This is a genomic window from Bariatricus sp. HCP28S3_A7 (genome assembly GCF_052066375.1).
Lineage (GTDB): Bacteria > Bacillota > Clostridia > Lachnospirales > Lachnospiraceae > Allocoprococcus.
This window is the reverse complement of sequence record NZ_JBQHSG010000004.1, coordinates 57672-229607: the sequence shown is the minus strand read 5'-3', so window position 1 is coordinate 229607 and position 171936 is coordinate 57672. Positions and strand designations below refer to the sequence as shown.

166 protein-coding genes, 5 tRNA genes, 1 other RNA gene, 4 pseudogenes, 1 riboswitch and 1 other annotated feature (1 of these 178 cut by a window edge) are annotated in these 171936 nt (G+C 44.2%); of the genes and pseudogenes, 158 read left to right on the top strand and 18 right to left on the bottom strand.

What is annotated here, in order from left to right; genetic code table 11:
* From ACTNA4_RS04850 to ACTNA4_RS04795, 12 genes and pseudogenes are all read left to right on the top strand, one after another.
* The coding region (locus ACTNA4_RS04850; RefSeq protein ID WP_441028777.1) for a zinc ribbon domain-containing protein at positions 1-222 on the top strand (222 nt) is incomplete at its 5' end.
* Between the two features lie 145 nt (positions 223-367).
* Positions 368-886: pseudogene (locus ACTNA4_RS04845) on the top strand (carbohydrate ABC transporter permease); the annotation flags it as partial.
* Between the two features lie 92 nt (positions 887-978).
* Entirely contained in the window at positions 979-3225 is a 2247-nt protein-coding gene (locus ACTNA4_RS04840) for an alpha-galactosidase (protein ID WP_441028775.1), read from the top strand.
* A gap of 86 nt (positions 3226-3311) precedes the next feature.
* Positions 3312-4514, top strand: a complete 1203-nt coding sequence (locus ACTNA4_RS04835; protein ID WP_441028773.1) for a glycosyl hydrolase 2 galactose-binding domain-containing protein — start codon at positions 3312-3314, stop codon at positions 4512-4514.
* Positions 4515-4582: 68 nt separating this feature from the next.
* Positions 4583-4735, top strand: coding sequence for a hypothetical protein (locus ACTNA4_RS04830; RefSeq protein ID WP_441028771.1), 153 nt, complete (start codon positions 4583-4585; stop codon positions 4733-4735).
* A gap of 125 nt (positions 4736-4860) precedes the next feature.
* Positions 4861-6651, top strand: coding sequence for a flavin reductase (locus ACTNA4_RS04825; RefSeq protein ID WP_441028769.1), 1791 nt, complete (start codon positions 4861-4863; stop codon positions 6649-6651).
* Positions 6652-6898: 247 nt separating this feature from the next.
* The gene (locus ACTNA4_RS04820; protein WP_427807763.1) at positions 6899-7147 is read left to right on the top strand and encodes a hypothetical protein; all 249 of its coding nucleotides are present in this window, start codon (positions 6899-6901) and stop codon (positions 7145-7147) included.
* A 298-nt stretch (positions 7148-7445) separates the two neighbouring features.
* Positions 7446-7865: an Hsp20/alpha crystallin family protein gene (locus ACTNA4_RS04815; RefSeq protein ID WP_427807761.1), complete on the top strand. Its 420-nt coding sequence runs from the start codon at positions 7446-7448 to the stop codon at positions 7863-7865.
* Between the two features lie 57 nt (positions 7866-7922).
* The gene (locus tag ACTNA4_RS04810; RefSeq protein WP_427807759.1) at positions 7923-8384 is read left to right on the top strand and encodes an Hsp20/alpha crystallin family protein; all 462 of its coding nucleotides are present in this window, start codon (positions 7923-7925) and stop codon (positions 8382-8384) included.
* A 294-nt stretch (positions 8385-8678) separates the two neighbouring features.
* Positions 8679-10070, top strand: coding sequence for a sodium:proton antiporter (locus ACTNA4_RS04805; RefSeq protein WP_441028787.1), 1392 nt, complete (start codon positions 8679-8681; stop codon positions 10068-10070).
* A gap of 15 nt (positions 10071-10085) precedes the next feature.
* Positions 10086-11117 carry an AAA family ATPase gene (locus ACTNA4_RS04800; RefSeq protein WP_441024272.1) on the top strand — a complete coding sequence of 344 codons (1032 nt, stop codon included), beginning with the start codon at positions 10086-10088 and terminating at the stop codon, positions 11115-11117.
* A 94-nt stretch (positions 11118-11211) separates the two neighbouring features.
* Positions 11212-13239 (top strand): HelD family protein, encoded by a 2028-nt coding sequence (locus tag ACTNA4_RS04795; protein WP_441028767.1) that lies wholly within the window; start codon positions 11212-11214, stop codon positions 13237-13239.
* Positions 13240-13283: 44 nt separating this feature from the next.
* On the opposite strand, the gene ACTNA4_RS04790 is transcribed toward ACTNA4_RS04795, so the two are convergent.
* Genes ACTNA4_RS04790 through ACTNA4_RS04780 form a run of 3 tightly spaced genes read right to left on the bottom strand, consistent with a single transcriptional unit; the run spans position 13284 to position 15125 of the window.
* Positions 13284-13907 carry an ABC-2 transporter permease gene (locus ACTNA4_RS04790; RefSeq protein ID WP_441028765.1) on the bottom strand — a complete coding sequence of 208 codons (624 nt, stop codon included), beginning with the start codon at positions 13905-13907 and terminating at the stop codon, positions 13284-13286.
* 1 nt (position 13908) lies between these two features.
* A complete protein-coding gene (locus tag ACTNA4_RS04785; protein ID WP_441028763.1) occupies positions 13909-14751 on the bottom strand; it encodes an ABC transporter ATP-binding protein in 843 nt (280 codons plus the stop codon).
* Positions 14748-15125, bottom strand: coding sequence for a GntR family transcriptional regulator (locus ACTNA4_RS04780; protein ID WP_427818828.1), 378 nt, complete (start codon positions 15123-15125; stop codon positions 14748-14750). The genes ACTNA4_RS04785 and ACTNA4_RS04780 overlap by 4 nt, the downstream gene beginning before the upstream one ends.
* A gap of 215 nt (positions 15126-15340) precedes the next feature.
* Between ACTNA4_RS04780 and ACTNA4_RS04775 the strand changes: the two genes are divergently transcribed.
* The 15 genes from ACTNA4_RS04775 (at position 15341) to ACTNA4_RS04705 (ending at position 28164) form a co-directional block, all read left to right on the top strand.
* Positions 15341-15478, top strand: a complete 138-nt coding sequence (locus ACTNA4_RS04775) for a hypothetical protein (protein ID WP_427807747.1) — start codon at positions 15341-15343, stop codon at positions 15476-15478.
* A gap of 77 nt (positions 15479-15555) precedes the next feature.
* A tRNA-Leu gene (locus tag ACTNA4_RS04770) sits at positions 15556-15638 on the top strand.
* A 215-nt stretch (positions 15639-15853) separates the two neighbouring features.
* On the top strand, positions 15854-16816 hold the full coding sequence (locus ACTNA4_RS04765; protein WP_441028761.1) for a beta-ketoacyl-ACP synthase III: 963 nt from the start codon (positions 15854-15856) through the stop codon (positions 16814-16816).
* Positions 16817-16903: 87 nt separating this feature from the next.
* Entirely contained in the window at positions 16904-17128 is a 225-nt protein-coding gene (locus ACTNA4_RS04760; protein ID WP_427807743.1) for an acyl carrier protein, read from the top strand.
* Between the two features lie 58 nt (positions 17129-17186).
* The gene (gene fabK, locus ACTNA4_RS04755; RefSeq protein WP_441028759.1) at positions 17187-18125 is read left to right on the top strand and encodes an enoyl-[acyl-carrier-protein] reductase FabK; all 939 of its coding nucleotides are present in this window, start codon (positions 17187-17189) and stop codon (positions 18123-18125) included.
* Positions 18118-19041, top strand: a complete 924-nt coding sequence (gene fabD / locus ACTNA4_RS04750) for an ACP S-malonyltransferase (RefSeq protein WP_441028757.1) — start codon at positions 18118-18120, stop codon at positions 19039-19041. Before fabK ends, fabD begins: the two co-directional genes overlap by 8 nt.
* Before the next feature lie 15 nt (positions 19042-19056).
* On the top strand, positions 19057-19797 hold the full coding sequence (fabG, locus tag ACTNA4_RS04745; RefSeq protein ID WP_441028755.1) for a 3-oxoacyl-[acyl-carrier-protein] reductase: 741 nt from the start codon (positions 19057-19059) through the stop codon (positions 19795-19797).
* Positions 19798-19809: 12 nt separating this feature from the next.
* A complete protein-coding gene (gene fabF / locus ACTNA4_RS04740) occupies positions 19810-21048 on the top strand; it encodes a beta-ketoacyl-ACP synthase II (protein WP_427807735.1) in 1239 nt (412 codons plus the stop codon).
* Between the two features lie 12 nt (positions 21049-21060).
* Positions 21061-21498 carry an acetyl-CoA carboxylase biotin carboxyl carrier protein gene (gene accB / locus ACTNA4_RS04735; RefSeq protein ID WP_427807839.1) on the top strand — a complete coding sequence of 146 codons (438 nt, stop codon included), beginning with the start codon at positions 21061-21063 and terminating at the stop codon, positions 21496-21498.
* Between the two features lie 10 nt (positions 21499-21508).
* Positions 21509-21937, top strand: a complete 429-nt coding sequence (gene fabZ, locus ACTNA4_RS04730) for a 3-hydroxyacyl-ACP dehydratase FabZ (protein WP_427807733.1) — start codon at positions 21509-21511, stop codon at positions 21935-21937.
* Between the two features lie 9 nt (positions 21938-21946).
* Positions 21947-23311 carry an acetyl-CoA carboxylase biotin carboxylase subunit gene (locus ACTNA4_RS04725; RefSeq protein ID WP_441028753.1) on the top strand — a complete coding sequence of 455 codons (1365 nt, stop codon included), beginning with the start codon at positions 21947-21949 and terminating at the stop codon, positions 23309-23311.
* 37 nt (positions 23312-23348) lie between these two features.
* Entirely contained in the window at positions 23349-25097 is a 1749-nt protein-coding gene (locus tag ACTNA4_RS04720; protein ID WP_441017923.1) for an acetyl-CoA carboxylase carboxyltransferase subunit alpha, read from the top strand.
* 19 nt (positions 25098-25116) lie between these two features.
* Positions 25117-26184, top strand: coding sequence for an NAD(P)H-dependent flavin oxidoreductase (locus tag ACTNA4_RS04715; protein ID WP_441028751.1), 1068 nt, complete (start codon positions 25117-25119; stop codon positions 26182-26184).
* A 33-nt stretch (positions 26185-26217) separates the two neighbouring features.
* Complete coding sequence (locus tag ACTNA4_RS04710) at positions 26218-26652, top strand: MarR family winged helix-turn-helix transcriptional regulator (RefSeq protein WP_427818836.1); 435 nt, start codon at positions 26218-26220, stop codon at positions 26650-26652.
* Between the two features lie 453 nt (positions 26653-27105).
* Positions 27106-28164, top strand: a complete 1059-nt coding sequence (locus ACTNA4_RS04705; RefSeq protein WP_441028749.1) for an Rpn family recombination-promoting nuclease/putative transposase — start codon at positions 27106-27108, stop codon at positions 28162-28164.
* Between the two features lie 252 nt (positions 28165-28416).
* Here the strand turns inward: ACTNA4_RS04705 and ACTNA4_RS04700 are convergent, their stop codons facing one another.
* On the bottom strand, positions 28417-29136 hold the full coding sequence (locus ACTNA4_RS04700) for an NAD-dependent protein deacylase (RefSeq protein WP_427807721.1): 720 nt from the start codon (positions 29134-29136) through the stop codon (positions 28417-28419).
* Between the two features lie 237 nt (positions 29137-29373).
* On the opposite strand from ACTNA4_RS04700, the gene ACTNA4_RS04695 reads away from it, so the two are divergent.
* Both ACTNA4_RS04695 and ACTNA4_RS04690 read left to right on the top strand, forming a co-directional pair.
* A complete protein-coding gene (locus ACTNA4_RS04695; RefSeq protein ID WP_427807837.1) occupies positions 29374-30294 on the top strand; it encodes a YitT family protein in 921 nt (306 codons plus the stop codon).
* Positions 30242-31432, top strand: coding sequence for a YncE family protein (locus ACTNA4_RS04690; protein WP_441024245.1), 1191 nt, complete (start codon positions 30242-30244; stop codon positions 31430-31432). Before ACTNA4_RS04695 ends, ACTNA4_RS04690 begins: the two co-directional genes overlap by 53 nt.
* Before the next feature lie 89 nt (positions 31433-31521).
* On the opposite strand, the gene sdaAA is transcribed toward ACTNA4_RS04690, so the two are convergent.
* The 4 genes from sdaAA to ACTNA4_RS04670 all read right to left on the bottom strand — a co-directional run bounded on the left by sdaAA (position 31522) and on the right by ACTNA4_RS04670 (position 36027).
* On the bottom strand, positions 31522-32400 hold the full coding sequence (sdaAA, locus tag ACTNA4_RS04685) for an L-serine ammonia-lyase, iron-sulfur-dependent, subunit alpha (protein WP_441028747.1): 879 nt from the start codon (positions 32398-32400) through the stop codon (positions 31522-31524).
* A gap of 12 nt (positions 32401-32412) precedes the next feature.
* A complete protein-coding gene (gene sdaAB / locus ACTNA4_RS04680) occupies positions 32413-33081 on the bottom strand; it encodes an L-serine ammonia-lyase, iron-sulfur-dependent subunit beta (RefSeq protein ID WP_427806198.1) in 669 nt (222 codons plus the stop codon).
* A 227-nt stretch (positions 33082-33308) separates the two neighbouring features.
* Complete coding sequence (locus ACTNA4_RS04675; RefSeq protein WP_427818841.1) at positions 33309-34430, bottom strand: glycerate kinase; 1122 nt, start codon at positions 34428-34430, stop codon at positions 33309-33311.
* Between the two features lie 505 nt (positions 34431-34935).
* Positions 34936-36027 (bottom strand): CdaR family transcriptional regulator, encoded by a 1092-nt coding sequence (locus ACTNA4_RS04670; protein WP_441028745.1) that lies wholly within the window; start codon positions 36025-36027, stop codon positions 34936-34938.
* A 379-nt stretch (positions 36028-36406) separates the two neighbouring features.
* Here ACTNA4_RS04670 and secG point away from each other — a divergent pair, with 379 nt between their 5' ends.
* The 7 genes from secG to ACTNA4_RS04635 all read left to right on the top strand — a co-directional run bounded on the left by secG (position 36407) and on the right by ACTNA4_RS04635 (position 41421).
* Positions 36407-36649: a preprotein translocase subunit SecG gene (secG, locus tag ACTNA4_RS04665; RefSeq protein ID WP_427806214.1), complete on the top strand. Its 243-nt coding sequence runs from the start codon at positions 36407-36409 to the stop codon at positions 36647-36649.
* Between the two features lie 97 nt (positions 36650-36746).
* The gene (rnr, locus tag ACTNA4_RS04660) at positions 36747-38867 is read left to right on the top strand and encodes a ribonuclease R (protein ID WP_441028743.1); all 2121 of its coding nucleotides are present in this window, start codon (positions 36747-36749) and stop codon (positions 38865-38867) included.
* A gap of 11 nt (positions 38868-38878) precedes the next feature.
* Positions 38879-39346 (top strand): SsrA-binding protein SmpB, encoded by a 468-nt coding sequence (smpB, locus tag ACTNA4_RS04655; RefSeq protein ID WP_441018631.1) that lies wholly within the window; start codon positions 38879-38881, stop codon positions 39344-39346.
* A gap of 58 nt (positions 39347-39404) precedes the next feature.
* A complete protein-coding gene (locus ACTNA4_RS04650) occupies positions 39405-39638 on the top strand; it encodes a hypothetical protein (protein WP_427806217.1) in 234 nt (77 codons plus the stop codon).
* Between the two features lie 116 nt (positions 39639-39754).
* Positions 39755-40351 carry an ECF transporter S component gene (locus tag ACTNA4_RS04645; protein WP_441028741.1) on the top strand — a complete coding sequence of 199 codons (597 nt, stop codon included), beginning with the start codon at positions 39755-39757 and terminating at the stop codon, positions 40349-40351.
* A 90-nt stretch (positions 40352-40441) separates the two neighbouring features.
* Positions 40442-40927, top strand: a complete 486-nt coding sequence (locus ACTNA4_RS04640) for a YbaK/EbsC family protein (RefSeq protein WP_427806219.1) — start codon at positions 40442-40444, stop codon at positions 40925-40927.
* On the top strand, positions 40924-41421 hold the full coding sequence (locus ACTNA4_RS04635) for an N-acetyltransferase family protein (protein WP_441028739.1): 498 nt from the start codon (positions 40924-40926) through the stop codon (positions 41419-41421). Before ACTNA4_RS04640 ends, ACTNA4_RS04635 begins: the two co-directional genes overlap by 4 nt.
* A 98-nt stretch (positions 41422-41519) precedes the next feature.
* On the opposite strand, the gene ssrA is transcribed toward ACTNA4_RS04635, so the two are convergent.
* From ssrA to ACTNA4_RS04620, 3 genes are all read right to left on the bottom strand, one after another.
* Positions 41520-41866: a transfer-messenger RNA gene (gene ssrA / locus ACTNA4_RS04630) on the bottom strand.
* A 231-nt stretch (positions 41867-42097) separates the two neighbouring features.
* Positions 42098-42170, bottom strand: a tRNA-Ala gene (locus tag ACTNA4_RS04625).
* Positions 42171-42174: 4 nt separating this feature from the next.
* Positions 42175-42248 (bottom strand) — tRNA-Val (locus ACTNA4_RS04620).
* A 103-nt stretch (positions 42249-42351) separates the two neighbouring features.
* Here ACTNA4_RS04620 and ACTNA4_RS04615 point away from each other — a divergent pair.
* From ACTNA4_RS04615 to ACTNA4_RS04525, 19 genes are all read left to right on the top strand, one after another.
* Complete coding sequence (locus tag ACTNA4_RS04615) at positions 42352-43260, top strand: LysR family transcriptional regulator (RefSeq protein WP_427806221.1); 909 nt, start codon at positions 42352-42354, stop codon at positions 43258-43260.
* A gap of 204 nt (positions 43261-43464) precedes the next feature.
* Positions 43465-43989 carry a C-GCAxxG-C-C family protein gene (locus ACTNA4_RS04610; protein ID WP_427806222.1) on the top strand — a complete coding sequence of 175 codons (525 nt, stop codon included), beginning with the start codon at positions 43465-43467 and terminating at the stop codon, positions 43987-43989.
* An 86-nt stretch (positions 43990-44075) separates the two neighbouring features.
* Positions 44076-44999 carry a TDT family transporter gene (locus tag ACTNA4_RS04605; RefSeq protein ID WP_427818847.1) on the top strand — a complete coding sequence of 308 codons (924 nt, stop codon included), beginning with the start codon at positions 44076-44078 and terminating at the stop codon, positions 44997-44999.
* A 147-nt stretch (positions 45000-45146) separates the two neighbouring features.
* On the top strand, positions 45147-45824 hold the full coding sequence (locus ACTNA4_RS04600) for a response regulator transcription factor (protein ID WP_427806224.1): 678 nt from the start codon (positions 45147-45149) through the stop codon (positions 45822-45824).
* On the top strand, positions 45824-47287 hold the full coding sequence (locus ACTNA4_RS04595; RefSeq protein WP_441028737.1) for an ATP-binding protein: 1464 nt from the start codon (positions 45824-45826) through the stop codon (positions 47285-47287). The genes ACTNA4_RS04600 and ACTNA4_RS04595 overlap by 1 nt, the downstream gene beginning before the upstream one ends.
* Before the next feature lie 84 nt (positions 47288-47371).
* The gene (gene hisH / locus ACTNA4_RS04590) at positions 47372-47977 is read left to right on the top strand and encodes an imidazole glycerol phosphate synthase subunit HisH (protein ID WP_427818849.1); all 606 of its coding nucleotides are present in this window, start codon (positions 47372-47374) and stop codon (positions 47975-47977) included.
* A gap of 12 nt (positions 47978-47989) precedes the next feature.
* Positions 47990-48751, top strand: coding sequence for an imidazole glycerol phosphate synthase subunit HisF (gene hisF / locus ACTNA4_RS04585; RefSeq protein WP_427818850.1), 762 nt, complete (start codon positions 47990-47992; stop codon positions 48749-48751).
* Positions 48752-48773: 22 nt separating this feature from the next.
* The gene (locus tag ACTNA4_RS04580; protein ID WP_441018603.1) at positions 48774-49448 is read left to right on the top strand and encodes a uracil-DNA glycosylase; all 675 of its coding nucleotides are present in this window, start codon (positions 48774-48776) and stop codon (positions 49446-49448) included.
* A 53-nt stretch (positions 49449-49501) separates the two neighbouring features.
* Positions 49502-49861: an ArsR/SmtB family transcription factor gene (locus tag ACTNA4_RS04575; RefSeq protein ID WP_427806228.1), complete on the top strand. Its 360-nt coding sequence runs from the start codon at positions 49502-49504 to the stop codon at positions 49859-49861.
* 39 nt (positions 49862-49900) lie between these two features.
* The gene (locus tag ACTNA4_RS04570) at positions 49901-51766 is read left to right on the top strand and encodes a heavy metal translocating P-type ATPase (RefSeq protein WP_441028735.1); all 1866 of its coding nucleotides are present in this window, start codon (positions 49901-49903) and stop codon (positions 51764-51766) included.
* A gap of 37 nt (positions 51767-51803) precedes the next feature.
* Positions 51804-52358 (top strand): tetratricopeptide repeat protein, encoded by a 555-nt coding sequence (locus ACTNA4_RS04565; protein WP_441028733.1) that lies wholly within the window; start codon positions 51804-51806, stop codon positions 52356-52358.
* A 5-nt stretch (positions 52359-52363) separates the two neighbouring features.
* A complete protein-coding gene (gene hflX / locus ACTNA4_RS04560) occupies positions 52364-53608 on the top strand; it encodes a GTPase HflX (RefSeq protein ID WP_441028731.1) in 1245 nt (414 codons plus the stop codon).
* A 2-nt stretch (positions 53609-53610) separates the two neighbouring features.
* On the top strand, positions 53611-56946 hold the full coding sequence (gene addB / locus ACTNA4_RS04555; protein WP_441028729.1) for a helicase-exonuclease AddAB subunit AddB: 3336 nt from the start codon (positions 53611-53613) through the stop codon (positions 56944-56946).
* Positions 56947-60591 (top strand): helicase-exonuclease AddAB subunit AddA, encoded by a 3645-nt coding sequence (gene addA / locus ACTNA4_RS04550; protein ID WP_441028727.1) that lies wholly within the window; start codon positions 56947-56949, stop codon positions 60589-60591.
* Positions 60588-60854, top strand: coding sequence for a DUF1294 domain-containing protein (locus ACTNA4_RS04545; protein ID WP_427806234.1), 267 nt, complete (start codon positions 60588-60590; stop codon positions 60852-60854). The genes addA and ACTNA4_RS04545 overlap by 4 nt, the downstream gene beginning before the upstream one ends.
* A 181-nt stretch (positions 60855-61035) precedes the next feature.
* Positions 61036-61359, top strand: a complete 324-nt coding sequence (locus ACTNA4_RS04540; protein WP_427806235.1) for a PadR family transcriptional regulator — start codon at positions 61036-61038, stop codon at positions 61357-61359.
* Positions 61356-62075: a DUF1700 domain-containing protein gene (locus tag ACTNA4_RS04535; protein ID WP_427818855.1), complete on the top strand. Its 720-nt coding sequence runs from the start codon at positions 61356-61358 to the stop codon at positions 62073-62075. Before ACTNA4_RS04540 ends, ACTNA4_RS04535 begins: the two co-directional genes overlap by 4 nt.
* On the top strand, positions 62075-62941 hold the full coding sequence (locus ACTNA4_RS04530; RefSeq protein ID WP_441028725.1) for a DUF4097 family beta strand repeat-containing protein: 867 nt from the start codon (positions 62075-62077) through the stop codon (positions 62939-62941). Before ACTNA4_RS04535 ends, ACTNA4_RS04530 begins: the two co-directional genes overlap by 1 nt.
* 45 nt (positions 62942-62986) lie before the next feature.
* Complete coding sequence (locus tag ACTNA4_RS04525; RefSeq protein ID WP_427806238.1) at positions 62987-63178, top strand: PspC domain-containing protein; 192 nt, start codon at positions 62987-62989, stop codon at positions 63176-63178.
* Between the two features lie 42 nt (positions 63179-63220).
* On the opposite strand, the gene ACTNA4_RS04520 is transcribed toward ACTNA4_RS04525, so the two are convergent.
* Positions 63221-63496, bottom strand: a complete 276-nt coding sequence (locus ACTNA4_RS04520; protein WP_441028723.1) for a DUF3343 domain-containing protein — start codon at positions 63494-63496, stop codon at positions 63221-63223.
* A 113-nt stretch (positions 63497-63609) separates the two neighbouring features.
* Between ACTNA4_RS04520 and ACTNA4_RS04515 the strand changes: the two genes are divergently transcribed.
* The 46 genes from ACTNA4_RS04515 (at position 63610) to ACTNA4_RS04290 (ending at position 108527) form a co-directional block, all read left to right on the top strand.
* Positions 63610-63807, top strand: a complete 198-nt coding sequence (locus ACTNA4_RS04515; RefSeq protein WP_427806240.1) for a small, acid-soluble spore protein, alpha/beta type — start codon at positions 63610-63612, stop codon at positions 63805-63807.
* Positions 63808-63933: 126 nt separating this feature from the next.
* Positions 63934-64632 carry a WecB/TagA/CpsF family glycosyltransferase gene (locus tag ACTNA4_RS04510; RefSeq protein ID WP_427806241.1) on the top strand — a complete coding sequence of 233 codons (699 nt, stop codon included), beginning with the start codon at positions 63934-63936 and terminating at the stop codon, positions 64630-64632.
* A 159-nt stretch (positions 64633-64791) separates the two neighbouring features.
* Entirely contained in the window at positions 64792-65880 is a 1089-nt protein-coding gene (locus ACTNA4_RS04505) for a PucR family transcriptional regulator (protein WP_427806242.1), read from the top strand.
* A 16-nt stretch (positions 65881-65896) separates the two neighbouring features.
* Positions 65897-66583: a cell division ATP-binding protein FtsE gene (ftsE, locus tag ACTNA4_RS04500; RefSeq protein ID WP_427806243.1), complete on the top strand. Its 687-nt coding sequence runs from the start codon at positions 65897-65899 to the stop codon at positions 66581-66583.
* Positions 66573-67484: a permease-like cell division protein FtsX gene (ftsX, locus tag ACTNA4_RS04495; RefSeq protein ID WP_427806244.1), complete on the top strand. Its 912-nt coding sequence runs from the start codon at positions 66573-66575 to the stop codon at positions 67482-67484. Before ftsE ends, ftsX begins: the two co-directional genes overlap by 11 nt.
* 28 nt (positions 67485-67512) lie before the next feature.
* Positions 67513-68631 carry a murein hydrolase activator EnvC family protein gene (locus ACTNA4_RS04490; protein ID WP_427806245.1) on the top strand — a complete coding sequence of 373 codons (1119 nt, stop codon included), beginning with the start codon at positions 67513-67515 and terminating at the stop codon, positions 68629-68631.
* Between the two features lie 33 nt (positions 68632-68664).
* A complete protein-coding gene (locus ACTNA4_RS04485; RefSeq protein WP_441028721.1) occupies positions 68665-69864 on the top strand; it encodes a S41 family peptidase in 1200 nt (399 codons plus the stop codon).
* Positions 69865-69972: 108 nt separating this feature from the next.
* Positions 69973-71250 carry a dihydroorotase gene (locus tag ACTNA4_RS04480; protein WP_427806247.1) on the top strand — a complete coding sequence of 426 codons (1278 nt, stop codon included), beginning with the start codon at positions 69973-69975 and terminating at the stop codon, positions 71248-71250.
* Positions 71251-71280: 30 nt separating this feature from the next.
* Entirely contained in the window at positions 71281-72207 is a 927-nt protein-coding gene (gene pyrF / locus ACTNA4_RS04475) for an orotidine-5'-phosphate decarboxylase (protein ID WP_427806248.1), read from the top strand.
* 115 nt (positions 72208-72322) lie between these two features.
* Positions 72323-73105, top strand: coding sequence for a dihydroorotate dehydrogenase electron transfer subunit (locus tag ACTNA4_RS04470; RefSeq protein WP_427806249.1), 783 nt, complete (start codon positions 72323-72325; stop codon positions 73103-73105).
* 11 nt (positions 73106-73116) lie between these two features.
* Positions 73117-74019: a dihydroorotate dehydrogenase gene (locus ACTNA4_RS04465; RefSeq protein WP_427806334.1), complete on the top strand. Its 903-nt coding sequence runs from the start codon at positions 73117-73119 to the stop codon at positions 74017-74019.
* A 37-nt stretch (positions 74020-74056) separates the two neighbouring features.
* Positions 74057-74737, top strand: a complete 681-nt coding sequence (pyrE, locus tag ACTNA4_RS04460) for an orotate phosphoribosyltransferase (RefSeq protein WP_427806250.1) — start codon at positions 74057-74059, stop codon at positions 74735-74737.
* Positions 74738-74749: 12 nt separating this feature from the next.
* Entirely contained in the window at positions 74750-74902 is a 153-nt protein-coding gene (locus ACTNA4_RS04455) for a hypothetical protein (protein ID WP_427806251.1), read from the top strand.
* 15 nt (positions 74903-74917) lie between these two features.
* The gene (locus ACTNA4_RS04450; protein ID WP_441028718.1) at positions 74918-75415 is read left to right on the top strand and encodes a VanZ family protein; all 498 of its coding nucleotides are present in this window, start codon (positions 74918-74920) and stop codon (positions 75413-75415) included.
* Complete coding sequence (locus ACTNA4_RS04445; protein ID WP_441028716.1) at positions 75366-75743, top strand: DUF6142 family protein; 378 nt, start codon at positions 75366-75368, stop codon at positions 75741-75743. Before ACTNA4_RS04450 ends, ACTNA4_RS04445 begins: the two co-directional genes overlap by 50 nt.
* Positions 75740-77782 carry an aminopeptidase gene (locus ACTNA4_RS04440; protein ID WP_441028785.1) on the top strand — a complete coding sequence of 681 codons (2043 nt, stop codon included), beginning with the start codon at positions 75740-75742 and terminating at the stop codon, positions 77780-77782. Before ACTNA4_RS04445 ends, ACTNA4_RS04440 begins: the two co-directional genes overlap by 4 nt.
* A 118-nt stretch (positions 77783-77900) precedes the next feature.
* Positions 77901-78413, top strand: coding sequence for a 5-(carboxyamino)imidazole ribonucleotide mutase (gene purE / locus ACTNA4_RS04435; RefSeq protein ID WP_427806254.1), 513 nt, complete (start codon positions 77901-77903; stop codon positions 78411-78413).
* Between the two features lie 25 nt (positions 78414-78438).
* Positions 78439-79464 (top strand): phosphoribosylformylglycinamidine cyclo-ligase, encoded by a 1026-nt coding sequence (gene purM / locus ACTNA4_RS04430; RefSeq protein ID WP_441028714.1) that lies wholly within the window; start codon positions 78439-78441, stop codon positions 79462-79464.
* A complete protein-coding gene (purN, locus tag ACTNA4_RS04425) occupies positions 79458-80084 on the top strand; it encodes a phosphoribosylglycinamide formyltransferase (protein WP_427818862.1) in 627 nt (208 codons plus the stop codon). The genes purM and purN overlap by 7 nt, the downstream gene beginning before the upstream one ends.
* A gap of 10 nt (positions 80085-80094) precedes the next feature.
* Positions 80095-81366, top strand: coding sequence for a phosphoribosylamine--glycine ligase (gene purD, locus ACTNA4_RS04420; RefSeq protein WP_441028712.1), 1272 nt, complete (start codon positions 80095-80097; stop codon positions 81364-81366).
* A gap of 174 nt (positions 81367-81540) precedes the next feature.
* Positions 81541-82077: a DUF6323 family protein gene (locus tag ACTNA4_RS04415; RefSeq protein WP_441028710.1), complete on the top strand. Its 537-nt coding sequence runs from the start codon at positions 81541-81543 to the stop codon at positions 82075-82077.
* Between the two features lie 4 nt (positions 82078-82081).
* Entirely contained in the window at positions 82082-82867 is a 786-nt protein-coding gene (locus ACTNA4_RS04410) for a DUF6179 domain-containing protein (RefSeq protein WP_441028708.1), read from the top strand.
* A gap of 76 nt (positions 82868-82943) precedes the next feature.
* A complete protein-coding gene (locus ACTNA4_RS04405) occupies positions 82944-84182 on the top strand; it encodes a DUF1015 domain-containing protein (RefSeq protein WP_441028706.1) in 1239 nt (412 codons plus the stop codon).
* 110 nt (positions 84183-84292) lie between these two features.
* Positions 84293-84525: a binding site (T-box leader), on the top strand.
* 80 nt (positions 84526-84605) lie between these two features.
* The gene (locus ACTNA4_RS04400) at positions 84606-87254 is read left to right on the top strand and encodes a valine--tRNA ligase (protein ID WP_441028704.1); all 2649 of its coding nucleotides are present in this window, start codon (positions 84606-84608) and stop codon (positions 87252-87254) included.
* An 83-nt stretch (positions 87255-87337) separates the two neighbouring features.
* Positions 87338-89596, top strand: a complete 2259-nt coding sequence (locus ACTNA4_RS04395; RefSeq protein WP_441028702.1) for an LTA synthase family protein — start codon at positions 87338-87340, stop codon at positions 89594-89596.
* 24 nt (positions 89597-89620) lie between these two features.
* Positions 89621-90931: a bifunctional folylpolyglutamate synthase/dihydrofolate synthase gene (locus tag ACTNA4_RS04390; RefSeq protein ID WP_441028700.1), complete on the top strand. Its 1311-nt coding sequence runs from the start codon at positions 89621-89623 to the stop codon at positions 90929-90931.
* A complete protein-coding gene (locus tag ACTNA4_RS04385; protein WP_427806263.1) occupies positions 90924-91058 on the top strand; it encodes a hypothetical protein in 135 nt (44 codons plus the stop codon). The genes ACTNA4_RS04390 and ACTNA4_RS04385 overlap by 8 nt, the downstream gene beginning before the upstream one ends.
* Before the next feature lie 11 nt (positions 91059-91069).
* Positions 91070-92452, top strand: a complete 1383-nt coding sequence (locus tag ACTNA4_RS04380; protein WP_427806264.1) for a tetratricopeptide repeat protein — start codon at positions 91070-91072, stop codon at positions 92450-92452.
* 131 nt (positions 92453-92583) lie between these two features.
* Positions 92584-92898 (top strand): STAS domain-containing protein, encoded by a 315-nt coding sequence (locus ACTNA4_RS04375; RefSeq protein WP_427806265.1) that lies wholly within the window; start codon positions 92584-92586, stop codon positions 92896-92898.
* Positions 92898-93368, top strand: a complete 471-nt coding sequence (gene spoIIAB, locus ACTNA4_RS04370; protein WP_441028698.1) for an anti-sigma F factor — start codon at positions 92898-92900, stop codon at positions 93366-93368. Before ACTNA4_RS04375 ends, spoIIAB begins: the two co-directional genes overlap by 1 nt.
* Positions 93347-94060 carry an RNA polymerase sporulation sigma factor SigF gene (gene sigF, locus ACTNA4_RS04365; RefSeq protein WP_427818869.1) on the top strand — a complete coding sequence of 238 codons (714 nt, stop codon included), beginning with the start codon at positions 93347-93349 and terminating at the stop codon, positions 94058-94060. The genes spoIIAB and sigF overlap by 22 nt, the downstream gene beginning before the upstream one ends.
* A 70-nt stretch (positions 94061-94130) precedes the next feature.
* Positions 94131-94310, top strand: coding sequence for a hypothetical protein (locus ACTNA4_RS04360; protein WP_427818870.1), 180 nt, complete (start codon positions 94131-94133; stop codon positions 94308-94310).
* Complete coding sequence (locus ACTNA4_RS04355; RefSeq protein ID WP_441028696.1) at positions 94294-94959, top strand: stage V sporulation protein AA; 666 nt, start codon at positions 94294-94296, stop codon at positions 94957-94959. Before ACTNA4_RS04360 ends, ACTNA4_RS04355 begins: the two co-directional genes overlap by 17 nt.
* On the top strand, positions 94919-95335 hold the full coding sequence (locus ACTNA4_RS04350; RefSeq protein WP_427806270.1) for a stage V sporulation protein AB: 417 nt from the start codon (positions 94919-94921) through the stop codon (positions 95333-95335). Before ACTNA4_RS04355 ends, ACTNA4_RS04350 begins: the two co-directional genes overlap by 41 nt.
* A 19-nt stretch (positions 95336-95354) precedes the next feature.
* Complete coding sequence (locus ACTNA4_RS04345; protein ID WP_441028694.1) at positions 95355-95807, top strand: SpoVA/SpoVAEb family sporulation membrane protein; 453 nt, start codon at positions 95355-95357, stop codon at positions 95805-95807.
* Positions 95808-95980: 173 nt separating this feature from the next.
* On the top strand, positions 95981-97705 hold the full coding sequence (locus ACTNA4_RS04340; RefSeq protein ID WP_441028692.1) for an EAL domain-containing protein: 1725 nt from the start codon (positions 95981-95983) through the stop codon (positions 97703-97705).
* A gap of 47 nt (positions 97706-97752) precedes the next feature.
* Positions 97753-100011 (top strand): diguanylate cyclase domain-containing protein, encoded by a 2259-nt coding sequence (locus ACTNA4_RS04335; protein WP_441028690.1) that lies wholly within the window; start codon positions 97753-97755, stop codon positions 100009-100011.
* A gap of 214 nt (positions 100012-100225) precedes the next feature.
* Positions 100226-100429, top strand: coding sequence for a hypothetical protein (locus tag ACTNA4_RS04330; RefSeq protein WP_427806276.1), 204 nt, complete (start codon positions 100226-100228; stop codon positions 100427-100429).
* Positions 100426-101436, top strand: a complete 1011-nt coding sequence (locus ACTNA4_RS04325; protein ID WP_427806277.1) for a stage V sporulation protein AD — start codon at positions 100426-100428, stop codon at positions 101434-101436. The genes ACTNA4_RS04330 and ACTNA4_RS04325 overlap by 4 nt, the downstream gene beginning before the upstream one ends.
* Positions 101437-101496: 60 nt before the next feature.
* A complete protein-coding gene (locus ACTNA4_RS04320) occupies positions 101497-101853 on the top strand; it encodes a SpoVA/SpoVAEb family sporulation membrane protein (protein ID WP_427806278.1) in 357 nt (118 codons plus the stop codon).
* 76 nt (positions 101854-101929) lie between these two features.
* Positions 101930-102445, top strand: coding sequence for an NUDIX hydrolase (locus ACTNA4_RS04315; protein ID WP_441028688.1), 516 nt, complete (start codon positions 101930-101932; stop codon positions 102443-102445).
* Between the two features lie 13 nt (positions 102446-102458).
* Positions 102459-104099 (top strand): Na/Pi cotransporter family protein, encoded by a 1641-nt coding sequence (locus ACTNA4_RS04310; RefSeq protein ID WP_427806280.1) that lies wholly within the window; start codon positions 102459-102461, stop codon positions 104097-104099.
* Positions 104100-104233: 134 nt separating this feature from the next.
* A complete protein-coding gene (locus ACTNA4_RS04305; RefSeq protein WP_427806281.1) occupies positions 104234-104767 on the top strand; it encodes an AAA family ATPase in 534 nt (177 codons plus the stop codon).
* A 109-nt stretch (positions 104768-104876) separates the two neighbouring features.
* On the top strand, positions 104877-105641 hold the full coding sequence (locus ACTNA4_RS04300; protein ID WP_427806282.1) for an ABC transporter ATP-binding protein: 765 nt from the start codon (positions 104877-104879) through the stop codon (positions 105639-105641).
* On the top strand, positions 105638-107194 hold the full coding sequence (locus ACTNA4_RS04295; RefSeq protein WP_441028686.1) for a COG1361 S-layer family protein: 1557 nt from the start codon (positions 105638-105640) through the stop codon (positions 107192-107194). Before ACTNA4_RS04300 ends, ACTNA4_RS04295 begins: the two co-directional genes overlap by 4 nt.
* Entirely contained in the window at positions 107151-108527 is a 1377-nt protein-coding gene (locus ACTNA4_RS04290; RefSeq protein ID WP_427806284.1) for an ABC transporter permease, read from the top strand. The genes ACTNA4_RS04295 and ACTNA4_RS04290 overlap by 44 nt, the downstream gene beginning before the upstream one ends.
* Positions 108528-108625: 98 nt before the next feature.
* Here ACTNA4_RS04290 and ACTNA4_RS04285 read toward each other — a convergent pair.
* Together ACTNA4_RS04285 and ACTNA4_RS04280 are read right to left on the bottom strand one after the other, a co-directional pair.
* Positions 108626-108885 (bottom strand): annotated as a pseudogene (locus tag ACTNA4_RS04285) (IS5/IS1182 family transposase); the annotation flags it as partial.
* A gap of 12 nt (positions 108886-108897) precedes the next feature.
* Positions 108898-109161 (bottom strand): hypothetical protein, encoded by a 264-nt coding sequence (locus ACTNA4_RS04280; protein ID WP_427806286.1) that lies wholly within the window; start codon positions 109159-109161, stop codon positions 108898-108900.
* Between the two features lie 133 nt (positions 109162-109294).
* On the opposite strand from ACTNA4_RS04280, the gene ACTNA4_RS04275 reads away from it, so the two are divergent.
* The 29 genes from ACTNA4_RS04275 (at position 109295) to fliB (ending at position 140473) form a co-directional block, all read left to right on the top strand.
* Positions 109295-110113, top strand: a complete 819-nt coding sequence (locus ACTNA4_RS04275; protein WP_427806287.1) for a glucosaminidase domain-containing protein — start codon at positions 109295-109297, stop codon at positions 110111-110113.
* A gap of 136 nt (positions 110114-110249) precedes the next feature.
* A complete protein-coding gene (locus ACTNA4_RS04270; RefSeq protein ID WP_441028684.1) occupies positions 110250-110762 on the top strand; it encodes a cysteine hydrolase family protein in 513 nt (170 codons plus the stop codon).
* Between the two features lie 90 nt (positions 110763-110852).
* Positions 110853-111500, top strand: coding sequence for a GTP pyrophosphokinase (locus ACTNA4_RS04265; protein ID WP_427806289.1), 648 nt, complete (start codon positions 110853-110855; stop codon positions 111498-111500).
* A 245-nt stretch (positions 111501-111745) separates the two neighbouring features.
* Positions 111746-112660: a substrate-binding domain-containing protein gene (locus ACTNA4_RS04260; RefSeq protein ID WP_441024156.1), complete on the top strand. Its 915-nt coding sequence runs from the start codon at positions 111746-111748 to the stop codon at positions 112658-112660.
* Between the two features lie 19 nt (positions 112661-112679).
* Positions 112680-113567: a phosphate ABC transporter permease subunit PstC gene (pstC, locus tag ACTNA4_RS04255; protein ID WP_427818877.1), complete on the top strand. Its 888-nt coding sequence runs from the start codon at positions 112680-112682 to the stop codon at positions 113565-113567.
* A complete protein-coding gene (gene pstA / locus ACTNA4_RS04250) occupies positions 113560-114435 on the top strand; it encodes a phosphate ABC transporter permease PstA (protein ID WP_441028682.1) in 876 nt (291 codons plus the stop codon). The genes pstC and pstA overlap by 8 nt, the downstream gene beginning before the upstream one ends.
* The gene (gene pstB, locus ACTNA4_RS04245; RefSeq protein WP_441028680.1) at positions 114422-115171 is read left to right on the top strand and encodes a phosphate ABC transporter ATP-binding protein PstB; all 750 of its coding nucleotides are present in this window, start codon (positions 114422-114424) and stop codon (positions 115169-115171) included. Before pstA ends, pstB begins: the two co-directional genes overlap by 14 nt.
* A 1-nt stretch (position 115172) precedes the next feature.
* A complete protein-coding gene (gene phoU, locus ACTNA4_RS04240) occupies positions 115173-115829 on the top strand; it encodes a phosphate signaling complex protein PhoU (RefSeq protein ID WP_427806294.1) in 657 nt (218 codons plus the stop codon).
* Between the two features lie 72 nt (positions 115830-115901).
* On the top strand, positions 115902-116588 hold the full coding sequence (locus tag ACTNA4_RS04235) for a response regulator transcription factor (protein ID WP_427806295.1): 687 nt from the start codon (positions 115902-115904) through the stop codon (positions 116586-116588).
* Positions 116578-117918: an ATP-binding protein gene (locus ACTNA4_RS04230; RefSeq protein ID WP_441028678.1), complete on the top strand. Its 1341-nt coding sequence runs from the start codon at positions 116578-116580 to the stop codon at positions 117916-117918. The genes ACTNA4_RS04235 and ACTNA4_RS04230 overlap by 11 nt, the downstream gene beginning before the upstream one ends.
* A gap of 126 nt (positions 117919-118044) precedes the next feature.
* The gene (locus ACTNA4_RS04225) at positions 118045-118227 is read left to right on the top strand and encodes a hypothetical protein (protein ID WP_427806297.1); all 183 of its coding nucleotides are present in this window, start codon (positions 118045-118047) and stop codon (positions 118225-118227) included.
* Positions 118228-118402: 175 nt separating this feature from the next.
* A complete protein-coding gene (yqeB, locus tag ACTNA4_RS04220; protein WP_441024146.1) occupies positions 118403-119230 on the top strand; it encodes a selenium-dependent molybdenum cofactor biosynthesis protein YqeB in 828 nt (275 codons plus the stop codon).
* 207 nt (positions 119231-119437) lie between these two features.
* The gene (locus ACTNA4_RS04215; protein ID WP_441028676.1) at positions 119438-120256 is read left to right on the top strand and encodes a formate/nitrite transporter family protein; all 819 of its coding nucleotides are present in this window, start codon (positions 119438-119440) and stop codon (positions 120254-120256) included.
* Positions 120257-120469: 213 nt separating this feature from the next.
* The gene (locus ACTNA4_RS04210) at positions 120470-122308 is read left to right on the top strand and encodes an NAD(P)-binding protein (protein WP_441028674.1); all 1839 of its coding nucleotides are present in this window, start codon (positions 120470-120472) and stop codon (positions 122306-122308) included.
* Positions 122305-125013 (top strand): formate dehydrogenase subunit alpha, encoded by a 2709-nt coding sequence (fdhF, locus tag ACTNA4_RS04205; protein ID WP_441028672.1) that lies wholly within the window; start codon positions 122305-122307, stop codon positions 125011-125013. The genes ACTNA4_RS04210 and fdhF overlap by 4 nt, the downstream gene beginning before the upstream one ends.
* Before the next feature lie 131 nt (positions 125014-125144).
* Positions 125145-125870: a formate dehydrogenase accessory sulfurtransferase FdhD gene (fdhD, locus tag ACTNA4_RS04200; protein ID WP_441028670.1), complete on the top strand. Its 726-nt coding sequence runs from the start codon at positions 125145-125147 to the stop codon at positions 125868-125870.
* 128 nt (positions 125871-125998) lie between these two features.
* Positions 125999-126598, top strand: a complete 600-nt coding sequence (gene mobA / locus ACTNA4_RS04195; RefSeq protein ID WP_441024139.1) for a molybdenum cofactor guanylyltransferase — start codon at positions 125999-126001, stop codon at positions 126596-126598.
* A 111-nt stretch (positions 126599-126709) separates the two neighbouring features.
* Positions 126710-126846, top strand: a riboswitch (molybdenum cofactor riboswitch).
* 188 nt (positions 126847-127034) lie between these two features.
* The gene (locus ACTNA4_RS04190) at positions 127035-128240 is read left to right on the top strand and encodes a molybdopterin molybdotransferase MoeA (RefSeq protein WP_441028668.1); all 1206 of its coding nucleotides are present in this window, start codon (positions 127035-127037) and stop codon (positions 128238-128240) included.
* The gene (mobB, locus tag ACTNA4_RS04185) at positions 128222-128740 is read left to right on the top strand and encodes a molybdopterin-guanine dinucleotide biosynthesis protein B (protein WP_441024137.1); all 519 of its coding nucleotides are present in this window, start codon (positions 128222-128224) and stop codon (positions 128738-128740) included. The genes ACTNA4_RS04190 and mobB overlap by 19 nt, the downstream gene beginning before the upstream one ends.
* Positions 128741-128833: 93 nt before the next feature.
* A complete protein-coding gene (locus ACTNA4_RS04180) occupies positions 128834-129859 on the top strand; it encodes a molybdopterin-binding protein (protein WP_441028666.1) in 1026 nt (341 codons plus the stop codon).
* 3 nt (positions 129860-129862) lie between these two features.
* Positions 129863-130891, top strand: a complete 1029-nt coding sequence (locus ACTNA4_RS04175; protein WP_441028664.1) for an XdhC family protein — start codon at positions 129863-129865, stop codon at positions 130889-130891.
* Between the two features lie 46 nt (positions 130892-130937).
* On the top strand, positions 130938-131903 hold the full coding sequence (moaA, locus tag ACTNA4_RS04170; protein WP_441016623.1) for a GTP 3',8-cyclase MoaA: 966 nt from the start codon (positions 130938-130940) through the stop codon (positions 131901-131903).
* A gap of 6 nt (positions 131904-131909) precedes the next feature.
* Positions 131910-132845: a molybdopterin-binding protein gene (locus tag ACTNA4_RS04165; protein WP_441028662.1), complete on the top strand. Its 936-nt coding sequence runs from the start codon at positions 131910-131912 to the stop codon at positions 132843-132845.
* A 23-nt stretch (positions 132846-132868) separates the two neighbouring features.
* Entirely contained in the window at positions 132869-133777 is a 909-nt protein-coding gene (gene modA / locus ACTNA4_RS04160; protein ID WP_441016617.1) for a molybdate ABC transporter substrate-binding protein, read from the top strand.
* A 13-nt stretch (positions 133778-133790) separates the two neighbouring features.
* On the top strand, positions 133791-134495 hold the full coding sequence (gene modB, locus ACTNA4_RS04155; protein WP_441016614.1) for a molybdate ABC transporter permease subunit: 705 nt from the start codon (positions 133791-133793) through the stop codon (positions 134493-134495).
* A 45-nt stretch (positions 134496-134540) separates the two neighbouring features.
* Positions 134541-135581, top strand: a complete 1041-nt coding sequence (locus ACTNA4_RS04150) for a sulfate/molybdate ABC transporter ATP-binding protein (RefSeq protein ID WP_441016611.1) — start codon at positions 134541-134543, stop codon at positions 135579-135581.
* Between the two features lie 373 nt (positions 135582-135954).
* Positions 135955-138042 carry a molybdopterin-containing oxidoreductase family protein gene (locus ACTNA4_RS04145; protein WP_441016608.1) on the top strand — a complete coding sequence of 696 codons (2088 nt, stop codon included), beginning with the start codon at positions 135955-135957 and terminating at the stop codon, positions 138040-138042.
* A 639-nt stretch (positions 138043-138681) separates the two neighbouring features.
* The gene (locus ACTNA4_RS04140) at positions 138682-139365 is read left to right on the top strand and encodes a Crp/Fnr family transcriptional regulator (RefSeq protein WP_441016605.1); all 684 of its coding nucleotides are present in this window, start codon (positions 138682-138684) and stop codon (positions 139363-139365) included.
* 1 nt (position 139366) lies between these two features.
* Positions 139367-140473, top strand: a complete 1107-nt coding sequence (gene fliB / locus ACTNA4_RS04135; RefSeq protein WP_441028660.1) for a flagellin lysine-N-methylase — start codon at positions 139367-139369, stop codon at positions 140471-140473.
* 138 nt (positions 140474-140611) lie between these two features.
* Here the strand turns inward: fliB and ACTNA4_RS04130 are convergent, their stop codons facing one another.
* Entirely contained in the window at positions 140612-141313 is a 702-nt protein-coding gene (locus ACTNA4_RS04130) for a helix-turn-helix transcriptional regulator (RefSeq protein ID WP_427818898.1), read from the bottom strand.
* Positions 141314-141503: 190 nt separating this feature from the next.
* On the opposite strand from ACTNA4_RS04130, the gene ACTNA4_RS04125 reads away from it, so the two are divergent.
* The gene (locus ACTNA4_RS04125; protein ID WP_441016599.1) at positions 141504-141890 is read left to right on the top strand and encodes a RidA family protein; all 387 of its coding nucleotides are present in this window, start codon (positions 141504-141506) and stop codon (positions 141888-141890) included.
* Between the two features lie 153 nt (positions 141891-142043).
* On the opposite strand, the gene ACTNA4_RS04120 is transcribed toward ACTNA4_RS04125, so the two are convergent.
* Positions 142044-142919, bottom strand: a complete 876-nt coding sequence (locus tag ACTNA4_RS04120) for an AraC family transcriptional regulator (RefSeq protein ID WP_441028658.1) — start codon at positions 142917-142919, stop codon at positions 142044-142046.
* Between the two features lie 208 nt (positions 142920-143127).
* Here ACTNA4_RS04120 and ACTNA4_RS04115 point away from each other — a divergent pair, with 208 nt between their 5' ends.
* From ACTNA4_RS04115 to bilR, 11 genes are all read left to right on the top strand, one after another.
* Positions 143128-144417 carry an ABC transporter substrate-binding protein gene (locus ACTNA4_RS04115; RefSeq protein ID WP_320813177.1) on the top strand — a complete coding sequence of 430 codons (1290 nt, stop codon included), beginning with the start codon at positions 143128-143130 and terminating at the stop codon, positions 144415-144417.
* Positions 144418-144435: 18 nt separating this feature from the next.
* Entirely contained in the window at positions 144436-145314 is an 879-nt protein-coding gene (locus ACTNA4_RS04110; RefSeq protein ID WP_441016593.1) for a carbohydrate ABC transporter permease, read from the top strand.
* Positions 145314-146156 carry a carbohydrate ABC transporter permease gene (locus ACTNA4_RS04105; RefSeq protein WP_441016590.1) on the top strand — a complete coding sequence of 281 codons (843 nt, stop codon included), beginning with the start codon at positions 145314-145316 and terminating at the stop codon, positions 146154-146156. The genes ACTNA4_RS04110 and ACTNA4_RS04105 overlap by 1 nt, the downstream gene beginning before the upstream one ends.
* 97 nt (positions 146157-146253) lie before the next feature.
* Positions 146254-148434 carry an alpha-galactosidase gene (locus ACTNA4_RS04100; RefSeq protein ID WP_427806309.1) on the top strand — a complete coding sequence of 727 codons (2181 nt, stop codon included), beginning with the start codon at positions 146254-146256 and terminating at the stop codon, positions 148432-148434.
* Between the two features lie 21 nt (positions 148435-148455).
* Positions 148456-150546 (top strand): alpha-amylase family protein, encoded by a 2091-nt coding sequence (locus ACTNA4_RS04095; RefSeq protein ID WP_427806310.1) that lies wholly within the window; start codon positions 148456-148458, stop codon positions 150544-150546.
* Positions 150547-150723: 177 nt separating this feature from the next.
* The gene (locus ACTNA4_RS04090; protein WP_427806311.1) at positions 150724-150981 is read left to right on the top strand and encodes a TfoX/Sxy family protein; all 258 of its coding nucleotides are present in this window, start codon (positions 150724-150726) and stop codon (positions 150979-150981) included.
* A 216-nt stretch (positions 150982-151197) separates the two neighbouring features.
* Positions 151198-151704: a flavodoxin family protein gene (locus ACTNA4_RS04085; RefSeq protein ID WP_441028783.1), complete on the top strand. Its 507-nt coding sequence runs from the start codon at positions 151198-151200 to the stop codon at positions 151702-151704.
* Positions 151705-151910: 206 nt separating this feature from the next.
* The gene (locus tag ACTNA4_RS04080; RefSeq protein ID WP_427806313.1) at positions 151911-152528 is read left to right on the top strand and encodes a chromate transporter; all 618 of its coding nucleotides are present in this window, start codon (positions 151911-151913) and stop codon (positions 152526-152528) included.
* Positions 152525-153091 carry a chromate transporter gene (locus ACTNA4_RS04075; protein ID WP_427818910.1) on the top strand — a complete coding sequence of 189 codons (567 nt, stop codon included), beginning with the start codon at positions 152525-152527 and terminating at the stop codon, positions 153089-153091. The genes ACTNA4_RS04080 and ACTNA4_RS04075 overlap by 4 nt, the downstream gene beginning before the upstream one ends.
* A 280-nt stretch (positions 153092-153371) precedes the next feature.
* Positions 153372-154361 (top strand): phosphate acetyltransferase, encoded by a 990-nt coding sequence (pta, locus tag ACTNA4_RS04070; RefSeq protein ID WP_441016578.1) that lies wholly within the window; start codon positions 153372-153374, stop codon positions 154359-154361.
* Between the two features lie 187 nt (positions 154362-154548).
* A complete protein-coding gene (bilR, locus tag ACTNA4_RS04065) occupies positions 154549-156573 on the top strand; it encodes a bilirubin reductase, long form (RefSeq protein WP_441028655.1) in 2025 nt (674 codons plus the stop codon).
* 69 nt (positions 156574-156642) lie between these two features.
* Here bilR and ACTNA4_RS04060 read toward each other — a convergent pair whose 3' ends face one another.
* Positions 156643-157593: a dipeptidase gene (locus ACTNA4_RS04060; RefSeq protein ID WP_441028653.1), complete on the bottom strand. Its 951-nt coding sequence runs from the start codon at positions 157591-157593 to the stop codon at positions 156643-156645.
* Positions 157594-157947: 354 nt separating this feature from the next.
* On the opposite strand from ACTNA4_RS04060, the gene glnA reads away from it, so the two are divergent.
* Genes glnA through ACTNA4_RS04040 form a run of 4 tightly spaced genes read left to right on the top strand, consistent with a single transcriptional unit; the run spans position 157948 to position 161964 of the window.
* Complete coding sequence (glnA, locus tag ACTNA4_RS04055; RefSeq protein ID WP_427818913.1) at positions 157948-159279, top strand: type I glutamate--ammonia ligase; 1332 nt, start codon at positions 157948-157950, stop codon at positions 159277-159279.
* Positions 159280-159333: 54 nt separating this feature from the next.
* The gene (locus tag ACTNA4_RS04050) at positions 159334-159882 is read left to right on the top strand and encodes an ANTAR domain-containing response regulator (protein ID WP_427806320.1); all 549 of its coding nucleotides are present in this window, start codon (positions 159334-159336) and stop codon (positions 159880-159882) included.
* A 24-nt stretch (positions 159883-159906) separates the two neighbouring features.
* Positions 159907-160734, top strand: coding sequence for a diaminopimelate epimerase (dapF, locus tag ACTNA4_RS04045; RefSeq protein ID WP_427806321.1), 828 nt, complete (start codon positions 159907-159909; stop codon positions 160732-160734).
* Positions 160735-160749: 15 nt separating this feature from the next.
* Positions 160750-161964, top strand: a complete 1215-nt coding sequence (locus ACTNA4_RS04040; RefSeq protein WP_441016566.1) for an LL-diaminopimelate aminotransferase — start codon at positions 160750-160752, stop codon at positions 161962-161964.
* Between the two features lie 577 nt (positions 161965-162541).
* Here the strand turns inward: ACTNA4_RS04040 and ACTNA4_RS04035 are convergent.
* Positions 162542-163369 (bottom strand): MerR family transcriptional regulator, encoded by an 828-nt coding sequence (locus ACTNA4_RS04035; protein WP_427818916.1) that lies wholly within the window; start codon positions 163367-163369, stop codon positions 162542-162544.
* A 122-nt stretch (positions 163370-163491) separates the two neighbouring features.
* On the opposite strand from ACTNA4_RS04035, the gene ACTNA4_RS04030 reads away from it, so the two are divergent.
* The 12 genes and pseudogenes from ACTNA4_RS04030 to ACTNA4_RS03975 form a co-directional block, all read left to right on the top strand.
* Complete coding sequence (locus tag ACTNA4_RS04030; RefSeq protein WP_427818917.1) at positions 163492-164811, top strand: MATE family efflux transporter; 1320 nt, start codon at positions 163492-163494, stop codon at positions 164809-164811.
* 133 nt (positions 164812-164944) lie between these two features.
* Positions 164945-165015, top strand: a tRNA-Gln gene (locus tag ACTNA4_RS04025).
* A gap of 54 nt (positions 165016-165069) precedes the next feature.
* A tRNA-Pro gene (locus ACTNA4_RS04020) sits at positions 165070-165143 on the top strand.
* Between the two features lie 367 nt (positions 165144-165510).
* Positions 165511-166294 (top strand): annotated as a pseudogene (locus ACTNA4_RS04015) (trans-sulfuration enzyme family protein); the annotation flags it as partial.
* Between the two features lie 110 nt (positions 166295-166404).
* Positions 166405-167085 carry an AzlC family ABC transporter permease gene (locus tag ACTNA4_RS04010; RefSeq protein WP_441028651.1) on the top strand — a complete coding sequence of 227 codons (681 nt, stop codon included), beginning with the start codon at positions 166405-166407 and terminating at the stop codon, positions 167083-167085.
* Positions 167082-167402 carry a branched-chain amino acid transporter permease gene (locus ACTNA4_RS04005; protein ID WP_441016561.1) on the top strand — a complete coding sequence of 107 codons (321 nt, stop codon included), beginning with the start codon at positions 167082-167084 and terminating at the stop codon, positions 167400-167402. The genes ACTNA4_RS04010 and ACTNA4_RS04005 overlap by 4 nt, the downstream gene beginning before the upstream one ends.
* A 72-nt stretch (positions 167403-167474) precedes the next feature.
* Positions 167475-167741 (top strand): annotated as a pseudogene (locus tag ACTNA4_RS04000) (tRNA threonylcarbamoyladenosine dehydratase); the annotation flags it as partial.
* Positions 167742-167824: 83 nt separating this feature from the next.
* A complete protein-coding gene (locus ACTNA4_RS03995) occupies positions 167825-168457 on the top strand; it encodes a TetR/AcrR family transcriptional regulator (protein ID WP_427806329.1) in 633 nt (210 codons plus the stop codon).
* A complete protein-coding gene (locus ACTNA4_RS03990) occupies positions 168444-169322 on the top strand; it encodes an ATP-binding cassette domain-containing protein (protein WP_427806330.1) in 879 nt (292 codons plus the stop codon). Before ACTNA4_RS03995 ends, ACTNA4_RS03990 begins: the two co-directional genes overlap by 14 nt.
* A complete protein-coding gene (locus ACTNA4_RS03985) occupies positions 169322-170107 on the top strand; it encodes an ABC transporter permease subunit (RefSeq protein WP_441028649.1) in 786 nt (261 codons plus the stop codon). The genes ACTNA4_RS03990 and ACTNA4_RS03985 overlap by 1 nt, the downstream gene beginning before the upstream one ends.
* A gap of 48 nt (positions 170108-170155) precedes the next feature.
* Positions 170156-171001 carry a YitT family protein gene (locus tag ACTNA4_RS03980; protein WP_427818922.1) on the top strand — a complete coding sequence of 282 codons (846 nt, stop codon included), beginning with the start codon at positions 170156-170158 and terminating at the stop codon, positions 170999-171001.
* 145 nt (positions 171002-171146) lie between these two features.
* Positions 171147-171936, top strand: the 5' portion of a protein-coding gene (locus ACTNA4_RS03975; protein ID WP_441028647.1) for an SPFH domain-containing protein. 218 nt of this gene lie beyond the right edge of the window; the window shows 790 of its 1008 coding nt (coding positions 1-790); it begins with the start codon at positions 171147-171149; its stop codon lies beyond the right edge, outside the window.

Sequence of the window (171936 nt, the reverse complement as noted above, 5' to 3'; positions counted from 1 at the left end):
CGGGATATGCTTGCATATAAGCTGGAAGATAGAGGAAAGAAGCTGATAAAGGTCGATCGGTTTTATCCATCCAGTAAAACCTGCAGCAAATGCGGAAAGATCAAGAAAGAATTGTCACTGTCAGAACGGATCTATGAATGTGGGTGCGGGAATCGGATGGATCGGGATGTGAATGCAGCGATCAATATCCGTGAAGAAGGAAAAAGAATTTTATGCGCATAACTGCGCCTGAAATATGCCCGTAACCGGGCAGAAAAGAACCGCGGGGCACGCGGGGATAGCTTATTGATACTTAGCCCTATCGGGTTATTGAGTAAGAAGCCCCTACTTCAAAGCTTTAGGGCTTAAGTAGTGGGAGCATGTCACAGGTAAAAACATTCTGTTTATGATCCTTTTATCAACGATGATGATTCCGTGGGATGTAACCATGATTCCACAGTACATGGAGTTCAAATGGTTCGGATGGATCAATACGTTGAAACCGCTGATCGTGCCATCATGGTTCGGTTCGGCATACTATATATTCCTGATGCGTCAGTTCCTTGCCGGTATTCCGAGAGATTATGAAGAGGCAGCCAGAATCGACGGGGCCAATGATTTCCAGATTTTTTATAAAATATTCGTGCCAATTATGAAACCATCACTTATACTGGTAGGTGTATTGAATATGATTGCAGCATGGAATGACTATCTGGGACCATTGATTTTCTTACAGGACAGAGATAAATACACTCTGGCTTTGGGACTTGCAGCATTTAAGGGAGTACATTCAGAAAAGATCATTCCTATGTTGTGTATTACGATTATCATGATCATACCGCCAATCATTGTCTTCTTATTTGCGCAAAAATATATTGTTGAGGGAACCAGCGGTTCTATTAAATAAATATTTGGGGGAGATAGTTGAGGGAAGCGGTGAGGGATCATTGCTTCCCTTTGTATCTGATGTGAAGAACGATTTGCTTAAAGGAGTAAAATATGGCAATTAAATTTCATGAATCAACGAAAGAGTTTCATTTATATAATGAACAGATCAGCTATATCATTCGTGTTTTAGAGAATGGACAGCTCGGCCACGTATATTATGGGAAACATATTACCGATAAAGAGGATTTTGGCTATCTGATCGAATATGCGAGAAGGGATATGGCTCCGTATCCGTTCGAAGGAAATAGTACATTTTCTCTGGAACACCTGAAACAAGAATATCCGACTTTTGGTTCGGGGGATACCAGGTATCCGGCATTTGAACTGGAACGGGAAGATGGAAGCCGCACAGTTGACTTCAAATATAAAAAGCATGAGATCTTTAAGGGGAAGAAGGGTATTGAAGGACTTCCGGCTGTCTATGTTGAAAGTGAAGAAGAGGCGGATACGCTGGAAATTGTGCTGGAAGACAAACTGATACACACACAGATTCTGCTGTCATATACCATATTTAAAGACATTCCGGTTATTACAAAGCATGTGCGCTTTTCGTGTGAGCATTCGGAAGGAATCACACTTCTTAATTGTATGAGCGGATGTCTGGATCTCCCGGACAAGGAATATGAAATGGTAGAACTGGCAGGTACATGGTCCAGGGAGCGCCACCCACATACACGGGAACTGAACTATGGAGTACAAAGTGTGTACAGTATGCGTGGGTGCAGCAGCCATCAGTTTAATCCGTTCCTCATGCTGAAGAGAAAGAATGCAGATGAGTTCAGTGGAGAGGTTTTAGGTTTCAGTCTTGTATATAGTGGGGATTTCCTGGCACAGGTAGAGGTCGATAATTTTGATGTGACACGTGTGGTACTCGGAATCCATCCGAATGAATTCCGGTGGGAACTGAAACAGGGGGAAAGCTTTCAGACTCCGGAGATGGTCATGGTTTATTCTGAGAATGGTATGAACGGAATGAGTCAGGTCTATCATGAATTATACCGGACGAGACTTGCGCGCGGCACATGGCGTGATAAGGAAAGACCGATTTTAATTAATAACTGGGAAGCTACGTATTTTGACTTTAACGAAGAGAAAATCCTGGATATTGCAAAAAAAGCAAAAGATATCGGTGTGGAATTATTCGTCCTGGATGACGGATGGTTTGGAAAGAGAAACTGGGATAACTGCTCTCTTGGGGATTGGTATCCGAACCTTGAAAAGCTTCCGAATGGTATAACAGGGCTTGCAAAAAAGATTGAAGAAATGGGCATGAAGTTCGGACTCTGGTTTGAACCGGAGATGACGAACAAGGACAGTGACTTATACCGTGAGCATCCGGACTGGCTGCTTGCAGACACAAGAAGACAATACTGCCACAGCAGAAATCAGTATGTGCTTGACTTCTCAAAAAAAGAAGTGGTGGATCACATTCATGCGCAGATGAGAGCGATTCTGAAAGACGCTCCGGTTTCCTATGTGAAATGGGATATGAACCGAGCATTTTCCGAAGTATTTTCTAATGGAAACGGAAGAAGTTGGCAGGGAAAAGTAAGACATAAATATATACTTGGAGTTTATGACTTGTATGAACGACTGACCGGAGAGTTCCCTGAGATTTTGTTTGAATCCTGTGCAAGCGGCGGAGCCAGATTTGACCCGGGTATGTTGTATTACGCTCCGCAGGCGTGGACATCAGACAACACCGATGCGATAGATCGAATTAAAATACAGTATGGAACTTCCTATGTATACCCAATCAGCAGCATAGGCAGCCATGTGTCTGCGGCTCCGAATCATCAGGTATTCCGCGACACACCGCTTGAGACGAGAGCAAATGTGGCATTCTTTGGAACGTTTGGCTACGAACTGGATATCACAAAGCTTCCGGAAGATGAGATTGAAAAGATGCAAGAACAGATTTCCTTTATGAAAGAGCACAGAAAGCTGATTCAGCAAGGAGTATTTACACGCCTTGAGAGTCCGTTTGAAGGAAATAATTCAGCTTGGCAGGTTGCTTCTGAGAAGAAAGATGAAGTGCTGATGGCTTATTTCAGACTGTTGGAACCGGCACAGGGAAAATTCGAAAGAATCTATCTGAAAGAGCTGGAAGAAACTGCAAAATATTCTGTTCAGGAATGCTTTGGTGCACATATGGATTGCGGAGTGCATTATGGAGATGAATTGATGTACGCGGGCCTTAGTGTATCGGATTGTTCTGCAGGAATTCCAATGCTTGCAAGGGAGCAGCAGGGAGATTATTTTTCACGGCTCTTTTATCTGAAGAAAGTGGAAGAATAAATAAAAAGTATCGAAGATGAAAAGGGGAGCGCTGCGCAGTGGCTTTGGGGAGCCGGTGTACAGCGCTTTCGTAGAATGGGGCTATAATGGAAAAAATTAACTTAAATGAAAATTGGTGTATCTGCTGCACGGATGATGCAAAATGTTTTTATTCCGATGTGCCGGCTACTGTTGCTAACACATTGTATGAAAATGGAGAGATTGAAGATCCGTATTATGGTGAAAATGAGTGGAAAACCTACGATGTATTAAAAAAAGATTATGAGTTTACCAATACATTTTCCGTTTCAAATAAAGTAATATCCAGTGACAAGGTTCTGCTTCGTTTCGAGGGACTTGACACGGCGGCTGACATTTATCTGAATGATCAGCATCTCGCTTTTGTAAATGATATGAATCGTACCTATGAGTTTGATGTGAAAGATATTTTGAAGGAAGGGGAGAATTCCATCCGCATCTTATTTCATTCAAACATTGAATATGCATTGGAACAGCACAGAAAAGAACCATATTATACGACTTCTGATACAGTAGATGGTTTCAGTCTTGTTCGAAAAGCACATTGTACCTATGGCTGGGACTGGGGCCCGAAACTGCCTGATATGGGGATATGGAGACCGGTCAGCATTGTTGCATATAATCTGGCGAAATTTGAGGATGTCTATGTTCGTCAGCACCATCATGAAGGCAATGTGGAAGTTCAGTTTGATGTTGCATTTGAAAGACTTGCAAATGGAAAAGAAACAGAGCTTGAAATCAGTATTGTATCGCCGGAAGGAAACTGCATCGAACAAAAATATTGTGGAATCAAAACAAAAGATTCCTACACGATCCAGAAAACTGATCGAACAGTGCGTGAAAGCGAACTACAACTGTATCCGTGTGTGGAGGCTGATTTCACAGAAGTGCTGAAGAATAAAGCCACATTCCGTTCGCAGTATCTGGAGTATATCTTATATGAAGGAGAAAATGAGACGAGCCGCGGCACCTTATTGTTCTGCAGACCGAAGCACTTTGAATTTGCAGATCCTGGTCTTACCTATACGGTTGAAGAAAACGAAGACAGTTATATTCTCAGATTCCGTACGGAGAACTATGCCAAATATGTTGTACTGGAAGCGGAGAAGTTTGATTTTGTCGCGAGCGATAACTGTTTTGACATTTCAAAAGGCGAAGAAAAAGTAATCGAGATTAAGAAAGTGGATATTACAAAGGATGGGGAGACAATCCAGATTCAGCCTTCTGACTTTGAAACGCTTACAATCTTAAATGCGTTTGACATCAAATAGTGGATGTAACATAGAAACAGGTGCTTGACCGTGCCGAAAGGAGAACAGAATGAAACGATCTAAGATTAATGCAGAAATTTATTTTGTTAGTCGTGACAGGGATAATTCTGCATCCGCTTCAAGGAGCGATGTTCGTAAAAATCGTACATAAACTGGCAGCAGTTCTTTTTCTGATTGGTATGCTGTGGCATATGTGGCAGCACAGAGCAAAAAGGAAATAGAATCCTTAGAAGGAAGCACCGTGTGTATTCAAAAAAATTCAACATAATATGGCATAGGACTAGTCATTACACTTATGATTTGATACAATACCTTATAGCAAATCAGCGAAAAGGAGAGAATGCAAATGGAGATTACAAACGACATTAAATATGTAGGTGTCAATGATCATGAAATTGACCTGTTTGAAGGTCAGTATGATGTTCCGAACGGCATGGCATACAATTCCTATGTTATTGTGGATGAAAAAGTAGCCGTTATGGATACCGTAGATGCAAGATTTCAGCATGAATGGCTGGATCAGATCGGTGCTTTACTGGGAGACCGCCAGCCGGATTATCTGATCATTCAGCATATGGAACCGGATCATTCCGCAAATATTGCGAATTTCATGGATATCTACAAAGATACAAAGATCGTGTCCAGTGTGAAAGCTTTTGCAATGATGAAACAGTTTTTTGGAACTGATTTCACAGACAGACAGATCGTGATCAAAGAAGGGGATACGCTGGAACTCGGAAAGCATACCCTGGCATTTGTCGCTGCACCAATGGTTCACTGGCCGGAAGTTATGGTGACATATGATACCTGTGACAAAGTGCTGTTCTCTGCAGACGGATTCGGTAAATTCGGCGCTCTGGATGTAGAAGAGGACTGGGCATGCGAAGCTCGTCGTTATTATATCGGAATCGTAGGAAAATACGGCGCTCAGGTACAAAATCTGCTGAAGAAAGCAGCAGGACTGGATATTCAGACGATCTGTCCGCTGCACGGACCGATTTTGAAAGAAAATCTGGGATATTACCTTGGACTTTACAACACATGGTCTTCTTACGAAGCAGAATCAGAAGGAATTGTGATCGCTTATACTTCCGTATATGGCAATACAAAGAAAGCCGTCAATGCACTGGCAGATAAACTCCGTGCAAAAGGCTGCCCGAAAGTAGAACTGCATGACCTTGCACGTACGGATATGGCTGAAGCTGTGGAAGATGCATTCCGCTACAACAAGCTGGTACTTGCCACTACGACTTATAACGCAGACATTTTCCCGTTCATGCGCGAATTTATCAATCATCTGACCGAACGCAATTATCAGAAGAGAACGGTGGCATTTATCGAAAACGGCTCCTGGGCTCCGATGGCTACAAAGGTTATGAAAGGCATGCTGGAAAAGAGTAAAAATCTGACCTATACAGAGAATACAGTACGTATCATGTCAGCACTGAATGAAGAGAGCAGTGAGCAACTTGAAAAACTGGCTGATGAGCTTTGTGCAGACTATATTGCACAAAATGCAGATACAGCGAATAAAAATGATCTGTCTGCACTTTTCAACATCGGATACGGGTTGTATGTGATTACATCCAACGATGGAAAGAAGGATAATGGTCTGATCGTAAATACGGTATCTCAGGTTACGAATACTCCGAACCGGGTCGCTGTAACGATCAATAAGGCAAATTATTCTCATCATGTGATCAAACAGACAGGAATCATGAATCTGAACTGCCTGTCTACGGAAGCGCCGTTCCGTGTATTTGAGAGATATGGTTTCCAGAGCGGAAGAACGGTTGATAAATTCGAAGGCGTTGAAACACTTCGCTCTGATAATGGACTGGTATTCCTGCCGAAATACATTAATTCCTTCATGTCGTTAAAGGTAGAACAGTATATAGATCTGGATACACATGGAATGTTCATCTGCAGTATTACAGAATCCCGTGTGATCTCTAATGTGGAAACGATGACCTATACTTACTATCAGAATTATGTAAAACCGAAACCACAGACTGAAGGAAAGAAAGGATTTGTCTGCAAGATCTGCGGTTATATCTATGAAGGCGATGAACTGCCGGAAGACTTTATCTGCCCGCTGTGCAAGCATGGAGTGGCGGATTTTGAGCCGATTGCGTAGAGGAAGATGTGTGGTTGTGCGTAACACGCAATAAGAATATTGAATCAGAAGATGCCCTGAAATGCCGAAACTGAACGGTGTTTTGGGGCATCTTTTATGTTGATTTAGAACAGTAAGGAATTGTATTTCGTATTTCCTTATGTTAGAATACAGACAAAGCATTTAGTTCTATTTGTCTAAGCGAAAAGTGTCTGATTTTATCTCATACATCAGAATTTTTTAGAAATCTCAATGCTTGCAGATATTTATGCGAACATTACGAAAAATGCGAATCTGTACGGGACACAATGAAGAATTGATGAATATGCGCCAGACCCGCGCGGAGGGGTATGAGGATGGCGAAGCCGCTGGAATGATAAAGGGCGAAGCGATTGGAAGGCAGCAGATTAATCAGTTGAATATTCTTCTTGAAGAGCAGAATCGGACGGTAGATATCATAAAAGCAGCAAATGATCCGGAGTATCAGAAGAAATTATTGGAAGAATTTTCACTATAAGGAGTTATAAGCGAGTTCTGAATTTAGAAGAAAAGATAATTAGAAAATAAAGAATAGAAACAGTCATTGCAGAATATTGGACGCTGTATTTCAATTCCTGCAATGGCTGTTTTTGATTCTGAGGAGAGAAAAAAATTTAAAAAAATTAGCACTCACCTATTGACAGTGCTAACAATAAGTGTTATATTACAACTAGAACAAGGGAAGAGGAAAAATAAAAGAACAGAAACTGAATCTCGAAGTTCAAATCTACAAACAATATAACATACATATATATTTTAAGAAGGAGCGATGCTTTATGTTAATGCCTAGTATTTTTAGAAACGATGTATTTGATAACTTTTTTGAGGATCCATTCGGAAGTTACGGGGCAACGGATTTGATGAGTACAGATATCCAGGATAAGGATGGCGCATATGAGATTACGATGAATATCCCGGGTGCGAAGAAAGAAGATGTACAGGCAGAACTGAAAGATGGTTACCTTACCATTCATGCTTCGGTAAATGCGAAGAGAGATGACAAAGATGAGAAAGGACATTACATCCGCAGGGAAAGATATTCAGGAACCGGAAGCAGAAGTTTCTTTGTAGGAGATGATGTGACGGAAGAAGATATCAAAGCAAAATTCGAAGACGGAACACTGAAGATGATAATCCCGAAGAAAGAAGCCAAACCTGCCGTTGAGACAAAAAGGTTTATTTCGATTGAAGGATAATGGATAACAGATAACAATAGTATATTAATTGATTTGAATTGAATGGAGGAATGACTTATGATGACACCGAGTATTTTTGGAAATGACTTTTTTGATGATTTTTGGAGTTTCCCGTTTTATAATGACAAAGATGTAAAGAGAATGGAAAAGAAAGCCTATGGGCGTGGCGCTAAAAATATCATGAAAACGGATATCAGAGAGCATGATACAGGATATACGATTGAAGTGGAGCTTCCGGGCTTTAAGAAAGATGAAGTAAAGGTATCGCTGGAAGATGGATACCTTACGATCAATGCTGCGAAGATGCAGGAGGAGAATGAGAAGGATAAAGCGACCGGAAAATACATCCGTCAGGAACGTTTCTCCGGAGCTTGCCAAAGAAGCTTCTATGTAGGTGAAGATCTGACGGAGGAAGATATTAAAGGAGAATTTAAGCATGGCATTTTGAAACTGGAGATTCCGAAAAAGGAAGCAAAGCCCGTAGTAGAGACGAAAAAGTATATCACGATTGAAGGATAATTTTTTAGGACTCTCTTATATCAGTGAAATAAAGGAGCACGCTGCAGACTTTACCGTCGGCAGCGTGCTTTTTCTGAGCATTTAGCTGTTTATAAAAACCGATAAATGGAAAAAATTAGTGAATCTGACGATGTATTATTTACTCTTCGTGTGCTATATTAGGAGTGCCCCAAAGGGCGGTCATTGTATGAGAATACTTTGAGAAAATGAGTCAGGGAGGGTGTTAGCTTGAAAAAACGATATTATTTTATGACTACTTTGTTTACTCTTATTTTAGTCAACCTAGCAAGTCCAATGGCGGTATTGGCAGCGGATCATGCTGTAAAAAAGGCAGATGCAATCGTTCCGCCGCTTTGGATGTGTGTTCCGTTTGCCGGACTTCTTCTTTGTATTGCAGTTATGCCACTGATCAAACCGGCGTGGTGGGAGAAACATCAGCCGTGGGCCGTGATTTTGTGGTCTGTTCTTTTTGTGATACCTTATGCGGTTGTATATGGGATGGGGACTGCCGCAGAAACAGTTCTGGAATGTATCATCGGGGATTATTTAACATTTATTGTGCTTTTGTTCGGACTTTTCTGTGTGGCTGGTAATATTACGATGGAAGGAGACCTTGCAGGTTCGCCCAGAGTGAATGTGATATTACTTACACTTGGAACCGTTTTGTCAAGTCTGATCGGAACGACGGGAGCAAGTATGCTGATGGTGCGCCCGGTCATAAAGATGAACTCGTGGCGTAAGAAGAGAGCACATATCATGGTGTTTTTCATTTTCCTGGTGTCCAATATCGGAGGGTGTCTGACACCGGTGGGAGATCCGCCGCTTTTGATGGGATTTTCCAGAGGAGTGCCGTTTTTTTGGAGCCTGCATCTGTTCCCGATTTTACTCTTTAATATGGTAGTATTATTAACAGTATTTTATTGGATCGATCGTCGTGCGTATTGCAGGGATATTGCTTCAGGGCGGATGCCGGATATCAGCAGACCGGGCACAAAGATTACGATCAAAGGTCTGCATAATATTATTTTTCTTGTAATGATCGTTGCAGCTGTTATACTGAGTGGCGTGTTGCCAGAGCTCCCGCTTTTCCGGGATGCGTCGGGAAATGTAAAAGGAATTCCTGTGTTTGGAAGTGTCACACTGACCTGGCCTGCGATAATCGAAATGGCGATCATTCTTCTGGCAGCATTTCTGTCATTTAAAACGACGGATCAAGAAGTGCGGAAGAAAAACCATTTCACATGGGGAGCAATTCAGGAAGTTGCGGTGCTTTTTATTGGCATATTTATCACGATGCAGCCGGCGCTTATAATTCTTAAGAGTATGGGGGCGAGTCTGGGGCTTACCAAACCGATGGAAATGTTCTGGGTGACCGGTGCGCTTTCCAGTTTTCTGGATAACACGCCGACTTATCTGGTGTTCCTTACAACGGCAGGCGTTATGGGATTCACAAAAGGAATTGCGACTACACTGGGAACGGTTCCGGTGAAAATGCTGACGGCGATTTCCTGCGGCGCGGTATTTATGGGAGCGAACACATACATTGGAAATGCTCCGAACTTTATGGTGAAATCCATTTCAGAAGAAAATGGTATTCGTATGCCGTCATTTTTCCATTATCTGTTATGGTCTGTTTGTGTATTGGTTCCGGTGTTCCTGCTGGATACACTCGTGTTTTTTAGATAGGGAGGGGAAGAGTATATGCAGAATAGTAATAACAGCCTGTTAAGGCTGGCAGAACGAATTTATGATTTGGATGCAAAAGTATATGAAAGTCTGGGTTCTTCTCTGGGACGAGTGTTTAATGGAGACAGAGAACGGTGCATCAATGATATTGTCGAGAGACTGCGTGAAAGAAATGAAGGGCATACACTGAGAAGTGAACTTGCCCTGATCAGCAACATGGCGCGCACGATTCGGGAAAAACCGGTTCGAAGCGAGATTATGCGGGAATACGATCAAATATTAAAAGCTGTGGAAGAACTGCCTACCAGTTTCGCAGAGGGGGATGTTCTGGATGTCAAACGTGCGAAACTGAATACTTTGACACAGCGGTTCGGGGAGAAGGATCATATGATCATCTGTATCGGACGAACATATGGATGTGGAGGAAGTGAGATCGGATTCCAGCTGGCAGATGCGCTGAAAATCAATTATTATGACGTGGAAATATTCAATGAGGTACTCCGGAGACTGGAGGCGGAGAAGGATACTGTCTATGACAAGGGAGGATATCCGTACATTCATGATGAGGAGAACCGCGCACGATATGTTGGAACCAGCCAGGCATTTACAAAAGCTCAGAAGGTAACGCTGGCACAGAGACTGGAAGAATTCAACCGGTATCACGGACTGCCGAAGAAAGATGCTGTTTTCTTTAATCAGAGTAAACTGCTCTGCGATATGGCAAAAGAAGAGGATTTTATTATCATGGGCCGGTGTGCTGATGTGATTCTGGCAAATAATAACATTCCTCATATCAGTATTTTTATCACGGCGCCATTTGAGCGGCGGGTACAGCGGGTCATGGAGGTCAATAAGAATCTGACAGAAAAACAGGCCCGGAGAATGTTGCATGCATTGGATCGAAAGCATGTGGATTATTATAAATTCTATACCGGACTGGAATGGGGAAAGGCATCGAATTATGATCTGCTGATCAACAGTTCCAGTTATGGAATCAATGGTTCGGTTGATCTGATCCTGCGAATGTTGAAGAAAAAAGAAGAGTAACATTTTGACCTTTCCTATCTTTCGTGGCTGTGTTAAGATAGTACGTACGGGAGAAAGGCCCGGTGAAAACGAGAAGCAGGAAGGGTAGAACTATATGACGAGAGGCACAGAGTTTCTGAATGAGGTGACAGAAAAACTCAGGAAGAAGATTCGGGAAATAGGGGAGACGATCCAGACGGTTCGGAAAGACATCGAAGGTATGAATGAGTATTATTGGGAAAACTATACCGAGATGGATCAGTACGGATATGAGAATTTTGACAATCAGCAGGCGCTTCTTGCGCAGGTCAATGCAAATCAGGAAAATCAGCGAATGAAAAGCCGTCTGCTGAAAATGATGGATTCACCATTTTTTGGAAGTGTGGATTTCATATATGACGGAGAAGAAGAAGCGGAGACATTCTATATTGGAATCGGAAATTTTGCAGAAGAGCGCGGGAGAGTTCCGCTGATCTATGATTGGAGAGCTCCGGTCAGCAGTCTGTTTTATGATTATGATAAAGGTCCGGCATCTTATGAAGCGCCTGCGGGCGTTCTGGAGGGAGAGATCTGCTCGAAGTGGCAGTACAAGATCCGGGGCGGCCGGATGATCTATGAATTTGAGAGTGATATGAAGATCGATGATGATATTCTGAAACAGGAGCTGGGAGAAAGCAGTGATGTCAAGCTGAAGAATATCGTGCGCACGATTCAGAAAGAACAAAATGAGATCATACGGAATACAAAGGATAAGATCATGATCATTCAGGGGGCGGCAGGCAGCGGGAAGACATCTGTCGCGCTTCACAGGATCGCGTATTTACTGTATCATGACAGGAAAAGACTTAAGTCATCTAATATTCTGATTCTGTCTCCGAACAGTGCCTTTGCGGATTATATTTCCCATATTCTTCCGGAACTGGGAGAAGAAAATATTCAGGAGATGAGCTTCGATTTATTTGCCTATCGGGAACTTCAGGATGTGGCTGCGGACTGTGAGGACCGGTATCATCAGATAGAAAGAAGAATGCAGGGAATTACGGAGGAAGAAGAGGCGAGATTCCAGTGGAAGCAGTCAGAGGCATTTGTCGGAGCGGTAGAAGGATTCCTGGTCGGTCTGGAGGATGAACTGGTCGATTTGAAAGACGTTGAATACAAAGGAATGGTCAAAACAGAAGAAGAACTCCTGAAATTGTTTTATTTTAAATTCGGTGAAGTGCCGCTTTTGTCAAGAATGGACGCGGTGATGGAGTATTTCGTGGATGAATATGAGACGCTTTATGGAAAAACGCTCTGTGAAGACGAGCTGGAATTGATTCGGGAAACGTTCCGGAACATGTATGTGACGACCGATGTTTATGAAATCTATAACCGGCTTATGGAGGCGAATGGACTTCCGGCCTTGCCGTCGGTTCCTTTGGAAAAGCGGCTGCTGGAATATGAAGATGTATATCCGATGCTGTATTTGAAATACCGCCTTTGCAAAGGAGAATCCAGACGAACGATTCGTCATCTGGTGATCGATGAGATGCAGGATTATTCTTATTTGCAGTATGTGATACTGGAAAAGCTGTTCGACTGCAGGATGACGATTCTGGGAGATAAAGCACAGACGGTGGATACGCGTCAGCAGGATGTGCTGAAGTTCCTTCCGAAAATCTTTGGAAGAGATGTGCGAAAGATTGAAATGAACAAAAGTTACCGGAATACGATAGAAATTGCAGAGTATGCGCGGAATGTGTCTGATGTGAAAGGAATTGAATATATGCAGCGGCACGGAAAGCCGGTGGAGGAAATGACTTGCAGTACGCCTGCGGCGGCTTTGGATGATATACTGGGGAAGGTTCGGATCGGCGGCGACAGATATGAGACAGCGGCTGTGCTGACTATGACGGAGCGTGAGGCGAAAGAAGCGTTTTCCTATCTGAAAAATCAGAGGGAAGACGTCTGTTATATTGATCGGGACAGTTCGGTATTCCGTAAAGGAATTACGGTTACGACATATTATATGGCAAAAGGGCTGGAATTCGATCAGGTCTTTGTTGCAGGCGCTCAGGAGAAGAATCCGTTTTTTAAGCAGTTCCGCTATATCTGTGCGACAAGGGCGCTGCATGAATTGTATGTGTATGAACTCGCCCAGTAATAAGCATAGAGATGAGAAAGAGGCATCGTGTGATGCCTCTTTGTTTACAGTTCTCTTTTTTCATAAATCCGGATGGAGAGGAGCCATGAAAGGACAAACAGGATAGCTGCGGCAGCAGATATCGTGAATGCTGGGATCCTGTCCGGAAGGGAAATATTCATCTCTTCACTGATGCTGATCATAATGGTGCCAACTACACAGGTTACGATGATAATAATGTAATAGGCCAGACGCCCCTTTTCAGAACCGAATTTGAAAATGACCGGCAGCAGAAGCGAATCGCAAAGCAGCCCGGCAGCATGAAGTGTGAGCCCTGAAAAAAATGTTTCCTGGGTAAATGTGCTGTGGGATACAACACATCTCAGAAGCATTCCTGCAAAGGAAAAAATCCACACACTGCTTATCAGAATCAGTGCCATCAGATATTTAACGGATACCAGCTGTGCCCTGGAATAGGGGAGCGTCTCACTGTAGATCGTCCATTTGCTCCTCTCGTCATAGGCGAGCAGTGTGACCGGAATCATACTGGCAAATACGATCGGATAGAGTGTGAAAAAGAAGTTACCATCAGCAAATACGGATACTGCAATAAATATAAAAATGATAAAGAAGAAGGAGCGGCAGTATTTGCGTGTCATATACATATCTTTCAGAAGTAAACCTTTCATCTTATCTTACCTCCTTAACCATGAAAATGAAGAGTTCTTCGATTGTCACCGGACTTATAGGGGTGCCGGAAGGAACAGCGCTACGGCGAATCAGTACTTCGATTCCGTAAGCAGTCCGCTTCTCACCTTTAATGGCAGCAGGGTCAAGTTCACGGAATTGTTCATAAGAGCAATGGATGATACCATATTCTTCCAGAAGGATATCTTTTTCCTCGCACAGCAGCAGTTTACCTTTATGAAGAAAAGCAATGTAATCGCAGAGCTTTTCCAGATCACTGACGATATGGGATGAAATCAGAATGGAATGACTCTCATCTCTTGTAAATTCACTGAACATGTCTACTACTTCATCACGGACAACCGGATCCAGACCGCTGGTCGCCTCGTCAAGGAGCAGAAGCTTCGGATGGTGTGAGAGCGCAACGGCGATCCCGAGCTTCATCTTCATTCCGCGGGAAAAATCACTGAAAGGTTTATTCTCGGGAATTGATAACTTGACCAGAAGCTGCCTATACATAGCAGAATCCCAGCGCGAAAACGTGTATTTCATAATGTTGTCTGCCTGTTTGGCGGTCAGACATTCCGGAAAACCGACTTCATCCAGGACGACTCCGATATCTTCTTTGGCCTGCAGCGGAATATGTTCGCTGTCATGACCGAGAAGCGTGATCGTACCGGAATCCTTGTGGATAATATCCAGGATCAATTTGATCGTCGTACTCTTGCCGGCCCCATTCTCCCCGATGAGTCCCAGGATACATCCGTTTGGCAGCGTTAGATTCAGATTATCCAGAGTAAAATCCCGGTAGCTTTTGGTAAGATTTTTGATTTCCAGTGCATTCATAATGATTCCTCCCAACTCAAATGAAACATTTCTATAAGGTCTTCCTTACTGAGATTGCAGGAAGCTGCAAGCTGATTGATCTTCTGCATATATTCCTCGATCTTCTTCAGGTTTTCTTCACGCAGAAGTTCCACATTCTTGGGTGCGACGAAGCATCCCTTTGCGGCGATCGTGTATATAAATCCTTCCCGTTCCAGTTCATCATAGGCCCGCTTTGTCGTGACGACGCTGATTCTTAGATCCTTCGCCAGATTGCGGATGGAAGGCAGGGCTTCATCCTCCTTAAGGTCGCCGCTGATGATCTGATTCTTAATCTGGGAATAGATCTGATCATAAATAGGTGCGCCGCTTTTGTTGTCAATAAAGATATTCATGAGACTCTATCACCTCGGTTGATTAATCTGTATATATACAGTATATACAGTTGGTACAGGTATGTCAATATTATATTTGTATTTTGAATAGAAATATGTTCTGAACCAAAAAGGTACTTTGATAGTTTAATAAGGATTTACACTGATAAAAAATATCCCTATAATATAGATAAGAACAGGCTATATGAAAGGGGTGTGAAAGGATGAATGAGCACATGCCAACAGATATGCAATATAAGGACGGATTAAGAAAAGATAAGTTTTTGAATGATTTAGTAATCGAAGCCATTAAAAATGGTGATACGAAAAAAGCTTTGGAATATCTTGATTTATTCTGGGTAATTAAAATATGATGGGAGCGAAAAAAATAATTTTTTTGATTTTCCTCTTGCATTTTTAAAAATGATGTGGTAATATACCTATTGTTGACGCGGAAGTGTCGGAATGGCAGACGAGCTAGATTCAGGTTCTAGTGCTCGCAAGGGCGTGTGGGTTCAAGTCCCATCTTCCGCATAAATAGATGAACGAGAATACATGAGAATGTGTTCTCGTTTTTTCTTTCTTCAAATCTTATTTCTATTCTTGTTAGATTACCAAAATAATTCATGTCGAAAAGAAAATCAAAAAACCTCTTGCCAAACGCTTATATATATGTTATATTGTCAAATAGTTTGAAACTAAAAGTATTTTAAATCAAAAATATCTATATTTAAGACCAAGAGGACAGTATGAGAGGAAAAATATGTGGTATCGGAGCGTACGCCCCGGAAAACTTTTACGACAATCATGACATAGCGAAAATAGTGGAGACCAGTGATGAGTGGATTCGTGAACGAACCGGGATTGTGAGAAGGCATATTGCAGATGAAGACACAACGATGAGTATGGCTGTTAAGGCTGCCAGGGCGGCTCTGGAGAATGGAAAAGTAGAAGCGAAAGAATTGGATCTGATCCTGACAGCAACGATCACACCGAATACAATCATTCCTTGTGTGTCGTGTGAAGTTCAGAAGGCACTGGGGGCAGAGAACGCGACCTGTTTTGATATGAGCGCTGCGTGCGCAGGATTTGTGTTTGCCTATAATGCTGCGCAGGCATATATCGCATCAGGAATGTACAGAACCATTCTGATCATAGGAAGTGAGACGCTTTCTAACATCGTGAACTGGGAAGACAGAGGAAGCTGTATCCTGTTCGGCGACGGTGCGGGAGCCGCAGTGATTCGCGGGGAGGAAGGAGAAGTTTTCCCATGTGTGACACATTCAGATGGTACTATGGGAGAGGTACTGGCCTGTGAAAGCCGACATCAGAAGGGCTGGGAAGAAAAAGAGGCAGCAAAGCAGACTTACTTATCGATGGATGGTAAGGAAGTGTTTAAATTCGCAGTGAAGAAAGTCCCGGAAGTGATAGAAGAACTCCTTGGCAGGACAGATTATGTAAAAGAGGATATCGACTGGTTTGTCCTTCATCAGGCGAATCAGAGAATTATCGAATCGGTGGCAAAGAGAATGAAAATTGATATTTGTAAATTCCCGATGAATATTTCTGAATTTGGAAATACATCTTCTGCCAGCATTCCGATTCTTCTGGATGAAATGAACCGAAGCGGAATGCTGCAAAAAGGGCAGAGGATTGTTATAGCAGGATTTGGAGCAGGGCTTTCCTGGGGAGCATCCCTTATTGAATGGTAACAAGGTAATAGCTGTCGGCGCAGGCGCAGGACGGATTACATATATGATTAAATAGAAAAAATGAAAAGAGAAGAAGGAGACAATCACATGTTAGAGAAAGTAAAAGCAATCGTAGCAGAAGGTTTAGGAGTAGACGCAGCAGACCTTACAGAGGAAACAACGTTTGAATCACTTGGAGCAGATTCTCTGGATCTTATGGACATGGTTATGTCATTTGAAGATGAGTTCGGTGTGGAAATCGATACAGAAGCGATCGGTGATCTTACTACGATCGGCAGCGTTGTAACTTACATCGAAGGATTAGAGAAATAAATCCGAATAAGTGAATCATTAGTCAGAGTAAGTCATTTAAGAAAAAAGAGGTTGTAATATGAAGACAGAAGTAACCGAATTACTTGGAATAGAATATCCGATTATCCAGGGAGGAATGGCCTGGGTTGCTGAGTATCATCTTGCGGCCGGCGTATCAAATGCCGGTGGGCTTGGACTCATTGGAGCTGCGAGTGCCCCGGCAGAATGGGTACGCGAACAGATCAGAGAAGCAAAGAAACTGACTGACAAACCATTTGGTGTCAACATTATGCTCATGAGTCCTTATGCGGATGAAGTGGCAAAAGTGGTAGCGGAAGAAGGCGTGAAGGTGGTTACCACTGGTGCTGGAAATCCAGAGAAATATATGAAAATGTGGAAGGAAGCAGGGGTTAAGGTCATCCCGGTTGTGGCTTCCGTTGCACTTGCAAAAAGAATGGAGCGCTGCGGTGCGGATGCGCTGGTAGCGGAAGGAACAGAAGCGGGAGGACATATCGGCGAGAATACGACGATGGTTTTGGTTCCGCAGATCGTTGATGCGGTGAACATTCCGGTTATTGCTGCAGGCGGGATTGCCGATGGAAGAGGAATTGCGGCTGCATTTATGCTTGGAGCAAGAGCGGTACAGATGGGAACCCATTTTGTGGCAACGAAAGAATCTATGGTTCATGAAAATTATAAAAATGCAATCCTTAAAGCAAAGGATATCGATTCCAGAGTAACCGGCAGAACAACCGGCCATCCGGTGCGTGCTCTGAGAAATCAGATGACGAAACAGTATCTGGATATGGAGAAAGCGGGAGCAGGCTTTGAGGAACTGGAGCAGCTGACTCTGGGTGGACTTCGCAAAGCGGTCGTAGACGGCGATGTTGTAAATGGCAGCGTGATGGCCGGACAGAGTGCGGCAATGGTGAAAGAAATCCTGAGCTGTGAGGAGCTGATCCAGAAGCTGGTGAAGGAGACAGATGCGCTGATCGGAGGACTGAATATCTATGGCTAAGATTGCATTTATTTACCCAGGACAGGGCGCTCAGAAACCCGGCATGGGAAAAGATTTTTATGAAAATAGTGAACTTGCAAAGGCTGTCTATGATAAGGCAAGCGAACTTTTGCAGATAGATATGAAAGCATTATGCTTTGAAGAAAATGAGAAACTGGATCTGACCGAATATACACAGGCAGCGCTTGTGACGACTTGCCTTGCCATGACGAAGGTTGTGGAGGAAAGAGGTCTGAAACCGGATGTGACGGCGGGACTTAGTCTTGGCGAGTATTGCGCGATCAGCGTCGCTGGAGGCATGAAGGAAGAGGATGCAATTTCTCTGGTGAGAAAAAGAGGGATTCTGATGCAGAATACGGTTCCGGCAGGAGAAGGCGCCATGGCGGCAATCCTTGGAATGGATGCATCGGTAATCGAAGAAGGGATTAAGGATTTGGAAGGAGTCACGGTGGCAAATTACAATTGCCCGGGCCAGATCGTTATCACCGGTGAGACGAAAGCGGTGGAGAAAGCGGCAGAAATATTAAAAGAAGCGGGAGCTAAAAGGGCGGTGCTTCTGAATGTCAGCGGTCCGTTCCATTCACCGATGCTGAAACAAGCAGGTGAAGAACTTGCGAAAGAAATGGAAAAAGTAGAAATGGAACCACTTCAGATTCCTTATGTGACAAATGTAACGGCCGAATATGTAACCGACATTCGTGAAACGAAGAAACTTCTGGCTGAACAGGTTGCGGCTTCCGTGCGCTGGCAGGAAAGTGTAGAGCGTATGATCGCGGAAGGCGTGGATGCGTTTGTAGAAATCGGGCCGGGCAAAACGCTGGCAGGGTTTCTGAGGAAAATTGACCGCAGCGTAAAGGTTTACAACATTGGAACCTGGGAAGACGTAGACAAGGTGGTCTTGGAATTGACTGTTTAGTAGAGGAGAAGAAATATGTTAAACGGAAAAATCGCAGTAGTGACCGGTGCATCCCGCGGAATCGGGAAGGCAATAGCAATGAAGTTTGCGCAGCTTGGAGCAACGGTGGTCATCAATTATAACGGTTCTGCACAGAAAGCGGAGGAAGTAAAACAGAGTATTACAGCAGATGGCGGCAGGGCCGTGATCATGCAGTGCAATGTAGCGGACTATGATGCGTGCGAAGCATTTTTTAAGGATGTGATCAATCAGTTCGGCAGAATTGATATTCTTGTAAATAATGCAGGAATCACGAAAGACGGATTGATCATGCGGATGAGTGAGGAAGACTTTACGAGCGTTGTAGACGTGAATCTGAAAGGAACTTTCCATTGTATCCGATTCGCTTCCAGGCAGATGATGAAGCAGAGAAGCGGAAGAATCATTAATATGTCTTCTGTAGTGGGAATTTCCGGAAACGCAGGACAGATCAATTACGCAGCATCAAAAGCAGGTGTGATCGGCATGACAAAATCCGCGGCAAAGGAACTTGCGAGTCGTGGAATTACGGTGAATGCGATTGCTCCGGGATATATTGAGACGGATATGACCAACGTGTTATCCGACAAAGTGAAAGAAGAAACAATGAAACAGATTCCTCTGGGTCGTCTGGGTCAGACCGGAGATATTGCAGCAGCAGCAGCATTTCTTGCATCCGACGAAGCAGGGTATATCACGGGCCAGGTGCTTGCAGTAGACGGTGGCATGGCGATATAGGAGGGTGGAAATATGAAACGCAGAGTAGTGATTACAGGTCTTGGAGCGATTACGCCAATTGGAAATACGGTAGATGAATTTTGGGAAGGGATCAAAGAAGGCAGATGCGGAATCGGTGCGATCACCAAATTTGACACATCAGATTATAAAGTAAAGATCGCGGCAGAAGTAAAAGGATTTTCTGCGAAGGAACGCATGGATTTTAAAGCGGCAAAACGTATGGAAACATTCTCACAGTATGCGGTTGTGGCTGCAAAAGAAGCCTGTGAGGATGCCGGTTTCGAGATTGAAAAGGAAGACCCGTACCGCTGCGGTGTGATCATCGGTTCCGGTATCGGAAGCCTTCAGCAGATTGAAAAACAGTACACCACGATTCTGCAGAAGGGGCCGGGAAGAGTTGCTCCTTTGATGGTTCCCATGATGATCTCCAATATGGCAGCCGGAAATGTTTCGATTCAGCTTGGACTGAAGGGAAAATGCACAAATGTTGTCACAGCCTGTGCGACCGGAACCAACTGTATCGGTGATGCGTTCCGTGCAATCCAGTACGACGATGCGGATGTGATGTTTGCAGGCGGAACCGAAAGCTGTATCTGTCCGACTGGTGTGGCAGGATTTACCGCGCTGACTGCGCTTACGACCAGTGAGGATCCGAAGAGAGCTTCCATTCCGTTTGATAAGGACAGAAGCGGGTTCGTTCTCGGAGAGGGGGCAGGCGTGGTCGTTCTGGAGGAACTGGAACATGCAAAGGCCAGAGGCGCGAAGATTTATGCAGAGCTTGTAGGATACGGTTCCACCGGAGATGCATACCATATTACTTCCCCGGCGGAGGATGGAAGCGGAGCTGCCAAAGCGATGGAACTTGCCATGGAAGAAGCAGGTGTGACTCCGTCGGAGGTTCAGTATATTAATGCACACGGAACCAGCACACACCACAATGATCTGTTCGAGACCTATGCGATCAAGAGAGCATTCGGTGATGCGGCAAAAGATCTTGTAGTCAACTCGACGAAATCCATGATCGGTCATCTGCTCGGTGCGGCAGGCGCGGTAGAGTGTGTGACTTGTGTAAAATCCATCCAGGACGGATTCATTCATCAGACGATCGGAACAAAAGAAACAGATGAGGAATGTGATCTGAACTATGCAGTCGGTGCTCCGGTGGAAAAGGAAATCAAATATGCAATGAGTAATTCTCTGGGATTTGGCGGACACAATGCGGTCCTGCTGATGAAAAAATATGAAGGTTAGAGGTGCAGGATGATGGAATTAGAGAATCTGGTGAAATTAATTCAGGCCGTTTCCGATTCGGCACTGAGTGGCTTTGAATATGAAGAAGGAAATGTAAAACTGAATATCCGAAAAGAAAAAGAACCGGTAAAGGGTACGAATGAAAACGTTCAGGTTGTTACAATAGAACAGAAAACGCAGGCCGCGAAAGCAGAGATCCCGGCGATGGAACCGAACGGAAATCTAGTTAAATCTCCACTTGTCGGAACATTTTACGCTGCACCGGCAGAAGATGCCCAGCCTTTTGTGTCTGTGGGCGACCGTGTGAAGAAGGGGCAGACTGTGGCAATCGTAGAAGCAATGAAACTGATGAATGAAATTGAATCTGAATTTGACGGTACGGTTACAGAAGTGCTGGTAAAGAATGGGGAAGCCGTAGAATACGGACAGCCGTTATTCAGAATTGCGTAAGGAGGCAGCGATGAAACATTTGGGTATTACAGAGATTAAGGAAATCATTCCGCACAGACATCCGTTTCTGCTGGTGGATTACATTGAGGACTATGAACCGGGCGAGTATGCCATCGGGTACAAATGCGTTACATACCGTGAGGATTTCTTTGCGGGACATTTCCCGCAGGAGCCGGTCATGCCGGGCGTTCTGATCGTGGAAGCACTGGCGCAGACCGGAGCAGTAGCGGTTCTGATGCAGGAAGAAAACAAAGGAAAGCTCGGATATTTCGGGGGAATCAAGAACTGCAAGTTCCGCCGCAAGGTCGTTCCGGGAGATAAGCTGAAACTGGAGGCGAGAATCATCCGGCAGAAAGGCCCTCTGGTCATCGGGGAAGGAATTGCCTCTGTTGACGGAGAAGTGGCTGTAAAAGCAGAGTTGTCGCTGATGATCGGATAGGGGATAGATATGATTAGGAAAATACTGATTGCCAATCGTGGCGAGATTGCGGTGCGTATCATTCGTGCGTGCAGAGAAATGGGAATCGAGACGGTTGCGGTGTATTCGGAAGCTGACAAAGAGGCGCTTCACACACAGCTTGCAGACGAAGCAGTCTGTATCGGACCTGCGCCGTCCTCAGACAGTTATCTGAATATGGAACAGATCATCAGTGCGACGATTATTTCGGGAGCCGATGCGATTCATCCCGGATTCGGATTCTTGTCTGAAAACAGCCGTTTTGCAGAACTGTGCGAACAATGCAATATTATTTTCATCGGGCCGGGAGCCGATGTGATCCGCAGCCTTGGAGACAAATCCCAGGCGCGAACCACAATGGTACAGGCAAATGTGCCGGTCATTCCGGGAAGTGACCATGCGATTTATGATGCAGAAGAAGGCGCAAAGATTGCAGAAGAGACCGGGTATCCGGTGATCATCAAAGCAGCACTTGGAGGCGGCGGCAAGGGAATGCGCGTGGCACAGACGCCGGACGAATTTGAAAATGCATTCCACACTGCGCAGTCAGAAGCAAAGGCAGCGTTCGGAGACGGCACCATGTATCTGGAGCATTTTGTACAGCATCCGAAACACATTGAATTTCAGATCCTTGCAGATAAATACGGAAATGTCATCCATCTGGGAGAACGTGACTGTTCGATTCAGAGAAACCATCAGAAACTGGTGGAGGAATCCCCGTGTATGGCCATTTCCGAAGAACTTCGTGCGGAAATGGGAGCCGCAGCAGTTCGCGCAGCCAAAGCGGCCCATTATGAAAATGCCGGTACCATCGAGTTCCTTTTGGAAAAGACCGGAAAATTCTATTTCATGGAAATGAATACCCGGATCCAGGTGGAGCATCCGGTGACAGAGTGGGTGACCGGAATTGACCTTATCAAGGCACAGATCCGCATTGCCGACGGCGAAGAACTTGCGATAAAGCAGGAAGATGTGCATTTGACGGGGCATGCCATCGAGTGCAGAATCAACGCGGAGAATCCGGCAAAGAATTTCCGCCCATGCCCGGGAACCATTCGGGATATGTACCTTCCGGGGGGCAAAGGAGTCCGGATCGATTCCGCTATTTACAGTGGTTACAGCGTACCGCCATATTATGATAATATGCTGGCGAAACTGATCGTTTTCGCAAAGACCCGAAAAGAAGCTGTCCGTAAGATGCAGTGTGCGCTTGGAGAGATCATCATTGAGGGAATCGATACAAATGTTGATTATCAGTATGAGATCATGTGCCACCCGGATTATCAGGATGGAAATTTTGATATAGAGTTTGTAGCAGAAAAAGAACAGGAACTTCTGGGAAATACAGAGGCCTAGCAGTTCGTAATGTAGCAGGAGTCAGGAGAGTAGAAAAATGCAGTTGGCAAATATGTTTAAAAAGGGAATCAACCTTGGGAAAAATGAAGGATCCGGTAAGCGAATGACATCTCCGGAAGTGCCGGAAGGAATTCTGAAAAAATGTAATGCCTGTAAAGCGGCGATTTTCACGGAAGATGTGAAAAAAGGATACTATATTTGTCCGAAATGCGGAAATTATTTCAGAGTACATGCGATGCGACGCATAGAAATGATCGCTGATCCAGATACGTTTGAGGCATGGGACGAGGGCCTTACCTCCGGAAATCCACTGCATTATAAAGGCTATGAAGAAAAGGTAAAAATGCTTCAGGAGAAGACTGGGCTGGATGAGGCGGTTGTGACCGGTAAGGCAAAAATAGAAGGACGTGAAGTGGCGCTGGCTGTATGTGACGGACGATTCATGATGGCAAGTATGGGGAAAGTAGTCGGTGAGAAGATTACACGTGCTGTTGAGCGCGCGACGCAGGCAAAGCTTCCGGTGATTATCTTTGCATGCTCGGGAGGAGCGAGAATGCAGGAGGGAATTCATTCTCTGATGCAGATGGCCAAGACTTCTGCAGCCTTAAAACGGCATCATGACGCCGGACAGCTCTACATCAGTGTTTTGACAGATCCTACGACAGGAGGGGTTACAGCAAGTTTTGCCATGTTAGGAGATATCATTCTGGCTGAACCAAATGCGCTGATCGGTTTTGCGGGACCGCGTGTGATTGAACAGACCATCGGACAAAAACTTCCGAAAGGGTTCCAGAGATCTGAATTTCTTCTGGAACACGGGTTTGTGGATAAGATTGTAGAACGAAAAGAACTGCGTCAGACACTTGCTCAGCTTGTAAGCATGCATGAGGCGGGGAAAATGTCACAATTTACGGAAAGCTCAGAAGGACGTACAAAGCGGAATTTGGAAGAAAATGTAGGAAAGGACAATACCGGACTGGAAGAACACAGAGAAACTCCAAAGGCGAAAAGCGCCTGGGAGCGTGTTCAGATTTCCCGGCTGAAAGACAGACCGGTAGGTTCCGATTATATTGATGCTTTATTTACAGATTTTGCAGAACTTCATGGTGACCGATACTACAAGGACGACAAAGCGATCATCGGAGGAATTGCACGGTTTCATGGCATGCCGGTGACGGTCATTGCGCAGGCTAAGGGAAGAAATACGAAAGAAAATATTGAACGGAATTTCGGTATGCCGTCTCCGGACGGATACAGAAAAGCACTGAGACTGATGAAACAGGCGGAAAAATTTGCACGCCCGATCATCTGCTTTGTAGATACTCCGGGTGCATTTTGCGGACTGGAGGCAGAAGAACGCGGACAGGGAGAAGCGATTGCCAGAAACCTGTTTGAAATGTCCGGTCTGAAAGTTCCGGTGCTTTCGGTTGTGATCGGAGAAGGTGGAAGCGGCGGAGCGCTCGCCATGGCAACCTCGGATGAAGTCTGGATGCTGGAGAACTCCATTTACTCTATCCTGTCACCGGAGGGCTTTGCAAGTATCCTGTGGAAAGACAGCAAACGCGCGGAAGAAGCTGCAAAAGTCATGAAACTTACAGCAGCCCACCTGTATCAGGCGGGAATTGTGGAGAAAGTTTTTGAAGAACCGGAACATCTGACTGTGGAAAATATGGGAGGATTGACAGGAGAGATGGACAGGTCCATACAGGAATTCCTGAAAAAATATGGAGCTTTGTCAACAGAAGAGCTGACGGAAAAACGATATCAGCGCTTCCGGAACATGTAGAAAGGTACGGGGTACAGATATGGAATATCCATCATTGAAAATAGGAAATCTGACGGCGAAAAAACCATTGATCCAGGGCGGAATGGGAATCGGAATCAGTCTCTCAAATCTTGCCGGAAATGTTGCCAAAGAAGGTGGAATCGGGATCATTTCCGCTGCACAGATCGGATTTCGTGATCCTGATTTTGAGAAAGATTCCAAGGCGGCAAATTTAAGAGCCATTCACAGTGAACTCGAAAAAGCCCGCGCAATTGCGCCGGAAGGCGTGATCGGTTTTAATATTATGGTTGCCATGCAGCACTATGGAGAATATGTGCGCGAAGCAGCAAGGGCAGGCGCAGATCTGATCATATCCGGAGCCGGTCTGCCGACAGAACTGCCTGAATTCGTAAAAGGTACGGATGCAAAGATCGCTCCGATCGTATCAACAGAAAAATCCGTGAAAGTGATCCTCAAATACTGGGACAAAAAATACAGCCGCACCGCAGACCTGGTCGTCATAGAAGGGCCAAAAGCCGGAGGACATCTTGGATTTGACGAGGCACAGCTGGAACAGTTCGATCAGAACACATATGATGAAGAAATCAGGAAGATCATCAAAGCCGTAAAATCATACGAAGAGAAATATAACTGCAGAATTCCGGTCGCACTGGCAGGCGGCATCAGCGATGCAAACGCAGCCAGACACGCATTTGAGCTTGGAGCCGATGCAATCCAGGTAGCCAGCCGCTTTGTAACCACATGGGAATGCGACGCAGACATCCGGTATAAAGAAAGCTATCTGAACGCCGCACCGGAAGATATCCTGATCGTAAAAAGCCCGGTAGGAATGCCCGGAAGAGCCATCGCCAATCCCTTCATCCGACACATCATGGAAGGAGAGCGCCGTCCTCCCAAAAAATGTCTTGCATGCATCAAAACATGCAACCCGGCAAAAACACCATACTGCATTACAGAGGCTCTCATCAACGCAGCAAAAGGCAACATTGAAAATGCATTACTTTTCTGCGGCGCTGATGCATGGAAAGCAGAAAAAATAGAAACTGTAAAAGAAGTGATTGATTCTTTGCTCGAAAGCTGTGTATAATAAAAGAAAAACAAGTACCAGAGGAGAAAATTCGTGGACGCATACGAGAGCATTAACAAATTATTTGTACATTTGTTCAACGATATATTAGAATTAGAAGAAAAAGCGGTCATCACCGAAGAATTCAAAGACCTGACGAACAACGATATGCATATCATCGAAGCCGTCGGTCTCGGAGAAGGAGATAAAATGTCCAACATCGCCCGCAAACTCGGAATCACCGTAGGCTCACTCACCACCTCCATGAACGCCCTGGTCAACAAAAAATACGTTCTCCGCGAACGAAGCGAAGAAGACAGACGCGTGGTCAACATCCACCTCACCCCCAAAGGCGAAAAAGCCTACCACCACCACGCCGAATTCCACAAAAAAATGGTAGAAGCCATCCTGGAACACATCACCGAAGACGAGATTCCCGTCCTCACCAAAGCCCTCGAAGGCCTTTACCAATTCTTCAAAACCTGCTAACAACAGGTCCCATAAGGCATAATCCCGTTTAAACTCAGAGGGCTGCGCTTCCCAAAGAAGCCGCAGCCCCCTTCATATGTACCAATATCTCCCGTCTAATACTTATCCCACGTACAACATAAGAATCTCAGCCCCCACACTCCCCGGTTTGATTCCGGACCGTGGGGGCGTCCCTTCTCAGAACAATTCCCCATTGACTATCAACACCCCTCTATGCTATACTAGCGAAAACATCAAATTCAGAGTAGCCATTTTCGATGGTATTCTAAAACTCAATATTTAGATTTTCAAAGCCATTCGGCAGGAAATTCAAGTTTTGATGAATAACAGAATAAAACGGGCAGAATATAGGAATCATTGGGGTTACATTGCCATTTTTGCATATCTCTGTTAAAATACAGATAAGATAAAAGATTTCTGATGGTTATATGTTCTGCAGAAGGAGGAGAACATATGACCCAAAAAGGAGAAAATCTGTCAGAAAGTAGTCAGATAGTAAAAAATCGGGAACTAAAAGACAATGGAGCAAAACTTATTTTTGATGATCCTATTCTTTGCGCGCAGTTTTTAAGAGGATACGTGAATATAGAATTGCTAAAAAATGTAGAACCGGAAGATATTGAAGACATCTCTGAGCGTTTTCTTCCTATGTGGCAGGAAGGGCGGGACTCGGATTCTGTAAAAAAGATTCACTTAAAAGAACAATCACTTTATTTGATTGCAGTGGTGGAACATCAGTCCAAAGTTCATTATGATATGGCATTCAAACTCTTGCGATATATCGTAATGATACTGACTGATTACGAAACGGAGCAGGAAAAGATTCATCCCGGCATTACGAAAACGAAGGCATTTCAATACCCACCTATAATACCAATCGTGTACTATGAAGGAACAGAAACCTGGACAGCAGTGCGAAATTTCAAAGACAGGGTATATCTTAGTGATGCATTGGAAAAGTATATTCCGGATTTTGAGTACTTGGTTGTGCCGTTAACGTCTTACAGTAACCGGGAACTGATAGAAAAGAATGATGAATTGTCGTTAATTTTTCTGATTAACAAACTCCGCAATTCTATGGAATTCAGAAATCTGAGAGAGATACCAAAAGAGTATTTTGATAATCTTTCGGAAAATACACCGGATTATTTATTAACAATAATCGGTAAAATCATTGCCACGCTGCTATATCGGATGAATGTCCCCCGCAGTGAGGTTGAAAAATTTACCGATCAGATTACACGGAGGGAATTCGATATGTTATTTGACAGTTTTGAAGCATATGATGTCCAGGAAACGAGAAGAATCAGCAGAGAACAGGGACGAATAGAAGGAGAAGAACGCAAATTAGTGCAGTTAACCTGTAAAAAACTTCAAAAAAATATATCCATACCAGAAATTGCAGATATGTTAGAAGAAGACGAAGAAACAATTCAAAAAATATGCGATGCGGCGTCAAAACATGCCCCAGAATATGACATTGACAAAATAATCAAAGACCTAATCCAATAGGCTGCCGCTTCCCAAAGAAGCCGCAGCCCCCTTCATATGTACCAATATCTCCCGTCTAATACTTATCCCACGTACAACATAAGAATCTCAGCCCCCACACTCCCCGGTTTGATTCCGGACCGTGGAAAACGCCGGCACTTGATGGCAGGAGTCGCCGGCAGGCGACAACCTGGCATCATAGTACCGCTGCGTTTTCCCCCGAGCGAAAGCGAGTCCGGAATAAAACCGGGGAGCGTGGGGGCGTCCCTCTTCTCAACAACAAATTTTAGAAAGCACTTCCCCAATCGGTTCATGTATCGTAAGCGATGCTCCCACTTCCCGAGCCGTAGTATCCTTATTGATCACAACCAGGTTCTTTCCCCGGAAATAATCAATAAATCCCGCAGCAGGGTAAACGACCAAGGAGGTTCCACCGATAATCAGCATATCAGCATTTGCGATCGCACTGATACTTTTCTGAATAATAACGGAATCTAACCCTTCTTCATAGAGCACGACATCCGGTCGGATGGTCCCTCCACATTCACATTTTGGAATTCCGTCAGAATTTTTAACATAGGCGGCATCGTACTTTTTACCGCAGCGCATACAATAATTGCGATGAATGCTTCCGTGCAGTTCCAGTACGTTTTTACTGCCTGCTGCCTGATGAAGACCGTCGATATTTTGTGTGATCACGGCCGTCAGTTTTCCGGCAGCCTCAAGTTCAGCGAGCTTATAGTGTGCCGGGTTCGGTTTCGCATCAAGAAACATCATTTTCTCTTTGTAAAATTCATAAAAAGCTTCTGTGTTTCTCATGAAAAATGAATGGCTTACAATCTGTTCCGGAGAGTATTTGTATTGCTGCTGATACAGGCCGTCAGCGCTGCGGAAGTCCGGAATATTACTTTCGGTGGAGACCCCCGCACCGCCGAAGAATACAATATTATGACTTTCATCGATCATTTCCTGAAGTTGCTCAATCTGATTCATATGATACCTCTTTTCTTCTGGCAGATTCCGGGCAAAATCGGTGCTGCCCTGCCATAAAACTATATCTTTATTATAGCTCAGAATAAAAGAATGGGACATAGTATTTTCGAATAAAAAATACAGAAAATATTGAAATATCACTTGTTATGCAATAACTCCGCGAGTATACTATTACTGTTGTAAAGATGCACATCGGGGAAGGTGCATAGGAAAGAATCAAAATATCGGGAGAGAATGATGAAAATAAAAGATATGAAGAATTGGGGAATGGTATTACTGGGGAATACGATTTATGCATTGGCAATCGTAGTGTTTATTTTGCCGAGTTCGCTGATTATGGGAGGAACAACCGGAATCGGTCTGACGCTTGGACATTATTTGAATGTTCCGCTGCATACATTTGTAATGATTTTTAATGTGCTGATGTTTTTGGTCGGGGCACTTGCTCTGGGAAAAAAATTTGCATTAACGACACTGATCAGTACATTCTATTACCCGGTGATTCTTGGCGCTTTTCAGAACATCCCGGTATTATCTGATATTACAACAGACCGCATGTTATCTACGATCTGCGGAGGACTGATGATCGGATTTGGAATCGGAATTGTGATTCGAGCGGGAGCATCGACCGGTGGTATGGACATACCGCCACTGGTGCTTAACAAGTATTTTGGAATTCCGGTATCGGTTCTGATGTATGCTTTTGATTTCGCGATCCTGCTCATGCAGATGATGTTTTCCGATAAGGAACAGATCATCTATGGAATTCTGCTGGTATTGGTCTATACCATGGTTTTGGACAAAATCCTTTTGATCGGGACAACGAAGACGCAGGTCAGCATCGTTTCTGAAAAATATAATGAGTTAAATGCACAGATTCAGGAAAAACTGGATAGGGGAACCACTTTATTCCATGTGCAGACGGGGTATCTGAAAAATGAGCAGAAAATGATCATGACGGTGGTTTCAAACCGGGAACTGGTGCGTCTGAACCGACTCGTACAGGAAACGGATCCGGAAGCATTTATGGTGATCGGGCATGTGAATGAGGTAAAGGGAAAAGGTTTCTCCTCTCAGAAAGAATATAAAGACGAAGTGACTGCAAATGAAGGAAAAGAAACACAAGGATACACAGGAAATGGCGGGCAGAACAGATAACCCGTCGGAAAAAGAAAAAAAGAAACGAATCAACTGGAAAAGATTCCGGCGCAGGCTTGCAGCGTTTCTGATTGTTGCCGCTATCGGGACGGGTTACTGGTATTATGCGTGGGAGTACCGTGCCGAGACAGAGCCGGAAACGGAACTGACCGAGACGAATACAGATCCTGTTTATACGATGGAACGATATCTGAGGACCTTGAAGCGGAACAGCACGGTTTATGAATATGCGTGCGATGAAGATGAGGCGGATGAGGAATACGGAACTTACGTTGTGCCGGGACTCAAGGCGACCAGGACGATTCAGTATAAGAAAGAAGGCACGCCGCATGTCTGTACGTCCATGACGCCGCAGGGGCTGGCGATTACGGAGGATTATGTCCTGATCAGTGCGTACTGCAGAACGAAGGAGCATAATTCTGTCATTTATGTGATTGATAAGAAAACGCATGAGTATGTAAAAGAAATCGTGCTGGGGACCCGGGCTCATGTCGGTGGAATGGCATATGACACCATGAATCATAATCTCTGGATCACCGGGCAGGGTTCTACCTGGGCGCAGGCAAATGCAATTACGCTGAAGCACCTGGAAAGTTATGATTTTACGGAGAATTATCAGCCCATTGAATTTGATCTCTCATACAATCTTTACCGGATTCAGAGGGCCTCTTTTATGACCTATCATGACGGAGCGCTCTTCGTAGGATTTTTTACCAAGGATAATGCGAGTATTATTGAGAAATACCTGATCAACGCAGACGGAACCTTGTATGAAAAATCGGATATGAATCTGAAGCGGACGGTAGGAGTGATCGATCCGGTGGCATGTGCTGTGAGTATGCAGGTGATTTCAGGAAAAGTTCAGGGGATGGCATTTTACAATAATAAGATCCTGCTTACGATATCCTGGGGGATCATGCCTTCGGAAGTACAGATATTCAATTATTCAAGATATGGAATTCTGTCATCTTCAGAGGCATATAAGACGATCAAATTTCCGGAACGTCTGGAGCAGATCTATCAGGACGGAAGCAGTATTTATGCCTTGTTTGAGTCGGCGGCGTATTCCTACAGGATGGCATCGTGGAATCAGATTGACAGGGTGATTAAGCTGAACGGAAGCAGGCTGGTGTATTAATTTTGAAAACATAGAGGATAGCAAAAAGAAAAACCCGTGGAATTTCATGTGTAAAAAGAATTCCACGGGATTTTTTTATTTCCGAATCATTAAGCCTTGGAGCAGGCATGACATCCCAAAGTGCATCCGGTCGGTGTTCCCGCACATCCTCCCATTGCTGTTTCCCGAAGCTCAAACGGAATACTCTTTCCTACGCGGTACATTGCTTCTGCCATCTCATCAAACGGAATCGGGTGAGTGACCCCGGCAAGGGCAAGCTCGGCGCAGGTGATTGCGTTTGCAGCACCGATGGTGTTGCGACTCTGGCACGGAGATTCAACCAGTCCGGCAATCGGATCGCAGACCATTCCAAGCAGGTTGGACATGGCAATGGATGCAGCCTCAAGTGACATTTCCGGTGTTCCACCCATGATTTCCACGACCGCACTTGCTGCCATGGCGGAAGCCGCACCAACCTCAGCCTGGCATCCGGCTTCGGCGCCGGATACAGATGCATTTCGCATCAGAATATAACCGATTGCGGATGCATTCAAAATCGCAGAATGAAGGCGTTCGTTTGACAGCTGTTTTTCTTCCTGCAGTGCGAGAAGTACACCCGGGAGTACCCCGGCAGAACCGGCGGTAGGGGCGGCGACGATCAGTCCCATGGAGGCGTTGACCTCCAGAACGGCCATGCTGTAGGAAATTGCCTTACTCATTAGGGAACCGCAGACACTTCGGTCTGTCTTGCCGAAGTCGGATACTTTTTTAGCTTCGCCTCCGATCAGGCCGCCCATGGAACGTTTCGGCTGCATCAGCGGTTCATTGACCGCATCTTTCATGATGGTCAGTACCGTTTTCAGTTTTTTGTCAATTTCCTCGGAAGTGAGTGTGCCGCAAGTGATCTCACGGGTCTTCATGGCCTCGGAAATGCTGATATTTTCTTTTTGACAGAGTTCCAGTAATTCTTGTCCGTTTCTAAAATCCATCGTCCGTACCTCCTACATCTGAACCAGCATCAGTTCGCGGACATTTTCATTTGTCCGGATTTCAGCCAGAATGCTCTCCGGAATAGGTTCGTCGGATTCGACTACTGTATAAGCAGTAGCACCCTTATCTTCCCGGAACAGGCGCATGAAAGCGATATTTACATTCTGGTTGCTGAGACACTGGGTAATATGTGCAACGACACCCGGAGTATCGAGCTGTTTTACGATGAGTGTACTGTATTCTCCGGTAAATTCCACATCGATATTACCAATACGCACGATCTTTATCTTGCCGCCCCCGATGGATTCCCCGCGAACCATCAGTTCGTAGCCGTTAATTCCGGTCATTGCGATATCGGCAGTATTCGGATGATCGGTTACTGTCTCCTCATCGATGATGTACTCATATTCCACACCGAATTCTTTGGCAAGCTCAAAGGCATCACGGATTCTGGCGTCATCTGTGGAAAATCCAAGAATTCCGCCCAGTAGTGCGCGATCGGTACCGTGGCCGTGATAGGTTTTGGCAAAAGAACCGTAGAGGGTAAAGGTTACCTTTTTAATCGGTTCCGGACACATTTTGCGTGCCAGCAATGCCATGGAAACAGCACCCGCGGTGTGGGAGCTGGAAGGCCCGATCATGTTGGGACCAATGACATCAAAAATACTTAGAAAGTTCATATTTTCATCCTCCAATTGTGTTTTCCGGATTGCAGGGAAATAAGTTCCGGAACAATCCGCAGATATGATGAGAGCATCAAAATCCATGTCCAATATAGCACAGAAAACGTCCGAGAAAAAGGGGGAAAAAATATTGGGCGGAAATAAAATGTCAGACAGCCAGAGAGAAGAACTCTCTGGCTGATTTGCTGATATAGCGGATGAGACGAAATGGAGGAATTAGCACACTATAAAAGGCGAAATACCTGTTCTACCGCTGCACGCATATTTGTTTTGGCACATTCGGGATTCATGGCCTCCTCAAGCGTTGTAATTCCGCGGACAATCGGGAAAAATGCATCAATCCCGGCCTGGTTGCATGCGGTGGCTTCCGGAGTGACACTTCCGGCAAAAGCGATAACTTTTGCATTGTATTTTTTCGCCAGTTTTGCAACTCCTATAGGAGCTTTTCCCATTGCGGTCTGGTGATCGAGCCGGCCTTCACCGGTTACTGCGACATCAGCGTCTTTCAGTTCTTTTTCCAATTCAACCGCATTCAGAATCAGATCAATTCCGGGAGTAAGGCTGGCGTTCAGATAACTGAGCAGTGCAAATCCCAGTCCGCCGGCGGCACCGGCCCCTGCGGCATTCGAATAATCACATCCAAGGTATTTGGCAGTAACGTTGGCATACTGAGCCATGGCCTGATCCAGATTTTCCTTGATATCATCAGTCACGCCTTTTTGAGGACCATAGATATAAGTGGCTCCATTTTTGCCGCACAGCGGATTTGTTACATCACAGGCAACCTGGAAATGACACTCATCCAAAAGGGAATTTTTGTTTTGCGTAAGGATGCATTTGACTTTTTTAAGGGCTTGTCCGCCTTCTCCGGCGTCATGACCGTTTTCGTCCAGAAATTCAAAGCCAAGAGCTTTCAGCATTCCGATACCGCCATCATTTGTAGCACTTCCACCGATTCCGATGATGAAGTTTCGGCATCCTTTATTGATGGCGTCATTTATCATTTCCCCCACACCGTAAGTGGTTGCATGAAGGGGATCTTTTTTATTTGTGAGTGTAATTCCGGCTGCTGATGCCATCTCGATGATAGCTGTATTCGTTTCTTTTAAGTATCCGTAATAGCACGACACCGGATCATCGAGAGGTCCGGTTACGGTAACATCGATCCGCTCCCCGTTTAAACCTTCGATTAGTGCGTCTGTGGTGCCTTCACCGCCATCCGCAAGTGGTTTTACGATAACTTCAGCATCCGGTTTCGCGGCAAGAATTCCAGCTTTAATTGCCATTCCGGCTTCCATGGAAGTCAGGCTTCCTTTCAGAGAGTCAATTGCAACTACAACTTTCATTTTCATGTCCTCCGTTTTTATATTCATGGTGTTCTGCTTTGTATATGGTTTTAGTGTATCATGGAATGATAAAGTTGAAAATGTCATTCGGAACAATATATGAATGAAAATAAACACGATATATGTATTACGTAACATACTCAAACTACTACGCTGAGGCGTTTTTTGCCTTGCACACTCGAAGAAGTATTCTGTGTGATTGGTACAGTTATTTATCGGACGCTATACTAAATAACTTGCCTATTTCTCCGATTGCACATGGCAAAAAGTCTCAGCGTAGCTAGCTATATAATAGTTTACGTATTGAAAAGAAGAAAAAAGAGAATAATCCGTAGCATTTTCCTTAAGTTACGTGTCAAAAAGAAATAAATTTATAATAGTCCGTAGCAGTGCGCTGAAACTACGTGTCAAAAAAGATGATTCCCCAAAAAATCCGTAAATCGTTATAAAATGCAAGAAACAAATGATAAGAAATTGAAGTGTTTCCTATGCCTAAGCATAAGACTTACCTTGATATCGTATAGTATAGTTTCACTGCAAGGTAGAGAATGACAGCATCCTGAAATCGGCGTGGATTCAATCCACAAATGCGATAGATGCGGTCAAGCTTATATTGAAGTGTATTTTTATGTAGAAAAAGCTTCTCGCAGGTTCGGTTAAGCGATTGCTCTTCCTCGAAATAGGTGCGCAGCAAAGAAAACTCTTCGGAGGAAAGTCCTGCAGCTGCCTTAGATAAAAAGTCTTTTTTGGTTACCGAATCTATCCTGGCCAGAATGATTTCCAAAGTCAGTTTGTCAAAAAGGGCAAAATGTGTCTCTGAACCGGAGAGACTTTCCAGAGCAATCCGGGCGGTACGAAGAGAATCATCAAGCTGATAGATACTGTCTGTTCGTCCAACTCCAAGAAGCACATCATCTCTGGCAGAAACAAAAGACTCGAGAATTGTCTGATGCGTATCGAATGAAGTACTGTCAATGATCGCTGCAAATTCGTTCGGATACTGAAAACAGAATACAGAATCCGGAATCCGTTCAAAGAGATGATGAATGGCGGATTCGACGGTGGAAATCCCGGAACGTCCTTCGTGAGAGCATACTTGTAGAAGAAGAACACGTTTTGGCTTCTTAGCATTTAGATGAAATTCCTGAAGCATTTTCTGAATGTATTCCGGATTTTCAATATTGCCATTTAACAGTGTCTGAATCAAGTAAGTTTTTTTCTCAGTCTGAGTCCGGGAAGCGGCATTTAGTTCCTGCTCGCGGATCAGAAGACGGGTAATCTTCTCAGCAAGGTAAGCATAACTTCGTACCTCGTCCGGTTCCCCACTGATTCCGATTACGGCAGTCAGAATGCCATTGTGTGTCACCGGAATATTCACACCCTTTTGTGTGCCGGAAAGGCTGTTGTCTTCGTAAACTTCCAGAGGAATTCCGGTCTTGATCACTTGTTTTCCACCCTCATGGAAGGTGCCGATGCGCGTTAAATCTGTACTTGCAATGATCATGCCGTTTTCATTGATGAAATTTATATTGTGCCCACAGACATCCTTGACAGTATCGACGATTTGCTGAGCCGTTTTCTTATTGATGATATTCATGGCAGGAACTCCTTTGTGCTTTGGGTGACTTACATTCTGACGGCTCTGTGAAAGAGCCGGTACAAAATTAAAAGCGTATAACATTATTATATAATTTGGCATTTTCGGATTCAATAGAAAATGAGAAAGAGCTTTTTATATTAATGTAACTGTTCAGAGCCAACCTCGAAAACACTTCGTGTTTTCTCAGTGTGGCGTATCCGCCAAATAGATTTGTCAAAAAAGGCTCTCACGAATGCAAGCATTCATCGGCCTTTTTTATCAAATCTGCTTGGCTCTGAACAGTTACATATTAATTTAAAAAGAGGAAAAATTTTCTTGAATAACACATCATAGTATGGTAGAATAATCATGGTTTATCCATCAGGAGGTGTGAATAATGGAGATTTTGAAAACGGTTCTTTTAATACTTTTTGCAATAGACTGTGTCGCATTGACAACAATCGTATTACTTCAGGAAGGCAAGTCAGCCGGTCTTGGAACGATCGCGGGAGCAGCCGATACGTACTGGGGACAGCATAAGGGACGCTCTATGGAAGGTGCACTTGTGAAGTCTACCAAGTTTCTTGCAGTTCTCTTTATCGTACTTGCGGCAGTGCTGAATCTGAAAGTATTTGGTTAACGAATGAATGGTTGAAAATGAGGAACACTCTATAGTAATTATAGGGTGTTCTTTTTTCGATACAGAGGCCCGAGGGAGTAAAACAGGGAGATAAAAAATGGACGAGATATTTGAAAAGCGGAAGAAAATCATATATGAATTTATCTGTGACGAGTTCTATGTGCCGATGAAGCTGAAAGAACTTGCGATGCTGCTGCAGGTGCCAAAAGATCAGAGAGATGAACTGAAGGCAGTAATGGATTCGCTGGAGGCAGAAGGCAAGGTTCATGTCACTCAGAAAGGGAAATATATCAAAGGGGAAGCGAAGCATCTGCGCGGAATCTTTCAGGCGAACGCAAGAGGATTCGGATTTGTGACGGTGGAAGGAGAGCCGGAGGATATTTTTATCGGTGAAGAGGATATGGGCGGTGCCATGCAGGGGGATGAAGTGGAAGTCGCCATTACGAAGGCACCGGAAGGAAGACGAAGAGAAGGAAAGATCCTGAAGATTGTGAATCGGGGAACGCAAAGACTGGTCGGTTATTATCAGAGCAGAAAGAATTTCGGTTTTGTAGTGCCGGATAATGAACGGATCTTACAGGATATTTTTGTCCCGGCAGAGCAGTCAAAAGGAGCTGTGACCGGACATAAGGTTGTCGTGGAACTGACATCTTATGGAGGAGAGAGAAAGAAACCGGAAGGCAGGATCGTAGAGATTCTTGGTCATGCAAATGATCCGGGGGTGGACATCCTTTCTATCGTGAAGGCATATGATCTTCCGAGCGAATTCCCGGAAAAAGTGCTGAATCAGGCAGAGCGGGTGGCAAAGCCGGTGACCGGAGCAGACATGGCAGGAAGGAAGGATGTCCGGGACTGGCAGACGGTCACGATCGACGGTGAGGATGCCAAGGATCTGGATGACGCGATCACGTTGACAAAGGAAGGGGACAACTATATCCTCGGTGTTCACATTGCGGATGTGACGAATTATGTGCAGGAAAACAGCGCATTGGACAGAGAGGCGTTAAAAAGAGGGACCAGTGTGTATCTGGCAGACCGTGTGATCCCTATGTTGCCGCATGTACTTTCAAACGGCATGTGTTCTTTAAATGCAGGCGAAGACAGGCTGGCACTCAGTTGTATCATGACGGTGGATTCAAAAGGAAACGTAATCGACCATCAGATCGCAGAGACGGTGGTCAATGTGGATGAGCGGATGAGTTATACCAGTGTGAAGAAGATCCTGGAGGAGCATGACGAGGAAGAATGCCGGCGCTATCAGACACTGATTCCGATGTTTGAGCTGATGAAAGAACTTTCTGAGATCCTTAGGAACAGAAGGCACAAACGAGGGGCAATTGATTTCGACTTCCCGGAATCCAAGATGGTGCTGGATGAAGACGGTACACCTCTGGAAATCAAGGCGTATGACAGAAATGTAGCCACAAAGATCATTGAAGATTTCATGCTTCTTGCCAATGAGACGGTGGCAGAAGAATATTTCTGGCAGGAAATCCCGTTTGTATACAGAGTCCATGAAGCGCCGGATGAAGAAAAAATGAAGAAACTGATCACATTTATCCAGAATTTCGGCTATACGATGCACGTTCCGAAAGGACAGGAGATTCGTCCGAAAGAGGTGCAGAAACTGCTGGATAAGATAGAAGGAAGCCAGGAAGAAGCAATGATTTCCCGGCTGACCCTTCGTTCCATGAAACAGGCGAAGTATTCACCGGATAATGACGGCCATTTTGGACTTGCAACAAAGTACTATACACATTTCACATCGCCGATCAGGCGCTATCCCGATCTGCAGATTCATCGGATTATCAAGGATAATCTGCGCGGAAGAATGACAGAAAGCCGAAGAGATCATTACGCGAAGATCCTGACAGAGGTTACGATGCAGGCGAGCAGCCTGGAACGCCGTGCGGATGAAGCAGAACGTGAGACGGTGAAGCTGAAAAAAGTTCAATATATGAAGAAATTCTACGGAGAAGAATTCGAGGGAGTCATTTCCGGCATCACGAAATGGGGTCTTTATGTGGAACTTCCGAATACGGTGGAAGGGCTGGTTCATGTTGCAAATATGATGGATGATCATTATGATTATGATGAGACTCATTTTCAGATGGTCGGTACTCACACAGGTAAGAGATATGAATTGGGTCAGAAAGTGAAAGTCCGTGTGACGGGCTGTGATACGATAGCAAGAACGATTGATTTTGAATTGGTATAAGGAGAGGCAAGATGGCAAAAACGCAGGGAAAACTGATCGCGAATAACAAGAAAGCATATCATGACTATTTTATCCTCGATACCTACGAGGCGGGGATCGCCCTTGCAGGGACGGAGGTCAAATCTCTCCGTATGGGAAAATGCAGTATCAAGGAATCATTTATCCGGATCGAAAACGGAGAAATGTTCATTTACGGAATGCACATCAGTCCATACGAGAAAGGAAATATATTCAATAAAGATCCGCTCAGAGTGAGAAAACTGCTGCTTCATAAAAGTGAGATCAACAAACTGCTCGGCAAGATCAAGGAAAAAGGAATGGCAATCGTGCCGTTAAGAGTGTACTTCAGCGGAAGCCTTGTCAAAGTGGAGATCGGACTGGCAAAAGGTAAAAAACTCTACGATAAGCGGGATGATATCGCGAAAAAAGATCAAAAGAGAGAAGCTGAGCGAGACTTCAAAGTACGAAATTTCGGATAAGCGATTCATATCGGTAAAAGCAAAGATGAGCAGATCTGATGATTAGGAGGAAGAAAAATTGGTACCACGGACAAAAGAAGATTTGAATAAAATGGTAACTCAGCAGACATTGGAAACATATGAAGAACTGGCACCACAGCTTGTACAGCTGATCGACATGACGAAAAACAGAGGTGATTTGACAGACGCCGAGAAATGGGATGAGATTGCGCTGCATATGATGGGGTATGTCAAATCCTGCACCAACGAAATTATGGTGGAAGTGCTGGCGGAAATACTGGGCCTGGATTAAACTGTACATATAAAAATAATGAAAATTGTATATTTCTAAAAAGACAGTCAAGCGGTAATATAGGTCTATCCTTGAGAAATAAAAATAGGGAACAAGAAGAAAGGATGAGACGTAACATGAGACAGAAAAATACAACCGTATTAAAAATCGCACAGACTGCTCTTTTGGCAGCACTTTGCTATGTATCTTTTACATTTTTACAGATTAAGATTCCGATGCCGGGCGGAGATGCAACATCTCTTCATATCGGAAATGCATTCTGTGTTCTTGGCGCGCTACTTGTCGGCGGAATGTACGGAGGACTGGCAGGAGCAATCGGTATGTCAATTGCAGACATCATGGATCCGGTATACATCACTGTAGCACCGAAGACATTTGTCCTCAAATTCTGCATCGGTCTGATCGTAGGACTGGTGGCACACAAAGTGGCAAAGATCAACGAAAGCACAGATAAGAAATACATTTTCAAATGGAGCGTGATCGCATCCGCCTGCGGACTTGGATTTAATGTGATCGCAGATCCTCTGGTAGGATATTTCTATAAACAGTATATTCTCGGACAGCCGCAGGAGATGGCATCTGTACTTGCAAAATGGAGTACCATGACAACATTTGTCAATGCAATTGTCTCTACGATTCTGGTAGCGGTCATCTACAATGCACTTCGTCCTGTACTGCTCAAAAGCGGGCTTCTGATCACAAAAGAAGCATAAGGTTCGATATTGTAATTCGATATGAAAACCGTTATACTAAGGGGAAGACCCGGTATAACGGTTTTTTACATCAACAGGAGGCATAGGAATATGGCAATCGACAAAGTAAAAGAGTATTTCAAAGCATATGGTATGGAGGACAGGATACTGGAATTTCCGGTATCGAGTGCAACGGTGGAGCTTGCGGCAGAAGCGGTGGGGTGCGAGCCGTGCAGAATTGCAAAAACACTGTCTTTTATGGCAAATGATTTTCCGATTCTGATCGTAGCAGCCGGGGATGCGAAGATTGATAATCATAAATACAAAGAAAAGTTTGCGAAGAAAGCAAAAATGCTTACGCCAGAAGAGGCGGAACAACTGGTGGGACATGCTGTCGGCGGCGTCTGCCCATTTGCGGTGAATGAAGGAGTTACCGTTTATCTGGACGAATCTCTGAAACGGTTTGAGACAGTATTTCCGGCATGTGGAAGCAGTAACAGCGCGATTGAACTTACGATTGAAGAACTGGAACGTTATTCTTCTTATACAGAATGGATTGATGTATGCAAAGGATGGGAAAGAGGAACGGACAGATGAACCATGATATTGAAATAAGAGAATATGTACCGGAAGACCTGGATCAGATGGTCGAGATCTGGAATGAAGTTGTAGAAGAAGGAATTGCATTTCCACAGGAGGAATGTCTGAATCAGGCGTCGGGAAAAGTATTTTTTGACAGCCAGAGTTACTGCGGTGTAGCGGTCGATACAGAAACGGAACGAATTATGGGGCTGTATATTCTCCACCCGAATAATGTGGGAAGATGCGGACATATCTGTAATGCGAGTTATGCGGTCCGTTCTGAGAGCAGAGGACTTCACATCGGAGAAAAACTGGTTCTTGATTGTCTGGAACAGGGGAAGAAGCATGGATTCGGTGTCCTGCAGTTTAATGCAGTCGTAGCGACAAATGTGCATGCAAGGCATCTTTACGAACGGCTGGGATTCGTTCAGCTCGGGACGATCCCGAAGGGATTCCGCATGAAAGACGGAAGATATGAAGATATTTGTCCGTATTATCATGAATTATAGGAATGCGTGGAAAGAATGCTTCGCCGCACGGAGATAAAAGAATCGTTTTAGAATATACAAAAAAGCCTTGAAAATTCAGCATTTTCAAGGCTCTTCTCATATGGACCTGAGGGGAATCGAACCCCTGTCCGAAAGCTCATCCATCAGAGCATCTCCCATCACAGTCATTACTTTGACATTCCCTCCTTCGGACGCCTAATGACAGGCTGCCGAATTCAGTAGCTTCATAAAATCTTCCATTCCCTCAAAGCTTTGAGAACGAAGTGCCTCATCTGGTCGAAGCCGGTTACTTAAGCGATGAGCGACCTAAGGCCGACTGCTGCAAACTAGGCAGCTAACGCGTAATTATCGTTTGCGTTTAATTTTAAATACGGTTTACTGCGCGGTCCCGTCCCGCGGATGGCTTCTCCAACTTCCAAACCCCCGTCGAAACCAGTACAAGCCCTGGTTTATCTGTCTGCATGTTCTTACTATAAATGAATATGCAGAGGTCGGAAAGCTCCAACGCATATGTTATTATAAATGGGATGCCGGGGTGATGTCAAGGGGGGATGAAAACTTTACTTGGGATATATTTGCAGATTCTTTACAAGAAAAGAGTATCCCAGTATAATATCTATAGAAACAAAAGGAGTATCGCAAAAAAACAATGACTTTGCGGTACTCCTTTATGAAATGGAGTATACGGGATTCGAACCCGTGGCCTTTACAATGCGAATGTAACGCGCTCCCAACTGCGCTAATACCCCAAAGTGGAAGCAACGGGGCTCGAACCCGTGACCTCTCGCGTGTGAGGCGAACGCTCATCCCGGCTGAGCTATGCTTCCGTGCTGCTTATAAATTTCATTAAATCATATTATAGCACCGGACGAAAATAAATCAATTGTTGGATTATAATAATTTTATAAAATTTTCAGGAGATGATAATCGATGAATGTCAAAGATTTCAATGTGTTTATTACGGTGGCTGAGACGAAACACCTCACGAAGGCGTCCAAATTATTGTATATGACCCCGCAGGGAATAAGCAAAGTCATCAAAAATCTGGAAAATGAATGTGACTGTGAGCTGTTTCTGCGTACGGGAAACGGGATGGAATTGTCGGAAGCAGGCAGACATTTCCTTGAGTATGCAAAAAAGGCAATGAAAGAGTACTTTGATATGAGAAATGAACTCCTTCGGATCAAACAAAAAGAACATGGGGTGGTGGATCTGCTTTCCGCATTTGGTATCGTGCGTCTGGTTACTCCGGAGTGCATTTTGGATTTCAAGAAGAAGTATCCTGAGATTGAGTTCCACAGCAGAGAATGCCCTGATAAGCAGGTGGAACGATGGTTTCTTGCCGGGGAAGGGAATGTTGCCTTTTCGCTGGCACCCTGTGATGAAGAAAAATATGATGTATCAGAGCTTTCCGCTTTTCCGGTAAAACTTTTGGTGAATGAAAACCATCCGCTCAGCAGAAAAGAAACGGTTACGATACAGGATTTAAGAGGAGAGCCTCTTTATATAGAAAGCAGAGAGTTTAAGATTCACGATCTGATCGTGAATAAGTGCCGTGAAGCCGGATTTGAGCCGAACATCATGTTTGAAACAAGCGGATTCAGTTTATGCCACAAAATGGTCAGAGAAAACAAGGGCATTTCTGTTACGGTTGATTTTGTTTCCGATGATATGGGGCACGATAACATGGTACTGATTCCGTTTGCTGACGGAGACTATGAATGGAAGATCTGTATGCTGACGCGGAAGAATGAAACGGTTGGAAACGGTGTTGACATTTTCCAGAAACATGTGAAGGAATGGATGGACAGAATCCGGGAAGGGGATATCAATAGATAGTTGAAAGGGCGGAACGAAACGTTGACTTGAATTAGAAAATCCTACATAATTCACAAAAATTGACAGGATTTCAGATGGTTTTCTCTTGAAAATTTTAACTTATAGAAAACGCAAATATATTTATCAAAATTATAAATTAGTGTATAAAAATGCAATATGATAAAATATCCTTCAGGTAATTGATACACGAAGGAGGAAACAAAAATGAAAATTGGTGTAACAGAAATCAGCCCGAGAGCGGTGCAGCAGGTAGCGGAGAAAAAATTCAAAGGTGGATACTATTGCTGTGAAGCACTGATCAGTGCGATTCGTGACGAATTCAAGCTGGATGTTCCCGAAGAGGTTATCGCAATGGCTTCCGGTATGGCAGTTGGAGCCGGAAAATCAGGATGTGTATGCGGAGCATTTAACGGAGGTATCATGGCACTTGGAATGTTCTTCGGACGTACAGAGCAGGATGGCCCGACAAATCCAAAGAGCGTGAAATGTATGGAGCTGACCAAAGAACTACATGACTGGTTCAAGGTTGCAAACCAGAAAAATGCAATATGCTGCAGAGTCTTGACGAAGGAGTTTGACAAAGGGAAAGGCGAACACAAAGAACAGTGTATTTTCTTCACAGGACTGTGTGCATGGAAAGTTGCTCAGATTGTCTGTCGCGAGCTTGGTATCAAGAATCTGGATGAGATTGATGAACCGGCACCAAGAAGAACACTCGCTGAAATCTAGAAGAATATGTGAACTTCCGGCGGTGTATCTGCCCGGAAGTTCACAAATTGAAAACAGTTTTTTTTGACAGAAAGGATGAGAGTGACATGAAAGATATGATTAAAAAAGTTCCGGTACCTCTTTGTGGGGTTATGCTGGGATTTGCGGCACTGGGAAATTTATTACAAAGCTATGGTGAGGGAATCCGTTCTGTATGCGGTATCGTGGCAGCATTTTTGCTGATTCTGATATTTGCAAAACTGCTTCTGTTTCCTCAGATGATCAAAGAGGATATGAAGAATCCGATTATGGCGAGTGTTGCGGGAACATTTCCGATGGCGCTTATGCTGCTTAGCACTTATGTGAAACCTTATATCGGAGCGGCAGCTATGTATATCTGGTTCTTTGCCATTGCATTACATATTGTGCTGATTGTCTATTTTACAGTGAAGTTTGTTTTAAAACTTCAGCTTCCAAAGGTATTTGCAAGTTATTACATTGTATATGTGGGAATTGCTGTTGCGGCAGTTACGGCACCGGCATATGAACAGCTTGGAATCGGAACGGCAGCGTTCTGGTTCGGATTCGTAACGCTGATTATTCTGCTGGTACTTGTGACGATCCGTTATGTGAAGTGTCCGGAAGTACCGGAACCGGCACAGCCGCTGATCTGTATTTACGCAGCGCCTACAAGCCTCTGCATCGCAGGTTATGTACAGTCTGTGACACCTAAGTCAAGAGGGTTCCTTCTTGCGATGTTAGTTGTAGCGACAGTGATTTATATTTTTGCGCTTGTAAAAGCAATCGGATATCTGAAATTAAAATTCTATCCAAGCTATGCTGCATTTACATTCCCGTTCGTAATCAGTGCGATTGCTACGAAGCAGACGATGGCCTGTCTGGCTAATATGGGACAGCCGATACCGGCACTCAAGTATCTGGTGCTGATTGAAACTATTATCGCCGTTGTCCTGGTAGTATATACATTTATCAGATTTATGGGATTTATCTTTGCCGGAGAAAAGAAATAATATAGAAAACCACCAGTCGTATCAAAAACGACTGGTGGTTTTCTTACTTTTTATGAGAATGATATCGAAAATTAATTCACATATGCAACACATTTTCGTGTTACAATGGGAAAATAAAGAAGATACCAAAGTGAGAGGAGCATTTTTATGGATAAATTAAAAATTCTGGTAGTGGACGACGAGAGCAGGATGCGGAAACTGGTCAAAGATTTCCTGCAAAGAGAAGGATTTGAGGTGATCGAGGCAGGCGATGGTCTGGAAGCAATGGACCGGTTCTATGAGGACAAGAATATTGCGCTTATTATTCTGGATGTTATGATGCCGAAGATGGACGGATGGCAGACATGCAGGGAGATCCGCAAGGAATCGAAGGTGCCGATCATCATGCTGACAGCGCGGGGGGATGAACGGGATGAGCTTCAGGGATTTGAGCTTGGAGTGGATGAATATATATCCAAACCTTTCAGCCCAAAGATCCTGGTTGCCAGAGTGGAAGCGATTCTGCGCAGAACGAATGCGCTTGCGGCGGAAGAGACGATCTCGGCCGGTGGAATTGAGATTGATAAGACCGCGCATATGGTGAAAATCGATGGAAAGCCGGTAGAGTTAAGTTTCAAGGAATTTGAATTACTCACGTATTTTGTGGAGAACCAGGGAATTGCACTTTCAAGGGAAAAAATTTTAAATAATGTGTGGAATTATGATTATTTCGGCGATGCCCGTACAATTGATACCCATGTAAAAAAACTGAGGAGCAAACTTGGGGATAAAGGGGATTACATTAAGACGATCTGGGGTATGGGATACAAGTTTGAGGTGGCATAATGAAACATTCGATTAAGCAGCAGATGATGATGGTATTCGTCGGTATTGTTGTCGTTATGATGCTGGTATTTATGGCGGTGAACGGGGGGTTCCTGGAAAAATACTATATTGCTGAGAAGCAGTCGGAATTTGTCAGAACCTATTCTCTTTTGAAAAATGGTGTTATAAGCGGGACATTGATGGAAGAAACTCCGGGAAGTGAGCTGAGTAAATTGACGGAAAAGAACAATATTGCTGTTGTTGTGATCAATCCGGAAGCTTCTTATATTTATACGAATGCCAGGAATCTGGAAACGGTGATGAAGAACCAGCTTATGGGATATCTGTTTAATAAGAACAATCAGGAGATTCTGAAAAAAACGGATGAGTATGTTATCAGCAGATCAATGGATATGCAGAACAGTACAGAGTACATTGAGATGTGGGGAGAGTTTGAGAACGGCTCCGTATTCTTGCTGAGAAGCCCGCTTGACAGTATTCGGTCGGCGGTGAGAATCTTTAATCAGTTTATCGGAATGGTAGGGGGCATTGTTATCTTACTGAGCCTGTTTGCTGCATGGTATTTTTCGAAAAAACTTTCAGAACCTCTGATGGAGCTGGCTGCTCTTTCTCAGAAAATGGCGGATCTGGATTTTGAGGCCAAGTATACAAGTGGGGGAAGCAATGAAATCGGTATTCTGGGTCAGAGTTTTAATCAGATGTCTGAAAAACTGGAACAGGCGATTTCCGATCTGAAGAAGGCGAATAATGAATTGCAGATGGATATTGAGCAGAAAGAGAAGCTCGAACGTATGAGAACGGAATTCCTTGGGAATGTTTCCCATGAACTGAAGACGCCGATCGCGCTGATTCAAGGATATGCGGAAGGCTTAAAAGAGGGAGTCAGCGATGATCCGGAGAGCAGGGAATTCTACTGTGATGTGATTATGGATGAAGCCGGAAAGATGAATCAGATGGTGAAGAACCTTCTGACACTGAATCAGCTTGAATTTGGAGATAATGATGTGCAGTTTGAACGGTTTAATCTTACGGATCTGATTCGTGGGGTACTGCAGAGCCTGGATATTATGATCACCCAGAAGGAAGTACACGTTATTTTCAGACAGGAAAATCCGGTATATGTATGGGCAGATGAATTCAAGGTGGAGCAGGTGCTGCGAAATTATGTGAATAATGCACTGAATCATGCGGAAGGCGAAAAGGTTATCGAGATTAAAATCGTAGAAATAAATGAAAAGGCACATATCAGTGTGTTTAACACAGGCAATCCGATTCCGGAAGAAGACGTGGAACATATCTGGGAGAAGTTTTACAAAGTGGATAAGGCGCGAACAAGAGAATATGGAGGAAATGGTATCGGGCTTTCTATCGTCAAGGCAATTATGGAATCTCTGCACCAGGCGTATGGTGAGAAAAATTATGATAATGGAGTGGAATTCTGGTTTGAGCTGGATGTAAAGTAATTGAAAACTCTTGCCCCTATAGAGAAAAACGTCTATAATAATCACATGATGCAAGTTACAAATGAAGACAGCGAGGGCAGACAAATGATAGCGATTATTGATTATGATGCAGGAAATATCAAGAGTGTAGAGAAGGCATTGATTTTGTTGGGAGAAGAGCCGGTGATTACCCGTGACAGAGAGACGATTCTGAAGGCGGATAAAGTAATTCTTCCGGGAGTGGGAGCATTTGGTGATGCCATGCACAATCTTAGAAAATATGGGTTGGACAAGGTGATACATGAAGTTGTAAAGAGACAGATACCACTGCTTGGAATCTGCCTGGGACTCCAGCTTTTATTTGAACGCAGCGATGAAACGCCCGGTGTGGAAGGACTTGGCGTGCTGAAGGGAGAGATTCTTCGTATTCCGGAACAGGAAGGACTGAAGATTCCTCATATGGGATGGAATTCTCTGAAACTTCAGAATAATGGACGATTATTTCAAGGTCTGGAAGAAGATCCTTATGTATATTTTGTACACTCTTATTATCTGAAAGCAGAGGATGAAAGCATCGTAAAAGCGACAACGGAATACAGCACGCTGATTCATGCATCTGTAGAGCAGGGGAATGTATTCGCCTGCCAGTTCCACCCGGAAAAAAGCAGTGATACGGGACTTCGGATTCTGGAAAATTTTGTGGCATTATAGGAGGACAGCAGTATGTTTACGAAAAGAATCATTCCATGCCTGGATGTAAATAATGGTCGGGTGGTAAAGGGCGTTAATTTTGTAGATTTAAAAGATGCAGGAGATCCGGTAGAGATTGCAAAAGCTTATGATAAAGCCGGAGCAGACGAACTGGTATTTCTGGATATCACCGCATCTTCGGATGCCAGAAACACCGTGGTTGATATGGTGCGTAAAGTGGCTGAAAATGTGTTTATTCCTTTTACGGTAGGCGGCGGAATCCGTACGGTGGATGATTTCAGAGCGCTTCTCAGGGAAGGAGCGGACAAGATCTCTGTAAATTCCGCAGCGATCATGAGACCGGAACTGATCAGCGAAGCGGCAGAGAAGTTCGGAAGCCAGTGTGTGGTAGTTGCAATTGATGCAAAGCGCCGTGAGGATGGCGGATGGAATATTTACAAAAACGGCGGACGTATCGATATGGGAATCGATGCGGTTGAGTGGGCCATGAAAGCGGAAAAACTGGGAGCAGGAGAGATTCTCCTGACCAGTATGGACTGCGATGGTACCAAGGCGGGATATGATCTGGAGCTTACACGGACAATCGCGGAAAATGTCTCCATACCGGTAATTGCTTCGGGAGGAGCAGGGACACTGGAACATTTCTATGACGCGTTAAGTGAAAAGGGTAAAGCGGATGCAGCTTTGGCAGCATCACTTTTCCATTACAAAGAACTGGAGATCCGTGAGGTGAAGGAATACCTGAGAGAGAGAGGTATTTCGGTACGCTTATAGAGAAAAAGAGGGATAATAGAAAATGGCTGCGTTGAATAATGACTGGCTGGATGCTCTGAAAGGGGAGTTCAGAAAACCATATTATAAGAAATTGTTTGAAACGGTGAATCAGGAATACCGGACTCATCGTATCTATCCTCCGGCAGATGATATTTTCAATGCATTTCATCTGACACCACTTAAGGATGTGAAGGTTGTGATACTGGGACAGGATCCGTATCATGGAGACGGGCAGGCACACGGACTTTGCTTTTCGGTAAAACCGGATGTGGAGATTCCGCCTTCACTGGTGAATATTTATCAGGAACTGCATGATGATCTGGGATGTCGGATCCCCAGCCACGGGAATCTGACCAAATGGGCGAAGCAGGGAGTTTTGCTTCTGAACACAGTTCTGACGGTGCGGGCGCATCAGGCGAACTCTCACCGTGGAATCGGATGGGAAGAATTTACGGATGCGGCGATTCAGGTATTAAACACCCAGGACAGACCGATTGTGTTTATTTTATGGGGAAGACCGGCACAGCTTAAGAAGAGGATGCTGAACAATCCAAAGCATTTGATTCTGGAAGCACCGCATCCAAGTCCATTATCTGCCTACAGGGGATTTTTCGGAAGTAAGCCGTTCAGTCAGACGAATCAGTTTCTGGAAGCAAACGGCCTTATGCCGATTGACTGGCAGATCGATGAACTGTAGTGGATAGAAACAGATAAAGCAATTTTTTGTCTGTACGAAGGGAAGGGGATTGTATGAAAAAAACGGAAGTGGAATGCTGTGACATTTTTCAGATACATGAAGAACTGGTGAAGAAGGCCGAGGAAAATATCCTCGATGAGGATAGGCTGAAGGAGCTTGCGGATTTTTTCAAAGTATTTGCAGACACGACCCGGCTCAGAATTCTGAGCGTTTTGTTTCAATCGGAAATGTGTGTATGCGATCTGGCGGAAGTGCTGGGAATGACGCAGTCGGCTATTTCCCATCAGCTCAGGATCCTGAAGCAGATGAAGCTGGTCAAGAACCGCAGGGAAGGAAAGACAGTGTTCTATTCTTTGGCGGATGGACATATCCAGACGATTATGAATCAGGGGATGGAACATATCATGGAATAGAGAATGCTGTCGATGTATGGATAAAGGGGTTTGAGGGTTATGACCAAAGAGATAAAAAGACAGTGGATCGTATTTGGAGCGGGTCTACTTGCATTTTGGGGAAATATCGTGCTCCGGGAGAAGGAAATGATCGTGGGGAATATGGTATTCCCCTTCTTTCTTATATCCTACATTTTGCTGGGATATACAGTGTTCCGGCACGTTATAAGAAACATAGAAAAAAAGCAGTACTTTAATGAGAATATTCTGATCGTGATGGCATCTGCGGGAGCAGTCGGAATTGGAAGATATACGGAAGGCAATCTGATCATGATGCTGTTTGCATTTGCCGGAATAATGGAAGATATGCTTATGAAGTATTCTAGAAATGTAATCAGTAAGCTGATGGATATGCAGCCTACTGTGGCGGTGAAAAAAGTACGTGGAAAAGAATACAAGGTGGCACCGGAGCTTTTGAAAATTCGAGATACGGTGGTGGTAAAACCCGGAGAACGTATCCCTGTGGACGGGGTCGTGACAACCGGAGAAACGACGGTGGATTCGCGGATGCTGACGGGGGAGATGATTCCGCAGACAGCCCGGGAAGGGGACAGAGTATACGGGGGAAGCATTAATCTTACCGGTGTGATCGAAATCAGAGTGATCCGGACTTATCAGGAGTCGACCTTATCACGGATCCGTCAGATGGTGGATGACGCAGGCGGGGAAGATACAGAAAATACGACAATGACGGGGCGGTTTATGTGGAAATATATTCCGGCTGTTATAATGCTTGCCGTTGCGGTTGCAGTTGTTCCTCCCCTTACGTTTTCATGGGGGCAGTGGCATGAATGGATCTACCGTGCCTTTTTGTTCCTGATTGCCGCATGCCCGTGCGGCCTTCTGATCTCAGAGCCCATTGCTTTTCTGGGAGGAATTTCGGCGGCGGCGAAGCACGGTGTAATCATTAAGGGTGGAAGGTTTTTGGAATATCTCACGGAAGCGGATGTGTTTATTTTTGACAAGACCGGTACGCTTACTGAAGGCGTGTTTGAAGTGACGGAAGTGCATCCAACGGAGATCACAACAGACGAGCTTCTGAAATATGCAGCTTATGCGGAAAGTTATTCCAATCATCCGATTGCCAAATCCCTCCAAAGAGCCTATGGGCATCCGATTGATAAAAAGCAGGTGCAATGGATCAAGGAGACGGCGGGACTCGGGGTCAGTGCAACCGTAGAAGGAAAAAGAGTACATATCGGGAATCGTAGGATGGCGAAAAAGCATGGTGCTGAATATGAGCAGGTAGAAAGTGGAGGAACTGTTTTACATGTAGTTGTGGATGATAGATATGCCGGATATATTGTGGCGGAAGATACAATCAAAGAAGAAGCATATGATCTGATCGAGTGGCTTCAGAAGAAGGTTCATGCATTGACTGTAATGCTGACGGGTGATCGGCGGTCGGCGGCGCTTCATGTCGCTCGGAAATTGAATATTGATTATGCCTATGCGGGACTTCTTCCGAAGGATAAGCTGGAACAGTTGGAGCATTTTCAGGGATTGAAAGAAGAAAATGAGAAAGTGGTTTTTGTTGGAGACGGAATGAACGATGCGATTGTGCTGAAAAAAGCAGATGTCGGTGTGGCAATGGGAGCACTCGGATGTGATGCCGCGATTGAGGCTGCGGATATCGTACTTCTTGAGGATGACCTCTCCAGACTGGCCGGCGTGATCGGCCTTTCAAGAGAAACCTGCCGTGTTGTAAAGGGGAATATCAGACTGGCAATGTTTGTGAAGATTGTGGCGCTGATACTTGCAGGACTTAAGCTTGCTACACTTAGAACAATTTTGATTGTGGATTTGGCAGTTATGTTTGTGGGACTTTTGAATGCACTTTTAATTTCAAAATATCCGATGGAATAATCTTAATATAGAAGGGTAGATTAGAATGAGAAACAGTATGAAGAAATGGAACAAAAGCAAATATAGTTTGGTGATGCTGCTTCTGGCTGTGATGTTGGCAACTTCTGGCTGTACTTCCATTGTAAAAGAAGGGACAGAGCTGCTTGAAGAAGGAAATTATACAGAGGCAGCGGAAAAATTCCAGGAGTCAGTTGATAAAGGAAAAGACCTGGGAGAAGCATGGAGGGGGCTGGGAATCTGCTACTGGAAAGAAGAAGATTACGAAAAGGCAGAAAAGGCGTTTGGAAATGCACTTCAAAACGGTTCGGAGGAAACAGCAACCATTTATAATATGTTGGGAATCTGTGCATTGATGACGGATAAACCGGAAAAGGCAGTCTATTATTTTGAAAATGGGCAGGAGTTTCCGGATGCGGGTCAGGAGCTTTTGAAAGAAATGTCATTTAATCTGATTGCGGCTTATGAGCAGGTGGGGGATTATCAGAAAGCAAAAGAAAAGCTGGAAGTTTATCTCAGTCTGTATCCGGATGATGAACGTGCGCTGAAAGAAAAAGAGTTTTTGAATACGCAGGTCCCAAGTAGAGAGGAATAGAATGTATGGCAATCTATGAGATAAAAGATGAAAAAGAAAAGCTCATTCTGGTGGGAGTCGCAAGCAGTGCGAACGATGATACCGAACAGTCATTGGATGAGCTTTGCGATCTGGTCGATACGGCAGGAGGTGTGGTCGTCGGCAGGGTCATTCAGAGGCGGGAGATGATTCATCCCGCCACTTATGTTGGTAAGGGGAAAATTGAGGAAATCAAAGAACTTTTGTGGGAAACAGATGCGGACGGCATTGTTTGTGATGATGAATTGTCCCCTGCACAGACAGCGAATCTGACAGAACTTTTGGATACAAAGGTAATGGATCGGACACTCATCATCCTGGATATCTTTGCCGGGAGAGCATCGACCAGTGAAGGGAAGATCCAGGTGGAGCTGGCTCAGCTCCGTTACAGGCAGACTCAGCTTACCGGCGCCGGCAAGGCATTGTCCCGTTTGGGAGGAGGAATTGGCACAAGAGGACCGGGAGAAAAGAAATTGGAGATGGATCGAAGGCTGATTAAGAACCGGATTGCCCTTCTCAACAGAGAACTTAAGGATGTCAAAAGACATAGAGATCTTACCAGAGAACAGCGCAGCAGAAATCATATGCAGGTGGCTGCCATCGTAGGATATACGAATGCGGGAAAATCCACATTGCTTAATACGCTGACGGATGCAAAGGTATTGGAAGAGGATCAGCTTTTTGCAACGCTGGATCCTACAACAAGAAATTTGAAGCTGCCGAGCGGCCAGGAGATGTTGGTGACGGATACGGTCGGATTTATCAGGAAGCTTCCGCATCACCTGATTGAAGCGTTCCGGAGTACTCTGGAGGAGGCAAAGTATGCGGACCTGATTCTCCATGTGGTAGATTCCTCCAACCCGCAGATGGACGAGCAGATGTATGTGGTATATGAGACACTGCGTAAGTTGGAAGTCATGAATAAACCTGTCATTGCAGTATTTAATAAGATGGACCGACGTGGGGAGAACGCATTGCTGCGCGATTTTCAGGCAGACAGAACCGTGCAGATTTCGGCAAAGACCGGAGAAGGGATTCCAGAGCTTCTCTGTGCGATTGAACAGCAGCTGCGGGAACAGAAAATTCTAATAGAAAGAATGTATCCTTATCAGGAAAGCTCCCGCGTACAGATGATTAGAAAATATGGAGAGCTTCTGGAAGAACACTATACGGAAGAAGGAATTTATATCCGGGCTTACGTCCCGAAGGAGATCTATGGAAGGAGTTTGTGATCATGTCTCTTCAGTTTATTTTTGGAAATTCCGGATCCGGAAAATCTCATTATTTGTATGAATATATTATCCGGGAATCAATACGGTTCCCGGATAAAAATTATATTGTACTGGTTCCGGAACAGTTTACGATGCAGACACAAAAGGAGCTGGTCATGCGTCATCCAAGACATGGGATTATGAATATTGATGTGCTTAGTTTTGCTCGTCTTGCATTTCGCGTGATGGAAGAAACAGGGGAAAGTGGGCGTAAAGTACTGGATGACGAAGGAAAGAATCTGATTCTGAGAAAGATAGCCGGAAAGCTGGAACCGTCATTAAAAGTTATCAAAGCTAACCTGAAAAAACCGGGTTATACCAGTGAGGTAAAATCGGTTATTTCAGAACTGACACAATATAATATCCAGCCGGAAGGAATGGGGCCTTTATTCGATGCGGCAGGTGACAATATGAGCCTTTTGCTGAAACTAAAGGATATTCAAACGGTTTATTCGGCATTTGAACAGTATCTGGCTGATCAATATATTACGAAGGAAGAAATTCTGGATGTGCTCAGCCGGGTGATGGGAAAATCACGGATATTGAAAGACAGCGTGATCGCCCTGGACGGATTTACCGGATTTACACCGGTACAGAATAAGGTCCTGAGTGAAATGCTGACATATTGCAGCAAAGTCTGCGTGACGGTTACTATGGATGAGCGTGAGAATCCTTATGTGTTAAAGGACAAGTATCAGCTTTTCTCATTAAGTAAGCAGATGGTGAAATCACTCATAGAACTGGCACAGGAAAAAGAGGTTTTGGTGGAAGAGTCGGTCTGTCTTTATAGCAGGCCGGTTTATCGTTTCCGCTGTAATCCTGCGCTTGCACATCTGGAATCAGAAGTGTTTCGGCATGCTCAAGAGAAGTATCAGAAAAAAACGGATCGTGTCCGCTTGTATCTGGCGCATAATCCGGCAGATGAAGTTATGTGTGCGGCTCAGAGGATTCGCTTTCTTGTGCGGAAGAAGGGCTATCGGTATAGAGATATTGCCGTGATTGCCAGTGATATGAATGTTTATGCTGACGAAATCGAAAAGAACTTTGCAAGATATCATATTCCGGTATTCCTGGATTATAAGAGAAATGTACTTCTGAATTCTTTCGTGGAATATGTGCGGAGTCTTCTTGGAATTGCAGAACAGAATTTTTCCTACGAGAGTGTATTTAGGTTTTTGAGAACCGGACTTGCAGGATTTACATCAGGTGAAGTGGATCTGATGGAAAACTATGTCCTTGCACTTGGAATCCGTGGGTATAAGAAATGGCAGGAAAAATGGATCAGACGCAGTGCGCAGACGACAGAAGAAGACCTGGAGACACTGAATCATTTGCGGGTGCGTCTGGTGGAAAAGATGGACGGACTGATGTTTGTGCTGAAGCAGCGTAAAAAAACGGTGAAGGATGTGACGACCGCACTCTATGAATTTCTGGTACAGGAGGAAATGCAGCAGAAGATAAAGGTTCAGGAGAACCAGTTTGCGGAGGCGGGGGAGCTGGCACTGGCAAAGGAATATTCGCAGATTTACCGGGCTGTCATGGAGCTCTTTGATAAGTTTGTTGGACTTCTTGGAGATGAATATATTTCACTCAAGGAATATTCAGAACTTCTGGATGCCGGGCTCGAGGAGGCGAGAGTGGGAGTGATTCCTCCAAGTCTGGACGAAGTAATGGCGGGTGATGTTGAGAGAACGCGTTTGAAGAATATCAAGGCTCTGATTTTCCTGGGAGCGAATGATAATCTGGTGCCGGGGATTATGCCTACGAAGGGACTGATCACCGAGCATGACAGGGAGCGGTTCGAGAATGCCGGAATCACTCTGACACCGGGAACGAAAGAAAAAACCTGTATTCAGAAGTTTTATCTTTATCTTCATATGACGAAACCTACGGAAGAACTGACTGTCAGTTTCAGCAAAGTTTCGGCAGAAGGAAAAAGTCTGCGTCCTTCTTATCTGATCGGGGAGCTTAAGAAGATTTTTCCGGAAGTACCGATTTATGATATGGATCAGTATGGACCGGAAGTGCTGGAACTGGTGCCGGAGCTAGGAATCGATTATCTGATTGAAGGATTGAGAAAGCCCCAGCGGCAAAAAGATGGAATATGGCAGGAGCTATATCGCTGGTATTTGAAAGATGAGAGATGGAAAAAGGATGTGGAAAGGCTGGTAAATGCGAGCAGGTATCGGAAACGGGAAGATTCACTGGCGAAAGAGACGGCTGAAAAGCTCTATGGGCCCTGGGATCCGAGTGTATCCAGAATGGAGAAATTCGTTGCTTGTGCCTGTGCACATTTTATAGCTTACGGGCTCCGGCTTAAGGAGAGAGAGGAATACCGCTTTGCAGCGCTGGATTTCGGAAATATATTTCATTCAGCAATGGAGAAGTATGCTCTTAAACTGGAGAAAGAACAGGAAGGGTGGACGGAAATATCTGAAGCGGATAGTCGAAAACTGATCGAGGAAAGCGTGGACGAGAGTATTGTGGATTACAGTAATACGGTCCTTTATAGTTCTGCGCGTAATGCTTATATGATTCCACGTATCAAACGGATGATGCGCCGGACGGTGTGGGCGATGACCAGACAATTGGAAAAGGGACAGTTTCGGCCGGAAGGGTATGAGGTGCGATTTGGCAGCGGAAAAATAGACCGGATCGACACCTGTGAGACGGAGGATTCTGTTTACGTGAAAATTCTCGACTACAAGACCGGAACAAAAACTTTTGATATGGCAGCGTTTTACCATGGACTCCAACTGCAGCTTGTTGTATATATGGAGGAAGCATTGAAGCTGGAAGAGAGAAAACATCCGGGAAAAAGGGTTGTACCTGCAGGAATCTTCTATTATCGGATTAAAGATCCGGTGGTGGAGAAGCAGATCGATCAGGAGAAACTGGAAGAGGCAATCATGAAAGAATTGCGTCTGGATGGACTGGTCAATGCAGATGAGGCAGTGATTCAGAAGCTGGATCAGGATTTTACGGCGGGATCCAGCGTGATTCCAGTATCGCGAACGAAGAATGGATTGTCCAAAACATCCAAGACCGTGAATGATGAAGAATTCAGAGAGATACTGGATTATGCGGCAAAGAAACGGAATGATCTGCGGGAAAAGATGTTGAGTGGAAATGCAGAAGCGGCGCCTTACGAGATGGGAAAACAGACAGGGTGCGATTATTGCATATATAGGGAGATCTGCGGATTTGATGACCAGATTCAGGGATATGAGTATCGGAATCTTCCTGTATATACCAGAGAAGAAGTGTTGCATAAAATATCCGGAAAGGGGGAACGATAGATGGGCGTGACGTGGACGAAGGAGCAACAGCAGGTTATTGACTTGAGAAACCGGAATATCCTGGTTTCGGCGGCGGCCGGTTCCGGAAAAACAGCGGTTCTGGTAGAACGTATCATTAGCCGTCTGACGAAAGAGACTCCTCCGCTTGATATTGACCGGATGCTGATCGTGACTTACACTGATGCTGCAGCAGCGGAAATGAAAGAACGTATTGCGGCGGCAATCGGAAAAGCAGTGGAAGAAAATCCACAGGATGAACATTTAAAGCATCAGCTTGATCTGATACATACTGCCAGGATCACAACGATCCACAGTTTTTGTATGTCTGTGATCCGAGAGTATTTTCATGTGATCGATCTGGACCCGGGATTCAGGGTGGCGGAAGACGGAGAATTGCGCCTTTTGAGGCAGGATGTCTTAAAAGAAATGCTGGAAGCACATTTTGCCGAAGAAGATGAATTGTTTCTCCAATTTGTAGAGACATTTGCAACTGGACGGGAAGACACGAAACTGGAAGAGATTATTGAACAGTTGTATCATTTTTCAGGGAGTTATCCGGACCCGGATGCCTGGCTGGATCAGTGTGTGGCGGCCTATCAGTCAGGGATGGAAGAAGACTCGGAATTTATGAAAAGGGGATTTGCCTATATTCAAAACTGTCTGGGAGACATTCGCGCGTATATGGAAAAGGCGAGAATGCTTTGTAATGAGCCTTCCGGCCCGTATATGTATGAAAAAACGATCGATGAGGATGAACAGATACTGAAACCTCTTTTTGCGGCGGACACTTATGAGAAGATGTGGCGAGTGTTCCCGGAGAAAGGAAGTTGGGCACGTCTTGCACCGAATCGTGACAAAGAAGTGGATCCGGAGCTTACCGGTCAGGTTAAAGAGCTGAGAGAGACGTGGAAGAAACTGATCGAGAATCTGCGAGAAGGCTATTTTTTCCAGAGCCCGGAGGGGATGAAAGAGGACCTCGCGATGTGTTTACCTGTTGTGACTGTACTTGTGAATCTGGTGAAAGAATTTGAAAGGGCATTTGCGGAAAAGAAGGCGGAAAAGAATCTGATTGATTTTCGGGATATGGAGCAGTTTGCACTCAAAATTCTGACCAGAAAGGAAAATGGGTATCTGGTTCCTTCGGAGACTGCCCTGGAATATCAGGAACAGTTTGAGGAAGTTATGATCGATGAATATCAAGACAGTAACTTTCTTCAGGAAGCGATACTGACCAGTGTTTCCAGAGTAAGCAAAGGAGAAAATAACCTTTTCATGGTGGGGGATGTAAAGCAGAGTATCTATCGATTCCGACTCTCCAGACCGGAACTTTTTATGGAAAAGTTTGAACATTACAGTACAGAGGACGGAGATTGCCGTCGAATTGATCTGCATAAGAACTTTCGAAGCAGAGCGGAGGTGCTGGAACCTGTCAATGGAATTTTTCGTCAGATTATGACGAAAAATCTGGGGAAAATTGAATATGACGATCACGCGGCCCTTTATGTAGGAGCGGACTACCCGGATTGTCCGGGCAATGAGGCGGAACTATTACTGATTGACACGCAGGAGGAAGAAGAAGGACAAATTGAAGGAACGCGACAGAAAAAATCTGTGCAGACAGCGCGGGAAATGGAAGCGAAGGCGGTGGCTGAACGGATTCATTTGTTGATGGACAGTCAGAAAATCTGGGATAAGGATGCCCAAACATTCCGTAAGGTGGAATACCGCGATATCGTAATTCTCTCGAGAAGTATCAGCGGATGGGCAGATGTATTTGCGCGAGTTTTAAGTCAGGAAGGTATTCCCGCGTATACAGAGTCGAAGGAAGGGTACTTTCAAACGCTGGAGATTGGGTGGATGCTGGATTACCTCCGCGTTCTGGATAATTTCAGGCAGGAGCTGCCTCTTGCGGCGGTCCTAAAATCTCCATTTGGCGGCCTAAGCAATGAAGAAATGGCGGAAATTCGTGTTATGTTTCCGGAACAGCCGTTTTATGACTCCGTACGGATGGTGGCAAATATAGAAGGAGAGACTGGTGCGAAACTTCGAAGAGTCTTGAAACAGATCGAGGATATGCGGAGTCGTATCCCATATACCTCGATTCATGATCTGCTCTGGCAGATCATGACGGAAACCGGATATAGGGGATATATATCTGCCATGCCGGGCGGAGAACAGAGGCTGGCGAACCTGGAGATGCTTCTTGTAAGGGCAAAGACGTTTGAGGCTACCAGTTATAAAGGATTATTTCATTTTGTCCGATACATTGAACAGCTTCAGAAATATGAAGTGGACTATGGCGAGGCGGGCATTTACGATGCACAGACGGATGCGGTGCGTATCATGAGTATTCATAAAAGCAAGGGTCTGGAATTTCCTGTCGTTATTGTTGTAGGCATGGGAAAGCGATTCAATACTCAGGATATCCGGGGAAGCGTTGTGATTCATCCCGATCTGGGAATCGGGATCGATGCGGTTGATTTGACGAGACGTACGAAGTCTCCGGCAATTTTGAAAAAAGTGATTCAGATGGAAACCGGACTGGAGAATCTGGGAGAGGAACTGAGAGTCCTTTATGTTGCGATGACAAGGGCAAAAGAAAAGCTGATTATGACAGGAGTCATTCCGGGAGCCCAAAAGAAACTGGAGATACTCGATACATTTTTGGAAGAAGGACAAGACACGCTGGAATTCACCAGACTGATCGGAGCAAAGACTTATCTGGACTGGGTAATTCCGGCAACCCTGAGACTGCATGAATCGGATTCTGTGCAGGTCCAGGTGATATCACCTTCAGATCTTACTGCTATGGAGGCGGAAAGGAGCCTGGAAGAACAACTGGATGCATCATTGATGCTGCAGGAAGTCACAAATGAAGGCAGCCCGTTTGCGAGCCACGATGAGGCGTTTGCAGCCAGAATTGCCGAACAGTTCACTTATCAGTATCCATATGAGGGTGAAGAACAGCTTAAAATGAAATTTACTGTTTCTGAATTGAAAAAACGTGCATATCTTTTGGGGGAAGAAGAAAACGGAGAGATGCTGGTGGAAGAGGAAGATGTGGTGCCGTTGATCCCTGAGTTTTTACAGGAAAAAGAGGAACTGACAGGGGCATCCCGGGGAAGTACCTATCATAAATTGCTGGAACTTCTGGATTTTACGAAGGAGTACGATGAAGAAGTGCTCCGAAAAGAAATCGATTATTTCCGGCAGCAGGGATTTCTGACGAATGAGATGGCCGCATGTATCCGGCCGGATGATATTTTGCATTTTCTGGATACTGATATGGGAAAAAGAATGAAAAAAGCGGCAGGATGCGGCAGACTTCATCGAGAGCAGCCTTTTGTATTCGGGATTGATGCCAAAGAACTTTATCCGGACACTGCTTCTGGGGAACTGGTGCTGATTCAGGGAATTATCGATGTGTATCTGGAAGAAGATGATGGACTTGTGGTGCTTGATTATAAGACGGATCAGGTGAAATTTGGAAGAGAACTGGTGGAAAAATATCAGGAGCAGCTTCGGCTTTATGCCAGAGCACTGGAACAAATGACATTAAAAAATGTAAAAGAAGAAGTGATTTATTCCTTTACGCTTGGTGAAGAAATTCTGCTGGTAGATCAGGAAGGTAGACTGGAAAAATGATTTGGAAAGAAATAGTGATATATCTGATCGTGATCAATATGCTGACATTCTGCGTGTATGGAATCGATAAGAGAAAGGCAATCAGAAAGCAATGGAGAGTTCCGGAAAGAACGCTACTTTTCCTTGCGGTGATCGGAGGATCAATCGGAGCGTTGGCTGGAATGCAGGTATTCCGACATAAAACGCGACATTTAAAATTTAAACTAGGAGTACCGGGGATTCTGGTTGTACAGGTGATTATTCTGTATTGCGTTATGAAATAAAAATCGAATTGGACGATGAAAAAAGCATTTTTACCGAAGAAAACAGGGTGAGAGTGCTTTTTTATTTTTGAAATAATAATGTATTGACAAACAATATTATACGGTATATAATATAAGTATAAAAATAATATAAGGGATCGAATAATATTGCAGATTCTAAAATAGAAAAAGGAGTGAGAGCATGGTATTTAACACCGGAGCGGCTCTTCTGGATGCCATTGTATTGGCAGTAGTTTCCAAAGAACAGCAGGGAACGTACGGATATAAGATAACCCAGGATGTAAGGAAAGCCCTGGAAGTATCGGAATCGACACTGTATCCGGTATTGAGGAGACTACAGAAGGATGAATGCCTGGAAGTATATGATATGCAGTTTGACGGAAGAAATCGACGCTATTATAAAGTGACGGATAAGGGAATGGCGCAGCTTCAGCTTTACCGGGCAGAGTGGAAGAAATACTCGCAGAAGATTACTGATATGTTCGAGGGAGGAGTGAACTTATGACACGCGTAGAATTTATGAATGAGCTGCGTGCATTGCTTTGGGACTTGTCCGTGGAGGAAAGAGAAGAGGCATTGCAGTATTATAATGATTATTTTGATGATGCAGGCGCAGAGAATGAAGCTGACATTATCAAAGAATTGGAAAGTCCGAGGAAGGTAGCCGAGACGATCAAAGCAGGTCTTGGCGGACAGAACGAATTTCATAGTGAATACAGGGAAACCGGATATACAGATACCCGATTTGAAAAGAATGATTCTCCGGCGAAAAGAGAAGGATACCGAAGCACGGGACGTAGAATGAGCGAAAGTGATTATAGGGAGAAAAAACCCTGGACGAGTAAGACACTGAAGATTATCCTTATCGTTTTAATCGTTCTGATCGGAGCACCGTTCGTGATACCGGCGGTGGTCGGAATCCTTGCGGCGATCCTTGGAATTCTGATTGCGATCGTGGCAGTGGTTGCAGCAGTCCTTGTATCTGGGGTTGCGGTTTCCGTTTCTGGAATCGGGATTGCAGCAGTGGGATTTACGCAGATCTTTCATTCGGCACCGGTGGCTTTGGCATTGATTGGCGCCGGACTGTTGGTACTTGCATTAGGCATTATGCTGACAGCATTGATTGGCTGGATCTGTGCAAAAATCGTCCCACCGGTATTCCGTTGGTTTGTAGAACTTTGCAGAAAACCATTTCTAAGAAAGAAGGGAGGGGCCTGCTAATGAAAAGAGGATGGAAAATATTCTGGATCGTTATTGCGACGATTGTAGTGATGGGATTGATATTCTGCGGAGCGGCTTTGGTGCTTGGATTCCGTATCCATGATTTACGGAAAGAATATCCGAATGGAATTGTGCTGTTTGGAGACGATGATATGGAATGGGATGATGATCCGCTGGAAAATGAATATCTGAATCCGGAAGCAGCGATGGAATATGATGATATCACAGAGCTTGAGATGATTCTTGGTGGTTGTGATGTGGAACTTGTTCAGGGAACAGATGAAAAGCTGCGAGTCGATACATCGAAACTTACTTTTGGAGACACGGGAGTCAGTATCAGAATGCAGACAAGCGGCAGTAAATTAAAAATTTATATGGAAAAAGGAAATCAGATCTGGGATGTTTGTAAAATCAAGAACAAGAATCATGGGTTTGGAATACTTTATATAGAAGTTCCGGCATCGGTAAGAATGGAAAACATCACATTGCATGCGGGTGCGGCAAATGTAATGGCAGATGGGCTTTATGCGAAAAAAATGGAATTGAAGATCGGAGCGGCGGACTGCGATATTCGAAACGCTGATGTAGATAATCTTGTGGCAGAAGTGGGCGCCGGAGATCTAGAAGTGGAAGGAACATGTAACGGAGATGTTGATCTGAAATGCGGGGCTGGAGAAATGGATCTTGATCTTTGCGGAAATGAAAAGGACTTTAACTACTCTTTGAAATGCGGAGCTGGAGAAATTGAGATTGCCGATCAGGAATACGGTGGACTGGCAGTTGCCAGGGAGATTGACAATGGAAGCAGCAAAACGGTTGAGATCGTCTGTGGCGCCGGAGATGTATCAATAACATTTGTACGATAAACATTGGCCTGTAAGGGAAAAATTGTAAGGAAAGGAGAAAGAAAAATGGAACAAAAAAAATTATACAAGTCAAGAGAGAACAGAATGATCTGTGGGGTATGCGGAGGTATAGCGGAATATTTTAATATTGATCCGACGTTGATCCGGCTTGGAGGTGCACTTCTTGCATGTATGAGTTGCGGAACCGGACTTCTGGTATATTTTATAGCAGCAGTGATTATTCCGGAACAGCCGTAAAGAATCATAGAATAGCGGAATGGTTTTATGGCAGAAGACCTGTCAGAACGAGAGAAGCTTCTCGAAGGGTCTTCTGCCATTTTCGCGTCTCGTCTGCATTTTATATAACGTTCCATGCAGGGGGAGCGTGCGACAAAAAGTGAGAATGGAGGTTTCGTCCGGATCCAGAAAACGAATTGCAAGACCGCAGCCACTGTGAAATTCTCCGGGCACTGGCATGATCGTAATCGCAAAATGTTCTTGGATTTGTTTCTCTGCATACATGACATCAGCATTGGTTTCGAAGGTCAGTATATAGTATTCCTGTTGTGACAGCATATGTGGGACCTCATTTCTTATCAGATATAATGTTATTATAAAGCATTTTTGTGTGAAAAGACAGAATAAATCTGATAAAGTAAGGAAATACTCCATGAAAAGGAGAGATCATGATGGCTGGTAAGAAGCAAAAAAAGATATGTCGTGAAGATATTGAACGGATGGAGACAGAAGAAAAGATTAAATACGAAATTGCCGAAGAACTAGGACTTCTGGATAAAGTTCTGGAAGACGGATGGAGATCGCTGTCTGCGAAGGAGACCGGTAGAATCGGAGGATTGATGTCGAAAAAGAAAAAAGAAGGGGAGTAAGTTTACAATATTGTTAAGAAATATGAATAATTAGAAATAACTGTGAATATTTTGCTACTTTGGTTGAAAAAATGCAGTGGGTTTGATATAATCGCTTGACTGAAAACTTGAAAACAGGTGAGTTTTATGGATGGAAAAATGAACGTGTTAAATGTGCAGTTGGATGATTATACAGCAAAAGACGCGATGAAGGCAGTCACGGAATATATGCACACAGAACCTGTAAATACGGTTGAAATCTTGACAGTGGATATCCTTATGAAGGCTGCTCAGACAGAAGGCCTGAAAGAAGATATCGAGCAGCTTGATCTGGTGATTGCAGGAGATGAATCGATTCTGGAAGCGGCAGAAGTGACGGAAAAGAAAAAGCTTCAGGAAGCGCATAATCAGGTGTTTATGAAGCTGGTGTTCCATTATTTTCATAAAAATCGTTCGCGCGTTTTTTTACTGACAGATTTGCCGGAAGAGACACAGAAGCTTGAGCAATTTTTACAAAGTGAATATACGGGGATTCAGATTGCCGGAACGGCATGTGTGCCGGAAGATGAGAGTGCAGATGATCTGATTACAAATCAGATTAACGGTGCGGAGGTGGACTGTGTGTTGTCCAGCATGGTTTCTCCGAAACAGGAGGAGTTCATCCGGCGGTGTAAGAACCTGCTCAATACTCGGCTCTGGCTGGGAATCGGAACAGAGTCTGGAATTATGACACAGAAAGAAACATGGAGAGTGCGGTTCAGAGAATTCTTGATACGTAAGATCCTGAAACGTGAAGTGGAAAAGGACAAGAAAAAAGTTAGTAACAATTTCCAACTTGAAAAATAAATATTTATAAAAAAATAACTGAGGAAATGCATAAAAAAATGTGATTTCCTCTTTATTTTTTTGTTGATTTGTATTAAAGTATAGTATAAGTATATATGCATTTCCATGTTTTCGGGGGAACGCTGTTGTGTAAAATGTATAATTGGAGGAGAAGAAAGTATGATATCAAATCAGATATTGCAAAACACAATTGAAGGTTTAAAAGCAATTACGAGAATAGATTTGGGAGTGATGGATACAGACGGCAAGACTCTTGCCACAACTTTTACAGAACCAGGTGACTATGGAAACGCAGTGCTTTCTTTTGTGGAATCTCCTGCGGAAAGTCAGGTAATACAAGGTTTCCAGTTTTTTAAGATTTATGATGAGCATCAGCTTGAATACATTTTGATTGCCAATGGTGGCAGTGAAGATGTCTATATGGTTGGGAAGATTGCTGCTTTCCAGATTCAGAACCTGCTGGTTGCATATAAGGAGCGGTTTGACAAGGATAATTTTATTAAAAATCTGTTGTTAGATAACCTTCTTCTGGTCGATATTTATAACCGCGCCAAAAAATTACATATTGACACTGAGGTGAAACGTGTTATCTTTATAGTTGAGACTTCTCACGAAAGAGATATCAGTGCGCTCGACAGTCTTCGTTCTGTTCTGGGTGGAAAGAGCCGGGATTTTATCACAGCTGTAGATGAAAAAAACATTATCGTTGTCAAAGAATTGGGAGCAAATGACGGTTATCCGGAAATGGACAAGACAGCGCATGAGATTCTGGATCTTCTCAAGTCAGAAGGGGAAGAGAATGTCCGCATAGCGTATGGGACGATCGTGAATGACATCAAAGAAGTTTCAAAATCTTATAAAGAAGCCAAGCTGGCTTTGGATGTGGGAAAGATTTTCTTCGATGAGAAGGAAGTGATTGCTTACAGTGCTCTGGGAATCGGACGACTGATCTATCAGCTGCCAATTCCGCTCTGCAAGATGTTTATCCGTGAAATTTTTGAGGGGAAATCTCCGGATGAGTTTGATGAGGAAACTCTTACGACAATCAACAAGTTTTTTGAGAACAGCCTGAACGTTTCCGAGACATCCAGACAATTGTATATTCACAGAAATACTCTGGTATACCGCCTGGATAAACTTCAGAAGAGTACAGGACTGGATCTTCGTGTGTTCGAGGATGCAATCACATTTAAGATCGCACTTATGGTTGTCAAATACATGAAGTATATGGAGACACTGGAGTATTAATAATTAGGAGGAGCATATGATAGAACTGAAAGAAGTTACGAAAGAATACTCGAAGGGTATTGCCGCGCTGAATGGGATCAATCTGACGATCGAACAGGGCGAATTCGTATTCATTGTAGGTGACAGCGGATCCGGAAAATCCACTCTGATTCGTCTTCTGATGAAGGAGATTGATCCGACGTCAGGAACGATTATTGTAAACGGGCAGAATCTGAACCGAATGAAGCATCGTCAGATTCCGCAGTACCGAAGAGGAATCGGAGTTGTGTTCCAGGATTTCCGACTGTTGAAAGACCGTAATATTTACGAAAATATTGCGTTTGCGCAGAGAGTTACAGAGAAATCAAGCAGGGTCATCAAAAAGAAGGTACCTGCAGCGCTTTCACTGGTAGGACTTGCACAGAAATATAAAGCATATCCGAAGGAATTGTCCGGAGGAGAACAGCAAAGAGTTGCGATAGCACGAGCTGTTGTGAATGAACCTGCGATTTTGTTGGCCGATGAACCGACAGGTAACCTTGATCCGACGAATTCATGGGAAATCATGAAGTTGTTGGAAGAGGCGAACGAAAGAGGAACTACAGTACTGGTAGTTACTCATAACCAGGAAATTGTGAACGAGATGAAAAAGCGCGTTATTACAATGAAAAAGGGGGTCATTGTCAGCGACGAACGAAAAGGTGGGTATAGAAATGAGAATTAGTACAATTGGATATTCGGTGAAGCAGGGAGTCAAAAATATCGGAAGAAATAAGATGTTCTCTCTGGCATCTATTGCTACCATGTCGGCTTGTATTTTTGTGTTCGGCCTCTTTTTTGCAATCGTAATGAACTTTCAGTATATCGTACACAAAGCAGAAGAAGGTGTGGCAATCACAGTTTTCTTTGAAGAAGATGCGACGGAAGAACAGATTGCTGATATTAAAACGGAGCTATTGGCCAGAGATGATGTCAGCAAAGTAAATTATATATCAGCCGATGATGCATGGGAATCTTTTAAAGACGACTATTTCGGTGAAGATGCACAGGAGGCGGCAGAGGGATTCAAGAATGATAACCCGCTTGCAACTTCAGACAGTTATGAAGTTTTTATGGATGATGTGGCTTCACAGAAAGAAGTGGTTGAATTCGCAAAATCACTTCCGGGTGTGCGGAAAGTCAACAAATCGGATCTGGTTGCAAATACTTTGAACAGCATTAACCGTCTGATCTATTGGGTATCTGCAGCGATCATTGCCATTTTGCTTGCAGTGTCTGTATTCCTGATCAGCAATACGGTTACAATGGGTATCACCGTGCGGCGAGAAGAAATCGCAATTATGAAATATATCGGTGCGAAAGACAGTTTTGTACGTGCACCATTTATTTTTGAAGGTGTACTGATCGGACTGGTAGGAGCGGCAATCCCACTGGCAATGTTGTATTTCCTGTATGATAAGGCGATTAATTACGTCCTTATGAAGTTTGAACTACTCAAGAATATACTGGATTTTCTTCCGGTTGCACAAGTATATAAGACACTTTTGCCCGTGGGACTGGCGTTAGGAATCGGAATTGGTTTCATGGGAAGTTTCTTTACAATCAGGAAACATTTACATGTGTAATCGTGTATAGAGGATTAAGGGGACGAATATGATAAAGAAGAAAAGGTTACTAAGCTTACTTCTGGCCGGAGTTCTGTGCCTGGGAATGGTACAGCCTGTGCGGGCTGATGAGGTCGCAGATGCGAAGAAAAAGCAGGAAGCTCTTGAAGAAGAGAAGAAGAAAGCGGAACAGGAACAGGCTGAGCTGTCGCAAGAGCTTGATTCTATTATGGAAAAAATGCAGAAGACGCAGCAGGATCTATCTGATAAAGAACAGGAAATCAATGTTGCGGAGACGGATCTGGTTGAGGCGAAAGCAAAAGAGAATGATCAGTATGAGAGTATGAAGCTTCGCATCAAATATATGTATGAGAACAATAATACAGAGCTGATCGAGATCCTCGTCACCTCAAAGAGTATGTCGGAGCTTCTGAATAAGATTGAGTATATTCAGCAGGTGACGGAATATGACAGAAATATGCTGAAGGAGTTCCAGAAAATCCGGGAAGATATTGAGAAGAAAGAAGAAGCGCTGAAAGAGGAGTATGCGCAGCTTGAAACGCTCAGAGATCAGCTTCAGAACGAACAGACAGAGATGCAGGCGCTTCTGGATGAAAAGAATATTCAGATTGACAACTTATCTTCTGAAATCAGTGCAAACGCAGATGAATTGAAGAAACTGATCGCTGAAGCGAAAGCAGCGGAAGAGAGAAGAAAGCAGCAGAATCAAAGCAATGTATATCAGCCGAATAACGGTAACAGTCAGATTGTGATTACCGGCAATGGGAAGCTTTCTCATCCGGTTCCCGGAGCTTATATTACCAGTGGGTTTGGTTACAGAGTGGCGCCGACTGCAGGTGCGACGAGCAGACACGATGGTATCGATTATGGTGCAAGCACCGGTACACCAATCTATGCAGCGGACAGTGGTACGGTTATTACTGCTCAGTATAACAGTGCACGAGGTTATTATGTTGTAATCAATCATGGTAATGGGATGCAGACATGGTATCAGCACTGCAGCGCTTTGTATGTGAGTGTGGGAGATAAGGTGTCCCGTGGACAGAATATCGCAGCTGTGGGAGCGACCGGTATTGTTACAGGGCCGCATCTTCATTTTGAAGTACATGTAAACGGTACCCCGGTAGATCCGCTGCTATACTTGTAAACAAATACATAGACAAGTGGAAATAGGAAGAATATGGAAGAAAACTCAAATAAAAAAGAATTTTGGAAGGGCACACTTTGTGGTGCCCTTGCTGTGTTATTAGTGGTCATGATCGGAATGACTGCAAAGAATTATCTGCCGGTAAGCAAGGCGGAGCAGAATGTGGCAAACGGAAAAAGTAAGATCAAATTACTGGATCAACTCATTGAAGAAAAATTCCTCTACTCAGATGAAGTGGATCAGGAAACCCTGGAAGAGGGGGCGTATGCCGGATATATCGAAGCATTGGGAGATCCTTATACGATTTACCGCGATGCGGAGGAGACGGAAAAATATTATAGCGATGTTGATGGAGAATTCTATGGTATTGGCGTTCTTTTCAGCCAAAATACGGAAACAAAGCTCATAACAGCAGTGCATGTATACGAGGACACGCCGGCCGGCAAAGCGGGTGTCCGGGTCGGTGATATTTTGTATGAGGTTGACGGAGTGGATGTAACGGATATGAATCTGGATGAAGTGGTTTCTCTTGTGAGAGGAGAAGAAAACACGGTGGTGAACATTGTTGTGCTCCGGGGTGAGAAGAAAGAAAAAGTGGAAATGGACATCACAAGAGAAAAAATCCAGTCGCAGACAGTGCAGTACGAGATGAAGGAAGAGAAAATCGGATATATCCGGATCACCGAATTTAATAAAGTGACGTATGAACAGTTTCAGACGGCATTTGACGAACTGGAAGGGCAGAATATGAAGGGACTCATTGTGGATGTCCGTAACAATCCGGGTGGGCTTCTGGATGTTGTATGTGAGATACTGGATCAGCTTTTGCCGGAAGGAAAGATTGTATATACCAAAGACAAAGAGGGAAATGAGAAAACGCAGTATTCGGATGAAGAACATCAGTTTACAAAGCCACTTTGTGTTCTGGCTGATCAGAACAGTGCAAGTGCGTCGGAAATTTTTGCCGGTGCCATTCAGGATTATGGAATTGGTACAATCGTAGGGAAGAAGACTTTCGGAAAAGGGATCGTACAGAGCGTTTTCCCAATCAGTGACGGAAGCAGTGTTACAATGACAACGATGGAGTACTATACTCCAAATGGAAGAAACATACAAAAAAAGGGAATTGAACCTGATATTGAAGTGGAGTATCAGTATGATGAAACGAATCCGGATGCTGATAATCAGCTTGAAGCGGCACTGGAGGAGATTCGGAAAAAGCTTGATCAGTGATGTAGAATGAAGAAAATATGAAGGGAATGCCAAAATCGGCATTCACTTTTAAGGTTGTCTATGATAGAATGTTTATGATAACGGGATGTGCAGAAAGGATTAGAAACTATGAAATTACTCATTAAAAATGGACATGTTGTGAATCCGGAAAACGATCTGAACGCCGTACAGGATGTTCTGATAGAGAACGACCGTATTATCAAAGTGGCTGATTCAGTTCGGGATGATGCGGATACAGTGCTTGATGCCAAAGGTATGTATGTCATGCCGGGATTTATTGATTTGCATGTACACCTGAGGGATCCGGGACTTACCTACAAGGAAACTCTGGAAACGGGAGGAATGGCAGCGGCAAGAGGCGGAGTAACGACGATCTGTGCAATGCCGAATACAAGACCGGTTACGGATACGAGTCAGATGATAGAGGAGCTGCATGAACGGGCGGCACATGAGAGCCCGGTTCACGTTATTCAGCTTGGTGCAATCACCAAAGGTCAGCTGGGTGAGGAACTTGCTGACATAAGAGGAATGGCAGAAGCAGGATGTCATGCCATCAGTGAAGACGGCAAGTCGGTTATGAATGCATCGCTATACCGGAAAGCCATGAAGATTGCAAAAGAAGAAGGAATATCCATCTTCGCACATTGTGAAGACATCACAATGGTAGAAGGTGGTGTGATGAATGCGGATGCGAAGGCGAAAGAACTGGGACTTCCGGGAATTACAAATTCAGTGGAGGATGTCATCGTGGCAAGAGATATACTTCTTGCAAAAGAAACTGGTGTGAGACTCCATTTGTGTCACTGCTCGACTCAAGACAGTGTGGAGATGATCCGACTAGCGAAGGCGGAAGGCCTTCCGGTAACCGGAGAGGTGTGCCCACACCATTTTACTTTGTGTACAGATGATATCCGGGAAGATGATGGAAATTATAAAATGAATCCTCCACTAAGGGCAAGAGAGGATGTAGAGGCGCTGAAAAGAGGTCTTGCAGATGGAACTATGGATGTGATTGCTACCGATCATGCGCCACATTCCGCAGAAGAAAAGAATCGCTCCATGGCAAAGGCGGCATTTGGAATTGTAGGACTTGAGACGAGTGCGGCACTTACCTATACAGAGCTGGTGGAACCGGGAATCCTTACTGTCATGCAGATGGCGGAAAAGATGAGCTATAATCCGGCAAAGATTCTCGGCTTAAATGACAAAGGTTCTGTATCTGAAGGAAAAATCGCGGATCTGGTTATCTTCGACCCCGAGAAGGAATATCGGATTGATGTAGAAAAATTTGCTTCGAAAGGGAAAAATACTCCTTTTAATGGATATCCGGTAAAAGGTGAGGTTGCCTGTACAATTGTAGATGGAAAGATTGTTTATCAAAGATAAATACATGAGAAATATGAGGAGAAGACTATTATGATTAACAAATTAGTAGAAAACATTAAAAAAACAGGAGCACCGATTGTGGTAGGGCTTGACCCTATGCTGAATTATGTGCCGGAACATGTACAGAAGAAAGCATTTGCAGAGTTTGGTGAGACGCTGGAAGGCGCTGGTGAGGCAATCTGGCAGTTTAACAAAGAAATCATTGATAAGACATATGATCTGATTCCTGCTGTGAAGCCACAGATCGCTATGTATGAGCAGTTTGGCATTCCGGGGCTTGAAGCATTCAAAAAGACCGTAGATTACTGCAAGACGAAAGGACTTGTCGTAATCGGTGATATTAAGAGAGGCGACATTGGCTCTACATCTGCAGCATATGCAGTAGGGCATCTTGGTAAAGTGCAGGTGGGAAGCAAGACATATGTGCCGTTCGATGAAGATTTTGCAACGGTGAATCCCTATCTTGGATCAGATGGCGTAAAGCCTTTTATTGAGGTATGTAAAGAAGAGAAGAAAGGCCTTTTCATTCTGGTAAAAACATCAAACCCGTCCAGCGGGGAATTTCAGGATCGTCTGATCGACGGACGTCCGCTCTATGAACTGGTTGGAGAAAAAGTGGCTGAATGGGGTGCTGACCATATGGGAGACGAATACAGCTACATTGGAGCGGTTGTTGGAGCAACCTATCCGGAGATGGGAAAAGTCCTTCGTAAGATCATGCCGAAATCTTATATCCTGGTTCCGGGATACGGAGCACAGGGAGGAAAAGGAAAAGATCTGGTGCATTTCTTCAATGAGGATGGATTGGGTGCAATCGTAAACTCATCACGAGGAATTATCGCAGCTTACAAACAGGAGGCATACGCAAAATACGGAGCGGAGAATTTTGGTGATGCTGCCCGTGCTGCGGTAGAAGCCATGGCTTTAGACATTCGTGAGAGCATTGAGCAGCGGTAAAATGGAACCGGGGAGAGTGGAGACTTTACGAGGCTTTGCTGTAAAGGATCCAAGAGTAGGAAAAACAGCTGTGAGCGAAAAAATAGAGAAATCAGAATCAGGAGATAGCATAAAGATGGCAGACAGAAAAAAAGAAAGCGCAGTCATATCTTCACAGGAGCAGATTGCGGATGGCATTTTCAGTATGTGGCTTCAGACTGAAGCGGCGAAGACGGCATGCCCGGGGCAGTTCATTTCCATGTACACGAATGATGGAAGCAAGCTGCTGCCGAGACCGATCAGTATCTGTGAGATTGATCGGGAAAAAGGTGAGCTTCGCGTGGTTTACCGTGTAACAGGTGAAGATACGGGGACAAAACAGTTTTCAGAAATGAAAGCGGGCGATACGGTTCCTGTTATCGGACCGCTGGGCAATGGTTTCCCGCTGGACAGAGGAAAAGGGAAAACGGCATTTCTTATGGGAGGCGGAATCGGTGTGCCGCCGATTTTGGAATTGGCAAAGCAGTTAGATGCCGACAGACAGATCGTGGTCGGCTACCGAGATGAGCATACATTCCTTCGGGAAGAATTCGAACAGAACGGTAACGTATATATTTCGACAGAAGACGGAAGCGTGGGAACCAAAGGCAATGTCATGGATGCAATCCGGGAGAACGGACTTACCGCAGATATTATTTATGCGTGCGGACCGACTCCGATGTTGCGGGCAATCAAGGCTTTTGCGGAGGAACACGGAATCGAATGCTATATTTCCCTGGAAGAGAGAATGGCATGCGGAATTGGTGCATGTCTGGCCTGTGTCTGCAAGTCCAAAGAAAAGGATCATCACAGTAATGTAAATAACAAGCGAATCTGTAAAGATGGACCGGTGTTCTTATCTACGGAGGTGGAAATCTGATGAGTACAGAAATAAACATGAGTGTAAATATAGCTGGCGTAGAATGGAAGAATCCGGTAACAGTAGCATCGGGTACTTTTGGGTCCGGAGCTGAATTTGAAGAATTTGTGGATTTGAACCGACTGGGGGCAGTTACTACAAAAGGTGTGGCAAATATTCCATGGGCGGGGAATCCTACGCCGAGAGTGGCGGAGACCTGTGGAGGAATGATGAATGCCGTGGGACTTCAGAATCCCGGGATTGATTTGTTTTGTAAAAGAGACATTCCATTTTTGAAAAAATATGATACCAGAATTATTGTAAATGTCTGCGGAAAATCAACAGAGGATTATTGTGAAGTTGTAGAACGTCTTGCAGAGGAAGACGTGGATATGCTGGAGATCAATATTTCCTGTCCGAATGTGAAAGAAGGTGGAATCGCATTCGGACAGAACCCGAAAGCGGCTGAGAATATTACAAAAGAAGTGAAAAAATATGCAAAACAACCGGTAATCATGAAGTTGAGCCCAAATGTGACTGATATTTCTGAAATGGCAAAAGCGGTTGAAGCTGGAGGGGCGGATGCCATTTCTCTGATCAACACTCTGACAGGAATGAAGATCGACATTGACCGCAGACAATTTGTTTTGGCAAATAAAACCGGAGGAGTGTCTGGCCCGGCAATCCATCCGATTGCAGTACGAATGGTGTATCAGGCAGCAAATGCGGTACGGGTACCGGTCATCGGTATGGGAGGGATCGCAAGTGCAAAGGATGCCATTGAAATGATACTTGCCGGGGCAAGTGCTGTCTCGGTAGGAACTGCAAACTTCCACAATCCGGCAGTAACGATGGAAATCGTGGATGGAATTGAAGCATATATGAAGAAATATGGTTTTGCAAATGTGAAAGATATGGTAGGAATTGTGAAATAGAGACAGAACAGTGATCAATTTGGAGGATGAATGGATTATGGAACAGTATAAGAAAGAGTTTATTGAATTTATGGTGGAAAGCCAGGTCTTAAAATTTGGAGAATTTACATTGAAAAGCGGAAGAAAATCACCATTCTTCATGAATGCAGGTGCATATGTGACCGGATCCCAGCTGAAAAGGCTCGGAGAATACTATGCAAAAGCAATTCATAACAAATATGGAGATGATTTCGACGTGCTGTTCGGACCGGCGTACAAAGGAATTCCACTCAGTGTTGTAACAGCAGTTGCTTACAGTGAATTGTACGGAAAAGAAGTGCGTTATTGTTCAGACAGAAAAGAAGAAAAGGATCATGGTGCTGACAAAGGAAGTTTCCTTGGAAGTAAACTGAAGGATGGAGATCGTGTGATCATGATCGAGGATGTTACTACATCCGGAAAATCAATGGAAGAGACCGTTCCGAAGGTAAGGAACGCCGCTGAGGTCGAGATCGTTGGCCTGATTGTATCTCTGGACCGAATGGAAGTTGGAAAGGGCGGTGTAAAATGCGCGCTGGAAGAAGTAAAGGATCTGTATGGATTTGATACATCAGCAATTGTTACAATGGCAGAAGTCGTAGAATGTCTTTATAATAAAGAAGTGAATGGACAGGTTGTAATCGACGATACATTGAAAGCGGCAATCGATGCATACTATGAACAGTATGGTGCAAAATAAGGAGGAAATCCGATGACTGAGAAAGCATATAAAGTAATGGGATATACCGGAGCAGCGAGTCTTGCAGTGGGAATCGTAATGATTGTTGTCGGTGTTGTGGCCGGAGTAGTCATGATCATCAGTGGGGCGAATCTGTTCAAGGCAAAAAGAGGTTTGACGTTTTAGGAAGGATGCTTTGAATTGAAAGCAAAAAAAAGGAAGCGATTTCGGATACTCGGAAAGATCTTATTTGTGTTATATATAGGATTTCTATTGTATTTTTTGATCTTTTCGGACTGGTATGGACGAACCGGAGAAATGAGAGAATATCATTATAATCTGGTTCTGTTTCAGGAAATCAATAGATTTTGGTATCACCGGGACCGGCTTGGTTGGATCGCATATGCGAATCTGTTTGGCAATGTACTGATTTTTGTACCGTTTGGATTTTTTATGCCGATGGCAAGCAGGTACCGAAGTCTCTTTCTGACGCTGTTCTATAGTTTTGGACTGAGCTTCCTTGTGGAAGCTTTTCAGTTTGTTTCCCGGGTGGGGAGCTTTGATGTGGATGATCTGCTGCTCAATATGATCGGCGGTGTGCTCGGATACATTATATTTGTAATTTGCAACACGATAAGGAGATGGCATGATGCGAATCGGGAGAGAAAAAGAGCAGGCGCGAGAAAGGGAAAGAGATAGAGAGAGAAAAAAAAGGGGAAACCGGAAATATGGACAGGCGAAACTCAGACATTCCAGGAAAGGCCTGTTGTCCTGTATGATAGCGGTTGTTGTTGCGGGGATTTTTGTCGCATTGATCCTGACCGCTTTTATACATAAAGGAAACTCGGTGGCGATGATCGGCAGCTTCGGGCTTTTTGATATGATTCTTGCAGGAGTGGGGCTGAGTATTGGAGTAAAAGGGTTTCGTGAGCGGGATAAGAATTATCTAAGCTGTAAAATAGGCATAGGAATCAATGGATTTATATTGTTCTGTCTTATCCTGGTGTTTGTAAGGGGGCTTATATAGTGGAAGAAAGATACTATCTGACATTGGAACGAATTATGAAAATTACCGAAGAAAATACGGTAAAAGAACCGTATCAATCTTATTTTCGACATGTGGCGGAATTCTTGCTAAGGATTCATGATATCAAAGACAGCAGACATACTTCAGCGAGAGCGAGTATGACGAAGGAACGTCTGGAAGAAGAGATGCAAATGCTTTACTATGATGTGCTGCCCCAGAATTATGAGACATCCTACGCAAATCCGGAATATGCCGTGAGAGAACTCGGAGAAGAACTCGGTGCTTTTTTAAGTGCACTTTATACGGAACTTCGTGGAGATATCGGATATGTGTATGAGGAACGATATGATTATATCGTTATAGGAAACGAATTATTCATTGAAATTTACAATAAATTTGAAGAAGAAGAGACTCCTTCGCCTGAAAGTCTGAAGGAGATTTTTTACTGGTATGCCAGTGATTATTGTGATGTCTATGCAGCGGACAGAGTGGTTGAGCAGATCGATCCTGAGGCATATGATTTTGCAGTAAAGCGTATTATGGAGTCGGATCTGACAGACCTCAGATACCTGTACCGGTTTGGAGAATATGTGAGTGAAAATGAATTAAAGACGGCAGAATATCTGAATAGTCTTCCACAGGAGACCATTGATAAGATGGCGGATACCTATACAGAGGGATTTCGTGTAGGATTCATCAATACGGGTAAAGATTTGTCAAAGAAATCTGTTGTCAATATTCGGTATGTACTGGGATTTGAACGAGTTGTACGCAAGGCTATTCAAAATTTTGAAAAAATGGGATTGAAGCCGACCATTTACAGAGCTGCATCCAGCGTGATTACGCGTCCGCGTCTGGGAAAGAATGGATTCTATGGAGGAATTCCGAATAAGCAGTACGATTATGATCATAAAGATGATCTGGGGCTGGTCCTGGATAAACAATTCATGGAAAGAAAGCTGGAAGTGATGCGGACTGTTTTGGAGAAAAATAAAGAGCTGGCGGGGAGTTTTGCAGGTCCTGCGGTCATGGAAGTATTTGGCGAAAAACCGTTTGCACCGGTGACCAAACCGGAAGCGGTTACTTTCTCGAAAAAGCAGGAAGAGTTACTTCTTATAATGAATTCTCGTGCAGGTCAGATTACCAATCAATACATCAAAGGTGAGGAGAGAAGTTTTACGATCATTTCCTGGCCACTTCCGGAAATTGGGAATAACTATCCGGAAATTTTTGATGAAGTCATCCGGATCAATACACTGGATGCAAATGTATATGAAAAGGTGCAGCAGACGCTGATCGATGCGCTGGATCAGGGAGAATATGTTAGAATTTTTGGAAAAGGAGCCAATAAGACTGATTTGAAGGTGAGCCTTTGCAGACTTAAGAATCCGGAGAAGGAAACCATTTTTGAGAATTGTGTCGCGGATGTGAATATTCCGGTCGGCGAAGTGTTTACTTCCCCAATGCTTGAAGGAACGGAAGGCGTCTTATATGTAAGTAAGGTTTATCTGAACGAACTGCAGTACCGGGATTTGGAAATTCATTTTAAAGAAGGAAAAACGACAGAATATACTTGTAGTAACTTTGAATCTGAGGAAGAGAATAAAAAGTATATTTGTGATAATATTATGCACAATCATGAATCACTTCCATTGGGTGAGTTCGCAATCGGTACGAATACAACTGCATATATGGCAGCGAAAAAGTATGACATAGCGGATAAGCTTCCGATTCTGATCGCCGAAAAGATGGGACCGCATTTTGCGGTGGGGGATACCTGCTACAGCTGGGCGGAGGATAACGTGGTATATAATCCAAACGGCAAGGAGATCATCGCCAAAGAGAACAGTGTGAGTGCATGCCGGAAAGAAAACCCGGAACAAGCATATTTCCAGTGTCATACGGATATTACCATTCCATATGAGGAACTGGGAAAAATCAGTGTATTTACTTGTGAAGGAAAAGAAATTGTATTGATCGAGAATGGACGTTTTACGCTTCCGGGAACGGAAATTCTGAATGAACCTTTGGATAAATAGGAGATTTCTGTATCTGAGATTCTTTTTTGAGTTGACAGAGGAAAGAAGTGTTAGTAAAATAGCTAATAAATAAAGAGATATTTATTAAAATACTTATAAATAAGAAAAGGAGACTATTATGCCAAAAGTAGGAATTGTAATGGGCAGTGACTCTGACATGAAGGTTATGAGCAAAGCTGCGGACATGCTGGAGAAATTTGGAATCGAGTATGAGATGACAATTATTTCTGCACACCGTGAACCGGACGTGTTCTATGAATACGCAAAGTCTGCGGAGGCAAAGGACTTTAAGGTCATTATTGCCGGTGCAGGTATGGCAGCGCATCTTCCGGGAATGTGCGCGGCAATTTTCCCAATGCCGGTTATTGGGGTCCCGATGTCAGGAAAGAATCTTGAGGGGATGGATGCACTGTATTCTATCGTTCAGATGCCGCCGGGAATTCCGGTTGCTACGGTGGCAATAGATGGCGGGGCGAATGCAGCAATTCTTGCAGCTAAGATTCTGGCAACATCGAATCCGGAACTGCTTCAGAAGTTGAAAGACTATACTGCTGAGATGAAAGAAACGGTGCAGAAGAAAGCAGAAAAACTGGAAAAGCTCGGACATAAAGAATACTTAAAACAGATGTAGAAAAACAGTTAATGGAGGATTTGAGATGGACTATAAGAATGCGGGTGTAGATATCGAAGCTGGTTATAAATCAGTGAAGCTTATGAAGAAACATATTCAGCAGACGATGAGAGAAGAAGTTCTTGGAGGAATCGGAGGATTCTCAGGTGCATTTTCTCTTGAAAAATTTAAAAATATGGAAAAACCGACCCTCGTTTCCGGTACAGACGGTGTTGGAACCAAGCTAAAGCTGGCGTTCCTTCTGGATCGACATGATACCATCGGAATTGATTGTGTTGCGATGTGTGTAAATGACATTGCATGTGCAGGTGGAGAACCGTTATTTTTCCTGGATTATATCGCATGTGGAAAGAATGAACCTGAAAAGATTGCTACGATCGTAAGCGGTGTGGCAGAAGGATGTAAACAGTCCGGATGTGCCCTGATCGGTGGAGAGACCGCTGAGATGCCGGGATTCTATCCGGTAGATGAGTACGATCTTGCCGGATTTGCAGTCGGAATCGTTGATGAGAAGGACCTGATCACTGGAAAAGATCTGAAGCCGGGCGATGTTCTGATCGGTATGGCTTCGTCAGGAGTACATAGTAACGGTTTCTCTCTTGTAAGAAAAGTATTCAGCATGAAGCCGGAAGTCCTGAACGCAGAATATGAATGTCTGGGAACAACGCTTGGAGATGCACTTCTTGCACCGACCAAGATTTATGTAAAAGCACTTCGTACGGTGAAGGAAGCGGGTGTTAAGATCAAAGCCTGCAGCCATATTACCGGCGGCGGATTCTATGAGAACATTCCGCGTATGCTGATCGAAGGTACTCACGCAGTAGTGAAGAAAGACAGCTACCCGATTCCACCGATCTTCCGTATGCTTGCAGAAGACGGTGATATTGAAGAAAGAGCAATGTACAATACGTTCAATATGGGTCTTGGAATGATTGTAGCAGTAGATGAAAAAGACGTGGATGCAGCTATGAAGGCAATGAAGGAAGCCGGAGAAGAACCATATGTGGTAGGATATGTAGAGGCAGGAGAAAAAGGAGTAACCGTATGCTAAGAGTTGCAGTTCTTGTATCCGGAGGCGGAACAAATCTGCAGGCGATTATTGATGCGGTGGAAAACGGGACGATCACGAATACGCAGATCGTCGGAGTAATCAGTAACAATAAGAATGCGTTTGCACTGGAAAGGGCCGGGAGACATGGAATCCCGGCACAGTGCATTTCTCCGAAGGATTTTGAGACAAGAGACGAATTTAACAGAGTATTTTTGGACAAGGTCAATGAACTGAAGGCAGATTTGATCGTACTCGCCGGATTCCTGGTTGTGATTCCGGAGATGATGATCCGGGAATACCGGAATCGTATCATCAATATTCATCCGTCACTGATTCCGTCATTTTGCGGAACCGGATTTTACGGGCTGAAAGTTCATGAGGCGGCGCTTAAAAGAGGCGTAAAAGTGGTAGGTGCCACAGTGCATTTTGTGGATGAAGGAACAGATACCGGACCGATCATTCTGCAGAAAGCAGTATCAGTAGAAGAAGGTGACACTCCGGAAATTCTGCAGAGACGTGTCATGGAGCAGGCGGAATGGAAGATTCTTCCGCAGGCTATTGATCTGATTGCAAATGGTAAGGTTCAGATTGTGGATGGAAAGGTATCCATCGCACAGTAAGGAGGGACTTATGAAGGTATTAATTGTTGGCGGCGGCGGAAGAGAGCACGCTATCGCGTATTGTGTGGCAAAGAGCAGCAAAGTAGAAAAGATTTATTGTGCACCCGGAAATGCGGGGATTGCAGAATTTGCAGAATGTGTTCCGATCGGAGCAATGGAATTCGATAAGCTGACAGCATTTGCGAAGGATAACGCAATTGATCTTGCAATCGTGGGAATGGATGATCCGCTGGTAGGCGGTCTGGTAGACGAGTTTGAAGCTGCAGGTATCCGTGCATTCGGTCCGAGAAAAAATGCGGCGATCCTGGAAGGAAGCAAGGCGTTCTCTAAAGATCTGATGAAAAAATATGATATCCCGACAGCAGCGTATGAAAACTTTGATGACCCGGAAAAAGCGCTTGCTTATCTGGAAACAGCGAAATTCCCGATCGTGCTGAAGGCCGACGGACTTGCACTCGGTAAAGGCGTGCTGATCTGCAACACGCTGGAAGAGGCGAAAGACGGTGTCAAAGAAATCATGCTCGACAAGAAGTTCGGTGCCTCAGGTAATACGATGGTTGTTGAAGAATTTATGACCGGACGTGAGGTGTCTGTTCTCTCATTTGTTGACGGCAAGACGATCAAGACGATGACAAGTGCACAGGATCACAAGCGTGCAAAGGACGGCGATCAGGGACTGAACACCGGAGGAATGGGAACATTCTCTCCAAGCCCGTTCTACACGGAAGAAGTAGATGAATTCTGTCAGAAATATGTTTACCAGAAAACGGTAGACGCTATGGCGGCAGAAGGAAGAGAATTCAAGGGAATCATTTTCTTCGGACTGATGCTGACACAGGACGGACCGAAAGTTCTGGAGTACAACGCAAGATTCGGAGATCCGGAAGCACAGGTTGTTCTCCCGAGAATGAAGAATGATCTGATCGAGGTCATTGAAGCCTGTATCGACGGAACGCTGGATCAGATTAATCTGGAATTTGAAGACAACGCAGCAGTCTGTGTTGTATTAGCTTCAGACGGTTATCCGCTCGCATACGAAAAGGGAATTCCAATCACGGGACTGGAAGAATTCAAGAAGCATGAAGGATATTACTGCTTCCATGCGGGAACAAAGTTTAACGGCGATCAGATCGTGACGAACGGAGGACGTGTACTGGGAGTGACCGCGAAGGGTGCGACTCTGAAAGAAGCACGTGCAAATGCATATGCGGCAACCGAATGGGTAAAATTTGATAATAAATATATGCGCCATGATATCGGAAAAGCGATTGATGAAGCATAGATAAAACAGTACAGAAAGAGGAAAGATTTTGATGAATTATCGAAAATCTTTCCTCTTTCTGTAATTATATTACCATAAAATGGCCAAAATTTCAAGACTGGTAAATAATCCTGTACTGCGGTATAATCGGCAGACGATAAACCAAATGAAATCATAATAAGGGGGGAAATCAGGATGGAAGAGAAAAACTGGATGCAGATCCTGTCCGGACAAAACCAGCTGGCGAAAGTCATAGCGACCAATCAGGTTACAGAAAAATTTGGCCTTGTATTATCAGAGGAGGATGCGAAGCTTCTGGTGAATGAAAAGTCGGAAAGTCTGAAGGAGCAGAAAAGAATCGAATATGGGGAGAGCATCCTTCCGAAGATCATTTATGAATTCTGCGATTCGGATTACATTTCCCAGAGAAATTATGTGGAGACGATCGGACGTCTTCAGGACATTTTCTTTCTTTACAAGAATGAGATGATGGATGAAATATCGGATGACGAACTTCTGCATTTTATGAAGGAGCAGTTTGAGACTGTCTGTTATGGAGATCTGGAATATCTGGAGAGCACCTGTCTGGATGTTTTTGCGCAGGCGATCCGGGCAGGATATCAGGGATACCATGTGACAGAAGGAAAGTCAGAATACGGAAAATTCGATCTGGTATCCCGTTGGGATCACGAAGTTTATCTGGAAGTATTGAAAGAATTGTGTTGGAGGTAGCGAGATGAAATATCTGGAATATGAGATAGAGGAACTGATACCAATCGTAATCCGGCTTGCAGAGAAATATACTTCTAAAGAAAGTACATCGATTACCTACGAAGCGGCAGCACATCTGATGGAAGCGGTGCAGTATTGCATCCGGGAATATGTGCAGGAAGAGCAGGAAACAGATAAAGAAGGGGAGGCGGATAGACAGATGCCGGAGGTTTCTAAGAAGAAAGTTCCGGCTGAACTGGCTTATGAGAGAGGATACCAGATTGTACTGGAAAAAGTGGATTGTGTCAGACGTATGTATCATGTCATTCTTCCGAATTTTAAATCATACGGCAATGAAAATTACAAAGATACATTTGAAAAGGGTATTCCGGCATTTCTGCGTTACTATAACCCGAGATTTGCCCCTCAGGATCCGGTTATCACGATGGACTATCCGGTGCTCTGGAGCATGGAGCAGCTTCAGGGAGTAGATGCGGTTGAGAAATATGTGGAAGCAATCCGCCTGGAGCAGAGATTCCTTGGAAAACTTCCCGATGAGTATGTCAGAAGAACACTGGAAGAATATCAGTATGATTATGAAAGGCAGTTTTTCAATATCTGCAATATCGTGCTGCGGGGAATTCTTCGCCGTATGATGGGGGAGAATGTACCGGAGCCGGAGCACCTGGAAAGGGCGATAGAAGGGTATCTGAGAATTCTCGTGAAGGAGCAGTACAAAGACTCGAAGGATTTGCTGCGGTATCTCGGGGAAGATGTAAAAGATTTCTGGGTGGAGTTAAAACAGAGATAATTTCTATTGCTAAATCAGTACAAAGAGAGTAAACTGGACATAAATTTACCAAATGTGATAGAAGAGGGTGAAGAACATGGCAGAGATCAGACCGTTCAGAGGAGTCCGTCCGGCGCCGGAGGTTGTCGCGCAGATTGCAGCACTCCCGTATGATGTATACAGCAGCAGAGAGGCGAGAAAAATCGTGGAGAATAATCCATTGTCTTTTTTGAAAATAGACCGTGCGGAGACGCAGTTTCCGGAAGGGACGGATATGTATTCGGAACAGGTATACGAAAGAGCCCGTGATACACTTCGTGAAATGAAGGCAGAGGGGCAGTTTGTTCAGGATGAGAATCCCTGTCTCTATCTTTATGAACTTACCATGGATGGCAGGAGCCAGAGAGGACTGGTGTGCTGTGCATCCGTAGATGATTATCTGAATCAGGTTATAAAAAAACATGAGAATACCAGAGAGGACAAAGAAATTGACCGGATTCGGCACGTCGATATCTGCAGTGCACATACGGGGCCCATTTTTCTGGCTTATCGTTCCAATGAAGGAATCAGAGAAAAGATTACGGAGGCGGTATCACGGATGCCGGTGTATGATTTCGTGAGTGATGATGGAATCAGGCATCGTGTCTGGAAAATAGAAGAGGAAGAATGGAACCTGGATATCTGCAGACGATTCGGTGAACTGGATAGTCTTTATATCGCAGATGGACATCATCGGGCAGCGTCTGCTGTAAAGGTGGCGCTTAAGAGAAGAAAGGAAAATCCGGAATACACCGGAAAAGAAGAATTTAATTATTTTCTGGCGGTTCTTTTTGATGAGGCAGAACTAAGGATTCTGGATTATAACAGAGTGGTGCATCAGGTTCCAAGTGAGATTATTGGAAATCTTCCGGAGCTTCTTAAGAGCGGGTTTTGGGTTGAGTACACAGGGAAAGAAGAAATCCGGCCGCGGCAGAAAGGTGAAATTGCCATGTATCTAGAAGAAGGATGGTACCTTCTTAAGGCAAAACCGAAAATTTTCCCGGAAGATGCCGTGAGAGGTTTGGATGTTTCTATTCTTCAGGATCACATTCTTTCACCGGTTATGGGAATCCAGGATCCGAAGACCGATACAAGGATCCAGTTTGTCGGAGGAATCCGCGGCCTTAAGGAACTGATGAATATTGTGGATGGGGAGGAAAATGCAGTGGCATTTGCCATGTTCCCGACTTCTATGCGGGAACTTCTTGAAGTGGCGGATGAAGGGAGACTGATGCCGCCAAAATCCACATGGTTTGAACCAAAACTAAGAAGCGGAATCTTTATTCATGAGTTTTAGTGCACTGCCCCAGCACACTAGATTCTAAAGATTTTATGAATCTTTTATGAATCTTGATTTTCCATTCTTGACAAACCGGGGATTGAATACTATTATAATCAATAGTTATGAGAAAGGCAGAGAGAAAGAGGAGTATGTATTTAGGGCCGGAAAGAGAGGACCATTCACTGGCTGAAAGGTGGTTCACGGGAAACGGATACAGAAGGTAGCTTTTGAGCCGGATATCTGAACGGGCGAGTAGGATATCACGGGGTGGTTTCCGTTACAGAACTATGAGATATATGAAGTATTAGAGAGACTTCATATAACAAAGGTGGTACCGCGTGATTACTACGCCCTTTACGTTTTGTAGAGGGCGTTTTTACATTCTTGGCGGAACCTTTATGAACACACAGAAAGTGAATGAAATTTGAGGAGGAAGCAATGAGTAAGAATTTGGAGAAAACATATAATCCGAAAGAAATTGAACCGAAGCTTTACAAAAAGTGGTGTGAGAAAAAGTACTTCCACGCAGAGGTGGACAGAGACAGGAAGCCGTTTACAACGGTGATGCCGCCACCGAATATCACAGGAAAGCTGCACATGGGACATGCGCTTGACAATACGCTTCAGGACATCCTGATCCGTTACAAAAGAATGCAGGGCTACAATGCACTCTGGATTCCGGGAACAGACCATGCGGCGATTTCGACAGAAGTAAAGGTTACGAATCAACTCAAAGCAGAAGGAATTGATAAGAAAGAGCTGGGAAGAGAAGGATTCCTTAAGAGGACCTGGCAGTGGAAGGAAGAATATGCCGGAACCATCGAGAGACAGCTTGAAAAGCTCGGTGTATCCTGTGACTGGGACAGAGAACGTTTCACCATGGACGAAGGATGTTCCAAAGCAGTAGAAGAAGTATTCATCCGCTTATATGAAAAAGGATATATTTACAAAGGCTCACGCATCGTCAACTGGTGTCCGGTATGTAAGACCTGTCTTTCAGACGCAGAAGTAGAACACGAAGAACAGGCAGGACATTTCTGGCATATCAAGTATCCGATCATCGGAACAGACCGGTTCCTTGAGATCGCTACAACGCGTCCGGAGACGATGCTTGGTGATACGGCGATTGCGGTACATCCGGATGATGAGAGATATACAGATATTGTAGGCAAGATGGTACTGCTTCCACTGGTTGGAAGAGAAATACCGATTGTTGCCGATTCTTATGTGGATAAAGAATTTGGAACAGGAGCGGTTAAGATCACACCGGCTCACGATCCGAACGACTTTGAAGTAGGAAAACGTCATAACCTTCCGGAGATCAATATCATGAATGATGATGCAACGATCGTAGAAGGCTATGGAAAATATTCCGGCATGGATCGTTATGAGGCAAGAAAGGCTATCGTAGCAGATCTGGAAGAACAGGGATATCTGGTTAAAATTGAAGAACATACACATAATGTAGGAACTCATGACCGATGCGGAACAACGGTAGAACCGCTGATCAAACCACAGTGGTTTGTTAAGATGGACGAACTGGCAAAGCCGGCTATCGAAGCAATTCAAAAGGGAGAACTGAAGTTTGTTCCGGAGCGTTTCAATAAGATTTACCTGCACTGGCTGGAAAATATCCGTGACTGGTGTATTTCCCGTCAGATCTGGTGGGGGCACAGAATCCCGGCTTACTACTGTGATGAATGCGGTGAGTTTGTAGTCGCAAGAGAGATGCCGGAGGTTTGCCCGCATTGTGGATGCAAACATTTTACACAGGATGAAGATACACTGGATACATGGTTCAGTTCTGCACTGTGGCCATTCTCCACACTCGGCTGGCCGGATAAGACAGAGGATCTGGATTACTTCTATCCGACAGATGTACTGGTAACCGGATACGATATCATTTTCTTCTGGGTAATCCGTATGGTATTCTCCGGATACGAGCATACCGGAAAGGCACCGTTCCATACCGTACTGATCCATGGACTGGTACGTGACTCTCAGGGACGTAAGATGAGTAAATCACTTGGAAACGGAATCGATCCGCTGGAAATTATCGACGAGTACGGCGCCGATGCATTGCGTCTTACACTGGTAACCGGAAATGCACCGGGAAATGATATGCGTTTCTACAATGAACGTGTGGAATCCAGCCGGAATTTTGCAAATAAAGTCTGGAATGCATCACGGTTCATCCTGATGAATATGGAAGACAAAGTGATCTCCAAACCGGATGACAGGGATCTGACCATGACAGATAAATGGATTTTGTCCAAGGTGAATACACTTGCAAAAGATGTGACTGACAATATGGACAAATTCGAACTTGGTATCGCAGTACAGAAAGTATATGATTTCATCTGGGATGAATTCTGTGATTGGTATATCGAACTTGTAAAATACAGAATCTATCATTCTGATGAGAACTATAAGAGTGCAAATGCAGCACTCTGGACTCTGAAAACGGTTCTTGGAAATGCACTGAAGATGCTGCATCCATTTATGCCGTTTGTAACGGAGGAGATTTATGGAGCACTGGTTCCGGAAGAGGAATCTTTGATGATGTCTTCCTGGCCGAGCTATATTGATGAGTGGAACTTCCCGGAAGCAGAGAGGGTTACCGATCACATGAAGGAAGTCATCCGCGGTGTAAGAAATGCACGTGCAGAGATGAATGTTCCGCCTAGCCGCAAAGCGAAAGTGTTTGTCGTATGTGAAAGTGCTGAACTCAGGGAAGGACTTACGCAGCTGATCACTTCGGCATGTCCGCTTATGAGTGCGAGCGAATTGGATATTCAGGCTGATAAAGCAGGTATTGCAGATGATGCGGTGTCGATCGTAGTGCCGGATGCAGTGGTTTATGTTCCGCTGGAAGAACTGATCGATTTTGAACAGGAAATTGAGCGTCTTACAAAAGAAGAGGCAAGACTGAACAAAGAAATTGCCCGCGCAAACGGAATGCTGAACAATGAAAAATTTGTCAGCAAAGCACCTCAGGCAAAGGTTGATGAGGAAAAGGCGAAGCTTGAAAAATATACACAGATGCTTGAGCAGGTTAAAGAACGTCTTGCAGGTCTGAAAAAATAAAAGTATGGCAGGCAGATGCCGGAAGGTATCTGCCTGAATGGTGCATAAAAACGTAAAAAGAGAGGAATACAAGAGGTTGTTTTATGAAAAAAATTCAGTTTAAGAAATTCAAATTCAAGAAACCTGATATCAGTGGAAGTATTCAAAAACTGAAGAATTTAAGAATGGAAGACATCAAGGATTACTGGAAAATGAAGCATGAACGCCGGGAAAGGATTCTGGAGGAGCGAAGAAACAGTGAATTTTCCAGAAAGATGGCACCGTATTACCGGCTGATGAATCGTTTCTCGCTGCTTCTTCACGCAATCTGGGCAATTCTGATCAATTTTATAATTGAAGCCTTATCAAGACATTCTTTGATAGAAGCATGGGATTACATGACAAAGTCACCGCTTGTATTTTCCTATAATGCATTTATGATATTTGTCACTTTTACCGTTGTATATCTGGTACGGCGGAGGGTGTTTGCAAGAATTATTATCAGCGTGGTATGGTTGTTCCTGGGGGTCTGCAATGGCATCATGCTGTTGAAACGAGTTACGCCTTTTAATGCCCAGGATTTGAAGACTTTTAAAGAAGGCCTATCGCTTTTTACTAATTATTTTTCCCCGTTTGAACTGATCATGATTGCAGTCGGTGTGAGTGCACTTTTGGTATGGGGTGTTGCCATGTGGCGAAGAGGAGGGCAATATGAAGGAAAAATGCACCGTCTTCTTGCGCTTGCAGGTGTTATTGTGAGCTTTGGAGCATATTCTCTGGTGACAGATCTGGCAGTTGAAAACAGAGTTGTTTCCACATATTTTGGGAATATTGCGTTTGCCTATGAGGATTATGGACTTCCATATTGCTTTGCCGCGAGCCTGTTTAATACAGGAATTTCGCAGCCGAATGATTATAATGAAGATACAATTCAGAGAATCAGCAATAACGGAGAACTGACAGAGAGTACTGCTGATACGGATGTTATGCCGAATGTGCTTTTTGTGCAGCTGGAGTCATTCTTTGACACTTCTGAGTATGAAGCACTTCAGACATCGATGGATCCGTTGCCAAATCTTAGAGAGATGTTTGAAGAGTATTCTTCCGGGTATTTTAAAGTGCCTTCTGTAGGTGCCGGCACGGCGAACACGGAATTTGAGGTGCTGACGGGGATGAACCTGCGTTATTTCGGCCCGGGAGAATATCCGTATAAAACGGTTCTCAAGAATCAGACGGCAGAGAGTGCAGCCACTGCATTTGCCGAGTTCGGATATGGTACACATGCGATTCATAACAACGGCGGAAATTTCTACAGTCGTGCAAAAGTATTTAACAATATTGGATTTGATACATTTACCAGTAAAGAATTTATGAATATTCTTCAGTTGACTGAAAACGGATGGGCCAAGGATGATATTCTTCTAACGCATATTGCGGATGCGTTGGATTCAACAGAACAGCAGGATTTTGTCTTTACCATTAGTGTGCAGGGCCATGGAAATTACCCGGAGACGAAGCTGATCGAGAATCCGAGGATCACAGTCAGCGGAATGGAAACTGAGGAAAAGAATAATGCCTGGGAATATTATGTCAATCAGGTATATGAGATGGATCAGTTTGCCGGAAATCTGGTGAAGATGATGGAAGAGCGGGGAGAGCCTACGGTCATTGTTTTCTATGGTGACCATCTTCCGACAATGGGACTGGAGGCAAAGGATCTGAAGAGCCGTTATCTCTATAATACGAATTATGTGATCTGGGATAATCTTGGACTTGAGAAGCAGGATCGCAATATACCGGCATATCAGATTATGGCCGATGTGATGGAACGGTTGGGACTGCATTCCGGAACAGTATTTAATTACCATCAGCAGAGAAGAAAGACGAAGGATTATCTGCTCGATCTGGAACTTCTGCAGTATGATATACTTTATGGAAAACAGTATGTGTATGAGGGAGAGCTTCCGATTACGGAAGGCCATATGGAAATGGGAATTAAAGAAGTGACGCTGACCGGACTGAATAGTAATCTGAATGGAAGTTACAGCCTCTATGGAACAAACTTTACGAAATGGAGTAAAGTTTATATTAACGGAGAGAAGCAGAAGAGCACATTTTTGAATAATACGCGAATTGAACTTCCGGAAAGCAAACTGGAAGAGGGCGATATTATAACAGTTAGTCAGGTGGGATCCAGCAATACGATATTTCGCACATCTGCGGAATATATCTGGATGAGTGGAAACCTATTAAAATATACAGATGAGCTGAAGCAGCAACTGGAAAGAGATCAGGGTACGACAGTTTCTGAAGTGAAGGATACAGATGCAGAAAAAGAGCCGGAAACGGAGGAAAATCAGTAACATTCTGCACAGTGAGGGGAAAGCGTGAATTACGAAGAAATTATTCATTATATAGAAGAGATACCTAAATTTACGAAAAAACACACATTAGAACATACTCGGGATTTTTTGAGAAGACTTGGAAGTCCCTGTCACAACAGAAAAATCATTCATGTGGCAGGGACGAATGGAAAGGGGAGCGTCTGCGCATATATGCAGGCGATTCTTCTTTCTGAGGGGAAAAGTGTTGGACTTTTTACATCCCCTCATTTAGAAAAAATGAATGAGAGAATCAAAATTAACGGAATCGACATTACAGATGAAAAATTTGAAAAAATATTTAACAGTGTGAAGGGTGTCGTGAATGAAATGGAAGAGGAAGGAATCGGACACCCCTCGTATTTTGAATTTCTGTACGGAATGGGAATGACAGCATTTGAAGATGCCGGGACAGAGTATGTGATTCTGGAGACCGGGCTGGGAGGACGTCTGGATGCGACAAATTCATTTGCGCATCCGTGTCTTACGGTGATTACTTCCATTGGAATGGATCATACAGAGATTCTGGGGGATACGTTGGAACAGATTGCTGCAGAAAAGGCCGGGATCATAAAGGCAAAGGTTCCGGTTTTCTTCGATGGAAGCTGTCCGGAAGCAGCTGCCGTAATCCGTCGAATGGCAGCAAATGTCGGTGCACCATGTAAAGAAATCGGGAAAGATGCGTTCGAAATTCAGAAAATTACGGACAAACATATTGCTTTTTCCATTTGTAGTGAGTATGATAGTAATACCAAATGGCAGGTTGAAAGTACCGGCATTTATCAGGTTATGAATGCAGGAATAGCCATTATGGCGATGCGGTCCATATTGGGTGATGAGGCAGACACGGAGAAATGGAAGGCCGCAGTGGCTGCCACATACTGGCCGGGAAGAATGGAAACAGTTATGAAGAATGTCGTTCTGGATGGGGCACATAATCTGGCTGCAATAAACCGATTCGCGGAAAGTATCCGGGAGCAGAAAAAAGCAGGGAATTTATTGAAAGATAAACTGGTCATTTTATTTTCGGCTGTTTCGGATAAAGATTATGAACATATGATCAAGGTGCTTTGTCAGGATGTGGATGCAGACGTATATGTTATAACAAAACTGGAAGATAAAAGAGGGGCAGATGCCAGGACCCTGGCGGAAGTATTTGAGAAATATACGGAAAAGCCGGTTCTGGAAGAAGCGTCTCTTAGTGAGGCATTTGAACGTGCAATAGAAGAGAAAGGAAAGAATGGAAGGCTGTATTGCCTTGGTTCTTTGTATCTGATTGGTGAGCTGAAAAGGCTGATAGGAGGCAGACATGCTTAATTTTGAAGAAGAACTGAAGAAATTTAAACCAAGTCTGGAAGTGGAAGAGATTGAAAAAGCTGTTTATGAAGAAGATTTGACGGATATGACAGATATTTTGCGGGAGATGCTTGAAAAAGCAAAATAGGGGAGAGTTTCATGGATTATTTACAGAAGTTTGCGTATCAGTCAAATTACTGGTACAATGATGGTCTGAAAAAGGCAAAAATCCGGGATCTGTCCGGGGCTATTTTGTCTTTGAGGAGGAGTTTACAATATAACAGAGAGAATATTGCGGCAAGAAATCTATTGGGACTTGTGTATTATGGCCGAGGCGAAGTGGTAGAGGCTTTGGTGGAGTGGATCATCAGTAAGAATTTCAAGTCTTATGAGAATATTGCCAATTACTATATTAAAAAAGTACAGGAGACACCGAGTGAGCTGGAGACGATCAATCAGGCGATTCACAAATACAATCAGTGCCTTCTATATTGTCGCCAGAATGGAGAGGATCTTGCAATCATACAGCTTAAAAAGGTCATTGCAGCGCATCCGAGTTTCCTGAAGGCGCATCAGCTTCTTGCACTTTTATACCTTCATACAGAGCAGTATGCTAAGGCAAGGCAGATCTTGCGACGTGCGCATAAGATGGACATTACCAACGAGATCACACTTGCGTATATGCATGAATTGACACAGATGCGAAGTCAGAAAGTGGCAAAGCTGAAAGAAGAGAAGGAACAGACGGTAACCTATAATCTCGGAAATGAAACGATCATCCAGCCGGTATCTGCGAGCCTTAAAGATAATGCGGCTGTGCTGACGATTGTCAACATTCTGATTGGCATTCTGGTCGGGGCAGCAGTAGTCTGGTTTCTTATATCGCCTGCTGTCAACCAGAAACGTACAGAAAATGCGAACCGGAATGTGATTGCATTGAGTGAAGAGGTGGAGTCGCGGGATACACAGATTGAGACATTGAAAAAAGAACTGGAAAGTTATCGGAATACCAGTGATCAGGCAGAAAATGCATTGCAGACTGCCCAGTCCACACAGCAAAGTTATGAGGCTTTGATGAAGGTGGCGGAGCAGTACGAAGGCGGAGCAACCAGTAATGCAGACATGTTGGATGGACTGTTTACGGTGAGCCCGGATGCGCTGGGCGAACAAGGAAAAGCTATCTATGATGAAATCTCAGGAGAGCTTTTCCCGACGATGTGTTCACGCCTTCTTGCACGGGCAAAGGAGAATCTGAATGAAAGCAATTATGCAGATGCAGTCACGAATCTGGAGAAGGTCGTCAGAATGGAGGCAGGTTATAGCGATGGTGAGGCTATGAAACTTCTGGGAGATGCATATGCCGGCAGCGGTGATGCTGATAAGGCGAAAGAAGCATATGGGAAGGTCGTATCAGATTATTCAGGAACACAGGCTGCGACAGATGCCCAGAGTGCTCTGGATGCAATGAATACAGCATCGTCACAGAATGACGGACAAAATACAGCAGATGGCAGCCAGACGGGAAATACAGGAACAGAATAGAGGAAAATCATTATCATAATATACGAGAGAGAAGGATATGCGGATATGCATATCCTTTTTCTTTTGGTTCTGTGGTAAGGCATATGACAAAAGCGTCCGTTGGGCGTGAATTAATAAAAGGAGGAGTATCTATGCAGTATCAGGTTGAAGAAAATTGTCTGACGATTTTTCTGCCAAAGGAGGTGGATCATCACAATGCGGAAGAAATCAGAAAAGAGGCCGATCAGGTCATTGCAAAGAAGCATATTAAGCATGTGATATTTGATTTTAGCAGTACGAATTTTATGGACAGCTCCGGGATTGGAGTCATTATGGGAAGATATAGGCAGATCTATCTTCTCGGAGGTGAAGTCTGGGCGGTTCATGTGGGAGAACGCATGAAGAAAATCCTGAATATGTCAGGGGTAACCAAAATTATGCAGCTTTATGAGGAGGATATGGAGTAATGGAATATGCAGCAGAGGGAAAGAAAAATGAGATGGAGCTGGTATTTGACAGCCTGTCAGAAAACGAAGGATTTGCAAGAGTTGCCGTGGCGGCATTTATGACACAGATGAATCCGATTCTGGAGGAAGTGTCCGATGTGAAAACAGCAGTTTCCGAAGCCGTTACAAATTCGATTATTCACGGCTATGAGAAGGAAAAAGGCAAAATACGAATTTATTGTTGTGTTTCAGGAAAGGAACTTTACTTAGAAGTGGAAGATTATGGAATCGGAATTGAAGATGTTCAAAGAGCGATGGAGCCACTTTATACTTCGAAACCGGAGCAGGATCGTTCCGGTATGGGGTTTGCATTTATGGAAGCGTTTATGGACAAAGTAGAAGTAGAATCCATTCCCGGCGAAGGGACGATCGTTAAAATGAAAAAAACAACAGGAGACAGTAATCAAATATGGAACACACGCTCGCTTTAATCCAAAAATCTCACGAAGGAGATGAAGAAGCGAGAGCACAATTGGTGGAAGAGAATACCGGACTAATCTGGTGTGTGGTAAAACGATTTTATGGAAGAGGCGCAGAAGCGGAGGATCTGTTTCAGATTGGAAGTATCGGTCTTTTAAAAGCAATTGATAAATTTGATCTGTCTTATGATGTGAAATTTTCAACTTATGCAGTTCCAATGATTTCAGGAGAGATCAAACGTTTCTTGAGAGATGACGGAATGATCAAAGTAAGCAGGTCTCTAAAAGAGCTGGCATACAAGGCTTTTGCATGTCAGGAGGAATTACAGAGAAAATGGGGAAGAGAGCCAATGCTCCATGAACTTGCAGAGTGTATGGGGGTAGAAAAGGAAGATCTGGTCATGGCTATGGAAGCAAATGCAGAAGTGGAATCGATTCACAAAACGGTTTATCAGAAAGATGGGCAGGAGATTCAACTTCTGGACAAGCTGAAAGAGCAGGAATCTGGAGAAGACCGGGTACTGGAACGAATTTTGTTCAGAGAACTGCTAGAGCAGCTCGGAAAGGAGGAAAGACAATTGATCTATCTTCGATATTTTGCGGACAAGACTCAGACAGAAGTTGGAGAACAACTGGGAATTTCTCAGGTTCAGGTGTCAAGAATGGAGAAAAAGATATTGGAAGAGCTCAGGAGACAACTATAAAAAAACAAGAAAACTGCATATTTTACAAAAAAGATGACATACTACCAGCAGAAAGAGAGGTGTGTGGATTATGGAAAAAACAAAAAGAAGGATCCGCATCTTACTGCTGGCAGTTTTGATGTTTGCGGTCATTATCGGAGCAGTTTACTATTTTCAGACCATGGAATACTCGGACGATCGGACAGAGGGGACTCTGGTTGCAAAAATGTATGGATGGGAAGGGGACAACTGCTATGGCATCCGGAAATGATATTTTGTATATAAAAGGGGAAAAAAACACAGAGGTATCAAAGCTGGAAGTGACGTTGGGAGATTTACTTTCTATGGAATGCAGTAATCAGAATGTGCTGAATAAGGTCAAAACTCTGCGGATTCTGAAAATTCCCGAAAAAGGGCAGCATCGTTTTGTTATATCGGTTCTAAAAGTGATTGAATGCATTCATAAGGAATATCCGAACCTGACGATTCAGAATGAAGGAGAGATCGATCTTATCATCACATATGAAAACCCGAAAAAGCAAAACCGGCTGTATCATCTGGCCAAAGTCTGCGTTATTTCGGGGATTACATTTCTGGGAGCTGCTTTTTCCATCATGTCGTTTAATAATGATGTCGGAATAACGAAAATGTTCGGTCAGATCTACAGTCAGGTAATGGGGCATCCGTCAGACGGCTTTTCTCTGCTGGAACTCACATACAGTATTGGTCTGATTATAGGGATACTGGTATTTTTCAATCATTTTGGAGAAAAGAGGTTCTCTGTAGATCCGACGCCTATGGAAGTGGAAATGCGGCTCTATGAAAACGATATACAGTCAACTCTGATCGAGGCATACTCCAGAAAGGAGATGGAGCTGGATGTGGGGAAAACAGATTCTTCTGGGAATACTGGGGCTTAGTGCCGGAATGGGAACGGCAGCAGGACTGTTCTCATTTATCATCGGATTAGGAGTTGTTTCGGATTTTGCCGATCGAACCCATACAGGAGAAAAGATTCTGTGGTATGAGGACTGTATAGCAGCCGGAGGAATTCTGGGAAATCTCTTCTGGGTCTATCAGATCTGGATTCCGGGGGGAAGATGGCTGCTGTCTGTGTTCGGATTATTCTCCGGAATCTTCGTGGGCTGCTGGTCTATGGCACTGGCGGAGGTGCTGAATATTTTCCCTATTTTTGTGCGAAGAATAAAATTGATAAAGTGTATTCCGTTTCTGATTCTGGGGATGGCACTCGGAAAAGGAATCGGAGCAATCTGGTATTTCTACATGAGATGGTAAAAAAGAATGTGGTTGGAGGATGCAAATGAAACAGAATGGTTATGAAAAGTATGTAAAAGAAAGAACTCCAGTAAGAAAGCTGGGACCGGATATGGCAAAAGCTTTTGTGACAGGAGGAGTGATCTGCGTGATAGGGCAGGGGATTCTGAACTATTGTGAAATGCTGGGATTGGATCAAGATACGAGTGGAGGGTGGTGCTCTATGATTTTGGTGCTTTTGAGTGTGAGCCTCACCGGAATCGGAGTGTATCCGAAGATTGCAGACTGGGGAGGAGCAGGTGCGCTTGTGCCGATTACGGGATTTGCCAACTCAGTAGCTGCACCGGCAATCGAGTATAAGAAAGAAGGACAGGTCATGGGAATCGGATGTAAGATCTTTACGATAGCCGGACCGGTCATTCTATATGGAATCTTTACAAGCTGGGTATTAGGAATCATATATTGGATCGGAACAGTGACCGGAGTGGTGTAAGCCACTCCTTTATTAGTTTCGTGTGTAAAAATGGAAAAAGTGCTCATGTTTATCTAGTAAAACACAGCATATTTTGGTAAAATGAAACATATAGTGGCATTTTGGACAATCATGCTGCTGAAAGGAGTATTGTATCAAAGATATGAAAGGACAAAAGATCGGGGAGGGGTACTGTGAAAACGGGAAATAGAATGCAAAGTGAAAGAACGCATAACAATGAGTGCGATCATCTTACCGGGCTTTGCAGCAGAGAAGCGTTTTACTTGCAGGTCTCAGACATTCTGGAGAAAGATCCGGATACGCAGTATGATATGGTCGTAGCAGACGTAGAGAACTTTAAAGTGGTCAATGAACGTTTTGGAATCAAAAATGGAGATAAAGTGCTTTGCTACCTGGCGGATAAGTATCAGAGACTTCTGAATGGAGAAGGAATCTGTACCCGTATGCATGGAGATGTATTTGCTATGCTGATCCGGCATGGTGACGGAAGCTGGAAGGAACGGATTCTATGGCAGTTTGGAGAAAATGAGAATGAGATGGAATTTCGAAATCTGGTGATCAAATATGGAATATATGAGCATGTAGATCGCAGAATCGTACCGTCCGGGATGTGCGACAGAGCTGTACTGGCGCTGAACCGTATCAAAAAGATGTACGGTAAAAATGTAGCTATGTACGATGACTCTCTTCGTGCAACACTTCTTCGTGAACAGCAAATCCTTGATACGATGGAAAGAGCGTTAAAAGAACGCCAGTTTCAGGTTTATTATCAGGCAAAATATGATATCAATACAGAGAATATCATCGGAGCAGAGGCATTGGTGCGATGGATCCATCCGGAAATGGGATTTATGTCTCCGGGGGAGTTCATTCCGTTATTTGAAAAAAATGGATTTATTGTAAAAGTGGATTATTATGTGTGGGAGGAAGCATGTAAAATACTGAGAAAATGGAAAGAGGAAAACAGAACGATGATTCCAATCTCTGTCAATGTTTCTCGGGTGGATTTTGAATTGCCGGGACTCGTAGAAAGGATCACCCATCTTGCAGATCAGTATGAGATCGAACGAAAATATCTGCATCTGGAAATCACGGAATCGGTTTACACCGATGAACCGCAGCAGATCATACAGATGGTGAACAAACTTCGCGAGAATGGATTTAAGATTGAGATGGATGACTTTGGATCAGGATATTCTTCGTTAAACATGCTCAGTGAACTCTCGGTTGATACTTTGAAGCTGGATATGAAGTTCATACAAAAGAACTCCAATGACCGGAAAAATATTCTTGGGTTTATCATTAGCTTGTCAAAATGGCTGAATCTGTCTACGATTGCAGAAGGCGTGGAGACGAAAGAGCAGATTGAAAAGCTGAAAAGTTTCGGCTGCGATTATGTGCAGGGATATTACTACGCAAAACCTGTACCGTATGAGGAGTTTGAACAGCTGTTGGATAAAAAGACAGAAAGCAAAGCATCGGTTGATGTGATTGCGAAGGAAGAAGAAATATTGAAAATATGTAGTGGAGAAAAATATTCGATTCTGATTGTTGATGATAATGAAATGAACAGAGAACTACTGAAATCAATGCTGGAAGAGTATTACACTGTGCATGAGGTTTGCAATGGTCAGGAGGCAATGGACTATCTTTTGGAGCATCCTGGAAAGATTTCCCTGATACTTCTGGATATGGTCATGCCGGTCATGGATGGCTTTCAGTTTATGAAGAAAAGAAAAGAGATAAAAGAACTTGCCGGAATTCCGGTCATCATTACGTCTGAATCAGAGAATGACAGTGAAGTGATGGCACTGCGTCTGGGAGCGGAACGGTTTGTGGGAAAACCGTATCATAGAGAACTCCTGATGCTTTCGGTGGAGAAGGTTATTGGAAAATAACTTCTGAAATTGGGGTTTATTCTTCCGATAATGACGGAGGGAATGAGATGAAAAAGTGGTTTAGAGAGAATAAAAAATATGGTTACCTTCTAGTCTTTATTTTGGCAGTTCTCTTTCTGGTCGGTTCACTGTTTGATTTCAGTATGCTTGTGATGCGGCATGAGACGAATCAGGGATATGAGAATCTGAGATATACGAACGAACAGCATTCTTTGATCGTACAGAATCAGATTGATCAGTATTTTGTGGCACTTATCAAGGATGCGTTGTTGCTTAGCAAGCAGGAACTTACAGATCAGGAAACATGTCTGGAATTTTTTGAACGGTTGATGGAACTTCCGGATATGGATTTCGGTGTTTTCGGCATAGCGGATTTGGAGGGAAATACATTTCTGTCAACAGGAGAAAAGACTCAGGTGAAGGACAGGCAGTTCTTCAAGGAGGCGGTGAATGGCAGGCAGTATATTACCGAGAAAAAAGAAGAACTTATGGCTGTCATCGCGGTTCCGATTATGGATGAGGATGAAAGGGTAAAGGGAGTTCTGTATGGTGAAATTCCGCTGGATGATATGGAACTGTTTAATCAGATTCTGGAGGAGAAACAGGCTAAATATTTATTCCTGCTGGACAGCGATGGTAATTATATCGTCAGATATGGAATTACACTAAAAGAAAAGAGTTTGATAGAAACGTTGGATATGGTCCGATTTGATAAGGACAATCCACAAGTACATAACAGCACACAGGTGCTGGAAAAAATGAAGAAAAAGGAAGAGATTCTGTATGCAATCAACCGTGGCCAGAACGAGGAGATTGGAGTGCTCACGCCGATTCCTGACAGCTCCTGGTATTTATGTGAAGTGACGAACCGGGAGACGATTATCAAGGATGTGAGATATTATCAGCGGGATATGATGCTTCTGACGTTCAAGCTTCTTACAATGGCAGTTGTTTTGATAGGTATTTACATGTACTATACAGTGAAGGAAAAAAAGAAAATCAAGCAGCTTTATACGGAACTCAGCCTAAATGAAGAACTTTACAGAGTAATCGCAGAACACAGTGAACAGTGTATATTTACCTATGACGGGACCACGAAGAAGATTCAGTTTATGAATGAAAAATATCGAGAATTCGGAATACTGCAGCAGGATATTGATCTGAACTGGATATTAAAAGAACTGCAGAAGAATAATTTGTCAGCATGTCACCGGGTGGAAAATCTTGCAGCATCGGTATATGATTATGTGCCTGAGATGGAGGTTGAGCTTTTGATTCAGATCAACGGACAGAAACGATTTCTCAAAGTTTGTCTGATCAATCTATTTGACCAACATAAGCTGGTTGCACGTTCCATCGGAATCATTGAAGATATAACCGAGCAGAAAGAAAATGAAATGATGATGCGGCGGGAACAGGAGTTCCGAAAATCGCTTCTTGCAGACTGCCTTGGGTATCTGGAAGTGGATGTGGGCGAAGATATGATCACCGATAATTCATTTGATCTTGGAACGACGGAAGAGATGAAAGGCTCATTCAGTACAATGATCCGGTTTTATGTGGAGAAAAAGGTGGTGCCGGAGCATCGCGAAAAAGTATTGATGCAGATGTCAAAACAGGCGATTGAGGCAAATTGCAAGTGCGGAGTTTGCGACATGACTCTGGAATATCAGACGATAGAAAAAGATGGGAAGCACTACTGGACAGAATGTGAAATCAGGGCAAAGCAGTCAGAAAACAAGAAAAAGATGACAGCATATCTGGTATACCGGAATATTGATGAAAAGAAAAAAGAGAAGATGAGACTTGAAATAGAGGCTATGACAGATGTGCTAACGGGAGCACTCAAAAGAAACGCAGCAGTTGAACGAATGAAAAAGATGGAGAAGAGTGCACTCCCGGAGGAGCGGTGCCACGTCTTTATGATACTGGATATGGATAATTTTAAACAGCTGAATGATACGCTCGGACATATGTGTGGAGACCAGGCTCTGAAGGATTTTGTCGAAAAAGCAAGACAAAATTGCCGCCATGATGATATTATCTGCCGTCTGGGGGGAGATGAATTCATAATTATCATGAATGCAGTTCCCCGAGAGAATGTAGAGAAAAAGGTGTCTGAGCTTCAGAAAGTGTTCAGGACGACTTATGAAAAAAATGGTTTTGAAGTAGTGGTAACGACGTCGGTCGGAGTGGCGCTGATGCCGGATCATGGAAATGATTTTGATAAGTTGTATGCTGTCGCAGATAAAGCACTGTATGCGGTAAAGACCAGTACAAAAGACGGATATTGCATTGCCGGATAGAGGGAGAAAAGCACTGGATGTGTATGAGCAGGCATATGATGCTTTGATAGAAGCTTTATAGAGCAGTCCTGTTGTGGAAGCGGAATAGATTGGATAATGTTTCCAGCTTAGAAACGGAAGATATGAGTTATACTATGCAGGTAAGAAAATCATTTTAGAAGATGACTTAAAAGATTATCTGATTTATCAGGATGAAATGACAGGAGAAAGAAGTATGGAAGAAAGAAATGTAAGAGAATTGCCGATCGGTTTTACAATGAATCTGGCAATGAATGAGAAGGCGATGAAAGCATTTTCCAATATGGATGAAATGCAGAAAAGGAGTGTAGAAGAAGAAAGCAGACGAGTGAAATCTAAAAATGAAATGGAGAATCTTGTGAACCGTCTGGCACAGGAAGAAATGGGGTGCCGGCAATGAATCACATGAAAGGGATGCAGAGCATTTTATTTGGAGAATCTCCGTTTCTTACCAGCAGCGGCTCGGTAGTTGGAAAGAAAGAGAGTGAAGGTCCGCTGGGAAAAAAATTTGATATTGCGTCAGACGACGATCTGTTTGGAGAGCAGACATGGGAAGCGGCGGAAAGCACGATGCAGACTATGGCCTGTCAGCTTGCGATGAAAAAGGCAGGAGTTATGCCGGAAGAGATTCGGTATCTCTTTGGCGGTGATCTGCTTCGCCAGGGAATTGCAACTTCAATGGGTGTGGAGGAGCTGAAAATACCCATGTTCGGACTTTTTGGAGCTTGTTCTACCTCCGGGGAGGCGATTGCACTTGCGTCAATGACGGTAGCAGGAGGTTACGCAGAGCAGGTTCTGGCAGTAACCTCCAGTCATTTCGGGAGTGCGGAAAAAGAGTTCCGGTTTCCGCTTGGATATGCGAATCAGAGGCCGCTTTCCGCGTCTTGGACTGTGACCGGAAGCGGGGCATTTCTTGTGGGCAAAAAGAAGAGTCATGTGCGAATCGGTGGTGTGACAATTGGAAAAATAGTGGATTACGGTATGAAGGATTCACAAAATATGGGAGCCTGTATGGCGCCTGCGGCCTGTGATACGATTTTGCAGAATCTTGCGGATTTCGGATATCAGACAAGTGATTATGACCGGATCATAACCGGAGATCTGGGATATGTAGGACAGACGATATTATTTGACCTGATCCGTAAAAACGGAGAAGATATCAAAGAAAATCATATGGACTGCGGAATGCTGATCTTTGACCAGAAAACACAGAACACCAATGCCGGAGGAAGCGGCTGCGGATGTGCGGCGGCAACACTGTCTGCATATATTCTTCCAAAACTGGAAAAGGGTGAGTGGAAGCGAATCTTATTTGTACCGACCGGCGCACTGATGTCTACCGTCAGCTATAACGAAGGAGAAAGCGTACCGGGAATCGCACATGGAATCATTCTGGAACACTGTTAGAAGGAAAAAGCAGATTGGATGAGGCATAAGAAAATGTAACAGAGACAGGAGGAGAGACAAATGGATTATGTGAATGCATTCTGGGTAGGCGGGCTGCTCTGTGCACTGGCACAGATTCTGCTGGATCGTACGAAGATGATGCCCGGAAGGGTTATGGTGTTTTTGGTTGTGACAGGCTGTATTCTGGGATTTACCCAGATTTTCAAACCCTTGCAGGAATATGCGGGTGCCGGTGTGAGCGTGCCGCTTCTGGGATTTGGAAATACATTGTGGAAGGGCGTAAAAGAGGCAGTCGATCAAAACGGATTTATCGGAATCTTCATGGGAGGATTTAAGGCCAGCGCGGTAGGGATCTGTGCTGCTCTTGTATTCGGATATCTGGCATCCTGGATTTTTGAGCCGAAGATGAAGAAATAAAAAACTTCATTGTGTTCTCGTATAAAGAATGATACAATCAAAATTGACGGAAAATGTCTGAAATGAGGACGGAACAATGGTATTAACAACACTATGCTATATTGAAAATGAAGATTCTTATCTGATGCTTCATCGTGTCAAAAAGAAAAATGATGTAAATAAAGATAAATGGATTGGAGTCGGTGGAAAGTTTGAGCCGGATGAAAGTCCGGAAGAATGTCTGCTGCGGGAGGTATGGGAAGAGACGGGACTGCGTCTTACTTCCTACCGCCTGCGCGGTGTCCTGACTTTTTTGAGTGAAGGATGGGAATCAGAGTATATTTTTTTGTACACGGCAGATGGTTATACCGGTGAGATCGGTGAGTGCCGGGAAGGTACACTGAAGTGGGTGAAAAAGCAGGATCTTGAAAAACTGAATCTGTGGGAAGGAGATAAGATTTTCTTCCGACTTTTGAATGAAAATGCTCCGTTCTTCTCTATGAAGCTCTGTTATTGTGGTGACGTATTAAAAGAGGTTATCCTGAACGGACACCGAATCATACCGGAATGTACGGAAACAGGGCAGTCTGACATTTCAAACAATCATACATAAGAGGAGAAAAAGCATGGATTATGTAAGTATTATCATCCCCTTTGTCGGGGGACTGGGAATGTTTATCTATGGAATGCAGATCATGGCACAGGGACTGGAGAATGCTGCCGGGGACCGCATGAAATCACTGCTGGGAGTCTTGACGAAAAATAAGTTTTTCGGTGTGCTTCTAGGAGCATTTATCACGGCAGTAATCCAGAGTTCTTCCGCCACAACGGTCATGGTGGTCGGTTTTGTCAATGCCGGAATCATGAATCTGCAGCAGGCCATGGGTGTTATCATGGGAGCCAATGTAGGTACAACGATCACCGGCTGGCTGGTGTCCAGTGTGGAATGGGCCGAGTTCCTGAGTCCGTCTACGCTTGCGCCGCTTGCAATCATGCTTGGTGTTATCATTATGCTGACCGGAAAGCGGCGTTCATCAAAAGATGTTTCCAGTATCGTGATCGGGTTTGGACTTCTGTTTGTCGGAATCTCAACGATGTCCGCATCCGTTGCACCACTTAAGGATTCAGAGGCGTTCTGCAGTATTTTTGTGAAATTGGGACACAATCCGATACTTGGTATTATTGCAGGCGCGGTTGTGACGGCTGTCATCCAGAGTTCTTCTGCATCGGTCGGAATCCTGCAGAGTCTTGCTGCAGCGGGACTGGTACCTTTCGGTGCTGCAATCTATATCATCATGGGTCAGAATATCGGTACATGTGTGACTGCGATCCTTTCAAGTATGGGAGCGAAGAAGAATGCCAAGACAGCAGCGCTGATGCATCTTCTGTTTAATATTATAGGAACCGTCTTATTCAGTATTGTGGCAATCATTTACTTGAAAACAGTAAACCCCGCATGGGCAACAGGAACAATAACGCAGACACAGATCAGTATGGTGCATACGATATTCAATATTGCGACAACTGTAATGCTTTTCCCACTTTCCGATTATATTATTAAACTTGCGAAGAAGATCGGTAAAGTCGAGGATGGTGAAAAAGATGACAGTATGGTACTCCTTGATGAACGTATGATGGAGACGCCGAGTCTTGCACTTCAGTCTCTGTTTTCAGAAGTTATCAGAATGGGACATATTGTTGAAAAGTCACTACAGGTGGCCAAAGATGTCTTGTTCTCATTGAATGAAGACGAAATTCAGCTTCTTAGGGAGGATGAAGAGACTGTCGATAAGCTGAGTGCCGGAATTACATCTTATGCGATCAAATTGACTTCACTGCAGATCAGTCAGAGAGAACATCAGGATGTTGCCCACATCCTTCAGGTCGTATCTGATATGGAACGTATCAGTGATTACTGTGAGAATATTTCCGAATTTGCAGAAGCTCTGGCTGAGAAAAAGGTGATGTTCTCAGAAGTGGGAAGAGAACATCTGACAGAGATGATAGAGGTTTGTACAGATAGTTATCTGAACGCGTTGAAGGCGTTTGAAGAAAACGACAAGGACAGCGCACTTAAGACAATTGAGAAAGAGACGGAAGCGGATGGAATGGAGATCTCGCTTCGCGCAAAACATATCGAAAGGCTGACGAACAACCAGTGCAATACAGAAGCAGGTATTGTATTTCTGGATACGCTTGTATGCATGGAACGTATTTCCGATCATGCAAGAAATATTGCGGAAGAAGTGTTGGAAGCACATAATTAATCGATCAGACTTTGTAAAACAGACAGGATTTCTTTGAGAAAAGCTGTCTGTTTTTTCTTCTCGTGATTGCGGCAAAAGATAGAATATTGTATAATATAATCAACTATTTTCAGATAAAATGGGAGGCGGTCAGTATGAAAAAAAATGTGATTATTACTATTGGAAGGCAATTCGGAAGCGGTGGACACGAAGTCGGGAAGCGTTTGTCCGACAGACTCGGCATACCCCTTTATGACCGCAACCTGATTCAGATGGCAACCAAAGAAATGGGGCTTTTGCCGGATCAGTCCGATGAAGGGCAGCTCAGTAAAGAAGTCTTTCAGATACAATCTGATCTGATCCGTAAGCTGGCAGATAAAGAGCCCTGTATCATTATCGGGCGATGTGCGGATTACATTCTGGAAGGGCGGCATACCTGCCTGAATGCTTTTGTTTATGCGGAGATCAGGGACAGAATTCACAGAATCATGAGAATCTATAATCTGAATGAAGAAGAAGCATGGGAAAAAATCAAGAAAACCGATGCGGAACGAAAAGAATACTATGAGAAGCATACCGGAAATACATGGGGGAGCATTGAATCTCACCAGATGTTATTTAATGTTAGTCTCATGGATATTCAGGACGTGGTGGATACGCTGGCAGCTATGTATCGGGCAAGAAGATAGTCTCTCTGTTCCTTCTGCGGAAAATTAAGATAATCTTAACTAATTTCACCGTTTTTATGTAGAATTATCCGATATACTGAGTACATAACTTTGTGAGAGGAGGAGTTTCATGGAGAATGTTATCGAAGTACATAATCTGTATAAACTCTACCGCGTCGGAGACAGTGTGGTTCGTGCGCTGAATGGTGTTGACTTTGAGATCCATCAAGGTGAATTCTGTGCGATAGTCGGGACATCCGGATCCGGAAAATCCACACTTCTGAATATGCTGGCAGGACTTGAAAAGCCCACAAAGGGAGAAATCATCATAGGCGGTCAGCATATTGAAAAGCTAAAGGAAGACGAACTGGTCAGTTTCCGGCGGGATAATGTAGGATTTATCTTCCAGTCTTTTCACCTCATCGGTACAATGAATGCTCTGGAAAATGTGGCGCTGCCACTTACTTTCAGAGGGGAGGGAAGGACGAGTAGATTGAAAAAGGCAGATCAAATGCTGGAGCTGGTCAATCTGAAGAAACATAAGAAACATCTTCCGAACCAGATGTCGGGCGGACAGCAGCAAAGAGTCGGGGTCGCCAGAGCACTGGTCGTGAACCCGAAGATCATATTTGCGGATGAACCGACAGGCAATCTGGATTCGCACACCTCTGAAGAGGTGATGAAGCTGATGCAGGATGTGGTACGCAAACAGAACAAAACCCTGGTTATGGTTACGCATGACGATCATCTTGCCACTTATGCGGACAGAGTCTTTCACATTATTGATGGAGAAATTGTACGAATCGAGGATAACAGAGGCAGGAAAGAGGCACTTCAGACGCTGAAGGAAGAGAAGAAAGAGAAAAAAGCAGAAAACAAGGAGCAGAGAGTATGAAAAAATTGAGAAAACTGGGAGCAATCATGATTTGCCTGGCAGTTCTGATGGGAGTGGTGCCGGCAATTCCGGCAAGAGCGGAAGAAACTTCTGTGGGGATTCCCATGCTGAGCGTGCAGGCAGCCGATAATACGATTTTAAGTTATAAGTATTCGGAAACGAAGAAACTGAAACTGACTGCCCAGAATACGGGAGGTGTGAATCTGAAAAATATACGGATTACACCAAGGGTCAGTGAAAAGATTGAAGAATGGCCGTTTGAGATTGAGAACAAAGATTATACTTATGGTATCGATCATATGGAACCGGGTGAGAAACTGACGGTAGAATTTGAGTTCACTGCCCGTGAAAATGTCAGCCTTACATATTACAAACTTCCGTTTGATTTTACGGCAGAAGCGGATGATGAATCCGGAAGAAAAATTGACGGCGAATATGGAATTTATGTAAAGACGATTGCGAAGGAAGAAGAAAAATCACAGGACAATCAGTCCGGTCAGAATAATCAGGGCGGACAGACGACACAGGAACCGTCCGGAAATACTGGAACGAGCGTTGACGACCTTCCAACAAACTATGGGGATGCAGGCGGTATCACAAATATAGACGGAGGATCCTCCGGAGGCGGAAACGTATCAACTCCGCGTGTGATCGTGACCGGATTTTCAACGAATCCGGCAGAAGTGAAGGCAGGAAGCGATTTCCGCCTGACGATTCATTTGAAAAATACTTCCAAGAAGACGGCGGTCAGTAATATGCTGTTTGATCTGAGTTCGCCTACAGAGGGAAGTGATGAGACGGCTTCCCCGGCATTTCTCCCATCTTCCGGTTCCAGTTCCATTTATCTGGAGAAGATCAAGGCAAACGGAACACAGGATATTTCGATTGAACTGAATGCAAAATCAGATCTGGTACAGAAACCGTATAGTGTGGAAATATCGATGAAATATGAAGATTCGGAAGGCGGACAGTACGAGAGTATGTCTTCGGTTTCTATTCCGGTCAAGCAGGATGCAAGATTTGAATTCAGTGAGTTCGAGATCAATCCGGCAACGATTTCTGTCGGGGAAGAAGCCAACATTATGTGTGAGCTGTATAACCTCGGAAGAGTCAAATTATACAACGTGAAAGCAAGGTTTGAAGGAAACGGTATTAAGACGGAAGAAATTTTTGTGGGAAATGTAGAATCCGGAGCAACGGCGAGCATCGACGGAATGCTGCTGGCGGAAGAGGCGACAGCCGGTTCGGAGACGATGAAAATGATACTGAGCTATGAAGATGAATCCGGAAATGTGACGGAATCCGAGAAAGAGTTTCAGCTTGAGATTATGGAAGCAATCATGGATGATATGAATATGGACGATACCATGATAGAAGAATCGAAATCATCTCTTCCAATCATACCGATTATTGTAGGACTTTTGATCATTGCGGCGGTGGTTGTAGGAATAATGATCATGAAAAAGAAGAAAAAACGCAGACTGGAAGAAGAGGAGGAAGGCTTAGTCGATGAGTATCATAGACTTATTGAGGATGAGCATCGGGAATCTTAAGAGACGGAAGCTCCGGACATTTCTGACAGTTCTGGGTGTGATTATCGGTACAGCCTCTATTGTTGTTATGATTTCTCTGGGAATGGGACTTCAGCGTTCGCTGTATGAAGAGGTGGAACAGTCGGGTGGTCTTACGATGCTCACGGTTACCGGAAAAAGCGCCGGTGATGCCATGACGTATTATGGCGGTGAAGAAGATGATACGACCAAGTACATTACCGATGATACAATCAAGGAAATTGCGGGTGTGGAACATGTAACCCTTGCTGCGCCGGTCTATGAGATGAGTGCCTATGCGTTAAAGGGAAAATACATGGGCTATATCAATCTGATCGGAACCACCAAAGAAGCAATGGAAGCACAGAATATGCCTCTGAAGGAAGGCGGAAGCTTTCCGAAGGAGGGAGGCAATGTATTGGAGCTGGTCTATGGAAACGGTGTACTGATGCAGTTTTATGACAAAAACGGAGGAAGCGGATACTGGGAAACAGGTGAGCTTCCGGATATTGATCTGGAGAAGGATTCACTGTTCCTGATTCTGGATGTGCAGTCATATGATGATATGAGGTACGGTGATGGTTCGTCCGGAACTACGCATACTGCAAAAAAGCATGTCGTCAAGGCAAGTGGTGTGGTGGATGGAGACGTGGAAACATATACACCATTTTACTATAGTGCTTATTGTGATGTGACAACGTTGAAAAATATGTTGAAAAAAGAGTTTTCCGGAAGAGTGATTCCGGGGCAGCCATCAACAAAGACGGGTAAGCCATATAAATTCTTTGCTTACTCTTCTGCCAGAGTGAAAGTGGATGATCTGGATCATGTAGAAGAGGTTTCCAATACGCTTCGGGAACTGGGATACAATGTAGACAGCAACATCGAATATATGGAGAGTATGAAGAAACAGTTCGCTATTGTTCAGGCGGTTCTTGGGGGAATCGGAGCGGTATCTCTGCTGGTCGCAGCAATCGGAATTGCCAATACAATGATGATGTCTATCTACGAACGCACAAAAGAAATCGGTGTATTTAAGGTTCTGGGCTGCAGCTTAAAGAATATCAAGCAGCTCTTCCTTCTGGAGGCAGCATTCATCGGTTTCCTTGGAGGAGTGATCGGAAATATATTAAGCTTCGCAATATCCGGTGTGATCAACTTTGTTGTAGGAAGTGCCGGAGATGCGATGGGAATGAGTAGCGGAATCTCTTATATTCCGCCCTGGCTGGCACTTGCATCTATAGGATTTGCGGTACTGGTCGGAATGGTAGCGGGGTATTTCCCTGCACTAAGGGCAATGCGGTTAAGCCCGCTGGCGGCTATTAGAAATGAGTAAATAAGAGGGCGTCGCAAAATCATCAAATTAGATGATTGATCGATGCCCTCGCTCTATATGTGCAAAAATCCGGAAGGAATCTCTTGATTGGTTGTTTCATGATATCCCATATTTTCACGTATGCTGATATCCTGCTTGAAACTGCGTTTTTCCATTTATCATAGGTCTGCGGTTTGATATACGGTTTTTGTTTCTGCTCCCGCAGGTATGTATAACTCTCTTCGCTTTCATAACCGGAATCCGCTGCAACAATATATTCGCTGTCTACACCGATCTGCACGTTATATCCCGGTTTTAACTGGGCGTTTCTCATGTGATTGTCTTTCATATGCATGAACGTAGCATCCGGGTCTGTTTTACAACGGCCCCCTTATTCTTCAATCACATGAATTTCCAAATAATCAAAATCAATAGAATCCACAAAATTATCCTGATAAAATCGTGCCTTTGCATGCCGCTTAAATTCATTTATCGTAGAATCCAGCCAGATCGGCTTGCTGAGATCAAATTCATAACAGACCTCGTCCAATGCACGAAAAATCTTATGTGTTCTTGTATCATCGCTGTCGTCACAGATGGTAGTATCTCTTAACATACGGTTATCTTTAAATTCTTTCGCCCATAATCGGAACATCACTTACACTCCTTATCAATCAATCTTTTCTCAGTATATCGAATTCAAAAGAGAAAGTAAATCCTTTCATAATGGAAATATTTTGTGTAAAATAGAATAGTTATAAAGTAAGAAAGCGCGGTGGACAAATTGCATGAGACAGATTATAAATAGGCTGGAAAAAAGATTAGGCAAAAAGAATGTACAGATATTGATTGCAATACTGGTGATGGCATTGGTATGCGGAGCTATGCTTTTAGAACAGAAGATTCTGAATAGGTTCGACAACAAAGTGAAAATACAGCAGACAGAAAAGTTTGAATGTACGCCGGAGAAAGAAGACGAAAGGGTTGGAACAGAAGAAAACAGTGTGGCAGAGACGGGGGGCAGTGAGGCGGAAGCGATAGAGGCGTCGATTGTTCCCGGACAGTATCCGATCATGGGGGAAAGCAGCATCCAGACCTGGCAGATGGTGGAATACTTTGAAGAGAGTGGAGAAAGCTATCCGGCGGATGCGCTTGCCAAGGGAGGAGCTCCCGATATCGAGACGTTTTGCCGGATATATTATGAAGAAGCGGTTCAGGAAGGAGTAAGGCCAGAGGTTGCATTTGCACAGACAATGAAAGAGACAGGATGGCTTCAATATGGTGGTGATGCGAAGATCACGCAATATAATTTTGCAGGGATCGGTACAACAGGCGGAGGCGTTCCGGGAAATAGTTATCCGGATGTGCGTACGGGAGTCAGAGCCCAGATCCAGCATTTGAAAGCATATGCGACAACAGAAGCGTTGGCTGAAGAATGTGTCGATGATCGTTATGATTATGTGACGAAGGGATGTGCGCCTTATGTAGAATGGCTGGGGCAAAAAGAGAATCCTCAGGGATATGGATGGGCGACCGGTGAAAACTATGGTTACGATATTGTGGAAATGATCCATGATATGTGGAATACGAAAATTTTTATTAAATAACTCTCAAAGCAATGCAGAGGGAAGTCAGAGTATGATACAATATGTATAGAGATGTCTAGCACGTTAAATATTCATGATGATAGGCGAAAGGACGCTCTCGAATAAAAGAATTATGTGTTAAGGGGGCTAAGTGAAGATGAAGAAATTACTGGTTGTCGTTGATATGCAGAAGGATTTCGTTGATGGTAGTCTCGGGACACCGGAGGCCGTGGAAATCGTACCGGGCGTAGTGGAAAAAGTGAAAGATGCGAAAGAAGAAGAGACGGATATCGTATTTACCAGAGATACACACGGAGAAGATTATCTAAAGACACAGGAAGGAAGAAAGCTTCCGGTTGTACATTGTGTAGAAGGAACTCCGGGATGGGAGATCGTTGGGGCTTTGAAACCATATGTCGAGAAGGTAATCGACAAGCCTACATTTGGAAGTACACAGCTTGCACATTTTGCAGCACAGAGAAAATATACGGACATCGAATTGGTAGGGCTTTGCACGGATATTTGTGTTGTGTCCAATGCGTTGCTCTTGAAAGCAGCATTGCCGGAGGCAAATATCAGCGTAGATGCATCCTGCTGTGCAGGGGTTACACCGGAAAGTCATAAGGCAGCTTTAGAAACGATGAAAATGTGTCAGATTGATATTCTATAATGTATTTTGGATTTCGGGGTTATATGAAAAGAGGGGAAATCCGCATGCATTATAGCAGAAAGAAGTATAAGAAGTAAAGGAGAGAACTACATGCAAGCAGCACTTAAGAATTATGACGATGTGGACAGTTGGAAGACCGTCATGTTTCTTTATAATGCCGCACTGAAGGAAGTTGGAACGAAGCTGGAAATATTGAATGACGAATTCCAGCATGTTCACAGCTACAATCCGATCGAACATATTAAGACCAGAATCAAGACACCGGAAAGTATTGTCAAGAAGCTGAAGCGGAACGGGCACGAGACTTCCATTGAGAATATGGTGCGATATGTCAATGATATTGCGGGAGTAAGGCTGATCTGTTCGTTCACATCGGATATTTACCGCCTCGCGGAGATGATTGGGAAACAAAGTGACCTGAAAGTTTTATCCATTAAGGATTATATTAAGAATCCGAAGGAAAGCGGTTATAAAAGTTATCACATGCTGGTGTCTGTGCCGATTTTTCTTTCGGACAGTGTGGTGGATACGAAGGTTGAGATCCAGATCCGGACCATAGCTATGGATTTCTGGGCAAGTCTGGAGCATAAAATCTACTATAAATTTGAAGGAAAGGCACCGGACTATATCAGTCAGGAATTACGGGAATGTGCGGATATGGTATCTGCACTGGATGATAAGATGCTTTCGCTGAATGAAGCAATCACCGCATTGGCTGGAGAACGCTATACTACCTGAAATGAATAAGAAATCTGCAGAGAGTTTTCCCGCAGAGTTATATATAGAAAGACATCCGACTAAAATACGGCCGGATGTCTTTTTGTGCTGCCATGCATACGTCTAAAAAGATCCGGAGACGCTTTTAAATCCCGGAAAACTTTACAAACACTTTACATACTCTCCGTTTTGGATTTTACATTACTCCTATATGATATCACCTGTAAAGAAAAACAGGAATAACCAAATGGAGGAAAGTGGTAATTATGAAACTGAGAAAGTTATTAGCAATGACATTAGTAGTGGCAATGACCGGAGCTCTTGCAGCCGGATGTGGAAGCAAATCAGAAGAGACTGGAGCAGAAGGGGAAGGAAAACAGCAGACAGCAGAATGGGATGCTTCCAATGATATTACGGTAGTTTCCAGAGAAGACGGATCCGGTACAAGAGGAGCATTTATCGAACTTTTCGGAATCGAGCAGAAAGATGAAAACGGAAATAAGGTAGACCATACAACAGAGGATGCCAATATTACAAACAGTACAGAAGTTATGATGTCAACCGTAGCAGGCAATGAATATGCAATCGGATATGTTTCACTGGGATCTCTCGGAGACAGCGTGAAAGCGGTGAAGATCGACGGTGCGGAAGCAACAGAGGAAAACATCAAAGCCGGTACATACAAAGTATCAAGACCGTTTAACATTGCAACAAAAGATGAGATTTCAGACATCGCACAGGATTTCATCAATTTCATTCTGAGCGAAGAAGGACAGAAGGTTGTGTCTGAGAACGGATACATTTCACTTGATGATGTAAAACCATATGAATCAAACGGAGCAACCGGTAAAGTAGTTGTGGCAGGATCTTCTTCTGTAACACCGGTTATGGAGAAATTAAAAGAAGCATATCAGAAAGTAAATTCCGGAGCTGAAATTGAAATCAACCAGAGTGATTCTACAACCGGTATGACTTCCGCAATGAGCGGCATCTGCGACATCGGAATGGCATCCCGCGAACTGAAGGATGAAGAAGCACAGGAACTTACTTCTATCGTAATTGCGACAGACGGTATTGCAGTAATCGTAAATAATGACAGTCCGGTAGAGGAACTGACAAGTGATCAGGTGAAAGCAATCTTTACCGGTGAAACAGTTGCCTGGGATGAAATCGTTAAATAAATAATATGAGGTACTTCATATGAATGCATGGAAAGAAAAACTCATGCAGGGTGTGTTCTTTATTGCCGCCTGCACTTCGGTGCTGGCGGTAGCACTCATTTGTGTATTTTTATTCATAAATGGTGTCCCTGCAATGAAAGAAATAGGATTTGTAAAATTCCTGACAGGTACGGTATGGCGTCCGAATAATGACATATACGGAATTTTCCCGATGATCATGGGTAGCATTTACGTCACAGCCGGTGCAATCCTGATCGGTGTACCGATTGGAATTCTTACATCCGTGTTTATGGCAAAATATTGTCCGAAACAGATCTACCCGGTGTTGAAAGGCGCAACAGAACTTCTGGCAGGAATCCCTTCGGTCATTTATGGATTTTTTGGGCTTGTGGTCATGGTTCCGGCAATTCGGGAATTCGGGAAAACACTCAGACAGGCAGGAATTTTGCATAAGGGTGGAGACGGGAATTCGATCCTGACGGCATCTCTTCTGCTTGGAATGATGATTCTTCCGACGATTATCGGTGTGACGGAATCCAACATCCGCGCGGTTCCGTCACAGTATTATGAAGGCTCTCTGGCGCTGGGAGCAACACACGAACAGAGCATTTTCAAGGTTGTGCTTCCGGCTGCGAAATCCGGTGTGATTGCCGGTGTAGTTCTGGGAATCGGACGCGCAATCGGTGAGACGATGGCAGTAATCATGATAGCCGGAAACCAGGCGCGTCTTCCGGAAAGTATTTTCGAAGGAGTACGAACCATGACTGCAAATATCGTCCTGGAAATGGGATATGCGTCAGGACTTCACAGAGAAGCGCTGATTGCTACAGGCGTCGTGCTCTTTGTATTCATTCTGATCATTAACTTCAGTGTAGCGTTATTGAACAGGAGGGGTGAGAATGAGTAAAAAAAAGATCAAACAAAAATTGATTTCTTACAAGAATGCACCCGGCTCCGCAGTGCTCGCACTTCTGGTTCTGCTTAGCGCGTTCCTGACTTTTGCGGTACTGTTATTTCTGATCGCGTATATTTTGATTCATGGAATCCCTTATATTTCCGCAGATTTATTTGCGCTGGAATACAATTCGGATAATGTTTCCTTATTCCCGGCGCTGGTCAACACGGTTGCAATGACGCTGCTTTCGCTGATCATTGCGGTACCTTTGGGAATTTTCTCTGCCATTTTCCTTGTGGAATATGCAAAAAGAGGCAACCGGTTTATCGGAGTTATCCGTCTTACTACAGAGACCTTATCGGGAATTCCGTCAATCGTATACGGACTTTTCGGTATGCTGTTTTTTGTGACGACATTAAAATGGGGATTATCGCTGCTTGCCGGAGCATTTACCATGGCGATCATGATTCTTCCGCTTGTCATGCGTACGACGGAAGAGGCATTGAAATCTGTCCCGGATTCCTATAGAGAAGGAAGCTTCGGACTCGGAGCAGGAAAACTGCGTACGATTTTCCGAATCGTACTTCCGAGTGCGGTACCGGGGATTCTTGCAGGTGTGATCCTGGCAATCGGACGTATCGTCGGTGAGACGGCAGCGCTCATGTATACATCAGGAACCGTTGCACAGGTACCAAAGAATGTAATGGGATCCGGACGTACCCTGGCACTTCACATGTATGTGCTTGCAAATGAAGGTCTTCATACGGATAAGGCTTATGCTACGGCAGTGATTCTGTTAATTCTGGTTATTGGTATTAACATGTTATCCGGAGTGATTGCGAAAAAGATTACGAAAGGAAATGGAAATGGCGAAAATTAGTGTGAAAAATCTGGATTTATATTACAGCGATTTTAAAGCGCTGAAAAATGTAAATCTGGATATAGAGGAAAATAAAATCACGGCATTTATCGGCCCCAGTGGTTGTGGAAAATCTACTTTATTGAAATCTCTGAACCGAATGAATGATCTGGTGGAAGGGTGCCGCATTGAAGGGAAAATTCTCCTGGATGGCGAGGATATTTATGGAGATATTGATGTGAATCATTTGAGAAAGCGGGTCGGAATGGTGTTCCAGAAACCAAATCCGTTTCCGATGAGTATCTATGATAATATTGCTTACGGACCGAGAACACATGGAATCCGTTCCAAGGCAAAACTAGATGAAATTGTGGAAAAATCCCTTCGGGATGCGGCAATCTGGGAGGAATGCAAGGACAGACTGAAAAAGAGCGCACTGGGAATGTCAGGCGGACAGCAGCAGAGACTCTGTATCGCGAGAGCACTTGCGGTACAGCCGGAGGTCCTGCTGATGGATGAACCGACTTCGGCGTTGGATCCGATTTCAACATCGAAAATAGAAGACCTTGCGATGGAACTCAAAAAAGATTATACTATTGTCATGGTCACGCACAATATGCAGCAGGCAGTCCGTGTGTCTGACAATACGGCATTTTTCCTCCTGGGTGAAGTAATTGAATATAATGATACAGAGAAGCTATTCTCAATTCCTTCTGACAAACGGACAGAAGACTATATTACAGGGAGGTTTGGATAACATGCGGAACAGATTTGACAGACAGCTTGAAATGCTGAACCAGATGCTCATACATATGGGAGAGCTCTGTGAGACGGCGATCGAAGAGGTTACCGGAGCACTGGAAGAAAATGACATGGGCCGTGCGAAAGCGGTGATCACAGCAGATGAGGAAATCGACCAGATGGAAAAAGACATTGAGAATCTTTGCCTGAAACTGCTTCTTCAGCAGCAGCCGGTTGCGAGAGATCTGCGGCAGATATCGGCGGCGCTCAAGATGATTACGGATATGGAGCGAATCGGAGATCAAACGGCAGATATTGCAGATATTGTTACTTCAGCGGAGTTTAATGGAGATGAAAATCTGAAAGATATCGGGCGTATGGCAGAAGCAACGATGAAGATGGTGAGAAACAGTGTATCCGCTTACGTGCAGAAAGATCTGGAACTGGCAAGGAAAGTCATGGATGCGGATGATGTGGTGGATGAACTGTTTGACAGAATCAAAAAAGAGCTTGTAGATACCATTGCGGAACAGAAAGGCTGCGGCGGTGATACAGCGATCGATTTGATCATGATCACGAAATATCTGGAGCGAATCGGTGACCATGCGACGAATATTGCAGAGTGGGTTGAATTTTCCATCACAGGTATTCATGCGGGAAATGTCCGTATCTGACATTGAATGAAAGCGGTATGTCTGGAAAAATGGATCTGGGAGCCTTTGATCTGTAAAGAAGGAGAAAACAAAATGATTTTTTGTGTGGAGGATGAGGCAAACATCCGTGATTTAGTAGTGTATACACTGGAAACTACAGGAATGGAAGCAAGAGGCTTCGAAGATGGTCCCGCTTTTTTTAAAGCTTTGGCAGAGAATCTGCCAGAGCTTGTTCTGCTTGATATCATGCTTCCAGGTGAGGATGGAATGTCCATTCTGAAAAAACTGAAAGCGGCGCCGGAAACAAGGCATATTCCGGTCATCATGCTGACTGCCAAAGGCGCAGAATATGATAAAGTGCTGGGACTGGATTCGGGAGCAGATGATTACGTAACCAAACCCTTCGGCATGATGGAGTTGGTGTCAAGAATCAAGGCAGTACTTCGAAGAAGCGGTGTGAAGACCGAAGAGGCGGAAGAACTTGTTGTCGGACAGATCCGGCTGAACAAGAAGAAACATGAGGTGTATGCCGCAGGAGTGGATGTGACGCTGACCTTGAAAGAATTTGAATTGCTTAGAATGCTCATGGAGAACCGGAATATCGTTCTCACAAGGGATCGCCTTCTGGAGGAGATCTGGGGATATGAATTTGGCGGTGAGACCCGGACCGTGGATGTCCATGTAAGAACTCTGCGCCAGAAGCTTGGAGAAGAAGGCGAACGGATTGAGACGGTACGCGGAGTCGGATATAGGATACGGGGAGAGAAAGATGAAAAATAAAATTCAGCGAAGTATGATCCTGATCGTGACGCTGGCACTGCTCTGTTCTTATAGTCTGATGACGATTGTTATCTATCGGCAGACACTTGGCATCATGGAAACGGAACTGGCGCAGGAGGCAGATTATATCCGGACAGCTATCCGTATTTCGGGCGAACAGTATATGAAGGATATGGATGAGGCGCGCAAGGAGACCCGCGTGACCTGGATCAGTGCAGAAGGCAAGGTCCTTTACGATTCGACAGGAGAACAGAACGCACTGGAGAATCACAGCAGCAGAAAAGAAATTAAAGAGGCAAAAAAGAGCGGAACCGGGCAGGACATCCGCCTGTCGGATACAGTCGGAAAGGAAATGCTGTATTATGCAGTGAGACTGGATGACGGAACGATTCTGCGTGTGGCGAAGAATATGGACACAGTATGGCGGACGGCTCTTAAAGTTCTTCCGTATATGATCCTGATCGGGATCGCAATGGCTCTGATTTCCTGGTTTGTGACGAACGTACAAGTCGGACGTCTGATCCGGCCGATCAATACGCTGGATCTGGAAAAACCGTTGGAAAATGATGTATATGAAGAACTCTCGCCGCTTTTGGAGAGGATCGACAGGCAGAACAGAGAAAAGGAAAAGATGGAACAGATGCGAAGAGAATTCTCTGCCAATGTGTCGCATGAACTGAAGACACCGTTGACTTCAATCTCCGGATATGCGGAGATCATGATGGACGGTCTTGTACGTCAGGAGGATATGAGAGGATTCTCACGTCGAATATACAATGAAGCCAGCCGTATGATCACATTGATCGGTGATATTATCCGGCTTTCCAAACTTGATGAGGGAACGATCGAACTGGAAAAAGAAGATGTAGATCTGTATCGGCTGGTCCGTGATATTGTAAGCCGGCTTTCCGTACAGGCCGAGAAACAAAATGTGCGGATCGAGGTAGTGGGAGAGCATGTGACCTGCCACGGAATCAGGCAGGTTCTGGATGAGATGATCTATAATATGATTGAAAATGCAATCAAATATAATGTACCAAACGGAAAAGTCAGTGTATGGGTCGGAAATACGCTGAATGGAAAAAAAGTGATCGTGAATGATACCGGAATCGGAATTCCGAAAGAACACCAGGACAGAATTTTCGAAAGGTTTTACCGGGTAGATAAGAGTCATTCAAGAGAGACGGGAGGAACCGGCCTTGGACTTTCGATTGTGAAGCATGGAGCGCTCCTGCATGGGGCGGATATACATGTGGAGAGTGAAGTCGGAAAGGGAACCAGGATGGAACTGATCTTCCATGAAGAAAATGATACGTTGGAATGTACATAATTCTATTCAGTAATAAAGAAAATTCGTTTATTATTTTTGTAAATAAGAATTGACTGTAAGGAAAATGAGTACTAGAATAGCCGTTAGATAAAGAAATAATAAAGCATTAACTCGGAGGTAACTATTATGACATCATTGGCGATTGCAGAAATCTTATCAACTTGTGCCGCTTTTGTTCTTCTCGGAGGAGTTTCGTACTGGTATAAATATGGAAAGAAGAGAGATAAGGCAGAACGGAAGGAAATGAAAGAAAAGTTCGAAAAATCTGTTACTTTGCATAATCCGGCATATATTATTTATGAAAGATAACACAAAATAGTAAGAGGGGGCACGGCGATGAGAGCCGTGCCCCTCTTTGTTGCTATGCAAATGAGAAAATGATTTTGGAGTCGACAAAAAATTCACAAGAATATAAGTTTTGTTTGCACTTTTTGATAAAGGCGTACATAATGTTATTACGGTGTTTGAAAATAAAAGGAATCGGATGGTGCTGAAGAAAGAAGAGAATAATGAGATGAGGATATTGATAAAAGGTGCAGGAGATCTGGCAACTGGGATTGCATATGAATTATGGGAAGCAGGACATGAGGTCGTGATGACGGAAATCCCGATTCCGCTTGCAGTTAGAAGGATGGTGTCATTTTCGCGTGCGGTATACGAAGGGGAAGCACAGGTTGAAAAGGCGAAAGCAGTTCTGGTCAGCAATCTGGAAGAGATCGACCTGGAAGTGGAGAATGGGAATATTCCTGTTCTTGTAGATAAAAAAGCTAAAATAATTGGTGAGTACCTTCCAGATGTGTTGGTGGATGCAATTATGGCAAAAAGAAATCTGGGCACTTCGATTCAGGATGCGCCTCTTGTGATTGGAATCGGTCCGGGATTCCATGCAGGAAAAGATTGTCATTATGTGATTGAGACTCTAAGAGGAGATGAGCTTGGAAGAATTATTACAGAAGGAACTGCGGCTCCGAATACAGGGATTCCCGGAGAAGTCGGAGGCTATACCCGGGAGAGACTAGTAAGTGCGTCGGCGGATGGGATCATGGAACCATTAGTACAGATTGGTGATCTGGTTCAGAAAGGGCAGATTGTCGCAAAGACTGGGGGAATATCGGTGACCGCAAAAATGTCGGGAATCGTAAGAGGAATGCTTCAGAAAGGAGTAGAAGTAAAGAAAGGACTCAAAATTGGTGATATCGATGCAAGACCTGACCGCAGGAACTGTTTCCTGATCTCAGATAAAGCCAGGATAATCGGAAAGAGCGTGTGCAGCATTGTAGAGACGAAAAAAATAAAAGAACATAAGAAGTAAAGGTCATCGGTCGTGTCAGATGACCTTTTTTCGCTACTATGTATACTTTCAAAATGTCCAGTGGTCTTGTTTTAGTACTGTAAAATGTCACAAAAATAACTTACTTGTCTAGAAAATAACTTTTCTTGAAATCTGGTTATACCTCTTATACAATAATATTTACAAACAGAATTATTAAAAAAATTGATAAAAGGGAGGAGAAAGAAAATGAATTTATTTTCACCGGCTGAAATAGCCAAAAACTATATCAATATCGGAAAAGGAAAAGTAAACACACCGATTCCGAAGATGCTTCTTATGGCCGTGATGGCCGGAACATTTATCGCGCTCGGAGGTGTGGGAGCAACGACGGCGGCAGTAGGCGTGGAACCTGCCTCGGTCGGAAAGCTGATAGGAGCATGTATCTTCCCCGGAGGGCTTACGATGGTGCTTCTTGCGGGAAGTGAACTGTTTACCGGGAATTGTCTGCTTACGATCCCGCTTCTGGAAAAGGAGATCAAGGTGTCCGGAATGCTGAAGAACTGGGTGGTTGTATATCTTGGTAATTTTATCGGAGGACTTCTTGTGGCAGCTGGCGTGGTGTTTTCTCACCAGATCAGTCTTTTCGATAACGGAATGGCGGTTTCTGTGCTCTCTACTGCAGCGGGAAAATGTACGTTAAGCTTTGGAGATGCATTTATCAGAGGAATTTTCTGTAATTTCCTGGTATGTCTTGCTGTATGGATTTCCTTTGCTGCAAAAGATGTGGCAGGCAAAATCATCGGTCTGTTTTTCCCGATCATGATCTTTGTGGTCTGTGGATTTGAGCATAGTGTGGCAAATATGTATTATATCGGAGCCGGTATTTTTGCCAAAGGAGTTCCGGCATATGCGGAAGCGGCAGCGGCGGCAGGCGTAAATCTGGATGTGATCACATGGGGGAATTTCCTGGGAACGAATCTGATTCCGGTTACGCTCGGCAACATTGTCGGCGGCGGTATCTGTGTCGGATGTGTTTACTGGTTTATTTATCTTGAAAGAAGATAAGACTCCCACCTCTATAGGTGGTGAGTTGCGACAAATATGTCTTGGTGGGAGTACAATCTCCTTCCAAGATAAAGCCTCCGGCGGATTGCAGAGGTGCGCAAATGTATTGTGTCATGCAAAGCATGACGCGCACCTCGCAGCAAGTACGCCGAGGCGTACTTGAACTGAGAAATAATCAGAAATAGGAAGATGAAAGAGAAAGAAGGGAAGGAAATGAGTAAGATTTTTCTTGCGGATCCAAAAAGCTGTGACGTAAAAATCGGCAGGCTGTTGGAAAAATTTGAGACAAAAGTAAAAGTATATCCGCCGGGAACCTGTCCGCTGACCGTACAGCTTTCACTGCTTACGGCTTCAAAGAACCAGACTTGCGGAAAATGTGTTCCCTGCCGTGACGGGCTTCCGCAGCTCGAAACATTACTGAAGAGCATCCTGGAAGGTGATGCTACCATGGAGACGCTGGAGCATATGAGACGGCTGGCTACCATGATCCGGGATACGGCGGATTGTGCGATTGGCTATCAGTCAGCTATTGAAGTGCTGCAGGGACTGGATACATTTCGGGAAGAATATGAGAGCCATATTAAAGACCATGTCTGTCCCGGCGAGATGGGACAGAAGGTGCCGTGCATCAATCTTTGTCCGGCGCATGTGGATATCCCGGCATACATTGCGCTGATCGGGGAGGAAGACTATGCGGGGGCGATCAACATGATCCGTAAGGACAACCCGCTTCCGACGGCCTGTGCCATGATCTGCGAACATCCTTGTGAGCAGAGATGCCGGAGAAATCTGATTGACGATTCCATCAATATCCGCGGACTCAAGAAATATGCGGTGGATCAGATTGCGGCAGATAAAGTTGCGGTTCCGAAAGCGAATAAGTCAACCGGTAAAAAGGTGGCAGTCATCGGAGGCGGTCCTGCCGGTATGACTGCAGCATATTTCCTGGGACTTATGGGACATAAAGTGACGATCTTTGAACGCCAGAAAGCTCTGGGGGGAATGCTTCGGTATGGAATCCCGAATTACCGCTTCCCGAAAGACCGGCTGGATGAAGATATCCGTGCGATTTTGTCGGCAGGAGATATTGAAGTCAAGTACGAAGCAAAAGTCGGAACCGAGATTCCGATTGAAGAAATACATAAAGAATACGATGCGATGTTCGTGGCGATCGGTGCACAGGCAGGGAAGCGTCTTCGCCTGGAAGGCAGCGATGCGGGAAATGTGGAATCCGCAGTGGAGATGCTGGATCGGATCGGGAATGGAAACATTCCGGATTATACCGGCAAAAATGTAGTGGTCATCGGTGGAGGAAATGTGGCGATGGATGCGGCGAGAAGTGCAGTGCGATGCAACGCCGAAGATGTGCGTATCGTTTACAGAAGACGTCAGGATGACATGACGGCGCTGGATACGGAAATTGAATCGGCTGTAATGGAAGGCATCGAGCTTTTGACGCTGAAATCTCCGAAGAGCATTGAAAAAGATGCCGAAGGAAACTGTTCGGCACTCATCGTGCAGCCGCAGATGATCGGACCGTATGACCGTGCGGGACGCCCGAGTCCGGTCGATGCGAAAAAAGATCCGGAGAGAATTCCGTGTGAAGTTATCCTGATCGCGGTAGGACAGGATATCGTGAGCCGTCCGTTTGAAGAATTCGGAATGGAGGCAGAACGCGGTGTATTTAAGGCCGACCTGGATACGGCAGTGGAGAATCTTCCCGGAGTATTTGTCGGAGGAGACTGCGCAACCGGGCCTGCTACGGCAATCCGGGCTGTAGCAGCCGGAAAAGTTGCGGCACATAATATTGATGAATACCTCGGTTATCATCATAAACTGAACTGTGAAGCCACAGTGCCAAGTCCAAAAGAAAACAATCGAATTCCGACCGGACGTGCCAACATTACTGAACGTCCGGCATATGAGAGAAAGCATGATTTTGAGCATGTGGAAAATCCGTATACCCATGAGGAGGCAATGCAGGAGGCCGGAAGATGTCTGCGCTGCGATCACTTCGGATGCGGTGTACTGAAAGGGGGACGTGACGAATGATTAATCTGAAAATTGACGGAATTCAGGCAGAAGTGCAGGAAGGAACAACGATCCTTGAAGCAGCAAGATCCGTTGGAATCAGGATTCCTACACTGTGTTATCTGAAAGAAGTAAATGAGATCGGTTCCTGCCGTCTGTGTGTAGTAGAAGTGGAAGGTATGGATAAACTGCCGACCTCCTGCAATACACTTGTCAAAGAAGGCATGGTCGTTCAGACCATGAGCGAACGTGTGGTGGAGGCCCGGAAAATGGTACTCGATCTGCTGCTCTCCAATCACCACAGAGGATGTTTTTATTGCCCGCAGAACGGAAGCTGTGAACTTCAGGATGTCTGCAACGAATATGGAATCGAGGAAACCTCTTATCTTGGAACAAGAAAGAAGATTGAACGTCCGGCTAAAGACAGCCATCCGTTCTTAAGCTACCAGCCGGAACTTTGTATCCACTGTCAGAGATGTGTAAATACCTGCGCAAAGATGACAGGCAGACATGCAATTACTTTGGGAAAGACAGGAATGTTCAATATCATCGAGGCTCCGTTCGGAGAAGACTGGGATATGACATTATGTGAATCCTGTGGAAACTGCGCTCAGGCATGCCCGACAGGAGCAATCACAGAGAAAAGAAAGAAAAAATACCGGACATGGGAGACGAAAAAGGTCCGTACAACCTGTCCGCACTGTGCGACAGGATGCCAGTTGGATCTGATCGTGAAGGATAACAGGATTGTTGATGTAGAGGGAGCGGACGGTCCATCCAATCACGGCCTGTTATGCGTAAAAGGAAGAAGTGCTTCTTTTGATTTTGTGGATTCTCCGGAACGGATCCGTTATCCGCTGATCAAGAATAAAGAGACGGGAGAATTTGAGCGTGCAACCTGGGATGAGGCACTTGACCTGGTTGCCGAAAAGTTTACCGAAATCAGAAATAATTACGGAGGTGAGGCACTTGCCGGTTTTGCTTGCTCACGTTCCACCAATGAAGATGTATATATGCTTCAGAAAATGGTGCGAACTGCATTCCAGAGCAACAATACTGATAACTGTGCGCGTGTTTGACATGCTCCTACTGTTGCCGGGCTGGCAACCACATTAGGCTCAGGAGCCATGACAAATACGATTTACGATGTCACACACGAATCCGATGTGATCATGCTCGTTGGATCGAATCCGGAACATGCACATCCGGTCATCGGTATGCAGATCCGCCAGGCGGTGGAGAAAGGAACCAGGCTGATCGTAGCTGACCCGCGTGAGATCGATCTTGCAAAGAAGGCGGATATCCACCTGAAATTAAGACCGGGAACAAACGTTGCGTTTGCGAACGGAATGATGCATATTATTATTGAAGAAGGCCTGACGGATGAGACATTTATCAAAGAGAGGACCGAGAACTTTGAAGCAATGAAAGAAGCTGTTAAGGAATACACTCCGGAGCGTGTGTCGGAAATCTGTGGTATTGATCCAGATCTTCTGCGAGAGGCGGCAAGAATGTATGCAACGGCAGATCGCGCACCGATTCTTTACTGTCTGGGAGTTACAGAGCATCATACCGGTACAGAGGGCGTTATGTCACTCTCCAATCTTGCGATGATGGTCGGAAAGATCGGGCGTCCGGGATGCGGTGTAAATCCGATCCGCGGACAGAATAACGTACAGGGTGCCTGCGATATGGGCGCCGCTCCGAATCAGTTCCCGGGATATCAGAATATCGCTGCACCGGGTATTGTGGAGAAGTTTGAGAAAGCATGGAATACAAAGCTGAATCCGAATGTCGGAATCAAAGCGACCGACTGTTTCCCGAAGATGATCACGGGAGAGATCAAAGGACTCTTCATTTTCGGTGAAGATCCGGTCAGAACAGATCCGAATACCAGTCACGTGATCCATGCGCTGGAATCTCTGGATTTCTTTGTGGTGGATGAACTGTTCATGACGGAGACCGCAAAGCTTGCGGATGTAATTCTTCCGGGACGTTCTTATACGGAAAAAGAAGGAACATTTACCAATACAGAACGCCGTGTACAGCGTGTCAGAAAAGCTGTTGAGATTGCAGGCGAGACCAGACCGGATACCTGGATCTTTACGGAGATCATGAACCGTATGGGATATCCGCAGCCGCACCTGACACCGGCAGAGATCATGGACGAAATCGCTTCTGTTACCCCGTCATTTGGCGGCATCAGTCATGCCCGTCTGGACAGCGAAGAAGTGGCGGGAAGAGGACTTCAGTGGCCATGCCCGAATCCGGAGCATCCTGGAACTCCGATTATGCATGTGGGTAAATTCGCAAGAGGTCTTGGATATTTCAGGCCGGCAGAATACAAACCATCCATGGAACTTCCGGATGAAACTTATCCGCTTGTACTGATGACCGGACGTATCTTGTACCATTACAATGCCTGCGCAATGACGGATAAAACAGAAGGAATAAATCAGATTGCCAGCGAATCTTTCATTGAAGTGAATAATGAAGACGCTAAGAAACTTGGTATTGCAGATGGCGAGATGGTAGCTGTTTCTTCCAGAAGAGGAAGAATCAAGGTGAAAGCGAGTGTATCAGGAAAGACCAGAGAAGGTGAGTGCTGGATGCCGTTCCACTACATCGAAGGCGGTGCGAACTGGCTGACGAATGATGCATTGGACGGAATTTCAAGCACACCGGAATATAAAGTCTGTGCCGTTAGAGTAGAAAAGTTATCTTGAAAGAAGATGAGACTCCCACCTTGCAGCAAGTACGCTGAGACGTACTTGAAAGTATGATGAGACCGGTGCCTGTATGGTGCCGGTTTCCTTGCAAATAGTGCAGGATTTGACATGATAGGAAGGAAGACTTCATGCAAGTAATGAATCAATATGAACAGGGACCGTTAACAGAAAAGAGTGAGTGTCTGTATATAAGTCGGGAAGGAAAACGATATCAGGAAAATACGAGAATTTTACGAGAACAAAAAATAGATATTATCATCAATGAGAAGCTTATTCTTCATACGATGTGCACTCCACAGTATCTTACGGAAGCTGTCCTTGGAAGACTTCGAACAGAAGGAATCATAGAGAAGGTAGATGAAATAGAGAAGATTCATATAGGAAACGATGGGAAAATTGCAACGATTACCATGAAAAATGATGCATGGAATGAAAAGCAGTGTAAAAAGTTGTCCCCGGTTTCGCCTGTCAAGTGGAAAGAAGAATGGATTTTCCATTTGGCAGATATCCTTGCAGAAGGAATGCCACTTCACAACGAAACATGGGGAACACACAGCTGCTTTCTTGCAAAAGAGGGGGAAGTAATATTTGCCTGCGAAGATATCGGCCGTCATAATGCAATCGATAAAGTGGTTGGTTATGCTTTGTTACATGAAATAGATTTAAAAAAATGTATGCTGTATTCCAGTGGAAGAATGCCCTCAGATATGGCTGAAAAGGTGATACGCGCCGGGATACCCATAGCAGTTTGTAAGGCGGTTCCGACGGCAGAAGCAGTAGAATTGGCAAAGAAATATCGTCTTACCTTGATCTGTGCGGCAAGACCGGATCGGATTAGGGTGTATGTGTCGTAGTAATATCAGATGGGAGATGACTTCCGCCTCTTTAGGCGGTGAGTCTTGAATTTCTGCAAAAATGTATCTGCTCGGAGTCAGAATATGCTATACTTTCTAAAGGACGTGAAAAGATAAGGTGATAGAATATGGATGGATTACTGCTTGCAGGCGGAAAAAGCAGCCGCATGGGTGGGCGACATAAAGGAGATCTTCTCTATGGAAATGAGACATTTACCACCCGAATGATACATGAATTTTCAAAAGACGCAGATACAATCTGGATTTCCTACGGAGCAAAGGTCCATGGAACGTATGAGAATTGCCGGATTGTGAGGGATATTTATCCCGATTGCGGTCCAATTGGCGGAATACATGCCGGACTTACAGCGTGTGAGTCGGATGAAGTGATGGTTGCCGCGTGCGATATGCCATTTTTGAAAATCGAATTGTTCCGTTATCTGAAAACAAAGATGGACGAAGCGGGAAAACAGGAGCATATCATATATGACGGTGTCATGCCGGTACTGGAAAGAAGAATGCATCCGCTGGCAGCGATTTACCGGAAATGTGTTGCACAGGTGATGGAACGGCAGATTTTATCGGGAAATTATAAAATCAGAGATGCATTTGAAAAAATGCATATTTTATATGTAGATGTGACTGAGAATGAAAATTTTGCCAGGATGTTGCGGAATGTGAATACTATGGAAGAGTATAAAATGCTTTCTGTTATTGATGTTCAATGATATTATGAGCCAAGGGACAAAAGGTCATGCATTACAAAAGGAACGTCCCCGGTACTGATAAAAAAGCAAAATAATGATTAGGGGATGTTCCCCAATAATAAAATATGATATAATATAAGTGTTCTTTGAGCGAAAGCATCTAAGTCGAAGAGATATGATGCCAAGCCGGGATGAATCTCTCATCCCCGGGGTCCGAATAGAAATGTGAAGGCCTTCCTTATTTGAAAAAAAGAACATGAAGTGGTCGTATTGTGCATAAACGGCAGTAGGAGGACTTTCATGTCTTTCTGCTGCCTTTTTTTATCTTGAAAGAAGATAAAGCCTCCGGCGGATTGCAGAGGTGCGCAGATGTATTGTGTCATGCAAAGCATGACGCGCACCTCGCAGCAAGTACGCTGAGGTGTACTTGAATAATACTTTAAAAAAGGAGAGGAAAATGGAAAGGTTACTGTTAGAACAGGCTACAGAAATTCTGCTCAGTCATACGGAGAAAATCACTGCATGTGAGGAAATATCTCTGTGGGATGCCGTAGGACGGGTGCTTGCCGAAGATATTTATGCGACAAGAAATCAGCCTCCGTTTTCTAGGTCACCCCTGGATGGATATGCAGTAAGAAGCGAGGATATCCGGGGAGCTTTGAGGGAAAGACCGGTCAGGCTGCGTGTGATCGATGAAGTGGATGCCGGTCATGTGACGGAGAAAAAAGTGGAGCCGGGGTTGGCCGTTAGAATCATGACCGGTGCGCCGATTCCGGAAGGAGCCGACTGCATCATCGGGCAGGAAGATACAGATTACGGAGAAGATACGGTAGAAATCTATGCAGAGATCAAAGCATACCAGAATTACTGCTTTGAAGGGGAAGACTACAAAAAGGGAGCGAAGCTTCTGACAAAGGGAATGGTAATTGGTTCGATAGAAGCGGGAGTCCTGGCAAGTCTTGGGATGGAGAAGATATCAATCTACAGAGCGCCGCGCGCGGCGGTGCTGACAACCGGAGATGAGCTCATGCTCCCCGGCGAAGAGCTTTTTCCGGGAAAAATATATGATTCGAATCTATATACTTGTGTCACGCGCCTGAAGTCCTGGGGAGTACAGGTTACTTATCAGGGAAGGGCAGAAGATGATGCAAAGATTGTCGCAGGACACATCCGGAGAGCTGCCGAAAATGCCGATATCCTGATTACGACAGGAGGTGTATCAGTAGGAAAGAAAGACATCATGCATGAAGTGCTTCAGATTCTGGACTGTCAAAAGCTCTTCTGGGGAGTACAGATTAAGCCCGGAATGCCGACCCTTTGTGCACTCTATCAGGGAAAGCCGCTCATTTGTCTTTCGGGAAACCCGTATGGTGCGGCTGTAAATCTGGAGCTTTTAATCCGCCCGGTACTTGCAAAAATGTCCGGAAGATACGACCTTGCCATTAAGAGAATCATGGCAGTATGTGACAGTGAATTTTTGAAAATGAGCCATGTCACACGTTATGTCAGAGCGAGATGCGCGGATGGCCATGTGAAAATCGCAGATGGTTCAAATGATTCCGGAATTCTAAGCAGTATGTGTGGTTGTAACTGCCTGATTGAGATTCCGGCGGGAACTCCTAAGATAGAAAAAGGAGAGACGGTATGTGTGGTGATGTTGTAAAAAAAGAACCATTTGTCGCAGTAATATGCGGTGTGAAAAATTCCGGAAAAACGACACTGATCACGCGGCTTGTGAGGCTTCTTTCGGAAAAAGGAATCCGAACGGCGGTTATTAAGCACGACGGACATGATTTTGAGTGTGATATACCCGGAACGGACAGCTACCGGATTCGCGAAGCCGGTGCGTATGGAACGGCGGTATTTTCAAAATATCGAAGTTTCGTATACAAAGAAGGCTGCAGGGAAACTCCTGAGGAAATGATTGCACAGTTTCCGAAAGCGGATCTTATTCTGATTGAGGGAATGAAGAACAGTACTTATCCGAAAATAGAAGTGATCCGCAGGGAGATATCAGGAGAGCCGGCTTCCAATCCTGAGGGAAGATTTCTGATCGTAAGCGATTGGGAGGACGGACATTTTAAAGAAGAAAAGATGACAGGACTGGATGAAATCGAGACAATATTAGGGATACTGCTGGAAAAAGCAGGATTAAATCGATAAAAAGTTGTCTGGGCAACATGATTTTATGTACGGTTTTGTTATACTGTTTTCGGGAAATGAGAACGTACAAAGTAGATTTAGGAGATAAAAAAGATGAAACTAGTAAAAACAGAGGATGCTGTAGGACAGGTTCTGTGCCATGATATTACACAGATCATTAAAGGAGTCACGAAGGATGCCGTATTTCGGAAAGGGCATGTAGTGAAGGAAGAAGATATTCCGGTTCTTCTGTCTGTAGGAAAAGAGCATTTGTATATTTGGGAAAAGGAAGAAGGAATGCTGCATGAAAATGAAGCGGCAGAGATCCTTCGAAAGATCTGTCAGGGAAGTAATATGCACCCCTCAGATGTAAAAGAAGGAAAAATCGAACTGATTGCAGATATTGACGGAGTGCTGAAAATTGATGTGGAGAAACTGAACCGGATCAATTCGCTTGGTGAGATTATGATTGCAAGCCGTCATGGAAATTTCCCAATCAAAAAGGGAGACAAGATTGCAGGAACCAGAGTGATTCCGCTTGTGATTCATGAGGACAAGATGAAGGCGGCGGAAGAGATCGGCGGTGACGAACCGATTTTTCAGGTCAGACCTTACGAGAAGAAAAAAGTCGGTATCGTGACCACGGGAAGCGAAATCTTTAAAGGAAGAATTCAGGATACATTTACCCCGGTGATCCGGGAGAAAATCGCAGAATATGGAATTGAAGAAGCGGAACATATTCTGTGTGACGATGATCATGTGAAAATCACAGAAGCGATCATGGAAATGATTGCAAGAGGATGTAACATGGTGATCTGCACGGGCGGAATGAGTGTGGATCCGGATGACCGGACACCGCTTGCCATCAAGAATACGGGAGCCGAGATCGTGACATATGGAGCACCGGTGCTTCCGGGAGCCATGTTCATGTTGGCATATTATGATGGTGCAATTCCGGTAATGGGCCTTCCGGGCTGCGTAATGTATGCGAAACGGACCATTTTCGATCTGGTTCTTCCTAGAATCATGACCGGTGAAAAATTAAAAGCCAAAGATCTAAATCTACTTGGACAAGGAGGACTTTGCCTCTCATGTCCTGTATGTACGTTCCCAAATTGTGGATTTGGAAAGGCAATGTAGAAAATGAGAGCATTATTTGAGGCAATACAAGAGACAGATGTGAACAGGCTTCGAAGCGTTCTGACCGTTCTGGACGGAGAAAATATCGGAGAAAAGGCTTTATTAGTAGATGGAAATATCGTCTGGGAGAGCAGAGAAAATGGATTTTTCCGGGAATATAAGAAGGAAATCCAAGAACGGAATGAAACAGAAACTTTTCTTCTTGGAGGCCGTGAGATATTTTGTGATGTTCTGGGTCAGGAGAAGCAAATTGTCATCTGCGGAGGCGGTCATGTATCGATTCCTGTCATTACACTAGGTGTCATGATGGGATGTGAAGTGACGGTTTTGGAAGACAGACCGACTTTTGCTGACAATGCAAGACGCGCAGGGGCAACGAACGTGATATGTGAACCATTTGAACAAGGACTGGATAAAGTGGAAGGAAATTCAGACACTTATTTTGTAATCGTAACCCGCGGTCACAGATACGATCAGGTTTGCCTTGAAAAGATTGCTCAGAAAGAACATGCCTATATTGGGATGATAGGAAGCAGACGCCGAACCACGATGGTGAAGCAGACGCTTGTAGAAAAAGGAATTGATAAAGAAGTATTAGACAAAGTATATACACCGATCGGCCTTGACATCGGAGCACAGACACCGGTGGAAATTGCAGTTGCGATCATGGCAGAGATTATCGAAGTGAAGAATAAAAAGAAACGAACCTGCGGATATACGAAAGAAATTGTGAAGGCGGTTCTGGATCGGGAGGATTATCCAGAAAAGAAAGTCATGGCAACGATTGTAAAGAGAAAAGGTTCTGCACCACAGGGAGTCGGAATCAAAATGTTGGTTCTTAGAGATGGGAAATGTATCGGTACGATAGGCGGAGGATGTATGGAGGCGAATGTCACACAGAAGGCACTTCTGATGGCGGCAGGAAAAGGCCCCGAAATCGCTCTTTGTAAGGTGGATATGACAGGCGCGGACGCAGAGGAAGAAGGGATGGTCTGCGGAGGCGTCGTGAGCGTACTTCTTGAATTGATATAGTTTTTGGCTGATAACCGAACGAATCACAAAAAAGGAGGAAACTCAAGTGAAGGACGGTTTTGGAAGAGAAATCGATTATATGAGAATTTCCATCACAGACAGATGTAATCTGCGTTGCCGGTACTGCATGCCGGAAGGAATTTCCTGGATCCCGATGGAAGAAATACTGACGTTTGAAGAAATAGAAGCCGTAGTCAAAGAAGCGGCAACACTGGGAATTAAAAAAATAAAAGTGACAGGCGGGGAACCGCTGGCAAGAATTGGATGTCCTACGCTTGTGGGAATGCTAAAGAAGGTTCCGGGGATTGAAAAGGTTACACTTACGACAAACGGAGTTTTCCTTTCAAAATACGCAGAACAACTGAAGGAAAAAGGATTGGATGCTGTAAATATCAGTCTTGATACTCTGGACGAAAAAAGATTTGAAGAGATTACCGGAAGGGATGAACTTAAGGCAGTGCTGGATGGAATTGAGACAGCACTGGAACTTCAGATTCCGGTGAAAATCAATTCGGTTCTTCAGAAAGGGCAGAACGAAAAGGAATGGCAGGCTTTAGCCGAACTTGCACATCATAAAAAGCTGGATGTCCGGTTTATCGAGATGATGCCAATCGGATATGGAAAAAAATTTGAGCCTGTTTATAATGAAGAGCTGCTGAAAAAAATGGAAGAAAAATACGGGGAATTAAAGCCCGATACACGTGTACATGGAAACGGACCGGCAATCTATTATTCTGTTCCGGGATTTGAAGGAAGTATCGGATTTATCAGTGCAATTCATGGCAAATTCTGCAAGAGCTGCAATCGGATCCGCATGACATCAACGGGTGATATAAAAGCATGCCTGTGTTTTGATGAGAGCTTATCCATTAAAGAAGCACTCAGAGCAGGAGACATGGAAGAAGTAAATCATTTGCTGGTACTTGCGATTTCAAATAAACCGGTATCGCATCAGTTTGAACAGAAGGAAATGATTACGGAGCAGCGCGAAATGGCTTTGATAGGAGGATAATAAAATATGGGAGAGATAAAAGCAATCTGTATCAGCGAAAAGCGAGGAACGCAGAAGAAAGAAATACCGGAGGCGCAGATTTTGGAGGATTGGGGCATTGAAGGAGACGCCCACGGCGGTAAATGGCATCGCCAGATCAGCCTTCTTGCAGTGGAAAAGATTGAAGATTTCCGCGCAAGAGGAGCAGAAATAGATTATGGCGCATTTGGCGAGAATCTCATCGTAGAAGGGTATGATCTGCGGGCGCTTCTGGTGGGGACCAGATTTAAGATTGGCGAAGTCCTTCTGGAACTGACCCAGATTGGAAAAGAGTGTCACAGTCATTGCGAGATTTATAAAAAAATGGGTGACTGCATCATGCCGAGAGAAGGTGTATTTACAAAGGTGCTTCACGGAGGGCATATTCAAAAAGGTGATAAGATCGAAATGATTCCGCCGGAGCAGGAAAGGCCATTTACAGTGGCTGTGATTACCTTAAGTGATAAAGGCTTTGCCGGAGAAAGGGAAGATAAAAGCGGACCGCTCATCTGCGAAATGTTAAAAGAAGCCGGATACGATGTGGTGGAGACGATTCTCCTTCCGGATGAAAGAGTGGGACTTGAGCGTCAGATGAAGCGCCTTGCCGATCAGAGGCAGGTGAGCCTGATTCTTACGACAGGCGGAACCGGATTTTCTCCGAGGGACATCACGCCGGAGGCAACGATTGCGGTATGTGACCGGATGGCACGAGGAATTGCCGAAGCAATCCGCGGATATTCCATGACGATCACCAGACGGGCTATGCTCAGTAGAGCAGAATCGGGAATACGAAAGGGCACACTGATTGTGAATCTGCCGGGAAGCCCGAAAGCAGTCAAAGAATCTCTTGAATTCATTTTACCGGAGCTCTCTCACGGACTTGGAATCCTGAGAGGAAGCGAAGGTGAGTGTGCAAGACAATAAAATATAAAATGAGAAACAAAATTATGAAAATGAGAGAAATTGGAAAGAGACTGGCAGCTGCAGCAATGATTCTTGCTATGTCAGCGGGACTTGCAGCATGCGGAGCTCAAACAGAGTCAGAGCCTGAAACTGCGAACACAGAGGAGCAGGAGACAGATCAGGAAGAGAAAACAAAAGAGCCGGTAGAAATTCAGGTGTTTATCGCAGCCAGCTTAAATACCGTTATGACAGATCTGGCAGCGCAGTATAATGAAGAGCATCCGGAAGTGAAGATTACATTTAATGCAGACAGTTCAGGAACCCTGCTTACACAGATTGAAGAAGGATATGAATGTGATATTTTCTTCTCCGCAGCACAGAAACAGATGGATCAGCTCGAAGCCGATGGCTTTGTAGTAGATGGAACCAGAAAAAATGTTGTAAATAACCAGGTAGTTGTCGTTACATTAAAGGACAGTGGTACAGAAGTTACAGGTCTTGAGACTTTGAATAAAGCAAAGAGCATTGCACTTGCAGGCGGAAGCGTTCCGGTAGGAAAATATACTCGTCAGGCACTTGTAAATCTTGGAATTCTGAATAAGGTTGATGATGTATCCGCTATTACCACTGAAGAAATTATCCAGGCACTCGGCGGAGTGGAAATCAGTGAACAGGCTAATGTAAGTAAAGTTCTCATCGCTGTTGCAGAAGGTGCATGTGAAGTTGGAACAACCTACTACTCAGATACTTATGGATATGAAGATAAATTAGACATTCTTGAAAAAGTAAGCTATGATCTGACAGGAAATGTAATCTATCCAGTCTGCCAGGTTGAAAATAAAGAAGCAGATGATGCCGAGAAGCAGGCGGCAGCTGATTTCCTCGCATTTATCACATCGGATGAGGCAAAACAGGTATTTGACAGCTACTATTTTGACACAAATGTAGAGTAAAAGGAGCAGATGCATGGGAGAAATAGGAAAAATACTTACATCTCTGGATTTCAGCCCATTATTCATTTCGCTGAAGACCGGAGTGGCGGCGACAATCCTTTCCTTTTTTCTTGGAATCTATGCAGCGCGAAAATGTATGTATGCAAAAGCGGGAGTGAAAGCGGTTCTGGACGGGATCCTTACACTCCCTCTCGTGCTTCCGCCAACCGTTGCAGGATTCATTTTATTATTGATTTTCAGTACCAGAAGACCGGTGGGAGAATATCTCTATACGACATTTGACATTAAAATTGTACAGTCCTGGACAGGATGTGTGATCGCAGCAACCGTGATTGCATTTCCGCTCATGTACCGGAATGCCAGAGCAGCATTTGAACAGGTAGACGTAAACTTAATCTATGCAGCGCGGACGCTTGGAATGTCGGAACGGAAGATTTTCTGGAAAGTTGTCGTACCGGCGGCAGGTCCCGGAGTGGCAGCAGGAACGGTACTTACCTTTGCAAGAGCTATGGGGGAGTACGGTGCAACCTCCATGCTTGCGGGAAATATCCCCGGAAAGACCGGAACCATTTCCCAGAAAATCGCTATGGTTATTCAGGATGGGGACTTCCTGACAGCAGGTGTATGGGTCGTAATTGTGATGGTGATCGCATTTGCAATCGTCGTACTCATGAATCTGGTATCCGGCAAGAAGATGAAGAACATCAGGCACTGGTAAGAAAAGGCAGTAATAAGAAACTGATAACAAATCAGGAGGAAAAGGATGGCTATCGATATTAAAATCAAAAAAGAATTCGGAAGATTCTGCCTGGATGTGAGTATGCAAAGCAAGGGCAAACGGATCGGAATCCTTGGTGCATCCGGCTGCGGAAAAAGCCTGACCTTAAAAAGCATTGCCGGAATCGAGCGCCCGGACGAAGGATATGTAAACATAAACGGTCGGATTCTACTTGACACCAATCAAAAAATAGACTTAAAACCACAACAAAGAAGAGTAGGATATCTCTTTCAGAATTATGCACTGTTCCCGACTATGACGGTGGAAGAAAATATAGCAGCAGGTCTTACCGGTAAAAAAGCAGAAAAAATGGAAAAAGTGCACCGGATGATGGAACGTTTCCAGATACAGGGACTGGAAAAACACCTTCCCGGGCAGCTCTCCGGAGGACAGCAGCAAAGAGTTGCACTTGCAAGAATCATGGTATACGAACCGGACGTCATCCTTCTGGATGAACCATTCTCGGCTCTCGATGCCCACCTTCGGGACCGGATGCTCAGAGAACTACTGGAACTACTGGAAGATTACGATGGAACAGCAATACTCGTATCCCATAGCCGTGATGAAATCTACAGCTTCAGCGAAGAAATTCTGATCATGGAAAACGGAAAAGGAATCTGCATGGATAAGACAAAAGAACTCTTCGATAACCCACAGTGGGAAGCCGCAGCAAGACTCACCGGATGCAAGAATATCGTTAAGATATCTGAAGCAAGTGACGGTAAATACGATATCCTTGAATGGGGAATCACACTAAAAGGAGATATTCCTGCTCAGGCAAAATCTATTGGAATCAGAGCCCACGATTTTATTCCAATCTGGAATGGGACTATGGAAAATGTAATTCCAGTCGAACAATGGAACATGGTAGAGTGCCCATTTGAACGAAAATATTTCATAAAATCCAAAGCAGGAAATGAGGACATCTGCTGGTTCGTCCAGCGGAATCTGTATGATAAAATCGATGAAAAAGGAATGCCGAAAGCGCTTGTAGTACCGCATGAGAAAGTACTGGTACTTAAATAGGGGACGCTGCATCCGTCACGAGCAGCGCCCATTGGCGGGTTTGTTTACATTTTAATTAATCTTTTTTTCCAATAAGAACATAGAATATTTACGACGAAATATAAAATGATACTCTGCTCAAAATCATATTTCTATGATATGATGATACTAGGGTCAAAAGGTCATGCATTTCATGCCTGCATGAAAATGCATGACTTTGGGACCCGTAAAACATGAGAAACTAGCCATTTTTCGCAGAAAAATGTGCGGATTTCGAATGTTTTTAGGATTTCGGGAGCGTGAAACGCGAAGAAATCCGTAAGCATCATGGGGTCAAAAGCTTTTGATCCCAACATCATATGATGTAACAAAAGGGGAAAAGGAGGTAATACATATGATAGTAAATCGTATTTGCGGAATGTGTCAGGGAGGGTGTCAGGTAAATGTCACCATTGAAGATGGCAAGATTGTACGTGTAGAACCAGATAAAGCATCAGCTAAAGGACGTCTTTGCGTCCGGGGGGCACTTACCCCGGAACTCTTGTACAGCCCGGATCGTCTTACATATCCACTTATCCGGAATGGGGAAAAAGGAGAAGGAAAATTCCGTCGTGCCACATGGGAAGAAGCAATTGAATATGCGGCTCAATTAATCCGCGAAACAGCTGAAAAATATGGAAAAAAATCGCTGGCGTCTTATCTTGGCCGAGGGGTTCTTGGAATGCCGATCGGTCGTATTCTAAATAATGGAACAAAGCCATGTCTTATGAAACGTCTTGGTTCACCAAATGATTTCAACGTGGCTTCTATCTGCAACATGGCTTCCAGCATGGTCACACCAATGACAACCGTGGGAATCGGTACTCGTATGATGGTACAGGATATTCCAAATAGTGATTACATCTTCGCGTGGGGGAAGAATTCCACTACAGATGACGGTCCACAGATGGCACTAAAGGCAATCAAAGCGGCAAAGGAACGAGGCGCAAAACTGATTGTTATAGATCCGCGTGAAACAGGAATCGGAGAACTTGCGGATCTCTGGATCCCGGTTGTCCCAGGCGCTGACGGAGCTCTGGCTCTGGCAATGTTAAAACTCATCATTGATTCAGGACGCTATGATAAAGAATTTGTACGCGATTACACGCGCGGCTTTGAAGAATTCAAACAATATCTGGACACTTTGACAATCGAACAGCTTTCTGCATGGTGTGGTGTCTCTCTTGATATGATTAACGAGTTGACTGATATCTTCTGTTCAACAGAGAAAATTTCACTGGTTTCTTATACTGGCTTGGAATATCAGCTCAGCGGAATCCAGAATAACCGTGCTATTTTTACATTATGGGCGATCACGGGCAAGCTGGACGTAGAAGGAGGTATTTATTTTAACTGTAAAGGACTTCCTACTTTTAAACCAAAAGAACTTCCGGAAGAAGAACTGGTCGGCACCCGCGAATTCCCAATGTTCTACAAATTTATGGGAAGTGGACAGTTTGCACGTTTTCCGAAAGCAGTGCTGGAAGATGATCCTTATCCGATTAGAGCGTTGATTCTTGCCGGTGGTTCCCCTGCGCTTACGTTCCCGGACAGCAAGAAATGGAGGGAAGTATATAAGAAACTGGATTGTCTGATCGTATTAGACCGATATCCAACCGAAGATTCCCGCTATGCTGACGTAATCTTCCCGGCATGTACGTTGTTTGAAACCTATAAACCATATGTAGATGAAAATGGAACGATTCAGTTAATGGAACCGGCCATATCTCCGGTAGGAGAAAGCTGTAATGACTGTATCATTCTCGGACGGCTTGCAAAAGCACTTGGTGTGGGTGATGATTATCCATCCAATGTCGAAGAATTGAAGAAGTGGCTTTGCGAAGAAATGCCGCCGTATGCCGGTGATTTTGGATCTGGAAAAAAACAGCCTCCTCGTATTTATAAAAAATATGTAACAGGCGGACTTCGTGCAGACGGACAGCCAGGTTTCCCGACTCCATCAGGAAAATTTGAAATCTGTTCCACTCTTTTAGAAGAAAACGGATTTACACCATATCCGGAATACACCGATATACGTTCTATTCCGGAAATGAATGATCCGGCATTTCCATTCATAATGACAACAGGTGCGAGAAGTCTTCATAGAATGGGCGTATTTGGCGCAAACCTTCCGGGTGTTGCTAAAGTAGAACCTTATCCATATATGGATCTTTCACCAGAAGATGCAAAAGAACTGGGAATTGATGATGGAGACTGGGCACAAGTGACAACTCCATTTGGTACAGGAACATTCAAAACCAGACTGGCGGGCATGACGCGTCATTGTATTCACATTCCCCATGGCGGCGGAAGTGCATATATGCCAGAAGCATGGAAAATAGGAAATGTAAATGAACTGACAAGCCTGGATTACAATGATCCAATTACAGGATTCCCGACTATGAAATCGGTTCCATGCCGCATCGAAAAAATAGTGAGATAGGGGACGCTGCATTTGTCACGACCAGCGCCCATTGGCATATTTTGCCATAAATGGTATTGTATATTAAAAAAACTTGGGGTTCCCGCTTTGATGAATTTAGAAATTATTAAAGTGGAAATCCCAAGTTTATGTTTTATTCAGATTTCATAAGTTCAGCAATAATCTTACTGATCAATGTTAAAAAATAATCCGGGGTATTTTCTGCCAGATTATCAAAGTATTCTTTGGGTATCCCTTTCAATAAGTTTTGCCCCGTTATCTTTTACAATACGATTTTTCACTGCACTTTCATTCTGGTTATTTGTCATAGGTTCTCCTTTCTGCAGAAACCATAATCGGAACGAATGCAGCTTGCTGTGAAAATTCTGCAATAGAAGAATTCAGAAATTTCTATAATGTATTATAACAATCGTGGAAAAAAATAGCAATGTAACTTCGCAAAGGATTATAGAGTCTGAAATTAGTAAATAGGTTAATAAAGTTGAATGATTTGCCGAACGGCGTTGAAAATATAGAGCTGCAATCGATATTTCCAAGTAAAACGAGTATAGCATACTACAGATTATTAAACAAATGAAAAAAGTGTGAATTTCGTTCTATAGTCTATGCTATAATACAAACGATAGGGGAGAGAATATTATGGACAAAAAAGACATAGAAATTCAAAAAGAAATTTTCCAAAGCATTCTATTTCGGAATCTGGAAAGAGAACGTGCCGAGAAAACGATTCGCAGTCTGAATGGAAAGCTGCGCCAATATACGAAAAATGAAATGATCATCCAAGAAGAACAGGTGCTTCATGAAATCGGAATCCTGATATCAGGTGAACTGTGCAAGGTCCAATACTATCCTGATGGAACAGAGCAGATGGTCCAGAAACTGCTCCCTTCTTATGTAGTAGGACTGGAAATTGCAATCAGTCAGAAAAAAACAAGTCCGTATTCAGTTTATGCTGTTGAAGAGGCATCAATTTTCTGGTTCCCTGTAAAATATCTGGAGCAGGAAGGATATCTCCCGGAAAGCGATCGGATTTTCCTATACCAGCAGACGGTACAGTTTCTGGCAAATGAAGACATCCGAAAGTACAGAAAGATCGAAATCCTATCCGCAAAAAGTGCAAGAGGAAGGATTGAAAAATATTTGAAGATCCAGATGATCCGATATAAAAGCAATGAATTTGATATCGATTTTAACAGAGAACAGATGGCAAGCTACTTAGGGCTTAATAGGAGCGTGCTGTCACACGAACTGAAAATGATGGAAAAAGAAGGGATTCTCACGGTGAGAAAGAATCATTTTGTGATACATGAAAAGGAGAAGTAGAATGCGTTATGTAATACCTGATTATTATAAAGAATTTTATTGCACAGCAGATCAGTGTGAGGATACCTGCTGTGCCGGTTGGCAGATTGTGATCGACAGGAAATCGTTAAGAAAATACGGTCAGGTGAAGGGGAGGTTCCGCAAAAGAATGTTCGCTTCCGTGGACTTTATGCAGGAAACCTTCAGGCAGGATAAAGAAACAAGATGTGCGTTTTTAAATGAAAATAATCTCTGTGATCTGTATTCAAATCTAGGAAAAGAGAGCCTTTGCAAAACCTGCAGACTGTATCCGCGCCATGTGGAAGAGTTTGAAAACATTCGGGAAATTACACTTTCCGTATCCTGTCCGGAAGTGGCAAAAATGCTGATGAACCGAAAAGAACCGGTTCGATTTCTTACTTATGAAAAAGAAGGGGAAGAAGAATACGAGGATTTTGATCCGTTTTTGTATTCTATTCTGGCAGATGCAAGGGAGAAAATGCTGGAGATTCTTCAGAACAGAAGCATTTCTCTAGCTGTAAGAATCGGTCTCATTATGGGAATGGCGCATGATCTGCAGGTTCGGATCAATCATGAGGAAATGTTTTCTTGTGAAGAAGTGATCAAACGGTACCAGACGGAAAAAACGCGCAAATTCGTGGAAGAGAAATATGAATATTTTATGGCATATGAGAATCGGTTGGAGCAGTATTACTATGCCCATAAGATATTTCGGAAGCTGTACGAATTGGAACTTTTGCGGGAGGATTGGGATACGGTTCTTATGGAAACCGAGGAAATCTTATATGCAGACGGTGCAGAAAAATACAGAGAACTGACAGAGCAGTTTGCAAAATGGCAGAAAAATGAGATGCCGGATATGGACATTCAACTGGAACAGCTTATGGTCTATTTCCTTTTTACTTATTTCTGTGGTGCCGTCTATGATGAAAAGATTTATGCAAAAGCGCGGATGGCGATGGAGAGTGTGTTCCTCATTAAGGAACTTTTTAAGGCACGCTGGGTGAGAAATGGATATATGCTGGATTTGGATGAACTGACAGAGCTGGTCTATCGGTATTCCAGAGAAGTGGAGCATTCGGATGAAAATTTGAAGAAGATTCTCTAGGTAAGGTATTGATTGTGATGCTGCGTAATATGTAACATAGGCAGTGTTAGGAGGTACCAGTTCGGCCATGAAGCTCGACCCGACTGCTGAAGCAACTAAGGCTCTTGCTCATGGCTGAACTGTTACTATTTAATTCTATTATTGCGCCGTAATCTCACTGAGATACCGGTAAACGGTTGCTGTTGAACAGGAGAACTTTTTCGCGACAAAGGAAATCGCTCCTTTGAGTTTGAAAAGGCCTTGTTCATTTAATTTGCTGACAATTTCTTTCCTTTCGAGCTGATTCAATCGGTCTACAGGCGTTGTAAGCGCAGCTGTACAATCTTCGAATATTTTCTGCATCAAAGAATTGATGTCCATCGGGAAGCTTTCCGTGATCTGAACGGATTCTTCCGGTGCCTCTGTCTGAGATACGGATAAGGTTTTCTGGAAAACAGGTGTATTTCCACGGAAGGAGGCCGGATGAATCACGGAAAGAAGCTTTTCGTGAAGGTCGTTATACCGGCTGTCATCAAAATTAATGCATAACATTCCAATCGGAATACCAGATTCATCTTTAATGAACATGGTAGAAGAGCGTAGAATATGTCCGTTTTCGGCAATGCCTTTATAATTAGCCAGATAATCTCTGGATTCATAGAGCCTGGAAGAGAGCATTTGAAGTGCGGCATTGGTAAGTGGACTGCCTACGGAGCGCCCGCTGATGTGTCCGTTAGCAATTGCAATGATCGATTTGCTTTCACTGGAAAGGTCCTGAAGAACTACTTCATAATCTGATCCAAGGGCCTGACCGAGAAATTCAACCAGTATCTTGTATGGTTCTAAAATACTTGATGTCATAAATAAAATTCCCTCGCTTTGATATAAAATATCTTAAAAGTATTATCGCATGCAAATCATTATTTTTCAATGCTGAAAAAAACTATTGTGAAAATAAGAAAAAGTTGACATTAAATAAATATAGTGATAAATTATTCTTATAATAATAAATTAGCCGAATGAAAGGCGCATAAACAGGAGGAATTAAGCAATGAAAACTATTTTAAACACAAACAAGGCACCGCTTGCAATCGGACCATATTCTCAGGGGATCAACACAGGAAACCTTCTTTTTCTTTCCGGCCAGCTTCCAATCTGCCCGGAAAAAGGAGATATTGTAGCAACGGATATCGAAGGGCAGACCAGACAGTCTCTGGAAAATGTAAAAGCAATTCTCGAGTCTGCAGGATGCACCATGGACGACGTTGTAAAGACAACGGTATATTTGAATGATATTGCCGATTTTGCAAAAATGAACGGCGTATATGCAGAATTTTTCAATGAAGGAAACTATCCTGCAAGATCCGCATTTCAGGTGGCTGCTCTTCCGAAGGCTGCACTTGTAGAAATCGAAGTAGTTGCTCTGAAAGCAGAATAAAAGTGATTACGGGCGAAGCTTTAAATCTCACCAGAAAACAATCGCGGATATTGAGCGATGCGAACAGGTTCTTAGACAATTGATTGTACAACTTAAAGAAGAGACGTAGCTTTTAGGTGCTGCGTCTCTTCTTTTCGGGACCATTGTATCATATTAGGTCTCTATGGTTCCACTTCCCGGAGGACCGATCCGGTTTTCATTCCGCCACTGTCTTGGCGAGATTCCGTAAATATTTTTAAATGCGCGTGAAAAATGCAGCTGATTCGGATACCCGACCACATTTCCGATATCATTGATATTAAGCTGCGTCAGCTTCAAAAGCTCGGTTGCCTTCTGCATCCGGTAACTCATCAGAAATTCCTGAGGCGATTTCCCGATCGTGTCACGGAAAATTTTACCGAAATAACTCCGGTTCAGACCGCAGAATCCTGCGATATCTTCTACAGAGATATCATTCTGGAAATTCTGTTCAATAAAAGAGAGTGCCTCTTTTACATAAAAATCCCGCAGGCGTCCATCCTGCTTCAGTCTCATCGTGGCAGTAGAACGGGTAAAATAGTCCAGAAACAAATACAGATGTCCAATCAGATGAAACGGAGATTTGTCTGAGTTCTGCGCAATATACAGCATTTCCCCCATCATATTCTGCCGCAGTTCTTTGGACTTGGCATGATAGATTGGAGCGTCACGGGTAAGCCCGGCAATTTCTACCATTTCATGAACTTTGAGCCCGTCAAATTCCAGCCAGGTATATTCCCAGGGGAGTTCTTTGTCAGCAACATAAGTGGAAATCTGGCCGGGAAACAACATGAAACCCTGTCCGCTTTTAATTGGATAAGTCTGAGTCACCCCTTTTGAATCGTCTGCCAAAAGAAGTCCTGTTCCGGAAATGACGTAGTGAAAGAGAAAATGATTTCTTGCGGCAGGACCAAAAGAATGGGATGGAGTACACTGTTCCCAGCCGTACTGATAGAGTCCGAGATCAACAAAATTTTCATTTGGAAAGACAGAAAAAAGTAAATCACTCATAGGATAATCCCCCTTAATTATATGATGCACGGATTTCTCCGCACTTTATACCAAAATGCTAGATGAATTTAATTATATCACATAAAGGCATTATTTTGGCATAAAATCCCAAAAATACAGCTATTTATGATAGCATTTTGAAATGTTATAATGAACTTACAAACAAACACCGGAGCACGGAAGTTATGAGAAAGGAGCAAAATGAGAGATGCGAAGAAAAGGAAAAGCATTAGTAAGCGTACTTTTGAGTGTTACAATGGTTGCGGCGATGATGTTGACAGCCTGTGGAAACAAGGAGGGAGACGGCAAGATTGAAATCAATCTGGTGCAGTACAAACCAGAAGCTGTCGACGCGTTTGAGGCAATTGAACAGAAATTCAATGAGACGCATGATGACATTCATCTTACCATTGAATCTCCAAGTGACGCAATGACAATTTTAAAGACCAGATTCATCAGAGAAGATAATCCGGATATCATCGGAATCGGAGGAGATGTCAACTTTTCATCTTTTGTTGATTCAGACATGCTGATGGATATCTCCGATTTTGAAGGCCTGAATGACATCAAACAGGCGTACAAAGATATTGATAAGGCGCTTGAGTATGTTCCGGAAGAAGGTATCTACGCAGTGCCGTATGTAGCAAATGCTGCCGGAATCCTATACAACAGAGGGATGTTCGAAGAATACGGATGGAAGATCCCGGAAACATGGGATGAATTTATCGCACTCTGCGATGAGATTCAGTCGGAAGGTATCTTGCCGCTGTATTTCGGATTTAAGGACACCTGGACCACACTGGCACCATGGAATGCAATGGCAGTAGGACTTTGCGAGCCGGATGTATGCCGTCAGGTAAACAAAGGTGAGACGACATTTACCGATGAGTACCGTGAAGTGGCTGAAAAAATGCTGGAGCTTCTGCCATATGGACCGGACGATCCGTTTGCCTACGATTACAACGGAGCATGTACTGCTTTCGCAAATGGAGAATCTGCGATGTATACGATCGGAAGCTATGCAGTTCCACAGATCAAATCTGTAAATCCGGATATGGATATCGATTCTTTTGTATTCCCGGTCAATGACAGGGAAGAGGACAATGTGCTGAACTCCGGTATTGACCTTCAGTTCTGTGTGATGGCAGACTGCGAGAATAAGGAAGCAGCATATGAAGTACTTCGTTTTCTCCTGGAAGATGAGAGTATCCAGGAGTACCTTGACAACCAGAATGCAGTACCGTGTAAAGAAGGCGATTTCGAACTGCCGCCTATGTTGGATGGCATGAAATCTTATATCGATGACGGAAGAATGGCCGATTATCAGGATCATTACTATCCGGCCGAAATGTCGGTGGATGCACAGATCCAGACCTTCCTTATGAAGCAGGATGTCGATGCTTTCCTTGCGAAATTCGATAAGGACTGGGTACGTTATAACAGGGATATTATCCGGAAAGTAGAAGCTTATGAAGCAGAACATCCGGATGAAGACTAGAGAAAGGGGAACCGGAACATGGATAAAAAAGGAATGACAGGACGGAAACGCACGTTTCTTATGATTACAATCCCGATTGTGTTATTATTCTTCTGTTTTAATACACTGCCTCTGATTCAGGGCATTATTTACAGTTTTACAAATTTCAAAGGTTACGGCAGCTATGACTGGGTAGGACTTCGAAACTACATTGACCTGTTCCAGGATTCGCGGGTAGGCAACTCCTATCTGTTCACCTTCAAACTTGCAATCTGTGCAACGATCGTGGTAAATGTAATCAGTCTTGTACTTGCATTGGGGCTGAACAGTAAAATCAAATTCAAGAGTGCGCTTCGCGGAGCATACTTTGTACCGAATATTTTAGGCGCACTGGTTGTGGGTTACATTTTCAACTATTTCTTTACATATATTCTTCCGGCATTCGGCAAGATGATCGGAAGCGGAACACTTGGTTCCAGTATGCTTTCCAATGAGAAGCTGGCCTGGATAGCAGTTGTGATCGTCTGCGCATGGCAGTCCATTGCGATGAACACGATCATTTATATTTCCGGTCTGCAGACAGTGCCGGAGGATGTATACGAGGCCGGTTCAATCGACGGAGCGACAGGCTGGAAGAAGTTCAAGAATCTGACCTTCCCGCTGATCCTTCCGTTCTTCACCATCAACATGGTGCTTTGCGTGAAGAACTTCCTGATGGTATTCGATCAGATCATGGCATTAACGAAAGGCGGCCCTGCACAGAGTACAGAATCCATCTCCTACCTCATTTACCAGAATGGTATGGGCGGTGGACAGTTTGGATTCCAGAGTGCCAACGCGGTAATCTTCTTTATTGTAATCGTTGGAATTTCCGTATTCCAGCTTGGAGTATTAGGTAAGAAGGAGGAGCAGTTATAATGAAAACGAAAGTAAATCCAAAAGTAAACTGGCCGGTTACGATTTTACTGATCCTGGGACTTATTACTGTTATTTTTCCGCTGTATATGACGATCGTGATCGCATTCAAGCAGCCGTCAGAGATGACGAACAGCATTAGCGGAATCCTTTCTCTTCCGAAGAGCTGGAGCCTTTCCAACTTTGCGGAAGCTATGCGGGTGACCGATTTCTGGCACTCTTTATTTAACAGTATCCTGATCACCGTATTGACGGTTGTGATCTCCATTGTGGTCCACTCCCTCATCGGATACGCGATCGGAAGAAATAAAGGACACAGCAAATTTTATAATTTTGTGTATCTCTACATCGTCAGTGGCATGTTCGTACCCTTCGCAATCCTAATGATGCCGCTGGTAAAACAGACTGCGCATCTCGGGCTTGCGAACTGGGTTGGTGTCATCATCCTTTATGTGGTATTCTACATGCCGATGAATGTCCTTCTTTACTCCGGCTATCTGGTAAATATACCGATGGCACTGGAAGAAGCAGCTTATGTGGACGGTGCGACAACATGGCAGACTTATTGGAAAATCATTTTCCCGATCATGAAGCCAATGCATGCAACCGTTGCGGTCCTGACAGCACTCGGAACATGGAACGATGTTATGACTCCGCTTGTCATTATGTCAGGTTCCGGTATGACAACCCTCCCACTGGCACAGATGACATTCCAGACGCAGTTCGGAACCAATTTTAATCTGGCATTTGCGTCCTACTTGCTGGCACTTCTGCCAATTCTGATTTTCTATCTGATCTGTCAGAAACAAATATTAAATGGTGTGGTAAATGGGGCTGTAAAATAAGAAATAAATATGTAAAATACAAAGGTAAGGGTCAAAATTAATTTTGGCCCTTGCGCTGTAACAACAAAAATATGGCAAATACAAATGGAGAGACAGCATGAGCATTATTTTTGATGAGAAGACAAGAACATTTACAATAAACACAAAAGAAACGACATACCAGATGCAGGTAGATGCATACGGATACCTTCTTCATCTCTATTATGGAAGAAAAGCAAAAGGGTGTATGGATTATCTCATTACCTGCGCAGATCGGGGCTTTTCGGGAAATCCGTATGAAGCAGGCGAGGATCGTACCTATTCGATGGATGCGCTCCCGCAGGAGTATCCCTGTAGAGGAAATGGCGATTATCGGAGCACGGCATTTATTGTCTGTGACAGTAATGGAACTACGGGATGTGACCTCAGATTCCAGGGATATGAGATAAGCGACGGAAAATACAGTATTCCGGGCCTTCCGGCAGTCTACGCTTCAGAGGAAGAAGCAGAAACTTTAAAAATTTGTCTTGCAGATTCTGTAAACGGACTGGAAGTGACTTTATTATACGGTGTCCTTCCGGAAGAGGATATCATTACTAGAAGTGTGAAGGTGAAAAATGCAGGAAATAGCAAGCTTTATCTGGAAAAAGTGCAGTCTGCCTGCCTTGACTTTGTTGGAGGAAGATATGATGTAATCAGTTTTTATGGACGCCATGCGATGGAACGCAATTTCCAGAGAAGCGAAGTGTTGCATACGAATACCGTGATCGGAAGCCGCAGAGGCGCATCCAGTCATCAGTACAGTCCGGTGGTCATTCTTGCAGGACATGAGACAAACGAGACAAGCGGAAGCTGTTATGCAATGAACTTTGTTTACAGTGGTGAATTTAAGGCAGAAGTTGAGAAAGATCAGTATAATCAGACGAGAATGCTGATGGGGCTTCAGGATGAAGCTTTCCGATATCCGCTCGATTCTGGTGAGAGTTTCTTTGCACCGGAAGTAATCCTTACTTATACAGATCAAGGATTGAACCGTCTTTCACAGAATCAGCACGCATGTATTCGGAAACATATTTGCAGAGGAAAATATAAGAATCAAGTGCGGCCGGTACTCTTAAACAGTTGGGAAGCGTCTTATTTTGATATTACAGGCAAATCTCTTTGCCAGCTTGCCAAACATGCGGGGGAGGCCGGAATCGAAATGCTGGTCATGGATGACGGATGGTTTGGTAAACGAGATGATGACAATAGCGGCCTGGGGGACTGGTATGTCAATGAGAAGAAGCTTGGAATGTCATTAAGTGAACTGATTCAGAGAGTCAATGCAGAGGGCTTGAAATTCGGGATCTGGGTGGAGCCGGAGATGATAAGTGAAGACAGTGATCTGTACCGTGAGCATCCGGACTGGGCATTTGCGATACCGGGCAGAAAGCCTGTTCGAAGCAGAAATCAGCTTGTACTTGATTTCTCACGCGGGGACGTGGTAGATTATATTTATGATAAAATCTGTGAAGTACTTGATCAGGGGAATATAGAATATCTGAAATGGGATTACAACCGCAGTATTGCCGAGGTCTACTCGGCAGCGGCAGGTGAGCAGGGAAGAGTCCTCTATGATTATATATTGGGACTTTATGATTTCCTGGAAAGGCTTGTGAACCGGTATCCGGATATGCTGATTGAAGGCTGCAGCGGAGGAGGCGGCAGATTTGACGCGGGGATGTTATATTACACACCGCAGATCTGGTGCAGCGATAACACCGATGCCGCGGATCGGATCCGGATTCAGTACGGGACTTCATTTGGGTTTCCGGTTTCAGCAGTGGGCTCTCATGTATCGGCAGTTCCGAACCATCAGACCGGAAGAACGATGCCGATGTATACAAGAGGGGTCGTGGCAATGGCGGGGACCTTTGGATATGAGCTTGATCTGGGCAAACTTGGCAACGAAGAAAAAGAAGAAATCCGCAGGCAGATTCGGGATTATCATAAATATGCAGATCTGATCCAGAACGGAACCTACTACCGACTGACGAATCCGTTTGAAGATGAGACGGGGGCATGGGAGTTCGTTTCGGAAGATCGAAGTGAAGTGTTGCTCAATATCGTGATGCTTGAGATGCATGGAAATATGACTGCTTCTTATGTCAGACTTCAGGGGCTGGATGAGAATGCAGTTTATCAGGATCAGGAGTCGGGAAAGATTTACAGCGGAGCGGCATTGATGGATGCAGGCATTCCGATTCTTGCAAGTATGAGTGAGTACCAGGCGATGCAGATTTATCTGGTGAGAAACTGATAGAGAAAGGACGTTAATTTTATGGCTAATGCAGATGCAGTGTTTCAGAAAAGGATGGATAAACACCACGATGAATTAAAATGGCTCTATATGGAGTTGTATCATAATGGGGATATGTTTGCAGAATTATGTTCTCAGATGTATGAATATTATTCTAATCGGCGTGATTCTCTGAAAGAGAGAGACTTGATCAGGGAAGAGAATCCGGGATGGTTTAAGAAAAATGATATGCTGGGAATGATGATGTATATCGATAATTTTGCAGGCAATCTGAAAGGTGTGCAGGAGAAGCTTTCCTATCTGGAATCATGTAATGTAAACTGTATTCATCTGATGCCGTTCCTGGATTCTCCGAAAGGAAAATCTGACGGAGGATATGCGGTTGCCGATTTCCGCAAGGTGAAGCCCGAGCTTGGAACCATGGCGGATCTGGCGGATCTGGCGGAGGATTGTCATAAGAGAGAGATGAATCTCTGCATGGACTTTGTAATGAATCACACTTCCGAAGATCATGAATGGGCAGTAAAGGCAAAGAACGGCGACGGAGAATATATGAGCCGTTATTTCTTCTATAACAATTATGATATTCCGAGAGAATTTGAAAAAACGGTACCGCAGGTGTTTCCGACAACTGCACCAGGCAATTTCACTTGGGTGCCGGAAGCAGGACATTTTGTAATGACGACATTTTATCCGTATCAGTGGGATCTGAATTACCAGAATCCGCGGGTGTTTAACGAAATGATGTATAATTTCCTGTTCTTCGCAAATCAGGGAATGGACATTATCCGAATCGATGCGGTTCCTTATATCTGGAAACAGCTCGGAACCCAGTGCAGAAATCTGCCGCAGGTACATACCATCGTCCGTATGATGCGCATAATCGGTGAGATCGTCTGCCCGAGTGTGGCACTTCTCGGAGAAGTAGTTATGGAACCGGAGAAGGTAGTTCCGTACTTTGGTACGGTAGAAAAGCCGGAATGCCATATGCTTTACAACGTAACAACTATGGCGACCACATGGAACAGTGTCGCAACCAAGGATACACGCTTGTTGAAGAAGCAGCTTGATATCGTAAACAGCCTTCCGAGGGAATATACATTCCTGAATTATCTCCGTTGCCATGATGATATAGGATGGGGACTTGATTTTGGCACTCTGAGATCATGGGGAATGAAAGAAGTGGAACACAAACGGTTCCTGAATGATTATTTCACAGGTAAATTCGAGGGAAGTCCGAGCCGCGGAGAACTCTACAACGATGATCCTGTCACACAGGATGCAAGATTCTGCGGAACAACAGCTTCCATGTGCGGAGTAGAAAGCGCCGGATTTGAACAGAATGCTCAGAAAATGGAAGAAGCTATCCGCATGGACCTGATGCTTCATGCCTATATGCTCTCCCAGTCCGGTATCCCAATGCTGTACAGCGGAGATGAAATCGGACAGGTCAATGATTATACTTATAAGAAAGATCCGGATAAATGCGTAGACAGCCGCTATATTCACCGCGGCGCGTTCCGGTGGGATCTTACAGAAAACTGCCAGAATCCGGATACTGTCCAGGGAAAAATCTTCCGGGCATTGTCGAAACTGGAACAGATTCGTAAGAACGAAGCAATTTTCGATGCTTCCGCCAACGTATATACTTACGACGTTCATGATACCGCGATTCTTGGTATCATGCGTGAAAAAGACGGTGAGAAATTCTACAGCTTCTACAACTTCAGCGACCAGGAAAGAACTGCCTGGATGTATGAAGAAGGAGAATATGCGAACCTGATTACCGGAGAAAAAGTAGAACTCAAAGATATCAGGATCCCGGCACATGACTTTATCTGGGCGATGACTGCGAAGGATAAAGATGAGATGGAAGAAGATGTGGCGGAAGAAGCTATAGCGGAAGCAGTTGTGGCGGAAGACGTTATAGAGGAAGAGCCGATCGCGGAAGAAAGTGTAATAGGTGACGCGGCAGAAGAATCTTCGGAAACAGTGACTGCGCCGTTAGAAGAAAAAAAAGAACCTGTGAAGCCGGTTTCAGTTCCGAACAAGAACAAAAAGATCAGAAATGTAAGTAAAAGAAGAGCGGCAAAAAAACATAATAAAGTATAGTAATGTCTAAATGAACAGCCAGTCTGCAAACTTGCCGGCAGATTGGCTGTTTTTTGATTGCTGCAATCTAATGACTATAAAATTGACACATCCATCTTCATTATTTACCTATCAGCATCAAAAGAAATTAAGTAAAATATAATTGAACATTATGAGTAAAATAGAGAGGTAGGAGTCATGGGAGAATTATCAACTCTTCCGAATATTGGAAAAGTAGTAGAAGAACAATTGATACAAGTTGGAATTACGACGGCTGCAGAATTGCATGAAATTGGTGCGAAAGCGGCATGGTTGAAAATACAGGAAATCGATGAATCCGCTTGTATAAACCGGCTGATGGCATTGGAAGGAGCGATTCGGGGAGTCAAGAAAACAATGCTGCCCGACGAAGTGAAAGCTGATTTGAAAGATTTCTATAGAGAACATAGAAGATAGATAGAGTGCGAAGGGAAGCGTTATTTTATTATGAAAATTGTAATATTACACGGGTAAAGTCATAAAGGAAGTACATACATGGTGGCGAGAGAATTGGCAGACAAGGTCGGCGGCGAGATTGATGAGTTCTTTTTGCCGCGAAATTTCAATAAGCACTGCACGGGGTGTTTTACCTGTTTTCAGACAGAATTATCGAAATGTCCGCATTAGAAAGAACTGGAGCCGTTAGAAAAGGCAGTTCTCAGCGCGGATCTCATTATCCTGGCAAGTCCGGTTTATGTATACCATGCTTCCGGTCAGATGATGAGTTTCCTGGATCATTTCGGAACCTGGTGGATGATTCACAGACCAAGGCCGGAAATGAGCAGAAAGCAGGCAGTTGCGATCAGCACGGCTGCCGGAGGCGGAATGAAAAGTACGGTGAAGGATATGGCGGACAGTCTTGAAATGTGGGGTATTTCAAAAGTGTACCGTCTGGGAATCGGTGTTCAGGCAGCGAGACCGGATGAAATTCCGGACGGGATTAAGAAGAGTATCCATAGGAAAACGGATAAGATGGCTGGGCAGATTCGGGAAAATGCAGGAAAACAGGGATGCAACAGGCGCGCAAAAATGTGGTTCTATTTGATGCGCATGGCTCATAAGCATTTTGCGCCGATGGAACCGGATTACGGATATTGGGAAGAACGGGGCTGGCACGGAAAGAAGCGGCCCTGGAAATAAAAGATCAAGTCAGCGGGAGGATGGAACTGGACCGAAAAGTATATTGGTGCGAAAACAGCAGTTTGTATTAAAACGGTAATAATTGTGTAAAATGATTTACAGAAACGTAAAAATAGTATAGCAGGTATTGCTAATTCGGAAGTTGATTGGTAAAATAACAGAGAAAACGATATCACAGAAAAGAGACATTAGAAATGAGGTAAAGAATGAACAGTCTGAATGAATGCAATGATAAGAAGATTCCGGGAAGCATTATTCCGGACCTGTTTTTGTCCTTTTTTAAAATAGGCTTATTCACTTTTGGCGGCGGTCTTGCGATGCTTGCACTGATCGAGGAACAGTGTGTAGAAAAGAAGCATTGGATTACGCACGATGAAATGATGTATGTGACAATCATAGCAGAATCAACACCCGGACCGATTGCAATAAACTGTGCAACCTTTGTGGGATATCAGCAGGCGGGACTATCAGGAGCCCTTGCCGCAACAGTCGGAGTCGTTTTCCCTTCATTTTTCATCATTTATCTGATATCCATGTTTCTGAACCAGTTTTTGGAAATCAAAATTATCGCAAATGCATTCAAAGGAATCAAGGCTGCAGTCGGAATCATCATTCTGGATGCGGCAGTCATGATGATACGCAAGATGAATAAAGACAGGATCACGCAGGGAATCATGCTCGTGTCGTTTGCGGCCATGTTTCTGATCCAGATATTCTCCTGGAACTTTTCTTCGATCAGCCTGATGATTATTGCGGCAATTTTCAGTCTTGCGCTTTATCAGATCAATGTGATACGCCATGGAAAGGAGAAAAGAGAAAAATGATTTATCTTGAGCTTTTCCTGGCATTCTTGAAAGTGGGATGTTTTTCTTTCGGAGGTGCATATGGTGCGATTTCTCTGATACGTGACGTTGTTCTGACGCATGGCTGGCTCAGTGAAGAAACGCTGACCTATATGATTGCCGTTAGCGAAAGCACGCCTGGTCCGATCATGGTGAATCTTGCGACCTATATCGGCCTCAGCCAGGCTGGTATATCGGGAGCAGTTTTGGCAACATTTGCAGTCGTTCTCCCTGCATTTGTGATTATTCTGCTGTTTGTAGCTGCCTTAAAGAGAGTATGGAATCATGGCTGTGTACAAGCCGTCATCGGAGGCCTGAAGCCCTGCGTCATCGGAATCATCCTCGCAACAGGAGTAACCATGATCCTGGGAAACTGCATCCGGTTGGAGGAAAATGTGACGGCAGACATACGTTCTGTCATCGTCACGGTCATTCTCGGAGCTGTTCTTTTTATCTTTAAATATCTGTTGAAGAAAAAGATTTCTCCAATGTGGATCATTCTATGTTCTGCGATCCTGGGAATCATAATATGGGGAATCAGGTGACCGCACCAGCCAGTCACCCGTCCCGTCAGACAACCATACAGGAACAACCAGGTGTCTCACAAGACCGTGGAAAACGCCGGCACTTAATGGCAGCAGCCGCATAAGCGGCGCCCTGGCATTTAGTACCGCTGCGTTTTCCCCCGAGCGAAAGAGGGTCTTGTGAGACACCTGGTTGTGGATAATTTTCGATACAATCCCATTTTCCCATTCCCATTCCCCCCAAAAAGTGATACAGTATAAGAAAAAGTATTGTAAATGTTTTCTCAAGGAGGAAGAAATAATGGCAAAGAATATTTTCGAGCCTATGATGGCAAAATTGAAAGCAGATCCGAAAAAGATCGTATTTACAGAAGGAACAGATGAAAGAATTCTGGAAGCAGCTTCTCGTTTACTGAAAGACGGTTTCCTCACACCTGTTCTGGTTGGAAAAGTAGAAGAAGTAAAAGCTGCTGCTGAAAAATTTGGATTTGATATTACAGGAGCAGAGATTGTTGATCCGGATAACTTTGATAAATTCGATGAGATGGTAGAGCTGTTCTGCGAACTTCGTAAGAAAAAAGGTGTGACACCGGAGCAGGCAAAAGAAGTATTAAGCCATGCAAACTATTTCGGAACCATGCTGGTTAAGATGGGACTTGCTGATTCTCTTCTTGGAGGAGCAACCTACTCTACAGCTGATACCGTTCGTCCGGCTCTTCAGGTTATCAAGACAAAACCGGGCAACAAGATCGTTTCTTCATGCTTCATTCTTGCGCGTCCGACAGCAGACGGAGAGAATGAGATACTTGCAATGGGAGACTGCGCGATCAACCTGAAACCGACCGAAGATGATCTGGTTGAGATCGCCGGAGAGACCGCTGCATGCAGTAAATTATTCGGCATCGATCCGAAGGTTGCATTCTTAAGCTACTCTACACTCGGATCCGGAAAGGGAGAAGATGTAGACAAGATGCGCAATGCTACCGCAAAAGCAAAAGAACAGTTCCCGGATCTTGCAATCGACGGAGAATTACAGTTCGACGCTGCTGTTTCACCACGTGTAGCCCAGACAAAATGCCCGGACAGCAAAGTGGCAGGACATGCAAACGTATTTATTTTCCCGGATATCAATGCAGGAAATATCGGATACAAGATTGCGCAGCGCCTCGGCGGATTTGATGCATACGGACCGATCCTTCTCGGACTGAATGCCCCGATCAATGACCTGTCCCGCGGATGTAACGCAGACGAAGTTTACGTAATGGCCATCTTGACAGCCGCACTTGCTTAATTTTCAAAAGTACGCGAATCGAGCTCTCTTTCTGATGAGGAAAGGGAGCTTTTCTTCTACTGGGATTCCGAACAATGGTATTCTACTCTGTTATTATATTTTCTAATAGTGATAGCGTAACACAGATGAACATGTTAAAATATAAACAAAGATTCTCTGAAATACAAGTCTAGAAAAGAGGTAGAAAATGAGTAAAGAGTCATTATTACTGCAGCCATTAAAAGTAGGAAATCTGACATTAAAGAACCGTATCATGTTCCCGCCGCTTACTACCGGATATGAAGAGCGGGACGGATCGATCGGGGAGCGGAGTTTTCATTTTTATGAAAGACTGGCAAAAGGGGGAGCTTCTTATGTCGTGATCGGAGATGTAGCTCCGGTCAATACTGCATCGCCGACGCCGAAGCTGTTTGATGACCGTCAGATTCCGGCATTCAGAAAACTGGCAGATGCAATGCACGTATATGATTGTAAGCTTGCATTGCAGCTATTCCATCCGGAATACGATGTGCCGGGTGTAGGAAAGATGATCCAGGGATCCATGATGGCAATGAAGGTGGCTGAGGCTGCCAAAGCACAGGGGGACATGGAGACTTTTGGAGTTAAGATGAAAGAAGCGGGACAGCTTCGCGATGATGCCTATGCGAAACTGCATCATGACATGCAGCATTTTGTTTCGGAAGCGACTGTAGAACAGTTGGAAGAGATCAAGAAATCCATTGCAGCATCCGCAAGAAGAGCGGCTGAGGCCGGAGTGGATGCGATCGAGGTTCACGGAGACCGCCTGCTGGGTTCCTTGTGCTCAACCGTTCTGAATCACAGAACCGATGAATATGGAGGAGCATTTGAGAACCGTATCCGCTATGCATTGGAAGTGGTTGCGGCAATCAAAGAAGCGGCACCGTCTCTGATGGTGGAATATAAGCTCCCGTTCATCACAATCAACGCGGATGGAAGTGACCGTGGAAAAGGCGGACTTTATGAGGCGGAAGGTATTGAATTTGCAAAGAGACTGGAAGCAGCAGGAGTGGATATGATTCAGGTCGCTCAGGCAAATCATACCGGAAATATGGGCGATACCATTCCTTCTATGGGAACCGTTCCATATAACTGGACTCTTCCGATTGCAAAGAAGGTAAAAGAAGTGGTATCGATTCCGGTTGCAACGGTAGGACGAGTGGTGAATGTGAAAAATGGAGAGGAGATTCTTGCAAATGGCGAAGCAGATATGATCAGCTACGGAAGATCCCTGCTCTGTGATCCGGATATTGCGATTAAGATTGAGAAGGATGAACCGATCCGTGAATGCCTGAACTGTAATAAGGGATGCGTAGATGCAATCCAGAATCGCCGTTATATTTCCTGTGTACTTAATGCGGAAAATGGAGACGAGGCAACCATTTTCATTAATCCTGCAGAAGAGAAGAAGCATGTTGTGATTGTCGGAGCAGGTATTGCCGGACTGGAAGCGGCACGTGTGGCAGCAGTTCGCGGACATCAGGTAGACGTTTATGAGAAAGCGGATCATATCGGAGGCCAGATCCATCTTGCAGCGGTACCGCCGAGAAAGAGCGAGATCCTTCGTTCCGTTGAATATTTTGAGAGAATTTTGCCGGAACTTGGGGTAACGATCCATCTGAATACAGAATGCAGCAAAGAGATTATGAATGGTGCAGATGCTGTGATCGTGGCAGTCGGTGCACATGATTTCATCCTTCCGGTGCCGGGAGCAGACAGTGAAAACGTCGTATCTTCGTGGGATGTTTTGAGTGGAAAAGCAGAAGTCAAAGGCCACTGTGCTATCATCGGCGGCGGTCTTGTCGGAACGGAGACTGCAGAATATGTACTGGAGAAAGGCTGTCAGGTATCGGTGATTGAAATGCTGGGTCAGATTGCAAATGGAGAATCATCCACCATTCTTCCGATTATCATGAAAGATTTTGCACAGCATGATGTAAAACAGTATGTCAATACAAAAGTCAACCGTATCGTCAACGAAGGAAAGACGATTCTTGCTACGGATACAAAGGAAGAAAAAGAAATTTCCATAGATTGTGATACGATTATTATGGCAGTAGGGTCCAAGAAAAATGAGTTGGATATGGAAGGCGTTACTGTACCTGTTTATTACGCAGGAGATTGCTCCGGAGATAGAACGGCCAGCATTGCAGAAGCAGTTCGTGCGGGATATGCGGCTGCAAATGAAATTTAACGAGAAGATTAGGGGGCGACATTACAATCGCCCCTAATTGAGTAAAAATAATAAAAAATACATCCTATGCTATATATTTTTCAATACCCGCTCTGCATTCTTATAACAGATTGCATCGATTTCACCGGAAGTAAAGCCCGCCTTCTCGAGAGCCGGAAGAAGAAGCGGCATATCCTGACATCCGGCAAGTTCCATTTCACAGCTCATTCCGTCGAAATCACTTCCAAGAGCAGCAATATCAATGCCTCCTACATTTACAATGTGGCGCAGATGCTCAGCAATCACTTCGGCGTTGCAGATCCCGCTATCCTGCAGAAATGTACCATAGAAATTCACACCCACCAGTCCCTGACGTTCTCCGATCATTCGGATCATCCGGTCGGTCAGATTCCGGGAATGTCCGCAGAGAGCGCGGCAGCAGGAGTGGCTGGCAACGAACGGCTTTCGGGTATTTTGATATACATCTTCAAAACCGGCATCGGAAAGATGCGATACATCGATCAGCATACCGAGCCGTTCCATTTCTCCAATCACCTCCAGACCGAAAGGTTTCAGACCGGTTCCACTCTGGGAGGACATGTTGTGGGGAAATCCCAGTTCATTTTCATAGTTCCAGGTCAGCGTGATCAGGCGGATTCCTTCCTCGTATAGAGCGTACAGGCGGCTCATATCATTTTCCAGAATACCGCCTTCTTCTACTGTGAGAAAACAGGAAAGCTTTCCGGCGGATTTGTTGCGCAGATAATCATCAAAAGAAAAGGCGCAGGATACCTCAGCGTGTCTGTCGGCGCTACTTTTTAGAAGACGGATCATCTGTAATGCATCTGTGTAATGGCTTTCACTTATCGGAGTCTGCTTCCGGTTGATAAAGCAGGCAAAGAACTGAGCCAGAGCGCCGGTCTTATGTAGTCTGGAAAGATCAATGTGTCCGCGGTTTTCCCACGGGGTTTCATACGGAAGCGTGTCTTCCTGCGTGTAGAGACGATAGAGTGTATCACAGTGGAGGTCAATGTAGTTCATAATCAAATCCTTCTTTCTATTCAGAATAAATGTCCATATACTGTATTTAGTATACTTTATGAAGAATGGCTTGTAAAATGAAATTGCAATATATAGTGCGAAACTGGTATAATACGGTTAGATACCGATCAGGAAAACGGAAAGGGGAATAAGGAATGGTGTATGTGTAGAGGAATTTGAAAAATAATTCCAAAACTTCGTCACAATGCCACGTTGACAATCGAAAGCGTGGTTTAATATAATAGAATAAACAAGGGCGTTTTCTGATAGGGAAAGAGCGCCCTTTTTTCAATATCAGAGAGTTTAGTATTATCAAAATGCAGTCTGTTTTTCAGTATGGAGGAATACATAATTATGAGAAATTATACAAGAAAAGATATTCTGCGTCTGGTGGAAGAAGAAGATGTCGGATTTATCCGTCTGCAGTTTACTGACATTTACGGTACATTGAAAAATGTGGCGATCACTACAGGACAGCTTGAAAGAGCATTGAATAATGAATGCATGTTTGACGGATCTTCAATTGAAGGATTTTCGCGGATCGAAGAATCAGACATGTATCTTCGGCCGGACCTGAATACATTTACCATTTTCCCATGGCGGCCGCAGCAGGGAAAAGTGGCAAGATTTATCTGTGATATCTACCGTCCGGACGGAACAGCGTACGAGAGCGACCCACGCCAGGTCCTGGAAAATGTAATTCGGGAAACCGAAGAAATGGGATATCAGTTTGTAGTCGGACCTGAATTTGAATTTTTCCTTTTCCATCAGGATGATGATGGAACACCGACGACAACAACGCATGAGAAGGCGGGATATTTTGATCTTGGGCCACTCGATCTGGGAGAAAATGCGAGAAGGGATATGGTGCTCACACTGGAGGATATGGGAATAGAGATTGAGGCATCCCATCATGAAATGGCACCGGCGCAGCATGAGATCGATCTGAAATACGAGGAAGCGCTTGAAACTGCGGATAATATGGTTACGTTCCGGATGGTTGTGAAAACAATTGCCAAACGTCACGGATTACATGCGACCTTTATGCCAAAACCGAAATACGGAATCAATGGTTCCGGAATGCACCTGAATATGTCACTTTCCAGAGATGGAGAGAATATTTTCTCGGATGAAAATGATGAACATGGTCTGAGCCAGGAAGCTTATTATTTCATCGGCGGACTCATGAAGCATATCAAGGCGATTACATTTATCACGAATCCTCTGGTAAATTCTTACAAACGTCTTGTACCCGGATATGAAGCACCTACTTATATTGCGTGGTCGGCAAATAATAGAACACCGCTGATCCGGATTCCGGAATCCAGAAGGAGCGGTAAACGAATCGAGCTGCGAAGCCCGGATGCATCTGCAAATCCATATCTTGCACTTGCGGTTTGTCTGGCAGCAGGAATGGAGGGAATCCGTGAAAAAATTCTTCCTCCAAAAGAAATCAGTCAGAATATTTTTGAATTGAATGAAGAGGAGAAAAAGGCGCTTGGCATTGAATGTCTCCCGGGCAGCCTTATGGAAGCGGTAGAAGAATTTGAGAAAGATGCTTTTATCCAGAAGGTACTTGGAGAGGAACTTTCCCAGAAATTCATCAAAGCCAAAAAAGCAGAGTATGACAGATACCGCAGCCAAGTTTCAGAATGGGAAATGAATGAGTATCTGCAGAAATATTAGAGCTCCTTACCAAGTAGCATTTGTATAGGCGAAAAGAGTGAGGAGGCTGGTATAGTGAGTAGTATTGTTGTTGTATTTCCCAAGAAGGAAAATGCGACGAATATTCGAAATATACTGGTACGAAACGGATTTAGTGTGATGGCGGTCTGTACGACCGGTGCGCAGGCGATCCAATATGCAGATGATCTCGATGACGGGATTATAGTTTGTGGGTATAAATTATCGGATATGCTATATACTGAATTAAGAGAATATCTGCCGGAGACATTTGAGATGCTGCTGGTTGCGTCACCGGATAAATGGCATGATGGCCGGATTCCGGGTGTGATCGGCCTTGGGACGCCCATCAAAGTATTTGATCTTGTAAATACGATGGAAATGCTGATGCGCACGATGGAGCGGCGCAGAAAGAAACGCAAGGCCGACCTGAAGAACAGAAACCCGAAGCAGCAGGCATTAGTGAAGCAGGCAAAAGAGCTTCTGATGGAGCGAAATCATATGACAGAGGAAGAAGCACACCGCTATCTGCAGAAATGCAGTATGGACAGCGGAACGAATATGGTGGAGACCGCTCAGATGGTACTTAGTATTATGGCAGAATAGGAGTTGGCAGGAGCGAAGCGATCTATGAATTTTACGAAGATGCATGGACTTGGAAACGACTATGTATTTGTGAATTGCTTCAGAGAAAAGATAACAGAACCATCAGAATTAGCAAAAAGAATCAGTGACAGACATTTTGGAATTGGATCGGACGGATTGATACTGGTGAAACCTTCCGTGAAGGCTGATTTTAAAATGGAGATTTACAATGCGGACGGTTCCGCTGCAAAAATGTGTGGAAACGGGATCCGCTGTCTCGCGAAATACGTGTATGAGTGCAAAATGACGGCAAAGACGGCTTTGACGATAGAAACCGCCTGCGGGATACGTAATCTGGCGCTTCAGATTGAGGAAGGTGAGGTGGAGGCAGTCTGCGTGGATATGGGAACCCCCAGACTGAATACCCATTGCATCCCGATTTTGTGCGAGCGAGATCTTGTACTGAATGAACCGATCACGGTGAAGGGAGAGGAATACCGGATTACGGGGATTTCCATGGGGAATCCACACGCAGTTGTCTATGTGGATCATGTGAAGGATTTCCCGGTGGAGGAGCTGGGACCGGCGTTTGAGTTCCATCCTAGGTTTCCGGATCGGATCAATGCAGAGTTTTGTCAGGTGATTGATCGAAAAACGATTGCCATGAGAATCTGGGAAAGGGGTTCGGGAGAGACGCTTGCCTGTGGTACGGGAGCCTGTGCCGCCTGTGTTGCATCCGTATTGAATGACTTGACAGATGAGAAAGTTACAGTTAAATTATTAGGAGGAGAATTAGCCGTCAGATGGGACCGCAAGGTCAATCATGTGTATATGACAGGACCTGCAGAGCGGGTGTTTGACGGAATTTTATAAAAGGAGAAGATATCAATGTACAAAGTAAATGAAAATTATCTGAAATTACCGGGAAGCTATCTGTTTTCCAATATTGCTAAGAAAGTAGCCGCGTTTCAGGCTGCAAATCCGGACGCATCCATCATCCGTCTGGGAATCGGTGATGTTACCCAGCCGCTTGCACCGGCGATCATTGAAGCGCTCCACAGTGCGGTGGATGAGATGGCACACGCCGAGACATTCCACGGCTATGCGCCGGATCTTGGGTATGAATTTCTGAGAAGTGCGATTGCAAAGAATGATTTCCAGGCACGCGGATGTGATATCGCATCGGATGAGATCTTCATTTCCGATGGAGCAAAATGCGATTCCGGAAACATTCAGGAGATTTTTGGACCGGATTGTAAGATTGCAGTATGTGACCCGGTTTACCCGGTTTATGTAGACACCAATGTCATGGCAGGACGTACCGGTACATACGACGCAGCTACCGGAACCTGGAGTGATGTGATCTATATGCCGTGTACGGCTGAGACCGGATTTGCACCGGAACTTCCGGAAAAGACACCGGATATCATTTACCTGTGTTTCCCGAATAATCCGACCGGAGCAACGATCACCAAAGACGAACTGCAGAAATGGGTTGATTATGCAAATAAAGTCGGAGCTGTGATCATTTACGACGCAGCTTATGAAGCATATATTACAGAAGAAAATGTACCACACAGCATTTATGAATGCGAAGGTGCAAGAACCTGCGCGATCGAACTCCGCAGCTTCTCGAAGAATGCAGGATTCACCGGAGTCCGTCTGGGTGCAACCGTTATTCCGAAAGATCTGAAATGCGGTGATGTGATGCTGCACTCTCTCTGGGCAAGAAGACATGGGACCAAGTACAATGGCGCTCCATATATCGTACAGAAAGCCGGCGAGGCTGTTTATTCAGAAGCGGGCAAGGCACAGCTGAAAGAGCAGATTGCATACTATCAGAAGAATGCAAAGACGATTTTTGAAGGACTGAAAAATGCAGGATACACTGTATCCGGAGCAGTGAATTCCCCGTACATCTGGCTGAAGACACCGGACAATATGACTTCATGGGAGTTCTTCGATTACCTGCTTGAGAAAGCGAATGTGGTAGGCACACCGGGATCCGGATTCGGACCGAGCGGAGAAGGATATTTCCGTCTGACCGCATTCGGAAGCTATGAAAACACACTGGAAGCAATTAAGAGAATTCAGAGTATTTAGTAAGAGTGGCCAGGGGACGTACCCCTGGCCACATTTTACAATAATATTACATAGAATTTATGTGTTTTTATCTGTCACTTGATATATTTACTCTGTTAATGTGCAAGATGCGGCATATGTTTTACTGTGCATGCAAGGTGCAAAAAGGAAAGGAGATCCAATTATCGAAAAGGACAGACAAAAAAGACGAGGGTTACTGAGAAGTATTTGCCAGAACGGAAACCGATCTGAATGGAGAACGGGCGCCACAGGGAAACAGAGACAGTGAGACAAATCTTGGCGATCTGATCACAGATGCGATACTGTGGAACGTCTCAAAGGATGTGAATTAATCGTGTTACGATTAAGAGTGTGAACGGAAGAGCATTTGACCCGGTTGAGACATACGCTGTAGTAATCAATAATTTCTGTGCGGCAGGGCTTGGTGCCATTGGATATACAGTCCGAAAGAAATATACTGCAATGTAAAATGATACTTCAGGGCTGAACTTCGAATTGTTAAAATATATGAGCGCAAATTACTTTTTGATTCACAGATACGTGAAGGTAGAGAGTAATTTGCGCTTTTGACATTTGGTTACAATTTGCTGCAGGCACGCTCTGTATTTTTGGAGGCTTCTGCTTTTATCTGTAATTCCGTAATGTGTTCCCCGTAATTCGCGGACTGGTGAATGTCAATCCATAAAAACTCAAGAAGATCACCGGATAAAATCAGATGGTGTTTATCAGCATATTCTTGTATCATAGGAAAATAAGACTTGTGTTGGTGAGAATTGCCCTGATAACAGACGGAGAGATAGTCCCCTTCGTCCAGTTCATCCGTTCCGTTCGGATCAATAATGAATACCCCGGCATAGTTTCCGAAACGATTTTGGGTTGCATCTTCAAGAGGAAGAAATGAGCCGATTCGATTATTGCCAATAATGTACAGGTGATTTTTATCCTTATTCATCAGTTGCTTGATGAGCATATCCATTTCTTCGTCCGTATGGTAAAGGTGGTTGAGAATATGGCATTTACGCTTGGGAAAATGTTTAAGTATTACGGTGTCAAGTGGCTGGCGGGTAGCTTTTTCCAAGGTGGATAACCGTTCGGAAACATTTTCTTTCAGTTTTTCCAGAGCCTTCATATGTTCTTCTATGAGCCCTAATTCTTCCTCCAGGAGCGTTCGGGTGGACTCTATACTCCGGTTCTGCATATAATTCCGGATCTTTTCCATCGGAAAGTCTAAACGGCGCAGATCGCGTATGACGTTCAGTTTCCAAAGATCATCAAGACCGTAGATCCGGTATCCATTTGCCCCTCTTCTGGGAGATAAAATTCCAAGTTTTTCATAATAACGCAGAGAATCTGTACCAATCTGATAAATCTTTGAAATTTCACCGATCGTATAGTATTGTTTCATAAGTGACTCCTTTTATTGAGAACAGAAAAAAATTAAAACATTTTGCAAAAACGGGTTGACCTTAGTATTATACCAAGGTTTAATCTGAAAAGGAAGCGTATGAAAGTAGAGGTTTTTGTTTTATGCAATTGGAAGGCAAGTCGCTAAAGACAGATTTTTTGAAATTTATCATTCCGTCGATTATCGCACAGTGTGTATTCTCTTTATATACGATGGTGGACGGAATCTTTGTTGCACGAGGAGTTTCGGAAGTGGCGCTTACGGCAGTCAATATATCCATGCCATTTTCGGTAGGATTATTTTCAATTTCGTTGTTATTTGCTGTAGGAAATTCTACAATCGTTGCAATATCTTTGGGAAAGGGGGAAAAAGAGAGGGCGAATCAGGTGTTTACCCAGAACATAGTGGTTCTCTGTGTGCTGGCGGTAATTGTAACAGCGCTGGTTCTGATTTTTCTGGAACCATTTGCAAGATTCCTGGGGGCAACGGATACGATTCTTCCCTATGCGAAGGAATATATTGGTACAATCGCGCCATTTGCGATTGCGTACATGCTTTCGTATTCTTTTGAAACTCTGATCAAGACAGATGGGTATCCGAAGCTGGCTACGATTTATGTTACCAGCGGTGCAGTTCTAAACTGCATTCTGGATTATCTTATGGTAATACGATGGAACCAGGGCGTACGGGGAGCAGCTTGGGCAACAGGCCTTTCTCAGGCTGCTGTCATTGTACTGTATCTAAAGCATTTCCTCGGGCCCAAAGGAACGATCCGCTTTGCCGGATTCCGGTTCAGCTTTGCGGTTATATGGCGTCAGATACAGAATGGGTTCGCGTCCGGCATTACGGAGTTTTCGGGTGGAATGATCATCTTCTTCTTTAACCAGGCCATACTGGCATTTATCGGAGAAGAAGCCTTGGTAAGTTATACGATCATTTCCTACGTGAATACGATTGTGGTGATGTCAATGACCGGAATCGCTCAGGGAACACAGCCGCTGATCAGCTATTATTATGGTAAAGGGGAGCGGAAAAAGTATCAGAAGCTTCTGAAATACGGGATTGTGGCGGCTATGGTATTTTCGGGTGTATCAACGGCAGGCTGCTATCTGGGAGCAGAAGGAATTGTAAAAGTATTCCTGGAAAACGACAATCCGCAGCTCATAGCGTATACTGTGCGAGTGTTTCGCGTTTTTATCCTGTCCTTTCTGCTGGCGGGATATAATGTAGTGATTGGCGGGTATTTTACATCGATCGAAAAGGCAGGATTTGCAGCGGCAATATCATTGACGAGGAGCCTGGTTGCGTTGGTGGGAAGTCTGGTGATTCTGACGGCTGTGTTCGGCGGAGAAGGAATCTGGTGGTCACCGCTTTTGGCAGAAACAGTTTGCCTGATTCTGGCCCTTGGAATGCTGAACTGGTACAGAAAAAAGCAGATGTGAAATGTCTGAAAAAAGAAAGAAAAAACACAAGAAAACTTTCTTTAAAAAAAATAAAAAAAGGGGTTGCATTTCATGGAAGTTCTGGTATAATAACATTGTTCGCTGATGAGAGCGGCTAACAAACACCAGATAATGCGGATTGGTGTAATGGCAGCACAGCAGACTCTGACTCTGTTAGTAGAGGTTCGAGTCCTCTATCCGTAGCTCCTTAATTGAATAAGGGAAAAGGATATTCTGAAAAGAATATCCGAAACACATCGGAGTGTGGCTCAGCTTGGTAGAGCGCTACGTTCGGGACGTAGAGGTCGCAAGTTCAAATCTTGTCACTCCGATTTTTTAAACCACAAAACTTGAAGACGCAGGTTTTGTGGTTTTTTAGATAGTAGGGACGTTTCTTTTGCCACGACCAGCGCCCATTGGCATGATTTTATATCGAAGTTCCACTCCATGAGAGAATGATCTCATGAAAAAAGAAAATGAATAAAGGTGGGGTTCACCACTTACCACAAAGCAGCAGCATGAGGAAGAGAGTTTCTTCATGCTGCTGCTTTGCTATAGTTTATTCCTATATATCGTAATAATATATCTGGATTAGGCAGTGACATTTATATATGGTAAACTTATATTCATTGGAATGGTAAAAAAATGATAAGACCTTACAGAAAATATGAAAAAATGACTTTTAGGAGAGAGGAAAGTATGGACAGAGGGATCAATACAAGATGTCTTCATTTAAAAGAAACAGAAGGGAAATCAGAAAACTATGGTGCGATAAGTTATCCAATATATCAGACATCAACTTACGCACACCCGGGTGTTGGGAAAAGTACGGGATGCGATTACACTATTGATGGAGCTGTTTGAGCCCGGTGATCATTTGGTTGTCGAATCAGATCTGTATGGTGGGAGCATTCGACTGTTTGATAATGTCTCTAAAAAGAATCATTATGAATTTACATTTCTGGATTGTTCTAATGAAGATGTAGAGGGGGCCATTCGGGAAAACACGAAGGCCATATATATAGAAACGCCTACGAATCCGATGATGAATGTTTCAGATATATCTTACATTGCCGGAATAGCGAAGAAACATCATTTATTGTTGATTGTGGATAACACATTCTTGTCACCATATTTTCAAAACCCATTGGAACTTGGAGCTGATATTGTAATACACAGCGGGACAAAGTTTCTGGGAGGACATAATGATACACTTGCAGGATTTGTTGTAACGAACAACGAAGAAATACAGGAGAGACTTCGTTTTATTATAAAGACTACAGGGGCAGGGCTTTCGCCTTTTGATAGCTGGTTGCTTCTGAGAGGAATTAAAACACTTGGAATACGTATGGAGAAATCACAGGAAAATGCAATTCAAATAGCTGTTTGGCTGAAGAAACAAAGTTGTGTGAAAAACGTGTATTATCCCGGTCTGCCGGAACATCCCGGCTATGAGATTATGAAGAAGCAGGCAAGAGGATTTCAGAGGATAAATGTTGCAGCTCCAAGAAAAATAATCACGGAATGCCTTGAACGGATTCGGGGAATATTGTGAAGATAAGTAACATTAAAAGAGAGAGGGAAAGTGTTAAATTGAGAAAAGAAATCCTGAAAAATGCATTTATAAAGTCCATACCAATCATGTTCAGTTATCTGTTTGTCAGTATGGCGTATGGAATCATGATGGAAGAGGCAGGATTTAAATGGTATTACGCATTGTTCATCAGTATGACGGTGTATACAGGGGCGTTTCAGTTCCTTCCGATTACTTTTTTGAGCAGTGGCGCTTCTATTCTTACCATCGCATTGATGGCTTTTTTGATGAATAGCCGGCAAGTATTCTATAGTCTGACATTTGTGGATGAATTCAGAGAAATGGGGAAGAAAATGTTGTATATGATCCACACCATGACAGACGAGACTTATGCGGTTAACCTGACTCTTGACTCAAAAGGGAAAGAAAAAGAAGATACCATGTTCCTGATTGCATTGCTCTCCCGATGTTACTGGATGATTGGCGCTGTTACGGGGGGAATCCTGGGGCAGGTGATTCCGTTTGATCTGAAAGGGATTGATTTTTGCATGACGGCCTTATTTATTATCATCTTTATAGACCAGTGGGAGAAGGCGGATAACCATCTGCCTGCTCTGGCGGGTCTGGCAGTGGCATTGATTTGTCTGATTACAATCGGAGAGAGAAATTTTATACTTTCCTCATTACTTATTATATCGGGCATGCTACTGGTTGTACGTAAACGGAGGAGTGGAGAGTGAATAAAAATGAGATTATTCTTGCAATTCTGGTATCTGCCGTTATAACATTCTCACTTCGCGCTCTGCCGTTCGTGGCTTTCCGCGATGGAAGAAAGATGCCGGAAGAACTGGTCTATCTTGGAAAAATCCTGCCTTCTGCAATTATGGCGGTATTGATTGTGTATTGTCTGAAAAGTGCAGTAACAGACTGGAGAGGGACCGGAGTACCGGAACTGATTGCGGCAGTGGTGACGGTGATTAGCTACAAGTGGAAACATAATACGTTATTTTCAATCGTATCAGGGACGGTATGTAACATGTTGTTGTGTTCGATGTAGAGAATCGTAGGAGGATTAAAATGCTGCATATTTGTCGCAAATCTGTAAAATTATATTTGAGGGGACAAGCCAATGATAAATCAATTTTCAAGGACACAGTTACTGTTGGGAGAAGAAGCAATGAAACGACTTGCGGGGGCGAAAGTGGCAGTATTCGGAATCGGAGGTGTGGGAGGATATGTGTGCGAAGCGCTGGTAAGGAGTGGCGTGGGAGCTTTTGACCTGATCGATGATGATAAAATCTGTCTGACGAACCTGAATCGTCAGAACATCGCCACAAGAAAAACAGTAGGAAAATATAAAGCAGATGTAATGAAAGACCGGATTCTGGAAATAAATTGGGCCTTCTCAAAATCGGTCAATCGTATATAATAGTAATTAACCGGACCGGTCAATAATCGGAGAAGCCAAGGAGGAACGCCATGAACGAGAAATTCTTTTCCCTTCCGATAGAAAAGCAGGAAGCGATCATCAACGCCGGCTATCGGGTGTTTTCGGAAAATTCTTATAAGAAAAGTCCAATGAGCGAGATTGCGGATGCAGCCGGAATCAGCAAGTCTTTATTATTCTATTATTTTCATAATAAAAAAGAGCTGTATTTGTTCCTGTGGGAGAATTGTGCGCAGCTCACGATTGAAGAACTGACGAAAAGTGGATGTTATGAGCAGAAGGATCTGTTTGAAGCTATGTACAAAGGAACGCAGGCGAAAGTACGTATCATGCGGAGGTATCCGGAAATTGGGAAATTTACGCTCAAGGTGTATTACGAGAAGGACCCGGAGGTCAGGGCGGATATCCAGAAAAGCATCGCAAAATATGCCGATTTTAAACAGAATGTCAAACAACTGAACTTTGACTCCAGTCAGTTTGTCCCCGGCATAGACATCGAAATGATGTATAACGATATGTACTGGGCTTCGGAAGGATATATCTGGGAAAAGATTCAGGATGAGAAGTACGATGTGGACATGATGGAGCGGGATTTCCTGAAAATGGTGGATTTCTGGAAATCTATTTATTTACGAAAAGAGGGGGAACACGATGAAGGCAATTGAAACAACGGATCTGACCAAATATTATGGTAAAGCAAGAGGGATTATTAAGTTGAATCTGTCGGTAGAAGAAGGAGAGTTTTTCGGATTTATCGGACCGAACGGGGCGGGGAAGTCTACCACGATCCGAACGCTTCTGGGACTGATCCATCCGACTTCGGGGCAGGCTAAAATACTGGGAATGGATATAGGGAAGGATAGAAATCAGATTCTGTCTGAAGTGGGATACTTGCCTTCGGAAGCAGTATTTTATCAGGGGATGAAGGTCAAAGATATTTTGAAGTTGTCTGCGGATCTGAGGAAGACAGACTGTGCGAAAGCATCGGCAGAATTATGTGACCGGCTGCAGCTTGATACGAGCCGGAAAGTGGAAGAGCTGTCTTTCGGGAACAGGAAAAAAGTTGCGATCGTTGCGGCGCTGCAGCATAATCCGAAGTTATTGATTCTCGATGAACCGACCAGTGGTCTGGATCCGCTCATGCAGAGGGAATTCTTCTCTGTCTTGAGAGAGAAAAATGAACAAGGTACAACCATTTTCCTGTCCAGCCATGTGCTGTCAGAGATTCAGAGAAATTGTACGAGAGCGGCAATTATTCGGGAAGGACGTATGATTGCCTGCGACAGTGTGGAAGCATTGTCCCGCACCAATGCAAAACGCATCACGATTCATGGAGCAATCTCACTTCAGGGATTGGATGGTGTACGTGATCTTCAGGAAACAGACGGCGTATCTAGTTTTCTTTATAGTGGAGATATCAAACGACTTCTCCAGATACTTGCAGGCAGTGATATCACGGATCTTTCGGTCGCAGAACCGGATCTGGAAGAAATATTTATGCATTACTATGAGGATGGAGGGGAGCAGTAATGACGTTAACAAAGCATGAATTAAAACAAGGCTGGAAAGCACTTGCGATATGGACGGTGTCGATCGGTTTTTTTATTGTAATCTGTGTGCTGCTGTATCCTGAAATGAAAGGTGAAATGGAAGGTGTCAGCGACATATTCGCTTCCATGGGAGCATTTACAGCAGCTTTTGGCATGGATCGTTTGAATTTTGGTACTCTGATCGGATTCTATTCTGTTGAGTGTGGAAATATTCTGGGATTAGGCGGAGCATTTTTTGCCTCTTTTGTTGCAGTCGGGGTTCTGGCAAAGGAAGAAAAAGAAAGAACCGCAGAATTTCTGCTTACACATCCGGTCAGCAGAAGCCGGGTTGTCAGTGAAAAGCTGATTTCTGTTCTTATTCAGATCGTGATTCTGAATGCGATCATCTTTGCGCTGTCGGTTGCTTCCATTAAAGGAATCGGAGAAGAGATCATGTGGAAAGAAATTTCTCTGATCCATCTTGCATTTTTTCTGGTGCAGCTGGAACTGGCAGGTATATGCTTTGGAATTTCAGCATTTATCAGAAAAAGCGGAATCGGAATCGGACTGGGAATTGCGACTGTGATGTATTTCCTGAACATTGTGGCTAATATTTCCGAAAGCGCAGAATTCTTAAAATATATCACACCATTTGGCTATGCCGAGAGCGCGGACATTGTGGAAAATGGCTGTCTGGATGGGAAAATGATTTTGATCGGGATGGCTGTGGCTGTCATTTGTGTTGTTCTGGGATATTGGAAATATTGCAGGAAGGATATTCAATAGACACAATTTGTGCTATGATAATGGAAGAAATATATTTTGGAGGTTATCATGAAAAAACAAGGTGTGTTCAAAGAGATGGCTATCCTTACAGGTGCGGTTGCGATCATCGCAGCAGCAGTATTTTTCTTCCTGATTCCGAGCCATACAGCGGTCAGCAGTATTTCAGGTCTGGCTATCGTGTTATCGAATTTTATCCCGCTTTCGATTTCAGCGATCACCATGATCCTGAATGTAGGATTGTTGATCATCGGATTTATCCTGTGCGGGCCGGAATTCGGATATAAGACCGTGTATACATCCATCATGCTTCCGGTATTTATGGGGATTCTGGAAGCGCTTCTGCCAAATAATCAGTCGCTGACCGGAGATCAGGCACTTGATGTACTCGCCTATATCCTGCTGGTGAGTGTGGGACTCAGTATTTTGTTTAACCGCAATGCGTCATCAGGAGGACTGGACATTGTTGCGAAAATCATGAACAAATTCCTGCATATGGAGTTGGGGAAGGCGATGTCCCTTGCCGGGATGTGTGTGGCACTTTCTGCTGCATTTGTTTATGACTCAAAGACGGTTGTACTGAGTGTGATCGGTACGTATTTTAACGGGATCGTGGTGGATTACTTTATTTTCGGGCAGAACGAAAAGAAAAGAGTGTGCATTGTATCCCAGAAGGAAGAATTGGTGCGGGATTTTATTCTGAACGATCTGCACAGCGGTGCAACGATCTATGAAGCGATTGGGGCGTATACGCTTGAAAAGCGCCGGGAGATCATTGCAATTGTAGACAAACATGAATATCAGAAGCTGATGAGATTCATGAATGAAAAGGATCCGGATGCATTTATGACGGTGTATTCGGTACATGACATGAGATATAAACCGAAAGTGTATTGAGAAATCAAAGCCAGTGATTTGTGTGAATCCACATTTCACCGGCTTTTGTTTTTTAATCCAAAATCTATTTTCTTTTCAAAATTATATTGCACATATGAAATAAATATGATATCATTTTGATATCAAAATAAAGGAGGGGGAACTCATGAAGGAAATCACATTAAACAATAGGAAGAACGGAATGCCGGTACTGCTTCTGACCATCGCTCTGTATGTACTCGCAACGGTAGGTCTGATCTTTGGGATCGAATACGAATACTGGATCCTTGTGGTTCTTTGCAGTATCTGGCTGGCACTTGGCTGGATTTTGTTTTTAGGTCTTAAGACACTGAAACCACAGGAAGCGCTTGTGCTTACTCTTTTCGGAAATTATGTCGGTACGCTGAAAGAGCCTGGTTTCTATTTTGTGAATCCGTTCTGTGTAGGTGTGAATCCGGCTGCGAAGACAAAGCTGAACCAGAGCGGAGACGTGGACAGCCAGTCCAAGAGGTCTGTAATTTTCACACAGCCACAGGCAGGACAGGCTGTGGAGACGGTGAATAAGAAGATCTCTCTGAAGGTTATGACACTGAATAACAACCGTCAGAAGATCAATGACTGCCTCGGCAACCCGGTGGAGATCGGAATTGCCGTTACATGGCGGGTGGTGGACACGGCAAAAGCAGTTTTTAATGTAGACAACTATAAGGAATACCTTTCTCTGCAGTGCGATAGTGCGCTCCGTAATATTGTGCGGCTATATCCTTACGATGTATCTCCGAATGTAGATACCACAGGAGACGGTGTCGCGGATGAAGGAAGCCTTCGCGGTTCCAGCGAAGTGGTTGCGGCAAGAATTAAAGAAGAGATCCAGGGCAGAGTGGAGGAAGCAGGCCTTGCGATCATCGAAGCGCGTATCACTTATCTGGCATATGCTCCGGAGATTGCGGCAGTCA

Bases quoted from the DNA above. Each gene is read 5' to 3' on its own strand.
- ACTNA4_RS04600 (WP_427806224.1), top strand. From the start codon at position 45,147: ATGGATAAATTAAAAATTCTGGTAGTGGACGACGAGAGCAGGATGCGG.
- ACTNA4_RS04295 (WP_441028686.1), top strand. From the start codon at position 105,638: ATGAAAAAATTGAGAAAACTGGGAGCAATCATGATTTGCCTGGCAGTT.
- ACTNA4_RS04325 (WP_427806277.1), top strand. From the start codon at position 100,426: ATGAATCACATGAAAGGGATGCAGAGCATTTTATTTGGAGAATCTCCG.
- ACTNA4_RS04315 (WP_441028688.1), top strand. From the start codon at position 101,930: ATGGTATTAACAACACTATGCTATATTGAAAATGAAGATTCTTATCTG.
- ACTNA4_RS04330 (WP_427806276.1), top strand. From the start codon at position 100,226: ATGGAAGAAAGAAATGTAAGAGAATTGCCGATCGGTTTTACAATGAAT.
- addA (WP_441028727.1), top strand. From the start codon at position 56,947: ATGGGCGTGACGTGGACGAAGGAGCAACAGCAGGTTATTGACTTGAGA.
- ACTNA4_RS04635 (WP_441028739.1), top strand. From the start codon at position 40,924: ATGAACCATGATATTGAAATAAGAGAATATGTACCGGAAGACCTGGAT.
- ACTNA4_RS04765 (WP_441028761.1), top strand. From the start codon at position 15,854: ATGAGAGGAAAAATATGTGGTATCGGAGCGTACGCCCCGGAAAACTTT.
- ACTNA4_RS04530 (WP_441028725.1), top strand. From the start codon at position 62,075: ATGAAAAGAGGATGGAAAATATTCTGGATCGTTATTGCGACGATTGTA.
- ACTNA4_RS04130 (WP_427818898.1), bottom strand. From the start codon at position 141,313: ATGACATCAAGTATTTTAGAACCATACAAGATACTGGTTGAATTTCTC.
- ACTNA4_RS04490 (WP_427806245.1), top strand. From the start codon at position 67,513: ATGATAAAGAAGAAAAGGTTACTAAGCTTACTTCTGGCCGGAGTTCTG.
- hflX (WP_441028731.1), top strand. From the start codon at position 52,364: ATGGCAATCTATGAGATAAAAGATGAAAAAGAAAAGCTCATTCTGGTG.
- ACTNA4_RS04675 (WP_427818841.1), bottom strand. From the start codon at position 34,430: ATGAAAGTTGTAGTTGCAATTGACTCTCTGAAAGGAAGCCTGACTTCC.
- ACTNA4_RS04455 (WP_427806251.1), top strand. From the start codon at position 74,750: ATGACTGAGAAAGCATATAAAGTAATGGGATATACCGGAGCAGCGAGT.
- ACTNA4_RS04385 (WP_427806263.1), top strand. From the start codon at position 90,924: ATGCTTAATTTTGAAGAAGAACTGAAGAAATTTAAACCAAGTCTGGAA.
- ACTNA4_RS04300 (WP_427806282.1), top strand. From the start codon at position 104,877: ATGGAGAATGTTATCGAAGTACATAATCTGTATAAACTCTACCGCGTC.
- mobA (WP_441024139.1), top strand. From the start codon at position 125,999: ATGGATGGATTACTGCTTGCAGGCGGAAAAAGCAGCCGCATGGGTGGG.
- ACTNA4_RS04115 (WP_320813177.1), top strand. From the start codon at position 143,128: ATGCGAAGAAAAGGAAAAGCATTAGTAAGCGTACTTTTGAGTGTTACA.
- ACTNA4_RS04795 (WP_441028767.1), top strand. From the start codon at position 11,212: ATGACGAGAGGCACAGAGTTTCTGAATGAGGTGACAGAAAAACTCAGG.
- ACTNA4_RS04705 (WP_441028749.1), top strand. From the start codon at position 27,106: ATGACCCAAAAAGGAGAAAATCTGTCAGAAAGTAGTCAGATAGTAAAA.
- ACTNA4_RS04305 (WP_427806281.1), top strand. From the start codon at position 104,234: ATGAAAAAAAATGTGATTATTACTATTGGAAGGCAATTCGGAAGCGGT.
- ACTNA4_RS04125 (WP_441016599.1), top strand. From the start codon at position 141,504: ATGAAAACTATTTTAAACACAAACAAGGCACCGCTTGCAATCGGACCA.
- ACTNA4_RS03985 (WP_441028649.1), top strand. From the start codon at position 169,322: ATGACGTTAACAAAGCATGAATTAAAACAAGGCTGGAAAGCACTTGCG.
- ACTNA4_RS04345 (WP_441028694.1), top strand. From the start codon at position 95,355: ATGCAAATGAAACAGAATGGTTATGAAAAGTATGTAAAAGAAAGAACT.
- ACTNA4_RS04415 (WP_441028710.1), top strand. From the start codon at position 81,541: ATGGAAGAGAAAAACTGGATGCAGATCCTGTCCGGACAAAACCAGCTG.
- ACTNA4_RS04780 (WP_427818828.1), bottom strand. From the start codon at position 15,125: ATGAATATCTTTATTGACAACAAAAGCGGCGCACCTATTTATGATCAG.
- yqeB (WP_441024146.1), top strand. From the start codon at position 118,403: ATGGTGCTGAAGAAAGAAGAGAATAATGAGATGAGGATATTGATAAAA.
- ACTNA4_RS04520 (WP_441028723.1), bottom strand. From the start codon at position 63,496: ATGCTGTCACAACAGGAATACTATATACTGACCTTCGAAACCAATGCT.
- ACTNA4_RS04180 (WP_441028666.1), top strand. From the start codon at position 128,834: ATGAAACTAGTAAAAACAGAGGATGCTGTAGGACAGGTTCTGTGCCAT.
- ACTNA4_RS04825 (WP_441028769.1), top strand. From the start codon at position 4,861: ATGGAGATTACAAACGACATTAAATATGTAGGTGTCAATGATCATGAA.
- ACTNA4_RS04565 (WP_441028733.1), top strand. From the start codon at position 51,804: ATGAAGAAATGGAACAAAAGCAAATATAGTTTGGTGATGCTGCTTCTG.
- fabD (WP_441028757.1), top strand. From the start codon at position 18,118: ATGGCTAAGATTGCATTTATTTACCCAGGACAGGGCGCTCAGAAACCC.
- ACTNA4_RS04580 (WP_441018603.1), top strand. From the start codon at position 48,774: ATGGCTGCGTTGAATAATGACTGGCTGGATGCTCTGAAAGGGGAGTTC.
- spoIIAB (WP_441028698.1), top strand. From the start codon at position 92,898: ATGGAATATGCAGCAGAGGGAAAGAAAAATGAGATGGAGCTGGTATTT.
- ftsX (WP_427806244.1), top strand. From the start codon at position 66,573: ATGAGAATTAGTACAATTGGATATTCGGTGAAGCAGGGAGTCAAAAAT.
- ACTNA4_RS04700 (WP_427807721.1), bottom strand. From the start codon at position 29,136: ATGAATCAGATTGAGCAACTTCAGGAAATGATCGATGAAAGTCATAAT.
- glnA (WP_427818913.1), top strand. From the start codon at position 157,948: ATGAGAAATTATACAAGAAAAGATATTCTGCGTCTGGTGGAAGAAGAA.
- ACTNA4_RS04090 (WP_427806311.1), top strand. From the start codon at position 150,724: ATGGGAGAATTATCAACTCTTCCGAATATTGGAAAAGTAGTAGAAGAA.
- hisF (WP_427818850.1), top strand. From the start codon at position 47,990: ATGTTTACGAAAAGAATCATTCCATGCCTGGATGTAAATAATGGTCGG.
- ACTNA4_RS04235 (WP_427806295.1), top strand. From the start codon at position 115,902: ATGATTTTTTGTGTGGAGGATGAGGCAAACATCCGTGATTTAGTAGTG.
- ACTNA4_RS04575 (WP_427806228.1), top strand. From the start codon at position 49,502: ATGAAAAAAACGGAAGTGGAATGCTGTGACATTTTTCAGATACATGAA.
- ACTNA4_RS04525 (WP_427806238.1), top strand. From the start codon at position 62,987: ATGGAACAAAAAAAATTATACAAGTCAAGAGAGAACAGAATGATCTGT.
- ftsE (WP_427806243.1), top strand. From the start codon at position 65,897: ATGATAGAACTGAAAGAAGTTACGAAAGAATACTCGAAGGGTATTGCC.
- ACTNA4_RS03995 (WP_427806329.1), top strand. From the start codon at position 167,825: ATGAACGAGAAATTCTTTTCCCTTCCGATAGAAAAGCAGGAAGCGATC.
- ACTNA4_RS04375 (WP_427806265.1), top strand. From the start codon at position 92,584: ATGCAGTATCAGGTTGAAGAAAATTGTCTGACGATTTTTCTGCCAAAG.
- ACTNA4_RS04510 (WP_427806241.1), top strand. From the start codon at position 63,934: ATGGATGGAAAAATGAACGTGTTAAATGTGCAGTTGGATGATTATACA.
- sdaAB (WP_427806198.1), bottom strand. From the start codon at position 33,081: ATGAACTTTCTAAGTATTTTTGATGTCATTGGTCCCAACATGATCGGG.
- pstC (WP_427818877.1), top strand. From the start codon at position 112,680: ATGAATGCATGGAAAGAAAAACTCATGCAGGGTGTGTTCTTTATTGCC.
- ACTNA4_RS04140 (WP_441016605.1), top strand. From the start codon at position 138,682: ATGGACAAAAAAGACATAGAAATTCAAAAAGAAATTTTCCAAAGCATT.
- ACTNA4_RS04060 (WP_441028653.1), bottom strand. From the start codon at position 157,593: ATGAACTACATTGACCTCCACTGTGATACACTCTATCGTCTCTACACG.
- ACTNA4_RS04260 (WP_441024156.1), top strand. From the start codon at position 111,746: ATGAAACTGAGAAAGTTATTAGCAATGACATTAGTAGTGGCAATGACC.
- ACTNA4_RS04400 (WP_441028704.1), top strand. From the start codon at position 84,606: ATGAGTAAGAATTTGGAGAAAACATATAATCCGAAAGAAATTGAACCG.
- sigF (WP_427818869.1), top strand. From the start codon at position 93,347: ATGGAACACACGCTCGCTTTAATCCAAAAATCTCACGAAGGAGATGAA.
- ACTNA4_RS04725 (WP_441028753.1), top strand. From the start codon at position 21,947: ATGATTAGGAAAATACTGATTGCCAATCGTGGCGAGATTGCGGTGCGT.
- ACTNA4_RS04100 (WP_427806309.1), top strand. From the start codon at position 146,254: ATGAGCATTATTTTTGATGAGAAGACAAGAACATTTACAATAAACACA.
- mobB (WP_441024137.1), top strand. From the start codon at position 128,222: ATGTGTGGTGATGTTGTAAAAAAAGAACCATTTGTCGCAGTAATATGC.
- ACTNA4_RS04105 (WP_441016590.1), top strand. From the start codon at position 145,314: ATGAAAACGAAAGTAAATCCAAAAGTAAACTGGCCGGTTACGATTTTA.
- ACTNA4_RS04095 (WP_427806310.1), top strand. From the start codon at position 148,456: ATGGCTAATGCAGATGCAGTGTTTCAGAAAAGGATGGATAAACACCAC.
- ACTNA4_RS04035 (WP_427818916.1), bottom strand. From the start codon at position 163,369: ATGAAACAATACTATACGATCGGTGAAATTTCAAAGATTTATCAGATT.
- ACTNA4_RS04120 (WP_441028658.1), bottom strand. From the start codon at position 142,919: ATGAGTGATTTACTTTTTTCTGTCTTTCCAAATGAAAATTTTGTTGAT.
- ACTNA4_RS04470 (WP_427806249.1), top strand. From the start codon at position 72,323: ATGGCAGACAGAAAAAAAGAAAGCGCAGTCATATCTTCACAGGAGCAG.
- ACTNA4_RS04410 (WP_441028708.1), top strand. From the start codon at position 82,082: ATGAAATATCTGGAATATGAGATAGAGGAACTGATACCAATCGTAATC.
- ACTNA4_RS04640 (WP_427806219.1), top strand. From the start codon at position 40,442: ATGGCAATCGACAAAGTAAAAGAGTATTTCAAAGCATATGGTATGGAG.
- fabG (WP_441028755.1), top strand. From the start codon at position 19,057: ATGTTAAACGGAAAAATCGCAGTAGTGACCGGTGCATCCCGCGGAATC.
- ACTNA4_RS04335 (WP_441028690.1), top strand. From the start codon at position 97,753: ATGAAAAAGTGGTTTAGAGAGAATAAAAAATATGGTTACCTTCTAGTC.
- ACTNA4_RS04230 (WP_441028678.1), top strand. From the start codon at position 116,578: ATGAAAAATAAAATTCAGCGAAGTATGATCCTGATCGTGACGCTGGCA.
- ACTNA4_RS04445 (WP_441028716.1), top strand. From the start codon at position 75,366: ATGCGAATCGGGAGAGAAAAAGAGCAGGCGCGAGAAAGGGAAAGAGAT.
- ACTNA4_RS04645 (WP_441028741.1), top strand. From the start codon at position 39,755: ATGAGACAGAAAAATACAACCGTATTAAAAATCGCACAGACTGCTCTT.
- ACTNA4_RS04225 (WP_427806297.1), top strand. From the start codon at position 118,045: ATGACATCATTGGCGATTGCAGAAATCTTATCAACTTGTGCCGCTTTT.
- purM (WP_441028714.1), top strand. From the start codon at position 78,439: ATGGACTATAAGAATGCGGGTGTAGATATCGAAGCTGGTTATAAATCA.
- ACTNA4_RS04800 (WP_441024272.1), top strand. From the start codon at position 10,086: ATGCAGAATAGTAATAACAGCCTGTTAAGGCTGGCAGAACGAATTTAT.
- rnr (WP_441028743.1), top strand. From the start codon at position 36,747: ATGGACGAGATATTTGAAAAGCGGAAGAAAATCATATATGAATTTATC.
- ACTNA4_RS03980 (WP_427818922.1), top strand. From the start codon at position 170,156: ATGAAAAAACAAGGTGTGTTCAAAGAGATGGCTATCCTTACAGGTGCG.
- ACTNA4_RS04210 (WP_441028674.1), top strand. From the start codon at position 120,470: ATGAGTAAGATTTTTCTTGCGGATCCAAAAAGCTGTGACGTAAAAATC.
- ACTNA4_RS04350 (WP_427806270.1), top strand. From the start codon at position 94,919: ATGTGGGGAAAACAGATTCTTCTGGGAATACTGGGGCTTAGTGCCGGA.
- ACTNA4_RS04030 (WP_427818917.1), top strand. From the start codon at position 163,492: ATGCAATTGGAAGGCAAGTCGCTAAAGACAGATTTTTTGAAATTTATC.
- ACTNA4_RS04275 (WP_427806287.1), top strand. From the start codon at position 109,295: ATGAGACAGATTATAAATAGGCTGGAAAAAAGATTAGGCAAAAAGAAT.
- ACTNA4_RS04355 (WP_441028696.1), top strand. From the start codon at position 94,294: ATGGCATCCGGAAATGATATTTTGTATATAAAAGGGGAAAAAAACACA.
- ACTNA4_RS04405 (WP_441028706.1), top strand. From the start codon at position 82,944: ATGGCAGAGATCAGACCGTTCAGAGGAGTCCGTCCGGCGCCGGAGGTT.
- ACTNA4_RS04810 (WP_427807759.1), top strand. From the start codon at position 7,923: ATGATGACACCGAGTATTTTTGGAAATGACTTTTTTGATGATTTTTGG.
- fabF (WP_427807735.1), top strand. From the start codon at position 19,810: ATGAAACGCAGAGTAGTGATTACAGGTCTTGGAGCGATTACGCCAATT.
- phoU (WP_427806294.1), top strand. From the start codon at position 115,173: ATGCGGAACAGATTTGACAGACAGCTTGAAATGCTGAACCAGATGCTC.
- ACTNA4_RS04310 (WP_427806280.1), top strand. From the start codon at position 102,459: ATGGATTATGTAAGTATTATCATCCCCTTTGTCGGGGGACTGGGAATG.
- smpB (WP_441018631.1), top strand. From the start codon at position 38,879: ATGGCAAAAACGCAGGGAAAACTGATCGCGAATAACAAGAAAGCATAT.
- ACTNA4_RS04280 (WP_427806286.1), bottom strand. From the start codon at position 109,161: ATGTTCCGATTATGGGCGAAAGAATTTAAAGATAACCGTATGTTAAGA.
- pyrE (WP_427806250.1), top strand. From the start codon at position 74,057: ATGGAACAGTATAAGAAAGAGTTTATTGAATTTATGGTGGAAAGCCAG.
- ACTNA4_RS04165 (WP_441028662.1), top strand. From the start codon at position 131,910: ATGGGAGAGATAAAAGCAATCTGTATCAGCGAAAAGCGAGGAACGCAG.
- ACTNA4_RS04320 (WP_427806278.1), top strand. From the start codon at position 101,497: ATGGATTATGTGAATGCATTCTGGGTAGGCGGGCTGCTCTGTGCACTG.
- ACTNA4_RS04265 (WP_427806289.1), top strand. From the start codon at position 110,853: ATGCAAGCAGCACTTAAGAATTATGACGATGTGGACAGTTGGAAGACC.
- pstB (WP_441028680.1), top strand. From the start codon at position 114,422: ATGGCGAAAATTAGTGTGAAAAATCTGGATTTATATTACAGCGATTTT.
- ACTNA4_RS04190 (WP_441028668.1), top strand. From the start codon at position 127,035: ATGGAAAGGTTACTGTTAGAACAGGCTACAGAAATTCTGCTCAGTCAT.
- ACTNA4_RS04820 (WP_427807763.1), top strand. From the start codon at position 6,899: ATGCGAACATTACGAAAAATGCGAATCTGTACGGGACACAATGAAGAA.
- ACTNA4_RS04515 (WP_427806240.1), top strand. From the start codon at position 63,610: ATGGCTGGTAAGAAGCAAAAAAAGATATGTCGTGAAGATATTGAACGG.
- ACTNA4_RS04615 (WP_427806221.1), top strand. From the start codon at position 42,352: ATGAATGTCAAAGATTTCAATGTGTTTATTACGGTGGCTGAGACGAAA.
- pstA (WP_441028682.1), top strand. From the start codon at position 113,560: ATGAGTAAAAAAAAGATCAAACAAAAATTGATTTCTTACAAGAATGCA.
- ACTNA4_RS04290 (WP_427806284.1), top strand. From the start codon at position 107,151: ATGAGTATCATAGACTTATTGAGGATGAGCATCGGGAATCTTAAGAGA.
- sdaAA (WP_441028747.1), bottom strand. From the start codon at position 32,400: ATGGATTTTAGAAACGGACAAGAATTACTGGAACTCTGTCAAAAAGAA.
- ACTNA4_RS04715 (WP_441028751.1), top strand. From the start codon at position 25,117: ATGGAATATCCATCATTGAAAATAGGAAATCTGACGGCGAAAAAACCA.
- hisH (WP_427818849.1), top strand. From the start codon at position 47,372: ATGATAGCGATTATTGATTATGATGCAGGAAATATCAAGAGTGTAGAG.
- ACTNA4_RS04040 (WP_441016566.1), top strand. From the start codon at position 160,750: ATGTACAAAGTAAATGAAAATTATCTGAAATTACCGGGAAGCTATCTG.
- ACTNA4_RS04110 (WP_441016593.1), top strand. From the start codon at position 144,436: ATGGATAAAAAAGGAATGACAGGACGGAAACGCACGTTTCTTATGATT.
- ACTNA4_RS04540 (WP_427806235.1), top strand. From the start codon at position 61,036: ATGGTATTTAACACCGGAGCGGCTCTTCTGGATGCCATTGTATTGGCA.
- ACTNA4_RS04610 (WP_427806222.1), top strand. From the start codon at position 43,465: ATGAAAATTGGTGTAACAGAAATCAGCCCGAGAGCGGTGCAGCAGGTA.
- purD (WP_441028712.1), top strand. From the start codon at position 80,095: ATGAAGGTATTAATTGTTGGCGGCGGCGGAAGAGAGCACGCTATCGCG.
- ACTNA4_RS04395 (WP_441028702.1), top strand. From the start codon at position 87,338: ATGAAAAAAATTCAGTTTAAGAAATTCAAATTCAAGAAACCTGATATC.
- ACTNA4_RS04840 (WP_441028775.1), top strand. From the start codon at position 979: ATGGCAATTAAATTTCATGAATCAACGAAAGAGTTTCATTTATATAAT.
- ACTNA4_RS04760 (WP_427807743.1), top strand. From the start codon at position 16,904: ATGTTAGAGAAAGTAAAAGCAATCGTAGCAGAAGGTTTAGGAGTAGAC.
- fabZ (WP_427807733.1), top strand. From the start codon at position 21,509: ATGAAACATTTGGGTATTACAGAGATTAAGGAAATCATTCCGCACAGA.
- pyrF (WP_427806248.1), top strand. From the start codon at position 71,281: ATGATTAACAAATTAGTAGAAAACATTAAAAAAACAGGAGCACCGATT.
- ACTNA4_RS04535 (WP_427818855.1), top strand. From the start codon at position 61,356: ATGACACGCGTAGAATTTATGAATGAGCTGCGTGCATTGCTTTGGGAC.
- ACTNA4_RS04485 (WP_441028721.1), top strand. From the start codon at position 68,665: ATGGAAGAAAACTCAAATAAAAAAGAATTTTGGAAGGGCACACTTTGT.
- ACTNA4_RS04805 (WP_441028787.1), top strand. From the start codon at position 8,679: ATGGCGGTATTGGCAGCGGATCATGCTGTAAAAAAGGCAGATGCAATC.
- ACTNA4_RS04815 (WP_427807761.1), top strand. From the start codon at position 7,446: ATGTTAATGCCTAGTATTTTTAGAAACGATGTATTTGATAACTTTTTT.
- ACTNA4_RS04545 (WP_427806234.1), top strand. From the start codon at position 60,588: ATGATTTGGAAAGAAATAGTGATATATCTGATCGTGATCAATATGCTG.
- ACTNA4_RS04080 (WP_427806313.1), top strand. From the start codon at position 151,911: ATGAACAGTCTGAATGAATGCAATGATAAGAAGATTCCGGGAAGCATT.
- addB (WP_441028729.1), top strand. From the start codon at position 53,611: ATGTCTCTTCAGTTTATTTTTGGAAATTCCGGATCCGGAAAATCTCAT.
- ACTNA4_RS04215 (WP_441028676.1), top strand. From the start codon at position 119,438: ATGAATTTATTTTCACCGGCTGAAATAGCCAAAAACTATATCAATATC.
- bilR (WP_441028655.1), top strand. From the start codon at position 154,549: ATGAGTAAAGAGTCATTATTACTGCAGCCATTAAAAGTAGGAAATCTG.
- ACTNA4_RS04570 (WP_441028735.1), top strand. From the start codon at position 49,901: ATGACCAAAGAGATAAAAAGACAGTGGATCGTATTTGGAGCGGGTCTA.
- fliB (WP_441028660.1), top strand. From the start codon at position 139,367: ATGCGTTATGTAATACCTGATTATTATAAAGAATTTTATTGCACAGCA.
- ACTNA4_RS04270 (WP_441028684.1), top strand. From the start codon at position 110,250: ATGAAGAAATTACTGGTTGTCGTTGATATGCAGAAGGATTTCGTTGAT.
- ACTNA4_RS04790 (WP_441028765.1), bottom strand. From the start codon at position 13,907: ATGAAAGGTTTACTTCTGAAAGATATGTATATGACACGCAAATACTGC.
- fdhD (WP_441028670.1), top strand. From the start codon at position 125,145: ATGCAAGTAATGAATCAATATGAACAGGGACCGTTAACAGAAAAGAGT.
- dapF (WP_427806321.1), top strand. From the start codon at position 159,907: ATGAATTTTACGAAGATGCATGGACTTGGAAACGACTATGTATTTGTG.
- ACTNA4_RS04505 (WP_427806242.1), top strand. From the start codon at position 64,792: ATGATATCAAATCAGATATTGCAAAACACAATTGAAGGTTTAAAAGCA.
- ACTNA4_RS04595 (WP_441028737.1), top strand. From the start codon at position 45,824: ATGAAACATTCGATTAAGCAGCAGATGATGATGGTATTCGTCGGTATT.
- ACTNA4_RS03990 (WP_427806330.1), top strand. From the start codon at position 168,444: ATGAAGGCAATTGAAACAACGGATCTGACCAAATATTATGGTAAAGCA.
- pta (WP_441016578.1), top strand. From the start codon at position 153,372: ATGGCAAAGAATATTTTCGAGCCTATGATGGCAAAATTGAAAGCAGAT.
- ACTNA4_RS04380 (WP_427806264.1), top strand. From the start codon at position 91,070: ATGGATTATTTACAGAAGTTTGCGTATCAGTCAAATTACTGGTACAAT.
- ACTNA4_RS04360 (WP_427818870.1), top strand. From the start codon at position 94,131: ATGGAAAAAACAAAAAGAAGGATCCGCATCTTACTGCTGGCAGTTTTG.
- modA (WP_441016617.1), top strand. From the start codon at position 132,869: ATGAAAATGAGAGAAATTGGAAAGAGACTGGCAGCTGCAGCAATGATT.
- ACTNA4_RS04835 (WP_441028773.1), top strand. From the start codon at position 3,312: ATGGAAAAAATTAACTTAAATGAAAATTGGTGTATCTGCTGCACGGAT.
- fabK (WP_441028759.1), top strand. From the start codon at position 17,187: ATGAAGACAGAAGTAACCGAATTACTTGGAATAGAATATCCGATTATC.
- ACTNA4_RS04480 (WP_427806247.1), top strand. From the start codon at position 69,973: ATGAAATTACTCATTAAAAATGGACATGTTGTGAATCCGGAAAACGAT.
- ACTNA4_RS04150 (WP_441016611.1), top strand. From the start codon at position 134,541: ATGGCTATCGATATTAAAATCAAAAAAGAATTCGGAAGATTCTGCCTG.
- modB (WP_441016614.1), top strand. From the start codon at position 133,791: ATGGGAGAAATAGGAAAAATACTTACATCTCTGGATTTCAGCCCATTA.
- ACTNA4_RS04670 (WP_441028745.1), bottom strand. From the start codon at position 36,027: ATGAATATCATCAATAAGAAAACGGCTCAGCAAATCGTCGATACTGTC.
- purE (WP_427806254.1), top strand. From the start codon at position 77,901: ATGCCAAAAGTAGGAATTGTAATGGGCAGTGACTCTGACATGAAGGTT.
- ACTNA4_RS04175 (WP_441028664.1), top strand. From the start codon at position 129,863: ATGAGAGCATTATTTGAGGCAATACAAGAGACAGATGTGAACAGGCTT.
- ACTNA4_RS04075 (WP_427818910.1), top strand. From the start codon at position 152,525: ATGATTTATCTTGAGCTTTTCCTGGCATTCTTGAAAGTGGGATGTTTT.
- ACTNA4_RS04775 (WP_427807747.1), top strand. From the start codon at position 15,341: ATGCCAACAGATATGCAATATAAGGACGGATTAAGAAAAGATAAGTTT.
- purN (WP_427818862.1), top strand. From the start codon at position 79,458: ATGCTAAGAGTTGCAGTTCTTGTATCCGGAGGCGGAACAAATCTGCAG.
- ACTNA4_RS04605 (WP_427818847.1), top strand. From the start codon at position 44,076: ATGAAAGATATGATTAAAAAAGTTCCGGTACCTCTTTGTGGGGTTATG.
- ACTNA4_RS04145 (WP_441016608.1), top strand. From the start codon at position 135,955: ATGATAGTAAATCGTATTTGCGGAATGTGTCAGGGAGGGTGTCAGGTA.
- ACTNA4_RS04690 (WP_441024245.1), top strand. From the start codon at position 30,242: ATGAAGGAAAAGAAACACAAGGATACACAGGAAATGGCGGGCAGAACA.
- secG (WP_427806214.1), top strand. From the start codon at position 36,407: ATGGAGATTTTGAAAACGGTTCTTTTAATACTTTTTGCAATAGACTGT.
- accB (WP_427807839.1), top strand. From the start codon at position 21,061: ATGGAATTAGAGAATCTGGTGAAATTAATTCAGGCCGTTTCCGATTCG.
- ACTNA4_RS04720 (WP_441017923.1), top strand. From the start codon at position 23,349: ATGCAGTTGGCAAATATGTTTAAAAAGGGAATCAACCTTGGGAAAAAT.
- ACTNA4_RS04830 (WP_441028771.1), top strand. From the start codon at position 4,583: ATGCAGAAATTTATTTTGTTAGTCGTGACAGGGATAATTCTGCATCCG.
- ACTNA4_RS04785 (WP_441028763.1), bottom strand. From the start codon at position 14,751: ATGAATGCACTGGAAATCAAAAATCTTACCAAAAGCTACCGGGATTTT.
- ACTNA4_RS04695 (WP_427807837.1), top strand. From the start codon at position 29,374: ATGAAAATAAAAGATATGAAGAATTGGGGAATGGTATTACTGGGGAAT.